The organism is Lentzea sp. NPDC058436, assembly GCF_042721515.1.
Classification (GTDB): Bacteria; Actinomycetota; Actinomycetes; order Mycobacteriales; family Pseudonocardiaceae; genus Lentzea.
Map to the genome: position 1 here is coordinate 345,506 of NZ_JBHXLF010000001.1, position 188,719 is coordinate 534,224.

The 188,719-nt window shown below is 70.7% G+C and carries 163 protein-coding genes and 1 riboswitch (1 of these 164 only partly in view); of the genes, 90 read left to right on the plus strand and 73 right to left on the minus strand.

Going from position 1 to position 188,719, the window contains the following annotated elements:
- The 5 genes from aceA to ACFWN2_RS01510 form a co-directional block, all read left to right on the plus strand.
- A protein-coding gene (aceA, locus tag ACFWN2_RS01490) for an isocitrate lyase (RefSeq protein ID WP_382424135.1) crosses the window boundary here: on the plus strand, window positions 1-620 show its 3' end. 655 nt of this gene lie to the left of the window's left edge; only the last 620 of its 1,275 coding nucleotides appear in the window; its start codon lies beyond the left edge, outside the window; its stop codon occupies window positions 618-620.
- Window positions 620-2,125, plus strand: a complete 1,506-nt coding sequence (gene aceB, locus ACFWN2_RS01495; RefSeq protein WP_382424136.1) for a malate synthase A — start codon at window positions 620-622, stop codon at window positions 2,123-2,125. Before aceA ends, aceB begins: the two co-directional genes overlap by 1 nt.
- A gap of 219 nt (window positions 2,126-2,344) precedes the next feature.
- The gene (locus ACFWN2_RS01500; RefSeq protein ID WP_382424137.1) at window positions 2,345-3,145 is read left to right on the plus strand and encodes a helix-turn-helix domain-containing protein; all 801 of its coding nucleotides are present in this window, start codon (window positions 2,345-2,347) and stop codon (window positions 3,143-3,145) included.
- Window positions 3,146-3,242: 97 nt separating this feature from the next.
- Window positions 3,243-3,986 carry an SDR family NAD(P)-dependent oxidoreductase gene (locus tag ACFWN2_RS01505; RefSeq protein WP_382424138.1) on the plus strand — a complete coding sequence of 248 codons (744 nt, stop codon included), beginning with the start codon at window positions 3,243-3,245 and terminating at the stop codon, window positions 3,984-3,986.
- Between the two features lie 100 nt (window positions 3,987-4,086).
- Window positions 4,087-8,559, plus strand: a complete 4,473-nt coding sequence (locus tag ACFWN2_RS01510) for a DUF1524 domain-containing protein (protein WP_382424139.1) — start codon at window positions 4,087-4,089, stop codon at window positions 8,557-8,559.
- A 7-nt stretch (window positions 8,560-8,566) separates the two neighbouring features.
- On the opposite strand, the gene ACFWN2_RS01515 is transcribed toward ACFWN2_RS01510, so the two are convergent.
- Entirely contained in the window at window positions 8,567-10,291 is a 1,725-nt protein-coding gene (locus ACFWN2_RS01515) for a BTAD domain-containing putative transcriptional regulator (protein ID WP_382424140.1), read from the minus strand.
- Window positions 10,292-10,376: 85 nt separating this feature from the next.
- Here ACFWN2_RS01515 and ACFWN2_RS01520 point away from each other — a divergent pair, with 85 nt between their 5' ends.
- Together ACFWN2_RS01520 and ACFWN2_RS01525 are read left to right on the plus strand one after the other, a co-directional pair.
- A complete protein-coding gene (locus tag ACFWN2_RS01520; protein WP_382424141.1) occupies window positions 10,377-11,372 on the plus strand; it encodes an ArsR/SmtB family transcription factor in 996 nt (331 codons plus the stop codon).
- Window positions 11,373-11,519: 147 nt separating this feature from the next.
- Entirely contained in the window at window positions 11,520-12,005 is a 486-nt protein-coding gene (locus tag ACFWN2_RS01525) for a hypothetical protein (protein ID WP_382424142.1), read from the plus strand.
- Window positions 12,006-12,125: 120 nt separating this feature from the next.
- On the opposite strand, the gene ACFWN2_RS01530 is transcribed toward ACFWN2_RS01525, so the two are convergent.
- From ACFWN2_RS01530 to ACFWN2_RS01555, 6 genes are all read right to left on the minus strand, one after another.
- Window positions 12,126-12,581, minus strand: coding sequence for a hypothetical protein (locus ACFWN2_RS01530; protein ID WP_382424143.1), 456 nt, complete (start codon window positions 12,579-12,581; stop codon window positions 12,126-12,128).
- 227 nt (window positions 12,582-12,808) lie between these two features.
- Window positions 12,809-13,198, minus strand: a complete 390-nt coding sequence (locus ACFWN2_RS01535; protein WP_382424144.1) for an HPF/RaiA family ribosome-associated protein — start codon at window positions 13,196-13,198, stop codon at window positions 12,809-12,811.
- A gap of 83 nt (window positions 13,199-13,281) precedes the next feature.
- Window positions 13,282-16,782: a carboxylic acid reductase gene (car, locus tag ACFWN2_RS01540; RefSeq protein ID WP_382424145.1), complete on the minus strand. Its 3,501-nt coding sequence runs from the start codon at window positions 16,780-16,782 to the stop codon at window positions 13,282-13,284.
- 213 nt (window positions 16,783-16,995) lie between these two features.
- The gene (locus ACFWN2_RS01545) at window positions 16,996-17,712 is read right to left on the minus strand and encodes a hypothetical protein (protein WP_382424146.1); all 717 of its coding nucleotides are present in this window, start codon (window positions 17,710-17,712) and stop codon (window positions 16,996-16,998) included.
- Between the two features lie 111 nt (window positions 17,713-17,823).
- On the minus strand, window positions 17,824-19,071 hold the full coding sequence (locus ACFWN2_RS01550; RefSeq protein ID WP_382424147.1) for a glycosyl hydrolase: 1,248 nt from the start codon (window positions 19,069-19,071) through the stop codon (window positions 17,824-17,826).
- Window positions 19,068-20,099, minus strand: a complete 1,032-nt coding sequence (locus ACFWN2_RS01555; RefSeq protein WP_382424148.1) for a LacI family DNA-binding transcriptional regulator — start codon at window positions 20,097-20,099, stop codon at window positions 19,068-19,070. The genes ACFWN2_RS01550 and ACFWN2_RS01555 overlap by 4 nt, the downstream gene beginning before the upstream one ends.
- Window positions 20,100-20,200: 101 nt before the next feature.
- On the opposite strand from ACFWN2_RS01555, the gene ACFWN2_RS01560 reads away from it, so the two are divergent.
- From ACFWN2_RS01560 to ACFWN2_RS01590, 7 genes are all read left to right on the plus strand, one after another.
- Window positions 20,201-21,484, plus strand: a complete 1,284-nt coding sequence (locus ACFWN2_RS01560; RefSeq protein ID WP_382424149.1) for an ABC transporter substrate-binding protein — start codon at window positions 20,201-20,203, stop codon at window positions 21,482-21,484.
- Window positions 21,485-21,498: 14 nt separating this feature from the next.
- Entirely contained in the window at window positions 21,499-22,428 is a 930-nt protein-coding gene (locus ACFWN2_RS01565) for a carbohydrate ABC transporter permease (protein ID WP_382424150.1), read from the plus strand.
- A 23-nt stretch (window positions 22,429-22,451) separates the two neighbouring features.
- Complete coding sequence (locus ACFWN2_RS01570) at window positions 22,452-23,303, plus strand: carbohydrate ABC transporter permease (protein ID WP_382424151.1); 852 nt, start codon at window positions 22,452-22,454, stop codon at window positions 23,301-23,303.
- Window positions 23,300-25,474, plus strand: coding sequence for a glycoside hydrolase family 3 N-terminal domain-containing protein (locus tag ACFWN2_RS01575; RefSeq protein WP_382424152.1), 2,175 nt, complete (start codon window positions 23,300-23,302; stop codon window positions 25,472-25,474). Before ACFWN2_RS01570 ends, ACFWN2_RS01575 begins: the two co-directional genes overlap by 4 nt.
- Entirely contained in the window at window positions 25,462-26,739 is a 1,278-nt protein-coding gene (locus ACFWN2_RS01580; protein ID WP_382424153.1) for a glycoside hydrolase family 125 protein, read from the plus strand. Before ACFWN2_RS01575 ends, ACFWN2_RS01580 begins: the two co-directional genes overlap by 13 nt.
- A gap of 69 nt (window positions 26,740-26,808) precedes the next feature.
- Window positions 26,809-27,444, plus strand: coding sequence for a class I SAM-dependent methyltransferase (locus ACFWN2_RS01585; protein ID WP_382424154.1), 636 nt, complete (start codon window positions 26,809-26,811; stop codon window positions 27,442-27,444).
- Between the two features lie 16 nt (window positions 27,445-27,460).
- Complete coding sequence (locus tag ACFWN2_RS01590) at window positions 27,461-27,952, plus strand: DinB family protein (protein WP_382424155.1); 492 nt, start codon at window positions 27,461-27,463, stop codon at window positions 27,950-27,952.
- A 13-nt stretch (window positions 27,953-27,965) separates the two neighbouring features.
- Here the strand turns inward: ACFWN2_RS01590 and ACFWN2_RS01595 are convergent, their stop codons facing one another.
- The 3 genes from ACFWN2_RS01595 to ACFWN2_RS01605 form a co-directional block, all read right to left on the minus strand.
- A complete protein-coding gene (locus tag ACFWN2_RS01595) occupies window positions 27,966-28,628 on the minus strand; it encodes a DNA-binding response regulator (RefSeq protein ID WP_382424156.1) in 663 nt (220 codons plus the stop codon).
- 14 nt (window positions 28,629-28,642) lie between these two features.
- A complete protein-coding gene (locus ACFWN2_RS01600) occupies window positions 28,643-28,822 on the minus strand; it encodes a hypothetical protein (protein WP_382424157.1) in 180 nt (59 codons plus the stop codon).
- A gap of 124 nt (window positions 28,823-28,946) precedes the next feature.
- Window positions 28,947-29,612, minus strand: a complete 666-nt coding sequence (locus ACFWN2_RS01605; RefSeq protein ID WP_382424158.1) for a TetR/AcrR family transcriptional regulator — start codon at window positions 29,610-29,612, stop codon at window positions 28,947-28,949.
- Between the two features lie 113 nt (window positions 29,613-29,725).
- Between ACFWN2_RS01605 and ACFWN2_RS01610 the strand changes: the two genes are divergently transcribed.
- Window positions 29,726-30,229 (plus strand): SigE family RNA polymerase sigma factor, encoded by a 504-nt coding sequence (locus ACFWN2_RS01610; protein WP_382424159.1) that lies wholly within the window; start codon window positions 29,726-29,728, stop codon window positions 30,227-30,229.
- On the plus strand, window positions 30,226-31,284 hold the full coding sequence (locus ACFWN2_RS01615) for a hypothetical protein (protein WP_382424160.1): 1,059 nt from the start codon (window positions 30,226-30,228) through the stop codon (window positions 31,282-31,284). The genes ACFWN2_RS01610 and ACFWN2_RS01615 overlap by 4 nt, the downstream gene beginning before the upstream one ends.
- A gap of 71 nt (window positions 31,285-31,355) precedes the next feature.
- Here the strand turns inward: ACFWN2_RS01615 and ACFWN2_RS01620 are convergent, their stop codons facing one another.
- Both ACFWN2_RS01620 and ACFWN2_RS01625 read right to left on the minus strand, forming a co-directional pair.
- Entirely contained in the window at window positions 31,356-32,954 is a 1,599-nt protein-coding gene (locus ACFWN2_RS01620) for a cellulase family glycosylhydrolase (RefSeq protein WP_382424161.1), read from the minus strand.
- Between the two features lie 130 nt (window positions 32,955-33,084).
- Window positions 33,085-34,371, minus strand: a complete 1,287-nt coding sequence (locus ACFWN2_RS01625) for an ABC transporter substrate-binding protein (RefSeq protein WP_382424162.1) — start codon at window positions 34,369-34,371, stop codon at window positions 33,085-33,087.
- A 378-nt stretch (window positions 34,372-34,749) separates the two neighbouring features.
- On the opposite strand from ACFWN2_RS01625, the gene ACFWN2_RS01630 reads away from it, so the two are divergent.
- Window positions 34,750-34,935 carry a hypothetical protein gene (locus ACFWN2_RS01630; RefSeq protein WP_382424163.1) on the plus strand — a complete coding sequence of 62 codons (186 nt, stop codon included), beginning with the start codon at window positions 34,750-34,752 and terminating at the stop codon, window positions 34,933-34,935.
- An 18-nt stretch (window positions 34,936-34,953) separates the two neighbouring features.
- On the opposite strand, the gene ACFWN2_RS01635 is transcribed toward ACFWN2_RS01630, so the two are convergent.
- Window positions 34,954-35,541 (minus strand): TetR/AcrR family transcriptional regulator, encoded by a 588-nt coding sequence (locus ACFWN2_RS01635; protein WP_382424164.1) that lies wholly within the window; start codon window positions 35,539-35,541, stop codon window positions 34,954-34,956.
- A 93-nt stretch (window positions 35,542-35,634) separates the two neighbouring features.
- Between ACFWN2_RS01635 and ACFWN2_RS01640 the strand changes: the two genes are divergently transcribed.
- Window positions 35,635-36,423 carry an SDR family NAD(P)-dependent oxidoreductase gene (locus tag ACFWN2_RS01640; RefSeq protein ID WP_382424165.1) on the plus strand — a complete coding sequence of 263 codons (789 nt, stop codon included), beginning with the start codon at window positions 35,635-35,637 and terminating at the stop codon, window positions 36,421-36,423.
- A gap of 156 nt (window positions 36,424-36,579) precedes the next feature.
- Here ACFWN2_RS01640 and ACFWN2_RS01645 read toward each other — a convergent pair whose 3' ends face one another.
- Window positions 36,580-36,783, minus strand: a complete 204-nt coding sequence (locus ACFWN2_RS01645) for a cold-shock protein (RefSeq protein ID WP_382424166.1) — start codon at window positions 36,781-36,783, stop codon at window positions 36,580-36,582.
- Between the two features lie 499 nt (window positions 36,784-37,282).
- Between ACFWN2_RS01645 and ACFWN2_RS01650 the strand changes: the two genes are divergently transcribed.
- Window positions 37,283-37,942, plus strand: coding sequence for a DUF3159 domain-containing protein (locus ACFWN2_RS01650; protein WP_382424167.1), 660 nt, complete (start codon window positions 37,283-37,285; stop codon window positions 37,940-37,942).
- A gap of 26 nt (window positions 37,943-37,968) precedes the next feature.
- Here the strand turns inward: ACFWN2_RS01650 and ACFWN2_RS01655 are convergent, their stop codons facing one another.
- Window positions 37,969-39,201 (minus strand): FAD-dependent oxidoreductase, encoded by a 1,233-nt coding sequence (locus ACFWN2_RS01655; protein ID WP_382425569.1) that lies wholly within the window; start codon window positions 39,199-39,201, stop codon window positions 37,969-37,971.
- Window positions 39,202-39,294: 93 nt separating this feature from the next.
- Here ACFWN2_RS01655 and ACFWN2_RS01660 point away from each other — a divergent pair, with 93 nt between their 5' ends.
- The gene (locus tag ACFWN2_RS01660) at window positions 39,295-40,305 is read left to right on the plus strand and encodes a helix-turn-helix transcriptional regulator (RefSeq protein WP_382424168.1); all 1,011 of its coding nucleotides are present in this window, start codon (window positions 39,295-39,297) and stop codon (window positions 40,303-40,305) included.
- Here ACFWN2_RS01660 and ACFWN2_RS01665 read toward each other — a convergent pair.
- Window positions 40,283-43,006: a ricin-type beta-trefoil lectin domain protein gene (locus ACFWN2_RS01665; protein ID WP_382424169.1), complete on the minus strand. Its 2,724-nt coding sequence runs from the start codon at window positions 43,004-43,006 to the stop codon at window positions 40,283-40,285. The genes ACFWN2_RS01660 and ACFWN2_RS01665 overlap by 23 nt on opposite strands.
- A gap of 210 nt (window positions 43,007-43,216) precedes the next feature.
- On the opposite strand from ACFWN2_RS01665, the gene ACFWN2_RS01670 reads away from it, so the two are divergent.
- The 4 genes from ACFWN2_RS01670 (at window position 43,217) to ACFWN2_RS01685 (ending at window position 50,117) form a co-directional block, all read left to right on the plus strand.
- Window positions 43,217-45,775, plus strand: coding sequence for an RICIN domain-containing protein (locus tag ACFWN2_RS01670; RefSeq protein WP_382424170.1), 2,559 nt, complete (start codon window positions 43,217-43,219; stop codon window positions 45,773-45,775).
- An 81-nt stretch (window positions 45,776-45,856) separates the two neighbouring features.
- A complete protein-coding gene (locus tag ACFWN2_RS01675) occupies window positions 45,857-48,055 on the plus strand; it encodes a CBM35 domain-containing protein (protein ID WP_382424171.1) in 2,199 nt (732 codons plus the stop codon).
- 110 nt (window positions 48,056-48,165) lie between these two features.
- Window positions 48,166-49,428, plus strand: a complete 1,263-nt coding sequence (locus tag ACFWN2_RS01680) for a sensor histidine kinase (RefSeq protein WP_382424172.1) — start codon at window positions 48,166-48,168, stop codon at window positions 49,426-49,428.
- Window positions 49,425-50,117: a response regulator gene (locus ACFWN2_RS01685; RefSeq protein ID WP_382424173.1), complete on the plus strand. Its 693-nt coding sequence runs from the start codon at window positions 49,425-49,427 to the stop codon at window positions 50,115-50,117. The genes ACFWN2_RS01680 and ACFWN2_RS01685 overlap by 4 nt, the downstream gene beginning before the upstream one ends.
- Here ACFWN2_RS01685 and ACFWN2_RS01690 read toward each other — a convergent pair.
- Window positions 50,060-51,028, minus strand: coding sequence for a type II CAAX prenyl endopeptidase Rce1 family protein (locus tag ACFWN2_RS01690; RefSeq protein WP_382424174.1), 969 nt, complete (start codon window positions 51,026-51,028; stop codon window positions 50,060-50,062). The genes ACFWN2_RS01685 and ACFWN2_RS01690 overlap by 58 nt on opposite strands.
- Before the next feature lie 445 nt (window positions 51,029-51,473).
- Between ACFWN2_RS01690 and ACFWN2_RS01695 the strand changes: the two genes are divergently transcribed.
- Window positions 51,474-54,080 (plus strand): hypothetical protein, encoded by a 2,607-nt coding sequence (locus ACFWN2_RS01695; RefSeq protein ID WP_382424175.1) that lies wholly within the window; start codon window positions 51,474-51,476, stop codon window positions 54,078-54,080.
- 52 nt (window positions 54,081-54,132) lie between these two features.
- Here ACFWN2_RS01695 and ACFWN2_RS01700 read toward each other — a convergent pair whose 3' ends face one another.
- A complete protein-coding gene (locus ACFWN2_RS01700) occupies window positions 54,133-54,531 on the minus strand; it encodes a MerR family transcriptional regulator (RefSeq protein ID WP_089924898.1) in 399 nt (132 codons plus the stop codon).
- Between the two features lie 134 nt (window positions 54,532-54,665).
- Here ACFWN2_RS01700 and ACFWN2_RS01705 point away from each other — a divergent pair, with 134 nt between their 5' ends.
- The 4 genes from ACFWN2_RS01705 to ACFWN2_RS01720 all read left to right on the plus strand — a co-directional run bounded on the left by ACFWN2_RS01705 (window position 54,666) and on the right by ACFWN2_RS01720 (window position 58,476).
- Complete coding sequence (locus tag ACFWN2_RS01705) at window positions 54,666-55,964, plus strand: hemolysin family protein (RefSeq protein ID WP_382424176.1); 1,299 nt, start codon at window positions 54,666-54,668, stop codon at window positions 55,962-55,964.
- On the plus strand, window positions 55,961-57,010 hold the full coding sequence (locus ACFWN2_RS01710; protein ID WP_382424177.1) for a hemolysin family protein: 1,050 nt from the start codon (window positions 55,961-55,963) through the stop codon (window positions 57,008-57,010). Before ACFWN2_RS01705 ends, ACFWN2_RS01710 begins: the two co-directional genes overlap by 4 nt.
- Window positions 57,011-57,036: 26 nt before the next feature.
- Window positions 57,037-58,101 carry a sporulation protein gene (locus ACFWN2_RS01715; protein ID WP_382424178.1) on the plus strand — a complete coding sequence of 355 codons (1,065 nt, stop codon included), beginning with the start codon at window positions 57,037-57,039 and terminating at the stop codon, window positions 58,099-58,101.
- 87 nt (window positions 58,102-58,188) lie between these two features.
- Window positions 58,189-58,476, plus strand: a complete 288-nt coding sequence (locus tag ACFWN2_RS01720; protein ID WP_382424179.1) for a DUF3040 domain-containing protein — start codon at window positions 58,189-58,191, stop codon at window positions 58,474-58,476.
- Window positions 58,477-58,494: 18 nt separating this feature from the next.
- Here ACFWN2_RS01720 and ACFWN2_RS01725 read toward each other — a convergent pair whose 3' ends face one another.
- Together ACFWN2_RS01725 and ACFWN2_RS01730 are read right to left on the minus strand one after the other, a co-directional pair.
- A complete protein-coding gene (locus ACFWN2_RS01725) occupies window positions 58,495-58,887 on the minus strand; it encodes a hypothetical protein (protein ID WP_382424180.1) in 393 nt (130 codons plus the stop codon).
- Window positions 58,888-58,909: 22 nt separating this feature from the next.
- Entirely contained in the window at window positions 58,910-59,983 is a 1,074-nt protein-coding gene (locus tag ACFWN2_RS01730) for an alcohol dehydrogenase catalytic domain-containing protein (protein ID WP_382424181.1), read from the minus strand.
- Between the two features lie 92 nt (window positions 59,984-60,075).
- Between ACFWN2_RS01730 and ACFWN2_RS01735 the strand changes: the two genes are divergently transcribed.
- The gene (locus ACFWN2_RS01735) at window positions 60,076-60,972 is read left to right on the plus strand and encodes a LysR family transcriptional regulator (RefSeq protein ID WP_382424182.1); all 897 of its coding nucleotides are present in this window, start codon (window positions 60,076-60,078) and stop codon (window positions 60,970-60,972) included.
- On the opposite strand, the gene ACFWN2_RS01740 is transcribed toward ACFWN2_RS01735, so the two are convergent.
- Window positions 60,963-62,192, minus strand: a complete 1,230-nt coding sequence (locus ACFWN2_RS01740) for an MFS transporter (RefSeq protein ID WP_382424183.1) — start codon at window positions 62,190-62,192, stop codon at window positions 60,963-60,965. The genes ACFWN2_RS01735 and ACFWN2_RS01740 overlap by 10 nt on opposite strands.
- 72 nt (window positions 62,193-62,264) lie before the next feature.
- A complete protein-coding gene (locus ACFWN2_RS01745; RefSeq protein WP_382424184.1) occupies window positions 62,265-63,938 on the minus strand; it encodes a hypothetical protein in 1,674 nt (557 codons plus the stop codon).
- A 159-nt stretch (window positions 63,939-64,097) separates the two neighbouring features.
- Here ACFWN2_RS01745 and ACFWN2_RS01750 point away from each other — a divergent pair, with 159 nt between their 5' ends.
- Window positions 64,098-65,468: a serine hydrolase gene (locus ACFWN2_RS01750; RefSeq protein WP_382424185.1), complete on the plus strand. Its 1,371-nt coding sequence runs from the start codon at window positions 64,098-64,100 to the stop codon at window positions 65,466-65,468.
- A gap of 4 nt (window positions 65,469-65,472) precedes the next feature.
- On the opposite strand, the gene ACFWN2_RS01755 is transcribed toward ACFWN2_RS01750, so the two are convergent.
- Window positions 65,473-65,940, minus strand: coding sequence for a MarR family winged helix-turn-helix transcriptional regulator (locus ACFWN2_RS01755; RefSeq protein ID WP_382424186.1), 468 nt, complete (start codon window positions 65,938-65,940; stop codon window positions 65,473-65,475).
- Between the two features lie 62 nt (window positions 65,941-66,002).
- Here ACFWN2_RS01755 and ACFWN2_RS01760 point away from each other — a divergent pair, with 62 nt between their 5' ends.
- The 3 genes from ACFWN2_RS01760 to ACFWN2_RS01770 all read left to right on the plus strand — a co-directional run bounded on the left by ACFWN2_RS01760 (window position 66,003) and on the right by ACFWN2_RS01770 (window position 70,208).
- The gene (locus ACFWN2_RS01760; protein WP_382424187.1) at window positions 66,003-67,061 is read left to right on the plus strand and encodes an amidohydrolase family protein; all 1,059 of its coding nucleotides are present in this window, start codon (window positions 66,003-66,005) and stop codon (window positions 67,059-67,061) included.
- Between the two features lie 121 nt (window positions 67,062-67,182).
- A complete protein-coding gene (treS, locus tag ACFWN2_RS01765; RefSeq protein WP_382424188.1) occupies window positions 67,183-68,850 on the plus strand; it encodes a maltose alpha-D-glucosyltransferase in 1,668 nt (555 codons plus the stop codon).
- On the plus strand, window positions 68,847-70,208 hold the full coding sequence (locus ACFWN2_RS01770) for an aminoglycoside phosphotransferase (protein ID WP_382424189.1): 1,362 nt from the start codon (window positions 68,847-68,849) through the stop codon (window positions 70,206-70,208). The genes treS and ACFWN2_RS01770 overlap by 4 nt, the downstream gene beginning before the upstream one ends.
- Window positions 70,209-70,241: 33 nt before the next feature.
- Here ACFWN2_RS01770 and ACFWN2_RS01775 read toward each other — a convergent pair whose 3' ends face one another.
- On the minus strand, window positions 70,242-71,426 hold the full coding sequence (locus ACFWN2_RS01775) for an MFS transporter (RefSeq protein WP_382424190.1): 1,185 nt from the start codon (window positions 71,424-71,426) through the stop codon (window positions 70,242-70,244).
- A gap of 66 nt (window positions 71,427-71,492) precedes the next feature.
- Between ACFWN2_RS01775 and ACFWN2_RS01780 the strand changes: the two genes are divergently transcribed.
- Entirely contained in the window at window positions 71,493-72,473 is a 981-nt protein-coding gene (locus ACFWN2_RS01780) for a DUF5937 family protein (RefSeq protein WP_382424191.1), read from the plus strand.
- On the opposite strand, the gene ACFWN2_RS01785 is transcribed toward ACFWN2_RS01780, so the two are convergent.
- Window positions 72,474-73,076, minus strand: a complete 603-nt coding sequence (locus tag ACFWN2_RS01785) for a TetR family transcriptional regulator (RefSeq protein WP_382425571.1) — start codon at window positions 73,074-73,076, stop codon at window positions 72,474-72,476.
- 82 nt (window positions 73,077-73,158) lie between these two features.
- Between ACFWN2_RS01785 and ACFWN2_RS01790 the strand changes: the two genes are divergently transcribed.
- From ACFWN2_RS01790 to ACFWN2_RS01800, 3 genes are all read left to right on the plus strand, one after another.
- Entirely contained in the window at window positions 73,159-74,076 is a 918-nt protein-coding gene (locus ACFWN2_RS01790; protein ID WP_382424192.1) for a zinc-binding dehydrogenase, read from the plus strand.
- A gap of 488 nt (window positions 74,077-74,564) precedes the next feature.
- Entirely contained in the window at window positions 74,565-76,280 is a 1,716-nt protein-coding gene (locus tag ACFWN2_RS01795; RefSeq protein WP_382424193.1) for a glycoside hydrolase family 76 protein, read from the plus strand.
- A 54-nt stretch (window positions 76,281-76,334) separates the two neighbouring features.
- Window positions 76,335-77,348, plus strand: coding sequence for an ADP-ribosylglycohydrolase family protein (locus tag ACFWN2_RS01800; protein WP_382424194.1), 1,014 nt, complete (start codon window positions 76,335-76,337; stop codon window positions 77,346-77,348).
- Here the strand turns inward: ACFWN2_RS01800 and ACFWN2_RS01805 are convergent.
- The 4 genes from ACFWN2_RS01805 to ACFWN2_RS01820 are packed head-to-tail and all read right to left on the minus strand — an operon-like array spanning window position 77,305 to window position 79,545.
- The gene (locus ACFWN2_RS01805) at window positions 77,305-77,859 is read right to left on the minus strand and encodes a hypothetical protein (protein ID WP_382424195.1); all 555 of its coding nucleotides are present in this window, start codon (window positions 77,857-77,859) and stop codon (window positions 77,305-77,307) included. The two genes, ACFWN2_RS01800 and ACFWN2_RS01805, sit on opposite strands and share 44 nt — an antisense overlap.
- Window positions 77,856-78,299 (minus strand): hypothetical protein, encoded by a 444-nt coding sequence (locus ACFWN2_RS01810; RefSeq protein WP_382424196.1) that lies wholly within the window; start codon window positions 78,297-78,299, stop codon window positions 77,856-77,858. The genes ACFWN2_RS01805 and ACFWN2_RS01810 overlap by 4 nt, the downstream gene beginning before the upstream one ends.
- Window positions 78,296-79,183, minus strand: a complete 888-nt coding sequence (locus ACFWN2_RS01815; RefSeq protein ID WP_382424197.1) for a WXG100 family type VII secretion target — start codon at window positions 79,181-79,183, stop codon at window positions 78,296-78,298. The genes ACFWN2_RS01810 and ACFWN2_RS01815 overlap by 4 nt, the downstream gene beginning before the upstream one ends.
- Window positions 79,180-79,545 carry a hypothetical protein gene (locus ACFWN2_RS01820; protein WP_382424198.1) on the minus strand — a complete coding sequence of 122 codons (366 nt, stop codon included), beginning with the start codon at window positions 79,543-79,545 and terminating at the stop codon, window positions 79,180-79,182. The genes ACFWN2_RS01815 and ACFWN2_RS01820 overlap by 4 nt, the downstream gene beginning before the upstream one ends.
- Before the next feature lie 129 nt (window positions 79,546-79,674).
- Here ACFWN2_RS01820 and ACFWN2_RS01825 point away from each other — a divergent pair, with 129 nt between their 5' ends.
- Both ACFWN2_RS01825 and ACFWN2_RS01830 read left to right on the plus strand, forming a co-directional pair.
- Window positions 79,675-80,571, plus strand: coding sequence for an MBL fold metallo-hydrolase (locus ACFWN2_RS01825; RefSeq protein ID WP_382424199.1), 897 nt, complete (start codon window positions 79,675-79,677; stop codon window positions 80,569-80,571).
- Window positions 80,572-80,588: 17 nt separating this feature from the next.
- On the plus strand, window positions 80,589-81,863 hold the full coding sequence (locus ACFWN2_RS01830; RefSeq protein WP_382424200.1) for a carboxylesterase/lipase family protein: 1,275 nt from the start codon (window positions 80,589-80,591) through the stop codon (window positions 81,861-81,863).
- A 4-nt stretch (window positions 81,864-81,867) separates the two neighbouring features.
- Here ACFWN2_RS01830 and ACFWN2_RS01835 read toward each other — a convergent pair whose 3' ends face one another.
- A complete protein-coding gene (locus ACFWN2_RS01835) occupies window positions 81,868-82,350 on the minus strand; it encodes an SRPBCC family protein (protein WP_382424201.1) in 483 nt (160 codons plus the stop codon).
- Window positions 82,351-82,451: 101 nt separating this feature from the next.
- Between ACFWN2_RS01835 and ACFWN2_RS01840 the strand changes: the two genes are divergently transcribed.
- Together ACFWN2_RS01840 and ACFWN2_RS01845 are read left to right on the plus strand one after the other, a co-directional pair.
- On the plus strand, window positions 82,452-83,339 hold the full coding sequence (locus tag ACFWN2_RS01840) for a helix-turn-helix domain-containing protein (protein ID WP_382424202.1): 888 nt from the start codon (window positions 82,452-82,454) through the stop codon (window positions 83,337-83,339).
- A 123-nt stretch (window positions 83,340-83,462) separates the two neighbouring features.
- Window positions 83,463-84,728, plus strand: a complete 1,266-nt coding sequence (locus tag ACFWN2_RS01845) for an NAD(P)/FAD-dependent oxidoreductase (RefSeq protein WP_382424203.1) — start codon at window positions 83,463-83,465, stop codon at window positions 84,726-84,728.
- Window positions 84,729-84,860: 132 nt separating this feature from the next.
- On the opposite strand, the gene ACFWN2_RS01850 is transcribed toward ACFWN2_RS01845, so the two are convergent.
- Entirely contained in the window at window positions 84,861-85,502 is a 642-nt protein-coding gene (locus ACFWN2_RS01850; protein ID WP_382424204.1) for a TetR/AcrR family transcriptional regulator, read from the minus strand.
- Window positions 85,503-85,607: 105 nt separating this feature from the next.
- Between ACFWN2_RS01850 and ACFWN2_RS01855 the strand changes: the two genes are divergently transcribed.
- Window positions 85,608-87,053, plus strand: a complete 1,446-nt coding sequence (locus ACFWN2_RS01855) for an amidohydrolase family protein (RefSeq protein WP_382424205.1) — start codon at window positions 85,608-85,610, stop codon at window positions 87,051-87,053.
- A gap of 61 nt (window positions 87,054-87,114) precedes the next feature.
- On the opposite strand, the gene ACFWN2_RS01860 is transcribed toward ACFWN2_RS01855, so the two are convergent.
- The gene (locus tag ACFWN2_RS01860) at window positions 87,115-87,486 is read right to left on the minus strand and encodes a RidA family protein (RefSeq protein WP_382424206.1); all 372 of its coding nucleotides are present in this window, start codon (window positions 87,484-87,486) and stop codon (window positions 87,115-87,117) included.
- A gap of 193 nt (window positions 87,487-87,679) precedes the next feature.
- Here ACFWN2_RS01860 and ACFWN2_RS01865 point away from each other — a divergent pair, with 193 nt between their 5' ends.
- Both ACFWN2_RS01865 and ACFWN2_RS01870 read left to right on the plus strand, forming a co-directional pair.
- Window positions 87,680-89,074 (plus strand): serine hydrolase, encoded by a 1,395-nt coding sequence (locus ACFWN2_RS01865; protein ID WP_382424207.1) that lies wholly within the window; start codon window positions 87,680-87,682, stop codon window positions 89,072-89,074.
- A 51-nt stretch (window positions 89,075-89,125) separates the two neighbouring features.
- Window positions 89,126-89,728, plus strand: coding sequence for a TetR/AcrR family transcriptional regulator (locus ACFWN2_RS01870; RefSeq protein WP_382424208.1), 603 nt, complete (start codon window positions 89,126-89,128; stop codon window positions 89,726-89,728).
- Window positions 89,729-89,767: 39 nt separating this feature from the next.
- Here ACFWN2_RS01870 and ACFWN2_RS01875 read toward each other — a convergent pair whose 3' ends face one another.
- Both ACFWN2_RS01875 and ACFWN2_RS01880 read right to left on the minus strand, forming a co-directional pair.
- Entirely contained in the window at window positions 89,768-90,847 is a 1,080-nt protein-coding gene (locus tag ACFWN2_RS01875; RefSeq protein WP_382424209.1) for a Gfo/Idh/MocA family protein, read from the minus strand.
- Window positions 90,848-90,946: 99 nt separating this feature from the next.
- Window positions 90,947-91,699, minus strand: coding sequence for a zf-HC2 domain-containing protein (locus ACFWN2_RS01880; protein ID WP_382424210.1), 753 nt, complete (start codon window positions 91,697-91,699; stop codon window positions 90,947-90,949).
- 43 nt (window positions 91,700-91,742) lie between these two features.
- On the opposite strand from ACFWN2_RS01880, the gene sigC reads away from it, so the two are divergent.
- Window positions 91,743-92,321: an RNA polymerase sigma factor SigC gene (gene sigC, locus ACFWN2_RS01885; RefSeq protein ID WP_382425572.1), complete on the plus strand. Its 579-nt coding sequence runs from the start codon at window positions 91,743-91,745 to the stop codon at window positions 92,319-92,321.
- Between the two features lie 365 nt (window positions 92,322-92,686).
- On the plus strand, window positions 92,687-93,241 hold the full coding sequence (locus ACFWN2_RS01890; protein ID WP_382424211.1) for a sigma-70 family RNA polymerase sigma factor: 555 nt from the start codon (window positions 92,687-92,689) through the stop codon (window positions 93,239-93,241).
- Here the strand turns inward: ACFWN2_RS01890 and ACFWN2_RS01895 are convergent.
- From ACFWN2_RS01895 to ACFWN2_RS01930, 8 genes are read right to left on the minus strand one after another with little or no spacing between them, the layout of a single operon-like run.
- On the minus strand, window positions 93,238-94,653 hold the full coding sequence (locus tag ACFWN2_RS01895; protein WP_382424212.1) for an MFS transporter: 1,416 nt from the start codon (window positions 94,651-94,653) through the stop codon (window positions 93,238-93,240). The genes ACFWN2_RS01890 and ACFWN2_RS01895 overlap by 4 nt on opposite strands.
- The gene (locus tag ACFWN2_RS01900; RefSeq protein ID WP_382424213.1) at window positions 94,650-98,861 is read right to left on the minus strand and encodes an amino acid adenylation domain-containing protein; all 4,212 of its coding nucleotides are present in this window, start codon (window positions 98,859-98,861) and stop codon (window positions 94,650-94,652) included. The genes ACFWN2_RS01895 and ACFWN2_RS01900 overlap by 4 nt, the downstream gene beginning before the upstream one ends.
- Window positions 98,854-99,087 (minus strand): phosphopantetheine-binding protein, encoded by a 234-nt coding sequence (locus ACFWN2_RS01905; protein WP_382424214.1) that lies wholly within the window; start codon window positions 99,085-99,087, stop codon window positions 98,854-98,856. The genes ACFWN2_RS01900 and ACFWN2_RS01905 overlap by 8 nt, the downstream gene beginning before the upstream one ends.
- A 12-nt stretch (window positions 99,088-99,099) precedes the next feature.
- Window positions 99,100-100,647, minus strand: coding sequence for a long-chain-fatty-acid--CoA ligase (locus ACFWN2_RS01910; protein ID WP_382424215.1), 1,548 nt, complete (start codon window positions 100,645-100,647; stop codon window positions 99,100-99,102).
- A 3-nt stretch (window positions 100,648-100,650) separates the two neighbouring features.
- Window positions 100,651-101,166 carry an FcoT family thioesterase gene (locus tag ACFWN2_RS01915; RefSeq protein WP_382424216.1) on the minus strand — a complete coding sequence of 172 codons (516 nt, stop codon included), beginning with the start codon at window positions 101,164-101,166 and terminating at the stop codon, window positions 100,651-100,653.
- Window positions 101,167-102,021, minus strand: a complete 855-nt coding sequence (locus ACFWN2_RS01920) for a TauD/TfdA dioxygenase family protein (RefSeq protein WP_382424217.1) — start codon at window positions 102,019-102,021, stop codon at window positions 101,167-101,169.
- A complete protein-coding gene (locus ACFWN2_RS01925) occupies window positions 102,021-102,266 on the minus strand; it encodes an acyl carrier protein (protein ID WP_382424218.1) in 246 nt (81 codons plus the stop codon). The genes ACFWN2_RS01920 and ACFWN2_RS01925 overlap by 1 nt, the downstream gene beginning before the upstream one ends.
- Window positions 102,267-102,280: 14 nt before the next feature.
- The gene (locus ACFWN2_RS01930; protein ID WP_382424219.1) at window positions 102,281-103,255 is read right to left on the minus strand and encodes a beta-ketoacyl-ACP synthase III; all 975 of its coding nucleotides are present in this window, start codon (window positions 103,253-103,255) and stop codon (window positions 102,281-102,283) included.
- Window positions 103,256-103,357: 102 nt separating this feature from the next.
- Between ACFWN2_RS01930 and ACFWN2_RS01935 the strand changes: the two genes are divergently transcribed.
- Genes ACFWN2_RS01935 through ACFWN2_RS01945 form a run of 3 tightly spaced genes read left to right on the plus strand, consistent with a single transcriptional unit; the run spans window position 103,358 to window position 106,357 of the window.
- On the plus strand, window positions 103,358-104,494 hold the full coding sequence (locus tag ACFWN2_RS01935; protein WP_382424220.1) for an ABC transporter substrate-binding protein: 1,137 nt from the start codon (window positions 103,358-103,360) through the stop codon (window positions 104,492-104,494).
- A complete protein-coding gene (locus tag ACFWN2_RS01940; protein WP_382424221.1) occupies window positions 104,472-105,527 on the plus strand; it encodes a FecCD family ABC transporter permease in 1,056 nt (351 codons plus the stop codon). Before ACFWN2_RS01935 ends, ACFWN2_RS01940 begins: the two co-directional genes overlap by 23 nt.
- Window positions 105,524-106,357 (plus strand): ABC transporter ATP-binding protein, encoded by an 834-nt coding sequence (locus tag ACFWN2_RS01945; protein ID WP_382424222.1) that lies wholly within the window; start codon window positions 105,524-105,526, stop codon window positions 106,355-106,357. Before ACFWN2_RS01940 ends, ACFWN2_RS01945 begins: the two co-directional genes overlap by 4 nt.
- On the opposite strand, the gene ACFWN2_RS01950 is transcribed toward ACFWN2_RS01945, so the two are convergent.
- From ACFWN2_RS01950 to ACFWN2_RS01965, 4 genes are all read right to left on the minus strand, one after another.
- The gene (locus ACFWN2_RS01950; RefSeq protein ID WP_382424223.1) at window positions 106,299-107,726 is read right to left on the minus strand and encodes a PepSY-associated TM helix domain-containing protein; all 1,428 of its coding nucleotides are present in this window, start codon (window positions 107,724-107,726) and stop codon (window positions 106,299-106,301) included. The two genes, ACFWN2_RS01945 and ACFWN2_RS01950, sit on opposite strands and share 59 nt — an antisense overlap.
- Before the next feature lie 182 nt (window positions 107,727-107,908).
- Entirely contained in the window at window positions 107,909-108,652 is a 744-nt protein-coding gene (locus tag ACFWN2_RS01955; protein WP_382424224.1) for an ATP-binding protein, read from the minus strand.
- Entirely contained in the window at window positions 108,649-109,650 is a 1,002-nt protein-coding gene (locus ACFWN2_RS01960; protein WP_382424225.1) for a chemotaxis protein CheB, read from the minus strand. The genes ACFWN2_RS01955 and ACFWN2_RS01960 overlap by 4 nt, the downstream gene beginning before the upstream one ends.
- Before the next feature lie 75 nt (window positions 109,651-109,725).
- Window positions 109,726-112,551, minus strand: a complete 2,826-nt coding sequence (locus ACFWN2_RS01965) for a chemotaxis protein CheB (protein ID WP_382424226.1) — start codon at window positions 112,549-112,551, stop codon at window positions 109,726-109,728.
- 222 nt (window positions 112,552-112,773) lie between these two features.
- Here ACFWN2_RS01965 and ACFWN2_RS01970 point away from each other — a divergent pair, with 222 nt between their 5' ends.
- Both ACFWN2_RS01970 and ACFWN2_RS01975 read left to right on the plus strand, forming a co-directional pair.
- Complete coding sequence (locus ACFWN2_RS01970) at window positions 112,774-113,172, plus strand: STAS domain-containing protein (protein WP_382424227.1); 399 nt, start codon at window positions 112,774-112,776, stop codon at window positions 113,170-113,172.
- A 2-nt stretch (window positions 113,173-113,174) separates the two neighbouring features.
- Window positions 113,175-113,915, plus strand: coding sequence for an STAS domain-containing protein (locus tag ACFWN2_RS01975; RefSeq protein WP_382424228.1), 741 nt, complete (start codon window positions 113,175-113,177; stop codon window positions 113,913-113,915).
- A gap of 4 nt (window positions 113,916-113,919) precedes the next feature.
- On the opposite strand, the gene ACFWN2_RS01980 is transcribed toward ACFWN2_RS01975, so the two are convergent.
- The 3 genes from ACFWN2_RS01980 to ACFWN2_RS01990 all read right to left on the minus strand — a co-directional run bounded on the left by ACFWN2_RS01980 (window position 113,920) and on the right by ACFWN2_RS01990 (window position 115,563).
- The gene (locus ACFWN2_RS01980) at window positions 113,920-114,942 is read right to left on the minus strand and encodes an ATP-binding protein (RefSeq protein WP_382424229.1); all 1,023 of its coding nucleotides are present in this window, start codon (window positions 114,940-114,942) and stop codon (window positions 113,920-113,922) included.
- Window positions 114,939-115,070, minus strand: coding sequence for a hypothetical protein (locus tag ACFWN2_RS01985; protein ID WP_382424230.1), 132 nt, complete (start codon window positions 115,068-115,070; stop codon window positions 114,939-114,941). The genes ACFWN2_RS01980 and ACFWN2_RS01985 overlap by 4 nt, the downstream gene beginning before the upstream one ends.
- A 229-nt stretch (window positions 115,071-115,299) precedes the next feature.
- Complete coding sequence (locus ACFWN2_RS01990; RefSeq protein WP_382424231.1) at window positions 115,300-115,563, minus strand: hypothetical protein; 264 nt, start codon at window positions 115,561-115,563, stop codon at window positions 115,300-115,302.
- 82 nt (window positions 115,564-115,645) lie between these two features.
- Between ACFWN2_RS01990 and ACFWN2_RS01995 the strand changes: the two genes are divergently transcribed.
- The 3 genes from ACFWN2_RS01995 to ACFWN2_RS02005 all read left to right on the plus strand — a co-directional run bounded on the left by ACFWN2_RS01995 (window position 115,646) and on the right by ACFWN2_RS02005 (window position 118,692).
- Window positions 115,646-116,107, plus strand: coding sequence for a MarR family winged helix-turn-helix transcriptional regulator (locus ACFWN2_RS01995; protein ID WP_382424232.1), 462 nt, complete (start codon window positions 115,646-115,648; stop codon window positions 116,105-116,107).
- A gap of 85 nt (window positions 116,108-116,192) precedes the next feature.
- Window positions 116,193-117,512, plus strand: coding sequence for an FAD-dependent oxidoreductase (locus ACFWN2_RS02000; RefSeq protein ID WP_382424233.1), 1,320 nt, complete (start codon window positions 116,193-116,195; stop codon window positions 117,510-117,512).
- Between the two features lie 4 nt (window positions 117,513-117,516).
- Entirely contained in the window at window positions 117,517-118,692 is a 1,176-nt protein-coding gene (locus ACFWN2_RS02005; RefSeq protein ID WP_382424234.1) for an MFS transporter, read from the plus strand.
- On the opposite strand, the gene ACFWN2_RS02010 is transcribed toward ACFWN2_RS02005, so the two are convergent.
- On the minus strand, window positions 118,689-119,090 hold the full coding sequence (locus tag ACFWN2_RS02010; RefSeq protein WP_382424235.1) for an arsenate reductase ArsC: 402 nt from the start codon (window positions 119,088-119,090) through the stop codon (window positions 118,689-118,691). The two genes, ACFWN2_RS02005 and ACFWN2_RS02010, sit on opposite strands and share 4 nt — an antisense overlap.
- Before the next feature lie 102 nt (window positions 119,091-119,192).
- Here ACFWN2_RS02010 and ACFWN2_RS02015 point away from each other — a divergent pair, with 102 nt between their 5' ends.
- Together ACFWN2_RS02015 and arsB are read left to right on the plus strand one after the other, a co-directional pair.
- Window positions 119,193-119,522 (plus strand): ArsR/SmtB family transcription factor, encoded by a 330-nt coding sequence (locus tag ACFWN2_RS02015; RefSeq protein ID WP_382424236.1) that lies wholly within the window; start codon window positions 119,193-119,195, stop codon window positions 119,520-119,522.
- A 61-nt stretch (window positions 119,523-119,583) separates the two neighbouring features.
- Window positions 119,584-120,639 carry an ACR3 family arsenite efflux transporter gene (arsB, locus tag ACFWN2_RS02020; protein WP_382424237.1) on the plus strand — a complete coding sequence of 352 codons (1,056 nt, stop codon included), beginning with the start codon at window positions 119,584-119,586 and terminating at the stop codon, window positions 120,637-120,639.
- On the opposite strand, the gene ACFWN2_RS02025 is transcribed toward arsB, so the two are convergent.
- A complete protein-coding gene (locus ACFWN2_RS02025) occupies window positions 120,599-120,973 on the minus strand; it encodes an ArsR/SmtB family transcription factor (RefSeq protein ID WP_382424238.1) in 375 nt (124 codons plus the stop codon). The genes arsB and ACFWN2_RS02025 overlap by 41 nt on opposite strands.
- Window positions 120,974-121,066: 93 nt before the next feature.
- Window positions 121,067-124,141 carry an alpha-mannosidase gene (locus ACFWN2_RS02030; RefSeq protein WP_382424239.1) on the minus strand — a complete coding sequence of 1,025 codons (3,075 nt, stop codon included), beginning with the start codon at window positions 124,139-124,141 and terminating at the stop codon, window positions 121,067-121,069.
- A gap of 79 nt (window positions 124,142-124,220) precedes the next feature.
- Between ACFWN2_RS02030 and ACFWN2_RS02035 the strand changes: the two genes are divergently transcribed.
- The 4 genes from ACFWN2_RS02035 (at window position 124,221) to ACFWN2_RS02050 (ending at window position 127,596) form a co-directional block, all read left to right on the plus strand.
- Window positions 124,221-124,856, plus strand: a complete 636-nt coding sequence (locus ACFWN2_RS02035) for a TetR/AcrR family transcriptional regulator (protein WP_382424240.1) — start codon at window positions 124,221-124,223, stop codon at window positions 124,854-124,856.
- A gap of 86 nt (window positions 124,857-124,942) precedes the next feature.
- Window positions 124,943-126,214 carry an MFS transporter gene (locus tag ACFWN2_RS02040; protein WP_382424241.1) on the plus strand — a complete coding sequence of 424 codons (1,272 nt, stop codon included), beginning with the start codon at window positions 124,943-124,945 and terminating at the stop codon, window positions 126,212-126,214.
- Window positions 126,215-126,288: 74 nt separating this feature from the next.
- A complete protein-coding gene (locus ACFWN2_RS02045) occupies window positions 126,289-127,017 on the plus strand; it encodes an alpha/beta fold hydrolase (RefSeq protein WP_382424242.1) in 729 nt (242 codons plus the stop codon).
- A 9-nt stretch (window positions 127,018-127,026) separates the two neighbouring features.
- Window positions 127,027-127,596: a TetR/AcrR family transcriptional regulator gene (locus ACFWN2_RS02050; RefSeq protein ID WP_382424244.1), complete on the plus strand. Its 570-nt coding sequence runs from the start codon at window positions 127,027-127,029 to the stop codon at window positions 127,594-127,596.
- Here ACFWN2_RS02050 and ACFWN2_RS02055 read toward each other — a convergent pair.
- Together ACFWN2_RS02055 and ACFWN2_RS02060 are read right to left on the minus strand one after the other, a co-directional pair.
- The gene (locus tag ACFWN2_RS02055; RefSeq protein WP_382424245.1) at window positions 127,593-128,270 is read right to left on the minus strand and encodes a response regulator; all 678 of its coding nucleotides are present in this window, start codon (window positions 128,268-128,270) and stop codon (window positions 127,593-127,595) included. The genes ACFWN2_RS02050 and ACFWN2_RS02055 overlap by 4 nt on opposite strands.
- Window positions 128,267-129,439 (minus strand): sensor histidine kinase, encoded by a 1,173-nt coding sequence (locus ACFWN2_RS02060; protein WP_382424247.1) that lies wholly within the window; start codon window positions 129,437-129,439, stop codon window positions 128,267-128,269. Before ACFWN2_RS02060 ends, ACFWN2_RS02055 begins: the two co-directional genes overlap by 4 nt.
- Window positions 129,440-129,546: 107 nt before the next feature.
- On the opposite strand from ACFWN2_RS02060, the gene ACFWN2_RS02065 reads away from it, so the two are divergent.
- Window positions 129,547-131,514, plus strand: a complete 1,968-nt coding sequence (locus tag ACFWN2_RS02065) for an alpha/beta fold hydrolase (RefSeq protein WP_382424249.1) — start codon at window positions 129,547-129,549, stop codon at window positions 131,512-131,514.
- Between the two features lie 54 nt (window positions 131,515-131,568).
- Here the strand turns inward: ACFWN2_RS02065 and ACFWN2_RS02070 are convergent, their stop codons facing one another.
- From ACFWN2_RS02070 to ACFWN2_RS02080, 3 genes are all read right to left on the minus strand, one after another.
- The gene (locus ACFWN2_RS02070; RefSeq protein ID WP_382424251.1) at window positions 131,569-132,066 is read right to left on the minus strand and encodes an acyl-CoA thioesterase; all 498 of its coding nucleotides are present in this window, start codon (window positions 132,064-132,066) and stop codon (window positions 131,569-131,571) included.
- A complete protein-coding gene (gene metE / locus ACFWN2_RS02075) occupies window positions 132,063-134,300 on the minus strand; it encodes a 5-methyltetrahydropteroyltriglutamate--homocysteine S-methyltransferase (protein ID WP_382424252.1) in 2,238 nt (745 codons plus the stop codon). The genes ACFWN2_RS02070 and metE overlap by 4 nt, the downstream gene beginning before the upstream one ends.
- 132 nt (window positions 134,301-134,432) lie before the next feature.
- A riboswitch (cobalamin riboswitch) is annotated at window positions 134,433-134,600 on the minus strand.
- A 25-nt stretch (window positions 134,601-134,625) separates the two neighbouring features.
- Window positions 134,626-135,177, minus strand: coding sequence for a TetR/AcrR family transcriptional regulator (locus ACFWN2_RS02080; RefSeq protein WP_382424254.1), 552 nt, complete (start codon window positions 135,175-135,177; stop codon window positions 134,626-134,628).
- An 80-nt stretch (window positions 135,178-135,257) separates the two neighbouring features.
- On the opposite strand from ACFWN2_RS02080, the gene ACFWN2_RS02085 reads away from it, so the two are divergent.
- The 6 genes from ACFWN2_RS02085 to ACFWN2_RS02110 all read left to right on the plus strand — a co-directional run bounded on the left by ACFWN2_RS02085 (window position 135,258) and on the right by ACFWN2_RS02110 (window position 140,437).
- Window positions 135,258-135,977, plus strand: a complete 720-nt coding sequence (locus ACFWN2_RS02085; RefSeq protein WP_382424256.1) for an enoyl-CoA hydratase/isomerase family protein — start codon at window positions 135,258-135,260, stop codon at window positions 135,975-135,977.
- Window positions 135,970-137,349, plus strand: a complete 1,380-nt coding sequence (locus tag ACFWN2_RS02090) for an AMP-binding protein (RefSeq protein WP_382424258.1) — start codon at window positions 135,970-135,972, stop codon at window positions 137,347-137,349. The genes ACFWN2_RS02085 and ACFWN2_RS02090 overlap by 8 nt, the downstream gene beginning before the upstream one ends.
- A complete protein-coding gene (locus tag ACFWN2_RS02095) occupies window positions 137,346-137,741 on the plus strand; it encodes an acyl-CoA thioesterase (RefSeq protein WP_382424259.1) in 396 nt (131 codons plus the stop codon). Before ACFWN2_RS02090 ends, ACFWN2_RS02095 begins: the two co-directional genes overlap by 4 nt.
- Entirely contained in the window at window positions 137,735-139,291 is a 1,557-nt protein-coding gene (locus ACFWN2_RS02100; protein ID WP_382424261.1) for an amidohydrolase, read from the plus strand. Before ACFWN2_RS02095 ends, ACFWN2_RS02100 begins: the two co-directional genes overlap by 7 nt.
- Complete coding sequence (locus tag ACFWN2_RS02105; RefSeq protein WP_382424263.1) at window positions 139,288-139,881, plus strand: hypothetical protein; 594 nt, start codon at window positions 139,288-139,290, stop codon at window positions 139,879-139,881. Before ACFWN2_RS02100 ends, ACFWN2_RS02105 begins: the two co-directional genes overlap by 4 nt.
- Before the next feature lie 103 nt (window positions 139,882-139,984).
- Window positions 139,985-140,437, plus strand: a complete 453-nt coding sequence (locus ACFWN2_RS02110; protein WP_382424265.1) for a nuclear transport factor 2 family protein — start codon at window positions 139,985-139,987, stop codon at window positions 140,435-140,437.
- Here the strand turns inward: ACFWN2_RS02110 and ACFWN2_RS02115 are convergent, their stop codons facing one another.
- Window positions 140,438-141,313 carry a helix-turn-helix domain-containing protein gene (locus tag ACFWN2_RS02115; RefSeq protein WP_382424267.1) on the minus strand — a complete coding sequence of 292 codons (876 nt, stop codon included), beginning with the start codon at window positions 141,311-141,313 and terminating at the stop codon, window positions 140,438-140,440.
- A gap of 127 nt (window positions 141,314-141,440) precedes the next feature.
- Here ACFWN2_RS02115 and ACFWN2_RS02120 point away from each other — a divergent pair, with 127 nt between their 5' ends.
- From ACFWN2_RS02120 to pcaB, 4 genes are read left to right on the plus strand one after another with little or no spacing between them, the layout of a single operon-like run.
- On the plus strand, window positions 141,441-142,292 hold the full coding sequence (locus ACFWN2_RS02120; protein WP_382424268.1) for an SDR family oxidoreductase: 852 nt from the start codon (window positions 141,441-141,443) through the stop codon (window positions 142,290-142,292).
- A gap of 26 nt (window positions 142,293-142,318) precedes the next feature.
- Window positions 142,319-143,020, plus strand: a complete 702-nt coding sequence (locus tag ACFWN2_RS02125; RefSeq protein ID WP_382424270.1) for a type 1 glutamine amidotransferase domain-containing protein — start codon at window positions 142,319-142,321, stop codon at window positions 143,018-143,020.
- 1 nt (window position 143,021) lies between these two features.
- Window positions 143,022-144,452, plus strand: coding sequence for an NAD-dependent succinate-semialdehyde dehydrogenase (locus tag ACFWN2_RS02130; RefSeq protein WP_382424271.1), 1,431 nt, complete (start codon window positions 143,022-143,024; stop codon window positions 144,450-144,452).
- A complete protein-coding gene (gene pcaB, locus ACFWN2_RS02135) occupies window positions 144,452-145,795 on the plus strand; it encodes a 3-carboxy-cis,cis-muconate cycloisomerase (RefSeq protein WP_382424272.1) in 1,344 nt (447 codons plus the stop codon). The genes ACFWN2_RS02130 and pcaB overlap by 1 nt, the downstream gene beginning before the upstream one ends.
- Here pcaB and ACFWN2_RS02140 read toward each other — a convergent pair.
- A complete protein-coding gene (locus ACFWN2_RS02140; RefSeq protein ID WP_382424274.1) occupies window positions 145,779-146,132 on the minus strand; it encodes a nuclear transport factor 2 family protein in 354 nt (117 codons plus the stop codon). The two genes, pcaB and ACFWN2_RS02140, sit on opposite strands and share 17 nt — an antisense overlap.
- 110 nt (window positions 146,133-146,242) lie before the next feature.
- Here ACFWN2_RS02140 and ACFWN2_RS02145 point away from each other — a divergent pair, with 110 nt between their 5' ends.
- From ACFWN2_RS02145 to ACFWN2_RS02160, 4 genes are all read left to right on the plus strand, one after another.
- Entirely contained in the window at window positions 146,243-147,211 is a 969-nt protein-coding gene (locus tag ACFWN2_RS02145) for a helix-turn-helix transcriptional regulator (RefSeq protein WP_382424276.1), read from the plus strand.
- Between the two features lie 100 nt (window positions 147,212-147,311).
- Window positions 147,312-150,524 carry a S8 family serine peptidase gene (locus tag ACFWN2_RS02150; protein WP_382424278.1) on the plus strand — a complete coding sequence of 1,071 codons (3,213 nt, stop codon included), beginning with the start codon at window positions 147,312-147,314 and terminating at the stop codon, window positions 150,522-150,524.
- Between the two features lie 60 nt (window positions 150,525-150,584).
- On the plus strand, window positions 150,585-151,559 hold the full coding sequence (locus tag ACFWN2_RS02155) for a phosphotransferase family protein (protein ID WP_382424280.1): 975 nt from the start codon (window positions 150,585-150,587) through the stop codon (window positions 151,557-151,559).
- 64 nt (window positions 151,560-151,623) lie between these two features.
- Window positions 151,624-152,025, plus strand: coding sequence for an ester cyclase (locus tag ACFWN2_RS02160; RefSeq protein WP_382424282.1), 402 nt, complete (start codon window positions 151,624-151,626; stop codon window positions 152,023-152,025).
- On the opposite strand, the gene ACFWN2_RS02165 is transcribed toward ACFWN2_RS02160, so the two are convergent.
- Window positions 151,998-152,792, minus strand: coding sequence for an SGNH/GDSL hydrolase family protein (locus tag ACFWN2_RS02165; protein ID WP_382424284.1), 795 nt, complete (start codon window positions 152,790-152,792; stop codon window positions 151,998-152,000). The genes ACFWN2_RS02160 and ACFWN2_RS02165 overlap by 28 nt on opposite strands.
- A 64-nt stretch (window positions 152,793-152,856) precedes the next feature.
- Between ACFWN2_RS02165 and ACFWN2_RS02170 the strand changes: the two genes are divergently transcribed.
- Window positions 152,857-153,363 carry a winged helix-turn-helix transcriptional regulator gene (locus ACFWN2_RS02170; RefSeq protein ID WP_382424285.1) on the plus strand — a complete coding sequence of 169 codons (507 nt, stop codon included), beginning with the start codon at window positions 152,857-152,859 and terminating at the stop codon, window positions 153,361-153,363.
- A gap of 6 nt (window positions 153,364-153,369) precedes the next feature.
- On the opposite strand, the gene ACFWN2_RS02175 is transcribed toward ACFWN2_RS02170, so the two are convergent.
- From ACFWN2_RS02175 to ACFWN2_RS02185, 3 genes are read right to left on the minus strand one after another with little or no spacing between them, the layout of a single operon-like run.
- Complete coding sequence (locus tag ACFWN2_RS02175; RefSeq protein WP_382424286.1) at window positions 153,370-153,879, minus strand: DUF664 domain-containing protein; 510 nt, start codon at window positions 153,877-153,879, stop codon at window positions 153,370-153,372.
- 35 nt (window positions 153,880-153,914) lie between these two features.
- Complete coding sequence (locus ACFWN2_RS02180) at window positions 153,915-154,919, minus strand: LacI family DNA-binding transcriptional regulator (protein WP_382424287.1); 1,005 nt, start codon at window positions 154,917-154,919, stop codon at window positions 153,915-153,917.
- Between the two features lie 52 nt (window positions 154,920-154,971).
- A complete protein-coding gene (locus ACFWN2_RS02185; protein ID WP_382424288.1) occupies window positions 154,972-157,713 on the minus strand; it encodes a glycoside hydrolase family 3 C-terminal domain-containing protein in 2,742 nt (913 codons plus the stop codon).
- 163 nt (window positions 157,714-157,876) lie between these two features.
- On the opposite strand from ACFWN2_RS02185, the gene ACFWN2_RS02190 reads away from it, so the two are divergent.
- From ACFWN2_RS02190 to ACFWN2_RS02220, 7 genes are all read left to right on the plus strand, one after another.
- Window positions 157,877-159,559, plus strand: coding sequence for an ABC transporter substrate-binding protein (locus ACFWN2_RS02190; protein ID WP_382424290.1), 1,683 nt, complete (start codon window positions 157,877-157,879; stop codon window positions 159,557-159,559).
- Window positions 159,556-160,482, plus strand: a complete 927-nt coding sequence (locus ACFWN2_RS02195; RefSeq protein ID WP_382424291.1) for an ABC transporter permease — start codon at window positions 159,556-159,558, stop codon at window positions 160,480-160,482. Before ACFWN2_RS02190 ends, ACFWN2_RS02195 begins: the two co-directional genes overlap by 4 nt.
- On the plus strand, window positions 160,479-161,447 hold the full coding sequence (locus tag ACFWN2_RS02200; RefSeq protein WP_382424293.1) for a carbohydrate ABC transporter permease: 969 nt from the start codon (window positions 160,479-160,481) through the stop codon (window positions 161,445-161,447). Before ACFWN2_RS02195 ends, ACFWN2_RS02200 begins: the two co-directional genes overlap by 4 nt.
- Window positions 161,448-161,451: 4 nt before the next feature.
- A complete protein-coding gene (locus ACFWN2_RS02205; protein WP_382424295.1) occupies window positions 161,452-162,492 on the plus strand; it encodes a LacI family DNA-binding transcriptional regulator in 1,041 nt (346 codons plus the stop codon).
- A 134-nt stretch (window positions 162,493-162,626) separates the two neighbouring features.
- On the plus strand, window positions 162,627-164,660 hold the full coding sequence (locus tag ACFWN2_RS02210) for a TIM-barrel domain-containing protein (protein WP_382424296.1): 2,034 nt from the start codon (window positions 162,627-162,629) through the stop codon (window positions 164,658-164,660).
- Window positions 164,657-166,582: a beta-galactosidase gene (locus ACFWN2_RS02215; protein ID WP_382424298.1), complete on the plus strand. Its 1,926-nt coding sequence runs from the start codon at window positions 164,657-164,659 to the stop codon at window positions 166,580-166,582. The genes ACFWN2_RS02210 and ACFWN2_RS02215 overlap by 4 nt, the downstream gene beginning before the upstream one ends.
- On the plus strand, window positions 166,579-168,018 hold the full coding sequence (locus ACFWN2_RS02220) for a glycoside hydrolase family 43 protein (protein WP_382424300.1): 1,440 nt from the start codon (window positions 166,579-166,581) through the stop codon (window positions 168,016-168,018). Before ACFWN2_RS02215 ends, ACFWN2_RS02220 begins: the two co-directional genes overlap by 4 nt.
- A gap of 2 nt (window positions 168,019-168,020) precedes the next feature.
- On the opposite strand, the gene ACFWN2_RS02225 is transcribed toward ACFWN2_RS02220, so the two are convergent.
- From ACFWN2_RS02225 to ACFWN2_RS02250, 6 genes are all read right to left on the minus strand, one after another.
- Window positions 168,021-169,160, minus strand: coding sequence for a hypothetical protein (locus ACFWN2_RS02225; protein ID WP_382424302.1), 1,140 nt, complete (start codon window positions 169,158-169,160; stop codon window positions 168,021-168,023).
- A gap of 80 nt (window positions 169,161-169,240) precedes the next feature.
- Window positions 169,241-170,689: a family 43 glycosylhydrolase gene (locus ACFWN2_RS02230; protein ID WP_382424304.1), complete on the minus strand. Its 1,449-nt coding sequence runs from the start codon at window positions 170,687-170,689 to the stop codon at window positions 169,241-169,243.
- A gap of 10 nt (window positions 170,690-170,699) precedes the next feature.
- A complete protein-coding gene (locus ACFWN2_RS02235; RefSeq protein ID WP_382424305.1) occupies window positions 170,700-171,647 on the minus strand; it encodes an arabinan endo-1,5-alpha-L-arabinosidase in 948 nt (315 codons plus the stop codon).
- A 4-nt stretch (window positions 171,648-171,651) separates the two neighbouring features.
- The gene (locus ACFWN2_RS02240) at window positions 171,652-173,073 is read right to left on the minus strand and encodes a family 43 glycosylhydrolase (protein WP_382424307.1); all 1,422 of its coding nucleotides are present in this window, start codon (window positions 173,071-173,073) and stop codon (window positions 171,652-171,654) included.
- 11 nt (window positions 173,074-173,084) lie between these two features.
- On the minus strand, window positions 173,085-174,428 hold the full coding sequence (locus tag ACFWN2_RS02245) for a glycoside hydrolase family 43 protein (protein ID WP_382424308.1): 1,344 nt from the start codon (window positions 174,426-174,428) through the stop codon (window positions 173,085-173,087).
- Window positions 174,429-174,607: 179 nt separating this feature from the next.
- Window positions 174,608-176,302 (minus strand): RICIN domain-containing protein, encoded by a 1,695-nt coding sequence (locus ACFWN2_RS02250; RefSeq protein ID WP_382424310.1) that lies wholly within the window; start codon window positions 176,300-176,302, stop codon window positions 174,608-174,610.
- A 427-nt stretch (window positions 176,303-176,729) separates the two neighbouring features.
- Between ACFWN2_RS02250 and ACFWN2_RS02255 the strand changes: the two genes are divergently transcribed.
- Both ACFWN2_RS02255 and ACFWN2_RS02260 read left to right on the plus strand, forming a co-directional pair.
- Window positions 176,730-177,929, plus strand: coding sequence for a PucR family transcriptional regulator (locus ACFWN2_RS02255; protein WP_382424311.1), 1,200 nt, complete (start codon window positions 176,730-176,732; stop codon window positions 177,927-177,929).
- 112 nt (window positions 177,930-178,041) lie between these two features.
- Complete coding sequence (locus ACFWN2_RS02260) at window positions 178,042-179,055, plus strand: dipeptidase (RefSeq protein WP_382424313.1); 1,014 nt, start codon at window positions 178,042-178,044, stop codon at window positions 179,053-179,055.
- Here the strand turns inward: ACFWN2_RS02260 and ACFWN2_RS02265 are convergent.
- From ACFWN2_RS02265 to ACFWN2_RS02280, 4 genes are all read right to left on the minus strand, one after another.
- Entirely contained in the window at window positions 179,052-179,792 is a 741-nt protein-coding gene (locus tag ACFWN2_RS02265; protein WP_382424315.1) for an alpha/beta fold hydrolase, read from the minus strand. The two genes, ACFWN2_RS02260 and ACFWN2_RS02265, sit on opposite strands and share 4 nt — an antisense overlap.
- Before the next feature lie 58 nt (window positions 179,793-179,850).
- Entirely contained in the window at window positions 179,851-183,477 is a 3,627-nt protein-coding gene (locus tag ACFWN2_RS02270) for a family 78 glycoside hydrolase catalytic domain (protein WP_382424317.1), read from the minus strand.
- A gap of 168 nt (window positions 183,478-183,645) precedes the next feature.
- On the minus strand, window positions 183,646-184,836 hold the full coding sequence (locus ACFWN2_RS02275; protein ID WP_382424319.1) for an MFS transporter: 1,191 nt from the start codon (window positions 184,834-184,836) through the stop codon (window positions 183,646-183,648).
- A gap of 267 nt (window positions 184,837-185,103) precedes the next feature.
- Complete coding sequence (locus ACFWN2_RS02280) at window positions 185,104-185,889, minus strand: alpha/beta fold hydrolase (RefSeq protein ID WP_382424321.1); 786 nt, start codon at window positions 185,887-185,889, stop codon at window positions 185,104-185,106.
- A 65-nt stretch (window positions 185,890-185,954) separates the two neighbouring features.
- Between ACFWN2_RS02280 and ACFWN2_RS02285 the strand changes: the two genes are divergently transcribed.
- The 4 genes from ACFWN2_RS02285 (at window position 185,955) to ACFWN2_RS02300 (ending at window position 188,627) form a co-directional block, all read left to right on the plus strand.
- On the plus strand, window positions 185,955-186,629 hold the full coding sequence (locus ACFWN2_RS02285) for a GntR family transcriptional regulator (RefSeq protein WP_382424322.1): 675 nt from the start codon (window positions 185,955-185,957) through the stop codon (window positions 186,627-186,629).
- Between the two features lie 108 nt (window positions 186,630-186,737).
- A complete protein-coding gene (locus tag ACFWN2_RS02290; RefSeq protein ID WP_382424324.1) occupies window positions 186,738-187,895 on the plus strand; it encodes an NAD-dependent formate dehydrogenase in 1,158 nt (385 codons plus the stop codon).
- A complete protein-coding gene (gene cynS, locus ACFWN2_RS02295) occupies window positions 187,892-188,335 on the plus strand; it encodes a cyanase (protein WP_382424326.1) in 444 nt (147 codons plus the stop codon). Before ACFWN2_RS02290 ends, cynS begins: the two co-directional genes overlap by 4 nt.
- 82 nt (window positions 188,336-188,417) lie before the next feature.
- Complete coding sequence (locus tag ACFWN2_RS02300) at window positions 188,418-188,627, plus strand: molybdopterin-binding protein (protein WP_382424328.1); 210 nt, start codon at window positions 188,418-188,420, stop codon at window positions 188,625-188,627.
- Window positions 188,628-188,719 lie beyond the last annotated feature (92 nt).

Consider the following 188,719-nt stretch of genomic DNA (forward strand, 5'->3'; position numbering starts at 1 on the left):
CGTCCGTCGTCGTCGCCCGCACCGACGCCCAGGCCGCCACGCTGATCACCAGTGACGTCGACGAGCGCGACCGCCCGTACATCACCGGCGAGCGCACCGCCGAGGGCTTCTACCGCGTCACCAACGGCATCGACCCGTGCATCACCCGCGGCCTGGCCTACGCGCCGCACGCCGAGCTGCTGTGGATGGAGACCTCGAAGCCGGACCTGGAGGTCGCGCGCCAGTTCGCCGAGGCGATCAAGGCCGAGTACCCGGACCAGCTGCTGGCCTACAACTGCTCGCCGTCGTTCAACTGGCGCAAGCACCTCGACGACGCCACGATCGCGAAGTTCCAGCGCGAGCTAGGGCACATGGGCTACAAGTTCCAGTTCATCACGCTCGCCGGTTTCCACTCGCTGAACCACTCGATGTTCTCGCTCGCCCAGGGCTACGCCGAGACCGGCATGACCGCGTACGTCGAGCTGCAGGAGCGCGAGTTCGCGTCCGAAGTGGACGGTTACACCGCGACCCGGCACCAGCGCGAGGTCGGCACCGGCTACTTCGACCTGGTCAGCACCGCGATCAACCCGGCCAGCGGCACCACCGCGCTGAAGGGCTCGACGGAGGAGGAGCAGTTCTGATGCTGAACCACCGCATCGAGGTCGTCGGAGAAGCAGACCCGACCATCCTCACCCCCGAGGCGCTCGACTTCCTCGCCCAGCTCGACCGCGAGTTCGCCGGCCGCCGCGCCGACCTGCTCGCCGCACGCCGTCACCGCAGGGAAGACCCGGCACCGCTGGGATTCCTGGACGAGACCAGGCACGTCCGCAACGCGGACTGGTCCGTCGCCGGTCACGTGGCCGGCCTGGAGGACCGCCGTGTCGAGATCACCGGCCCGCCGACGCGCAAGATGACCGTCAACGCGCTGAACTCCGGCGCCAAGGTGTGGCTCGCGGACTTCGAGGACGCCACCGCACCGACGTGGGAGAACGTGATCGGCGGGCAGCGCAACCTGCTCGACGCCGTCACGGGCAGGCTCGACTTCACCGAGAACGGCAAGCGGTACGCGGTGGGCGAGGAACCCGCGACGATCGTGGCCCGCCCGCGCGGCTGGCACCTCGTCGAGAAGCACCTGGTGTTCGACGGACGCCCGATCGCCGCCGCGCTCGTCGACTTCGGCCTGTTCCTGTTCCACGCGGGCCGCGAGAAGCCGTTCTTCTACCTGCCGAAGCTCGAGAACCACCACGAGGCGAGGCTGTGGAACGACGTCTTCGTGCGGGCGCAGGAGATCCTCGGCATCCCGCGCGGCACGATCCGCGCGACCGTGCTGATCGAGACGATCACCGCCGCGTTCGAGATGGACGAGATCCTCTTCGAACTGCGCGAGCACTGCGCGGGCCTGAACGCGGGCCGCTGGGACTACCTGTTCAGCGTCATGAAGAACTTCCCGGACCAGGCGCTGCCCGAACGCGCGCGGCTCACGATGACCGTGCCGTTCATGCGCGCCTACACCGAACTCCTGGTGAGCACCTGCCATCGCCGGGGCGCGCACGCGATCGGCGGCATGGCGGCGTTCGTCCCGAGCAAGGACCCCGACGCCAACGCCGTCGCGTTCGAGAAGGTCAGGCAGGACAAGGAACGCGAGGCGGCGGACGGGTTCGACGGCTCGTGGGTCGCGCACCCCGGCCTGGTCCCGGTCTGCCGCGAGGTGTTCGACGACGTGCTCGGCGGCTGGCCGCACCAGCTCGGCCGCCTGCGCGAGGACGTGCGGGTCACGGCCGCCGACCTGCTGGACTTCTCCAGCGCGGGCGACGAGGTGACGGAACCGGGGCTGCGCAACAACATCGCGGTCACCGTCCGGTACCTCGACGCGTGGCTCGGCGGCACGGGGGCCGTCGCGATCTTCGGGCTGATGGAGGACGCCGCCACCGCCGAGATCTCCCGCTGCCAGGTGTGGCAGTGGCTGCGGCAGGGCCTGTTCACCCGCGAGCTCGTCGAGAAGATCCTGGACGAGGAGCTCCTCGGGCTCACCCACACCGACGCGGTGCGCGAGCTGTTCACCGACGCCGCGCTCGGTGAGGACCTGCCCGCGTTCATCACGCCTCGTGCGTACGCACACCACCTCACCAGGGTCGCGGTGGTGTGAGGCTCGCCCGCGTGCCCGAGCGGCGTGGCAGCGTGGGAAGGGGAGGTGGTGCCCCCGGCCGAGAACCCGGCCGGGGGCACCGCTGTCTCCACCGCCGGGTCAGCGCGGGCGTCGGTGGCTGAGGCTTGCCGCCGCCCGTCAGGCTGAGAACCACCTGGGCCGCGAGACCGGTGCTGTCGGGATCGGCCGCCCCGCTCCACCCCCGGTAGCATCCGGGAAATGCCCGCAACCCCTCTCGGTGAGTTCCTCCGCGCCAACCGGGCCCGCCTCGACCCGGCGGACGCGGGACTGGCCGGAGCCGCCGGCGGCCGTCGCGTCGCGGGACTGCGGCGCGAAGAGGTCGCCGTGCTCGCCGGAGTCAGCGCCGACTACTACGCGCGCCTCGAACAGGGCCGGGAGCGCAACCCCTCGGCACAGGTCCTGTCGGCCATCGGGCAGGCGCTGCGGCTGAGCGGCGACGGCAGCGAACACCTGTTCCGGCTCGCCGGCCTCACCCCGAGGACGGCACCGGACCAGGCGAGCGAACAGGTCCACCCCGCGTTGCTCACGCTGCTGGAGGCGTTTCCCGCCTCCGCCGCCTACGTTCTCGGCCCGTCGTTCGACGTGCTGGCCACGAACACCCTCGCCGCCGCGCTGCTCGCCCCTTTCGGCGGGATGCGGAACATGGTGCGGGTCCTGTTCACCCACCCCGAGGCCAGGAACGTCTTCGTCGACTGGCCCGTCGTCACCAGCGCCACCGTGCACGCGTTGCGCCTCAACGCCGGGCGCTTCCCCGACGCCGGGATCGCCTGCCTGGCCGAGGAGATGTTGCTGCGGTCGCCGGAGTTCCGCGAACTGTGGAACGACCAGGCCGTCAGCGGCCTGACGCGGGCGTTCAAGGTCTTCGTCCACCCCGGCGCCGGACGCGTCGAGCTGACCTACCAGACCTTCGACGTGCAGGACGCCCCCGGCCAGCAGTTGCTCGTCGGCACCGCCGAACCCGGCAGCCCCAGCGCCGAGGCCCTCGCCTCCCTGCGCTGAAGGTGGGTGTGCCACACCCGGGTAACGGCGTCCTTCTTCACGCGTGAGTTCCTCTGTTGACTCGATCCCGTCGAACAGGTTCGAAGGGACGAGTTTCATGCAGATCGTTGTCATCACCGGGGGAAGTCGTGGCCTGGGTGCCGCCGCGGCACGGGCGTGCGCACGCCGCGGCATGGGCGTCGTCCTGACGTACAAGGCGAATCCCGAGTCGGCGGCCCAGGTGGTCGCCGAGATAGCCGAACACGGCGGTGAAGCGCTCGCGTTGCCACTGGACGTCTCGGACGTCTCCTCGTTCGGTGAGTTCCGCGAAGCCGTGCGGGCAGCGGTGCGGGAGAAGTGGGACCGCGAGGGGATCGACGGGCTCGTCAACAACGCGGGCTACGGCGTCTACACCCCGATCGAGTCGGTGTCGGAGGCGGAGTTCGACGCGCTGCTCAGCGTGCACCTGAAGGGCCCGTTCTTCCTGACCCAGACGTTGCTCCCGCTGATCGCGGAACGCGGTGCCGTGGTGAACATGACGAGCGCGACCTCCCGCGTGGCGACACCGGGCGTGGCTCCGTACGCGAGCTTCAAGGGAGGACTCGACGTGCTGACCCGCTACATGGCGAAGGAGTTCGGCGACAGGGGAATCCGCGCGAACGCGATCGCGCCGGGCGCCATCCGCACGGAGCTGGGCGGCGGGCTCACCCCCGAGTTCGAGGCGGCGCTGGCCGGTGAGACGGCGCTGGCACGGGTCGGCGAACCGGACGAGGTCGGCTCGGTGGTCGCCACCCTGCTGTCGGAGGACGGGCGCTGGATCAACGCCCAGACCATCGAGGTCGCCGGCGGGTACCGCATCTGACCGCCGGCCGCGGCTTGAACATTCCTTGAACCGGACCTGAAGCGCGCTGTCCCAGCATTCCCCTCCGAAGGACCAGCGATCCTGAGGACGGGAGATCCGCGTGCTGAACAAGCGCACCACGGCGTTCGCGCTGTGCGTCGCGATGGTCGGCTCCCTGCTGAGCGCGCTCCAGGCGTCGGCCGCCGCACCACCGCAACCGCCATCCGCGAACGAGTCCGAACCAGATCAGTCCACTGTGGACCCGCGGCAGCGCGATGCCGTGCTGTCGCCGGGCTGGAGCACCTCCCGCGACCTCGCCTGGACCACGAGCGGTGACTCCACCGGCCTGCACCTGCTCGTCGCCGAGGCCGCCACCGGCTACACCTGGCGCACGGCGGCCACTCTGGGCGAGTCGTGGATCGACACCGACCAGTGGATCGGCAACGCCTGCGTGACCGGTTCCGGCCAACGCGCCGTGGTCGTCTACGCGCCCCGGCACTTCACGAACCGCGCCCACCTGTTCGACCGGGGCGCCTTCGCCGCCGTGGTGGACCTGACCAGCGGGCACGTCACCAAGCTCGGCACCACCGTCTCGCTGGCCTACTACAACCCCGGCTGCGGCACGGGGGAGACCGCGGTGCTCACCCAGTCCGGCGTCGTGGACTTCGGCGCCACCAAGCTGAACGTCGTCGACACGACCACCGGCGCGGTCGTGCGCTCTCAGGAGCTCAAAGGCGAGGTGACGTCCGCGATCCCCCTCGGGGACGAGATCGCCGCCGCGTGGGGTTCCCGCGTCGTGGCCGTCGACGCGGCCGGGAAGACCCGCGACCTGACATCCGCGGGTGGCGTGCCCTTCCGGTTGCGCGCCGACGCCGAGGGCGGCGTGGTGTTCATGGACCGCGACGGTGACGACGGCCGGGTGCGCCGGGTCGCGCGAGGCGAGGTCGCGGAACTCGCCCGCGGGGACTGGGCCGCGTTGCGCGTCACCGGCGGTGTCGGCGGCAGGGTGTTCGTCACCGGCAAGTCCGAGAAGATCGGCGCGCTGCCCGCCTCCGTGCGCAGGATCGACGTCGAGGCCGACGCCGAGGTGTCCACGCTGGGCGGGATCGCGTTCGGCCACCGCGTTCCCCGGCCCGGTGACCGCGCGAACCCCGAGGACGGCGTGCGGCTGGCCGCGCGCGTTCCCGCCACGGGCAAGGACGTCGAGTTCCGCGTCCACCCCGCCGCCCGGCAGAGCGCCGACGTGGCCGGGGGCCTGACCGACTCACCCGCCGTGATCGCGAACGGGCAGGCCGCCGCGGACCCGTCCACCGATCCCGTCGACCACGACCGGCGCTGCTCGATCCAGCGCAACGACGTGAACCTCCAGGTGTACCAACCACATTGGAGCCAGGTCGAGTGGGCGGCGGAACTGGCCGTGCAGAACAGGCTCACCACCACGCGGCCCGCCAACTGGAAGAACTCGGGCATGACCTCGTCGTGGTCGCCGCAGGTGATGTTCAAGCCCTACGACCTCACGGGCGGCGGCAGGGTTCCCGCGCAGATCATGCTCGGCGTGCTGGCCCAGGAGTCGAACCTCTGGCAGGCGTCGTCCCTGGTCGTCGAGGGCGTCACCGGCAACCCGCTGATCGGCAGCTACTACGGCGCGGAGGACGGCTGGACGATCAACTGGGCCACCGCCGACTGCGGGTACGGCGTCGCGCAGGTCACCGACGGCATGCGCAAGGCGGGCACGCCCGGCGCCGGGACCACCCTGCCCGCAGACCAGCAGCTGGCGGTCGCGGTCGACTACGCCACCAACATCGCCGCCGGTGTGCGCATCCTGCAGGACAAGTGGAACCAGACGAGGTCCATGGGCATCAACCTCAACGGCGGCGACCCCTCGAAGATCGAGAACTGGTTCGCCGCGCTGTGGGCCTACAACAGCGGCATCAACCCGCAGGCGAGCACCGGCAACACCACCGGGTGCACGCCGAGCCCCACGTGCACCGACGCCGCGGGCAACTGGGGACTGGGCTGGTCCAACAACCCCGCCAGGACGGACTACCCGCCGGACCGCGCGCCGTTCCTGGACCACGACAGCTACGAGGACGCCAAGAACCCGCAGTGGTGGCCCTACCCGGAGAAGGTCATCGGCTGGGCGGCGTTCCCCATCGTCAAGTACACCGGGGGTGACGGCTACGAGGCCGGCTACAAGCAGGCGTGGTGGACGACCGAGGAGCTGCGCACCGGTGCCAAGCCGCCGCTGAGCACGTTCTGCGTGCTCTCCGCGAGCACCGGCAACCGCTGCAACCCCAACAACCTCCAGACCAGCGCCGAACCCTGCACCACCTCGGACTTCCACTGCTGGTGGCACAGCGCCGCGCAGTGGAAGAACTGCTCCGGGACCAACACGCCGTGCGGCAACGCGGCCGACGTGATCGCCGCGCCGGGCACACCGGAACCACCCGACGCCGACGTTCCCGGCGCCTACACCGACGAGTCCCGCCCGCGCCGCTCGCCCAACTGCACCACGGCCGGATTACCCGCCAACGCGCTCATCGTCGACGACGCACCGACAGCGCCGTTGCTGCGTGCGGGTTGCCAACGGCCTTGGAGCAACTCGGGAAGCTTCGCGCTGAACTTCCCCGCGCACACCGACGGCCTCTACCACTCCAAAGTGGACTTCCACCAGCTCGGAGCCGGCTTCGGCGGGCACTTCTGGTTCACCAGGACGCGCACGTCCAGCTCGATCAGCCGCAACCAGTTCGTCAGCGGGACCTGGACGCTGGGCAGGACCCTGAACCAGTGGGCGCGGGTCATGGTGCACGTGCCCGACCACCAGGCGCACAGCCAGCAGGCCAAGTACACGATCAACCTCGGCAACGGCCAGGCGCGCACGAGGGTGATCCTGCAGAAGACCCGCTCCAACAAGTGGGTGTCGCTGGGCGCCTTCCAGTTCGGTGGCACGCCGTCGGTGTCGCTGAGCTCCATCACCCGTGACGGCGACGGGAGCCAGGCACTGGCCTTCGACGCCATCGCCTTCCAGCCGCTGAGCGGGAAGCCCGCCGAGCAGATGGTGGTGATGGGCGACTCCTACACCTCCGGCGAGGGCGCCTCCACCAACGCGCTCACCGACTACTACCAGGAGACCGACGACGCGGGCTACACCGGTCCCGCCTACCGCAACGCCTGCCACCGTTCGGTGCACTCCTGGTCGCGGCAGGTGACACTGCCGGGGCGGACGCTGTCGATCGGCCAGCAGGCCGACTCGTGGGACCAGACCATGGACTACCACTCCACGGCCTGTTCGGGCGCACGCACCGAGAACGTGCTTCCGTCCTCGACCGCCAACGCCTGGGGCCGTGCGGGCACCGGCAACTTCCGCGAACTGTCCCAGCTGGACCGCGGTTTCGTCGACGCCGACACCACCACGGTGGCGGTGGGCATCGGCGGCAACGACGCCCACTTCACCGACGTGCTGCGCAAGTGCGGCATCGAGTCACCGCACCCGTTGCACGACTGCAGCTTCATGCAGATGGCGGGCGAGGACTGGGTCGGCGGCGGGGCACCGATCGCGATCTCACTGGGAGACGCGGTGCGCCAGGTGATCAAGGAGCGCGTCAAACCGTCGGTGGACACCCTGCTGCGGGAGATCAGGGTCGCCGCCCCGAACGCGCGGATCGTCGTGATGGGCTACCCGAGGCTGTTCCCGCCGGGCGGGCCGCGCGACGTGGGCTGCACGGTGTTCCCGGGGTTCAGCAACTGGGACATGACCTTCATGAACAACATGGCCGACCTGCTCAACGACGCGCTGCACGAAGCCGTGACGACCATGGTGCACGCGGACCGGCGCATCCTGTTCTCCGACCCGCGCGACGAGTTCGAGCTGGAGAACGCCTGCACGCACAACCCCGACCACCAGACCATCCACCAGGTGGTGCTGGACAAGACGCTGGGCGAGGACCCGAACGCGACGGTGTCGGTGCAGTCGTTCCACCCGAAGATCTCCGGTGCCCGCAACTACGCCGACGCCTTCGAGCACACCCAGCTCGTGAACACCATCGGCGCAAAGATGCCCGTGCCACCGGGCAAGGAGGTCGCCCTGGCGGTGCTCGACGACCTGAGGACCTATCCGGCGGGAAGTCCGACCGGGTACGACCGCACGCTGTTCCCGCACTGGCGCAAGGCGGTGGACGCCTGCGACGGGCGGGAGGTGTCGCTGCGCCGCGACGCCACCACCGTGAACGCCGCGTGCCCCGTGGTCTCCGGAGAATGGACCAGCGCCTACGACGGACTGGTGCTGAAGGACCCGTCGAAGGTCGCCATCGACCACGTGGTGCCGCTCGCGAACGCGTGGCGGTCCGGGGCCGACACCTGGACGGAGGGACGCAGGACCGTGTTCGCCAACGACATCGAGCACTCGCAACTGCTGGCGGTCTCGGGCACCAGCAACACCTCCAAGCTGGACCGGCCACCGGACGCGTGGCTGCCCAGGACGAGCTACCTGTGCGAGTACGCACGGGCCTGGACCTACACCAAGAGCATCTACCACCTGAACGTGACCGACGCGGAGTACCAGACCCTCGCGGAGATCCTCGACACCCGGTGCTGACCCGCCTTCACAGGGCCGCGTGCAGGCGTACCAGGTCGTGGAAGGAGTAGCCGTCCGCACCGTCCACGACCAGGAGGTGCAGGTCCACCAACTGCTCCAGCAGCCGGTGCGCCTGCCGTGGCGGCAGGTCCAGCAGCGCGGCGGCCTCGGCTGTGCCGAACCGGGCGGGCGCACACCGGGCCAGCAGCGAGTGCGCACGCCGTGAGTGGACGTCCAGAGCAGCGAGAGAGGAGTCGAAAGCGTGCAGCAGCCGCAGTTCCGCCACCACGTGCGCGGGGTCGGACAGCAGGGAGGCCAGGTCCTCCACCGTCCACAGGGGACGGTTGCGCAGCCGGTTCGCGGCCGTGCGCAGTGCCAGCGGGAGGCCCCCGCACAGCGTGGTGACCTCTCCGACCTGGGCGGTCGCGGGCAGGGCCGCGGCGGTGCGGAACACCTCGCCGGACGCGGCGGGGGACAGCGGTTCCAGCGAGAGTGGCACGGCGCGCCCTCCCGCCGTCAACCGCCGTCTGCTGGTGATCACCACCGCGCAGCCGGCGCCGCCCGGCAGCAGCGGCACCACCTGCTCGTCGCCGGAAGCGTTGTCCAGCACCAGGAGCACCCGTCGCCCGGCCGTCAGGCTGCGCCACCTCGCGGCGGCGCTGTCGACGTCGCCGGGCACGTCGTGCACGCCGAACGAGCCCAGCAGGTGCCGCAGCGCGTCGAGCGGTGTCACCGGTGCCCTGCCGGAGGTGAAGCCGTGCAGGTCCAGGAACAGCAGTCCGCCGGGGAAGCGCGTGCCCAGGTGGTGCGCGGCGCGCACCGACAGCGCGGTCTTGCCCACCCCGGCCATGCCGTCGACCGCGCACACCGCCGGTTCGCCGCGCGCCGCGGACACGGTGCGCACCAACGCCTTCACCTCCTGGTCGCGGCCGGCCAGGCCGGCGAGGTCGGCGGGCAACTGGGCGGGCACCGCGACCTCGGCGTGCGGTCGTTGCTCGGTCTCGCCGCGCAGGATCGCCAGGTGCAGCCGCTCGACGTCGCCGGAGACGTCCAGCCCGTGGTCGCGGGCGAGCGACGTCCGTGCCCGCCGGTAGACCTCCAACGCCTCGGGGGTGCGCCCGGCCCGGTGCAGCGCCAGCATCAGGTGCTCCACCAGACGCGGCCGGTGCGGGTGGGCGCGGTGCAGGTCCAGCAGTTCGTCCACCGCGGCGGGCAGGCCCAGTCGCCTGCGTGCTTCCAGTCGGTCCTCCACGGCGCCCAGCCGCGCCTCCTCAAGACCACTGGAGAGCACGTCCCGCACACCGTTCGTCGTGATGCCGGCCAGCGCGGGTCCGCGCCACAGCGCCAGCGCCTCGTCCAGCGCGACCAGTCGCCGCGCGTCGTCACCGGCGGTGCGCGCCCGCCGCAGCAGGGCACGGAACCGGTGCGCGTCCACCCGCAGCGGATCGCAGTGCAGCGCGTAGCCGTCGCCCTCGCTGACCAGCCGCACCTCCTCGTCCGCGGCGTGCCTGCTCAACGCCGAGCGCAGACCGCTGACGATGCCGTGCACCATGCGCCTCGCCGACCGCGGCGGCCCGTCGCGCCACACCACGTCCACGATGCGGTCGGTGGCCACCGCGGAGTTCGCCTCCAGTGCCAGCAGCGCCAGCACGAACCGGTGCTTGCGCACCCCGACGTCCACCTCCGCTCCGCCGGATCTGGCTCCCACCGCTCCCAGCAGCACGATCTCCACCCACACCCCCAGTGCTCCCATGCCGAACGCGGCACAGCATGGACAGGGGGCGCGCACTCCGTGAAGGATGTTTGCACTGACGTGGAAACATCCTGCTGGGGGCCACATGCCGTTGTTGCGCATCCACTTCACGATGCGGGACATGGGCAGGACGCGCCTCGCCGACGAGGGCGACCCGCTGTGGGAGGTGATGCACAGCGGCTTCCGGCTGAACTACCACGACGAGGACCCGACGTTCGGCCAGTGGAAGCGCTCCCTGCTCGCGAGCGGGACGCCCGAGGTGCGCGCCGGCGCGGCGTTGCTGGCGGTGCTGGCACCACGCGGCCCGTACTTCCCGGACTTCCTCACACCGCCAGAGGCCTCCCGCGGTCTGGAGGAGGGCCTGGAAGCGATGCGGTCGACCCCACGAGGCCGACTGCGCGCGGAACTGTCCCGCCTGGCGGAGAACTCGCCGGTGCCACCCCGTTTCCAGGCGCTGGCCGAGGGCAAGCCCACCGTCCTGCGCGGCATGGCCGCCGTGCTGCGGGCGTTCCACTCCGCGGTGATCTCCCCGCACGACGGCGCCGTCCGGTCCGCGGTGGCCGCCGACCGCGCGCGCCGTTCCCGCGTGCTGGCCGAGCAGGGCGTGGAGGGCCTGCTGGCGACGCTGCCGTCGGCGCGCTGGACGTCGCCGGTGCTGGAGATCGAGTACGGGGTCGACCGGGACCTGCACCTGGACGGCCGCGGACTGCTCCTGGTGCCGTCGTTCTTCTGCAAGCGGCTGCCGCTCTCCCTGGCCGACCCGGCCATGCCACCCGCGCTGATCTACCCGATCGACAACGCGCTGCGCTGGGAAAGCCTGGCCGCGCACCGCCCCGGCGGCCTGGAAGCGCTGATGGGCCCGACCCGCGCGGCCGTGCTGCAGGCGGTGGGGGAGCGCGCGGGCGTGACCACCACCCAACTGGCCAAGCGACTCTCCGCGTCACCGGCCTCGGCCAGCCGCCACACCGCCGTGCTGCGCGCCGCGGGCCTGATCACGACCCACCGCGACGGCCCCGCGATGCTGCACACGTTGACACCACTGGGAATCGCGCTGCTGGAGACCCCCAAGCCGACGCGGTAGCCGCGCGCCCCTTCACCCAGAACCCCCGTGCCGGGTCCGTCTGACCCAGACCACGGACGCCGCCTCCCGAGACCGGGAGAGCGGCAGCTCGACCATGCCGGAAATCGTTGAACGGCAACAAGATCCCATCGTCCAAAGGAGATAGTCGTGCGCAGTGCGGCGAGTGTGAAGACGGCGATCACGAGACTGCTGCTCGTGTTCGTCATGGCCGTGGCCGGGATCATCATCGGCGGCCAGGGTGCGGCCCAGGCAGCGTGCAACGGCGCGGGCTGCACGGGCCTGGACCCGCAGGCGCAGGGATGCACGGCGACCGACCTGGGCGGCACCTACTACCTGGAGCCGGGCAGCCAGCGCTACAGCATGGTGGTGCGCACCAGCAGCGTCTGCAACGCACGCTGGGCGAGAATGATCATCGACGTCAACCCGTGCTGCTTCGCGCGTGAGCTCGCGGTCGAGACCCAGCGCCTCGTCGGCAGCACCTGGGTGGCGCTGGACTTCCGGACCGTGTCCATCGGGTCCGGCGTGGTGGGGAACTTCTGGACGACCATGGTCGCCAACCGGTCGGACGACAGGGTCCGGGCCTGTACCCAGATCGGTACCACCGGGTGGACCTGCGGGGGCTGGGCCAGCTGATCCGGGCTGTGATCGGAGCGGCGGCGTGCTTCCGGGCGACCTCGGTCCGCTTGGAGGCGCGCCACGCGCTTCAGTCGCCCCAGCACGAGCCCGCAGGCCGTCGGCTGCTTCAACACAGGTTCAGCGCGGCGGCACGACGCCGTCGGTCCGTTCGAGGTCGGAGATCCACAGAGCGAGTGCCGCCTGTGCGTCCCGCAGGGTGCGCGCCGGCTCGCCGAGGCCGCGCAACGCCAACCGCCGCTGTTCGAGCCGGGAGCTCCGGAACTTCGGAAAGGCGAGCTTGAGGCACGTGTCGATCATGTCGGCGTGGTAGTGCAGCAGCTCGGTCACCCGGAACTCCAGTGACGCGCGGTCGGCGTCGCCGATGAGGTCCAGGGCCCACCCGCGCAGCCGGCAGTAGTCGGACGCGACCCGGCCGCCCTGGCGGGCCACCTGCGCCGGGACCTCGCCGGGCTGCGCGCAGGCTTCGATGATCTGCTCGGCGGCGGTTTGGAGTGTGACCGCACGGGTGGCCACCTCCAGCAGCGATCGCAGCGCGACCAGACGCGTGGCGGCGGGATCCTTCGCACCTGTCACGGCCGCGCCTCGCCGCGGGCGCCGTCCCGGAATCCGCATGTGATCCACCAGCCTCGATGCGCCGGCCCGGAAGCATCCAGTATGAACCGCCACGAGGTGCGCCACCAGGCACCGGATGGGTCTCCGGCCGGTCGGGCGTTGCCGCTCGCGAATCCGGTTCCGCGCATCGCCCAGGCCTCTGGCCAGGCAACCCTGGCCAGAGGCCCGCAGCGCCATGGCCGCGTCGATCAGCTCCGAGGCTCGTCCTCGATCACGCCGACCTGCTCGGGGTCCTCCGGAGCGGGCATGTGCCGGATGCTGTCACTGCCCTTGTGGTCGTGGGCGCGGTCGTACCGGGATTCCAGCACCCGGCCCAGCTTGTGCGCCGCCCCGGCGTAGGCGTCGTCCACCGTGGTCGCGTGGTGGGTGACGGCGACCGGCTGCTTGCCTCCCGGCCGTGCCTCGATGACGCACTTCTTGTCGTCCGGCTTGCCGCCCCCGTCCTCGCTGAGGTGCACTTCCACGCGGGTCAACCAGCCGCTGAACCGGGACAGGCTGCTTTCCAGGTCCGTGGTCACATAGGTGGCCAGTCGTTCGCCACCGTGGACGTTGTGGTCGGTGTTGACCTGGATCTGCATGAGCACCCTCCGGAACGGGACAGAAATGGTCCTGGTCGATACCACGGGAGCGGCGGGTTCAAACTCTTCGCCGTTCAGCGCCTCTACAGGAGCCGCAGCTGCCGCAGGTCGCTGACGTACTTGAGGACCAGTTCCCGGGTGATGCGCGGGATGTCGCCGGACTCGCCGATCTTCTCCTCCCTCACGGCCTCCCGGAACCGTCGGGTGAGCGACGCGTCGGCGCCCTTGGGCTCTGCCGGTGTGCGGTAGGCGTGCAGAAGGGGCAGCAGCGAGTGCTGGCGTGGCGCGTCCGGCAGGTCGCGCACCGCGAACTCGAAGCGGCGGCGCCACTCGTCGTAGTCGTAGACCCGCGTGAGGGGATGGCCGGCTTCCACCAGCCAGTCGACGAAGGTGTCCAGGGAGATGCCGTCGTCGTGCGGGTTGAACACGTGGTACGTGCGGTAGCCCTCGGTGTCGCGGGTGCCCAGGACGCTCACGGCCTCGGCGATGAAGTCGACCGGCAGACCGTCGTAGTGCGCGCTGAACGCCGTGCCGCGGTAGAAGCTGGCCGGGGCGAGACCGGTGGCCAGCAGGCTGAACACCAGCCTGGTGAACATGTCGGGCACGTTCAGCTGACCGGTGAAACGGCTGTGGGTGAGGATCATGTCCGACCGGAACACCGTCACCGGCAGCCCGCACTGCTCGTGCGCTTCCCGCAGCAGCACCTCGCCTGCCCACTTGCTCAGCGAGTAGCCGTTGGCGTAGTCGTCGTTGAGGTGGCGCACCGCGCCCATCGAGCGGACGTCGGCGGTCTCCGTGAACTCCCCTGGAGGAACCTGGTTGCCCACGCCCACTGTCGACACGTTGGTGAACGGCTTGATCCGGTCTGTGAGCGCGAACCGGATCAGCTCGGCTGTGCCGACCACGTTGGGGCCGAAGAGGTGCTCGTAGGGCAGCACGTGGTTGACGAGGGCACCGGGGTGCACGACGGCGTCGACCTCGCCGGCGAGCCGGTGCCAGGTCTGCGCGTCGAGCCCGAGGGACGGTTCCGCCAGGTCGCCCGCGAGCACCTCCAGGTGCCCTTCGGCCAGCTCGCGGTAGAGCGCGAGCAGCGTGGCGTCGCCTGAGTCGAACGTGGCGTCGAGTCGTTCGCGGGCGGCCTTGTCGTCGACACCGCGCACGACGCACACGAGCTTCCCGCCGGTGCGGGAGAGACGTTCGAGCCAGTCGAGGCAGAGGAACCGGCCCAGGTAGCCCGTCGCTCCGGTGAGCAGCACGACCCGTGGAGGTCCGCTCGGGCGCGGCAGGGCGGAGGTCGCTGCGATCACCGACCGGTCGAGGAAACGGTCGAGGGTCAGGTCGGCGGCCCGGATCTCGGTCGCTTCCGCGCCGTGGACCGAGGCGAAGGTGGGCCTGGCGCTGCCGGACGCGCGGTGTGCCGTCACGTACGCGGCGATGTCCCGCAAGGTGCCCGACGGACCGAGCAGAAGGCTCACCGGGACGTCGATCCGGTAGATCTCGCTGAGCAACGAGGCGAACGAGACCGCGGACAGCGAGTCGCCTCCGAGTTCGGCGAAGCGCGCCTCGCCGTCCAGTTCCGCGCCGCTGTGGCCGAGCATGGCCCGCGCCGCTCTCGTCACCGTCTCGCCGACCGGTTGATCCGGTCCGCCTCGCCGCAACGCGCGCAACTCGTCCGTCTCGCCGCGAGCCAGGTCCGCGTAGAGGGCCTCCAGTCTCGCGCCGTAGCGCTCGCGCAGCCGCGGTGGCAGCAGTTTGCGCACGTCGGACAGCAGGCCGTTCTCCGCGCTGAACGGCTCGGTCTCGACGAGGAAGTCGCGGGGGATCTCGTACGGTTCGAGCCCGGCCCTCACCGCGGTCCGCCGCAGCGCCTCGGCGAGGTCCTGCCGCAACGCCTCCGCGTCCGCTGCCTCCCGCACCGCGGCGTCGGCGGGCACGATCACCGCCAGCAGGTACGCCCTGGCACTGCTGCCGTACACGTAGATCTGCCGGATCAGCGGATCGGCCGTGTACTCCGCTTCGAGCTTGGACAGGGTGACGAACTCGCCCTGCGACAGCTTCTGCACGTTGTTGCGGCGGTCGACGTAGACCAGCTGGTCCGGGCCGGTCAGCGCCATGATGTCGCCGGTGCGGTAGAAGCCCTCCGCGTCGAAGACAGCCGAGGTCACCTCCGGCCGCTTGAAGTAGCCGGGGAACATCGACTCGGCCTTGAGCAGCAGCTCGCCGCGCGGGTGGGGCTGGTCCGTGTGGAAGTAGCCGAGCTCGGGCACGTCGACCAGGCGGAAGTCGACCACCGGAGGACGGAGCAGCTTGCCGTCGCGCAGGACCGTCCCGAACTCCGTGGCGCCGTAGCCCACGGTCAGCGGGCCGCTGAGGCACTCCTCGGCAAACCGCTTCATCTCCGCGGAGATCGCCGCGCTGCCGACCAGCGCTTCGACGATCCGGCCGCCGAGAACTCGGTCGCGCAGCTCCTCCTTGACCGCGGCGTCCAGCTCGCGTTCGTCGGAGAACGCACCGGCGCGCAGTTCCAGCAGACCCTGGTACTCGTGGAAGAGCATGTCGAAGACGCGCGGCACGGCCATCAGCTGCGTCGGCCTGGCCAGGGCGATGTCCTCGAAGAGCGTGGAGAGGTCGCTGCGGGCGGAGAAGTGGACAGTTCCCCCGTTGCCCAAGGTGCCGCTGATGATCGTGCGGCCGAACGCGTGGCTCATCGGCATGTAGCTGACCGTGAGCACAGGGAAGTCGGCGGCGGGTCGTTTGCCGCCGGTCCACAGCTTGCGGACCGACTGCTGGGTGTAGATCGCTCCCTTGGGACTGCCCGTGCTGCCCGAGGTGTAGATCAACGAGGCCAGGGGGTCCTCACCGGGCTCAGGCACGTGCACCGGCAGGACCGGCCGCTCCCGGCCCTGGCCGAGCACCTGCGCGAAGGTGGTCACCTCAACACCCGTCCCGGCCAACGCCTCCTCGAACTCGGCGCACGCGTCGCGTTCGTCGTCGACGTCGGGATTCAGGTCGAAGACCAGAGCGAACCGCGCCCCCTCGGCCTCGCGCAGCAGCGCGGCCGCCCTGGGGAGGTGTTCGACGCTCGTGGCGAGGACCACGGGACGGGTCTCGGCCATGATCTCGTGCAACTGCGCGACCGCCGCGGTCGGCTGCAGCGGCACCGTCACCGCGCCGAGCCTGATCGCCGCCAGGTCCACCGTCATGTACTCGCCGCTGGTGAACCCGATCGTCGCCACGAAGTCGCCGGCGCCGATGCCGCGAGCCGCCCACTCCGCCGCGAGCGCGCCCGCGTCGGCCCACAGCTCGCGGTAGCTGCGGGTGCCGAAGCCGGGCAGCAGTCGCCGGGTGCGGCGGCCGGTCGCCGGATCGGCCACCGTCTCCAACTCCCGCACGGCGATCGCGGGACGGTCGGCGTAGGCGGTCATCAGCCGCTCCACCGTCGTTCCCAGCGCGAGGCCCGGTTCCTGGATCCGCGCCGTGACCGCCGGATCGGGAATGAGGGCGCGCAGTGGCGGTTCGTTCGCGAGCACCGCGTTCACGAGCTTCGCCTTCGCTGATTGCGCGCCCGCGGGATCCACGCTCACTGCTGTCACCACGTCCGTTCGATAGTGAGGCCGTGTACCGATCTGGTGGTGTAGACGATCACCGGGCGACAGCTGGTGTCAAGATCGATTCGGAGTAAAGTCGTGGTCTCACATCGTGTTCAGGGCACTTGCGGAGGTGCGTGTGTGCGAAGGAGGCTTGGACGGTCGGTGTCTATGCGCGACGGTGACAGGGCGTTGAGCATCACCGTGTGCCTACCGGAATTGGCGTAGTTGGGCGGCACGGACTGCGGCTGCGAGTTCTGCGGGTAGTTCGACCACCACGACGTCGATGGCGAACGCACGGAGAGCGTGGGCTGCCCAGGATCGGGCGGCGGTGAAGTGGCGGGCAGCTTCCGGATCGCACAGGCACAACACCAGTCGGGGTGCGACTGGCAGGCTGGCAGCGACGTGCAGCAGCTTGAGGGCGTCGGCAAGTACCTTGTGCTTCTGCGCGACCTTAGGTGGACCCTGATGGGCCCACACCTCCACCAGGATCGACAGCTCGTCATCGGCGCCGTCAATCTCGACCCGCACTCCCTGATCGAGTGGGATCCGCCTGGGCTTGAGCACGACTCCCAGGCGCTTGCCCAACAGGTCGAGCATGACTCGCTCGGCCAGGCGTTGCTCGCGGCTGTCGCTCGCCGCTGGTGCATCGCCCTCCAGCACGGGCTCCACCACGTCTGGCGGCCGGTCTGGGTTGGCCGTGGCCTCTGACGGCTGGCCATCGGCGCGACGAAGGTCGTTGACTATCTTGCCGTCGGGACCGATGTACCGGCGCAATCGACCAGCCCGTTCCAGTCGTCTGCAGACCTGGTTGATCGTCTGCCGCGGGCTGACTCCAAGTCGGCGCGCGAGTTCGTCGTCATCGAGAGCAACTCCGCTCCGGCGCAACTCATCCAGCACACGAACGGCAACAGTCGGCACAGTCATGTCCGCACTGTGCCGCAGATCTGATGGCCTGTGTTGCAGCTGCGTTGCGCAGGTGCGCACCCGGACTTCTAGACCGCACAGGGCATTGCGGGTCAGATGTGGAGCGGGAGCTCAGGCGAGCGCTTCGTGATCCAGCAGGCGGATGCCGCGTCCCTCCAACGCCGCGCGCGAGCTGGCGGCCGTGCTCGTGACGACCGCGACGTCGACACCCTGCTCCCGCAGTTCGTGCCAGCGCTCGAACGTAGCGCCACCAGGCCCGAGAGCGACACGGGAGAGCGGCAGGTCGTTCTCGTCGACCTCAACGACGACACCGACCGTGCGGGGCGTTGGAGAGGGCGCGCTCCGACGAGTCTCGGCGATGAGTTCGGCGAAGCGGCGGCCGACGGGCTTCACGCGGTTCTCGGTGTCGAGCAGGCCGAGGGAGTACTCCAGATCCTTGTAGTCACCCAGAGAACGTGAGACGTCGTGCGAGCACCACCAGGTGATCGCGAACAGGTCGGTGGTCGTCAACGCGGCCTCGACCGTGCGTGCGCAGAACTCGGGCATCTCGGCCTCGGCGAGGTTCATCGACGGCGCGCCGACCTCCTGCAGCCAGACCTTGCGAGCAGGGTCGGTCGCGAACGCCTTCGACAGCTCGATCATCCACTCGGCGTGCCGCACCGACTGGGGCGAGAGCGCGCCGTAGCGGGCGGCCGTGCCGTTGAAGATCCACGAGTGCACGGTCGTCATGTCACCGAGGCGGCTCGCGTGCGTGGGGACGAACGGGTGCGCGTCGCGGTACCAGAGGTGGTCGTTCTCGCTGTGGGTCACGACGTGGCGGGGGTCGCGGTCGCGTGGTGCGGTCAGCAGGGTGGTCAGCCAGTGGCTCACCTGCTCGGTGGTGGCCGGCATCGCGGCGGGGTTGGGGAGCTGGAACTGGTTGAGCTCGTTGCCGAGGGTGAGGCCGAGGAAGTTCGGCTTGTCGCGCACCGCGTCGTAGACGGCGGCGACGAGCGCGGCCTGGGCCTGCACGGCGAGCTGGTCGGTGAACATGTTGCCGTTGTGCCAGTTGACGAGCCAGGCGGGGACGAAGTCGAACCCGGACATGTGCCCCTGGATGACGTCGACCGCGATGTCGAGCTCGAACTCGGCGGCGATGTCGGCCACCAGGGCGATGTCGTCGAGCGCCCGCTGCCGGATGAGGGTGCGGTTCGGTTGCAGCACGGGCCACAGCGGGAAGACCCGCACGTGGTCGGCGCCGAGGCCGGCGATCGCCGCGAAGTCCGCGCGCACGGCGTCGGGCTCGACGGCCATCCACTGGAACATCCAGTCCTTCGACGGGGTGTAGTTGACGCCGAACCTGGGGACGGTCGTGGTCAAGAGCTTTCCTCGCGGTTGTTCGGAGCGGGCGCCGTGGACTCGCGCACGAGCAGACGGCGACCGCTGACGGTCTGGGCGGCGGCGTCCTCGCCGCGGACGAGTCGTTCGAGCAGGGCGACGGCGGCGCGGGCGCTCTCCTCGACGGGAGCGTCGAAGGCGGTGAGGCGCGGGCGCACGATCGTCGACACCCAGGAGTCCTCCCAGGCGATCACCGACAGCTGTTCCGGTACGCGCACACCGACTTCCGGCGCGTGGGTGACGATCTCGGCGGCGATCGTCTCGCTGTCGACGATGATCGCGGTCGCGTCTCCCAACCGGCCGAGCAGATCGGCGACGGGATCGGCCGCGACCGGGTTCCACGCCGCCACGCCCGCCTGCACGCCGCGTGTTCTTGCGGCAGCGCGGAAACGCTTGTTCCTGGCACGGGTGTGGGCGAGGCCCGGGGCGTCGGTGACGCGCGTGATGGCCTGGTGGCCGAGCGCGGCGAGGTGCTCGATCGCCTCGGCGAACGCCGTTCCGTCGCTCACGGTGACCGCGGCGACGGGACCGGGGACGGGAGCGCCGAGCAGTGCCGCCGGGGCACCGAGCTGTTCGACGAGCGCCAGCCGCGGGTCGTCGTCACGCACGTCCACGAGCAGGAACGCGTCGACGCGCTGCTCGCTCCACCACTGCCGGTAGACCTTCTCCTCCTCGTCGGCCCGCACGAGGGTCAGCGACAGCGACCACCCGATGTCGGCGAGCGGTTCGGTCAGCCCGGCGAGCAGGCGCATGAAGAACGGGTCGCGGCCGAACGTGCCGCGCGACCGGGCGATCACGAGACCGAGGCTCCTGCCGCCCTGGCCGGACACCTTGCGGCTCGCGATGTTCGGGCGCCAGTTGAGCTCGTCGGCCGCGGCCAGGATCCGGGCCGCGGTGGCCTCGGAGACGTTCGGCCGTCCGTTGAAGACGTGCGACACGGCGGACGGTGAGACGCCCGCGAGCCTCGCGACGGCGGCGATCGTGACGCGTTTCGCGCTGGGTTCACTCATGACACCGCCGAGGTTAGGTCGTTGACCATTTCTTGTAAAGCGGTATACCTTGCTCGCCACTTGATGTGTACCGCTATACAAGACCACCCCGCGGAGGCCACGTGTCGAATGCCATCAGCAGGCGCACGTTGCTGCGCGCCGCGGTCGGAGCGGGCATCGCCGCGCCGTTGCTCTCGGGGTGCGGCGCGCTCATGCCCGCCTCCGGCAGGCCCGGCGCCCTCTCGGTGCACACCCAGCTCAGCGGCGCGGTCGCGGGCGCCCAGGTCTTCGCCGACGCCGTCGCCGGGTACGAACGGCGGACCGGCCGCACGGTGGCGCTGCTGAAGAACGGGTCCGACCTGCCCATCGTCTTCGAGACCAGCTCACTCGCCGGTGAGGAGGCCGACGTCGCCCTGGTGAACCTGCAGGGCAGGACGCTGTCCTGGACGGGCCTCGGCGCGACGATCCCCGTCACCGGGCTGCTCGACGAGTGGGGACTGCGCGACAAGATCATCCCCGAGGCGTTGCAGGAGTGGACCGACGGGAGCGGCAACCTGCGCGCCTTCCCCTTCACGCGCACCAACTGGCCCGTCTCGTTCAACACCAGGCTCCTCGAACAGGCCGGCGTCCAGATCCCGACGACGTCCGACGAGCTCATCGTCGCGGCCGATGCCTTGCGCTCCAAGGGAATCGGCCCGGTGACGGTCGGCGGGTCCGACTGGAGCGGGCAGAAGATGTTCCTGCAGATCCTCCAGGGCTTCCTCACGACGGAGGAGGCGAAGAAGGTCTTCGCGAGCGGCAAGCTCTCCGAGAGCCCCGGCGCCGTCGCAGGAGTCCAGCACTTCGTCGAACTGCGGGACGCGGGCGTCTTCGTCGACGACGTCCAGGGCTACACCTCCGACTCCGAGCTGACGCAGTTCAACACCGGCAAGGCCGCGATCGTGCCGGCGATGTCCTCCGCGCTCGCCAAGGTGCCCGCCGAGCGGGCGAAGGAGGTCACCGTCGGCGGCTGGCCCAAGCCGTCGCGCGGTGGCGTGCTGGAGCACCCGAGCGTGATCCGCAGCTTCAACGGTCACGGCATCTGGATCAGCGAGAACGGCGCGAAGAAGCTCGACCTGATCAAGCCGTTCGTGCAGCACCTCTACAGCGACGAGGTCACCGACGCGATGATCCTCGGCTCCGGCAGGGACATGAGCCGGATCACCACCACCGTCAGCAAGAACTTCCCGCTCGTCGCGCAGACGTCCCGGCTCACGGAGCAGCAGGTCTCACCCGTCCTGCTGCCCGACCTGCTCATCCCGCAGAACGCGTTCGAGCCGATGATCCAGGCCACCGCCGCGGCCTACGGGCCGATCTCCGCCGAACGCGTCATCGACGTCTTCGAGCGGGCCTACGCCACGGCGTGAGGAAGGACCCCACCTTGACCGCACTGACCGAAGTGGCCGTCACGGCCGCTCCCGAACCTTCCACGCCACCCGGCCGTGCCGCGCGCCCCTCGCTGCGAGAGCGCTTTCCCGGCTTCGCCCTGCCCGCGCTGATCTGGTACGCGGTGTTCATGGTCGGCCCGGTCGTGGCGATGATCGTCATCGGCTTCCTGTCCTGGCCGGGCATGCTCGTCGAGCCGGGGTTCGCCGGCCTCGACAACTTCCGCCGCGTGTTCGCCGACGAGAACTTCTGGACCGCCGCGGGCAACTCGGCGCTCCAGATCGTCACCGGGCTCCCGGTCATGATCGTGCTGGCGTTCCTGCTCGCGTTCTACGTCGTGCAGAAACCGCGTGGCCACAAGGTGTTGCGCTACCTGCTCTTCATCCCCGCGCTCATCTCCGCGCCGGCGACCGCGATGGTCTTCTACGCGATGCTCAACCCGGACGGCCTCCTCAACGGGGTGCTGCGCCCGCTCGGCTTCGACGGCACCGCCTGGCTCGCCGACCCGTCGACCGCGCTGGGCGCGATCGTCGCCGTCGAGCTCTGGAGCGGGATCGGCTACTCGGCGGTGCTCATCGCCTCGCGGCTCGACGGGGTCGACTCCGAGATCGTGCAGGCCGCGCGCATGGACGGCGCGGGGGACTGGCGGATCGCCTGGCGCATGTACTGGCCCATCGCCCGCGACTTCATCGGTGTCGTCACGATGCTGCAGTTCCTGTCGATGCTGTTCAACTCGGCCCAGACCGTGCTGCTGCTGACCCAGGGCGGTCCCGGAACGTCGACGACAACGTTGTCCTACCTCGTGTACCGCAAGGCTTTCGTCGAGACCGACCTCGGCTACAGCCAGGCCGTCGGTCTCATCCTCTTCGTGCTGGGCCTGCTGGGCATGGGCGCGATCCGCAGGGTGCTCCGCGCCACCCACTGACCTGATCCCTTGGAGAGTTCACCATGGCCCGGACCGCCCTCCGACCACTGAGCGACCGCGTCGGCTCGATCACCAGCGGCACGCTCGCCTGGATCTACGCCGCCCTCCTGGTGGTGCCCTTCTACTACTTCATCGTGTCGTCGTTCAAGACGAACGAGGAGATCTTCGAGTCACCGCTGGCGTTGCCGGGGACGTGGGACTTCGGCAACTTCGCCACCGCGATCCGCCAGGCAGACCTCGTCCTCGCGGTCGCGAACTCGGTGATCACGACCGTCGGCGCGCTCGTCCTGACGCTGCTGCTCGCCCTGCCCGCCTCGTTCGCCCTGGCCCGTTCGACCGGCAGGCTAGGCAAGCTCGTCGAGAACGTCTTCGCGCTCGGCTTCCTCATCCCGTCGTTCGCCGCGCTGTTCCCGACCTTCCTGCTCGCGGCGTCGCTCGGTCTCTTCCACAGCCGCACGTTCGTCGTGTTCCTGCTGCCGGCCACCGCCCTGCCGCTGTCGATCGTGATCCTCACGTCGTTCATGCGCACGATCCCGCGCGAGCTGGAGGAGGCGGCCTCGATGGACGGCGCGTCGACGCTGCAGGTGCTGCGGCAGGTGTACCTGCCGATCTGCGTGCCGGGCATCGCGACCGTGCTGCTGCTGAACTTCCTGTCGTTCTGGAACGCCTACCTGTACCCGTTGATCCTCATCGGGCCGGACACCGCCCAGCGCACGATCCAGGTGGCCCTGCCGACCCTGAAGGTCGACGCTGGCACCGACTACGGGGTCCTGATGGCGGGCACGTTGTTCACGCTGCTGCCGGTGTACCTCGTCTACACGGTGTTGCAGCGGCAGATGCAGCGCGCACTGGTTTCCGGGGCTGTCAAAGGATGATCTCGGCGACATCACTTCCCCTGCGGGTCCGGATCGGGCAGGTCAACCAGCGCCTCAAGGGCTGGGAGGCGCTGCGCTGGGTCGACGGCGCGCCGCGCGTGACCGACGTCCTGCGGCGCGAGGTCGACCGGTTCGGCGGCATCGGCGCGATCTACGGCGTCCTGCGCGCCGATCCGTGGTCCGGTGTCCACTGGCACAACGGGATTCCTCCCGAACGCAGCGCGGAGGCCTGCGCGGCCGTGCAGGAGTACGTGACGCGCAACGGTTGCGGCGTGCCGGTGCTGTTCGTCGAGGAGGCCCCGCACGGCCTCCAGGCGCTCGGTGCGACGACGCTGCCGGTCAACCTTGCGCTCGGTGCGGGAATGGACGTCGACCTGACCGAGGAACTCGCGGCCGCGGTCGGGGCCGAAGCGCGGGCGCGGGGCACGCACGTGGCGCTCGTGTCGGGTCTGGACGTGTTGCGCGATCCCCGTTGGGGCCGTGCAGAAGAATGCTTCAGCGAAGACCCCGCACTCGCCGCGATGCTGGTGGCCGCGACCGTGCGCGGAATGCAGGGACACGTCGCCGTCGTCGCCAAGCACCTCGCGGCCCAGGGAGCGGGGATCGGCGGTCGCAACGGTTCTGGTGCGCCGATCGGGCCTCGTGAGCTCGGCGAGGTCCACCTGCGGCCCGCCTTCGCCGCCGCACGCGCCGGTGTCGCCGGTTTCATGGCCGCCTACAACGACATCGACGGCGTTCCGTGCAGCGCCAACCGCGACCTGCTCACCGGCACACTGCGCGAGGACTGGGGCTGGAACGGCATCGTGATGGCCGACGGCACCGCGATCGACCGCCTCCGCGACAGCGCACCCGACCCGGCCGCCGCCGCGGCCCTGGCCTTGCGCGCGGGAGTGGACCTCAGCCTCTGGGACGAGGCGTTCACCCACCTCGACCAGGCACTGGAACGCGGACTCCTCGACGAGAGCGACCTGAACCGGGCCGTCGACCGCGTGCTGGCCCTGAAACACCGCGTCGGCCTGCTGGACGCCGCACCGGCGCCGGTGCGCGACTCGGCGAGCCTCGTCGACCGCGCCGCCCGCCAGGCCGTGGTGCTCGTGCACGGCGAGCTGCCGCTCGACCCCGCCTTCACGGTGGCGCTCATCGGCCCCAACGCCGACGACCTGGACGCGCAGCTCGGCGACTACACCGCGCCCCGGCCCGCCGATGATCCCGCCGCGTCGACCGTGCGCTCAGCCCTCGTGGCACGGCTCGGCGACGACCGCGTGCTGCACGCCCCCGGATCCCGTGTCCGCACCGCACTGGGCCCGGAAGCGCTTGCGGCAGTGGAATCCGCCGCCGATCGCGCGGACGTGTGCGTGCTGGTGCTCGGCGGTACCAGCCGCCGCGGCTACACCGACGAGTTCGCGGACAACGGCGCGGTCGAGGGACCGGCAGCGGACACGACGAACGGCGAAGGCGTTGACCTGGCGTCGATCGCACTGCCCGAGCCGCAGCTCGAACTCGCGCGCACGGCCCGTGAGAGCGGCAAACCGGTTGTGGCCGTGGTCGTCGACGGACGGCCACGCGCCCTCACCGAACTGGCCGCGCTCGTGGACGTCCTGCTCGTCGTCCCGTTCCCCGGTCCGAGCGGTGGCGCCGCCATCGTGAGCGCGCTCTTCGACGGCACGGCCTCTGGCCGGCTGCCCGCGTCGTTCCCCGTGGCGGACGGCGTCTTCCCGGTCGCTCACGACGAGCGGCTGGAGACCGCACGCGGCTACCTCGACCACCGGCATCCGGTCGGAATCCCGTTCGGCAGCGGGACTTCCGTCGCCGCCGAGGTGCGCGAGGCGACGCACAGCATCTGCGCCGAGGAACTCGCCGCCGGCGGTTCGGTGCTGGTCAGCGTCGACATCTCCGATGCCCGGCCCGCTGCCGTGCCGCTCTACGGCCGCCGTCACGAGCTCGGTGTGCGACCCCGCCGCCGAACCCTGCTGGCCGTGCGGCGCGTGCGGGCCGAGACGACGATCGAGTTCGAGCTGGGCCTCGACGAGCTCGGGTCGTGGGCGACCGGACGGCCCGTCGCGGTGCCGGTGGAGATCGGCATCTGGAGCACCGGCGAGACGGACGAACCGCCACACGCCGTGCGGATTCGCGTCACCGACGAGAACGGAACCACGCCGTGGCAACGGTAGACGACACGATCAGCGCCGCGGCGGCCCGCGTGCGCACCACGGCCGGTGACCGGATCGGGGACATGGTCGAGGCGGCGTTGCACCGCACACTGCGGGACACCATCACGATCGGCGAGGACGGCAGCGCGTTCGTCATCACGGGCGACATCCCCGCGATGTGGCTGCGCGACTCCACCACCCAGCTGACGCCCTACCTGAGGTTCCTGGCCGACTGCCCGGAGTTGGCCGCTCTCGTCACCGCCGTCGTGCGCCGCCAGTTCGCGTGCCTCGACCACGACTCCTACGCCAACGCGTTCAACGACGGGCCGACCGGCGCGCACTACGAGCCCGGCGACCTCTGCGACGACCCGCACGTCTGGGAGCAGAAGTACGAGGTCGACAGCCTCGCCTACCCGGTCACCCTCGCCCACGCGCTATGGCGGGCAACGGGTTCCGCCGACGTGTTCGACGCTCGCACGCACCGCGTCCTGCGCACGATCGTCGCGCAACTGCGCCGGGAGCAACGGCACGACGAGTCGCCGTACCGCTTCGAACGGCCCGGCGCGATCCCGACCGAGACCCTGGCACGCGGTGGGCGCGGCACACCGGTCGCCGTCACAGGCATGACCTGGAGCGGGTTCCGCCCCTCCGACGACGCCTGCACCTACGGCTACAACATCCCGGCCAACCTCTTTGCGGCGCAAGCGTTGCGGGCGGTGGCCGAGATCGCCGACGAGGTCCACGACGACCCGGAACTCGCGACCAGTGCTCGCCTTCTGTCCCGCCAACTCGTTGAAGGCGTGGAAGCGCACGGCATCGTCGAACGCGACGGCGTGCGCGTCTACGCCTACGAGGTCGACGGGCTCGGCGGTGTGCTGTGCATGGACGACGCCAACACACCGTCGTTGCTCTCGTTGCCCCTCCTCGCGCCGGACGTGGTCGACGACGAGGTGCAGAGGGCGACGAGGGCGTTCGTCCTGAGCGACGCCAACCCGTACTACTTCCGCGGCCGGGTGGCGAGCGGCGTCGGCAGCCCCCACACGAAACCGGGGCGTGTGTGGCCGATCGCCCTCGCCGTCGAGGGACTGACGGGCACCCCGGCCGACCGGCGACGGCTGCTCCAGCTGATCGCGGACACCGACGCCGGTACGGCCCACGTCCACGAGAGCTTCGACCCGTCCGATCCGGAGGCGTTCTCCAGGCCGTGGTTCTCGTGGGCGGACTCGATGTTCTGCGAGCTCGCGCTGGTGGTCGCCGATGACGTGGAGAACGCGCAGCTTCCTTGAACACCGGGATGTCTTGCTGGAACGGCAAGATCGCGTGCCAGATCAGCGCGTGCCGGGAAAGCTGAGCTCATGTCCACTTCGCGACCACCGCTCGGAACCGACGCCGCCGCGTTCTGGCAGAGCCTTTACGCCTCCCGGCCCTCCACCGACCCCACGCCGAACGTCCGCCTCACCGAGATCGCCTCGGCCCTGCCTCCCGGTGACGCCCTCGACCTCGGCAGCGGCGCCGGCGGCGACGCGCTGTGGCTGGCCGGCCGCGGCTGGCACGTCACCGCCGCCGACATCTCCGCCGCCGCCGTCGAGGGACTCACCTCCCTCGCGGCCTCCCACGGCGTCGGCGACCGGATCAGCGCGGTGCGGTACGACCTGGGCAGCGGTTTCCCGCCGGGGGAGTTCGACCTGGTCTGCGCCCACTACCTGCACACCCCGTTCGAACTGGACCGCACGGCCGTGCTTCGCTCGGCAGCACACGCGTTGCGCGTGAACGGGCGGCTGCTCGTCGTCGACCACGGTTCCGCCGCGCCGTGGTCGTGGGACCAGGGCGCCCACCACCCGAGCCCGCGGGAGATCGCCGGGAGCATCGGCCTCGACCCTGCCAGGTGGACGGTCGAACGAGCCGACGCGCCGCGCCGGACCGCGACGGGGCCGGACGGGCAGCAAGCCGAGGTCGTCGACCACGTCCTGCTCGTCCACCGCACCGCCTGAGCGAAGGAGGCCCGCAGTGCCGACCACACGACGACGCCGCGACACCCCGCCGCCCCGAACCGGCGGCAGCGAGACCGAGGTCCTGCGCGGGTTCCTCGACTACCTGCGCGCCTCGATCGCCGCGAAGGTGGACGGCGCGCCCGAACCCCAGGTCAGGACCTCGGTGGTGGCCTCCGGCTCCACCCTGCTCGGCCTGCTCAACCACGTGACATGGGTGGAGCGGGCGATCTTCCTGGGCGAGGACGTGACGAACTGGAAGGCGACCTTCCGTGCCTCTCCTGACGACAGCGTCGCGGATGTCGTCGCCCGCTACCGGCAGACCGTCGAGAAGGCGAACGAGGTGCTCGACGGTTGCTCCGACCTCACCGCGCCGGTGCCGCGGTCGCAGCCGGGGAAGCGTGCGCCCAGCCTGCGCTGGGCTCTCACGCACATGATCGAGGAGACCGGCAGGCACGCGGGGCACGCCGACATCCTCCGCGAACTGATCGACGGCAGCACCGGACGCTGACGCGCCTCGGCGGTCATCGGGGGCGCGCCGGGAGGATGCCGACGTGGTAGGCGAGAGCGACCGCGTGCGCCCGGTCGTGGGCGCCGAGCCGCAGCCGGGTCTCCCGGACGTGCGTTCTCACGGTGGGCACGGCGACGTTCAGGCTGTTCGCGATGTGCTCGTCGTTCTTCCCCTCGGCGACCAGGGCGAGGACCTGGCGTTGCCGGGAGGTGAGCACCTCGCGCCCGCGAGGCACCCGGTGGGGCCTGGGGCTGTTCAGAGCCTGCACGAGCCGTGGGTCGAGCACGAGCCTGGGATCGACGTAGTGGCCGGACAGGGGCGTCTGCAGGATCGCGCGGAACATCACCGTCGCGTCGGTCTCCCTGCTCAGCAGGCAGTGCGCTCCGGCCGCCCTGGCGACCCGCACGCAGGCCGGGGTGTGGTCGCGTTCGCGGAAGAGGACCGCGACTCGCAGCTTCGGGTTCGTGGTGACGAGCTCCTCGGCGAGCAGGCTCTGCGGGTCGATCGCGCTGTCCAGCAGGACCACGTGCGGCTGTGAGGACCGCACGGTGTCGCGGATGACGTCGGGATGATCGGTGCCTCCGGCCCATTCCAGGCCGATCGTGCGCTGGACGACCGTGCGCAGACCTTCGCGGAACACCGGAGTCGCGTCCGCGGCGAGGACTCGGACGAACACGGCCTGCGTCGACGTCACAGAAGGCCGCCGAACCGGCGCGCGTCCTCAGTTTCCCGACCGCTCACCGGCGGCGTTGTTCGAGGCGTCTCCGATCCGCGGAGCGACTCCAGGCCCTCCTCGTGCAGGGACGCGATGCGCTCCTGCGCCTGCTGTGCCACGTCGTCCAGCCACTGCTGGTGGGTCGGCTCGTTCATCGTCTAGGCCGTTCGGTTCAGAGCCGGATGGGCTGAAATGGTGGGACTCCAAGTTAGGGCTACATGACTGTAGCAGTAACTAGGTCGCGCGGAGTTGTCGACGCCATCGCTCTGAACAGCGTGTTTACCCTTGGAGCTGGGGAAGTGGGAAGTCCGGGTCGAGCTTCACCCCGATGGCCTGCAGCGCCACGTCGAGCGAGCCCCAGGCCCACCCGGTCAGGTGAGTGACCAGTTCGTCGCGGCCGAGGAGGGGATCGGGCGACGTCGCCCAGCGGACCGCCGCCGTCTCGACCATCCCGATCAGGCCGAACGCCAGCGGGTCGGCGATGCGCGGATCCCCGCCCAGCAGGGCGATGTACGCGGCGAGCAGTTCACGCAGCTTCTCGCCGATCAGCAGGCGCACCGTGATGGCCGGCTGCTGCTCGCCCGTCTGCGTGTTGAGCGACCGGGACACCAGGTACTGGTAGAGGCGGTCGTTGGCGGCGAACCACACGACGTAGGTGTGCACGATGCGGGAGATGATCTCGCGCGCACTGCCCTCGGGGTGGTCCATGGTGGGCGCCAGCTCCCCGACCAGCATCTCGCCGATCCGATGGGCGACCGTGTCGTAGAGGTCCTCCGCGTCGGCGAAGTGCCTGTACAGGGTCGGGCGGGCGATGGCGGCGCGTTCGGTGATCTGCTCGGTCGACACCTGCGGTCCGTGCTCGGCGATGGCGAGCAGCGCGGCCGCCACGACCTCGTCGCGGCGCGCCTGACGTTGCCCTGCCCATCGGGCGGCTCGTCCGTCCACAGTGCGACCTTGTCCGTCGTCGTTGCGCGTTCCCGGGTATTGAACCCACAGCCGGCGGAACTCGACAACCGGACCGGTAAACGGTTCGCCGTCGACGTGAGTCTTCAAGAGTGATGGCTGACTACGACGACTTCGCCCGAGCGCAACTGCCGCGGTTGCTGCGGTACGCGACGATGCTCACCGGCGAGCGGGAGCAGGCCGCTGACCTGGTGCAGGACGTGCTGGTCAAGATGTACCGGCACTGGGCCCGGATCAGCCGCGCGGACCACCCCGAGCGGTACGTGCTGCGGATGGTGACCAACGGCTACCTGTCCTGGCGACACAGCTGGTCCGCGCGTGTGATCACGTCGGGCGACCTCCCCGACGAGGCACGGGCGGACGACTTCGCGTCGGACCACGCCGCGCGCGAGGACATGTGGCAGCGCCTGGCGCGGCTGCCCAGGCGCCAGCGGGCCGTGGTGGTGCTGCGGTACTACGAGCAGCTGCCCGACTCCGAGATCGCCGGACTGCTCGGCTGCGCCCAGGCCACCGTTCGCGCACACGCGCACAAAGCACTGGCCTCACTGCGAAACGGCTTGGTCATCGAACAGATGGCGGAGGCCGGGGAGACGCGATGAACATCGAGAACCTGATCAAGGACACCTTCACGGCGCGCGAGCACGACGCGCCCGACAGCGACGCGGTGCTCGCCGCCGCGCGCCAACGCATCGACAGCAGGCGCTCCGGCCTGAGTCGGCCCTTGGCGGTCGCCGCCGGTGCGACCGTGCTGACCCTCGGCGCGGTCACCGCGGTGGTGCTGAACCGGCCGGATCCCGTGGAGCAGTCCCAGCAGATCGCCACCGCCAACGGCTCTCAGGGCAGCCGAACTGCACCTGCGGAACAGGCCGCGGCGGGCCTGAAGATGCCCTACTCCCTCGGCTGGCTCCCGCCGGGATCGGTCGCCCACCGGGCGCAGCGGATCAACATCGGCTCCACCGCGGCCAACCCTGCCGCGCCCCTGTACGGCGGCGAGTACATGCTGACCGTCACGGCCGGCGGCCAGGTCATTCAGGTCGACGTCCAGCAGTTCCGGATGACGCCGGTGGACCAGGCGATGTTCAAGTCGGGGCCGGGCGCGCCCGTGACGATCAAGGGGCAGCGCGGGGTCGAGAGCGCGGTGTCCACCGGGCCAGGTGGGTACGAGCTGTACGTGGAGCACCCCGACGGCGGCTCGATGTACGTGAACGTCTCCGCCGCGATCGGCAGCACCGCGCCCGCGCAGCAACTCGTCGACGCCGGCCGCCGGATCGCGGAGAACATCCAGTTCCCCGGCACGACGACGGTCACCCCGGCGTACGGCCTGCGCGACCTGCCCGACGCGATGCGGATCTGCGCCTTCGGCGTCGAACACAGCCCGGACGGCCCCCTGGCCGCAGCGGGTACCAACACGAGCTACTCGCTGGGCACGTGCACCGTCCAGCCGACGGTCCACGTCACCAGCGCTGTCGCCGGTCAACCGACCGGCACACCGGGACGACCCGTGCAGGGCCACGCGACGCTCTACGCCGACGACAACGGCTACCACCGGGTGTGGGTGCTCGACGCGCTCGGGGGAGCCCCGATCGTCGTTGCCGGACGGGCGCACCAGGCCGAGTTGTACGACATCGCCGAGCGGCTCGTTCTGCCGCGCTGACCCCGAGCGAACTCCGCCGCGATCCACGTCGGCCGCGATGCCGTAGAACCGGCACCGCGGCCGACGTGCGGTCAGGTGGTGCAGGCGGCCTGGTTGAGCGTCACAGCCGAGGGTGCGCCCGCCGTGCCGTTGGCGGTGAAGCCGAGTGACACGGACGCTCCCACGCCGAGCGAGGGGCTGTGGGACGGCGCGGTCACGGTGACCGTGGTGCCGGACTGCGTGAAGGTGCCGTTCCAGCCGCTGGCGATCGTGGCGCCGCCGGGCAGCGTGAACACGACCTTCCACGGGTTGGCCGCGCTCGTCGCGGTGTTGGTGACGGTCAGGGAGCCCTGGAAGCCGCCCTGCCACGAGTTGTCGAGCTTCCAGGCGGACCTGCACGCGCCGGTGCCGCCGCCCGGAGTGGTCGTGGTCGTCGTGGTCGGGTCGGGAGTTCCTCCCGTGGGCGGGATGAGGTACGGCTGCAGGATGTTCTGCTTCGCCTGGTTCACCGTGGTCCAGTCGTCGCCGACGATGCCGCCCGTGTCACCGGAGTTGGGGTTCCACGACCAGTAGGTGAACGAGATGCCGTTGACCCCGGTCCCGGTGTAGGCCATGAGGTTCTCCAGCCACACCTTGTCGACCGGGTTGGCCAGCGTGGTGCCGAACTCGCCCATCATCAGCGGCGCGATGTTCTGCTTGTGCAGGTATCCCCAGTACTTGTCCCAGATCGCCGGCATGTTCGCCGGGTAGTCGGGCGCGCTGAACCAGGGCTGGTTGTAGACCGAGGTGGCGTACTCGTGCGGCGAGTAGACCAGCCGGTTCGGCACCGACAGGCGCACCGGGAACTGGCCCGCCTTCGACAGGTTGCCGCCCCACCAGCCGCAGTCCTCGTCGTTGGACGGGTCGCCGTCCCAGACGTTCGACAGGCCGCCGCTCGGGCAGCTCACGCCCTCGACGAAGATCAGCCAGTTCGGCTGCACGCCCAGGATCGCGTTGCCCGCGCGTTCGGCTGCCAGGCGCCAGTCGCGGGCGGTGTCGCCGCAGCCCCAGCACGAACCGGTCGCGGCCGGGTTGGTGCCCTCGGCGTGCGGCTCGTTGTGCAGGTCGGCGCCGATGACCGTGGTGTTGCCGGCATAGCGCTGGGCGAGCGTCTTCCAGTCGTTGATCCACGTGGTCTCCGGCACGCCCGCCGTGTACCAGAGGGCGCTCTGGCCCGCGCTGGTCGGCCGGTGGCGGTCGAGGATGACGCGCATCCCCTTCCGGCCCGCGTGCTCGATCACCTTGTCGAGGATCTGCAACGGCGAGAGCCCCACCAGGTCCGGATTGGTGTAGTCGTTGATCCCGGTGGCCTTGGCGTCCGGTTTCAGCGCGTCGTTGGAGAACGGGACGCGCAGCGTGTTGTAGCCGAGCTGTGCCATCTGGTCGAGCTGCTGGCGCCACGTGCGGCTGGACCACAGGCCGTGGAAGGTCTTGTTGTCGGTCTCCATCCCGAACCAGTTGATCCCGGTCAGCCGCACCGTCGCGTTCGTGCTGTCCAGGATCTTGCTTCCGCTGGTGTGCAGGTAACCCGTGCCCGTGCCGCCCGCCGCGGCCACGGCCGTGGTCTGGCCGGCCGCGTCCGTCACGAACAGTCCGCTCGCCACCACCACGGCCGCGACTAGCGCGCCGAAAACCTCGTGCCGCCGTCTCATGCACTCTCCTTGGGAACTCATGTCCGCACCCGGACTCTGGGAGCGCTCCCAGAATCCGTGCGGTCTCAGGAGTGGTCAACAAGACGGCGTGTTTCGGTCCACTTTCGACGTTCGATTCGACTCGAAGCGGTCATTTCGCGGCTTTTTTCGCTTCCTGCAACGCGGTGCGCCACGCGTCGTCCGCGCGCTTGCCCTGTTCGACGGACTGCAGTGCCGGGCCGAACACGTTCTCCTGGATCTGCCCGTCGGCGGGGCCTTTGTGCTGTGCTGCCTTGACCTTCTGCACCTGCGCGGCGTACAGCGCGCCCGCCCTGACGTTGCCGAAGTAGTCGTTGACGTGCTCCACCAGCGCCCTGTTCTCCAGGGCCTCGACCTGGCTGGGGAACGTGCCCCTGGCCTGGAACGCCCTGATCTGCTGCTCCGGCGCGGTGAGCCACGCCGCGAGCGCGGCCGCCTCCTTCGGGCTCCTGCTCTGCTTCGGCACGGTCAGGTAGGAGCCGCCCCAGTTGCCGCCGCCGTCGGGGAACGCGTCGGTGACGGCCCACTTCCCGGCGTTCTCCGGTCCTGCCTGGGTCTCGATGACGCCGAGCATCCAGGACGGGCACGTCTTGGTGGCGAACCTGCCGAGCTTGAACCCGGTGTTCCACTCGGTGCTGAAGGCGGTCAGCTTGGCCGACTGTCCTTTCGCCACGGCGTTCGTGACGGCGTTCCAGTCGGCGCGGATGTCCGGATTGGACTCGACGACCAGGTTGTCGGAGGAGTCGAAGTAGCCGACGTCGTGCTGGTTGTGCATGGCGTTGAAGATCTGTGCCGCGCTGTCGAACCACGCGACGCCCGAGATCGCGGCGACGAACTTGTCGCCGGCGGCGAAGTAGCTGTCCCACGTGGCGAAGAGCCGTCCGACCTCCTCGGGTTCGGAAGGCAGCCCGGCCTCGGCGAAGAGGTCCTTGCGGTAGCACATGGCCAGCGGGCCGATGTCCGTGCCGTAGCCGATCAGCCTCTTGTCCCTGGTGGTCGCGGCGTCGGCCTTCCACTTCAGCCAGCGGTCCGGCGTCACGCCCTTCGGGCCGATCTCCATGAGGTCGTTGAACTGGTCTGACCTGGCCATGACCTGGCTCAGGTAGCCCTCCTCGACGGCCTCGACGTCGGCGAGACCCGAGCCGGCACCCAGTTTGGTGAAGAGGTTCTGGTGGTGCGGGGCACCCTGGCCCGTCTTGCGTTGGGTGATCTTGATGTCCGGGTGGGCGGCCTCGTAGTCCTTGAACAGTTCCTCGTAACCGAACTCGTTGAAGGTGGCGACCGTCAGTTCGGTTCTTCCGTCGGCGGTCCGGTTCGCCGCCCCACCGGCGCCGCAGGAAGCGGCGACGGTGGAGACGACGACACAGACCACCACTCTGGCCCAGTGGCGGGGACGCACGTGGAAACTCCTCTAGCGGCGGCGGTAGAGCTGGGAGCGCTCCCAGTTCAGCGAGTCTCATATCGGCGGTCCGGGGTGTCAAGCGGCTTCGCGAGTTGCGTGTCTCGGGGGCTGTGGCCGGGAGTCGTCGTCGCGTCCGGTTGGTGGGATCGAGGCGTGGATTCGTTATGGACACAAAGGTTTGGTGAAGAAGGTGGGTTCACGGAGGTGAAACAGTGGCTGGTCGTGAGTGGCATGACCGGCCTGGCTGTGCCGTCTCGAAGCCCGAGTGGCGAGGCTCGATGTGGGTACCTGGCGTGACCAATTTTGCTGGGAACGCTCCCAGAGGCTGTTCCGACTCTGGGGGAGTGGCAACACCCCGTCGGTAGTGTGGGCCTCATGCCCAAGAAGCTGATGATCGGTCTCGCGGTCGTGCTGATCCTGATCGGCGGAGTCTGGACCGCTCAGGGTCTGGGGTACCTGGCGGGCAGCTTCATGACCGGTCAGCAGCTGTGGACGACGATCGGGCTGCTGTGCGTGTCGGCCGGGGTTCTGATGCTGATTCCGTGGCCGAAGAGGCGATGACGCACTGCCGCGTCAGGATCACGGCTGCTGAGGCGTGCCGCCCAGTGCGCCGATGACCGCGCGAACCACCAACTCGGCCCGTGAGGCCCCGGCGAGGTCCGGAGCGTCGTCGGGGAGTTCGTGGACCTCGTGAAGGATCGCGAGGTAGACGTGACGGCACCATTCCGCGCCGCGGGCGGTGATGTCGCCGGCTGCTCGCAGGCGCGCGAAGGTCTGCTCGAGCCCGGCCGTCACCTCGGAACTGAGGCCGGGGCGGCAGTCGTCCTGGTCAGCGGTCAGTTCCATCGCGAACCGGTGGCTGACCTTGAGGTCGAAGACGATCTCGGTGAGCCGCCGGAACTCCAGCAGGGGTGATGTCGCTTCCGCCCGCGACTGCTCCAGGGCGCTGACGTACCGCTGGTTGAGCCGCTCGGACAACGCCTCCAGCAGCACCTGTCGCGAGGCGAACCGGCGGTGCACGGTGACGCGGGTCAGGCCGGCCGCCTCGCCGATGCGTTCCAGCGATGCCGTCGGGTCGACGGCAAGCACGTCCTCCGCGGCGGCGAGGATCCGCTCGGTGTTGGTTTCCGCGTCTGCCCGCAGGCGTCGCGAAGTCGGCTTGGTCACCGCTAAACGATACATCGCTGTCACAGCTCTTGCGTATCCGTTGCACCTGTGTATCACTTAAAGGGAGAAGTCACCCCAGAGAGGAACCCAGTCGTGGATCTGCAACTCGCAGGCAAGCGCGTGCTCGTCACCGGAGCGAGCAAGGGCATCGGGCTCGCCGTCGTCCAGGCCTTCGTCGCCGAGGGCGCGTCCGTCGTCGCCGCCGCGCGTCGCAACACCGCCGAGCTCAAGGAGACCGGCGCTCACTTCATCCCGGTCGACCTGTCCACTCCGGACGGTCCACGTGAGCTGGTCGAGGCGGCGCTCGCGCTGGACCCGCGAATCGACGTGCTGGTCAACAACGCCGGCGGCGGCGAGGTGACGGACGACGTGTTCTCGGATCCGCTGAGCGGAGACGACGAGACCTGGGCGAAGGTGTTCGACCTGAACCTGGGCAACGTGGTGCGCACCACCCGCGCGGCGTTGCCCGCGTTGATCGAGGCCAAGGGCGCTGTGGTCAACATCGGCTCCGTCAGCGCCGACCTCCCGCACACCTCGCCGCTGCCGTACTCGTCCGCCAAGGCGGCGGTGAAGGCCTTCACCCGCGGCCTGGCCGAGGCGGTCGGGCGTGCGGGCGTCCGGGTCAACGCCGTGTCCCCAGGAGCCACGCGGACGAACCTGATGCTGGATCCGCAGGGCTACATGGCGGCCGTCGCGGCGAACCTGGGCATGGACCACGACGTGTTGCTGGGCGCGCTGCCTGAACAGTCGGGCATGCTCACCGGCAACCTGATCGACCCAGGCGAGATCGCCCGTGTGGTGCTGCTGCTGGCCTCGCCGACGATGCCGAGCGCCGTCGGGTCGACCTGGTCAGTGCACGGCGGCGCGGTGAAGAGCGCCTGAGTTCGTGGCGGAGTCCGCCTGCCGGCCGGGCCTGTCCTGCTCCGCGGGAAGCAGATCAGCCGTTCCGAACGTCAGAGCCCGGTCGGATGGATCATCCGACCGGGCTCTGACGTGGTCCGATGCGGGCCGCGGGTGGAGCGGCGGCACGCGACGGAACTAGGCGGGGACGATGTTCTCCGCCTGCGGGCCCTTCTGGCCCTGCGTGATGTCGAAGGAGACCTTCTGGCCTTCCGTGAGCTCGCGGTAGCCCTGGGCGGCGATGTTCGAGTAGTGGGCGAAGACGTCGGCGCCGCCACCGTCCTGCTCGATGAAGCCGAAGCCCTTTTCAGAGTTGAACCACTTGACGGTTCCGGTGGCCATGGTGCGCTCCAAGCATGATGTGGCGCCCGCACCGTGCGGGCGCCTGGGTGTCCGACATGGTCGAAGGGCCCCGAACAGCAAAACGCCCGTGACCTGTGATCACGGGCGACCGGTACCTCGGAACCATGGCAGACGCCTACAGGATACACGGGCGGACTTCGCGACCGGCACCATGGCGGGCTACGGACGCCATCGGTTCTCGATCCGGTGCGCCCGAGCGAGAGCGCGCCCGGCTGACAGCGCCGCCGTTCCGAACACTCCGACCGCGATGATCAGCCACGGGATCACGCTGTACGCGAACCACGGCCAGGTCCACGCGGGCGGCCGGACGCCACCTCCCACGATGCCGGCGTTCGTGACCTTCTGGTGCCGGGAGCAGTCGACGACAGGTCCGCACGCGGCGGCGTGGCGTGGGGCACAGATCGCTTGCTCCGACTTGAGCGTGCCGTAGCGGCATGGTGTCCACTCGGGCCCGTCATCTGTGGATCATGGAGGATCGATGAGTTCCACTCAGGGGCGCGGTGGAGGCTCCAAGCCCACCGTGCTCGACCAACTGGGCGGGCCGATGGGTTTCGTCTACTCCGCCGTGCCGGTGATCGTGTTCGTGGCGGCGAACGCGTTCCTGTCGCTGCCCCTCACGATCGGCATCTCGATCGGGGTCGGCCTGGCGCTGTTCGCGTTTCGGTTGACGCGCGGGGAACGTGTGACAGCGGCTGTGGGAAGTCTGGCCGGCGTCGCGGTGGCTTCCGCCGTCGTGGCGTGGACCGGGTCCTCACGGGATTTCTTCGTGCTGGGGATCTGGTTGTCGCTGGCGGGGTTCGTGCTGACGCTCGCCTCGGTGCTGGTTCGGCGGCCGTTGACCGGCGTGATCTGGAACGCGATGCACGGGGGCGCGCATCCTTGGCGGACCGACAGAGCCGTGCTTCGGGCGCACGACATCGCCACCCTCGCCGCGGCTCTCGTGTTCGGTGCGCGCTTCCTGGTCCAGCAGTGGCTCTACCTGGACGAGAACACGGGCCTGCTCGGCGTCGCCCGCATCGCGATGGGCACGCCGCTCACCGTGCTGGCCGCACTTGTCGTCATCTGGGCTTTTCGGCGCAGCACCAAGCGGCTGCACGCCAACAGGTCGCCGGAGGAGATCCCGGCTGATCGCCGCTGAAGATCCGCCGTGGCCACCGGTGCGCGTCAACGACGGCCGCGCAGTCTGGTGGCCGCGGCGAGAACCGGGATGCTGAGCGTGGTGATCGCGGCGCCGAGCGCGGTGTCGGTCGCGAGGATCCACCGGACGGTTCTCATGCCCAGAGCGAGAACTTCGGCACCGCGGTGACGCATGCCTTCTTCGAACTGGTGGACGGCGTCGGTGATGGTGGTGGTGCCGTCGAGGTGTGCGAGCAGGCTGGCGGCGTCGCGGATGGCGGCGCCGGCTCCCATGCCGGCGGTCGGTGGTGTCGCGTGGACGGCGTCGCCGAGCGCGGTGACGCGGCCGGTCGGCCACGGCGCGAGATCCGCTGCCCTGGTCGAGGCGGCGTTGAAGCGAAACCCCGCCACGCTGCGAGGATCTGCTCGGGCGATGACCTCCAGGGTGTGGTCGGCCCACCCCCGCTCGCGGAACCCGCCCAGCAGCGCGGTCTGCAGCTCGTGGTCGCGCAGGGCGCGCAGCGAGTCGGTCTCGGCGGATTCGGGGAACATGGCACCCCAGATGTAGGTGGGGCCGTTGGTCACCGACATCCGCAGCTCCGGAGCGTGGAGCGCGGCATTGCCGATCGGGTCCAGGAAACCGATGTACAACGCCGTGCCGCGCGGGCCGATGGCCAGCCCTGATCGTCGCCTCAGCCGCTGCTGCTCGGCAGGGCCGAGATCGCGCAGGAGCGTGCGGCCGGAGAACCCCACGATGCCCGCCGGCCTGTTCGTCGGCCCTCCCGCCAGGTGGCGGGCGACCACCGAACGGGTGCCGTCCGCACCCACCACGAGGTCTGCGGAGACAGGTGCCCGATCGGTGAACAGCACCTGGGGCCTGCCGTCATCGTCGTGGCCCGCCCCGGAGACGGTGCGGCCCAGGTGAAGGGAGTCTCCGGCCGCCTCGGCCAGCAACGTGCGCAGGGTGATCCGATCGACGTCCACACTGCGGCTCTCGCTGAGGTCCGGCCCGTGGCCGAGCAGTCGCCCGCGGCGATCCCAGAACGCGTCGCGCTCGCGCAGCCGCAGTGCGGAGCTCGATGCCAGCAACCGCCGCATGATGGCCGGTTCCACGAGTTCGCGCAGTGCCGCCTGCGCACGCTCGTCCAGCGTGATGTGGTAGCCGCCGGTCGCCGTCACGTCGGTGTCGCACTCCAGCACGGAGGCCTCGAAACCCCGGCGGCGCAGACCCGCTCCCAGAGCGAGGCCGCCGATTCCGCCGCCCACCACGATCACCCGCATGTCCACCCGTTCCCCTTGGTTCCACGTGCCGTACGCGACTCACCGTGGCACCGGTAGTGGACACCGAGTGGCCACTACGGGTCAGATGGATCGATGGCGAGAACCTCGGAGCGCGCGTTGCGGTTGCTCTCCCTGCTCGGATCAGGACGTCTGTGGCCACTGCGTGAACTCGCCGACCGGCTCGAAACCAGCGAGCGCACCGCCCGACGTGACATCGAGACCCTGCGCGGTCTCGGCTACCCGATCACCACCACGCACGGGCCGGACGGTGGCTACCGACTCGCTCAGCACACGCTGCCACCGCTGCGGTTCGACCAGGACCAGGTCACGGCGATCGCGGTGGCACTCCAAACCGCGCCGACGACGGTGTTCGGACTCGCGGACGACGCGGAGCGGGCGTTGGCCACGCTGCACCAGGTCATGCCGGCCGCCCTGCGCACGTCCATGCAGTCGCTGCGCCTGACCCGGCTGCGCAACTACTGGGAGTTCCCGGCCCCTCCCATCGACCAGGCCGTTCTCGCCGCGGTCGGAACCGCTGTGCGCCAACGGCATCTCCTCCTGGCCGAGATGCTGCGCCCGGACGGCGCGCGGCCTGAGCCCGCTGATCCAGACTTCCGGCAGGCCCGCCGCGTGGAGCCTCATCACCTGGTCGTGTGGGCCGGCCGGTGGTACGTGGTCGCCTTCGACCTCTCCGACCACCGCTGGCTGGTCCATCGCGTCGATCGCCTGCACGTCCGTCCGACCGCGCAACGGTTCGAGGCTCGCGTGCTGCCCGGTCCCGATCTCGCCCACTTCGTGATGAGCACCTACGACCGCGGGGACACCGCGGCCGCCTGGCAGTGCACCGGCAGTGCTCGGCTCACGTTGCCCGCCCAGGTCGTGGCTCGCTGGGCACCCGGCGGTTCGGTGGTGGAACACCTGGACGACGAGCACTGCCGGCTCACCCTCGGAGCCTGGTCGTGGGCGGGGATCGCCGGCATCCTCGCCACCTTCGACACCGAGATCACCGATCTGCACCCTGCCGAACTGATCGAGGCCTGCCGCCACCTCAGACGTCGATGGGCCGCACTCGACGACGCGGTCAGCTTCGGAGCACAAGAGTGACAACGGTGACCGAGTGCGCCGGGAGCGTGGTGGTGAGCCTCGGTCCGCTGACCGCCACCTGCCGGGTGACCGGGGCGACGCGGGTCGGCCGGGTCAGGGAGTTCACCGCGTCGCGCGGGCCGCTGACCGTGGTCACGGTCGCGTTGCCGGACGCGGGTGTCGCGGCGCTGAGGTCGAGGGTGACGTCACGGGCGACCGGGCGGGTGTTGACCAGCTTGAGGTGGACCGTGCGGGTGCCGCCGGACGCCGAAGCGGTCGCCGTGTGGTGCAGTTCGGCGCCGCCGCCGGTCGTCCGGGTCGGGAGCAGTGTCGTGCCGGTGGACTCGGCGAAGACGCGCTGCACCCAGTAGGAAGGCGAGCCGTAGGCGCGGGTGGCGTCGAAGCCGATGAGGTTCGTGGGCCAGTTCGACGCGTTCTCGTTGACGAGAATGGGCGCGTACATGCTGCCGATGACCGTCTGCGGGTTGCGTTCGACCCCGACCAGGAACGCCGCCTCGCCCAGCGCGGCGTCGAAGGTGCCGGTGGGACTGCCCTCGATCGCGCCGTACTCGCCCACGAGGACCTTCGGCGCGTCGGGCGCCTGGTGGTCGTAGCGGTGGGCGTTGTCGGCGAACCAGGTGGGTGACTGGTAGAAGTGCTCGTCCAGCACGTCCGGTCGCCGGGTGGTCACCGGCATCGTGGCCACGAGCCGCAGGTGCGGGTAGCGGGCCTTGATGGCGTCGTGGAACGCCGCGTAGCGGTACCGGTCGTAGCTGCCGGACCTGTCGAACCAGTCCTCGTTGCCGATCTCCACGTACCGCAACGGGAACGGTGCGGGGTGGCCGTCGGCGGCCCGTCGCGCGCCCCAGGGGCTCGTCGTCGGGCCGAGCACGTATTCCAGCTGGTCCAACACCTCCTGGATGTACGGTCCGAGCTGGTCCTGCGGGACGACGGTGCCGTTGAGGGTGTAGCCGGCGAAGACGCCGAGCAGCGGTTCGGCACCGAGGTCCTCGGCGAGCTGGAGGTGCTCCAGCAGGCCCATGCCGTCGGTGGACCAGTAGCCCCAGGCCGTGTTCTGGTGTCCGGGGCGGTTCTCGACCGGGCCGACGGTCTCCTTCCACTTGAACCGGGTGTCGAGAGTGGCGCCCTCCAGGTAGTTGCCGCCGGGGACGCGGAACAGCGCGGGCCGGCCGGCTTCGAGGAGTCCCGCGAGATCGGTGCGGATGCCGTTGGCACGTCCCTTGTGCGTGGGCGGGAACACCGACACCAGCGACAGCCACACCGACTGGTTCCGGATCTCGGGGCAACCGGTGCAGCCACCCGCGGAGATCACGATCTCGGCGGCGGAGGTGGTGGGGGCCTGCGCGCTGGTCTGCAGGGTGGTGGTGAGCCTGCGCCAGCCACCGGTGAGGCCGGTGAGCTGAGCGGAGGCGTGCACGACGCCGTCGGTGCCGCGCAGACTCGCGGTGAGCGGCCCGGTGAAGCCCGGCGTGGCGCGGGCCCACAGCGACACCTGGTAGCGGGTGGACGGCCGGACCGCGACACCCCAGAAGCCGGAGTTCGCGGCACCCACCGAGGCTGTCGGCCCGGCTCGGGTGATGTCGAGGCGCAGTGAGCGGGTGAGCTGGGGAGTGGGACCGGAGCCGTCGAGGGCGATGGCACCCGCACCGCCGAGGGGCAGGGAGCGCCAGCCGGTGAGATCGCCTTCCTGCAACGCGCGGTTGCGCACCAGTTCGCCGTAGAGGCCACCTTCGACGGAGTGGCTGATGTCCTCCAGGATGTAGCCGTACGCGTCCGGTGAGGTCGGCGTACCGGCGGCGGTGGTGTCGACGGTGATGGTGGTCGCGCCGGTCACCGCGGGCACTCGCCAGCGCTGCGGTGCAAGGCCGTTGCAGTCCCACAGGCGCAACGGGGTGCCGTTCGCGGTGACGCCGTTCGGGTCGTCCAGGCAGCGTCCCGAGGCCGGGTTGAACAACGAGCCGTCCGCGCGTGGCAGCCAGCGCTGGTTTGGCGCGCCGTTGCAGTCCCACACCTGCACGCGGCTGCCCGCGGCGGTCTGGCCGCCGGGCACCTCGACGCACCGGTCGAGCACGCGCACCGAGTTGTCCGGTCCGAGGGTGAACCGCTGCCACGGCTTGCCGTTGCACTCGTAGAGCTGCACCTGCGCGCCGTTGACCGACGCGGACGACGTGACGTCCACGCACTTGTCGCCGTTGCCGACGATGAACGCGGAGTCGGTGGCGCCCGGCGGTGTGATCCACACCTGGGCGGTGGAGCCGTTGCAGTCCCAGATCCGCAGCCGGGCGCCGTTGGCGAACACACCGTCGGGCACGTCCAGGCAGCGCCCGGAGTTCGGGTTGAGCAGCGATCCGTCCGGCCGCGGCACCCACTTCTGGAACGGCAGCCCGTTGCAGTCGTAGATCCACAGCGGGGTGCCGTTGGCGGTGCTGTCGCCCGGCACGTCCAGGCACCGGCCCATCGCGCGCACGGTCCCGTCGTCGTGGACCGACCACTGCTGCACCCCCGCGCCGTTGCAGTCCCACAGCTGGACGGCCGCGCCGTTGGCACTTCCGCCGCCCGCGACGTCGGCGCAACGCCCTCCGGACGCGATCACCGGACCGGCCGCGAGTGGCGCGGCGCCGGCCGGGGGAGCGGGCGTCACGAGCGCCGGTACCGCGGCGGCCAGCACCGTGGCGAGGGCAACGGGCAACCACCTGAGCATGGGAAGGCTCCTTTGCCATGGGGTGATAGCGATAACAATGGAGCCTTCCGAGGAGCCTCGGCAAGTACGGCGTCGAAAGTCACCGAAAGTTCGGCCACGGCAACATCAAAAACCGAAAGTGCACCTTACTTTCGTTGTGCACCAGCGTTTAGCGGTTGACGGCCTGGAAGGGGCGCGGCCACGCTGCGATCGGGCAAAGGAGGAGTTTCGATGGCGAAACGCCGATTGTTAGCGCTCATCCTGGCGGCCGTTTCCGTGGTCGGGGTCGCACCAGGGACCGCGCCCGCGGCGGTCGAGCCCAGGAGCGTCGCGCCCGGCGACCTGCTCGACCACGACGCGCTGCTCGCCGAGGTCTCGGGCGGCCGGTCGTGGTTCAAAGCGAACATCCCGTTCCTCGAACTCCCCGACCGCGACATCCAGCGGGTCTACTACTACCGCTACGACACGCTGCGCCGGGCGCTCAAGACCACCCGGCCGGGCACCGGCACGGTGATCAACGAGTTCCAGCCGCCGGTCGCCTGGTCCGCCCGGTACGGCGGCATCTCGCTCAACCCGTGGCACAACAACCGGGACGGTCGCTGGCTGCACGACCGCCGGTACCTCGACGACGACACCGCCTACTGGATCAACGGCGTCGGCACCGCGGAGAACCAGAACTACACCGGGCCGATGGCCGACTCGGTGTGGCAGCGCTACCTGGCGACCGGTGACCGGGACTTCCTGCTGCGGCAACTGCCCGGCCTGGTGAGCTACTACCGCAAGCTGGAGTCGCGCAGGTTCACCCAGGGGCTCGGGTTGTACTGGGAGATCCCGCTCGCGGACGGCACCGAGTTCACCATCGGCTCCTACCAGACCAAGGACCCGTTCGCGGGCGGCACCGCCTACCGGCCCACGGTGAGCAGCTACCAGTTCGGCGACGCGACGGCCATCGCGGCGATCGCGAGGCTGGCGGGTGACACGCCGCTGGCCGAGGAGTTCGAGGGAAAGGCGCGGGCGCTCAAGGCCGCGGTGCAGGGCACGCTGTGGGACCCGGCGCGGGGGTTCTTCTACAGCCGGATGAAGGACAACGCGGCGCAGGAGTACGGGCAGCACCCCGATGGCGGGCCGCGCGACCCCGGCCTGCCGATCCTGCCGGAGGGCACCCTCCTGGACGGTCGCGAGCTCACGGGGTTCGTGCCGTGGATGGTCGGCCTGCCCGACGACACCCCGGCGTACGCGGCCGCGTGGCGGCAACTCATGGACACCAACGGGTTCAACACGCCCAACGGTCCGTCGACCGCCGAGCGCCGGCACCGGTTGTTCAACTTCCAGGCGAGCACGGGTTGTTGCCGCTGGACCGGCCCGCACTGGCCGATGGGCACCAGCCAGACCCTCGTCGCGATGGATCGTCTGCTGCACGACTACACCGCCAACAACGCGGTGACACGGGCGGACTTCCACACCGTGCTCAAGAAGTACACCTCCGCGCAGTTCAAGAACGGCCGGCCGTACGTGGCGGAGGCGGCCGACTCGCTGACGAACCGGTGGATCTACGACGCGCCCGACCACAGCGAGCACTACAACCACTCCGGGTACACCGACCACGTCATCGGCGGCCTGCTCGGACTCCGGCCGCAGACCGGCGACACGCTGGTGGTGGACCCGATGATCCCGTCCTCGTGGGACTGGTTCGCGCTGGAGAACGTGCCGTACCACGGGCACGACGTGAGCGTGGTGTGGGACCGCACCGGCTCGAAGTACGGCAGGGGCGCGGGCCTGCGCGTGCGGGTGGACGGCACGGAGGTCGCGTCGGCACCGGACGTCCGCAAGCTGACCGTCCCGGTCGGCGCGCGCCGGGTCGGCGGCTACCAGCCGGAGGTGAACCTGGCCGCGAACCCGTTCGACGACCGCGAGGACGTGCCGTCGCACGCCTTTCCGGTGGCGACCGCCTCGTTCACCTCTCCCCACGACCGGGCGGTGCGGGCGGTCGACGGATCGATCTGGTTCGACGCGGCCGGCAGCGGGCCCAACTCGCGGTGGACGAACTTCGGTTCTCCCAACGCCTCCGACTGGCTCCAGGTCGACTTCGGCCGGCCGACCTCGATCAACCAGCTGCGGCTGCACTTCTACGACGACACCGGGTCCGGCGCCGTCCGGGTGCCCGCCTCCTACCAGGTCGAGCACTGGAACGGCGCGTGGGCGTCCGTCCCGGACCAGCGGCGCGGCCCGACCTCCGCCAACGACGTGACCACAGTGGACTTCGGCCGGGTCACCACGACGCGCGTCCGGGTCGTGATGACCCACCGGCCCGGCCAGGCCGTCGGACTGGCCGAGGTGGAGGCGTTCGACCGCGGCACGGCGCAGGTACTGCCCACCGCACCGGTGCGCCTGGCCAACAACTCCACCGGCAAGTGCCTCACCGTGCTGGACTCGGACACGGGGAACGGCGCGGTGATCGGCCAGCAGGCGTGCGGTGACGGCGCGAACCAGAAGTTCTCCTTCGTGGCAACCGATTCCGGCTACCACCGGCTCGTGGCGGTGCACAGCGGCAAGGTCGTGGACATCGCCGGCGGTGGTGTCGCGGACGAGGCGAAGACCATCCAGTGGGAGTACCTGGGAGCGGCCAACCAGCAGTGGCGGGCCATCCCGATGGGGTACGGGGCCTGGTCGCTGGTCGCGCGCCACAGCAGCAAGGCTCTGGACGTGCCCGGCTGCCGCGCGGACGAACGGCTGCAACTGCAGCAGTGGACCAACTTCGGCAACGACTGCCAGACGTTCACCCTGCGCTGAAGAGGAATGGTGCTCGGCGATGAGTGACCGGCTGCGTGCGGGCCGGGCCGAACGACACGTGTGTCATGGCAGGAGGAAGTCGTGATCAGAGCCCTTGGTCTTGCAGCCGTGGTCATCGCCGGTGGTCTGGCGCCCACCACGCCGCTCGCCGCCGTGGTGCCCACGGTGGTGGTGAACGCGGGCACGCTCGGTGGTCCGCTGAAGAAGGCGGGGCTCGGGTCGCTGCTGGGCGTCACCGCCCGCACCACCGAGACGCCGGCCTCGTTGCTCTCCCAAACCCATCTGACCGTGTCCCAGCACATGATCGCGCGGTGGAACGAGGGTGAGCGCGCCGGCACCGAGGTCGTCGCTCCGAAGGTGCGCGGCACCGACGTGAGGATGATCGCCCGCTTCAACGACCTGATGGGCGGAAACCCCTGGTACCAGTGGCAGGGCACGGCCCACTGGTTCGAGCGGGTCGACGAGGCCACCCGCCGAGTCCAGCCGTACCGCGACACGCTGCTGGCCGTGGCCCCGTTCAACGAGCCGGACAACAAGCTGCACGGCCTGGCGAACGACGGGGCGGTCCCCGGCGGCACGTACGACGAGAAGTTCAACTGGCTGTGGACGCAGACCGTCCGGCGGATCCGGTCGATCGACGCCGCCATCCCGATCATCGGTCCCAACTGGGAGTTCTACCTGCCGTGGCAGGCCGGTCAGCAGCAGAAGATGCGGGACTTCCTGCGCAACGCCGTCGACACGGGCACCGTGCCGCAGCTGATCGGCTGGCACAACCTCGGCCCGAGCCCCGGTGACCTGCCGGAGGCGCTGACCCGGTACTACCGGCCTCTGGAGAACGAACTGGGAGTGCCCGGCAGGCCGTTGAAGGTCGTGGTGGAGGAGTACGGCCCGCAGACGAACGATCCGGGCACCCCAGGCAACTTCGAGGGCGTGCCTGGCAGCATGGTGCAGTACTGGGCTGATCTCGAACGTTATGACGTCGACTTCGGCGCGATGGCGATCTACACCAACCCCGGACTGCTCGGCAACACGCTGCGGCGCGTCGGCGGCGGTGCCCTCCATCCGAACGGCGGGTTCTGGATGATGAAGTGGTACAAGGACATGCGCGGCTCGAAGGTGCCCGTGAACCGCTGGAACGACACCGCCAACGGGCGCCGGTACCTCGGTGTCGACGGGCTGGCGGCGTGGGACGGGGGTGCCCTGACCGTGCTCGCGGGCGGCGAGGACGGACCGGTGGACTTCCGGATCACCGGCCTGAACGCGCGGGGGCTGGGCGGGCAGGTTCGCGTCCGGGTCGACTCGACGGTGTGGGACAAGGATCCCGCCGAGGTGAACCGGCGGATCGATGCCGGCGGTGACCCCGAGCAGGGAACGTACAACGTCGTCGACAAGACGATGACCGTCGACGGGTCGGGCGCGCTGACCGTGCCCCTGCGACGCATGAACCGCTACGACGGGTACCGGATCACCGTCAGCCGGGCAGGGGCTCCCGGCGCGTACCCGACCAAGTACGAGGCGGAGAACGCGGCGGTGACGTCGGCGGTGCGCCACGGCGGGGCGAACGGGCGGCTGGCATCGGCGGACGGGTACGTCGGGGGCATCGACCACACGGACAGCGCGGTGAGCTTCAGCGTCGACGTGCCGTCCGCCGGCATCTACGACATGACCGTCCGCTACGCGGCGGGAGCAGGAACCGCCACGCACCAGGTGTTCGCGAACGGCATCCCTCAGGGCTCCGTCGGCTACCCGGCGACGGCCGGATGGGCCAACACGGAACTGGACACCACGGCGAAGCGGGTCTCCCTGCGCGCCGGCCGGAACGAGATCCGGTTGACCAGGGGAACGGGGTACGCCGAGGTCGACTACGTCGATGTGCGGCCGGACGCTCACCGGTACGAAGCGGAGAACGCCGCGGTGACGTCCGCGCGCCTCGCGCCGTACTGGTCGAACTACCTGCCCGACTACGTCGCCGGTCTGGACCAGGCCGGGAGTCAGGTCGAGTTCACCGTCGACGCCCCGGCCGCCGGAACCTATCGGCTGGAAGTGGGATACGGCAACGGATCTCCGTCCACTTCGGACCATGCCGTGCTGGTCGGCGGCGTCGAGCGCGCCGTCATGTCCTACGCGCCTTCGGGGAGTTGGTTGAACTCGGAATCGCACGACCGGGCTACGAAGGTCACGTCCGCCCTGGTGCCTCTCAACGGCGGCTCCAACCGCGTGACGCTGCGCAAGCGAACCGGGTTCGCCGAACTCGACTGGCTCACCGTGCGGCTGCCGTGACGAAGGCGCTCCCTCGCGGGAGTTGAGGCGGTCCACGCCCGGATCGGCGGCACGGCCTGTGGGCTAGTGTGCCGACGTCCGACGCGGCACGCGTGCTGAAGGGGCTGACTGTGAGACTGCTGTCGACCGGCGGCAGGGCGCGCCGGTTCTCGGACGTGCCGCTGGCGGTGGTGTGCGGGCTGGCTTCGCTCGGGTTGCTGGTCGCCGCGTCTCTCACGGTGTCCGGCGATCCGGCCGCGGTCGGCTTCCCCCAGCCCGGAGGCCCGGCGTGGTGGTGCACGGCCGTTGTCCTCGTCGTGCAGGCCGCGTGCCTGGTGCGGGTGCGTCGGTTCCCCTTCGCCGGACTGACCGCGGTGGGTGGCGCGCCGCTCGTGCTGGTGCTGGCCTTCCCCAACGGGACGGCCAGCCTGTCGGCGCTCGCCGTCGTGGTCGCGCTCTACCTCGTGGTCTCCGCGAACGCGTTCCGTCCTTTGTGGCTGGTCCTGGTGCACGTCGGGGCGCTGGCGGCCGTGACCCAGTTCGTCAACGAGTTCCGCCTGAGCTCCGGGTCGGTGCCGGTGGCGCTCGGCGGGGCCGTGCTGCAGGGACTGGTCGTGGTGGCGCTGGGCGCGTTGCCCGGCACGGCCGTGGCGGCGCAGCGGGACGCGGGGGAGGCTCGTCAGCGAGAACTCCTCGCGCAACGCCGCGAGCGGGAGGCGCTGCTCAAAGCAGAGGTCGAGCACCAACGCGTGGCGATGTCGCGGGAACTGCACGACCTCGCGGCGCACCACATGTCCGGCATCGCACTCGTCGCGGGCACGATCGCACGGCAGATCGACTCCGATCCCGTTGCCGCCAAAGGACTCGCGCTGCACGTGCGGGAGCAGAGCAGCGGAGTCCTGAACGACCTGAGGCGCCTCGTCGGCCTCCTGCGGGAGGACGCCGACGGGGCACCGACGATCGAGTCCCTCGCCGCCGTGCCGGACCTCGTCGCGGCCCGGCGTGCCACCGGGATGCGGATCGACCTCGTCGTGTCCACCGAACCGGAGAACGCCGGAGTGGGGCCGCTCGCGCAGCTCGTCGGGTACCGCGTGGTCCAGGAGGCCCTGTCCAACGCCGCGGTCCACGCACCCGGTGCGTCCTGCGTGGTGGAACTGGGGCCGCGGCACGACGACCGGTTCACCGTCGTCGTGCGCAACACCTCCGGACGAGGGCCGGACCCCGGACCCGGCGGCGGCTTCGGACTGGTGGGCATGGCAGAGCGGGCGCAACTGGTCGGAGCCGGGATCCAGTACGGTGCTACCGCCGACGGCGGCTGGGAGGTGCGGCTGGCCCTCCCCGCGGGCGATGCCGTCAGGACCGCGCCGCAACCCGTGCAGGAGGAGTCCGGATGATCCGCGTGCTCATCGCCGACGACCAGCACCTGGTCCGTGCAGGGCTGTCCGCGTTGCTGAGCGCCGAGGCCGACATGGAGGTCGTGGGCGTCGCCGCGGACGGCACCGAGGCCCTCAGGCTGGCGCGGGAGTCGGTGCCCGACGTCGCGTGCCTGGACATCCGGATGCCGGGACGCTCAGGCATCGAGGTGGCCACCGAGCTCTGCGGCCCGGACGCCGATCCGGCGGTCCCGGTTCTCGTGCTGACCACCTTCGACGTCGACGAGTACCTCTTCGGCGCGTTGGAGGCGGGCGTGTCGGGCTTCCTGCTGAAGGACACCGAGCCGGACGCGATCGTGCACGCGGTCCGCCAGGTGGCCGCGGGGCGGGGGACCCTCGACCAGACGCTGACCCGGCGGATCATGCGGGAGTTCGTCCAGCGCCGCCGCCTGCACCCGGTGACCGCCGAGCGGGCAGGCGACCTGCTGACGCAACGGGAACACGAGATCCTTCTCCTGCTCGCTCAGGGGATGTCCAACGAGGAGATCTCGAAAGTGCTCGTCGTCGAGGTGTCCACGGTGAAGTCGCACCTGGCGCGGATGTTGCCCAAGCTCGGTGTGCGGTCCCGGCTGCAGGCCGTCGTCTGGGCCTATCAGAACCGGGTGGTCGCGGTCCCCGGTCCAGGGGACAGGGTGGCCGTCTCCTCGTAGCCGAGCCGGCCCCTGGTCGCGACGACGATCACGACCGCCGCGGCCACCGCGCCCCCTGCCATCGTCACGACCGCGCGGTTCGCGTCGATCGAGGGGAAGACCTCGGACCAGACGATCGAGGCGAAGTTGTTGACGCTCACGTGAGCCAGCATCGCCAGGGGCAGGCTTTCGCCGGTGCGGTTGAACACCCACGTCATGACGATGTTGAACGCGACGCAGAACACCGTGAAGGCGACCGGGCGCGTCCAGCCGGCGTCCGGCCATCCGCCCCACTCCGTCAGGAACAGCGGGAAGTGCCAGACCGCCCAGATCGGCCCGAGGACCATCGACCCCGCCAGCGGACCGAACCTGCGCTGGACGCGAGGCAGCGCGAAGTCACGCCAGCCGGGCTCCTCCGCGAGGCCGGTCGTGACCATCTGCACGAGCAGGCCGGGCACGTAGGCGGCGAGCACGACCACCGACGGCGTGCGCAACTCGCCGTCGGTGGCGACGATGCCGGAGACGAGCATCACGGCGGGCACCCCCACCAGCGAGATCACGTACCACCGCGGAGCGGCCCGCCAGCGCCACATCCGGCGCACCCACTGGCGCAGACCGGCCCGCCCGTCGGCGATCGCGGTGACCAGGAACGCCGAGCCGATGGGCCCGAGGTAGGCGCCGGGAAGCACACCCGCGAGCTGACCCGTTCCGAGCACCTGCGGGAACTGGAAGTCCCAGACCCCCAGACCGTCCTGGGACAGGATGTAGGGCAGCCACGCGAGCCAGCTCAGCGCGTTCGCGAGGAGGAAGAAGCTCAGCAGCGGACTGCGCCGCACCACGCCCAGGACGCCGCGTCCCTCGGGTGTCGATCGTGGGGCCGGGCCGCCGGAGGCAGGTGCCTGCTGAGGTGGGTTCCAGCTCGGGTTCGTCATGTGGCATGACCGTAGGAATCCCGGAGGTCCGGCACGAGCGGCGAAAGTTCGATCTCGGGCGGTTCCATCCAAAGACGCAAGGCCGAGGTGAGTCGTTGCACTTATTCAATACGGCGAAGAAATGTGCACAACAACCACTTGAAGTCCCGGTCGAATCGAATTTCCCCGTCCGCGTTCGGCGTACCGCTTTCGCTTGAGAAAACGAGAAAGATATTGCTCGCAGATCGCTCAGGGGTGTAACTTCTCGCGCTCCAAGCCGCCTGACCCGCAGCCCGCAAATGGGGCGCCATTCCGGTCATGTCGTGCGCTCTGAAGAGTCGAGTGGAGTCCGTTGCCCGACACAGTGTTCCGCGGGGTCAATGCCCTGCTCGCGGTGGTTCGCGACCTTCTGCGACGCCCCGGATGGTCACGTCGTACCCCTTACGAGGTCCGGGGTGACCGGCCGGTGCCCCTGATCTGCCTGGTGCGGGGCGACACGGCCAACCCCGTGCTCCAGGAGCTGGAAGACCACCTGGACGGTGCCGCGCGATCTCGGATCCCGTACGCGTTCGTCGACGCCGAGGTCGCGGGAGAACAGGTCGCCGCCCGCTGGGAGGAAACCCTTCGCGACCAGCCGTTGCTCCCGCTGCTGGACGAGCTCCGGCACAGGTTGATGGCCGACAGGTTCGGCAGCCGGCGGCTGAGCAGGTTCCGGCGCTACCGGCTCACGGACTGGCTCACCGGCCAGAGACTCCCTCCGGGTGAGAACCGCGATGAGCGCGAGGACATGCGGACGATGCTGCGCCGCTGGCACGCCTGGGAACGGGCGGCCGGGCCGGATCTGGGACTGACTGACGCGGTGGCGGGGCAGTCGGCCGTGGCGAAGATCGCGATGGCGCTGTTGGTCGCATGGCACCGCCCACTGCGGTTCTGGTTGTGGTCCAAGGGGCTGGGCAAGGAGCCGCGCTGGCTGATGAGACAGCCGTTCACCATGCCGGGGCACTCCACGAACTTCACCGGGTTCGCCGAGCGGCTGACGGTCGGCAGGCGCACCGAGGAGAACCTCGAGCAGATCAAGAAACTGCTCGTCCACTCCTTCCTCCAGGACCTCCGCGTCGCCTACGGCTCAGGCACCGTCAGGTTGCGTCGTTGGCGCCGTACCGCGTACACCCTCGTGCTGCTGGAGAACATCACCGAGGACAACGGCGGTTGGGAACTGCTCCGCCTGATCAACGACGTCCGCAACGAATCCACCGAGCACGACCCGATGCTCGTCGTCGCCACCTCGGCGCGCCAGCCGGACTGGCTGGCGGCGAGCGGTCCGCCGAAGCCCGTCAGCCGGGCTCAGAACGAACTCCAGGCCTGGTACGACGATCTGCCCGCGCGGAGGCAGGCGCTGCGCGACGACGCGCGGTTCATCTGTCTCGCGTTGCCGGACCCGGCCGAGTCCGGCCCGCCGCCGAGCGACGCGGACGAGTCGGCCTGGTACACGGCGGGACCGATGCGCCCGCCGGCGGTCCCGCTGCTCGTTCGCCGATCGTTCCTGGCGACCGCGCTCGTCATCGTGCTCGGTGTGGCGGCTGTCGCCGGCGGCCCGTGGTTGTGGACCGGGATCGTCCAGGACTGCCTGCCGTCGCCTCGGGCGGCGGTGGCCGTCGAGTGGGTCGGCGGGCAGGACGGCGAGTGCGTCGGCCTCAGCGACGGAGCGGCCCAGGTCTTCGGTCGTGACGAGATGTTGCGCAAGGCACAACTCGCGGTCTTCGAGCAGAACAGGAAGGCCGAGAAGTTGCACGCGGCCAAACCGGACCGGCCGATCGTGAGCATCGTGTACTTCTCCGAGCTCACCAGCCCCGAGAACGCCTTGGGCACAGCGGACTCGATCAGCGAGGAACTGACCGGCCTGCTTGCTCAGCAGTACCAGCGCAACGTGCTGAGCGACAGCTCCCCGCCCCTGCTCCGGATCATCATCGCCAACGGCGGGTACAAGATGACCCAGGCGCGTCACGTGGTCGACCGATACCTCACCCCGCTGTTCCAGGACGACCAGACCGTGATGGGCGTGGTCGGCATGGGGCGGACGGTGAAGCAGACGGAGAGCGCGATCGGTGCCCTGGGCGACCTCGGGGTGCCGGTGATCGCGACGTCGCTCACCGGGCAGGGGCTGGCCGGCCGTTCTCCTGTCTACTTCCAGCTCGTCGCGGGCAACCGCGCACAGGCGGAACTGGTCGTCGCCTTTGCCGGGGACCCGGCCAAGATCACCGGCTACACGCCCAAGAACTTCGCCGACGACGGTTATCTGAACTCGTTGCGGGAAAATCTGGAGAAGGTCAACGTCACGCAGTTCGCGGAGTGGTCTGGCAGCTCGGACACGGTCGCGCCTCGCTGCGGGGCTGATCAGGTCGCGTTCTTCGTCGGCAGGGAGACCGACTTCGAGGGCTTTCTCCGCAAGGTGCTGGACACGTGCAAGGAGGGAAACCGGCCGCAGCTCGTCGGCGACGACGCGGTGGCTCGATTCGTAGCCCGGCGTGCGCGTGCGAACGAAACCAATTACAGCAAAGTCAAACTCTATTACGTCTCTCTGGGTGGCCTGGTGATTTCCCAGAATCGCGACTGCTTCACTTCTGATGCCGATGCGAGACCTCTGTGTGCCATCTTGCGACGTCTGCGCAGTGCTTCAGACGATGATGGGGTGGCGTGGCAGCAGTTCGGGAAGGCGCTGGCCGGGAACTCCGTACCGTGGATCGGCGAGCGGGTCGGTATCGCCTACGACGGCGCCGGACTGTTCCTGCGCGCGGTCGAGGAGAACAAGCGTCGCAATCGAGAAGAACCGAGTGGTCGCGCGCCCAACCGCGCGGCGATCACACAGGAACTGCGGGAGTTGCCGTGCCCGCAGAAGGACAAGGGCCCGAAGGACGAGAAGTGCTACGAAGGGGAGTCCGGCAAGCTCGACTTCAGCACGAACCGCTCTGGCGAGACCAGGCCCATCTCGATTCTCGCCGTCGAGGACCTTCAGCAGACCCAGAAGGTGCCCACCTGTGTTGTGGTCCGTCCGGAAGGCTACGAGTGCGACTAGTGCTCAGGTCGCGAGAGTGGTCGGTCGCTCAGCAGAGGCAACGACATCACGGCTAGGGCAGCAGCGTGTCCGGCGGGATCTGCAGGGCGATCGTGATCAACGAGTGCACGCGCGTCGCGATCACCGCGAGCAGGCCCTGCATCTCGGGGGCCGCGCCGTCCGCCGCCGTCTGGAGGGTCTGCAGGTCGACGTCGATGCGGTCCAGGATGGCCGCGACGTCGGCCTGGCGGGCCGTCAGCGCCGTGGAGATCTCGTCCAGGGGAACTCCGTGGACTTCCAGACGTTGGACCAGGTGGATCCTGTCGATGTCGGCGGGGGAGTAGAGGCGGTAGTTGGACGCGGTGCGCTGGGCAGGGCTGATCAGCCCTAACGTCGTGTAGTAGTCGACGGTGCGGATGCTGACGCCGGCTCGCGCGGCGAGTTCACCGATCTTGAGCAGAGCTTCGCTCACGTGCACCTCCTCTTCAGCAACCATACAGTGCCACGTGCTACTGTTGGAAACATGCCTGATGAAGCCGACGTAGACGGCTGCAGTAGTACGCCGGGGCGAGCCCGGCGAATCGTTCCGAGTGCCGCGGGTGCGGCATGTTGATCTTCTCCGGCCTGCTGGCGATCGTGGCGCTGACCGCCGCCACCGGCTACTTCGTCGCCCAGGAGTTCGCCTACATGGCGGTCGACCGCGGTCGGCTGCAGCAGATGAGCGAGGCGGGTGACAAGGCCGCCGACCGCGCTCTGCGGGTGACGCAGAAGCTGTCGTTCATGCTCTCCGGTGCCCAGTTCGGGATCACCGTCACCGCGCTGCTGGTCGGTTACGTCGCCGAACCGCTGCTCGGCACGGGCCTCGTGAACCTGCTCGGGCTGCCCGAGTCGTTCGGCGTGCCGCTGGCCATGGCCGCAGCGCTGATCTTCGCGACGATCGTGCAGATGGTGCTGGGCGAGCTGCTGCCCAAGAACCTCGCGATCGCCAAGCCGGAGGCCCTCGCGAAGTGGCTGAGCTCGTCGACGCTGGTCTACCTCAAGATCGCCGGTCCGGTGATCCGCCTGTTCGACGCGACCGCCAACAGGCTGCTGCGCTCGATCGGCATCGAGCCCGTGGAGGAGCTTCCCCAGGGCGCGACGCCGGAGGACCTCAAGCAGATCGTCGGCGACGCGGGGGACCAGGGGCACCTGGACCCGGAGCTGGCCCAGCTGCTCGACCGCGGTCTCGACTTCCGCGAGCTCGTGGCGGAGCAGGCCATGACGCCCCGCGTGAACGTGCACTCGGTGCGGTTCGACGAACCGGCGTCCCGCGTGGTCGAGCTGCTCGACACCGGCCACTCCCGGTTCCCCGTCGTCGGCAGGGACGTCGACGACATCCAGGGCGTCGTGGGGCTGGCCGAGGTGCTGACCCTCACGCCGGAGCAACGCCCGGTCACGCCGATCGGCGAGATCGCCTCGACCGCGCTGGTCGTGCCCGCGACGCTGCCGCTGCCCGCCGTGCTGGAGCGCCTGCGCACCGAACGGCGCCAGCTGGCGTGCGTGCTGGACGAGTTCGGCGGGTTCGCCGGGATCGTCTCGCTGGAGGACCTGGCGGAGGAGCTCGTCGGGGAGATCCACGACGAGGACGACCTGGTCGAGGACGCGATCGAACGCGTCGACGACTCCCGCTGGCAGGTGCCAGGCCGGATGCGGCTCGACGAGATCGAGGACGCGACCGGCGTGGAACTGCCCGAGGACGACGCGTACGACACCGTCTCCGGCCTCCTGCTGCACCGGCTCGGCCGGACCGCCGAGGTGGGAGACGAGATCGAGGTCGGCGACGTGAGCCTGCTCGTGGGCGCGGTGACGCGCAACGTGCCGGACACCGTCGTGCTGACCGTGCGGATGCGGGAGGAAGCCCGATGAGCATCGGAACGGCACTCGGGATCTCCGTGGTCCTATTGGCGCTCAATGCCTTCTTCGTGGCGGCCGAGTTCGCGTTGATCGCGGCCAAGCGGCACCGCCTGGAGCAGGACGCGGAGACCTCACGTGCGGCCCGCGCGGCCGTGGCGGGTGTGCGCGAGCTGTCGCTGATGCTCGCCGGCGCCCAGCTCGGCATCACGCTGTGCACGCTGGGGCTCGGCGCGCTGGCCAAGCCGGCGGTCGCGGACCTGTTCGACCCGCTGCTGCAGCTGCTCGGCCTGCCGGAGGCGTTCGCCTACGGCATCGCGTTCACGCTCAGCCTCGTGCTGGTGGTGTTCCTGCACATGGTCGTCGGCGAGATGGCGCCGAAGTCCTGGGCGATCTCCCACCCGGAGAAGTCGGCTCTGCTGCTGGCCCTGCCGTTCCGGGCGTTCGCGCACTCGGTCCGCTGGATCCTCAGCGGCCTGAACTCGACGACGAACGGCCTGCTGCGCCTGATGAAGGTCGAGCCGCAGGACGAGCTCGCGCAGGCGCACCGGCCGGACGACCTGCGCATGCTCGTGCGCCAGTCCGGTGAGCACGGCCTGATTCCCGAGGGACAGCAACGGTTGCTGACCCGCATGCTCCAGGTGCAGAAGACGACGGTGCGCGAGGTCATGGTGGCCATCGAGGAGGTCTCGACGGTCACCGAGGACACCACCGCGCGGGAGATCGAGCAGAGCAGCCTCCACTGTGGACGTTCGCGCTTCCCGGTCAGGAACGAGGGCGGCGAGTTCGTCGGCCTGGTGCACATCCGCGAGGCGATGCGCGCCACCGCCGCGGGCAACGACCCGCAGGCACGGGAACTCATGGCCCCGGTGCTGACGTTGCCCGACTCGATGCCCGTCGCCGCCGCCGTCACCGCGATGAAGGCGGACAGGGCGCAGCTCGCGCTCGTGTCCGGCGACGAGGGCGTGGTCGGCATCGCGGCACTGGAAGACCTGCTCGAAGAGCTCATCGGCGACTTCGACGACGAGACCGACGCGCCGCGCGTTGCGGTGCGGAACTGACAACCCCAGTCCCCGCAGGAGGAGACTTGTTCAAGCGGATGCTCGGCGCATTTGGTGTCGGCGGACCGTCCGTCGACACCGTGCTCGACTCACCGCACGCCGCCCCCGGCCAGCTCGTCACCGGGCAGGTGCGGATCCAGGGCGGCAGTGCGGACGCCGAGATCGGCCAGGTCGTGCTCTCGCTCGTCACACGTGTCGAGGTGGAGCACGGCGACCACGAGTACGGCGGTGTCTCGGAGTTCTTCCGGATGGTCGTGCAGCAGGGCGTGCGCGTGCCCGCCGGACAGCTGCAGGCGATCCCGTTCCAGCTGCCGATCCCGTGGGAGACCCCGATCACCGCGGTCGGCGGCGGCCAGCTGCCCGGCATGACCGTGGGCGTGCGGACCGAGCTCGTGATCGCGGGCGCCCCGGACAAGGGCGACCTCGACCCGGTCCTGATCCACCCGCTGCCGTCGCAGGACGCCGTGCTGAACGCGTTCGGGCAGCTCGGCTTCCAGTTCCGCAGCGCGGACGTCGAGGCCGGCCGCCTGCACGGCGTTCCGCAGGAGCTCGGCTTCTACCAGGAGATCGAGTTCTTCCCGCCGGCGCAGTTCGGCGGGGCGGTGAGCCAGGTCGAGCTGACGTTCGTCGCCAGCCCGCACGAGCTGTACGTGATCCTCGAAGCGGACAAGCGCGGCGGCATGTTCTCCTCGGGCGGTGACGCGTTCGGTCACTTCCGCGTCTCGCACCAGGAGGCGCAGGGCACCGACTGGGCGTCGGCCATCAACGGCTGGCTCGCCCAGGTCGCGCAGCGCGGCCACGCGAACCCGGCGTTCGGCGGCGGCCACAACCCGGCGTTCGGCGGCGGGCACGGCGGCGGCTACAACCCGGCGTTCGGCCAGCCCGGCTACGGTGGTCACCAGCAGCACGGTTACGGCGGTCACCACGGCTACGACCAGCACGGACACCACGGCCACCGCAGCGGTCCCGGCATCGGCGGCATGGTCGCCGCGGGCGCGGCGGGCGTGGTCGGCGGCATGGTCGTCGGCGAGGTCCTGGAAGAGGTCTTCGAGGACGACGGCGGCGACGACTTCGCCTTCGGCGAGGAATGATCTGACCGTTCCGGTCCCGGCGCCCTTGATGGGCGCCGGGACTGGAGCGATAGTGGAGACGGAGCACGGCAGACCTGGAGGTCCGCGATGGCGCTGGCAGACCACGAGAAGCGTGAGCTCGAGGAGATCGAGCAGCGCTTGTTCGCCGAAGACCCGAAGTTCGCGGCCAAGCTCACCAGGCCGTCCGTGCTGGCGTTCCTGTCCGGCCGGACCATGCGCCTGCTCGGCGGTCTCCTCGTCTACCTGTGCGGCCTGCTGGTCGTGATCGCCGGGGTGACGTGGTCGTCCGTCCCGGTGGTGGCGCTCGGCGCCGTGGTGTGCGCGGGCGTGTTCGCGGGCCTGCTGTTCCTGGCTTGGCGCTCACACCGGGACTGACCGGCCGGCGCCGGCGCGTCAGGTGCTGATGTCGACGACGATGCCGGTGTGCCCGTCGGGCACGACGTCACCGCCGCCCTCGACGAACTCCGTCCCCGCGGGGAACGCGGTCACTTCGACGCGCGGCAGGTCGTCCGTGCGCTCGAAGATCGCTCCGGGGCCGCACCTGTGCGGCACCGGCGTCGGCAGCGGGTAGCCCGCGGCCACCACCGCGTCCAGCTGCCCCGGGAACACGTCGTTGATCGGCCCCTTCCGGACCGTCACGATCGCGCGGCTCGGCGACGGTTGCGGGCCCCGGCCGCCGTAGCGCCGTTCCCTGATGACCTCGCCCTGCCTCGCCCCGATCAGGTCGGCCAGCCGTGCGGTGCGGCGATGCGCACGCGTCGCTCCGAAGAACCCTTTGGCCCCCATCGCGTCCCCCTCGGTCCACCTGTCATTGGACCACGAGAACCGTGCGCTCGAACGCCCCGCCGTGCGCCGCCGCGTGGGCGACCGCCTCGTTGACCTGGTCGAGCCCGAACCGCGTGATCCGCTCCGGCGAGAGGTCCAGCGCACCGGTCGCCACGAGCCGGATCATGCCGACGTTCGCCGTGCGGGGGAACATCCACTGGCCGCGCACGGTCACCGAGTTGCGCATGATCCAGGGGTACGGCAGGGCGAGGTCGGGGCCGCCGAGCATGCCGACGCCGCCCATCAGCACGACCCGCCCGTACTCGCGCACCGTCATCGCCGCCGCGCGGGCCGCCGAGCTGGGTGCCTCGGGCGGCAGGAGGTCGAGCACCAGGTCGACGGGACCGGCCGCGGCCATGGCTGCGCGGTCGGTGTCCTCGTCGCCGGTGAGCTCGACCGGGGTCACCCGTGCGCCGAACCGGTCGACCAGCAGGTCGAGGACCTTCCGGTTGCGTCCCGGGGTCACCACGTGGCCCGCGCCCATGGCGAGCGCGACGGCCACCGCGCTGCTGCCCAGGTTGCCGGTGGCGCCGCTGATCAGCACCGTCTCGCCGGCGGCGAGCTGACCGGCCAGCAGTCCGCCGTACGGGATGGTGTGCACGGCCAGCGCGGACCAGCGGGCGAGGTCGGTCGTTCCGGCGGGCAGGCGGTAGGCGTTCTCGGTCGGGATTCGCATGAGCTCGGCGAACGGGCCGTCGTGCAGGTGGCGGGCCAGCCGTGCGCCGCCCTCGCCGCGGGAGCTCCAGCCCTGCAACGTGATGTCGGGGGTCAGGGCGTCGTCGCGGGCGCGCACCGTCGAGTCGCACCAGACCAGGTCGCCCTTCTGCAGCCTGGTCGCGTCCGGTCCGACGTGGAGCACGCGGCCGATGCCTCCGACGCCCGGCACGACCGGTGGTTCGAGCGGGTAGCGCCGTTCGCCGCTGAACACCTCGTCCGCGTACGGCGGCACGCAGGTCGCCAGGACCTCGACCAGAACCTCGCCGGTGCCGGGCGTCGGATCGGGAACGTCGTGCACCACAAGGGGAGTGCCGAACGCTGTCAATGTGGCTGCTCGCATGGGAAAGCCTTTCTGGGAGTCCTCCGCCACGCTAGGTGCGGCCGGGGCATGCGGGAAGCGAGGATCGAGCATCTCTGGTATGCCTGGTCGGCATGGACCTGTCGAGCACGAACCTGCGGGTGCTCTGCCAGATCGCCGAGTCGGGCAGCTTCACCGCGGCCGCCGCACAGCTGGGTTACACGCAGTCCGCCGTGTCACGGCAGGCGATCGCCCTCGAACGCAGCGCCGGGGTCACGTTGTTCGAACGGCGGACCGACGGCGTGCGGCTCACCGAGGCCGGACTGACGCTGCTCCGCCACGCGCGCACGATCCTGGAGTCGGTCGACGCGGCCGGGCGCGACCTGACCGGTGAGGCGCCCCGCACGGAGCAGGTGCGGCTGGGACTGGTCCCCAGCGCCGGACCGGTGGTCCTGCCCGCCGTGCTGGCCCGACTTGCCAGGACGGCGCCCCAGGTCCAGGTGATCACCCGCGAAGGAACCACGCCCGGCCTCGGCCGCGCGTTGCGCAGCGGTGCGATCGACGTCGCCGTGCTCACCTCCCGTCCGCCGCACCGGCCGCCGGACGGGGAGTCGCCTCGCCTGCACGTCACGACCGTCGAGGACACCGAACTCGTCGTGGCGGCACCGGCCACCGGCGTGTTCGCGGGCCGCACGTCCGTGCACGTCGACGAGTTGGCCGCGGTGCCCTGGATCGCCAGTCCGTCGTCGAGCGCGGAACCGCTGCTCGGCGTCTGGCCGGGCCTGGGCCGGGCTCGTGTGGTCCACAGCGCGCGGGACTGGCTGACGAAGCTGCACCTGGTCGCGGGCGGGTTCGGGGTCACGACGATTCCGGTGCGCTTCTCGGCGGTCGTTCCTCCGGGGGTGATGGCGCTGCGGGTCGAGGGCGCGCCACCCGAGATCCGCCGGGTCCTCGTGGCCCGCCTGCCCGGAGCCGTCACGCCACCGGTCGCGGCGGTCGTCGAGGCGATCACCTCGACCGGTCAGTCGTGATGCGCCTTCAACGCCCGCGGCAGGAAGATCGCCACCAGCAGGGTGCACAGCATGCCGCCGCCACCCGCGATGATCAGCGTGGTGGGCGCGGAGGTGGCGTCGAGCAGCAGACCGCCGCCGACGTACGAGAACGCCGCGGCGAACCCGATGGTGCCGTACAGGTTGCCGAACACGCGGCCGAGCATCGCGGGCGGCACCATCCGTTGCAGCAGCGTGCTGGAGCCGACGTCCATGCCCGCGATGCCCAGGCCGCGGATCGCCTGCACGGTGAACGCGGCCGTGACGGCCCAGGCGAACCCGGTCAGGAAGTTGCCCGCGCTGCTCACGAGGAACCCGCCGATCAGCAGCACGACCACGGACGCCTTCGAGGCGTAGCGGGTGAGCAGCGCGTACCCGATCAGCAGGCCGATGCCGACGGCACCGAGCAGCAGACCGACGGACGAGTCACCGGACCGCAGGGTCTCCTTGGCCAGCAGCACGAGTGCCACGTCGTCCACGCCGTTGAACGCCACCACCGCGCAGAACCCGAGGGTGATGATCCGGATCGCCCTGGTCCTCGCGATGTAGCCCAGCCCTGACCTCGCCTGCTCCAGCAGGGTGGCGTCGTCGCGGCCGGGGTCCGGCACCGGGGGCATCGAACGCACCGTCGTGAGCACCAGCGCGGACAGGAAGAACGACGCGGCGTCCACGACCAGCACGCCCTGCACGCCGAGGAACGGCAGCAGCGCGGCCGCGATCAGCGGGCCGACGGCCTCGGCGGTGTTCGCTCCGAAGCCGATCACGGAGTTCGCGGTCTCCAGGTGCGCGCCCGGCACCATCGCGGGCACCGCGGCACGGGACGCCGGCATGAAGATCTGGCCCGCGATCGCGCGCACCGCCACCAGCGTCAGCAGCAGTGGCAACGGCGGCAGTGACAACGCGATGAGCAGCACCAGCGCGCCCTGCGCGACGTCACAGGCGATCATCACCCTCTTCAGGTCGAACCGGTCGGCGATCGCGCCGGTGAGCGGCGCGATCAGCGACGGCACGAAGTCGCCCGCCAGCAGCAACAACGCCACCGCGATGGCCTGCCCTGTCGAGTTGGCCACGTGGAGCATCAACGCGACCATGCTCAGCGAGTCGCCCGCGTACGACACGGTTCGTGCGGTGAACAGGGCGCGGAGCGGACCGTTGGTCCGCAGCATGCGCCAAGCGCCCGTGGTGGTCTCGCTGGTCGACATCTGCTCCACATCCGGTCCCTGAACCCAGACCCTATCGAGGGGGTCCACCGGATTTCGGCCCGTCGACGGCCGCTAGTCGGCTTCCTGCCACTCGGCGAGACGAGCGGCGCGGACGTCCTCCGGCAGCACCTCCGCCAGTTCGCGCAGCAGCGGCAACGGAACCGTGGAGTACTCCGGGAAGTGGTGGTAAGGCTTGATCATGGGGTGGAAGCGCGCCGGCAGCCCGCCCGATCGGGCCAGCGCGGTCAGCGCGGTGGCGATGCGCTGGCCGGGTACCCGGAACGCCAGGTCGTAGCCGTCCACTTCGGACACCGTCGGCAACCAGCCGTCGAGGAACGCCTCCGCCTGCGGGCGGTGGCCGGCGAGGGCGTCAGCGAAGACGGAGCACAGCGCGAGTGTCACGGCGGCCTCGCGCCGGTCGCCCTGGAAGTGGCGCGTGGTCAGGCTGATCGACTCCTCCGCGCTGTCCGGCCGCCGGGAGCTGAACACCTCGCCCAGCGCGTCCCACGCGTCCACCTCGGCCAGGGCGGCGAGTGCGGACTTCTCGTCGTTCCGGGCGAGCAGGGCGTCTTCGAGCACGAACCACAGCAGGCCGCGGGAGGTGCGCCGGTTCAGCTCGCCGGTCGAGGTGCCGAGCAACCGGTGGGCCGCGTCGAGTGTTCCCGGGACGTCGACCCACAGGTAGTCGGCGTCCGCGCCCGTGATGGTGCCCGGTGAGGAGCGCAGCGCGGTCTCCAGGGTGGTGCGCTGGGCCGCCGTCAGCTCCTCCGGTGACAACGGGCGGTAGCGCTCGGCGCTGGGACGGAACTGCCGTGCCATCCGTTCGAGCAGCCGGGAGTGCAGGTTCGGCCGGCCGTTGCCGGGCGCGGTGAGCAGTCCGTCGTCGTCGGTGCCGAAGGTCCACGCCGCGGCGGCGAGGTCGGCGAGGTCGCCCGTCCACACGTCGTGCACCGGGTACTCGCCCTGCGCGAGGTGGTGGAGCAACGCCAGCGAGTCGTCGTCGGCGAATCCTGAGTAGACGAGGCACGCCGCGGCGGCGGCCCGCACGTGGAGCGACGGGCTGGTCGCCATCAGATCCCGCGCCGCGGCAACGTGATCCACCCGCGCGTCGGTGCGCCGTGCGACTCCGGGGGCGACCCCGTTGTCCCGTGCGGCGAGGAAGCCGTGGGCCAGGCACAGGCCCGCGGTCGCGTCCGAGGTGAGGGCCGGCAGTTCCTCCGGTTCGCGGCTCAGGAGCACCAGCAGTCGCAACGCCTCGTCGTCGCCGGTGCGGGCCCACATCGCCTCGACGTCGGCGGCGAACTCCGCGACGGCTCCGGCGTACTCGCTCGTGGCCCTGCGGACGTCGTCGGGCCTCGTCACGAAGTGCGTCTCGCCGACCGCGATCCTGGCCAGGAACATCAGCGCCATCGTGTTGTTCCGGCGGACCAGCCCGGCCAGGAACGGGATCGCGGCCTCGGACGCGGTGTAGACCGAACCCTGGTGCGTGGTGGCCGCGTACAGGCCGTACACGCCGAAGTTCCGGTCGCCGGCGTCGTCGCTCGTGAGCGCCTCGATGAACAACGGCGTCTCGTGAGCCGTGTCGTAGGCGTCTTCGAGGGCGGCCCAGTCCACGTCGTGCAGTCCAGCGGGAGGCGCGGTGGTGCCGCGCAACGGCGGCCGCTCCTCGCCGTCCTCGTCCTCGGACTCGAACTCCGGCGGGTCGAAGGCGGGCAGATCATCAGCGTTGAACACGGTCGTTCCCACCAGGTCTAGGAGAGTGGATCGACGCTAGCAAAGCACGCGTGACCGACAGTCACGCATTAGCACTATTGCTTCAGTGTTGACCAAACTCAATCTCACCTGATCCGGCGGTTTGAGCTCACCTCACGAGATCGCGAACCGCACCGGAGAACCCCTCAGGGCATGAGCGGGGCTGGGAAGAAGTGGATCGGCGTGCTGTGCGCGGTGGTGGCCGCCTCCGCGACTCCGGCGGCGGGTGCGGAGGTGCCGCCGGCGGAGCGTCTGCGCGAGGCGGTCGTGGCGCAGAACTTCAAGGACGTCCTCGACCTGAGCCCGCCGGATGCGCCCGCGTTGGAACAGCGCGAGGATCCCTCGCCCGCCGAGCTGGTGAACCGCGCCCGGTCACGCGCCGAGGGGAAACCGCTGCACCAGACGCCGAACCTGGACGTGGCGGTCATCGGGCTCGACCCCGCCGGCCGGCCGACGACGGTGGCGAACGTGCTGCTCAGCCCCCAGCACCCGAACGGCGTGGTCGTGCCGATCGCCATCCCGGGGTTGTCGACCACGCAGGTCCGCTACCGCTGGTGGAACGACCGCGAGTGGGACGTCGGCGGCGGTGTGGGCACGCGAGACGTGCTGCCCGGCAGGGAGAACGCGCCGATCGACTTCACCTCGCCCTACCCGGCGTCGGTCCTCAAGCTGCTGGTGGGCTTCGGCGTGTTGAGGCTGGCGGATCGGGGTCTGGTCGACCTCGACGCCGACTACGCCTACGAGCCGAACCCGGCGCGTGAGGTGTGCGGCGGGGCGTCGGTGAAGAAGGTCCGGCAGCTCTTCGACGAGATGATCACGAAGTCGCAGAACGAGTCCACGTGCGCGCTGGTCAAGCTGCTGCACGATCGCAACGCGGTGGACCACCTCAACCAGACGTTCGCCGATCTCGGCCTGCCGACGCTGATGCTCACCGGGACCCTCCCCGGCAACGGCGGCAGCTGGGGAGGCGCGAACATGAGCGGCCTCGACACCGCGAAGCTCCTGCTGCTGATCAACGGCGGCGCGGACGTGCTGTGGACGACGGACCAGGGCAAACCGGTCACCGCGGGAGAGCTCTCGCCCGCGTCGCGGACGTTCTTCCTGGAGACGCTGGCGGGGCAGGGGCACAACGAGATGCTGTCCACGTCGAACTGGTGCGGCCGCGACTACCCCGTGCAGGGCATCCCGCAGCAGGTGCCGTCGCGGTGGGTCGAGCCGGACGGCACCGTGACGGTCGGCGGCGCGGTCTACGACCGGGACGTGCGGCCGTGCAACGAGGGCGCGGAGGTGACGTTCGCGCACAAGACGGGCTGGACGAACACGTCCGGTTCGGACGCCGGCATCGTGAAGTCGTTGCCCGGCAGGGACAAGCGGGACTACATCGTCGTCGTGTTCGGCAACCTCGGCATGGACTACGCCGACCCCGTCCGTCCGGCCGATCCGCCCGGCGTGTTCCCGGTCCTGTACACGCAGAAGTACGCGCAGCTCGGCAAGGCGATCGACGCCGTCATGAAAGCCCCGTGAGCGGTCACCACGGCAGGTCGCGGTGCACGGGTGCGTCCTCGTCGAGGTCGACGAGGACGCGGTGGAGGTGCTGGGCCGCCGTGTCGAGCACGGACTCGTCGACGGTGCCGAGGGCGTGGGCGATCGCCTCGCTGACGGCCGTTCCCGTCTCGCGCGCGATGGCCGTGCCCTGCTCGGTGAGGCGCACGATGCTGCTCCGCGCGTCGGTGGCGTTCGTCTCGCGGGTGATGTGCCCGTCGGCCTGGAGCCTGCGCAGGATGTTGCTCAGGCCGCCGGTGGTCAGCAGCAGCTGAGAGGACAGCTCCTGGGGCCGTGCGTCGCCGTTCGCGGCCAGCGCTCCGAGCACGTCGAGCTCGCCGCGGGACAGCCCGTGCTTCTTGAGCACGTCGACGATCACGCGCTCCAGCAACGTCTGGAGCCGCACGGCGTGCTGGGCGAGTGAGAGCGAGGACAGCTCGCGGGGCGACGGCATGGGGGAAGCCTACCCGACTGCTTTTGTGATAGCTTTCGCTAAAGGTAAATCGAGGAGGGGTCATGACGACGGCGATCGAGAACGTGCGGGTGTTCGACGGCACGGCGGTGAGCGCGCCGCGGCGGGTGGTGTTCGGGGAGACGGTGTCGGGTGACGGCGCCGGCACCGTGGTCGACGGCGAGGGCAAGGTGCTGCTGCCGGGGCTGATCGACGCCCACGTGCACGTCGTGCGCGGCCGGACCGAACTGGAGGATTTCGCCCGCGCCGGGGTGACGACGGTGCTGGACATGGCCGCGTGGCCGATCGCGTTCGTCGACGAGATGCGGAGGCAGAAGGGCGTGGCGCAGGTGCTGAGCGCCACGATCCCGGCCGTCGGACCGGGTGGTCACCAAGCCCGGATGCCGGGCTTCCCGGCGGAGGGGATCGTGACGACTCCAGGGGAGGCGCGGGCGTTCGTGGCACGGCGCGTCGCCGACGGGGCCGACTACCTGAAGATCGTCACGGAGGCGGCGCCGCCGGAGGGCATGGACCAGGCGACCGTGAACGCGCTCGTCGAGGCCGCGCACGAGCACGGGCTCCTCGTCGTCGCGCACTCAGTGACCACGGGCGCGTTCCGCATCGCGGTGCAGGCCGGTGCGGACGTCAGCACGCATGCGCCGCTCGACGCCGTGCTCGACGACGACACGATCGCCCGGATGCGGGAGATCGGGATGGTGTCGGTGCCGACGCTCACGATGATGGAGGGCAGCGCGAAGGCGTTCGCGGGGGCCGGGTTCCGCTACGAGCACGCGCGGGACACGGTGACGAAGTTCCGCGACGCCGGGATCCGGGTGCTGGCGGGGACGGACGCGAACTCGACACCGGGTGCGCCGTTCGCGCCTAAGCACGGCGAGTCCCTGCACCACGAGCTCGGGCTGCTGGTCGCCGCGGGGCTCACCCCGGTCGAGGCGCTGGCGGGAGCGACGTCGCTGGCCGCGCGGACGTTCGGCCTCGGCGACCGCGGGGTGATCGCGGAGGGGATGCGCGCGGACCTCGTGCTGGTCGACGGCGACCCGTCGGCGGACGTCACGGCCACGCGGAACGTCGCCGCCGTCTGGGTCGCGGGAGAGCGCGTCCGCTGAGCCGCGCCGTGTGAAACCCGTTGGCCTCAACGGGTTCACACTGTCAGGTGAACGATTTGATCTTCGCACCCGCTGTGCCTCACTCTGCCGCAATCCCGACGAGGTGCGAGCGAGAGGTGCCATGGAGCACGAGGCGAACTGGTTCAAGGGCGCGGTCTTCTACGAGGTGCTGGTCCGCGCCTTCTGCGACTCCAACGGTGACGGCACGGGAGACCTGCGCGGCCTGGCGTCCAAATTGGACTACCTGCAGTGGCTGGGCGTCGACTGCCTCTGGTTGCCGCCGTTCTACGGCTCGCCGTTGCGCGACGGCGGGTACGACATCAGCGACTTCCGCGGCGTGTTGCCGGAGTTCGGCACGGTCGAGGACTTCGTGCACCTGCTGGACGAGGCGCACCGCCGGGGCATCCGGGTGATCACCGACCTGGTGCTCAACCACACCTCGGACGCGCACCCGTGGTTCCAGGAGTCGCGGCAGAACCCGGACGGGCCGTACGGCGACTTCTACGTGTGGAGCGACGACAACGACGCCTACTCCGACGCGCGGATCATCTTCGTCGACACGGAGTCGTCGAACTGGACGTACGACCCGGTGCGCGGGCAGTTCTTCTGGCACCGCTTCTTCAGCCACCAGCCCGACCTCAACTACGACAACCCCGCCGTCCAGGACGCGATGCTCGACGTCCTGCGGTTCTGGCTGGAGATCGGCATCGACGGGTTCCGCCTCGACGCCGTGCCGTACCTGTTCGAGCGCGAGGGCACGAACTGCGAGAACCTGCCCGAGACCCACGACTTCCTGCGCAAGTGCCGCAAGGTCGTCGACGACGAGTTCCCCGGCAGGGTGCTGCTCGCCGAGGCGAACCAGTGGCCGTCGGACGTCGTGGAGTACTTCGGCGACCAGTCGGTGGGCGGGGACGAGTGCCACATGGCGTTCCACTTCCCGCTGATGCCGCGGATCTTCATGGCGGTGCGGCGCGAGTCGCGGTTCCCGATCTCGGAGATCCTGGCGCAGACGCCGGCGATCCCGGAGAACGCCCAGTGGGGCATCTTCCTGCGCAACCACGACGAGCTCACGCTTGAGATGGTCAGCGACGAAGAGCGCGACTACATGTACTCCGAGTACGCCAAGGACCCGCGGATGAAGGCGAACATCGGCATCCGCCGACGGCTCGCCCCGCTCCTGGAGAACGACCGCAACCAGCACGAACTGTTCACCGCGCTGCTGCTGTCGCTGCCCGGCTCGCCCGTTCTGTACTACGGCGACGAGATCGGCATGGGCGACAACATCTGGCTGCAGGACCGCGACGCCGTGCGCACGCCGATGCAGTGGACCCCGGACCGCAACGCGGGCTTCTCGTCGTGCGACCCCGGCCGGATCTACCTGCCGGTGATCATGGACCCGGTCTACGGCTACCAGGGCCTGAACGTCGAGGCGCAGACCCGCAGCCAGTCGTCCCTGCTGAACTGGACGCGGCACATGATCGAGGTGCGCAAGCAGCACAGGGCGTTCGGTCACGGCGACTTCACCGAGCTCGGCGGCTCGAACCCCACCGTGCTCGCCTACCAGCGCACGCTCGGCGCCGACGTGGTGCTCTGCGTCAACAACCTCTCGCGCTTCCCCCAGCCCGTCGAGCTCGACCTGTCCGAGCACGCCGGCGCGGTGCCGGTGGAGCTCACCGGCGGGGTGCGGTTCCCGGCGATCGGCGAGCTGCCGTACCAGCTCACCCTGCCCGGCCACGGCTTCTACTGGTTCCAGCTGACCTCCGACGTGGAAGGTGGCGACAAGAAGTGACGACGAGCGAGGCCGTCGAGGTCGTCCCGGCGCCGGACCAGCTGGAGCGCTGGCTGAAGGCGCAGCACTGGTTCCGCGGCCGCGGGCCGGTCACCTGCGAGCGGGCGACCGTCCTGCGCGACGGCGACCCGGCGCTGGTCCACGTCGTGCTGGCGGCCGACGGACGCCGGTACCAGGTGCTGCTGGGCCTGCGCGACAAGCTGCCCGAGCGGCTGACGCACGCGCGGATCGGCGTCGCGGGTGGGCGTGACGCGTACGAGGCGGTGTACGACCCGGAGCTGACCGCCGTGCTGCTCGACCACTTCGAGAAGTCCGCCGAGGTGGAGGGCTTGCGGTTCCGCGGCGCGCTGCCGCCGAGGTACACCGACGCGCCGGTGGGACGACCGTTCCCCGGACCGCAGCGCAACTTCTCGGTCGTCTACGGCCGGCGGCACGTGCTGAAGTTCTTCCGCGAGCTGGAGCCCGGCGACAACCCGGAACTCGTGCTGCACAACGCCCTGCAGTCGGTCGACGACCCGCACATCGCGCCGCCGCAGGGTGCCCTGGAGTCCGATCTGGACGGAGTGCGCACGACGTTCGCCGTGCTGCACGAGTTCGTGCCGCTCGGCGCGCTCGGCTGGCCGATGGCCACCGCCAGCGTGCGGGACTTCCTCGCCGGACCCGACGACGACCCGCAGGCGGCGGGTGGTGACTTCGCCTCCGAGGCGGCCAGGCTGGGACGGGCCGTCGCGCGCGTGCACACCGACCTGCGCGAGACGCTCGGTGTGCGGACGGCGGGGCCGGACGAGCGGGTCGAGTTCGTCGCGGCCCTGCACCGCCGCCTGGACGACGCGCTGACCGAGGTGCCCGCGCTGGCCGGGTTCGAGGCGGGCCTGCGCGCCCGGTACGACGCGGTGCTGGAGTCCGGCGAGCCGGTCCGGCCGCAGCGGGTGCACGGCGATCTGCACCTGGGCCAGGTGCTGCGTTCGCCGCACGCGTGGGTGCTCGTCGACTTCGAGGGCGAGCCTCACGGTGGCGCCGCGGAACGCGTCCGGCCGCGCCCCGCCGAGCACGACGTGGCCACCGCGCTGAGGTCGTTGCACTACGCGGCGGCGCAGCTGCTGGTCGGTGCGGACGACGCCACCACCCTGCTGCCCAGGGCCGCGCGGTGGCTGGCGCGCAACCGGAAGGCGTTCTGCGACGGCTACTTCGAGGTGTCGCCGGAGCTGCGGCCGGACGGTGTGCTGCTCACCGCCGTCGAGCTGGACCGCGCGGTGCTGGAGGTGTGCCACGAGCAGCGATTCCGTCCGGAGTGGACGGTCATCCCGCTGTCCGCGATCGCGGAGGCCGTGACCGGCGAACCGGTCTGGCTGGTGTGACGCACGACCCCCGGGGTGGTGGCACCCCGGGGGTCACCTGAGTGCGGGACGCAGAGCCGCCGCGGTCAGCACCGTGCAGACCCCGGCGAAGGCGATGGCGTGGCCGATCGGGACGAGCTCGGCCAGCCCGCCCCAGACGGCGGGGCCGATGCCCTGGGCGGTCATCAGGCCGGCCGACAGCAGGGTGAACGACTGGCCGCGCCGCGCCTCGGGGACGGCGTCGCGGAACTGCGCGGCGATGCCCAGGCTGAACGCGAACCCCGCCCCGCTGACGGCGAGCAGCGCGCAGCAGGCCACGACCGGCACGTCGAACGCGAGTCCTGGCAGGGGCAGGCCGAGCAGGGCGATCAGTGCCGGTACCGCCCGCCTGCGGGTGTCCGGGGCGAGGAAGCGGGCGACCAGGAACTCTCCGACGATCATGCCGACCGGCAGTGCGGCGAGCATGAGTCCGGCGGCGGTGGTCGTGAAGCCGCGGGCGAGGGCGTAGGAGATGATCAGGCTCTCCGCGCCGACGACGAACGCCGGTGGCAGCCACTGTGCGAGCAGCAGCACCCGTGTCGTGCGGTCCGCGAGCAGCCGCCGTGCTCCCGACAGGCCTTCGCGGACCACGTTGCCGGAGCCGGGGACGGCGGGCAGGGCGGGCATCAGCAGTCGCACCGCGGCCGCGGACACGACGACGGCGCCCGCGCTGATCAGCAGTGCGTTCGAGGTGCCGACCGCGGCCACCGCGATTCCTCCGGCCGCGAGCCCTCCGAGTTGCGCGCACGACATCGCCATCGACATCACCGAGCGCCCGATGACGTAGGCGTCGCCGTCGAGCACGTCGGCCATCAGCCGCCCGGCGGTGCCGTTCAGGGCGGGGCCGAGGCAGCCGACGAGCGTGATCACGGTCAGCACCACCCACGTCGGCGGCGTGACGAGGCCGAGCAGGCCCGTGGCGGCGCCGGTCAGCAGGTAGGAGGTGACGATGAGCGTGCGCGGCCGGACGCGGTCGGCGAGCGGACCGAACAACACCCCGGTGAACGCCTGCGGCACGAACGCCAGGCCGAACACGAGCGCGGCCAGCAGCGGTGACCCGGTGCTGCTGAAGACCGCGGTCGACAGCGCGACGGTGCGCAGGACGTCGGCGGTGATCACGATCGCGCGGGTGGCCAGCAACTCGCGGAACACGGGACGGAGCAGCACGTGCCTGAACGTCACGCGATCGGTGGTGGACATGGTGCCCAGCCTCCGACCGTCCTGTTCGGAGTGCGAGAGATTCGTGTGCGGGCGTAAGGTCTGGTCGTGCTCAGGTTCACCGCGGGTGCTGAAGACCTGGTGGCGAGCCGGTTCGCCATCGCTCCGCTGCTGGAGCTGGAGAAGCTGCTGCGCAGGCTGTCCGGCGCCGAGGGCAGGCCGATGCCGCGCGACTGGTCCGACCGCCTGCGCCCGGTCTACCGGCGGCTGCGCGCGGACACCGAGCTGGACGCGGTGCTGGCGTTGTGCGTGCCGCACTACGGACCGGACTTCGTCGCGCCGCCGCCGCGCAGCCTCGCCCAGACCATCGGCGACGACCTGGAGGCGGTGCGCGCCACACCGCTGTCGCTGGCGCGCGACGAGATCGCCGAGTGCCTGCGCCGCCGTCCCACCGACGACCGGAAGGTCCTGTCGGTCCTGCGCGGGCGTGACGTCGTCGCACGGGTCGCGGACGTGCTGGAGATCGCGTGGCGGGAGCTGCTCGCCGAGGACTGGGTGCGGCTGCGCGCGATCCTCGAACGGGACGTGGTGCACCGCGCAGGCCTGCTGAGCAGAGAGGGCTGGGCCGCCGCGATCGCCGGGCTCGACCCGCGGATGCGCTGGCACGACGGCGCGATCGAGATCCGGCTGCGCGCCGCGAACGCGACGGTCGACCTGCGGGGCGAGGGCCTGCTGCTCATCCCGTCGGTGTTCGTGTGGCCGAACGTCGCCGCGTACACCGAAAGCCCGTGGCCACGCGCGTTGGTCTACCCGGCGCGCGGCATCTCGGCGCTCTGGGAACCGGGTGTGCCCGCCGATCCCGGCGCGGTCGGCGACCTCATCGGCCGATCACGGGCACAGCTGCTGGCCGCACTAGACGCACCGGCGAGCACGACCCAGCTCGCGAGAACCCTCGCCATGGCACCCGGCGCCGTCGGCGACCACCTCGCCGTCCTGCTCCGGGCGGGCCTGCTCGGCAAGGCGCGCTCCGGTCGTTCCGTGCTCTACCGCCGCACGCCGCTGGGAGACGCTCTCGCAGCCCAGCAGTGATCACCCGGTCGTCGCCACGAGCGTGGTGGCCTCGGTGAGCGCCTTGACGTTGCGGCGCACCAGTTTCCGCAGAGCTGCGGGCTTCGGGTCGGCGGCGCGGAGCCACTCGGCGCGGGCGAGGCGCCAGGCGGACACGGCGGATTCGAGCGCGAGGTCGAGGACGTGCTCGGGTGCCTTGTGCAGCCGGGGGAGCAGGTGGGCGCGGAACTGGCTCACGGTCCTGGCGCAGAGTTCGAGTCCGACGGCCTCGATGCCGGGCACCGAGTCGTGCAGCCGCGCCGCCAGGACGAACCGCGCGTGCCAGTCGTCGTCGAACCGCGTGGTGGCCTCCGCCAGCGCCTCGCCGACGAGCTCGATGGCCGGTGCGGTGCGCGCGGAGCGTTCGAACAGGTCCATGGCGGTGGCGAACAGGTCGTCGTCCAGCGCGATGACGGCGTTCTCCTTGGCGGGGAAGAAGCGGAAGAAGGTGCGCCGCGACACGTCCGCCCGTTCGGCGATGGCGTCGACCGTCGTGGCGTCAAAACCGTTCTCGGTGCACAGCTCCAGCGTGGCCGCCACGATCGCGCCCCGCCGCTCGACCTTCCTGCGCTCGCGCAGCCCCATCTGTTCCACCGGCCCAGTCTAGCGGCACCGGGTGTCACGTGGCACGTTGCGCCTTATGGCACGGTGTGCCACTTTGGAGAGCATGAGAGCGATCGTCGTAGAGGACAGCGCGCCCGGCCGGATCCGGCTCGCTGACGTGCCCGAACCCGTTCCCGCGCCGAACGAGGCGCTGGTCCGCGTCCACGCCGCCTCGGTGAACCCCGGTGACCTCGCCGAGGTCGACAGGGCACCGGCAGGCCTGGTCGTCGGCTGGGAGGCGGCCGGTGTCGTGGAACGTGAGGCGGCGGACGGAACCGGCCCCGCCCGCGGCACGAGGGTGACCACCTTCGCCGCGTCCGGCGGCTGGGCGGAACTGCGCGCCGCCCCGACCGAGTGGCTCGCCCCCGTGCCCGACGGCGTGGACCTCGCCGACGCGGCCACCCTGCCGGTGGCGGCGGGCTCGGCGTTGCGGGCGTTGCGCGAGATCGGCCCGGTCCTCGGCCGCCGCGTGCTCGTGACCGGTGCGACCGGTGCGGTGGGCGCGTACGCCGTGCAACTCGGTGCGGTGGCGGGCGCGGAGGTCGTGGCGGTAGCGAGGGATCTCGGTCAGGCCGAACGACTGCGGCGGCTGGGGGCGACCGAGGTGGTCGACCGCCCGTCGGCCGCATCGTCCCGAGTGGACGGTGTGATCGACAACGTGGGCGGCGACGTGCTGGTCGACGCCTTCGGGATGCTGCACGGCAACGGTGTGCTGGTGAGCGTCGGCCGAGCGGCCCGTCACGACGTGCTGATGCCGCCGGACCTCCTGCTGAGCGAGTGGGACCGGATGCGGCGGGACATCCGCACGTTCCTGCTGCTGCACGAGGACCGGCGGCTCGACCGGGACCTGGCCGTGCTGGCGCGGTGGGTCGGGGAGGGGCGGCTGCGCGCGTCCGTCGACCGGGTGGAAGACCTGGAGGGCGGGGTGGAGGTGCTCGCCGGTCGCAGTTGGAAGGGAAAGCTGGTGCTCCGCGTGGCCTAGGGCTGCCGTGTTGGGGCTGGGGCTGGGGTGCAGGGGTTGGGCGGTGGCTGGCGTGCCGGGAGAGCGGGCTGGCGTGTCGGGAAAGTGGGCTGGCCTGCCGTGGGTGGGCTGGAGAGCATGGCCGCGGAGGGCCGTGAGCTTGTCCTGGACATGATCCGGCCACCCCATTGACCGGGAAGTTCGGCAGCCAAGACCATGAGAGCGTTCCCACGAGCGCGGGGAGTGTGGTCGGCTTGCTGAACTTCGTCGTGGCCTTCCTGATGGTGCTGGCACCGGTCTCGGCTCCACCGGGCAGTTCTCCGCCCAGCAACCCACCTCCCAGCAGTTCTCCACCCAGTAGCTCCCAGCCCAGCAGTTCCCAGTCCAGCGGCTTTCAGCCCGGCAGTTCCCAGCCCACCGGCTCTCAGCCCAGCGGCTCCCAGCCAGCCGTCCCGCCTCCCAGCAGCCCACCCAGTTCGTCGGCCATCTCGGCGGCGGCCGTGGTGTGCGTGCTGTCCTGCGACACCCTCGACCCCTCCCGCGCCGCGCAGGAGATCTTCCCGGTGCCCGAGAAGCAGATCAACGGCCGGCGCCTGGTCCTGCACGTCTCCGACCGCGACGGCATGGCGTGGGGCAGCATCGACAACGGCGTGGCCGGTGACTCGGTGTGGCTCGACCGGTCGTGGGACGGCGGCGCTAGCTGGGAGGGGTTGCTGGGCAGGGCGAGCATCCCCGGCACGTGGACCGGCACCAGGACGCTGATGTACAACATCACCGACCCCGGCCACCACCGGCGCGGCCTGATCCGCGCGTGCGGTGACGCCGCGGCGGTGACGTGCACCGACTGGATCTACCCGACCGTGTGCGACGTGCTGTGCGACCGGACGAGTGCCGCGCAGGCCAGCGGGGATCTGCAACCCGTGCCGCCGACGACGTTGTTCGGCCGGGTCATCAGGCTGCACACCGACGCGAACGCGATGGCGTGGGCGAGCATCGAGGCCGGTGGCGCCGGGGACGAGGTGTGGCTCGACCGCTCCTGGGACAGCGGTGCGAGCTGGCCCGGCGGGTCGTCGCTGGGTCGGACCGTCACACCGGCGGGTGCCGTCTCCACGCGTACCACCATGTTCGCCACCAGGGATCCGCGTGGCCGTCACTTCGGCGGGGCGGTCCGGGCGTGCGGAAGGGAGGCGGCGCACCAGGAAGGCAGTTGCACGGCGTGGGCGCGGCCGGTGCCGACGAGGACGCGTGCTGCCGCCGACGCACTCCTGTACTCCTACGACCCGACGACCGCGTGGTGGCCGACGAGCTGGTGGAACTCGGCGACGACGTTGTCCGCGGTGATGGACTCCGGGATCCGGGACTACGACTGGGTGATCGCGCGCACGTTCGACGTGAACCGCGGCACGTTCGCGGCGGGGCAGCGCAGCACTGACCCGGTCGAGGGCAACTTCATCAGCCGTTCGATCGACGACAGCGCCTGGTGGGGCCTCACCTGGGTGGCCGCCTACGACCACACCGGCGACCAGCGCTACCTCGCCATGGCCACCACGATCGCGGCGTACGTGCACCAGTACTGGGACACGCGCACGTGCGGCGGTGGCGTCTGGTGGGACCGCGAACGCACCTACAAGAACGCCGTCACGAACGGCCAGTACCTGCGCCTGACCGCGGCGATCCACCGCCGCACGCCCGGCGACTCCCTGTGGCTGCAACGCGCCCGCACCGCCGCCGACTGGTACCTCGGCAGCGGGCTGGTCAACTCGGCGGGTCTCGTCAACGACGGCCTGACCGGCGACTGCCGCAACAACGGCCAGACGGTGTGGACCTACAACCAGGGGCTGGGCATCGGCGGGTTCCTGGAGGTGTGGCGCGCGACCGGTGACACCAGATACCTCGACACCGCGAAGCGTCTGGCGGACTCGGCCATCGCGAGCCCGGTGCTGACCCGCGGCGGCGTGCTCACCGAGTCGTGCGACGTCGGCTCGAACTCGTGCGACGACAACCAGAAGCAGTTCAAGGGCATCTTCGTGCGCTACCTGAACGACCTGGCGAAGGCCACGAACTCCGCCGCCTACCAACGGTTCGCGCGCCAGCAGTCCGACTCGGTGTGGGCTGCGGACCGCGACGCGCTGAACCGCATCGGTCAGCGCTGGGCCGGTGGCAGCCCGAACCAGCAGGACTGGCGCACGCAGGCGAGCGGGCTGAACGCGGTGATCGGAACCTGAGACCTGTGTCGAGACAGCCGGAACCCAGCTGCCCTTCGCGGTTAGGGTGGGGCCGTGGACCGAATCGCGGGATCGTTGTACGGGTTGGCCTTCGGGGACGCGCTCGGCAAGCCGACGGAGTTCCTGACCGTCGCCGAGATCAACGAGCGGTTCGGTCCGTCCGGCCCTGACGACCTGACCGGCGATCCTGCCCTGGTCACCGACGACACCCAGATGGCGCTCGCGGTCGCGTGGGCGCTGCACGACGCCGATCGGCTCACCGCCGACGCACTCGAACCCCTTCTGCGGGAACGGTTCGTCGCGTGGGCGCACAGCCCGGAGAACAACCGCGCGCCGGGCATGACGTGCCTGCGCGCGGTCGGCGGTCTGGCGGAGGGCACGCCGTGGGTGGAGGCGACGATCACCGGCTCCAAGGGGTGCGGCGCGAACATGCGGGTGACGCCGGTGGGTCTCGTGCCGGGGCTCGACCTCGACGTGCTCGCCGGGGTGTCGCAGCTGCAGGCCGCGATGACCCACGGCCATCCCACGGCGCTGGCCGCGTCCGAGCTCACCGCGTACGCGACACGGCTGCTGGTCGACGGCGCGGACCTGGCCGACGTGCCCGACGCGCTGCTGGCCCGCTGCCGCGACCAGCGCACGACCTACCGGGACGAGTGGCTGGGACCGCTGTGGGAGATGCCGGGCGCGACCACACCGGCCGACTTCATCGTGCGCGGCTGGGACGAGTGCGTCGTGGCCCTGGAGCAGTTGGTGGCCGCCCTGGCCCGGCCGGACGACGGGCAGGACGCGTGCCTGGCCACCGGTGAGGCCTGGATCGCGGAGGAGGCGCTGGCGACGGGCCTGTACTGCGCGCTCCGGCACGCCGACGACCCGGTGCGGGCGCTGGTGCGGGCGGCCAGGACCAGCGGTGACTCCGACTCGATCGCCGCGCTGGCCGGGGCGTTCGTTGGTGCCGCGCACGGGCTGGACGCCTGGCCCGCGGACTGGGTCGCGCGCATCGAGTACGCGGACCAGTTGGCCGCACTCACCTCTGGTCTTCGAGCCAGTGGCGCCACGTCTTCCGCGTGACCTTCTGGCCGGGGCGGTCGGCGAGGTCGAGGAGGAACCGCGCCCCCAGTCCGACAAGAGAATCGTCCGCGCCCGTGAGAGCGTTCAGCCTGACACGGAACTCCTCGTCCGCGATGTGGCGCACCAGGACGGGGTACATCCATTCCTTGCAGCGGTAGGAGCGGTGCAGCACGTCGACCAGGAGGTCGGCGGCCTCCCGTCGGCCTTCCACCGGCACTCCGCCCCGCCCCAGGTGCTCCAGCACCGCGTTCTTCCGCGTCCACGGTGACCACAGGTCCGACGAACGCCACTCGTCGGGGTACAGCGCCTCCCACCGCAGGTACAGCGCCAACAAACGCCACTGCTCCGCGCTCACCGCGTTGTTCCTGTTCCGGCAGAGCCAGAACTCTTCGAAGTGCGAGAAGAGCGTCTGGCCGGAGCGACTCCTCACCAGTTCCCGGTGGCGAGTCAGGGCACGGACGCGGGCGGTGTCGTCCGGGGAGATCAGGTCGAACATCCACGCATGCGTCAAAACGCGTCCTCGGTGAAGTCGCTCGGCGCGTCGTCGTCGAAGTCCCCGCGCGGCCGGCGTGGTCGCTGCTGACCGGCGGCGACGATCTCGTCGAGGTTCTGCCCCTCCTTGATCGCCGTGTAGGCCCGCTTCAGCGACGGCATGCTGGTCTGCATCGCCCGCTGCACGTCAGGATCGGCGACGGCCCTGCCGGAGGTGATGTCCTGCCAGGACATGGCGCCGGAGTCGACCTTGCGCTGCAGGTCCTTCAACGCGTTGGGCGCGTCCTTCGACCGGGCGAACTTCTCGATCTCGGCGACGTCGGCGGGGGACAGGTCGGCGCCGCGGGTCTGCACCCTGGACGCTTCGAGCGCGACCTTCTCCAGCCGCGAGCCTCGCGCGTCGAGATCCTGTTGCCACGACTGCAACTGCTGCCGGGCGCTCTCGTACGGGAACGTCATTCCGCACCTCCCGAGGCGGCAGGAGTGCTTTGCTGCCAGTGCTTCTCGCCCTTCGCGCCGGTGTACTTGTCGTGGGCCTTGTAGCCGCTCTTGGCCACGCCCCACGCGCCGCTGCCCACGGCGGACACGCCGTCGCCCAGCTTCTCCTTGCCGTCCTGCCACGTGTCGACGACGTCGAAGAAGTCGTTGACGTCGCGCACGTCCGGGATCCTGGACAGCGCGGTGCCCATCAGCTTGATGCCGTTGATCATGCCCTGGACGCCCTCGATGAGCGTCTGCATGGACTGGATGAGCTTGCGCACCTGGTCGACGATGTTGACCACGTCGTAGACCATCCACACCGCACGGCCCCAGCCGACGACCGGGATCCACGCGGTCATCGCGGCCTTCATCAGCTTGTCGCAGATCTTGTCGAGCAGCGTGAGAGCGAGCTTCGCCGCTGAACGGCAGGAACTGGCCATGTTCTTGAAGCGGTCGCCGATGAACTTCGCGACCTGCGAGTCCCACTCGATCGCCGTGGTCCACGTGCGGCGCATGCGGTTCTCGAAGCTCTGCGCGGCGCCGCCGTCCCAGCTCGGCGAGAGCTCGCCGATGCCGTTGTTGACGTTGTGCCGCACGTTGTCGAGCGCCTTGGCGACGCGGTCCCACGCGGCGGCGTTGGCGTCGATCTTCTCGAAGTCGCCCGCCAATGGCATGACCAGGTCGCGCACCAGGTCGTCGCCGGTGACCTGCTGGTAGATCCAGTTGACGCCCTGGATCTTCCACCCGGCGGCCTCGATCAGCTCCTTGACGGTCTGCCGGCCGGGGCGGTCGTCGGGGGTGGCGCGCAACGCGACGTTCGGGTCCTCGACGTCCTGGTACCCGTTGCTGACTCCGCCGGTCATTCGCCGACCCCCAGGAATCTCTCCAGCCAGGACGGGGGCTCCATCTTGCCGCCCGCGGTGTCGATCAGGCAGACGCCGACCTGGTCCGCCTTCTCGTAGGCGTTGGCCGACTTCACCAGCGACTCGGCGTCCTGGTTCATCTTCCCGGCGGCGGCGTCCAGCGTCTCGCCGTACAGCCGCGCCACTCCGATCACGACGGGATCGAGCAGCGACAGCAGCCCGGTGAACCCGGACGTGTCCCCGCCCTTGACGACCGCGTGCTCCCGGATCGTCAGGAAGTGCTCGGCCTGACGTTCGAGCAGCTTGCTGTAGCCGCGCAGTTCGTCGGGCACTACGTGGAACTTCTCTCCCATGGCGGTCATGACGCCTGCCTCCATCCGCGGTTCCGTCGTGTTCGGACATGTGGACAACTCGAATCCTTGCCACCCCCTGCCAGGGGTAGGACCGGGCAGGTCTGGTTGCCGTGGCCTTGCTCGGACACGGTCGAACGCATGAGTGACAAGCTGACCTTGGGTGACGTCGAGATCACCCGGATCGTGGAGTACGCCGGATCGGTGCGGATGAGCCCGGCCGAGTTCTTCCCGGACAACGGAGGGTACGACCTCGAAGACCTGCTCGTCCCGGACTTCCTCAATCCCGCGACGAACGAGTGCCGCGCCGCGATCCAGACGTGGCTGCTGCGCAGCGAGGGACGGACGATCCTGGTCGACACCGGGGTCGGCAACCACAAGGAACGGCCGTACGCGCCGGTGTGGAGCCGCCTCGACACCGGGTTCCTCGACGACCTCGCCGGTGCCGGCGTGCGGCCCGAGGACGTCGACCTCGTGATCAACACGCACCTGCACGTCGACCACGTCGGCTGGAACACCCGCCTCGACGGCCGCACGTGGGTGCCGACGTTCCCCAACGCCACCTACCTGATGCCGCGGCGCGACTTCGAGTTCTGGAACCCCGCCAACGAGCACACGTCGGTGCTGGGGCGGGGCAACCAGAACGTGTTCGAGGACAGCGTCGCGCCCGTGTTCGAGGCCGGGCTGGTGGAGCTGTGGGACGACAGCCACCGCATCGACGGGAACCTGCGGCTCGAACTCGCCGCCGGGCACACGCCGGGGTCGTCGGTGGTGGTGCTCGGGTCACGCACGGACAGCGCGCTGTTCGTGGGGGACCTGGTGCACAGCCCGATGCAGATCCTGCACCCCGACGTGAACTCGTGCTTCTGCGAGGACCCGGTGCAGGCGCGTGCCACGCGCCGCAGGTTGTTCGGGCGGGCCGAGGACGAGAAGGCACTGGTGTTCCCCGCGCACTTCGGCGGCCACGGCGCGCTTCAGGTCAAACGGGACGGATCCGGGTTCACCGTCGAGGAGTGGGCCGGGTTCTCCCGCGTCTGACCGTCCACCTTGGAGGAATGATGAACGTCGTCACACCCGCGGGCGCCGTGAGGGGTTCGCGGCACGAGGCCGGGGAGGTCTACCGCGCCATCCCGTACGCGGTGACGCCCACCGGCGCCGCGCGGTTCGCCGCTCCCGTACCGCATCCGGGCTGGACGGGGGTGCGGGACGGCACCCGGCCCTCACCCACGGCACCCCAGCCGGCGAGGGACTTCGGCCGCCTCGACATGACCCCGTACTTCGGGCCCGGCTGGGTGCCGGGGGAGTACCTCACGCTCGACGTGCACACCCCCGCCGCGGGCAACGGGAAGCACCCGGTCATGGTGTTCGTCCACGGTGGCGGCTTCGTCACCGGCTCCACCAGCGCCGCGCTGTACGACGGCAGGTCGTTCGCCCGCGACGGCGTGGTGCTGGTGACGGTCAACTACCGGCTCGGCGTTCCCGGCTTCCTCGACCTGCCGGGAGCGCCGCCCAACCGCGGCCTGCTCGACGTGCTGGCGGCGCTGGCCTGGGTGCGCGACACGGTGGAGGTGTTCGGCGGCGATCCCGGCAACGTCACCGTGTTCGGCCAGTCCGCCGGGGCCACGCTGGTCGGGGCGTTGCTCGCAGACCCTCGGGCGCGAGGCCTGTTCCGGCGCGCGATCATGCAGAGCGGCAACGGTTCCGGCGCTTTCACGCCGGAGCAGGCGGCACGGGTGACGGCCGCGCTGGCAGAGGCCCTCGGTGTCGCGCCGGAGGAGTTCGGGGACGTTCCCGACGAACGCTTCCTGGCGGCGTTGCCGTCGCTGGCAGGGCTCGACCTGACGACCGCCACGGCCGCGGACCCGTTGGCGGGCCTCAGTCCTTTCAGTCTCGTGCTGCCCGTCCAGCCCGCCGACGCGCTGCCGGACGAGCCGGTGGACCTGCTGATCGGCACGAACACCGAGGAGGGGCGGCTTTACCTGGTACCGAAGGGAAACCACGACGCCGCCGAGGCCGAGTCGCTCGGCAGGACGCTGTTCGGCGACGGCACCCTGCGGATGATCGAGGCTCACGGACGGGCCCACGTGTACTCGTTCGGTCACCGCTCGACGGCGCTCGACGGGCAGCTGGGAGCCGCGCACACCGTCGAGCTGCCGTTCGTCTTCGACGTTGCCGGCGACCCGGTCCTGCACGGCGCCACCGGGCTGCTCGGGCCCGGCGCGGCACCCGAGCAGCTGGCGGAGGACGTCCACGGCGCCTGGATCTCCTACGCCCGCACCGGTGATCCCGGCTGGGACAGGTGGCCCGTCGTGAACGAGTTCGGACGCTGACCGGTCAGTGCAGCCACCTCGCCAGGGAGACGAGCGTCGACTCGACGCTCGTCTCCATGTCGTTCCGGAGGGCCTCGACGTCGTGGCGGGTCGTGCCGAGCACCGGGTCCATGCGCAGCAACTGCCACTCCTGGGTCACGACCGACCCGTCGCCGTCCACGTGCATGGTCCACCGCCAGCGCACGATGCCGTCGTCCAGCCCGCCCACGACGAACGAGAACTCGGCGCCCGGTCGTGCGGCGAGGACCTGCGACCGGCTGACCCACTCGCGCTCGCCGCGCCGGTTGTGGCCGCTGAACCAGGCGCCGGGTTTCGGCCCCGCGCCGTCGTCGTAGGCGACCTCGGACGCGCTCGGGCTCCACAGCCCGATCAGCGAGACGTCGCTGATGATCTCGTAGAGGCGCTCCGGTGGTACGGGAACCCAGGCGCGGCGCCGAAAGCCGAACTCCGCCGGGTCGAGGTCCATCACTTCGAGGGTCGATGTCATGCGACGACCCTCGCCCGGCGACGGCAGGGCCAGCCAGACCGGACGTTGCCTACCACTGGCACGGTCAGGCTCGGGTCGCGCGTTCTGCGCATACTGGCCTCATGAGCGGACAGGGACAGCTCGCCGAGTACCTCCAGGCGTGCCGGGCGAGGCTGACGCCGGACCAGGTCGGGCTGCCGACCTACGGTGAACGGCGGCGCGTCCCCGGCCTGCGCCGCGAGGAGGTCGCCGGGCTGGCCGGTGTCAGCGCGTCCTACTACGTCCGCCTGGAACAGGGGCAGGCGCTGCACGCGTCGCAGGAGGTCGTGGCGGCACTGGCTCGCGCGTTGCAGCTGGACCCCGACGAACACGCGCACCTGCGCGAACTCGCCCAGCCGCGGCGCAAGCGGCCCGCGCCGAAACCACCGGCCGAACGGGTCTCACCCGACACCGCCGAACTCCTCGCCGCGCTCGCGCACGTGCCGGCGATCCTGCTCGGCCGGCGCGGCGACGTGCTGGCGTGGAACGCCTTGGGCCACGCCCTGTTCGCCGGGCACCTCGACTTCACCGCCCCGCAGCGTCCCGCCGACCGCCCGAACATGACCAGACTGGTCTTCCTCGACGCGCACACCCGCGCGCTGTACGGGAACTGGGCGGCCAAGGCCCGCGCGGTCGTCGGCAACCTCCGCCTCACCGCCGGCAAGCACCCGGACGACCGCGACCTGACCGCACTCGTCGGTGAGCTGGCGACCCACAGCCCCGAGTTCGCGACGATGTGGGCGGACCACCGCGTGCGGGCCTGCGACAGCACCGCGCACCGGATGCTCCACCCCGTCGCCGGCGAGGTCCTGGTGAACCAGCAGACGCTGCGCATCCCGCACGCCCCGGACCAGACGCTGACCGTGGTGACGGCGCGAGCGGGTTCGGCGGCCCAGGCCGGACTGACCCTGCTCGCCCAGGCCGTCGCGACGCGCGAGGCGGCTGACCGCGCGGACCTCGCTGTGCGCTGATCAACGCCGGTGACAGTTGTCGCTCAGCTGTTCCCGGCGGTGCGACAGCTGTCGCTCGTTCCTCGGCCCGCGCGTGCCTAGGTTGGGTGACGATCCACTGCGGACGGAACACCAGGAGTTGACATGAAGTCTGCCCTCCCGCAACGCGTCGTGGTGGTCGGAGCGGGCGCCGTTGGGCTCTCGTGCGCGTGGTTTCTGCAGGAGCACGGCGCCGACGTCACCGTTCTCGACCGCTCGGGTGTCGGAGCGGGTGCCTCGTGGGGCAACGCCGGCTACGTCATCCCGGCGATGGCGGCACCGCTGCCGGAACCGGCGATGCTGCGCGCGGGCGTCCGGGGCCTGCTGACGCCCGGCTCGCCGCTCGCGGTGAGCCCGCGGGTGTCCGCCGCGACGCTGGCGTTCCTGGCAGGCTTCACCCGGAACTCGACCGGCGCGCGCTGGCGGCGGGGGATGTCCGCGCTGGCCCCGCTCGGCCACGGGACCATCCGGGCGTTCGACGACCTGATCGCGGGCGGTGTCACCGCCGACGTGCGCGAGGAGACCCTCCGGATCGGCTTCACCGCAGGGGAGAGCACCGCCGGTCTCGAACACGAGCTCAACGCCGCCCGCGACCTCGGGCAGCAGGGCGGCTACCGGACGACCGCGGGGCACGAGGCGCCGTTCTCCCACCACGTCAAGCAGATCGTGCACGTGGAAGGTCAGCGGTTCCTGGCGCCCGGCCCGTTCCTCGACGCGCTCGCGGACTCCGTGCGCAAGCGCGGCGGCGAGATCGTCGACGGCGCCCAGGTCCGGTCCGTCGGCTTCGGTCCCGGTGGGCTGCAGGTCGACACGTGGGGAGGTGCACCGCACCGCGCCGACGCAGTGGTGCTGGCGACCGGGACGTGGCTGCCGGAGCTGGCCAGGCCGCTCGGCGTCCGGGTTCCGGTCCAGTCCGGTCACGGCTACTCCTGCACCGTCGCGGTCGAGGAGCCGGTCACCTCAGCCGTGTACCTCCCCGGCGTCCGGGTGGCCATGACGCCCTACGGGGGCCGGCTCCGCGTCACCGGGATCATGGAGATCGCTCCGCCCGACCAGCCGTTCGACCACAGGCGCCTCGACACGGTCCTCCGCTCGATCCACCCCCTGATCGACGGCGCGGACTGGGACGACGTGCGGGATCCGTGGATCGGCGCACGGCCCCTCACGCCGGACGGCCTGCCGTTGATCGGTCGGACGAAGCTCGACGGTGTGCACGTCGCGGGCGGGCACGGCATGTACGGGATGACGTACGCGCCCGTCACGGGCAAGCTGCTGGCCGAGCAGATCATGACCGGGACCGGGCGGCGCGAGCTCACGCCGTTCGACCCGCTCCGCTCCGCCCAGGTCGTGTCCCGAAAGTTCGTCCGGTGACAGGCGCGGGCGAGAGACCCGGAGACGGCGCCGCCGCGATGCCCTCATACCGGGCGTATTCGGACATCGCGGCGGCGCCGTCTCCGGGGCCCTCGGCCGCTACTGTCGCCCGAGGAACTTTCGGGACACGGCCTAGGCCCGCATGGCCTTGAGCCCCGCGATGATGGTCGTGACGTGCCTGCGGAAGGCGTCGTCGACGGTGTCCCGCGCCGCGTCCGCGGCGAGTGCGCGCACGGGGGAGTCGTCGGCGAGCCGCAGGTCCTCGACGTACGCCGACCCGTCCAGGTTCGTGCGCCGCGACACGATGGCGCCGCCCAGCGCGCAGGACCCGAGCAGCTCCGTCGCGTCGCCGGCCTGCCTGATGGTGAACCCAGCCTCCAGCAGCACCTGGAGCATGGTCTCGGCGAGGGGCGCGAAGGTCAGCGACGTCCCGACCGAGACCACGTCGGCCGTGCTCGCGAACTCGATGAAGTGTCCACGCAGGACGAACGCGGCTTCGACCAGCCACTCCTCCCACGGTCCAGGAGGAGGTACCTCCAGGCGTCGCGAGGCGTGGGCGACGATCGCGGACATGAGCTCGGCGCGCGACGAGAAGTAGTGGTAGATCCCGGCGTGGGTGACGCCGAGCGACGCCGCCAGCGCCGGTATCGAGAGCTCCTCCGGGGCGAACCTCTCCGCCGCGAGCAGGATCTGCTCGCGGCTGATCGTGGGCTTGCGTCCACCGCGGCGCCGAGCTGCCGGCGGGGAACCGTTCTCCAGGTCTTGACGCGCCATGACGTCGGAGTATACAAAACCTTCAGTTGTAGTTAACAGTTGAAGGTAACTGAACCGCCGAGTGACGTTCCAGCCAGGGCGGCAGCCGACTGCGAGAGGAAGAACATGTCGATCCTTCTGACCGGCGCCACCGTCATCGACGGAGTGGCCGAGCAGGCCGTCGAAGGCCGGGCGATCCTGGTGGAGAACGGCCGCATCACGGCGATCGGCCGGCGGGAGGACCTGCCCGTGCCCGCGGACGCCGAGATCGTCGACTACAGCGGGAAGTTCATCATCCCCGGGCTGATGAACGCCAACGTGCACCTGCTCGTCAACGCGTTGTACGAGACGCTCGTCCGCTACGACGGGCGGTACGAGGACCTGATCGTCGAAGCCGCCCAGGTCGCGCTGAAGGCGGGCATGACGACGGTGTTCGACACCTGGGGGCCGAGGCGCGCGCTCATGGCGGTCCGGGACCGGATCAACCGGGGCGAGACCGTGGGCAGCCGCATCCGCTGCGCCGGCAACATCATCGGCTTCGACGGTCCGTTCTCGGCGGACTTCGACGGGAGGATCGCCGGGGTCGGCACCTCGTACTTCGTCGACCGCGTCAACGCGGCGTGGGTCGAGAACACCGGCCGGCACCTGATGTGGATGACGTCCGAGGAAGTGGCCGCGGAGGTGCGCCAGTACATCGAGCGGGGCATCGACTTCGTGAAGTACGCGTCGAACGAGCACGGCGGGCTCGCCGCGGGCGCGTTCCTCGTGTTCTCGGAGCGCACCCAGCGCGCCATCGTCGAGGAGGTCCACCGCGCCAAGCTGACCGTGCAGTCGCACGCCACGTCCGTCGAGGGGCTGCGGATGTCCCTGGAGGCGGGCTGCGACCTCGTGCAGCACCCCAACACGACAGGGCCGACCGAGATCCCGGACGACGTCCTGGAGTTGTTCGGGCGGAGCAACTGCGGCGCCGTCGTCTTCCCCGTCACCGACAACGGCCTGGAGTTCCTCAAGACGTCCATTTCGGACTTCGAGTGGACGATGTGGAAGTCGGCCGACGCCAACATCCGCAACCTCATCAGCTCCGGTGCGAACATCGTCCTGGGCAACGACGGAGGCATCTTCGCCCCGGAGGTCCTGCAGGAGCCGCTGATCAAGGGCACCTGGAACGGGATGCCCGAGGAGGAGGCACTGGGGCGCCTGTCGTCCGGCCACTTCGTCTGGCTGCGGGCGATGGAGGAGAAGGGCATGGCGCCGATGGCCCTGCTGCGCGCGGCGACCCGCAACGTCGCCGAGGCCTACCACGTCGCCGACGACCTCGGCACGCTCGAAGTCGGCAAGATCGCCGACATGGTCGTGCTGGACCAGAACCCGTTGCAGGGCGCCAAGAACTACGAGAGCATCCACGCCGTCATCAAGGACGGCGCGCGGGTGGACCTCGGCGCACTCCCCGAGCAGCGGCTCCTGACCGCGGACCTGCCCGGCCCGCTGGAGGAGGAGGCCCGCTACGCGAAGGCGCTGCACCACGGCGTTCGCCTGCCGGGGTGCCCGAGCTGCCTGACCGCGAGGCACTGAACGAACGCGAACTTCCCCTGTGGCACAGGTGCGTTGCCGCAGGGGAAGTTCGCGACGAATCTCAGGCGATCTCGTCGGCCACCGCGGTGACGTCGAGCTCGACGCGGAACGGCGGGTGCAGCCCGGTGACGATCGTCGTGCGGGCGGGCCGGTGCTCGGGGTCGGGGAACGCTTCGAGCCAGACCTCGTTGTAGGCGGGGAAGAGCGCGGCGTCCGTCAGGTAACCGGTGACCTTGAGGATCCGCTCCGGCCGGCTTCCTGCCTCGGTGAGCACCTGCCGGACGTTGCGGAACACGGCGCGCGCCTCGTCCTGGAAGGTGCCCTCCACCGGCCGCCAGTTCTCGTCGACACCGACCTGACCCGACAACAGCAGCAGGTCGCCGTGGCGGCGGAACGAGGATGCGGGCGGTGGGGTGACAGCGTCCTGGGCCATGAAGCCTCTCCTTGAGCTGGATGACGACGGCCGGGCGGCGGATCGGTCCGAAGTGGATGGACGCGAGCCCGGCCTGCGGTGAATCATCCTGCTGCGCGGGCGCTTCGGCTTACGACAGGTGTCGAACCACGAGCCGTGCAGGCGCAACCAGTGTCACGTGCCGCCGACACCCGTCCGGCCTATCGTGCTGGGAATGATTACCGAGACGGAGCTCGCGGGCCGGCTGTCGGAGCTGGCCGGGAAGTTCGGCGTGACGGGCGCTTCGGTCGCGTTGTGGCACGACGGCAGGCTCGTGCGGGCTCAGACCGGGACGGCCAACGTGGCGACCGGCGCTCCCGTGCGGCCGGACACGCTGTTCGCCGCTGGCTCCGTCACGAAGGTGTTCACCGCGTCGCTGGCGATGACGCTCGTGGACGAGGGCCTGCTCGACCTCGACGCGCCCGTGCCGGCCTACCTGCCCGGCTTCAGGTCGGTGAACCCGGAGCGGTCCGCCGCGGTGACCGTCCGGATGTTGCTGAACCACTCGTCCGGCCTGCCCTCCAACCACCTGCCGGACCTGGCACCGGGGGAGGACGTGCTCGAACGGTTCCTGGACGAGCTTCCCGGCCTGCCGGTGACGGGAGTCCCCGGTGAGCGCTGGTGCTACAGCAACATGGGCATGAGCACCCTCGGCCGCCTGGCGGAGGTGATCACCGGCCAGAGCTTCGACGCGGCGCTCGACGCCCGTGTCCTGCGTCCCCTCAGCCTGAACGCGACCGCCGACGCCGACGAACTGCTGCTGCGTTCGACCGCCGTGGGCCACGTCGTCGACCCCGTCACCGGTGTGGCGGCACCGGTCTCCCGCCTGCGCCTCGGGCCGGAGAGCGGCCCGGCGGGGTCCCGCCTGTGGCTGGACGTGGACGCGCTGATCCGGTTCGGGCGCACGCACCTCGACGGCACGTCGCCCGACGGCCACCGGCTGCTCAGCCCCGAGGCGATCCGGCAGATGCGCACGCCCCAGTTCGACGACTACTGGGGCTGCCTGCCCATGTACGTGAACTGGGGACTCGGCTGGGCCATCGTGCAGGAGGGTCCCGATCTGGTCCTGGGCCACGCCGGGGCCAACAACGGCATGCACTCCAACCTGGTCGTCGTCCCGGAGCGGAAGGCGGTGCTGGCGGTGCTCACGAACAGCCAGACCGGGTCGCAGCTGTACACCGCGCTGTGTGACGGCCTTCTCGAAGAGTGCTTCGGCGTCCGGGTCCCGGAACCCGTGTCCTCTCCGGAGTCCGCGGCCGAGGTCGACACGGCGTTGTTCGTCGGGCGGTACCGGTCGCCTGACGGTGACGTCTTGGTCGACGTGCGGGACGGACAGCTCCACCTCGAACTGATCCGCACACCCGCGCTGCTCGAATGGGAGCGCGTGATGGGCAGCCCGACCGGGGGCAGCCGGGCGTTGCCGCTCGTCTGCGTCGACGCCGGGCAGCGCCGGTTCGTCCTGGAGCTGGACGGTCCGGGAACGGTCGCGCCGGTGCGGTTCTTCGACCCCGGCCCCGACGGTCGCCCCACGTTGGTCAGGGCGGGAACGCTCTACGAGCGGACGTCCTGAGGCCGCGCCAGGATTGGACGCTGTGGTCCAGTAGTCGGGTATCGTGCGCCTATGAGCACCTCGGCGATGACGGAGAAGGGGCGGCGCACGCGCCAGCGGATCATCGACGCCACCGCCGAGCAGATCCTGGCCGCGGGCATCGGCGGCACCACCCTGGAGACCGTCCGCGCGGCGACGCTCACGAGCAAGAGCCAGCTGTTCCACTACTTCCCCGGCGGCAAGACCGAGCTGATCCGCGAGGTCGCGCGCTGGGAGTGGGAACAGCTGCTCGCCGCGCAGGAGAAGGAGATCGGCGACCTCTCCACGTGGGAGTCGTGGCATCGGTGGCGCGACGGTCTGCGGCGCTACTACCTGGACGAGGGCAGGTGGGCGTGCCCGATCGGTGCCCTCGCGACCGAGGCCGCGGCGGCAGATCCGGAGACCGCGGCCTTCATGGCGTCGGCGGGGGCCCAGTGGCGTGACGCGCTCACCGCGGGCGTGCGGCGCATGCGGGACGCCGGGCACCTGAGCCCCGACGCGGACGTGAACGCGATCTCCGGGGCCGTCGCGGCGTTGATCCACGGTGGAATCATGCTGAGCCAGCCCAGCCGGTCACCGGACCCGCTCGTGGCCGCGCTGGACCAGGTGCTGTCGCCACTGGTCGCGGCCGCCTGACCGGACGCGGAGGACGTGCCTCCACGTCCGGTTCGCCCGCTAGTCGGCGACCCGTCGGCGCGTTCCCGACTCTGACGCCGCCGCGACCGCCCCGATCAGCCGCGCGTTGTGCAGTGCGTGGGAGAACCCCGGTGTGTCACGGGATCCGGTCGTGAGGTCCCTCGCCAGGCTCGCGTACACCTCGGCGACGTTCGTGGCCGGGCTCGGTTCCGCGGCGACGACCGGCGCGTCGGGGGCCTCGAACGCCACGCTCGCCGTGAGCGTCAACGTGCCGCCCTGGAAGCCGTAGATCGTGCCACCCGTCAGGCGGAGCCGTCCTTCGCTTCCCCTGACCTCCAGCAGGAACTCGGCGTCCTCCACGGGAACACCGCCGAGGACGCTGGCCGTGAACACGGCGCCTGAGGCCGTCCTGCCGAGCACGTCGACGTGATCGGGGACCTCGCGCGGACCCGTGGCGCCGGTGTCCGAATAGGACACGACCGGCCACAGCGTCTCGGCGCGGGCGTCGACCTCGGTGACCTCACCCAGCACTGCCTCCACGAGGTCGAGGGTGTGGCCCGCGGTGATCGTCAGCAGGTTCGCGCCGGCCGCGGCCTCGTCGAAGTAGCGGTACGCCTCCAGGGAGACCGGGCCGACGCCGAACGTGGTCGAGACGATCCGCGCCGTCAGTGGACGCCCGATCGCCCCGCCGGACACCAGTTCCGCCGCACGCCTCGCCGCGGGGTCCAGCCGGCCCTGCAGACCGATCGCGGTCGCGGCCGATCCCGTGAGCGCGGCCAGTTCCCCGGTCTCGGCCACCGACGACCCGAGCGGTGCCTCGCAGTAGACGGCCTTGCCCGCCTTCAGCGCCGCCGCCACGAGTTCGCGGTGCGCGGGAACGCGAACGGCGACGGTGACGACGTCGACCGACTCGTCGAGGATCATCTGGTAGGGGTCGGCGAACCACAGCGGAGCGCCGAACGCCTCGGCGGCGGCACGGGCGCTCTCCTCCCGGCGGGTCGCGACGGCCACCAGTTCGGCGTCCGGGTGGTTCTGGAGCGCCGGCACGTGTGACACCTGCGCCCAACTCGCCTTCGTGTCGGCACCGATGATGCCGACACGGACCTTCTTGCGTGCCATCGACGAACTCTCCTCGGATCCCAAGGATGGACCGTGCGGTCCATTCTGTTGGCCACGCTACGCGAAGTGGACCACGTGGTCCAGTCAGGTGGGAGTGACTCAGGCGGCGCGGCGCTTGCTGACCGGGCGCAACCGCACGCGGCGCTGTCCGCGAGGCTGTTCCGCGCGTTCCGTCGTGGCGGAAGAGTCCGTGACGTCGTCGGAGTCGCCCTGTGCCAGCGGTGTGCGGCCGCCGGGGCCGCGGTGGGTGAAGTGCACGAGGGCGAGCAGGCCGAGACCGACCACCAGCAGCGCGTGGCTGAACACGCGGGCACCGGTGGCGGTGCCGCCGAGCAGGTCGCTGGCGGAGTACGGGATCAGCACCGCGACGAACGCGCTGACGACGGGCAGCATGCCGGAGGTCGCCGCCGGGCGGAGCGCGGCCCAGAGCAGGCCGAGGCCGATGGCGAGGTTCCAGGCGGTGCTCTCGTTGAACAGGTGACTGCTGTCGACACCGCTCGTGTGGCCGCTGTGCGCGGAGCTCGTGCCGACGACCTGGGACACCCCGAGCGTGAGCTGGGCGATGGCGACCACGCCGAGCAGAGCCCGCGGGGTCCAGCCGCGTGGCGTGGGCGGCGTGATCGGGGGAGCGGCGTCGAGGATCGCCGCGGTCAGGTCCGGGACCGGGGTGGCCGGCCTGATGCGGAGGCTGCGGGTGAGGGCGGCCGCGCTGTCGTGCCAGGACCGGCAGGACGTGCACGTCTCCAGGTGCGCGTCGACCTCGTCGGCGGGCACGCCTTCCGGCTCGCCGTCGAGGCGAGCGGAGAGAGCTTCGCGGCAGATGTCGCAGTCCACACGGACATTGTCGGCCATCAGGTGTTAATAGTTCCCGGGCAACTGTGAGTTACTCTTCGGGATCGTGGCGACTTCGAGGGGTGACGACGAGACAGTCACCGCGTGCGCGCTGGCCGCCGGTGCGGGTGACCGCGACGCACTCGAGCGATTCATCCGGTTGACGCAGCGTGACGTGTGGCGGCTGGTGGCGCACCTCGCGGACGTCGGAGTCGCGGACGACCTCACGCAGGAGGTCTACCTGCGCTCGCTGCGCAGCCTCCCCGGCTTCGAGGGCCGTTCGTCCGCCCGCACGTGGCTGCTGTCGATCGCCCGCCGCACCGTCGTCGACCACATCAGGTCCGCCGTCGCACGGCCGTCGATCGCCTGGTCCGCCGACTACCAGGTCGCGTCGGACGCGGGCAGGGCCGCCGAGCACGCGCGGTCGGCGGGGTTCGAGGACGTGGTCGAGCTCAACGTGATGCTCGCCGGGCTGTCCCCCGAACGCCGCGAGGCGTTGCTGCTCACCCAGGTGCTCGGCCTGTCGTACGCCGAGGCGGCCGAGGTGGCGGGATGCCCGATCGGCACCGTCCGGTCGCGGGTCGCCAGGGCGCGCGAGGACCTGATCGGCGGGCGCGGCCACGAGGACGTCGACGTCGTCTGAGGCACCTGTTCGGGTGACGTCCGGGAACTTTCGCGCGCCGCGGCCCGACGAACTGTGCAAGGAACACGCCGAGCCGGTCCGCACCCACTGGGTCGGCGTCCCCTGCCATCGAGAGTTGTGCGACTCCCGAGAGCGCGGCGGCCGTGTGAAGGCCGCCGCGCTCACTCCCATGAGCGGGGCCTGCTTCCTCGCGTGGTGCTCACATGCATGCGCGGGGCTCACTCCCATGCGTGGCGCTCCCATGCGGCACCCGCGCCCACCTGCCAGCGGCACGCCAGGTGCGTCGCACTCACCCCGTTCGCCCACGCCCCGGGCAATCCCGCACCCGGCTGAACCCCGCCGCCCCCACGTCCGTACTCCCCGGCGTGAGGACGCAGCGCACCGACGACGCCGACATCACCAGCCTCGCGCTGCGAGCCGGGGCGGGCGATCGTGCGGCCCTGGCCGACTTCGTGCGCGCCACCCAGGCCGACGTGTGGCGGTTCGTCGCGCACCTGGCCGCCGACGTGGGGCTGGCGGACGACCTCACCCAGGAGACGTACCTGCGGGCGTTGCCGTCGTTGCCCGGCTTCGAGGGGCGCTCGGCCGGTCGCACCTGGCTGCTCGCCATCGCCAGGCGGGTGGTCGCCGACCACATCCGGGCGGCGCAGGTGCGGCCGCGGCTGCACCACAGCGCGGAGGTGCCCGAGCCCGCGGTGCCGGGGTTCGCGGACCGGGTGGTGCTCGACGAGGTGATCGAGTCGCTGGACCCGGAGCGGCGGACGGCGTTCGTGCTCACTCAGGTGCTCGGGCTCTCCTACGCCGACGCCGCTGTGGTGTGCGGGTGTCCGGTCGGCACGATCCGGTCGCGGGTGGCCAGGGCTCGTGAGGACCTGGTGGACATGCTGGGCGACGACCGCGCGGGCCGGCGGATCTCCTAACGTCCGGAACGGGCGCACAACGCGCTCGTCGCCAGTGCGAGTGCGGCCAGCACGACGATCGCCAGCGAGTACGCGTGCACGTGCGAGTCGAGCGGAACCTGTTGTGCGCCAGGCACATCGCCCAACGCCAGCCGGTAGCACACGCCGATGGCGGCGTAGCCGGAGGCCAGCGCCACCTGGACGACGGTCGACGCGATCCCGGACGCCGCGCCGGCGTCGTCCTCGCTGACGCGCGCGAAGATGCCGGAGATGACCGGCGCCACCACCACGCCCTCGGCCAGGCCGACCAGTCCGATGGCGATCGCGAGCAACACGTCCTGGTTCTCGGGCGGTGTCCGCACGACGACGAGGTGCGCCAGCAGCGCCACGGCCAGCAGGAGGCAGCCGGCCACCGGCAGCCGAGTGCCGAACCTGGCCACCAGACGCGGCGTGCACGCCGAGCCGAGCGCGAACGCCACCCCCAGCGGGACGAACATCAGGCTCGCGGTCAGGGGCGAGCGGCCGAGTCCTGTCTGCACGTAGTAGGTGAAGACCAGGAACAGTCCGGAGTTCCCGGCGAAGAACGCCGTGATCGCGGCCAGCCGCAGCCGCACACCCGGCGCGGCGAGCACCCTGCCGGGGAACAGCGGTTCACCGCCACCGGCCGAGAGCTTCCGTTGCTGGCGCAACAAGAGCAGGCCTGCAGCCACTGCGATCAGCGGCATCGCCCACAGCCACGAAGGCGAGCCGGGTTCCGAGCCGAGGACGAGAGGCACGAGCAGCGAAGGCAACGCCACGGCCGTCAACGCGGCGCCCGCGAGGTCGAGTCCCGGCCGCAGGCTCGACCGGCTCTCGGTGATCGTGGCGCGGCCGAGCAGCAGGATCATCAGGCCGATCGGGACGTTGACCAGGAACACCGCCCGCCAGCCGAGCCCGGCGGGGTTCCAGTGCACCAGAAGGCCACCGCCACCGAGTCCGGCGATCACCCCGAGCCCGACCACGACGCTGTACCAACCGATGGCGCGCGTCCGCTGGGACTCCTCGCGGAACAGGGTCTGGATGAGCGCGAGCTCCTGCGGCACCAGCACCGCGGCGGCGAGGCCCTGGACGCACCGCATCGCGATGAGCACCTCGGCGTTCGGCGCCAGCCCGCACAGCAGGGAGGCGAGCGTGAACACCGCCACGCCCGCGAGGAACGTCCTGCGGCGGCCCCAGCGGTCGCCGATCCGCCCTCCCATCACCAGGCCCGACGCGCACGCCAGCACGTAGCCGGCGCCGACGAGCTGGATCTGCCCGAACGTGGCCGGGAGGTCGTGCTGCACCGACGGGGCGGCGACGGTCACGATGAACCCGTCCACCTGCCCCATGAACGTCGCCGCGAGCACGACCGCCAGGCCGAGCCATCTCCGGACGGCGGTGTCCTGGATCGTCATCCTGACTTCCTGTTGTGCGCTGGGAAGAAACCGGTTTCGGTGAAGTGGTCGAGGTAGACGTCGAGCACCGCGTCCGTGACGCCGAGATCCCCGACGGCCTCGTCCCGCCCGAACACGACAGCTGCGGAGCCGCCCAGCGCGGGGGCGTGGGTCGCCGCGATCGACAACCGGTAGTCGCCGTCGTCCGCCGACTTCTCGGCGGCCTCGGTGAGCCGCGCGAGCCAGTCCGTCCGGCTGAGCGTGTCGAGGTGGTGGCCGCGGTGCCGCAGCCGGTCGATCACGTGTGCCACGTCGAGCGGCGTGGTGCTGGTCAGGTGGTAGGTGCCGGTCCTGCCGGCGACGAGCAGGCGCACGACGGACGCCGCGACCTGGTCTGCGGGCACGACGTCGGCGAACCCCACGACCTCGGGGGCGGCGTTGATGACGACCATGCCGCGCGCGAGGTTCCACAACGCGTCGTCGGTGCTGACCGCGCCGGTCCGCGAGTGCCCGCCGACGCGGCTCGGCCGGTGCACCGCGACGGGCACTCCGCGTTCGCCCGCCAGCAGCACCAGACCCTCGGCCACCCACTTGCTCGCCACGTACCCGTTGGGCAGCAACGACTCCGGCGTGACCCGACGCGACTCGCGGACGACAGCAGGATTGCCGTCCGTCGCGACCGCCGTGTCGACGGTGGAGACGAAGTGCACCGGTTTCAGGCGCCCGGTGGTCGTGAACCGCAGCACTTCGGCGGTGCCCTGGACGTTGGCCGCGCGCAACCGCGGATAGGAGTCGAGGTGGTTGACCCTGGCGCCGTTGTGCAGCACCACGTCCACGTCGTTCGCGAGCCGTTCGAACTCCACAGAGGACAGTCCGAACGCGGGCAGTTCGAGATCGCCGCTCAACGGAACCACGCGGTCGAGGCCGTGCTCACCCAGCCCGTACCGGCGCAACGAGGTTCGGACGCGGTCGAGCGGATTCTCCCCGCGCACCAGGCAATGCACCCGCGCGGACGTGCTGTCGAGGAGTTCGCGCAGCAGGAACGAGCCGAGGAACCCGGTGGCCCCGGTGAGCAGCACGGAGTCGACCTGCTCGGCACGGGGCAGGTCCGCCACACCGATCGCGGGGTCCAGGTCGACCTCGGCGGCCAGATCGATGTCCGCCCACGGATGTGTTGTCAGCGGTGCCACGGCGTCAAGACGGACAGCCAGCGCCGCGACGGTGGGGGAGTCGAAGACGTCACGCAGGCCCAGCCGCACACCGAACTCCGCGCGCACCCGGCTGAGCAGCTTCGCGACGAGGAGCGAGTGCCCGCCCAGCGCGAAGAAGTCGTCGTCGGCGCCGATCTCGTCGACGCCGAGGGTGTCGGCGAACAGAGCGGCGAGCGCCCGTTCCCTTTCGGTGTCCGGTTTTCGGCCTGCACTGAGGGACGGTTCCGGAAGTGCCCCGCGATCCAGCTTCCCGTTGACCGTGAGCGGAAGCCTCTCCAGCACCACGTACACCGGCGGCACGAGGTGGTCCGGCAGGTGTGCGGCCGCGTGGGAGCGCAGTTCAGCGGCGCCCGGAGTTCCCGCGCCCGGAACGACGTAGGCCACCAGCCGGGCACCGCCGGGCCCGTCGCGCGGCACCACGGCCACCTGGGCGACGGACGGGTGGGCGGACAGGACGGCCTCGACCTCGCCGGGCTCGATCCGGAAGCCGCGGATCTTGACCTGGTCGTCGGCCCTGCCGTGGTACTCCAGCAGACCGTCCCGCCAGCGCACCAGGTCGCCGGTGCGGTACAGGCGGTCTCCCGGTCCGCCGAACGGATCCGGTACGAACCGCCCGGCGGTGAGGTCGGCTCGGTCGTAGTAGCCCAGGGCCAAGGGGACGCCACCGACGCACAGTTCCCCGATCACGCCGGGAGGGACGAGCCGCAGCGCGCGATCGACCACGTGGCAACGGGTGTTGGCGATCGGCCTGCCGATCACCGGCGTCGGGCTGTCGGAGAGGCGGGACCACACCGTGTCGACCGTGCACTCGGTGGGGCCGTAGAGGTTGTACGTCGTGATGCCGGTGGCCTCGCGCATCGTCGTCCAGAGCGCCGGGCCCGTCGCCTCGCCGCCGAGCGCGATCACCGGCGGCCGGTGCCGGCCCTCGTCGAGCAGTCCGGCGTTCAGCAACTCCTCGGCGTAGGTCGGGGTGATGTCGAGGAAGCCGATCCGGTGGGTGTCGACGTACCGCAGCAGCGCCTCCGGATCCCGGCGGACGTCGTCGGAGACGAAGTGCAGTTCGTGGCCCGCGAGCAGCCACAGCAGGCCCTCCCACGACGTGTCGAACGACAGCGACGCGGTCAGGGCGGCCCGCACCACGCCGTGCTCGGCGGCGGGTTCGATGATGGTCGTGCGGTGCTGGTGGAACAGGTTCACCATGCCGCGGTGCGTGATGACGGCGCCCTTGGGCCGGCCGGTCGATCCCGAGGTGTAGATGAGGCACAACGGATCGTCCGGCGTGACAGCGGGGAGGAGTTCGGTGGGTGGCGCGGTGTCGTCGAGGGTGACCACCGCGCCGGGAAGTCCGGTGGCGAGGTCGGGCGTGGTGACGACGACCTGCGGCCGCGAGTCCTCGACCAGGAACGCCAGTCGTGCGGCGGGGTATTCGGTGTCGGCGGGCACGTAAGCCGCGCCCGCCCGGAGCGTGGCGAACAGCGCGATCACCGCGTCCGCCGTGCGGGGTAAGAGGTGCAACACCCGTGTGCCGGGCCCGGCTCCCCGCGCGGCGAGGACCTGGGCCAGCCGGTGCACGCGCTGGTCGAGCTGCGCGAACGTCAGCGTGCCGGAGTCCGTGACGAGGGCGGTGCGGTCCGGCGTCCTGGCGACCGCGGCCGCGAACAGGTCGTTGATCGTGCCTTCTGGCCAGTCGCGGGCGGTGGCGTTCCACGACCTCAGCGCCTCGCGTTCGCGGTCCAGCAGCAGCTCGGCGGCACCGACCGGGGCGTCGGGCCGGTCCAGCAGCCGGCCGAGGAAGGTGCCGATCCGTTCGGCGTGCGCGGTCAGTTCCTCGACGTCGTACAGGGACGGGTTGCCGTCGAGGGCGATGGTCAGACCGGTGCCGTCGGCGCGGTGGTAGACGTTGAACGCCAGGTCCTCGACCAGCCCGGCCGACACGTTGCGCACGGAGGCCGGTGTGCCGTCGAACCGGAGGCCGTAGTCGAACGGCATGATGTTGGCGGACGGCCCGAAGAGCTTGCGTTCGTTGTTGAGCAGACCGAGGTCGCGGCGGAGTTGTTCGTAGCGGTAGCGGTGGTGCCGGCGGCTGCTCCTGAGGTGCTTCGAGACCTGCCGGGTGACGTCGACCAACGACGGGTCGTCGGCGAAGCCGGTGTAGAGCTGGACGACGTTGAGCACCATGCACGGCACCCGCAGGGCGACCGAACCGGTGCGCAGCATCACCGGAACGGCGAGTGACACGTCGTCGGCGCCGGTCATCCTGTGTACGTAGGCCGACAGGGCCGCGATCAGCGCGTCGGTCCAGTTGCCTCCCGCGGACCTCGCGACCGCCCGCAGACCCTCCACAGTGGACCTGTCGAGGTTCGTCCAGGCGCGCTGGACGTGGTGGGGGAGCGGACCGGTGCTCCCGGCGAGCGTCACCGGTGCCGGACGGTCCGCCTGGTACTCCGCCCAGAACTCCTTGTCCCGCGGGTGTTGCGGTGAGGCGAGGTACGCGGCCTCCTCGTCCAGCACCGACCGCAGGGAGCCGAACTCGTGCGGTGGAGGCGTTTGGCCGCGCTGCCCAGCGGTGTAGACGTCGGCCACGCGGCGCGCGACGAGGGACAGGCCGTACCCGTCGAGCAGGACGTGGTGAACCCGGTGGTACCAGAGGTGGCGCGACGCGGAGAGCCGGAAGATCACGTGCGCGAACAACACGTCCGCGGCCAGGTCGACCGGCCGCGCGACGTCCTCGGCCATCCACGCTTCCGCCGCGGCCAGCGGATCGGCGGCGTCGGAGACGTCGACCACCTGGACCTCCCAGGAGGGCGGGTCCACCACCTGCCGGCCGTCGACGAACCGCACCGACAACGCCTCGACCTCGCCGACGGTGTGCCGGATGGCCCTTGCGAGCACGCCGACGTCGAGAGGGCCGTTGATGTCGGCGTACTCGGCGGTGTTGTAGGCGGGGGAGGCCGGGTCGAGCTGCTGCCCGGCCCAGATCCCGTACTGCGCCGACGTGAGCGGCCAGGACTCAGCCACCGGCCGGCCTCAGCACGTCCCACCACGCGCGCAACGTGGGCTTCTCGGCCAGCTCCGCGAAGCTGATCGAGGCTCCGTGCTCGCGCCACTGCTCGATGAGGTCGACCAGGGTCACGGAGTCCATGCCCTCGTCGAACAGGTCGGCGGTGTCGGACAGCTCGTCCGGCTCCAGGTAGAGCTTCTCGGCGATGTCGGCGCGGACCGCGTCGAACGTCAGCTGAGCCATTCGTCCCCCTCGTCAGTTGACCTGGCGGTCACGGCCGGACCAGAACCGCTCGCGCAGTTCGCGGCGCAGGATCTTCCCGCTCGGGTTGCGCGGGACCCGTTCGACGAAGTGGAACTTCGACGGGATCTTGAAGCTCGCGATCTGGTCGCGGCAGAACACGAAGAGATCGCGCGGCCGGACCTCCACGCCGGGCCGGGGCGAGACGAACGCGTGCACCGCCTCGCCGAACTTCTCGTCCGGCACGCCGATCACGGCGACGTCCGCGACACCGGGGTGCTTCGCCAGGACGTTCTCGACCTCGGCGGGGTAGATGTTCTCCCCGCCGACGATGATCAGGTCCTTGAGCCGGTCGCTGACGTAGACGTACCCGTCGTCGTCCAGCCGGCCGGCGTCCCCGGTGTGGATCCAGCCGTCCACCAACGTCTTCGCGGTCGCCTCGGCCAGACCCCAGTACTCCAGCATGTGCGCGGGAGTGCGCAGGCAGATCTCCCCGACCTCGCCGACCGGCACCGGTTCGCCCGCGTCGTCTACCACCTTCACCTCGACCGCCGGGTACGGCCTGCCCGCCGCCCTGAGCCGGTGGCTGCCGGCGACGTGGTCGGCCGGTGGCAGGCAGACCGCGGTGTTCCCGGTCTCGGTGAGGCCGTAGATCTGCGCGAAGTCGCAGTCGAACACCGGCAGCGACTCCCGCAGCAACGCCTCGGAGATCGGCGACCCGCCGTAGACGATCTTGCGGACCGACGCGAACGCCTCCTTGCTCGCACCCGGTTCGGCCAGCAGCATCCGCAGCATCGCCGGAACCACGCACGCCGTGGTGACCTCCAGGCCCTTGATCAGCTCCACCGCGCCGGTCGCGTCGAACCGGGGCATCGCGACGTTGGTGATGCCCGCCGAGAAGCCCTGGGTCGCCCACCAGACGCCGCCGACGTGGAAGCCGGGGATGCCGATCAGGCTGCGATCGCCCTCGTGCCAGTCGATCCAGTCCAGGCCCGCCTCGGCGAGGGAGTCCCGGATGGCGAAGAAGCTGCGCTGCGCCAGCACGACGCCCTTCGGCAGGCCGGTGGTGCCGCTGGTGTACAGCTGCACGACGGCGTCGTCCGGGCCCGTGACCGGCGGCAGGTCGGTGTCGGGATGCCCGCTCGTCCACGCCGCGAAGTGGTTCGCGGACGACCCGAGCACGGTGATCCCGGTCGTGTCGTCGACAGCGCCCCGCAGATCGTCGTCGACGAAGACCAGCGTGCTGCCCGAGTCGCGCAGAACGTGCTCGACCTCGGGCCTGGTCAGGCGGAAGTTCACCGGCACCAGCACGGCGCCGACCTTCGCGGCGGCGAAGTAGGTGGCGTAGTAGTGGACGGACTCCACGCCGAGATAGGAGATCCGGTCGCCGCGGCCAACACCGGCGGCGAGCAACGCGTGCCCGATCCGGTTGCTCTCGGCGTGCAGTTCCGCGTACGTGAACGAGAGCCCGGCGCAGGTGATCGCGGTGACGCCGGGCCGCCGGGCGGCGTGGTGGCCGGGGATCCGCGCGACCGTTCGCAGCTCCGGGTGGTGGACGGACATCGGTCAGCTCCCCACGATCGCAACGCGCACGGCACCCGAGCAGGCGCCGCCGCGGTCGTCCCAGCAGCGGAAGGTCGTGTCGAGCGACACCAGTGGATCGGCGTCGGGACGGAGCCTGCGGCGCTGGACCTGCCCGACGGTGAGCTCGAAGTGGAACTCGCGCGCGTCGATCGGCCGGCGGAACTCGCACGCGAACCGGGCGATCAGCACGTCCGGCAGTTGCCGGCGCCAGAAGTCCTCCATCGTCCAGTCCGAGAACTCCGGCGCCAGGCCGTCCCGCACGATCGTCGCGATCACCTGGTACAGCAGCTGGTTGAAGCAGATGCCCACCTCGACGGAGTTCAGGTGCCCGGTGTCGTCGATGTAGCACGACTCCGGGATCCGCATGATCCCCTTGCCCCGCACCACATCGCCGTCCCGCTCCACCGCGGCGGAGGTCAGGTAGCGGCAGTGGGGCTTGTAGCAGCGCAGCACCTCGTCGAGCAGGTCCGCGTCGCTGATCGTGGCCGGCGCGGTCATCTAGGCCTCCTGGCCGTCGTAGACCGTGACGCGGTAGGAGACCGCGGGCTCGTTCGTCGCGGTGTGCAGGGCGCGGTGGACGAGGCTGCGGTTGTCCCAGACGAGCAGGTCGCCCTTCTCGTAGGTCTGCAGGTGGATCGCCGGGTGCTCGAACTCGCGGTCCAGCTGGCCGGTCGACGCCAGCAGCTCGCGCAGCAGTTCCGGCTGCTCCCGGCCGTCGGCGTCGGTGATGGAGAGCGTGAAGCCCTCGCTGACGTAGAGGATCGTCTCGTCCGTCCGCCGGTGCGCGTGCGCCGTCGGCAGTCCGACCGGGGGAGTCTTGGCGTCGACCTCGTCGATGATCTCCGACAGCGGCCGGTAGACGTCGCTGGGCCGGATCTTGAAGTAGCGGCGCACGCTGTGCCAGGCGGTGGTCTCCTTGGCCGCGAGCTTGAGCTCCTCCGGCAGGTTCTCGTAGGCCCTGGTGAGGTCGATGAAGAACGTGCCGCGGTTGCGCGTCGGCAGGACCTGCGGGTAGATCAGCGTGATGTCGAACGGCCTGGGCATGAACTGGTAGTCGGAGTGCCAGAACTTGCCGGTCTTCGGCACGCCCACCTGCTTCTCCCCGTCGCTGACGTTGGAGGAGACGAAGACCTCCTTCACGTCCGGGTGGTGGTAGATCGGCTCGTAGTAGGTCTGCGGTGTGCCCAATCTCGTGCCGAGGGCGAGAAACCCGTGCGGGTCGAGCTCCTGTCCTTTGAGGACGACGATCTTGTCGCGGTAGACGGCGTCCTTGAGGGCTTGGACGTCGTTGTCGGAGGTGGAGTCGAAGTTCTCGACGACGACGCCGATGCCGTCCTGGTTCGAGATGCGCATCAGAGGCTCCCCGCCTTCTCGGAGGTGACGTACTCGACGAGGGCGCCGACCGTGGTCAGGGTCGGCAGTGCCTCGTCGGGGATGGACACGTCGAACGTGCGCTCCAGCTTGAACAGCAGGTCGACGATGCTGAGCGAGTCGAGGCCGATGTCGTCGAGCCGCGCCGCGGAGGCCACCTCGACGGTCTCGGAGCTGATGTCCCTGACGAAGCTCTCGACGACGGTGAGGACTTCCCGTTGTGGCACTTGTGCTCTCCTTGTCAGTTCGTGAGATCCGGCCAGGTGAGGGCGGCGGCGCCCCAGGTCACGCCACCACCGAACGCGGACAGCAGCACTCGGTCCCCGGCGCGCAGCTCGCCCGCTTCGTGCGCGTGGGCGAGCGCGAGGGGAATGGAGGCCGCGACCGTGTTGCCGACCGACGAGACGTTGGCGTAGACGCGGCCGGGATCGATGCCGAGCTCGGTGCCCACCGCGCGCAGGATGCGGAGGTTGGCCTGGTGGGCCACGAACCGGTCGACGTCATCGATGCTCCAGGCCGCCTTCTTCAGCGCGGTGCGCGCGGCGTCGCTCATGCGCGTCACGGCGTGGCGGTAGACGGCTTGGCCCTGCAGGGAGAGGTACTCGCCCGCGCGGACGGTGATCAGGTCGGCGAGAGCGCCGTCGCTGCCCAGTTCGACGGCGTGCAGCGCGCCCGGTTCGGCCGGATCGCCCGCCCTGAGCACGACCGCGCCGGCGCCGTCACCGAACAGGGGAGCCGTCGCCCGGTCGGTGGGGTCGACGACGGTGGAGAAGGTGTCGGCGCCGATCAGCAGCACGGACCGGGCGGCACCGCTCGCGATGAGACCCTCCGACACGGCGAGGCCGTAGACGAACCCCGAGCACACCGCGTCGATGTCGAACGCGGGCACGCCACCGAGGCCGAGCGCGCTCGCGACCACCGGAGCCGTTGCGGGACAACGACGATCCGGCGTCGAGGTGGCGACGACGACGGCATCGATGTCGTGGTTGCGGCCTGCGGACGTGAGCGCGGCGGCACCCGCTCGCACGGCGAGGTCGGAGGTGGCGGTGCCGGGATCGGCGGTGTGGCGGGTCGAGATGCCGGTGCGACTGGTGATCCAGTCGTCCGACGTGTCCAGTGTGGACGAAAGGTCCTCGTTGGTGACGACATTCGGCGGTAGGTGGGCACCGACTCCGGCGAGTACGGCGGTAGCGGCAAGCGGCGTTCTTGCGTGCATGGACAAAGGGTCGTGCGGAGAGTGTTCGCGGTTCCCGCGGATTTCACCCGGAGGTGGGTGACCGCGATCACCGGCAGAACTCCCGCGTCACGGAAAGAAAAAATGCCCGGGAACTTCCGCGCACCTCCGCTCGACCACTTCGTCGTGACCACCAACTCGCCAACCCGCCGTGGCGCTGTGCTGACACTGGCCGGAGCCCTGCTCTCGTTGAGTGCGTGCGGCACCGCCGGTTCGACCGCGAACGCGCCGAAGGAGACCAGCGCGCCCGCACCCGCGACCGCCGCGCCGACGGCGTACCCGCTGACGATCGAGAACTGCGGCCGCAAGCTGACCTTCGACAAGGCGCCCAGCCGCGTGCTGCTGCTCAACGGCACCTCCGTGGCCGAGGTGGAAAGCTTTGTCGCACTCGGCATCCAGGACCGCATCACGGCGAACAGCCAGTCGTACGGCGTGTCCGACGACCCGTCGCTGGTGGCGAAGGTCAAGGCCGTCCCGACCGGTGGGCTCACCCTGAACGACAACTTCGAGGTGCCGCGCGAACAGGTCCTCGCGCTCAAGCCCGACCTCGTGATCTCCACCTGGGCCGGGGGGTTCGACGACAAGATCGGCTCGATCACCCGCGACCAGCTCACGCAGGCGGGCATCGCGAGCTACGTCACGCCGGTCAACTGCGGCAACGGCGACCCCACCGCGAGCCCCGCGGACCAGCAGAAGTTCAAGGAGCAGTCCGTCGAGTCGTCGAACGAGCTCCTCCTGCAACTGGGCCAGATCTTCGACGTCCAGCAACGCGCCGCGGACCTCGTGAACGGCACCCGCGCCGAGATCGACCGGATCGGGCAGCGCGTCGCGGACCAGCCGAAGAAGAACGTGCTCGTCGTCTACCCCGGCATGGCGATGATGAACAGCAACGGACTCCCGGCGGTGTTCGCCGGCGGCATGTACGACGACATCGTCGCGCGCGCCGGCGGCGTGAACTCGTTCGCGGGCAGGACGACCGCCGAACTCGCGGAGATCAACGCGGAGGCGCTGGCCTCGGCGAAGGTCGACCTGCTGGTCGTGGGCCTGTTCCAGGAGTCGGAGAAGGCCGACGCGCTCGCGCAGGAACTCTTCGCGAAGTTCCCGCAGTGGGAGGCCTCGAAGAACAAGAAGTACACCTCCGTCTCGGACAGCTTCTACCTCGGGCCGCTGAACGCACTGGCAGTGAAGAAGATCGCGGATGCCGCGCACGGCAACCCGTAGCCCGCACGCGGTCTCCGGCTCCGGCTACGCCGTCCTGCTCGCCGGCCTCGTCGTCGGCCTGGTCGTGTCGGTCGCGTTCGCGATCGGCACGGGCACGGTCGACGTGCCGGTCGGACGGGTGGCCGGTGTCCTCTGGGGACACACGGGCGGCGACACGGCGGGCCTCGACCCGTTGACGAACCAGATCGTGTGGGACTTCCGCACGCCCAGGGTCCTGCTCGCGGCACTGGCCGGAGCCGGGCTCAGTCTCGCGGGCGTGTGCCTGCAAGCGTTGGTGCGCAACCCGTTGGCCGACCCGTACCTGTTCGGCGTCTCGGCGGGCGCGTCGCTCGGAGCCGTGATCGCACTCACCACCGGAGGCGTGCTCGTCGAGGGTCTCGGTGTCGCCGGAGCGGCGTTCGCCGGGTCGCTGCTCAGCCTCGTCGTCGTCTTCGTCATGGCGCAGCGCGGCGGGCGGCTGCTCGGCAGCAGCCTGGTGCTGGCAGGAGTCGCGGTCGCCGCACTGGGCAACGCGGCCACCAGCTACGTCCAGCTGCAGGCCAACCCGACCGAGCTGCGCCGCGTGATGTTCTGGCTCCTGGGTTCGGTCTCCGGGGCCTCCTGGGACGACCTCGGCGTCCCGGCCGTCGCCATCGCGCTCACTGCGGCGTGGCTGCTCACCCAGGGCCGTTCGATGAACGCGCTGTCCGTCGGCGACGACACCGCGGCCGGGCTCGGGGTGAACGTCCACCAGCTGCGGATCCTGTTGCTGGTGGCGGCTTCCCTGCTCACCGCCACCGTCGTCAGCGTCGCGGGCGGCATCGGTTTCGTCGGCCTGATCGTGCCGCACGCCGTCCGTCTCGTGGTCGGCCCGGACCAGCGCAAGGTGCTTCCGGTCTCGTTGCTCACGGGTGCCGTCTTCCTGGTGCTCGTCGACCTCGTCACCCGGACCGTCGACAAACCCAACGAGATGCCCATCGGCATCTTCACCGCCGCCCTGGGCGCACCGTTCTTCCTGGTGCTGCTGCGCAACCGGAAGAAGGTGTGGCGATGAAGGTCGTGGCCGACGGCGTGCACGTGCGCATCGGTGACGCCGTGATCCTCGACCGCGCCGGCTTCGAGGCGGAGTCCGGGCGCATCACGGGGATCATCGGCCCGAACGGTTCCGGCAAGAGCACGCTCCTGCGCTGCCTCTACCGCGCGCTCAGACCGACCTCGGGAAGCGTCCACATCGGACAGGACGACGTGTGGCGCTCCAGCGCGCGCCAGGCGGGACTGCGCACCGCCGTCGTCGCCCAGGACCACGACCTCGACAACGACTACTCGGTGCTGGAAGTCGTCTCGATGGGCCGCAACCCGCACAAACGCCTGCTGGACCGCGAAACCACGGCGGACGGCGAGATCGTCGGGAACGCCCTCGCCCGCGTGCGGATGGACTGGGCCGCGCACCGGATCTTCACGACCCTGTCCGGCGGTGAACGCCAGCGCGTCCTCGTCGCCCGCGCCCTCACCCAGCAGGCGCCCGTGCTGCTGCTCGACGAACCGACCAACCACCTCGACGTCGGCGCGCAGCTCGAACTCCTCGACCTCGTCAGGGAACTGGAGCTCACGACGATCGCCGCACTGCACGACCTCGACCACGCGACGACCTACTGCGACCGGCTGATCCTGGTGCACGACGGGGAAGTCGTCACCGCGGGACCGCCGGACGAGGTGCTGACGCCGGAGCGCGTGGCCGAGGTCTTCGGGGTGGAGAGCGCGATCGTGCCGCACCCGCTGACGGGCAGGCCGCACTTCGTGACCGCGTCGCGCTCTCACCCGGAGGTCAGGCCTGCTGCTCCACCCGCCGGCGCGAACGGACGAAGCCGACCACACCGTCGATGACGAGGAACGCGAGCAGACTGATGCCGAGCAGCGGAATCGCCCAGCCGATCGCGATCAGCACCAGCGGCGCCGGGATGACGAACCACAGCGGGAGCTGGGTCCACGCTCCGCGCTTCGGTGCCGCACCGAGAGGAGCCCGGCGGTCGGCACGGGTGGGCCTGCGCTGCCACCACATCCGGTAGCCGAACACGATGAGCGTCAGGATCGCACCGGCCAGCAGGAACAGCACGAGCTGGTTCACGAGTCCGAAGAGGACACCCATGTGGGCCTGGATGCCCCACGACGACAGCTTCGCGAGGAACGGCCGGTCGGCGAAGTCCGCGCGGGCGGTGACCTGGGCGGTGGCGGGGTCGACCGCGACCTTGTCCTGGCGCATCGGCCACACGGCGTCCGTCTGCGCCACGGACCACGCCGTCCCGGTCGCGCCCGGCGTCAGGTCCACCGGTCCGTCAAGACCGGCGGCGCGGGCGGAGCCGAGGACGCGGTCGAACGTCGCGGGGTCGACGGGCTCCGCGGGAGGTTCGCCGGCGCCGTGCCCTGAGTGCTCACCCGAGGGCGCGCTGCCCGTGGAACCGGGGAGCTTGGTGTCGAGGACGGGAGCCTTGGCGTTGAGCGCGGTCAGGGCGGCGCTGAAGTTCTCACCGGCGTACGTCGACCAGGTCAGGCCGGTGGCCGAGAGGAACAGCGTGCCGACCAGGGCCCACATGCCGAGGCTGGCGTGCCAGGAACGGCTCCTGCGCACGCCCTTGGCGCCCTTCTCCGGCAGGAGCAGCGCACGGGCCTTGCGCTTCGCGGTCCGGCGGCGCTGGATCCACAGCACGAGCCCGACCAGTGCGAGCACCCACAACCAGCTCGCCGCCAGCTCCGAGTACAGCGTGCCGGGAACACCGAGGTTGAGGTTGCTGTGCAGGTTGTCCAGCCAGGTCGTCGCGGGCGTCGCGCCGAACCACGTGGTCAGCTGGCCCTGCACCTCGGCGGTGTAGGGGTTCACGTACACGGTCTTGCTGTGCTCCTCGGGGAGCCCGTCGAGCGCGAACACGACCCGCGTCGTGGCCTCGGGGTCCTCGAAGAGCTGCACGCCGGTGACGACGCCGTCAGGTAGGGCCGCCTGGGCCGCCGCCACCTGGTCCGCGACCGGACGGGCGGCGCCTCCCACCGAGCTCACCCGCAGCTGGTCGCCGTACAGCACGCCGTCGATCTGCGGGGCGAACGCGTACAGCATGCCCGTCATGGCCGCTACGACCAGGAAGGGGCCGACGAGGATGCCGGCGTAGAAGTGCAACCGGCGCAACAGCGGCACGACGGAGATCGTGCCGCTGTCGCGGCGTGTCTCCTCTGTTCGTTCGACCTCGACTGCCGGAGCGGACATGTGGCACCTCTGCAGGGGTGGGAGCGCGGGTTTGGAGCGGTAGTCGTTCGCGCACGCCGTTTAGTTCCCGCGACTTCGCCGCGGTGATCCTGCTCATGGCCGCACCACGTGGGTCGTCGCCTTGCCGAGAGGGATCCGCCCGTCGCTGGAACCGTTCTGCCGCAACGCTCACACGGCGGTGGCTAGCGGTTCGGGCGCAGCGCCAGGACCGCCCACACGACCTTGCCTCCGCCGAACGACGGCATGACGCCCCACGCGCGGCTGAGCTCGTCGACGACCTCCAGGCCCCGGCGGCCGGGAACGTCCGTGCGCGAGGCGGTCAGCACCGGCGGCTCCGCGCTGCCGTCGGTGACCGCGAGGGTCAGCCGGCTCTGGCGCAGTTCGACGCGCAACACGCACTCGGTGCGCGCGTGCCGGATCGCGTTGTCGACCAGTTCGGTCACCACGAGCAGCGCGTCCCGCACCAGGTGGGGCAGCTCCCACTCCTCGCACACGTCGCGCACGGCGTTCCGCGCGATCAACGCGGCGACGAGCGTGTCCGGCAGCGCGAGCTTGCGGAACCGGCGCAGCGGTCGCTCCTGGGCGAGCTCGACCGCCGAGATCAGGTCGGGCGCGGTGGCGACGCTCCGCGTGACCGCGCTGAGGTGCAGGTCGCGCCGGTGCCGTTCGGTCTCCGCGATGAGCACGACCGGGACGTCCGGCCAGTCGGAGACCTTCAGGCAGACCGTGGTGAAGACGGACAGCATCGCCGCGGAGGCCGTCTCGAAGTCCGGGCCCAGCCGCACCAGCAGGGCGGCCGGTGCGTCCGCGGCCTGTTTGAGCAGTGCGTCGCGCAGCGCCGGGTAGGACGACAGGTCGAGGCGTCCGACCGGCGTCGCGACCACCATGCCCGCGAGGTCCGCCGTCTGGACGCTGATGTCCGTCAAGAGCCGGTTCCCTCCCTCAGATCGGACCGCAGCAGGTGCTTGCGCAGCACGTCCGCGGCGGCCATGGCCTCTTCCTCCTGCTCGGCGTACCGGTCCGCGATGCGGCCGCGACCGGACTCCCGCGCCTGACCGGCCATCCGCCGGGCGAGCGCGATCTTCTCCTCCAGTGTGCGCACAGCGGTCCACATCGCGCGCTCCAGCCCTCCGCTGTAGGCGTCGAGCAGGGCGTCCGGGGTCCACGCGTGGCCCACCAGGCAGCGGTGGTGGCCGCTCCCGGCGGGGATCTCCAGCAGCGATCCCGCGCAGTCCGGGCAGGTCAGCGTCGTGGTCCTGCCGAGCTCGGGGATGTCGCCGAACGCGGCCCCCGCGTCGTCTCCTGACACCTCGACCTCCATCCGCAGGGTCTCGGACACCGAAGGCGCCACGACGGCGGCGTCCTGCGCGACGTGACCGGCGATCACCGCGCCCATCTCGGCGACGGCCGCGACCTGGTCGACGGTGACCTGCTCCAGCACGCTCTCCGGCATTCCCGGGTAGAGGGCGTCGCCGGGGGACTGCACCAGCCCGAGACCGCCCTGGTTCTTGATCGCGGCCATGCCCGCCACACCGTCGTCGAGCGTGCCGGACAGGACCACGCCGATCGCGGCGGGACCGGCCGAGAGCGCGGCGGAGCGGAACAGCACGTCGACCGCCGGCCGGTGGCCGTTCTCGGTGGGACCGCGCGACAGGCGGAGCACGCCGTTCCGCACCAGCGTGTGGTGGTCGGGTGGGGCGACGTGGATCCTGCCGTGGCGCAACGGCATGCCGTCCCGCACCGCGACCGCCGGGAGCGCTCCGCCGCGGCTGAGGATCGCGGGCAACGCGGACGAGCCGCCGGCCGGCATGTGCAGCACGACCACCACGGCCGCGGGCAGGCCGGCGGGGAGCCCGGCGACCAGGGACCGCAGGGCCTCGACGCCACCGGCGGACGCTCCGACGACGACCAGGTCCCTGCGCACGGAGCCTCCTCACCCACGCGACCTCGCGCGGGGTACCCCGGCCCGGCACCTCCCTCACACGCCGCGATGCCCAGGTCACGTCCCCGGACGTTCGGCCGTGGCACTGCGAACGCGCCTGAGCGCCAACTGGGCCTCGATGCGCGCGATGAGCTCGCGTGCGGTGAACGGTTTGACCACGTAGTCGTGCGCGCCCGTGGCGAGGCCCTGCGTCGCCTGCGACGTGGCGCCCAGCGCGGTCAGCAGGATGATCGGCGTGGCGCGCAACGCGGGATCGGCGCGCACCCGTTCGATCAGCCGCACGCCGTCGAGGTGCGGCAGGACCACGTCGCTGATGATCAGGTCGGCCGGATGCCCCGCGAGGCGGTCGAGCGCCTGCTCGCCGTCCGCGGCCGTGATGACGTCGTACTGGTCGCGCAGCAGGCGCCCCAGGTAGTTGCGCATGTCCGCGTTGTCGTCCACGACGAGCACGGTGGCGCGTTCTCCCGACAGCACCGGCGGTTCGTCGCCGACGAGCCAGGACTCGGCCTCCTCGGCGAACGCCTGCCGCATGCGTGCTGTTTCCTCCCCGGACCTGCCGGCCTGAGGCCGGGAGGCGCGATGTGGCTGCACATAAGGGATCCACACGGTGAACGTGCTGCCGTGGCCGGGTTCGCTGCGCACGCGGATGCTCCCGTGGTGCAGGCCGACGAGCTGCCGCACCAGGGCGAGTCCGATACCGGATCCCTCGCGGCTGCGCGCCTTGGCGCCCTCGATCCGGTGGAAGCGGGTGAACAGGTGCGGGATCTCGGCGGGGTCGATGCCGGTCCCGGTGTCGGTCACGGTCAGCTCGACGTGGTTCTGCCTGGGGGTCAGCGCGACGGTGATCGAGCCGGTGAAGGTGTGCTTGAGCGCGTTGGACAGGAGGCTGAGCACGACCGTCTCCCACATGGCCGGATCGAGCCGCACCGGCCGGCCCAGCGGCGGGCATTCGACCACCAGGCCGAGGTCCGCGCGCTGGATCGCGGAGCGCAGCACTCCGGCCAGTTCCGCGGTGAGCCCCGCGAGGTCCTCGACGTCCTCCAGCACCCGCGGGTTGCGCCCCTGTTCCAGCTCCGCGAACGCCAGCAGCGTGTTGACCAGGCGGAGCAGGCGCAGTGCGTTGCGGTGGGCGATCCGTGCCGTGTCCCGGTGTTCGGGCGGCAGGGTGGTGAGTTGTTCCTCCAGCGGCAGCAGCAAGAGGGAGAGCGGCGTGCGGAACTCGTGGCTGATGTTCGCGAAGAAGGCGTTCTTCGCGCGGTTCAGCTCGGCGAGAGCCGCGACCTGGCGCTTCTGCTCGCGGTCGACGCGCGCCGCGGTGAGGGTGGCGGCGACGCGTTCGGCGATGAGGTCGAAGAACTGCCGGTGGGCGACGTCGAACGGGGCGTGGGAGCTGACACCGAGCACGAGCAGGGCGGCGGGCACGCCGTCCCTGACCGGGCTGACCGGCAGGATCATCGCGGTGCGCGGGGGCTGCGGCCACGTGCCGGACACCAGACCGGGGAAGCGCGTGAGCAGGTCGTCCACGACCTGCGGTTCGCCCGTGCGCATGCTGTTGTGCAGCGGCCACGCCGACGGCCGGTCACTGGTGACGAGCTGGTCGAGTGCGGGGCTGTCGTCGGTGAGACCCGTGGACGCGGCCAGGTGCGCGCGGACCCCGCGTTCCTCGACCAGGTAGACCAGAGCGAACGGGACGTCCTGCGGGTTGGCCGTCAGCGCGCGCATCAACCACTGGCAGACCTCCTGGTCGGTCGTGCTGTCGCCGGCCTCCCGCGAGGTGGCGGCGAGCCCGTGCAGCGTGGTGAGGCGGCGGGCGTTGCGGACCTGGTCCGTGGTGTCGACGAGGGTGGCCAGCACTCCGGCGACGCGGCCGCCGTCGCGGACCGGGGAGTAGGCGATGGTCGCGAAGAGCTCCTCCGGCGTCCCGTCGCGGCTCACGACGAACGACTGGTCGGCCAGGCGCCTCGCGGTTCCGGTGTCGACGACCTGCCGCACCACCGGGCCGATCGTCGCCTCCGCGTCCGGCCAGACCCGCAACACCGAGCGGCCCAGGGCCTCGGGATGGCGTTCGCCGATGACGTCGCGGTAGGCGTCGTTGTACAGCTGCAGCAGGTCCTCGCCCCACATCAGGCTCATGGGCACCGGGGTGGCCAGGATCGTCGCCACGGTGTCGCGCAGCACGGCGGGCCAGCCGTCGACCGGGCCGAACGCGGTGGCACCCCAGTCGGTCGTGCTCATCAGGCGGCCGAGGTCGCCACCACCGGCGAACATCGCCTCGGTGGCGCGGACCGCGGGGGTGGGCACCGGCCTGCCCGCGCCGACCACCCGGTCGAGCAGGTCGGGCAGTTCTCCCAGTGGCAGCACCAGGTCGGCGGCACCGGCCTTGATCACCGCCGAGGGCATGCCGAACGCGGTGGAGGTGAACTCGTCCTGCACGATCACGGTGCCACCGGCCTGCCGCACCGCGCGGGCACCGGCCGTGCCGTCGTTGCCGAGACCCGTCAGCACCAGTGCGAGCACGTGGGCGCCCATCGACTGCGACGCCGAGGTGAACAGCTCGTCCACCTGCCCGTACGACGAACGGCCCGCCACCGGCTGCACGGTCAGCGTGCCGTCCGGCTCCAGGGACACCCTGGTCCGGCCGGGGCACAGGTGGACGGTTCCCGGTTCGAGCAGTTGCCCGTCGTGCGCCCAGACGACCGGGTGCCGGGACACCCGTTGCAGCACCACGTCCAGAGCGCTCGCGCCGGGGCCGAGGTGCTGCACGACCACGACGGGTGCGGGCAGATCCGTGCGCAGACCGCCCAGCAGCACCTGCAGGGCCTCGGCGCCGCCGAGCGAGGCACCGACCAGCACCACCTGGTAGCGGGCGGACTTGGGATCCACGGTGACAAGCGTATTGGGATCCGCTCGTCCGGACGACCCCGTCCTTGCGGCCGTTTCGCTCGCCGCGTACGTGGGCCGCGGCGGTTGTCGCACGTGTCGAATGGGAATAGCGTGGAAAGAGCTCCCCCGAACATCGATCACCAGACGAGTCATCCACAGGTTCTCCGGGTTGGGCAGCGGCTCACGTCGGCGCTTCGCGCGGTTTGCCGATGGGAGGTGGCCATGAGCTACCGGTTCGACGGACCGTCCGACGTCCTGACCGCGCACACGACCGACCACGACGGGGTCGCCGTCGTCGCCCTGACCGGCGAAGTCGACATGCTGACCGAGGGGATCGGCCTCGACGAGGTCCTGGCCGCGGTCGAGAAGTCCCCGGCCGCGCTGGTCGTCGACCTCCAGGCGGTCGGGTTCTTCGGTTCGTCCGGCATCAACCTGCTGCTGGTCGCGCGACGCGAGGCCGAGGCGAGGAAGATCCCGCTCGCCGTGGTCGCCGAACATCACGTCGTGCTGTCTCCGTTGGCCGCGACGGGCGTCGACCTGCGGCTGCGGCTGTTCCCGGACCTCGCGGCGGCGCTGCGAGACGTGGAGTTCCCCCTGCGTGCCGAGTCACCGACGAGCTGACCGTGGCCGGCCGCGCGGAGGAGAAGCTGCGGATCCGTGCTGAAGAGCGCGAACACTGCACGGTGGTCCTGCTGGACGGAGTGCTCGGGCACACGACCTACGCCCAGCTGCGCGACTTCATGCTCAAGTGCGCCGTGGAGGCGCCGCGGGCGTTGATCGTGGACCTGAGCGACGTCACGATCGCGGTGACGAGCGCGCTGAGCGCCTTCACCACCGTGTGGCTGCGCATCAGCGACTGGCCGGCGACCCCGATACTGGTCGCGACCGGACCCCGGCACGTCGAACTGCTCCGGCACACGGCGATCCGCCGGTACGTCGGGGTCTACGACGACGTCGACCAGGCGTTGCTCAACGTCGAACGGCCCGCACCGCGCAAGCGCGCGGCCCGCGAGCTCCCGCACGATCCGAGCAGCCCGCGTGCGGCCCGAGTGTTCGTGCGCGAGACGTGCGCGGTCTGGGAGCTGGCCGACCTGCTGACCAACGACGCCGTGCAGGTGGCGTCGGAACTCGTGCAGAACACCGTGCAGCACACGTTCTCCGAGGCCCGGCTGCGGCTCGAACTGCGGCGCGGCCGGCTCACCGTGGCGGTCGGCGACGACAGTGCGGTCACCGTGGTGCTCGGCGACCCCGGCTGTCCGGACAACTTCGGGCGCGGGCTGCACGTGGTCGCGCAACTCGCCAGGACGTGGGGCTGCGTGATCGACAGCGCCGCCGGCAGCAAGACCGTGTGGGCGGTGCTCTGAACCGTCATCCGGGCGGCGTGATGCGCCCCGCGACGCGCCTGCGGGTCGCCTCCGCACGGACGCGCGCGGCCTCGGCCCTGGTGAGCGCGGCGTCGGCACGGGCCTGCGCGGCCTCGACCCTGGCTGTCGCACCGCTGTGGTACAGGTCGTGCGCGGGGGAGAGGGTGCTGGCCAGCCGGACCGTGAACGTCGCCGGCGCGCGCCAGGTGTCGAGGTCGTCACACGTCTGCCGGGTCAGCCGCAGGCCTGCCCCCGTGCGGCGCGGATCGGCGACGCCCGCAGCGGGGCGATATCCGGCGCCGGGGTCGTCGAACCCCCGGCCGCCGTCGGTGATCCGGCACTCCACGGAGTCCGGCGAGACCCACAGCAGGACGTCCACCGGTGGCCGGCCGTGCAGGTAGGCGTTGGTGAGGACCTCGCTGACCGCGGCGACGAAGTCCGTGCGCGCCAGCGCCGGCAGCACACCCAGCGCGGCGGAGACCTGCTGCCGGATCGGTCTGAGGTCGCTGATCGACGCGGAGCCGAGGACCACGAGCACGGGGTCGGCGGGCGGAGGGACGAGCGGTGCGCGGACGGCGAGCGCGGCGAGGACGGCCTCGGGATCGTCGTGACGCCCATGGCTCTCCGCCAGCGCCGCGAGGACGGCGTCCGGCGTGGTGCGGCGGTCGAAGGCGCAGATCAGGGTGACGGCGTCCGGCGCGAACGTGAGGTTGCAGACGGCCTCGAAGCGGCGCCACCGCGTCCTGTCCGCGTCAGTGGCGCCGTGATCCGGTTCGACGAGCACCGTCATCGGGCCGCTCTCCCGCACCAGGCGGTCGAGGAGGGCGATCGCGGTGCCGGGCCTCGTTCCGGCGCGGGGCCGCGGCAGGCTCGTCGTGGCGGACCCAGGCGCCAGTGCCGCGGTGATCAGGGCGTTGTGCCGCGGCGAGCAGCCCAGCACCAGCGGGAGGCCGGGCCGGTGCGCCGTGAGCACGTGCTCGACCAGCTCGTCGGCCGACCCGTAGAGGAACGCGCTGTGGAAGCTCATGACCGGAGCTGCCCGATGACGGCGACGACCGCGATGCTCTGCCAGTCGACGGCAGTGGCCGCGTCCAGTGACCCCGTCGTGGTCAGGAGGACCACGCCAGGCAGGTCGGTCCGTGAGATCCGAGCCATGGCAACCACCTTAGGGGCAGCGTCAGCTGCTCGGCGTCGTCGAGACCGGATGGTCACGCGCGACGGCACCGCCGGGCGAAGTGCCCGGCGAGACGGGGTCGCAAGACCCTTACCCCCAACGGGATTCGCCACGAGCATGGACGCGCGCATCGGCGCCGGGATGGCGCGGTTGTCACGAACAGCTCCGTTCCCGAAGCGCCGATGCCACCAACTCCTGCCGGGACAACGGTCAGACCCCGTTGATCAGTTCGGCCACCGCCGCCGACCGGGGCTGGAACACGTCCAGCACGCCGACCGCCCTCAACGTGGGCACCAGCTGCCTGAGCTGCTCGACGATCTCGTCGTGCTCGGCACTTCCCGGCTCCGCGTCGTCGAGTTGCTTCACGTTGGCCACGAAGGCGGCGACGGCGCCCTTGCGCACCTCCAGACCGCCGAGGGTCGTGCGGTCGACACCGTCGGGCAGAACGTCCTCGGGGCGAATCGGCTTCGGCATGGCTCCTCCTCCACTTAAGCGTGCACGGTGCACGCACTTGACGCTAGCGCAACCGCGTGCACGGAGCACGTAAACTTCGCCCATGTCACAGGACGACCGGGAGTCGGCCGCGGCGCGGGCGATCGCCGCGACGCTCGGCACGCTTCTGCTGCGCGCCAACCGGATGCACCTCTACGACGCGCTTCTCGACGGGCACTCCGGCGTCGACCGGTGGACGTATCCCGTGCTCTCGGGCCTGGCCCGGCTCGGTCCGTCGTCCGCCAGCGAGCTCGCCGACCAGATCGGCCTCGACCGCACGGTGACGACCCGCCACGCGACGCGGCTGCAGGAGGCCGGTCTGCTGACGAGGCGGCCCAGCACGTCCGACCTGCGGGCCACCGTGCTCGAACTGACTCCTGAAGGCGAGCGTCGCGTGGAGATGCTCCGGTCTCGTCTCCACGACCTGATCCTGGCCGCCGTCCCTGACTGGCCGGCGGCCCGGATCACCGCGTTCGCGAAGGACTTCGAGCAGATCGTGAACAACCTCGTCGACCCGTCCCCCTGATAGTTCGGTCTGTTGCTTCTATCGACGCGCGTCGATAGAGTCCGCCCTGTTGATTCGAAATTCTTCGATACAAGGAGGCGCAGCGGTGGACGAGTCGCTGGTTGTCGTGGTGGGTGCGGGGCCCGCGGGCCTGTCCGCGGCGGCGAACCTGGTCGAACGAGGTGAGCGGGTGCTCGTGCTGGAGGCGGGGGACCGCGCCGGCGCGGCCGTGTCGCAGTGGAACCACGTCCGGCTGTTCTCGCGGTGGAGCGAACTCGTCGACCCGGCGGCCGGGCGACTGCTGGAAGAAGCCGGCTGGACACGGCCGGACGGCGACGCCTACCCGACCGGCGGGGAGTGGGTGGAGAGCTACCTGCGGCCGCTCGCCGGGGTGCTGGGCGACCGGGTGCGGTTCGGTGCCCGCGTGGTGGGCCTGGCCCGGCGCGGGCGGGACCGGATCGTCGACTCCGGGCGCGCGGACGAGCCGTTGACCGTGCACGTGGAGACCGCCGACGGGGAGGAGCGGATCACGGCGCGAGCGGTGATCGACGCGTCCGGCACGTGGGGTTCGCCGAATCCGCTCGGCGGAGACGGACTTCCGGCGGTGGGGGAACGGTCGGCTTCCGCGCGGATCACCTACCGCGTGCCGGATCTCGTGGCCGAGCGCGATCGCTACGCGGGCAAGCGGATCGCGGTCGCCGGCAGCGGGCACTCGGCGCTGACCGCGTTGGTCGTGCTGGCCGAACTCGCCGAGCAGGAGCCCAGCACGGAGATCGTGTGGCTGGTGCGCCGCGGCGAGGTCGGCACCGTGTTCGGTGGCGGCGAGGCGGACCAGTTGCCGGCGCGCGGTGCGTTGGGTCAGAGGGCGAGGAAGGCGGCGGAGGCCGGGCACATCACGACCGCGACCGGGTTCCGGACCGCGGCGGTCGAACGGTCGGCGGACGGCAGGCTGGTGCTGGAGTCGTTCGGCGGCCACCGCGTCGAGGGCGTCGACGAGGTGGTGGTGCTGACCGGGTTCCGGCCCGACCTGTCGTGGCTGTCGGAGATCCGCCTCGACCTGGACCCGGTGCTGCAGGCGCCGAGCCGGCTCGCGCCGCTGATCGACCCGAACGTCCACTCGTGCGGCACCGTGTACCCCCACGGCGAGAACGAGTTGAGGCACCCCGAACCAGGTGTTTACCTGGTGGGCATGAAGAGCTACGGCCGCGCGCCGACGTTCCTGTCGCTGACCGGCTACGAGCAGGCCCGGTCCGTCGTGGCCGCGATCGCCGGGGACCACGAGGCCGCTGCGCGCGTTGATCTCGTGTTGCCGGAGACCGGGGTGTGCGGCGGCGCGGGCGTGTTCGACGCACCGGACGAGCAGACCGGCGGTTGTTGCGGAGCGCCGGAGGTGCTGACGATCGGTCTCGCGCCCGGTGCACGCTGAGGCGGTGGCGCGGTCCGGCTCCGCTGCCGGACCGCGCCGCGTGCTGGTCGTGCTGTGCGCCACGGAGATCATCAGCTGGGGGATCCTGTACTACGCGTTTCCCGTGCTGCTGCCGACGATCGGCGAACGCACGGGGTGGTCGCACGCCGCGATCACCGCCGGGTTCTCCGCGGGGCAGGTCGTCGCGGGCCTCGCCGGCATCCCGGTGGGCAGACTGCTCGACCGGCACGGCCCCCGCGCGATCATGACCACCGGCTCGGTCGTCGCCGTGCTCGCGCTGGTGGTGCTGGCGACCGCCGAATCCCTGGTGTGGTTCGTCGCCGCGTGGCTGCTGGCGGGGGTCGCCATGGCCGGGGTGTTCTACGCCCCGGCGTTCGCCGCGCTGACCCGCTGGTACGGCGAGCGCCGCGTGCCGGCCCTGACCGCGCTCACCCTGGTGGCCGGACTGGCGAGCACCGTCTTCGCACCGCTGACCGCCGTGCTGAACGAGCACCTGGACTGGCGCGCCACCTACCTCGCACTGGCCGGTTTCCTCGCCGTCACGACGATTCCGCTGCACCTGTTCGGGCTGCGCGCGCCCTGGCCCGCCGCCGGCCACGAGACCGTCCACACCCCGTCGGCGGTGGCGCGCAGCAGACCGTTCCTGGTGCTCGTCGTCTCGATGGGCCTGGCCGCGTTCAGCGTCTACGCCGTCGTGATCAACCTCGTCCCGCTGCTGACCGAACGCGGCATGACGACCTCGGCCGCCGCCGTCGCACTCGGCCTCGGCGGTGTCGGCCAGGTCCTCGGCCGGCTCGGCTATGGAAGGCTGTCCGCGAGGACGACAGTGCGCACCCGCACGCTGCTGGTGCTCCTGGCGGGCGCGTTCGTGACGACTCTGCTCGGAGCCGTGCCCGGACCAGCCCTGCTGCTGATCGCGGGCTCGGTCCTCGCGGGCGTGACGCGGGGGATCTTCACGCTCGTGACGGCCACGGCGATCACCGACCGCTGGGGATCAGTCCACTACGGACAGCTCAACGGCCTGCTCACCGCGCCGATCATGGTGATGTCCGCGATCGCGCCGTGGGCAGGCAGCGCGCTGGCGGTCGCGCTCGGAGGTTATCCGGCGGTGTTCGCGGTGCTGGGCGCGATCGGCGTGCTGGCGGCGGCGCTGTCGACCGCCGGCGTGCCCCGCCGTTAGTCGAGCAGTTCGGACAGCAGGCCGCGCACCCGGCGGTCGATGTCGTCACGGATCGGCCGCACGGCGTCGATGCCCTGGCCCGCCGGGTCCTCCAGCTGCCAGTCGAGGTAGCACTTGCCGGGGAACACCGGGCAGGTGTCACCGCAGCCCATGGTGATCACGACGTCGGACGCCTCGACATCGGCGGTGGTGAGCTTCGACGGGACCTCGGCGGTGATGTCGAGTCCCCACTCCCGCAGCGCCTCGGCGGCGGCCGGGTTGACGTTCTCCGCGGGCTCGGAACCTGCCGAGCGGACGGCGATGCGGCCCATGCCGTGGTGCTGCAGCAGTGCCGCGGCCATCTGGGAGCGGCCGGCGTTGTGCACGCAGACGAACAGCACCTCGGGGGTCTTGGACACGGCGGTTCTCCTGGGCGTCGGGTTCCTCGGATCGAAGTTCGTCGATGCAGATCACACTCGGTGTATCGACTTTTGTCAATCCAAGCGGTTATGGTCTTGCTCATGACGAGCCAGGACCAGACGCTGCTCGACTCGACGACGGCCGCCCGCCTGTTCAAGGCACTGGGCGACCCGATCCGCGTCGAGCTGGTCGGCCTGGTCCGCCGGACCGAGGGCCAGGAAGCCTGCTTCTGCGACCTCGCCGACCAGTTCGACATGCCGCAGTCCTCCCTGAGCCACCACCTCAAGATCCTCGTGCGGGCCGGTGTGCTCAGCCGCGAACGGCGAGGCACGTGGAGCTGGTACCGCATCGACAACGCCGCCATCGACACCCTCGCGGCCGTCCTGGCGCCGGGTGGGCCGCTGCGCGACAGCAGCGCCTGCTGCGACTGATCCGACCGAACCGACCCGGTGACCCACTCGCCGGGTGCTGACCGCTGCCCGGGAGAACTCGTTGACAACCAAGGAAACCGTGGTGCACCGGCTGTCCTTCCTGGACAGACTGCTGCCGGTGTGGATCGGCGTCGCCATGGTCGCGGGACTGCTCGTCGGCCGGTTCGTCCCCGGCCTGCAGGGCGTGCTCGACGCGGTGAAGATCGGCGAGGTGTCCCTGCCGATCGCGCTCGGACTGCTGGTGATGATGTACCCGGTGCTCGCGAAGGTCCGTTACGACGAGCTCGGCACCGTCACCCGCGACCGCCGCACGATGCTGCTCTCGCTGGTGCTCAACTGGGTTCTCGGTCCGGCGCTGATGTTCGCGCTGGCGTGGATCTTCCTCGCCGACCTGCCCGAGTACCGCACCGGCCTGATCATCGTCGGCCTCGCCCGCTGCATCGCCATGGTCATCATCTGGAACGACCTCGCGTGCGGCGACCGGGAGGCCGCCGCGGTGCTCGTGGCGCTCAACTCGGTGTTCCAGGTCGTCATGTTCGGCGTGCTCGGTTGGTTCTACCTCGACCTGCTGCCGGGTCTGCTCGGCCTCGGCACCGCGTCGGCCGGCTTCTCCGCCTGGGAGATCGCGCGGTCGGTGCTCGTCTTCCTCGGTGTCCCACTCGCCGCGGGTTACCTGAGCCGCAGGCTGGGGGAGCGGTCGAAGGGCCGCGAGTGGTACGAGTCGGAGTTCCTGCCCCGCGTCGGCCCCATCGCCCTGTACGGGCTGTTGTTCACGATCGTCGTCCTGTTCGCGTTGCAGGGCGGGACGATCACCAGCCGTCCGCTGGACGTCGCCCGCATCGCCCTGCCCCTGCTGGTCTACTTCGCCGTCATGTGGGCCGGTTCGTACGCTCTCGGCAAGGCTTGCGGGCTGTCCTACGAGCGGACGACCACGCTGGCGTTCACGGCGGCGGGCAACAACTTCGAGCTCGCGATCGCCGTCGCGATCGGGGTGTTCGGCGTGACCTCCGGGCAGGCGCTGGCCGGCGTGGTCGGGCCGTTGATCGAGGTGCCGGTGCTCGTCGGACTCGTCTACGTCAGCCTGTGGTTGCGGCGACGGTGGGCCGCTCGGGTGTGAAGTCCTGGCGCTCGCCCACGCCGCTCAGCACCGCGGCCATCCGGTCGGTCGTCTCCGGCCGCGCCCAGTAGTAGACCCACGTGCCGCGGCGTTCGCAGTCGACCAGCCCCGCCTGCCGCAACAGCTTGAGGTGGTGGGAGATCGTCGGCTGGGAGAGCTCGAAGGCCGGTGTCAGGTCGCAGACGCAGATCTCGGGCCGTGAGGCGATCATCGACAGCAGTCGCAGGCGCACCGGGTCACCGAGCGCCTTGAACATCACCGACAGCTCCGCGGCCCGCTCCGGTCCCAGCGACCGCTCCGGCGGCTGCTCACAGCAGTCCCCTTGCTTCGACATGCTTCAATGCTGACGGGTCAGGCCCTGGTCCACAACGTGATGTCGCTGAGCGAGAGGTCCTCCGGCATCCCGCGAGCATGCCGGAGGACCGGATCACCCCAGCGTGCGCACGCGGACGGTCGCGATCTCGAACGGACGCAGCTCCAGGCCGATCGTCTCGTCGCCTCGCCAGGCGGGCCCGTCCAGCTCCCGTTCGAGGAGGTCCGTCCGCCACGCCGACGAGAACGGCGTCCCCAGCCCGAGGGTGACCGAGGTCCGGGCACCCCGCGCCTCGTACAGCCGGACGACGAGGTCGCCGGACCTGTCCTCGGCCAGCTTGACCGACTCCACCAGCACGGACGGCGAGGACACCGTCACGATCGGGTCGACCGCGTTCGCCGGGTTTCCGCGCACGGCGCGGGCGGGCAGGTTGAGCCGGTACCCGGCGGCCGCCGCCTCGACCACGGTCGGGGCGAAGCCGATCGTGCTGTGGAAGACGTGGGTTCCCTGGTCGGCGTCGGGGTCGGGGAACTTCGGCGCGCGCAGCAGGGACTGGCGGATCCGGGTGGTCGTCCCGCCGTCCTCGCGGGTCGACCTGGTCACGTCGTGCCCGTAGGTGGACGAGTTGGCGACCACCACGCCGAAGCCCGGCTCGCCGACGTGCACCCAGCGGTGCGCGACCGTCTCGAACCGCGCCGCGTCCCACGAGGTGTTCGCGAAGGTCGGGCGCAGGACGTGCCCGAACTGGATCTCGGAGGCGAAGTGGTCGGCGCGCACGTCGACCGGGAACGCGAGCTTGAGCAGCTTCTCCTGCTCGTGCCAGTCGACGGCCGTCTCGATCTCCAGCTCGTTCGCGTCGGCGGCGAGCCGGAACCTCTGCACGATCTCGGAGTCGCCGTAGGCGCGCGTCACGGTCAGGGCGTCACCGTCGATCCGGATCGCCGTCGCGTCGCGCAGTTCGGTGACGGTGTTGGCGTAGGAGCGGTCGATGTCCCACGCCTCGAACATGAGGGGCTTGTCCCGGAAGACCTGCAGCAGTGCCGCGGCCTCACCGGGCGCGACGAGGTCGCGTCCTGAGTGGACGTCGGTGAGCGAGACCAGCAGGCCCGCGGCGTCGAACCGGGCGGAGACGAGGCTGTTGGCGAGCACGTAGCCGTCGGCGTCCGCGACCGGCGTCACGGACAGCCTCGGCTCCGGGTCGACGGCGGCGGCCAGTGGCCGCACACCTCGCTCGGCGACCGGTGCCGCGTTGAACACGAGGGTCGCGTCCCCGTCGCCGGCGAGAGCCCGCTGGGCGGCCGCGATGATGCCTTCCAACTCGTCGCCGACGCGCCGGTAGTTGTCCTCGGCCTCGTCGTGGACCCACGCGATCGCGGAGCCGGGAAGGATGTCGTGGAACTGCTGGAGCAGCACCGTGTGCCAGATGGCGTCCAGCTGCTCGTAGGGGTACTCGACCAGGCCGCGCGTGGCGGCCGTCGCGCTCCACAGCTCGGCCTCGCGCAGCAGGTGCTCGCTGCGGCGGTTGCCGAGCTTGGTCCTGGCCTGCGAGGTGTAGGTGCCCCGGTGGGTCTCCAGGTACATCTCCCCGGTCCAGACCTCGGGACGGGTCAGGCTCGCCTTCGCCTCGGTGAAGAAGTCGCCCGGCGAACCCAGCGTCACGCGCGGGGACCCTTCGAGGTTCCGCGTGCGGCGTGCGGCGGCGATCATCTCGCGGGTCGGGCCGCCACCTCCGTCGTACCACCCGAAGAGGGTCATCGAGACGTTCGACGCCCCCTTCTCGGCGTACTGGCGCTGCGCCTTGGCGAGGTCGGCGGCGCCGAGGTCCGAGCCGTAGGTGTCGTTCGGAGGGAAGTGGGTGAAGATCCGGCTGCCGTCCAGACCCTCCCACCAGAAGGTGTGGTGCGGCATCTTGTTGGTGTCGTTCCAGGACATCTTCTGGGTGAGGAAGCTGTCGGTCCCGGCGGAGCGGGCGATCTGCGGCAGGGCGGCGCTGAAGCCGAACGAGTCCGGCAGCCAGGACTCGCGCGACAGCAGGCCGAACTCGCGCAGGAAGAACCCCTGCCCGTGCACGTACTGGCGCACCAGCGCCTCGCCGCCCGGCATGTTCGTGTCGCTCTCGACCCACATGCCGCCCACCGGGACGAACCGGCCCTCTGCCACCCGCACCCGGATGCGTTCGAAGAGGTCCGGGTAGTACTCCTTCACCCACGCGAACTGCTGCGCGCTGGAGCAGGCGAACGTGAAGTCGGGGTCGGCGTCCATCAGGTCGAGGACGTTGGAGAACGTGCGCGCGCACTTGCGGACGGTCTCGCGCGTCGGCCACAGCCACGCGGAGTCGAGGTGCGCGTGGCCGACCGCGACGATCGAGTGCGCGGTGGAGTGCGCGGGCGCGTCGAGCGCGGAGGAAAGCTGTTTGCGCGCCGCCGCCGCGCTTGCGCGGACGTCGTCCGGGTCGATCGTGTCGCACATGGCCTCCAGCGCGCGCAGGATCTCGGCCCGGCGCGGGAGGGACGGTTCGAGCTCGCGCATCAGTCCTGTCAGGACGGACACGTCGGCGAGCAGGGCGTCCACCTCCAGGTCGCGTTCGACGAGCATGAGGCCGCGCAGCGTGTAGATCGGGTCCGAGCCGGCCGTGGACTTGCTGCCCAGGCGTGCGGCGTGAGGCCGGGCGACGGGTGCGAGGGTGCCGGGGAGCGCCGCCGCCATGCCGCCGGCCGCCGCGGCGGGTGCCGAGGCGAAGAAGTGTTCGAGCATGTTCGGGTTGGACGCAGCCTCCACGTAGAGGTCGACGGACGTGCCGTCCACGTCGACGACGCGGTTGAACGGCTCGATGCCCTTGATGATCGTGCCGTCCGGCCGGTAGGCGAGGCCCTCGGCCTGGAAGGCGGGCAGGAGAGGGGAGAACCCCAGGTCGACGAACAGCTGCACGGCGCTGCCCGCCTGACCCCAGTCGTCCGGCACCGAGCCCGTGACGTGGAACCACGTCGTACCCCACGGCTTGCTCCAGGTGCGTCCGACCTCGAACGGCTCGAAGTCCTGGTTCACTGCTTCCGCGAACGGAACGGGCTCGTCGGGCACCTCCCACGCGGTGATGGCGACGGGAGCGGTCCGGATGAACAGGGCGGGCGTCACGTGATCGCGAACGGTGTTCCCGACGCGCTGCTCGACCTGGACGACGTTGTCATGCATGAGGCCACGCTAGCAGCAAAAGCTCCATGTGGAACTTTTTTGGTAGGGTGGGCCCGAACGACTGAGCGAGGAGGCCTAAGTGCCGCAGGGTGAGCGCGCGGAGAAGACCGAGGACGCGGGGGAGGAGGCGGCGCGGCAGCGGGGCCGGTACCCCAAGGGGATCCTCCGCCGGCAGCAGATCCTCGACCGCACCATCGAGGTGTTCGCCGAACTCGGGTTCGAGGGCACGAGCCTGCGCGCCATCGGCGAGGCGATCGGGGTGAGCCACGCGGCGCTGCGGCGCTACTTCGACACGCGCGAGGAGCTGTTCGTCGAGGTGCTCCGCGAGAAGGACCGTGAGGCGCTGGCCAACGCCCGTGCCGACGTCGTCGAGACGATCGACTTCGCCTCGCACCTGGAGGACTACGTGTCGCGGGCGCCAGGGCTCGTGGCGCTGCGGCACGGCATGGTCGCGCGGGCCATCGAGCCGGGCAACGAGCACTCGCGCGCGTTCTTCGCCGAGCGCTACGAGTCGATCCGCAAGGAGGCACTGCTGATCCTGCGCCTCGCCCAGGCCGTGGGCACGGTGCGGGACGACATGTCACCGGAGGTGGCCGCGTCCCTGGTGATCGCTGCGATGGACGGGCTCTCGACGCAGTGGCTGCTCGATCCCGAGGTGGACATGCGCGAGGGCATGACGCTCCTGGAGCACCTGCTGAGGCCCGTTCGGAACTAAAAAGCTCCACGTGGAACTTTTCGGGTTATCGTGTTGGCCTTGCCTGGGACAGCACGTCCCGGGCTCGCCTGCAGAGGGAAGTCAACGTGGACGAGTCAAAGCCCCTTTCTGCGCCCGCCACCGCCGGTTCGACGACCGCCACGTCAACCGGTGCGCCGCCGTCGCGCTACCCCCGGATCGCGATTCCGCTGGCGATCCTGGGCTTCTCCATCGCACTGGTCCCGCCGCTGGTCATCACGATCGCCCTGCGGCTGCGGGAACTGGACCTGGACGGCGCGGGGGCGGCACTGGGCCTGGTGCTCGGGGTCGGCGCGTTCTTCTCCCTGCTCGCCAACCCGCTCGCCGGCCGCTTCTCGGACCGCACCACCAGTCGTCTGGGCATGCGCAAGCCGTGGATCTTCGCGGGAGCCGCCCTCGGCTACGCCGGGATCCTCGTCATCGCGTTCGCCCCGAGCGTGCCCGTGGTGGTCGTGGGCTGGAGCATCGCGCAGATCGGCCTGAACTTCGCGCTCGCGGCCCTGGTGGCCATGCTTCCCGACCAGATCGGTCCCGAGAGACGCGGCCGCACGGCGTCCTGGATCAGCCTGGCCCAGAACGTCGGCGGTGTCGCCGCGACGTTCCTCGTCCAGCTCTTCCCTGCGGGGCCGGTGCAGTACCTGGTGCCCAGCCTGATCGGCGTCGTGCTGATGGTCGCCGTGATCGCCCCCGTGCGGGACCGCGTCCGCACGGAGCGGGTGCGCGAACCCTTCGACCTCCGCGCCGTGCTCGGCTCCTTCGTGTTCAACCCGCGCAAGAACCCCGACCTCGGCTGGGCGTGGCTGACGCGGTTCTTCCTGACCACGACGCAGTTCACCGCCACCAGCTACCTCACCTACTTCCTCATCGAGCAGTTCGGCGTCACCGACGAGGAGGCGCCCACCCTGGTCTTCCAGGCGATCCTCGCCAACGCGGTCGGCATCGTCCTGGTCGCGCCGCTGCTCGGCTGGCTGTCCGACCGGCTCCGCCGCCGCAAGCTGTTCGTGATCATCTCGTCGGCCATCGCCGTCGTCGGCCTGACCGTGATCGCGCTGGCGCCGTCGATCGAGGTCGTCCTCCTCGGCGAGCTCGTCCTCGGCGCGGGCCTCGGGGCGTTCTTCGCCGTCGAGCTGGCCCTCATCGCCGATGTGCTGCCCAGCGAGGAGACCGCGGGCAAGGACCTGGGTGTCGCCAACCTCGCGCAGTCCCTGCCGCAGTCGCTCATCCCGGTGGCGGCGCCCGGCCTGATCGGGGCGTTCGGCTACCTGGGCCTGTTCCTCGGCGGAGCTGTGTTCGGGGTGCTCGGCGCGGTCAGCGTGACCCGCGTGAAGAAGGTCCGCTGACCCTGGTCTCGACTAAGTGGGACATCGTCCCGTATGTTAAACGGGACGATGTCCCACTTGAGTTCGGAGAGATCATGGCGGTGACGTACGTGCTGGTGCACGGGGCGTGGCACAGCGGTCAGGCCTGGGCGAAGGTCGTGCCGGGGCTGGGGGCGAGCGGCAGGCCGGTGTTCACCCCGACGCTCACCGGCTACGGCGAGACGCGGCACCTGCTGGGCCCCGCGACCGGGCTGGGCACGCACACCGCCGACGTCGTGCGGCTGCTGGTCGAGGAGGACCTGCACGACGTTGTCCTCGTCGGGCACAGCTACGCGGGCATGGTGATCTCGGCGGTGGCGAACCAGGTCCCGGAGCGGATCGCGCGGCTCGTCTACCTCGACGCCATGGTGCCCGTGCACGGTGAGAGCGCTCTCGACGTGATGCCCGGCGCCCGCGGCATGCTCGGTGACGGCTGGAGGGTGCCCCCGCCGCCGGAGCCGTTCGGCCTGTTCGGCGTCAGCGATCCCGCCGACGTCGCGTGGGTGCGGTCGATGCTGTCCGACCAGACGGTGCGGTGCCTGGACGAGCCCGTCGCGATGGACCACCCGGCTCTCGCCGCGATCCCGCGCACGCACATCCACTGCACGGTGGCGGCGCCGGGGATCGAGCGACGGCCCGTGCCGGCGTTGCAGCCCAACGGTGAGCCGTCCGACGTGCGGGAGCTGGCGTCCGGCCACGACTGCATGATCATCGTGCCGCACGAGCTGACCGAGATGCTGCTCGACCTGGGCGAGGCGTCCTCGCCGGTGGGGGCGGCTCGATAGGATGGGCGGATGAGCGACTCCGCGGTGCGGCGCCGGGCCGACGCGCTGCGCAACGCCGGCAGCGTGCTCGAAGCGGCGGCCGCCGTGTTCGTCACGTCCGGTGTCGAGGCGCCCATCCGCGAGATCGCTGCCCGCGCCGGGGTGGGCACCGCGACCATCTACCGCCACTACCCGACGCGGGCCGACCTGATCCTGGCCGTCTACCGGTTGCAGGTGGAGTCGCTGTCGGAGGCGGGGCCCGCGCTGCTCGTGAGCGAACCCGGTCCGCACCAGGCGCTGACGAGGTGGATCGACCGGTTCGTCGACTTCGTCGTCACCAAACAGGGTCTGGCGTCCGTGCTGCAGTCGGGCGAGTCCTGCTACGACCCCCTGCACGACTACTTCCTCGAACACCTCGTGCCCGTGTGCACGCGTCTGCTGGAGGAAGCGGCGAACGCCGGGGAGATCGTGGCGGGACAGGATGCCAACGAACTGATGCGCGCCGTCGGCAGCATCTGCGCCGGGGCGAACGTCGCCGAGGGAGTCCGTTACGACGTGCGCCACCTCGTGCGGTTGCTGATCAACGGCCTCAGGCCCTAGTTCGAACCGGGCGACGGCCTGGCCTGCCCGGCGAACCCGGTCAGGTGCGCGTAGGCGACCGCGTGGGTCCGGTCCCGCAGGCCGAGCTTGCGCAGGATGCTGGAGACGTGGGACTTCACCGTCTCCTCGCCGACGTGCAGGAGCCCCGCGATCTCGGAGTTGGTGTGGGCGCGGGACAGCAACAGCAGCACCTCGCGCTCGCGTGCGGTCAGGCGGTCGACGTCGCTCGGGGGAGCGGGTGCGCTGAGCGTGTCGGCGAAGCGGGCCAGGTGCCTGCGGACGATCGACGGGTCGATCAGCACGTCGTCGCGGGCCGCGATCCGCACCGCGGCGATCATCTCCTCCGGCGGCATGGACTTGAGCAGGAACCCGCGTGCGCCGGCGCTCATCGCGCGGTGCACGTACTCGTCGGTGTCGTGCGTGGTGAGCACGATGATCCTGGTGCGGTTGCCGGGGGCGGCCAGGATCGCCGAGGCGGCACCGAGACCGTCTCTGCGCGGCATGCGGATGTCGAGCACGGCGACGTCCGGGCGCAGGCGCAGCGCGGCGTCGACGGCCTGGTCGCCGTCCGCGACCTCGGCGACGACCTCGATGTCGTCCTCGGTGTCCAGGATGGCGCGCAGGCCAGAGAGAAAGACGGCGTGGTCGTCCGCTACCAGGACGGTGATGGTCATGCCGGGCCTCCGAGGTGGAACGAGACGGCGGTCCGCCAATTCTTCCCGTCCGGTCGCGGGCCCTGCGCGAGCACCCCGCCGAACTCCTCCGCACGCGCGCGGATTCCGGCGAGCCCGCGGCCCTCGCCTCGCAGCTCACCGTTGGGGGACAAGGGGTTGACGGTCTCGACGTCGAGCCCTTCGGTCGTGTGGCTGACCGTCACCGAGATGGGGCCGCCGTCGCCGTGGCGCAGCGCGTTGGTCAGCATCTCCTGGACGATCCGGAACAACGCGGCGTCGAGCTGCGGTGACAGTGGGCGCGGCGTTCCCGACACGTCCAGCCGCACTTCGAGTCCCGTCTCGCGCAGGCGTTCCACCATCGTCGCGATGTCGGCGAGGCCGGGGTCGCGGTCGGCGGTCGGGCGTTGTCCCAGCAACAGGTCGAGCATCTGCCTGAGGTCGTGCAGCGCGGTGCGGCTGGAGTCCTCGACGGACCGCACGGACCTGAGCGCGGACTCGTCTCCGGCGGTCCGGGTGAGCCGGAGTCGCGCGGCGCCCGCGTGCACGCTGATGGCGCTGACGTGGTGGGTGATGACGTCGTGCAGGTCGCGGGCGATGGCCGCGCGGTCCTCGGCGATCGCGGCGTCCACGGCGTCCTTCGCCTCGCGTTCCTCCTGCTCGGCCTGCCGCCGCATCTCGTCGAGGTAGGCGCGGCGGGAGGTGGTGTAGCGGCCGACGAGCCACGAGATCAGCCCGACCTTGGCCGCGGCCACGAGGACGTACCAGTCGAGGGCGTACCCGCGGGTGAGGTGGGCGAGCACGAGGCCGCCGACCACCCCGAGCAACGACACCACCGCGTGCCACCCCCGCAGCCACGCGCCCGCCCGGTACGACGCGACGAGGATCCCGGCCTCGTTGAGCCGCAGGGACTGCGGCCCGCCGAGCAGGAGGGCGGCCCCTGCGTTGAACACGGCGGCGGCGACCGCGACGGCTCCCGACCACTCCGTCCGGCTGGCGAGTGCGGCGTCCGCGAGCACGATCCCGAGCAGCGCGGCGATCCACGCGACGCTGATCGGGAGGTCCTGCACGAGGAACGACGCCACGTCCGCCGCGACGCAGACACCCGCGACCAAGTAGGACTGGCGCTTCAGGCTGGTCCGCGCACGGGGCAGCGACTGGGCGTTGATCACCCGCAGACGATGTCAGGTGGCGCGGCGCGCGGCATCCCTCGCGCGAGGGAGACGGTTCTCCTCTCGGCGGGGAAGATCGGCGGCCCCGGAATTCCTAGGTTCTGTGCATGCCTTCGATCAAGCCTTCCCGCCGGGTGGTCGCCCTCGGACTCACCGGCGCCGTCCTGCTCGGACTGGCCACCCTGGCCGTGCTCCCGGAGCGGACGACGACCGTGCCGGACGGGGCGGCACCCGGCTCGCTGACGATGCGACCCTGTGAGTACGACACCGAGGCGGGCGCCCTCGCCGCCGACTGCGGCACGCTCGTGGTGCCGGAGAACCGCCGCGACCCCGCCTCCGACCTGATCGCGTTGCCGGTGACCAGGATCCGCGCCACCACGCCGAATCCGGGCGTGCCGGTCTTCCGGCTGGGTGGCGGTCCCGGTGCCACGAACCTGAACTTCCCCCAGGCGAGCAGGCTCACCGGCGAGAGCGACGTCGTGCTCGTCGGATACCGCGGCATCGACGGATCACGTCGCCTGGACTGCCCCGAGGTCGCCCTTTCCATGCGTGCGGGCGACGGGATCGCTGACGCGAAGACCCTGCCCGCCACCGCCAAGGCGTTCGAGCTGTGCGCCAAGCGCCTGACCGAGGACGGCGTCGACCTCACCGGGTACTCCATCGCCCAGCGGATCGACGACATCGAGGCCGCCCGCACGGCGCTGGGCCACGAGCGGATCAACCTGTTCAGCACCAGCGCAGGCACCCGCACCGCGATGATCTACTCGTGGCGCCACCCCGAAGCGCTGCAGCGGTCCGTGATGCTGTCGGTCAACACACCGGGCCACCTGTTCTGGGACCCGGCCACCACCGACTCCCAGTTCGGCCAGTACACCGCCCTGTGCCGCGCCGACGCCGCCTGCTCCGCCCGCACCCCGGACCTCGCGGCCTCGATCCGCGACGTCGCCACCGACCTCCCGGACAGCTGGGGACCACTGGCCATCAAGGACACGAACGTCCGCGTCCTGAGCCAGTACGCCATGCACCACAACGGAAGGGCGCAGGCACCGAACAGCGCGCCGACCGTGCTCGACGCCTACCTCAGCGGCGACACCGGTGCGCTGTGGGCGATGTCCGTGCTGGGGGACATGACCCTGCCGGACTCGCTCGTGTGGGGCGAGTTCGCCTCGTTCGCCATGATCGACGCGCCCGCCAACCAGCGGTACTACGACAACGGCGGCGACCACGGCTCGATCCTCGGCAACGCCTCCACCGACTTCCTCTGGGCCGGCCCGTCGGGCGTCGCGAAGGTGTGGCCGGACAGCCCCGACAACGCCGAGTACCGCACCATGCGGCCGAGCGACGTCGAAACGCTGGTCATCAGCGGTGAGGTCGACCTCTCGACCCCGTCCCAGTTCGCCACCAAGGATCTGCTCCCGTCGTTGTCGCGTGGCAAGCAGGTCGTCCTCGCGGGCCTCGGCCACACGTACGACTTCTGGGAACACCGCCCGGAGGCGGGCCGGCACCTGCTCACCACCTTCTACGCCACCGGACAGGTCGACAGCTCGCGCTTCGACGCCCGGCCGGTCGCCTTCGACGACGTGCCGCTGAGCATGTCCACGGTCGCCAAGCTCCTCGTCGGCGTGGCCGTCGGTGGCGCGCTCCTCGGCCTGGCGGTGCTCGGACTGCTCGCCCGTTCCGCACGTCGTCGTGGTGGGTACAGCTCCAGGGCGGGCGCTTGGATCCGTGCCCTGACGGCGCTTCCGCTCGGCCTGGGCGGCTGGTTCCTGGGCGTGCTGGTGGTGTGGACGATCAACCCGGACGACTTCGTCCTGAGTGCCACGGCGATCGTTCCCGGAACCGGTGTGCTGATCGGTCTCGGCGCCTACCTGGCGTGGGTCCGTCCCGAGTGGGCGCGATCGGTCCGGCGCAGGGGAGTCGTGGTGGCGATCGGCGCGGCGCTGGCGGGCGCCCTGCTCGGGACCTGGGCGATGCCGGGCATGGTCGCCCCGCTCGCCGCCGTCGCCGGTGCCGCCGCGGCCGTGAACCTGGCCCTGGTGCTGCTGCGACGACCCGAAGTGGTGCCGGCCGTGTGACGGTACGTCCACTGTGGACGGGGGGAGGTGACCGGGTCACCTCCCCCCTCGCCGTCAGGCCGTCCTCCTCCGCGAACTCTCGATCGCCGTGCGCCGGGCGAGCCGGTGCGCGCGCCGGATCTGCGCCTCTCCGAACCGCCTGCGGTCGTCGTCGGTCTCCGGCAGGACCGGGGGAACGGCACGAGGCGTTCCGGTGTCGTCCACCGCCACGAGCACGACGTAGGCCGAGGCGACGTGCACGGGCGGCACCGAGCGGTCCCACCGGTCGGCCAGCGCCCGCACGCCGACCTCCATCGACGTCGAGCCCGCCCAGTTGACCTGGGCGTGCAGGTGCAGGACGTCACCCACGCGCACCGGGACGCGGAACACCATCTCGTCGACGGCCACGGTGACCGACGGGCCCTCCGAGTGGCGTGCGGACACCACGCCGGCGAGCGAGTCGACGAGCTTCATCAGCACGCCGCCGTGGACGGTGCCCATCAGGTTCGTGTCGTGGTCGTCCATGATCTGCGACAACGTCATGCTGGACGCGGCAGGGGACTTCGGTGTCACGTCAGCTGCTCCCTGATGCGGCGGGTGGCGGCGACGAGGTTGCGCAACGCGGGCTCCACCTCGGCGTAGCCGCGGGTCTTCAGGCCGCAGTCGGGGTTGACCCACAGCCGTTCACCTGGCACCGCGCGGACGGCCTCGGCCAGCAGACCGGCGGCCTCGTCGACCGACGGCACGCGCGGCGAGTGGATGTCGTAGACGCCCGGCCCGACGCCACGGCTGAAGCCCGCCTCCTGGAGATCTGCCAGCACCTCCATCTTCGAGCGGGCGGCCTCGATGGTGGTGACGTCGGCGTCGAGACCGTCGATCGCGCCGATCACCTCGCCGAACTCCGAGTAGCACAGGTGGGTGTGGATCTGCGTGGCCGGCGAGGCTCCCGAGGTCGCGAGCCGGAACGCGGCCACCGACCAGTCCAAGTAGGACTGCTGGTCGGCCTCGCGCAACGGGAGCAGTTCGCGCAGCGCGGGTTCGTCGACCTGCACGATCCGGATGCCGGCCGCCTCCAGGTCGTGGATCTCGTCCCGCAGCGCCAGGCCGACCTGGAACGCCGTGTCGGCGAGCGGCTGGTCGTCGCGGACGAACGACCACGCCAGGATCGTGATGGGGCCGGTGAGCATTCCCTTGACCGGCTTGGAGGTCAGCGACTGGGCGTAGGAGCTCCAGCCCACCGTGATGGGGGCGGGACGGGACACGTCGCCGTGGATGATCGGCGGCCGCACGCACCGGGAACCGTAGGACTGCACCCAGCCGTGTTCGGTCGAGGCGAAGCCGTCGAGGTGCTCGGCGAAGTACTGCACCATGTCGTTGCGTTCGGGTTCGCCGTGCACGAGGACGTCGAGGCCGATGTCCTCCTGCAGGTCGATCACCCGCGCGATCTCCTCGCGCATCCGCTGCTCGTAGGCGGCGGGATCGGTGCCGCGGAGCTCCTTGCGCGCCTTGCGGATCTCGGCGGTCTGGGGGAACGAGCCGATCGTGGTCGTCGCCAGCCTGGGCAGTCCCAACAGCTCCTGTTGCGCACCGGCGCGTTCTTCGTAGGCCACGCGGGTGTGGTGCTCGGGGCGCAATGTGGCGACACGGGTGCGGACCTCGTCGTCCTGGCGCGGCGACGGCAGGAACCGGGCCGCCTCGTCCGCCCACTCGCCGTCGACGCCGTCGCGCAGGGCCTTGCCGAGCAGCACGACCTCGCGGACCTTCTGGCGGGCGAACGCGAGCCGGTCGCGCACGTCTTGGTCCAGGCCGGTCTCGGCGTCGAGGTCGTACGGCACGTGCAGCAACGTCGACGAGGTCGACACCGCGACGGTGCCGGCCGAGCCGAGCAGCGAGGCGACCTTCGCCAGTGCGGCGCGCAGGTCGGTGCGCCACACGTTGCGGCCGTCGACCACACCGGCGACCAGCGTCTTGTCCCGCAACGCGGGAAGCGTGGGCACGTCACCACCGGCGACCAGGTCGACCGCGAGCGCCTCGACCGGGCTGTGCGCCAGGATCTCGAACGCCGGGCCGAGGCTGCCGTAGTAGCCCGTGACCAGCAGCCGCGGGCGTCCAGGCAGTCCGCCGAGCGTCCGGTACGCGCTGCGCAGCGCGTCCAGTTCGGCGGGGGACCGGTCGGCGGCGAACGCGGGCTCGTCGAGCTGCACCCACTCCGCACCCTCCGCGCGCAGCCGGGCCAGCAGTTCGGTGTAGGCGTCGAGCAGGCCGGGAAGCAGCGCCAGCGGGTCGAAACCGGGGACGACGGACTTGGCCAGCAGCAGGAACGTCACCGGGCCGAGCAGCACCGGTCGCGTCGTGACGCCGAGCTCGCGGGCCTCGCGGAACTCCGCGATCGGCTTGTCGCCCGCCAGTGCGAACGCGGTGTCCGGGCCCAGTTCCGGCACCAGGTAGTGGTAGTTGGTGTCGAACCACTTGGTCAGCTCCAGCGCGACCGCGCCGTCCCTACCCCGTGCCGCGGCGAAGTAGGTGTCCACAGGGGACAGACCGAGGTCGTGGAACCGCTGCGGGATCGCGCCGAACAGGGCGGCGGTGTCCAGGACCTGGTCGTAGAACGAGAACGTGTTGCCCGGAACGGAGTCCAGGCCGGAGTCGCGCAGTTCGGTCCACGTCTGTGCACGCAACTGACGGGCGGTCTCCTGAAGAGCGGCCTCGTCGATCCTGCCCGCCCAGTACTGCTCGACGGCGCGCTTGAGTTCGCGTTTCGGCCCGATGCGCGGGTAGCCGAGAACGGTACTGCCGATGGTGGTCACAAGCTCTCTCCTCGCGAGCGTGCGGAACGCACCGGAATCTCCCGAGGCAGCGCGGGGCAGCACGAAGCAGCCGCGCCCGTGGCCCGCCCGAGAGGCACCGGTGCACCGCGCACCGGGTGGCGCGCGGACCGTCGGCAGGTCTTCGGACTCGTGGGCGCCTGACACGCTCCTACCGGCCGTCGCTTCCCAGACCTGTCGGTCCAGTGCTGTGTGACGGCTTTCGTTCCCACTCACCGCTGCGGGGCAGTCCCGGACTCACACCGGGTTCCCTCTTGCCTCACCTCGGTCCGGGGAGGACCGGGGTGAACCGTCGGCACCGACGAGCCTACTGGCGCACGCCGAGCATGCCCAGCGCCATCCCCGCGTACCGGGATGCGAGATCGTCCAGCGAGAGCGCGCCCTTGGGGGAGTACCAGCGGGACACGCCGCTGCACATCTCCAGCATCGCGAGCCGGGCCACCTGGGGCGCGTCCACGTCCAGCGACGCGATCGCGTCCTGCCAGAACTGCTCGTAGCGGTCGCGCAACGCCACGACCTCCTCGCGCCGAGGGCCGGTCAGCGCGCGCATCTCGCCGTCTACGACGAGCGTCTCCAACTGCTGCTCGGCGTGCGCCCGGACGTGCATCTCGACGAGGCCCGTGAGCCGTTCCACCGGGTCGTCCGTGGCGGAGATCACCTGCTCGGCGGCCTCGATCAGGCGCGTGAGGCTGGTGCGCATGATCTCGGCGAGCAGGTCCTCCTTGGTGCCCATGTAGTGGTACAGCGTCGCCGACGACAGGCCCGCCGCCTGGGCGAGGTCGCGGATGCCGGTGCCGTGGAACCCGCGTGCCGCGAACAGTTCGACCGCCGCCCGCCGCACGCGTTCTTCGGTGCTCATGTGGTCCTCGCTCTCTTGACCGGGACGGTAGCCGACTCCTACGGTCGGACTCAATCGATCGATCGATCGAAGGGATTCGGGTGGTAGTCGAGTACGAGTGCCGGAACGGTGTCGCGCTGGTGCGCCTGAACCGGCCGGAACGCCTGAACGCCGTGGTGCCGGAGCTGGTGGAGGCCCTGCTCGGGGCGCTCGACCAGGCCCGCGAGGCGCGCGTGGTCGTGCTGGCCGGGCGGGGCCGGGCGTTCTGCGCCGGGCACGACCTGAAGGAGCCCGCACCGGTCGAGACCGTCGAGCAGACCCGGCTGCGCCTCGAAGCCATCCAGGAGGTGACCAGGCGGATCAGGCGGTTCCCCGGTGTCGTGATCGCGGCCGTGCACGGGTACGCGCTCGGCGCGGGCTGCGAGTTCGCCCTGGGATGCGACCTGGTCGTCGCCGACGAGGGCGCGAAGTTCGGCTTCCCCGAGGTCGGGGTCGGGCTGAGCGTCACCGGCGGTATCTCCGCCCTGCTGCCCAAGCTCGTCGGCCTCGCCCGAGCGAAGGAGTTGCTGCTCCTCGGTGACCACGTGCCCGCTCATCGTGCGGCCGAACTCGGGCTCATCAACCGCGTGACGCCCGCCGGAGAGCACGAGAAGGTGGCGCTGGAGCTGGCGGACCGGATCGCCGCGCAGCCCCCGACCGCGGCGAGTCTCGCCAAGCGGGTCCTCGACCTCGGTCTGGACGCCGGCCTGGAGCAGGCGCTGGCGACGGAGGTCGACCACGCGATCCTCACCAGCCTGTCGGGGGAGTACCGCCATGGCTGACCTCGTCGAGGCGCTGCGCCAGGCGGCGCGGCGGTGGCCCGGTCGGATCGCATGGACCTTCGACCCCGGACGGCGCTACACCTTCGCCGAGATCGACGACCTGTCGTCGGGCTACGCGCAGACCTTGCGCGACAACGGGATCAGGGCGGGTGACCGGGTCGCGGTGCTACTGCGCAACGTGCCCGAGTTCCCGCTGACGTGGTTCGCGCTGATGAAGCTCGGTGCCACGATGGTCCCGGTCAACGTCAGGTACCGCGCGGTCGACGCGGACCACCTGCTGCGCTCGTCGGGTGTGGTGGCGGCGGTGAGCACCGAGGAGTTCCGGCCGCTGCTGGAATCCGTCGGCGCACCCAACACCCACTACGACCTGACGCCCACACCGGGTTTCGTGCAGGAGGACGTCACGGCGCCGGCCAACGTTCAGTACACCTCGGGCACGACCGGCAAGCCCAAGGGCTGCGTGCTCTCCCACGAGTACTGGCTCACGTTGGCGCGCAGTCTCGTCGACCACTTCCCGAGGCTGACCGAGCACGACGTGATGCTGACCGCGCAACCGTTCCACTACATCGATCCACAGTGGAACGTCGTGGCCGCGCTGCTCGCCGGCGCCGAACTGGTGGTGCTGGACGGCTTCCACCCGTCGGTCTTCTGGGCGAAGGTCCGCGAGCACCGCGTCACCTACTTCTACTGCCTGGGCGCGATGCCCGCGTTGCTGCTGCGCATGCCGCCGGATCCGTCCGACCGCGACCACCGCGTGCGGGTCGTGCAGGCCTCGGGGATCCCGCCCGCACTGCACCGCGAGCTCGAAGAACGGTGGGGCGTCGGCTGGTTCGAGGCGTTCGGCATGACGGAGACCGGTGCGGACATCCGGATCACCGACGCCGACCACGACGAGTTCGTCGGCACCGGCTGCCTCGGCCTGCCCGCCGCGCACCGCGAGGCGAAGGTCGTCGACGGCGAGCTGTGGCTGCGCGGCCCCGGCATGATGGACGGCTACGACGGCCTGCCGGACGTGTTCCCCGACGGCTGGTTCCGCACCGGCGACCTCGCGCGGATCGACGACGGGCGCGTCTACCTGCAGGGCCGCACCAAGGACGTGATCCGGCGCAGCGGGGAGAACGTCGCCGCGCACGAGGTCGAGGAGGTCCTGCTGAGCCATCCGCTGGTGCGGCTGGCGGCGGTGGTCGGCGTGCCGGACGAGCTGCGCGGCGAGGAGGTCAAGGCGTTCGTCGTCGGCGACGTGACCGCGCCGGAGCTGGAGGAGTTCTGCGCGGACCGGCTGGCGTCGTTCAAGGTGCCCCGGTTCTGGGAGTTCCGCGACGACCTCCCGCGCACGCCGTCCGAACGGGTCGCGAAGGAGCTGCTGCGGTGAGCTTCACCTGGGACAGCCCGGTGTTCTTCGACGAGCTCGACCTCAACGGCACCCTGCACAACGCGCGGTTCGCCGTGCACGTCGAACGCGCGCAGTCGGCGTTGTTCGAACGGCTCGGCAAGGAGTGGGCGGCGTACGGCGACCGCGACCCGGACCTGCACTACGTCGTGAAGGAGATGCGGGTCGAGTTCCACGCGGCGTTCACCGCGCCGGGCCCGCTGCCGGTGGAGATCGTCGCCGAGGAGATCGGCACGACGAGCGCGCGGTACGGGTTCCGTTGCGGCCACTACGCCAGCGGTCACCGGGTGATCGTGAAGGTCGACCGCGAGACGGGACGGCCCGCGCCCTGGAGCGACTGGTACCGCGAGGTCTTCGAGGAGCTGAAGTGCTAGAGGCCGACCTGCTGCTCACCAACGCGACGTTCGTGACGCTGGACGGGCCCGCGACCGCGGTGGCCGTCCTCGGTGATCGCATCGTGGCGCTCGACGAGGTGCCCGCGCGTCAGGTGGTCGACCTCGACGGCGCCACCGTCACGCCGGGGTTCCACGACGCGCACAACCACATGGCCTGGTACGGGCTTACGCTGTCCGAAGTGGACTGCCGGGTCGAGAGCCTGGACGCACTGTACGCGGCGGTCGAGGCGGCGCCGGACGGGGAGTGGGTCGTCGGTTCCGGCTACGACCAGAACAAGTGCGGCGGTCACCCCACCCGCGACGGCCTCGACCGCGTGGCGCGCGGCCGCAAGGTGTGGATCAAGCACACGTCCGGGCACATGTGCGTGGTCAACACCCCCGTGCTCGCCGAACTCGGCCTCTCCGACCACGCCGTGGAGGTCGACGGCGGACTCGTGGTGACCGACGAGACCGGCCGTCCGACCGGCCTGCTGCAGGAACAGGCGCAGCAGCTGATCAACCCGCTGGTGCTGCCGTACCCGGTCGACACGCTCGTGGACGCGATCGACAGGGCCGGGCGGCAGTACCTGCGCGAAGGCGTCACCAGCTGCGTCGAGGCGGGCATCGGCGGCGGCTGGATCGGCAAGAGCCCGGTCGAGCTGGAGGCCTACCAACGCGCCCGCGAGCAAGGGAAGCTGCACGTGCGGGTCGAGCTGATGGTCGCGGCCGACGCGCTGCACCCCATCACGGAACTCGGCCTCGGGCTCGATCTGGGCATCCGGACCGGGTTCGGCGACGACTGGCTGAGCATCGGCCCGGTCAAGGTGTTCTCCGACGGGTCCCTGATCGGCCACACCGCCGCGATGTGCCACGACTTCGCCGACACCCCCGGCAACCGGGGCTACCTGCAAGGTGCGCCAGAAGCCCTCACCGACACGATCGTGGCGGCACATCAGGCAGGTTGGCGGGTCGCGACGCACGCGATCGGCGACGCCGCGATCGACCTGGTGCTGGACGCCTACGAGCAGGCCCAGCGGTCGTTCCCGCGCGCCGACCCGAGGCATCGCGTCGAGCACTTCGGCGTCTCCCGGCCCGACCAGGTCGCGCGGGCGAGGGCGCTGGGGGTGATCCCGGTGCCGCAGGGCAGGTTCGTCAACGAGATCGGCGACGGCATGCTCCGCGCGCTCGGCCAGGACCGCTCCGCGTTCGCGTACCGCCAGAGGTCGTTGCTGGAGGCCGGGATCGTGCTGCCCGGCAGCTCCGACCGTCCGGTGGTCAGCGGCGCGCCGCTGCTCGGCATGCACGACATGGTCCACCAGCGCACGGCGTCCGGCGCGCCGTTCAACCCGGACGAGGCGATCACCGGTTTAGACGCGTTGCGCGCCTTCACGTACGGGTCGGCATACGCGTCCAAACAGGACCATCTGAAGGGCACGATCACCGTGGGCAAGCTGGCCGACCTGGTGGTCCTCTCCGACAACCCGGCCACCACGGACCGGATCAAGGACATCGAGGTGCTGCGGACCATGGTCGGAGGGAGGTTCCGGTGAAGCTCGTCGAGGCGCGGTCGCTGAGCGCGGCCCAGCTCGGCCGCGTGCGGGAGATCTACGAGGACGGGTTCGACCCGCGCCTCCGCGCGCCGTTCGAGAACCTGCTGACCGACCGCGCTCTGGTGCTCGTCGACGACGCACCGCGCGGCCTCGCGGTGCTGCGCGACCTCGGCGACACCGGGTGGGTGTTCTTGCGCTACTTCGTCGTCGGCGAACGCGGCCGGGGGCTCGGCGAACGCCTCTGGACGTCGCTGCGGGCCGCTCTCACCGGCCGCACGCGGATCGTGTTCGACGTCGAGGATCCCGCCGAACACGGCATCACCGCCGAAGAGGAACTGGTCCGGCGGCGCCGCATCACGTTCTACGTCAGGCTCGGCGCGGTCCTGCTGCCCGCGAACGGCTACCTCCCGCCGCACGGCAACGACGCCCACCCGATGCTCCTCATGGCCGCCGACCTCGACCGGCCGCGCACCCCGCCGATCGCCGGCGAGGACCTGCGCCAGGTCACCTCGGCGGTCTACCGCCACCGCTACGGGCTCGACCACACCCACCCCGTCGTGGCCAGGACGCTGCGCCTGAGCGGCCTGTGAAGCTGCGCGGTGCAACGGAACGCTTGCGTGCTCGAACGCCACCGGACTCGGTAGGTGTCGCACACCCTGTCTGGAACTCCGCCGGAGTCCTAGCGTCGGGATCATGACAGCGGAACAGGTGATCGCGGAGCTGCACGAACGATGGGTGTTCGGCTGGGACCGCCGTGCGGGGGACGCGCCGTTCGACTTCCGGCGCGTTCTCGGCGAGTTCTACGACTGGGAGTCGGATCTCCGCCTCTACGACGACTTCGACCCCGAGCACCGGGTGGCGACGACCGCCGCCGCGTACGGCGCGATCTGGGAGCCCGCCTTCCGCGAGATGGTGTCCGCGCACCACGCCGTGGACGACGGCCCGCACGTGCTCGCCGGTGACGACCTGGCCGCGTCCACGCTGAGGTTCGTGGCCAGGATCGTCACGCCCGACGCCACCTCGGACATCCGCACCACGACCTCGTTGGTGTGGCGGCGGAGGCCGGCGGGCTGGCGGATCGTCCGCGAGCACAACTCGACCGAGGTCCTGCCGGAGGGAGACCTCGACGGCCGGTTCAGCGACTAGTCAGGACTCCGGTTCGGCCACAGGGCTCGGCCGCGCACCGGCCGTCCAACTGGCCAGGATGTCCATGGCCTGCCTCGACGGCGAGTCGGGCGCGGTGCTGTAGACGTACAGCATCGTGTCCGGATCGCCTGGCAGCGCGAGGGATTCGTACTCGACGGTGAGTTCGCCGACGAGCGGGTGGCGCAGCCGCTTGGAGCCGTAGGTGCGCTGGTGCACGCGGTGCTGCTCCCACCACTGGTCGAAGTCGCGGCTGCGTTCACGGAGCTCGCTCACGAGCGCGGTCGTGGCGGTGTCGGCGGGATCCCTGCCCACCTCGAAGCGCAGGCTCTCGACGGCCGCGCGGGCCTGGTCGTGCCAGTCGACGAACAACGACCGCGCGTCGTCGTCGAGGAAGATCCAGCGCGCGTAGTTGCGCTCCTTGGGCGGGATCTGGTCGAAGTCGGCGAACAACGCCTTCGCCATCCGGTTCGCGGCGAGCACGTCGGTGCGGCGGCCGAGGATCAGCGCCGGTTCGCCGTCGAGCGCGTCGATGAGCTGGTAGAGGCCCGGCCGCACGCGCTGCACGCTGCTCGGCCGGCGTGGGGCGGGACCGGCGGGCAGCCCGATGAGGTCGCGCAGGTGGGTGCGCCCGGCCTCGTCGAGTTCGAGGGCACGGCCGATCGCCTCGACCACGGCCGCCGAGGGCGTGATGCGCCTGCCCTGCTCAAGCCGGGCGTAGTAGTCCGTGGACACGCCGGCGAGCAGGGCGACCTCCTCGCGCCGCAACCCCTTGACCCGGCGGACCCTGCCGTCGGAGGGCAGGCCGGCGCGGGACGGGTCGACCTGGCTGCGTGCGCGCCGCAGGAAGTCGGCGAGTTCGCGGTTGAGACTGGCCATGACGTCCATTGTCGCGCAGTCGCGGGAATTACAACTGGACCTCTGAGTCCTAGGTTGCCGCGTCCGAGGTCGCACAGGGCCTGAGATGCGTCCCAACTGGACTGTTCGCTGCGCCAGGCTTCTTCCCATGAGCTTTCCGACCGACTGCCCCGCCACCTGGTTCGTCACCGGCACGTCCCGCGGCCTGGGCCTCGAACTCGTCAGGCAGTTGCTGGAGCGGGGTGACAACGTCGCCGCGACGACCCGCTCGACCGAACGCCTCCTCGCGGCACTCGGCACCGACACGACCCGCCTGCTGCCGCTGACCGTCGACCTGCGCGACGAAGCCGCTGTGGCGCAGGCCGTTCAGCAGACGACCGACCGCTTCGGCGGGCTGGACGTCGTCGTCAACAACGCCGGGTACGGCTTCCTGGCCGCCGTCGAGGAGACCGGCGACCGCGACGTGCGGGACATGCTCGACGTCCAGGTCGTGGGCGTGTGGAACGTGCTGCGCGCCGCGTTGCCGATCCTGCGCGAGCAGCGCGGTGGTCACGTCGTCAACGTCTCCTCGGTCCTCGGCCTGACCTCGGTGCCGGGCTGGGCGCTCTACTGCGCCGGCAAGTACGCGCTGGAGGGCCTGAGCGAGGCGCTCGCCGGTGAGGTCGCGGGCTTCGGCGTCGGCGTCACCATCGTGGAGCCCGGTTACTTCCGCACCGACTTCCTCACCACCGACTCGCTCGCGCTGCCCGAGAACACCACTCCGGCCTACCCCGAGATCCGCGAGATGGTCGAGAACCACCTGAAGCTGCAGGGCAACCAGCTCGGCGACCCGGTCCGCGGCGCCCGCCGCATGATCGAGAAGGTCGTCGGCGGCGACGGTTCGCTGCGCCTGATCCTCGGTTCGGACTCCCACGCCTACGCCAGCGCGAAGGTCCAGGCGCTGCAGGCGACCCTCGACGCCGCCGCGGACACCGCGTCCGCCAGCGACTTCCCCGCTTGACCCACCCCCTGAAACGGAGTCAGCACATGAGCAAGATCCTGATCGTCATGTCCGCCGCCGACGTCTGGGAGCGCACCGACGGCTCGGCCTACCCGACGGGCTACTGGGCGGAGGAACTGGCCGCGCCGCACGAGAAGTTCGTCGAGGCGGGCTTCACCGTCGACTTCGCCTCGCCCGGCGGTGTGCTCCAGCCGCTGGACGCGCACAGCGCCGACCCGGAGATCGCGGGCCCGGAGTGCGCCCACCACGTCGAGCACGCCGAGCGCGCGCTGCGCGAGTTCGGCCCGTTGCTCAAGCTCGACGAGATCAACGTCGGCGACTACGCCGCCGTGGTGCTGCCCGGCGGCCACGGTCCTGTCGTGGACCTCTACCAGGACGCCGACCTCGGCAAACTGCTCACCGAGGCCGACGCCGCCGGGAAGGTCATCGGCGCGGTCTGCCACGGACCGGCGGCACTGCTCTCCGCCGTCGACGCGGACGGCAGGTGGGTGTTCGAGGGGCGCAGGATGGCGGCCTTCACCGACGAGGAGGAGCAGATGTTCGGCACCGCGGAGAACGCGCCGTGGCTGCTCGCGAGCACGTTGCGGGACAAGGGCGCGCTGCACTCCGGCGGGACCGCCTACGAGGCCTACAACGTCCAGGACCGCAACCTGTTCACCGGGCAGAACCCCGCTTCCAGCGCCCCCATGGCCGAAGCGATGATCGCCGCGCTGACCGAGGGGAAGTGACGTGAGCGCCGTGCTCGACCGAGTCCCGAAAGGACTGCTCGTCGCGGGGCGCTGGCGTCCGGGCGCCGCCACGTTCGTCGTGGAGAACCCGGCGACCGGCGAGGCTCTGTGCGAGGTGGCGGACGGGACACCGGCCGACGCTCTCGCGGCCCTCGACGCCGCCGATGCCGCACAACGCCGCTGGGCGGCCGTTCCTCCGCGCGTCCGCGGGGAGGTCCTGCGCAGGGCGCACGACCTGCTGATGGAGCGCATCGACGAGTTCGCCCTGCTCATCACCCTGGAGATGGGCAAGTCGCGGGCCGAGGCGAGGGCAGAGGTCGAGTACGGCGCGCACTACCTGCGCTGGTTCGGCGAGGAGGCCGTCCGGATCGACGGCACCTGGAAGGTCAGCGAGGACGGGACCGCCCGTGTGCTGGTCACGCGGCAACCGGTCGGTCCCTGCCTGCTGATCACACCGTGGAACGCCCCGCTCGCGATGCCGGCGCGCAAGATCGGCCCGGCCGTCGCTGCGGGGTGCACGATGATCGTCAAGCCCGCCGAGCAGACCCCGCTGACCACGGCCGCCTTGGCGGAGGTGCTGCGGGAGGCCGGGCTACCGGACGGGGTGCTCAACGTCGTTCCGACCACGCGGGCGGCGGCGATCACCGAGCCGTTGCTGCGGGACGGGCGGCTGCGCAAGCTGTCCTTCACCGGATCCACGCCGGTCGGACGGTTGCTGATGGCCCAGGCGGCGGGCACCGTCCTGCGCACGTCGATGGAGCTGGGCGGGAACGCGCCGTTCATCGTCTGCGAGGACGCGGACGTCGATGCCGCCGTGGAGGGCGCGATGACCGCCAAGCTCCGCAACATCGGCGAGGCGTGCATCGCGGCCAACCGCTTCCACGTCCACGCCGACGTCGCCGGGGAGTTCACGCGGAAGCTCGTCGCGCGAATGGAGTCGGTCGCCGTGACCGTCATGGGGCCGATGATCGACGAACGCCAGCGGTCCCGCGTGGCCGCGTTGGTCGACGAGACCGTTGCCGCGGGCGCACAGCTGCGGGCCGGGGGAGTCGTGCCGGACGGGCCCGGCTACTTCTACCCGCCGACCGTGCTCACCGGCGTTCCCTCCGGCGCGCGGATCAGCCGTGAGGAGATCTTCGGCCCTGTCGCGGCGATCCGGACGTTCACCTCCGAGGCCGAGGTCCTGCACGCGGCCAACGACACCGAGTTCGGCCTGGTGAGCTACCTCTACACCCAGGACCTGAACCGGGCGCTGCGCATGGTCGAGCGGCTGGAGACCGGCATGATCGGACTCAACCGCGGCTACGTGTCCGATCCCAGCGCGCCGTTCGGCGGGATGAAGCAGTCCGGGGTCGGTCGCGAGGGCGGCAACTCCGGCATCAACGAGTACCTGGAGCAGAAGTACGTCGCCATCGACGCGGGGCGGGCCTGATGGGCAGCACGGTGTTCGACTCGTTCCTGTTCCGCGACATGTTCGGCACCCCGGCCATGCGAGACGTGTTCAGCGATCAGTCCTTTGTGGACTCGATCGTGCGCACCGAGGTGGCGCTGGCCGCGGCGCAGGCACGGGCCGGTGTGATCCCGCAGGAGAGCGCGGACGTCATCGCGGCGTCCTGCGATTCCTCAAGGCTCGACCGCGAACGACTCCGGCGTGACACCGAGAACGTCGGCTACCCGGTGCTGCCGATCGTCACCCAGCTCGCCGGGCAGTGCGGTGACGCGGGAGGCTTCCTGCACTGGGGGGCCACCACGCAGGACGTCATGGACACGGCGGTGATGCTCCAGTGCGCCAACGGGTTGGGCCTGATCGCGGCGGAACTGGACCGGCTGCGGGCGCGTCTGCGGGAGCTGGCCACAGCGCACGCCGACACCGTCACCGCCGGCCGCACCCACCTGCAGCACGCCCTGCCGATCACGTTCGGCTACCGCGTGGCCGTGTGGCTCTCGGCGCTCGACCGCCACGCGGATCGCCTTGCGGCAGCTCGGGAACGAGACCTGATGGTGCAGTTCGGCGGCGCCGCCGGCACCCTGGCCTCGCTGGGTCGGGAGGGCCTGCGGGTGCGCGCGGAACTGGCCGCGGAGCTCGGCCTGCGCGACCCGGAGATCACCTGGCACGTCGCCCGCGACGGCCTGGTCGAGATCGTCACCCTGCTCGCGTCCATCGGCGGTTCCGTCGGCAAGATCGGAACCGACGTGGCGCTGCTCTGCTCCACCGAGTTCGGCGAACTGGCCGAGCCGTTCGTTCCAGGGCGTGGCGCGAGCTCCACGATGCCGCAGAAGCGCAACCCGATCTCCAGCGAGCTCGTGGTCGCCGCCGCCAAACTCCTGCGGGACAAGGCGTCGGCGATGCTCGACGCGATGGTGCAGGACTTCGAACGCGCCACCGGCCCGTGGCACGTCGAGTGGGCCGTGGTCCCCGAAGCGTTCCTGCTGCTCTCCTCCTCGCTGGCCCAGGCCGCGCACCTCATCGCCGGACTGCGGGTGGACGAGGACCGGATGCGCGCCAACCTCGGCCTCACCGGCGGTCTCGTGATGGCGGAGGCGGTGATGATGGCGCTGGCACCGGTCCTCGGCCGCCAGCAGGCGCACGAACTCGTCTACGCCGCGTGCGGCCGGGTCATCGACAACGGCGGCGACCTGGCCGCGGAGCTCCGGGCGCACCCGGTCGTCGTGGCGAGCCTCGGCGAGGACGGGATCGACCGGCTCTGCGATCCCGCCTCGTACCTCGGCAGCGCGGGCGCGATGACCAGGTCCGTGGTCAGCCGCGGGCCTTGAGCATGGGCGACATGTCGAACACGCTGATCACGTGGCTGATCCTGCCGTCGGTGACGGTGAGGTACTCGGTCCCGTGGAGGTTCTTCACGAACGGCAGGTCGACGGCGTAGACGGTCACGGCGCGCGTGTCGTGACCGAGCACGTCGATCACCTCGCCCTTGAGCATCCTGCCCACGAACGGCGCGAGGAACTGCCGGTAGCCCTCGATGCCCTCGATCCGTCCGCTCGGCGCCTCGCACACGACGTCGTCGGCCACGAGGCTCAGCGCCTTCTCGGCGTCGCCGCCGGTCCAGGCCCGGACGTACTCGTCGGCGATGGTCTGCGCGGTCCCGGTCATGACTGGTGGTTCCCTCCTGGTTAGGTCGCGCTCGTCGCGACCTGGTGACCAGAGTGTCGCCGCCCTTATATGTCATCTTCTGTCATGTACGTGGAGAAGAATTCCGGAGCATGAGGTCCGATCGCCTGCTCTCGATCCTGCTGCTCCTGCAGACCCACGGGCAGCTGTCCGCCACCGACCTGGCCGGGCGGCTGGAGGTCTCCGTCCGCACGATCATGCGTGACGTCGAGGCCCTGTCCACGGCGGGCGTGCCCGTCTACACGGTGCGCGGTCCTCAAGGCGGCATCGCCCTGCTGCCCGGCTACCAGACGGACGTCACCGGCCTGACCGCAGACGAGTCCCGCGCCCTGTTCGTGGTGCTCGCCGGCTCCGCGCACGCCGACCTCGGTCTCGGCCACGCCCTGGGTTCCGCGCTGCGCAAGGTCATGGCCGCCCTGCCCGCCCCGCACCAGGGCGGCGCCGACCTGACCAGCAGGCGCGTCCTGATCGACCCGGTCCGCTGGCGGGGGACGCACGGGCAGTCGGACCTGGAGGTCTTCCAACGGGCCGTGTTCGCCGACTGGCGGTTGAGGCTGCGCTACCGGCACGGCCGCGACAACCGCGTGCGCACCTACGTCGTCGACCCGTACGGCCTGGTGAACAAAGCCGGCGTCTGGTACCTGGTCGCCGACCATCGGGGCGAACTGAACCTCTACCGCGTCGACCGCGCCCAGTCGGCCGTCGTCGTCGCCGAACCCGTCCAGCGGCGCGACGGCGTGGAGCTCGACGACGCGTGGGAGTCGTTGCGCCGCCGCATCGACGACCTCCCTTCGCTGCTGGCCGTCACCGCACTGGTGAAGGACGACGTCCTGGCCCTGTTCCTCCGCGTGCACCAGGCGGATCTCGCCGAACCGGAAACCCCTGCCGCGGCCGGGAAACCCGGCTGGAGCCAGGTCGAACTGCGCTTCCGCTCGTTGCGGGCCGTCGAGACCCTGCTCGCCTTCGGTCCCGGTGTCGAGGTGCTCGCCCCGGTGGAGGCACGCATCGCCCTGGCGCGGCAGGCCAGGGCGATCGCCGCGCTCTACGAGTCAGAGGTTTAGACCAATACTGGTAACTGGCAACGGGTGGAAAGTGCCCTGGGAGCCAGTAGATCTCTGTGTGGGCGCAAGGGATCTCTGGAGGGGGCTTATGAGCCACAGGTTGAGACGGTCCGTTGTGGTCACCGTCATCGCGGCGACCGGTTTGGTAGGACCGGGGACACTGGCGAATGCCGCACCGGACACGGCGGCGACGGGTGTCGTCGGATCGGCCGCAGAGGCGAATGCCGCATTGGGTACATCCCCGGCAGGCCAAGGACGCACGATCACCCTCGTCACCGGTGACCAGGTCGTGCTCACCGGATCCGGGCACGCGCAGGTGCGCGCGGCCAAGGGCAGGGAGAAGATCGGCTTCGTCACCCGGACCGACGTCAACGGCGACGTCAGCGTCACGCCGTTCGACGCGCTCGGCATGCTCCGGTCCGGACAGCTCGATCCACGGCTGTTCAACGTCACCCAGCTCCTCGACGACGGCTACGGCGACGCCGAGCGCGGCGACATCCCGTTGATCGTCACGCAGGCGGGCGGCGTCAATGCGCGCACGGTGCGCGAACTGCCGAGCATCGGCGGCGCGGCCGTGGTCGCGGCCAAGGACACCGGGTTCTGGAACACGCGCAACGCCACCAGGATCTGGCTCGACGGTCCCGTGCACGCGTTGCTGGACAAGAGCGTTCCGCAGATCGGCGCGCCGGCCGCCTGGCAGGCCGGCCACACCGGCAAGAACACCAAGGTCGCGGTGCTCGACACCGGCATCGAGCCCACCCACCCCGACCTCACCGGCGCGGTGATCGAGGCGCGGGACTTCACCGGCAGCGCGAGCGGAACCGTCGACAAGCACGGCCACGGCACGCACGTGGCGTCCATCGTGACGGGCGAGCACCCGACGTACCGGGGCGTCGCGCCGGACACGCGGCTGCTCGTCGGCAAGGTCCTCAACGACGCCGGCAGCGGCACCGAGTCCGGGATCATCGCCGGGATGGAGTGGGCCGCGAGCAGCGGCGCGCAGGTGATCAACATGAGTCTCGGCAGCGACGCCCCCAGTGACGGCACCGATCCGTTGTCGCAGGCCGTCAACCGGCTCACCGCGCAGACCGGCGCGCTGTTCGTGATCGCCTCGGGCAACAGCGGTCGCACGCCGGGCTCGCCCGCCGCCGCGGACGCCGCGCTCACCGTCGGCGCGGTCGACCACGCCGACGCGCTGGCCGACTTCTCCAGCCGTGGGCCGCGACTGCGCGACAACGCCGTCAAGCCGGACATCACCGCGCCCGGTGTGGACGTCGTGGCCGCACTGGCGAAGGACAGCCTCATCAGCCGGCTGGAACCGCCGGTCGGGCAGGACCACGTCGCGCTGTCCGGCACGTCGATGGCGACCCCGCACGTGGCGGGCGCCGCCGCGATCCTGGCCGGTCAGCACCCGGACTGGAAGGCGCCGCAGCTCAAGGCGGCCCTGATGGGCACCGCGAAGCCGAACCCGGCGCTGACAACGTTCGAGCAGGGCGCCGGACGCGTGGACGTCGCCAAGGCGGTGACGACGACGGTGCACGCGTCCGTGGCGAGCATCAGCAACGGCATCCAGCAGTGGCCGCACACCAACGACACGCCGATCACCACGGCGGTGAACTACCACAACACCGGCACGGCACCCGTGACGCTGAACCTGGCCGCGGACGTCAAGGACCCCAACGGAAAGGCCGCTCCGGCCGGGATGTTCACCGTCGCTCCGGCGACGCTGACGATCGCTCCCGGCGGGTCCGCACTGGCGACGGTCACCACGAACACGAAGGTCGACGGCGCGGACGGCATCTACAGCGGTGTGGTCACCGCCGGTGATCTCCGCACGCCCATCACCGTCACGCGCGAGGTGGAGAGCTACGACCTCAAGGTGAACGTCCTCGGCTCCGACGGCAAGCCCACGCCGGACTACGCGTTCCGGCTGGTCGACCTCAGCAAGCCGGAAGCACGGGTGCCGTACGACGCATCGGGTTCGTTGACGGTCAGGGCACCCAAGGGCCACTACTACTTCGAGTCCCAGGTGTCCACATCGGACGGACGGCTGTCCGTGGCGATCGAGCCCGACGTGAACCTCGCCGCAGCCACCACGATCACGGTCGACGCACGGCAGGGCAAGCCCGCCGGTCTCCTCCTCGACCGGAGCAAAGCCAAGGCGGGCCAGCGGTTCGTGGAGTTCGCCCGGTCGACCTCCTACGGCGGCAAGGACCACCTGCGCACCACGATCAGCCCGCCCGAGTACGGCGACGTCCTCGTCAGCCCGTCGAGGACCTCGGCACCCGGCCAGTTCCGCTACTCGGTCGGCGGCAGGTTTGCCGAGCAGGACGGCACCGGCAGCTTCGACGCCAGCCCGTACCTCTACAACGTGCGGGGTGACGTCAACGGACGCATGCCGGCCGATCCCGTGCTCCGGTTGCGGGACAAGGACCTGGTCAAGGTCCGCACCACGCACGGCGCCACCGCGCCGGGCACCCTCGGCACCCGCGAGAACATGATCACCAAACCGCTGCCGTACGTCCTCGACGAGCTCTACTCGCCGGAAACGCCGTGGTTCAACGACTTCACGGAGGTGACGACCGCGGGCGAGTACCAGTCGCGGCTGTTCTCCAGCGCACCGACGAGCTTCCCGAAGGTGAGGACCGCGACCGACTCGTTCAACCTGGCGGTGTTCGGCCCCGACCTGCCCTCGAACCCCGGCAGGCCGACCCGTTACGCCAGCCGTTCCACCGACACGATGGTGTTCCAGGTCCCGCTGTTCGCCGACTCCGGCCAGAACCGCGAGGGGTTCTCCGCCCACACCGGCACCTCCACGCTCTACCGCGACGGCGTGGAGATCGGCAGGCTCAACAGCGCCAGCGGGTTGTTCGCGGTGGGCTCCGGCCCGGCCACCTACCGCCTGCGCACGGAGGCGACGAGGGACCGCCAGCTGACCAGCAAGATCGTCGCCGACTGGACCTTCAGGTCCGACACGGTCCCCGAGGGCCCGGCGAAGGCGCTGCCGCTGATGGCCGTGAAGTTCACGCCCGCCGTGGACGGCCACAACCGCGCGAGCCGCACGTCGTCGACGATCGTGCCGTTGTCGGTCAACCACAACACGGGTGTCGAAGCACGGCCGACTTCCGTCCAGGTGTCGCACGACAGGGGAGCGACGTGGCGCACCGCCCCGCTGTTGAGCTACAACGGCAGGTGGGTCACCGTCCTGAGCCACCCGAAGGGCGCCACCTCGGTGTCGCTCAAGGCGTCGGCCAGGGACACCGACGGCAACTCGGTCACCCAGACCGTCGTTGACGCGTTCCTGCTGAAGTGACGGCTTCCGGCCGGGTACCGGTTCCCGGTACCCGGCCGCCACCGCGAACCGGGGAGTTCGATGGACAACGGGCACCGGCTCCGGCTGGACGACGACACCCTGCGCCGGGTGCTGGGCGCGTCGGGCGTTGATCCGCTCACGGCGACCGGCTGGGCGGAGCTGACGGAGGGCACCTACAACACCGCCTACCGCATCCGGCTGGCCGACGGCTCCGGCCTGCTGCTGAAGGTCGCGCCGAGCCCGGACGCGCCGGGCCTCACCTACGAGCGCGACCTCATGAGGACCGAGACCGCCTTCTACCGCGCGGCGGGCGGGCACGCGGTGGTACCGGAGGTCGTGCACGCCGACTTCAGCCGCACCACCGTCGCGGCGGACCTCCTGCTGATGACGGAGATCCCTGGCGGCAACCTGGCGGCGCGCGGTGCCACGACCACACCCGGCGAACGATCCGCGCTGCGCACCGACCTTGGCCGGGTCGTCGCCGGTCTGCACCAGGTCACCGGCACCGGCTTCGGCTACCCGCAGCTGGGCCTCGCCCGCACCTGGCGCGAGGGGTTCCTGTCCATGGTGGACGCCCTGCTGGCCGACGCCGGGAGGTTCGCCGTGCCGCTGCCGGCCGACGACGTCGCCGGGCTCATGCGGTCGCACGCCGCGCTGCTCGACGAGGTCTCCCGGCCCGTCCTGGTGCACTTCGACCTGTGGGACGGCAACGTGATGGTCGACGCCGGGCGGGTCAGCGGGCTGATCGACGGCGAGCGCGCGTTCTGGGGGGATCCGCTCGCGGAGTTCGTGTCGCTCGCGCTGTTCGACGACGTCGAACGGGATCCCGCGTTGCTGTCCGGCTACGGCGCGGTGGAGTTCACGCGCGAGGCCAGGCTGCGGCTGGCGATGTACCGCAGCTACCTCTACCTGATCATGCTGATCGAGGGGACACCGCGGCGGTACTCCGGTCCGGGCCACCAGCACCAGGTCCAGCTGGTCCTCAAGCACCTGAACGCCGAGCTGGCGATGCTGAGGGCCGCCGGCGCTGCGTGAACCCTCGCCAACGGAGCTGAAAGACCACGCGGCGACGACCTGGCCGCACGCCTAGCCTGAGGGCGTGGACGAGAACACGGTCGAGGCCCGGTACCGCGGTTATCTCGACTGCCTGAACGACCGGCGGTTCGAGGACCTCGGCCGGTTCGTCCACGACCCGGTCGTCCACAACGACCGGCGGCTGACCCTCGCGGAGTTCCAGGACCTGCTGCGCCGCGACGCCGCGGAGATACCGGACCTCCGCTACGAGATCGACCTCCTGGCGGTGCGCGGAGATCTCGTCGCGTGCCGGATCACGTTCGACTGCACCCCGCGGTCCTTCCGGGGACTGCCGGCCGCGACCGAGCGGATCTCGTTCGCCGAGCACGTCTTCTACCGGTTCCAGGACGACCGGATCGCCCGCGTCTGGTCCCTGGTCGACCTGGACGCGATCCGCGCTCAGCTCGGCGTGCCGATCTCGCCCTGACCGAGGTGGCGCGCCGTGCCGTTCCACGGGCCGCGCGGGAGCTGACTGGGCAGGCCGCGGCGGAAGTCGGTGCGCAGGATCGTGCAGAGCGAGCGGATCTCGGCCAGCCGCTGCGTCGCGCCGACGGGCGGCCCGGTCGCGATCCACGGCGTGCGGGCCTCGCCGAGGAGGAGTTCGGCGAACGTGTGCGCGATGCCGGCGTGACCGTGGGTGCCGGGGTGGACGCGGTCGATCGACCACATGCGGGGCGCGTGGGTGCGCTCGTCGTGCCACAGGTCGTACAGGACCGCCTCGTGCCGGTCCGCGATCTCGCGCACCAGGTCGTTGACGTGCCGCAGGCGTGAGCGGGTCGCCTGGTGCCGGGTCGCGGAGCCCGGCCAGAACCGGGTGATGTCCGGCAGGGTCGCCATCATCACGCGCGCGCCGCCGTCGCGCAGGGCGGTGACGGTGGCGGTGAGCGCCGTGCTGACCGCGGCGCCGTCGAAGCCCTGCCGGTCGAACGCGTCGTTGGCGCCGATCATGATGCTGACCAGGTCCGGCTTCAGCCGCAGCGCGGGTTGCAGCTGCTGCTCCAGCACGTGCTGGGTGCGCCATCCCCGCACGGCGAGGTTGTCGTACTCCAGGCCCGGCCAGGCCTGGTCGAGCTCGCCCGCGAGGACGTCGGCCCAGCCGCGCAGGCTGCCGTCCGGGCGAGGATCGCCCACTCCCTCGGTGACGCTGTCGCCCAGCGCCACGAACCGCCGCACCGGCTGAGTACTGTCAACCATACTCAGCACGGTAGCCGATCAGCGCCACGACGTCCGGTGGGGTGCCGTGTGACAGAGTGCGCACATGCAGCACGACGGCGCCCACGATGCTCACGAGCTGCGATGGGAGCGCGAGGCCTGGCGGCTGGAACCGGACTCCGCGCAGCGCGCGCTGGACGTGCTCGTGCCGCGCAGCGCCGGGCAGATCGTGCGGGAGGCGTTCTACGGCACCCGGCGCTTCGACGACTTCCTGCGCCACACCGGCATGACCCGCGGCGTGCTGTCGGCACGGCTGCGGGAGCTGACCGAGCAGGGCGTCCTGGCCAGGGTCGCCTACCACGACACAGGCTCCCGCGGCCGTCACGAGTACCGGCTCACGGACAAGGGCCGCGACCTCGCCGCGGCCATCATCAGCCTGCTCACCTGGGCCGACCGCTGGCTGCCCAGCCCGGACGGGCCCACCGTGGTGCTGACGCACCGCGAGTGCGGCGCACCGGTCCGCACCGAGGTCCGCTGCGGCGAGGGCCACCGCGTCGACAGCATCGGCGACATCCGCGCGGAACCCGGTCCCGGCGCGCGGCCGCGGTCCTGAGCGGCCCTACTCCAGCAGGCCGCGCACGAACGCCGCCTGTCCGACGTGTTGCAGGTCGTCCTCCAGGACGCTGACCAGCCGCACCGCCCGCGTCACCGGCGGGTCCCACGCCTCGTCGATCACCGTCGAGAGGTCCGCGGCCTTCAGGTCGCGCAGGTACGTCCGGGTCCGTTCGTGCACGGCCTGGTGGTAGCCGAGCAGCAGGTCTGACGAGGCGACCACCGCGCTGACCTGCTCGGAGTCGTGGCCGTACCCGGTGTCGTCGTGGGGGAGCGGCAGGTCGAACCGCTCGGCCCAGCCGTCGGCGATCCAGGCCTGCGCAGTGTCCGCGAGGTCCGCGAGGTGGTCGTCCTGCACGCGGGTGAGGTGCCAGACGAGCCAGGCGATCGAGTTCGCCGACCCGTCGACCCGATGTGCGAGCTGGTCGCTGGACAGGCCGTCCACGACCTCGGCCACCGCCTGCCGGATCCGGTCGAACCCGTCCAGCAGCAGGTCCGTCGCGCTGATCTCGTTCATGGTCCCGGCTACCCGCGACGACGGGGCCGTGCACATCAGCCGGGAACGCCGGTGCTGCCGCGCTCGGTGAGCCGGGGCTGGAGAAGGCGGACCTCCGCCCCGAGGTCGTGGGTGATCCGGGTCAGCACCATCTCGACGGCGATCGCGCCGAGCTCGCGCGCGGGCACGGAGATCGACGTGAGCGGGAACGGCAGGCCCGCCGCGACGTCGTCCGGGCACAGCGCGATGACCGACAGTCCGGACGGGACGTCGAGCCGGCGACGGCGGAGCTCCAGCAGCAGCGGGCCGAGGACGGCCTCGTTGTGCACCACCAGGCCGGTCACGTCGTGGCCGGGGTGCAGCACGGCGTCGAGGCAGGTGGCGACCGCGTCGTAGCCGGGGTCGCACGGGTGGGTCGTGGCGGCCAGGCCCCGCCGCGCGGTCTCGGCCTGGAAGCCCGCCAGCAGCCGGGTGGCGTAGCTGGTGCCGCGCTCGTACACGGCGGGCGGGGAGCCGATCAACGCGACGGACCGGTGCCCCAGGTCCGCCAGGTGGCTCACCATCTGCCTGCCCGCGGAGGTGAAGTCGAGATCGGCGCAGCTCAGGCCCTCGTGCTCGTCGGGCAGACCGAGCAGGACGACGGGTGCGTCCACGGCACGCAGCTCCGGGACGCGCGGGTCGGCGCTCTCCACGTCCATGACGATGATCGCGTCCGCCATCGACCTCGCGACGACCCGGTGGGCCTCTCCCGGACCGGCCTCGTTGGTCAGCAGCAGCACGTCGTAGTCGCGGTCGCGGGCGGCGCCGACGATGGACGAGACGAACTGCATGACGACGGGCACGTTTTGGCCGGTGTGCAGCGGCACGATCAGGCCGAGCACCTGCGAGCGGTTCGACGCGAGCGCCCGCGCGCCGGCGTTCGGGTGGTAGCCGAGAGCGGCGATGCTCCGCTCGACGCGCCGCCGGGTCTCCTCGGAGATGGTGCGCTTCCCGCTGAGCACGTAGGAGACCGTGCTCATCGACACGCCGGCGTGGCGGGCGACCTCCTTGATCGTGATCATGCCCGCCCTCCGGTCGCCTGGTGGCGATCATCGTAGTGCGGGCGGTTCTACGTCAGGCGGTGAAGCGGATCGCGGCGAGCCGGAAGCCGCCGTGCAGGACGACGCGCAGGTCGTGGACGCCGTCTGCCCGCGCCGAGAGCGGAGCGGACTCGGTCGCCCACGCGTAGCGGTCACCAGTGGCGGCAACGGGAACGGCGGCCAGGAGCGTCTCGCCGGACCACAGCTCCACCCGGCCCGCGGCACCGGCCACCTCGACCTCGGCCGCCACCACGCCGCACAGGTCGACGGCACGGAACCACAGCGTCGTGGGGCGGGAAGGATCGGCGGTGGTGACCGCGTCGCCGGAGGTGCGCGTCGCGTCGACGATCACCGCACCGTCGTGGTCGTCGAAGTCCACGGCGAGGAAGCGGCCCGTGCGCGGTTCCGGTGGCGGTCCGACGACCGTGAGCGGGGCGGTCAGCACGACGTCCTGCGCGGACCGGGCGACGAGCACCTCGTACCGCCCGGGATCCACGACGAACGCTCCGGTGCCGACGTCCCAGTGCGCCAGCTCGTCGCCGGTCAGGCGGAAGGTGAGCACCCGGCTCTCACCGGGCTCCAGCACGACCTTGCGGAAGTCGGCGAGACGCAGCAGCGGTGCCTCGTAACGGGTGCCGAGCGCGCGGACGTAGAGCTGGACGACCTCCGCACCCGCACGCCTGCCCGTGTTGTCCAGCGCCACCGAGACGTCCACGGCCGTGTTCGGCGTGATCGTGTGCGACGACAGGATCAGGTCGCGCCACGCGAAGTCCGCGTAGGACAGGCCGTGCCCGAACGGGTACAGCGGCGCCGCGCGGTGGTACTGGTAGGTCCAGCCCGCCTTGATCACGTCGTAGTCGAGCGGGTCCGGCAGCACGTCGTCACCGCGGTACCAGGTCTGCGGCAGCCGTCCCGCCGGGTCGGCCTCGCCGAGCAGCACCGCGGCGACCGCCCTGCCGACCTCCTGCCCGCCGTGTGAAGTCCACACCACCGCGGGCACGTTCTGGTCGGCCCAGTCGAGGGCGTACGGGTAGCTGCTCATGACCACGAGCACGGTGTCCGGGCGGACCTCGGAAACCCTGCGCAGCAACGTTTCCTGCGCGTCCGGCAACGCGATGCCCGCGCGGTCCTCGGTCTCGCGGCCGTGGATGAGGGGGTGGTTGCCCAGCACGACCACCGCGACTTCCGCGGCCTCCGCCGCTGCCAACGCCTGTGCGGTGCCGTCGCGGAGGACCTCCTTCTCCCAACGCTCGGCGGTCTCCGCGCTCTCTGTCGTGGCGTTCAGGCCGACGGCGTAACGGCCGGTGAGAACGTTCTGCAGCAGCACCGAATCCCCGTCGGGCACGAGGCGGAACGTCTCGCGGACCTCCCAGCTCTTGATCTCGTCCCGGTCCGCCACCAACGAGGTGCCGTCGAGGCCCAGATAGCGCCCGGTCTCCGCCGATCGCAGCGTCAGCACGCCCTCGCCCCAGTCGACGACGTCGAACGCGGTTCCGCCCAGCACCTCGCCGGTCGTGCGCGATCGCAGCACGATCCGGTCCGACCCGTCCACGACGTCCGCCGCGTTCAGTCCACTCGCGACGGTCACCCGGTACGGCAGCGTGCCGCTGTACCAGTCCTCGAACACCACGTCGGCGAGCTGTCCGATCACCGCGATCTTCTTGGTGCGCAACGGCAGCAGACCGTTGTTGCGCAACAACACGATCGACTCCGTGGCGGCGCGCAGAGCGAGCGCGCGGTGCTCCGGGCAGTCGACGACGTCCGGACCTGTGGCGTGCGGATCGAGCTCGGGATCGAACTCGCCGAGCCGGAACCGGATCTCCAGCTGCCGTCGCACCGCGCGGTCGACGTCCGCCTCGGTGATCAGCCCGCGCTCCAGCGCCTCCCGCAACCGTCCCACGGGGGTGGCACTGTCCTCGCCGTGGTCGGTGAAGCTGTCGATGCCCGCGAGCAACGCGGCCGCGTGCGACTCGGCGTGGTCGTCGAAGTAGTGCTCGGGATCGACCAGGTTGGACGGCGCCTCCGCGTCGCTCACCACGAACAGCTCCCGGTCGCTCCAGCCGCGCAGCACGTCGAGCAGCGGACTGACGTGGCACGGGCGGCCGTTGACCAGGTTGTAGGCGGCCATCACGCCGGTCGCGGCACCCGAGGCGACGACGGGCTGGAACGCGGCCAGGTCGTACTCGTGCAGCACGCGCGGACGCAGGCCGGACGAGGTGAGGCAGCGGTCGTCCTCGTTGTTGTAGGCCAGGAAGTGCTTGAGCACCGGGGCCGTGCGCAGGAACCGGGGGTGCTCACCCGCGAGCCCCCGGCAGAACGCGGTGCCGAGCCGCGCGGTGAGCACGGGATCCTCGGAGTAGCCCTCCTCGTTGCGGCCCCAGCGCGGGTCGCGGAGCAGGTTCAGGACCGGCGCCCACGCCTGCAGGCTGTGCGGACCCGTGCCGCTCACCGGGGTGCGGTGGTGGTGGAACGCCCGCAGTTCGACCGACGTGGCCTCGGCGACGCGCCGCACGAGCTCGGGGTCCCAGGTCGCGCCGAGCCCGACCGCCTGCGGGAAGACGGTGGCGGTGCCGAGCCACGCGACGCCGTGCAACGCCTCCGTTCCGGTGCGGAACGCGGCGAGGCCCAGTCGCGGCACCGCCGGCGAGTACTGGTGCAGCATCGCGATCCGCTCGTCGGCCGTGAGGCGCCCGAGCAGGTCGTCGATGCGCTTGCGCCTGGAGAACGCCGGATCGCGGAACGGCGGCAGGTCGGCGGCGGGGACGGACTCGGACACCACGAGGCAACCCCCCGGGTCGATACGGCCAGCGAAGCGTTTCGACGGTGGCACGCAGGGGTTTCTGCTGTCAATGGCCTTGTTTCGGGAGAGCTGCGTCACTAGCCTCGCCGACATCTGTTTAAGCGCTTCGACACTTCGACGACGAAGGATCGGTTCCGTCATGGACATCGAGTTGAACCGCAGAAACTTCCTGAACGCCGCCGTCACGACCGCCGGTCTCGTCGCGATGGCGCCGCTGTTGTCGGCCTGCGGCGGCAGCGGGGCGCAGCGGGCCGGCGTGAACTCCGGGGAAGCGCTCAAGGCCGCGTTACCGGCGTACGTGCCGAACACGGCCGTCAAACCCGACATCCCGTCCGTGGCGGGCGGCCCGGACGTCATGACCGATCCCGGCTTCCTCACCTACCCCTCGAACCGGGTCGCCACGGTCTCCGGTGTGCCGGGCAGGGGCGGGAAGTACTCGGCGGTCACGCCGTTGTGGGGCACCATCCCGTCGGCGGGCAACGCCTTCTACCAGGCGATGAACAAGGCGCTGGGCGTCGAGCTGGAGATGCGGCCGGCGGACGGCAACAACTACAACACGATCGTCCCGACGATGACCGCCGCGAAGAGGCTGCCGGACTGGATCCAGCTGCCCGTCTGGTGGAACCCGAACTTCAACACCGGTGGTCTGGTGGGCAGCCAGCTCGCGGACCTGACCCCGTACCTCGCCGGGGACAAGGTGAAGAAGTACCCGAACCTGGCGGCCATCCCGACGGCGGCGTGGCGCACGGGTGCCTGGGGCGACAAGCTCTACGGCATCCCGTCGTTCGCGTCCGGCTTCCAGATCGCGGGCGCGCTGTTCTACCGCCGGGACGTGCTGGAGGCGAAGGGGATCACCGCCGGCCAGGTGAAGTCCGCCGACGACCTGATGAACCTGGGCAAGGAACTGACCGACGCGAAGGCGGGCGTGTGGGCGTTCGACGACATCTACACGTACTTCTACACCGCGTTCGGCGCGCCGCTGAAGTGGAAGGTGGACAACGGGAAGCTCGTCCACCTGTACGAGACGCAGGAGTTCCTCGACGCCCTCGAATGGCACCGCAAGCTCGCCGTCTCCGGGTACGTGCACCCCGACGCGCTCGCCGGCGACAACGCCTCGGGCACCACCCGGTTCTACGGCGGCAAGACGCTGATCTCGGGTGGTGGCACCGGCGCGTGGAACCTCGCCGACGACCAGTCGGGCAAGGCCGCGAACCCCGCCTACCGCCGTGGCGCGTTCGACTTCTTCGCCGCCGACGGCAAGAGCGCGCCCCGCGTCGACATGGGCTCCGCCACCAACGTCGTCAGCTACCTCAACTCGAACCTGAAGCCGGAGCAGATCGAGGAGCTGCTGGCCGTCGCGAACTACCTGGCCGCGCCGTTCGGATCTGCCGAGTACACGATGGTCAACTTCGGCACCGAGGGCACGCACTTCACCCTGGAGGGCGGGGTGCCGACGCCGACCGACGCGGGCCGCAAGGAGGTCCAGGCGCAGACCTACCCGTTCCTCGCCGCGCCCGCCAACGTGATCAGCAACCAGACCGCGCAGGCCGTCACGAAGGACATCGCCTCCTGGCAGGCCGCCAACGTCAAGGTGCTGGCCAAGCCCGTCTTCTGGGGCATGAACATCAGCATGCCGCAGGCGCAGGCGACCGCGGAGGCCGCGCAGAGCGTCGCCGACACGGTGAAGGACTGCTACCACGGCAAGAAGTCGGTCGCCGAGGTCAAGGAGGTGGTCTCGTCCTGGAAGAGCAGCGGCGGCGGTGACCGGCTCATCGCGTGGATGAACGACAACGTGCTGCAGAAGTTCGGCACCGGGCAATGACGACCGTCCGTCCCGGGCTCTCCTGGCGGACGAGGCTGAGGCGCGACCGGTCGCTGCTCCTGATGACGCTGCCCGCCGTCGTCCTGCTGCTGGTGTTCAACTACGTGCCGTTGTTCGGTCTCGTCACGGCGTTCCAGGAGTACGACCCGCTCGCCGGGGTGTGGGAGAGCCCGTGGGCGGGCCTGTACCAGTTCGAGAGGCTGTTCGGCGACCCGCTGTTCTGGGGCGCGCTGCGGAACACGCTCTACCTCAGCTTCGTGCAGCTGCTGCTGTTCTTCCCGATCCCGATCGCGCTGGCGATCCTGCTCAACTCCGTGCTGTCCCAACGGATCCGGAACTTCATCCAGTCCGTCGTGTACCTGCCGCACTTCTTCTCGTGGGTGCTGGCCGTCACGATCTTCCAGCAGATGCTCGGCGGTGCGGGCGCGCTCAACCAGTTCCTGCGCTCGCACGACCTCGCCACCTGGGACGTCATGACGAACCCTGACACCTTCGCGTTGCTGGTGACCGCGCAGGTGATCTGGAAGGAGGCGGGCTGGGGGATCATCGTGTTCCTGGCCGCGCTCGCCACGATCAACACCGACCTCTACGAGGCCGCGGCGGCGGACGGCGCGGGGCGGTGGCGCAGGCTCTGGCACATCACGCTGCCCGGCCTGCGCGGCGTCATCGTGCTGATGCTGGTGCTGCGCCTGGGAAACGCGCTGACCGTCGGGTTCGAGCAGTTCCTGATCCAGCGGTACGCGGTCGGCCACGACACGGCGGACGTGCTCGACACGTTCTCCTTCTTCTTCGGCATCGCCACCGGCGACTACAGCTACGGCGCGGCGGCGGGCCTGTTCAAGAGCGTGATCTCGCTGCTGCTCATCTGGGGTGCGAACAAGATGGCGCACGCCTTCGGACAAGACGGGTTGTACCGCCGATGACGCTGACCGTGCCTCCTGTCCCCGCCGAGAAACCCGTTGTCGCGCAACCGGTTCGACCCAGGCGGCGCAACGAGCGCCCCGCCTGGGAGGAACCGCCCACCGTCGCCGGCGAGGCCGCGAAGGGCATCACCCTCGGCGGCGTGCTGCTGGTGATGCTGGTGCCGCTGTGGATCGTGGTGGTGACGAGCCTGTCGACCAGGGGCGCGGTCAACCGGGCGGGCGGGCTCGTGCTCTGGCCCGACGAGCTGACGTTCGAGGCCTACCGGGTGATGCTGTCCGACCCGACGGTCCGCACCGCGCTCGTGGTGAGCCTCGGCATCACCGCGGTCGGCACGGTGGTGTCGATGGTGGTGTCGGTCCTGTGCGCCTACGGGTTGTCGCGGTCGCGCTCACCCGGCCACCGCTTCCTGCTGACGTTGCTGATCGTCACGATGTTCGTCAACGGCGGCCTGATCCCGACGTTCCTCGTCGTGGTCGGGCTCGGCGGCTACGGGCAGTGGTGGGCGCTGATCCTGCCGAGCGCGGTGTCGGTGTTCAACATCCTGATCCTGCGGGCGTTCTACGCGAGCACGTCGGCGGACCTGATCGAGGCGGCACGCATCGACGGCGCGGGCGACTGGCGGATCCTGTGGTCGATCGTGCTGCCGACCTCGCGGGCGGTGACGGCGGTGATGGCGTTGTTCTACGGCGTCGGCTACTGGAACTCCTTCTTCAACGTGATGCTGTACCTGCCGACGGAGAGCGAGAAGTGGCCGCTGCAGTACGTGCTGTTCACCTACGTCAACCGCGGCAACGGGATGCCCGGCTCGGTCAACAGCGGGTTCGGCGACCAGTTCTCCCAGACGGCCCCGCTGTCGCTGCAGATGGCCGTGGTGGTGCTGACGCTCGTGCCGTTGCTCGTCGTGTACCCGTTCGTGCAGAAGCACTTCCGCACGGGCGTCCTGACCGGCGCGATCAAGGGCTGAGCCGGTGGTGACCATCGCGGACGTGGCGAGGCACGCGGGCGTGTCGTCCAGCACGGTCAGCTACGTGCTCAGCGGCAAGCGCGCGATCTCCGAGGAGACCCGCCGGCGGGTGCGGACCTCCGTGCGCGAGCTGGGGTACCACCCCCACGCGGGCGCGCGGTCGCTGGCGGCCCGGCGCTCGCACATCATCGGGCTGATGGTGCCGTTGCGCACGGACGTCTACGTGCCGGTGATGATGGAGATCGCCATCGCGGTGACGACGACGGCACGGCAGCACGGCTACGACGTCCTGCTGATCACCAACGACGAGGGCGCCGACGGGGTCCGCAGGATCGCCGCCAGCGGCCTGGCCGACGGCCTGGTCCTGATGGACGTCGAACTGGACGACGAACGCCTCCCGGTGCTGCGCGACCTGGGCGGCCAGGCCGCGCTCATCGGACTGGCCGACGACGTGCGCGGACTGTCCTGCGTGGACCACGACTTCGCCGCGGCCGGCGCGTTGTGCGCGGACCACCTAGCGGACCTCGGACACCGCGAGGTGGCGTTCGTCGGCTACAGCTCCGGGGTCTACCACCGGCACGCGGGCTACGCCGAGAGGACGCTCGCCGGGTTCCGCGTCCGTGCGGGTGAACGCGGACTGCGGTTCGTGCACCGCACCTGCGAGGGCACGTACGAGAGCACGGCGGGAACGCTCGCCCGCGTGCTCGCCGACCGCCCCGGCACCACCGGTTTCGTCGTGCAGAACGAGGGCGCGATCGGCCCGTTGCTCAGCCTGCTGCGCACCAGCGGGCGCACCGTGCCCGAGGACGTGTCGGTGGTGGCGCTGTGCCAGGACCAGCTCGCCGAGCAGTTCGCGCCGCGGCTCACGGCGGTGACGGGGTCCGCGCACGAGTTGGGCCGGGTGGCCGTCGAGCAGATCGTGGGCAGGCTCACCGCGGTGCGCGATGGTGGCCGTCCTGCGGATGACCGCGTGCTGCTCACGCCGGTTTTGACGGTGCGCGAGAGCACGGGTCCGGCGCCCAGCCCTGGTCCCGCCCGTGGATGAGGGCAGGGGCCGGAGCTTTCGCGTCCCGGTCCCGACCGCGCGCGGGAGCACAGCGTGTCCCAAGCCCGGTCCCGACCGTGCGTGAGGGCAGAGCCCACCCCCTTCCCCCATTCCCTGACACGAGGAGCGCCCCCATGTCCCCGCACTTCCGAGACCTCGGCACCGCCCTCGAATGGCGCGCGAAGGGCGAGACCCTCCGCGTCGAGGCCTGGGGTCCCGACGCCGTCCGCGTCCGCGCCATCCCGGGCGGACCGCTGCTCGACGACCTCCCCAGCGCCCTGCTCGACGCACCACCGCCCGCCGAGGTCGAGATCAAGATCGCCGACGACCACGCGATCCTCGTCGCCGGCGCGTTGACCGTGCGGATCGACGGCCGTCCGGAGGGAGAGCTGCAACCCGACCTGTCGTCGTCGGCGGGCCTGCTCACGTTCAGCCGGACCGAGGACGGCGCCGAGCTCCTCGCCGAGCAGCCCGCGCACTTCTGGTGGCCGGGCCCGCGGCTCGCCACCGCGACCGGCAACGGCTACCACCGGCTCGAACAACGCTTCCGCGCCTACCGCGGGGAACGGCTCTACGGCCTGGGGCAGCACACCCACGGGCTGCTGGACCAGAAGGGCGCGGTCGTCGACCTGGTGCAGCGCAACGCCGAGGTGACCATCCCGCTGCTGATCTCCGACCGCGGCTACGGCCTGCTGTGGAACTCGCCCGCGATCGGCAGGGTCGAGCTGGCGGAGACCGGCACCCGCTGGGTGGCCGACAGCGCCCGCCAGATCGACTACTGGGTCACCGCGGGCGGGCCGGCCGACGTGCTGCGCCGCTACGCCGGGGTGACGGGGCATTCGCCCGTGCTTCCCGAGTGGGCCTCCGGGTTCTGGCAGTGCAAGCTGCGCTACCGCACGCAGGACGAGTTGCTGGAGGTCGCGCGCGAGTACCGGCGGCGCGGGCTGCCGTTGTCCGTCATCGTGTGCGACTTCTTCCACTGGACCCACCTCGGCGAGTGGCGCTTCGACCCCGCCGAGTGGCCCGATCCGGCCGCGATGGTCCGCGAGCTCGACGAGATGGGCGTCAAGCTGATGGTGTCGGTCTGGCCGTCGGTGAGCCCGGTCAGCGAGAACTACCACCCGATGCTGAACCAGGGCCTGTTCATCGGCACCGAGTCGGGGCCGGTGGCGCACGCCGACTGGCCGGACAAGGGGCTCGGCGCCTACTCCGCGCAGGTTGCCTTCTACGACGCCACGAATCCGGAGGCTCGCGAGTACCTCTGGGAACGTCTCCGGCGCGGATACCACGACGTCGGCGTCTCGGTGTTCTGGCTGGACGCCTGCGAACCCGAGCTGAAACCCGGCCACCAGAACCACCTGCGCTACCACGCCGGCCCCGGCCTGGAGGTCGGGAACCTGTACCCGCGCGAGAACGCCCGCACCGTCCACGAAGGACTCACGGCGCTGGGGGAGACCGAGGTCATCTCGCTCAACCGGTCGTCGTGGGCGGGCGCGCAACGGTACGGCGCCGCGCTGTGGTCCGGTGACATCGGGACGGACTTCGCCACGCTGCGCGCCCAGATCAAGGCCGGCCTGAACGTCATGCTGTCCGGCATCCCCTGGTGGACCACGGACATCGGCGGCTTCCACGGCGGCGACCCCGGCGATCCGGCCTACCGCGAGGTCCTCGTCCGCTGGTTCCAGTACGGCGCGTTCTGCCCGCTCTTCCGCCTGCACGGCAACCGCGGGTCCGGGCACGGGCTGGAGCCGGGGATGACCGGGTCGCCCAACGAGGTCTGGTCCTACGGGGAGGAGGCCTACGAGATCCTCACCGCTTTCCTCCGGTTGCGGGAACGCCTGCGCCCCTACGTGATGGAGCAGATGCGCACGACCGCCACGACCGGGGTGCCGCCGATGCGGCCGGTGTTCCTCGAGTTCCCGCAGGACCCGGAGGCGTGGCTGATCGAGGACGCGTTCCTGCTGGGGCCTGACCTCCTCGTCGCGCCGGTCACCGAGGCGGGCGCTCGCGAACGGGAGGTGTACCTGCCAGCCGGAGCGAGGTGGACCGACGCGTGGACGGGGGAGGAGCACGAGGGCGGCCGGACGGTCGTGGTCGCGGCTCCTCTCGAACGCATCCCGTTGTTCCTGCGTGACGGCGCGCGGCTTCCCGTGCGGGAGAACGCGTGATCGCGTTCGGCGGTGACTACAACCCCGAGCAGTGGGACGCGCGGGTGTGGAAGGAGGACGACGAGCTGATGCGCGAGGCGGGGGTCAACCTCGTCACGGTCGGCGTCTTCTCGTGGGCGCTGCTCGAACCGGAGGAGGGGCGCTACGAGTTCGCGTGGCTCGACGCGCATCTGGATCGCCTGCACGCCAACGGTGTCCGCGTCGACCTCGCCACGCCGACCGCCTCGCCACCACCGTGGTTCACGCTCGCGCACCCCGACGCCCTGCCGGTCACCGCCGACGGCACCAGACTCGTCCACGGCAGCCGTGACACGTACTGCCTCATCGCGCCCGCCTACCGCACGGCGGCACTGCGTGTGGCCTCCGCGCTTGCGCAACGCTACGGCGATCACCCGGCGGTCGTGCTGTGGCACGTCCACAACGAGTACGCGACGTTGTGCTGGTGCGACCACACCGCCGTCGCGTTCCGGACCTGGCTGCAGGCGCGGCACGGGTCGCTCGACGCCCTCAACGAGGCGTGGGGGACGGCGTTCTGGAGCCAGCGGTACACGAGCTGGGACCAGGTCCTGCCGCCGCGCGCGACCCAGTGGCACCGCAACCCCGGTCAGTCGCTCGACTTCAGCCGGTTCTTCTCCGACGAGGTGATCACGGCCTACCGCGAGCAACGCGACGCCATCCGCGCCCACAGCGACCGGCCGGTGACGACGAACATGATGTTGCCGGGCTACCAGAACGTCGACCTGTGGGCGCTGGGACGGGAGGTGGACGTGGTGGCGATCGACCACTACCCGGACGCGCCGGGCCTCGACGCGGCCGCCGACGTCGCGTTCGCCGCGGACCGCGCCCGCTCGTTCGCGTCCGGCGAGCCGTGGCTGCTCATGGAACAGGGCACGAACACCGTGTACGCGGGAGACCGGGTGCTCGCGAAGGAACCGGGGGAGATCTTGCGGCACTCGCTCGGGCACGTCGCGCGGGGAGCGGACGGCGTGCTGTTCTTCCAGTGGCGCCAGTCGAGAGCGGGCGCCGAGCAGTGGCACTCGGCGATGGTGCCGCACGCTGGCGCGGACAGCCGGGTGTTCCGCGAGGTGAAGGAGACCGGCGCGGTGCTCGCCCGGCTCGGCGTGCTGGCCGGGTCGACCGTCACGGCGCAGGTGGCCGTGCTGCACGACTCCGACGCGTGGTGGGCGCTGAACTCAGACGGGCTGCCGTCGCCGGAACTCAGCTACCACCCGGCGTTGCGCGCAGCACACCGGGCGTTGTGGGACAACGGTGCCGTGGCTGACTTCGCCCACCCCGCGGCGGACCTGGGCCGATACCGGCTCGTGCTGTCCCCGGCGCTGTACCTGCTCTCCGACGAGAGCGCGGAGAACCTGAGCCGCTACGTCGCGGCTGGGGGAACGTTGCTGGTGCAGCACTTCAGCGGTGTGGTCGACGAGTTCCCGCACGCACGGCTGGGTGGATTCCCCACGGCACCGCTGCGTGAGGCACTGGGCATCCGGGTCGAGGAACACCGGCCGCTGCGCCGCGACGAACGGATCACGTTGTCGGACGGCTCCCGCGCCACCGCTTGGAGCGAGTCGATCCGCCTGCAGGGCGCAGAAGCGGTCGCCACCTACACCCACGGCACGCTGGCCGGCTCGCCCGCGCTGACCCGCAACGGCACGGCCTGGTACCTGTCCACGCGCCTCGACCCCACCGCCTACACGGCGTTGGTCGCGGAACTGCTGGACTCGGCCGGTGTCGATCGGATGCCTCCCGGCGTCGAGGTGGTGGTGCGCGAGAACGCCGGACACCGCTGGCAGGTCGTGCTGAACCACCGCGCCGAACCCGTACCGCTGCCCGAACCCGTGCACGACCTGCTCACGGGTGGGGTCCTGAGCGAGCTGATCGCTGGTGGATGCGCCGTGGTGGAGGAACGGTGATCCCGGTGATCGCGGGCATGCACCCCGACCCGAGCGTCTGCCGCGTCGGTGACGACTACTACCTGGCGTGCTCCAGCTTCGAGTACTTCCCGGGCGTTCCGGTGTTCCACAGCACGGACCTGGTGGAGTGGAAGCAGATCGGCAACGCGCTGGAGCGCCCTTCCCAGTTGCGGCTGACGACCGGCACGCCGTCGTCGGCCGGCGTCTACGCACCGACGTTGCGCCACCACGACGGCCGGTTCTGGTTGATTGTCACGAACGTCGGTGCGGGCGGCAACGCGCTCTACACCGCGACCGACCCGGCGGGACCGTGGTCCGACCCGATCCCGTTGCCCGGCGTGGAGGGCATCGACCCGGACCTCGCCTGGGACGCCGACGGGAACTGCTGGTGCACGGTGGCCGGGGTGTCGCAGTACCGCATCAACCCGTCGACGGGCGAGACCTTCGGCGCACCGACGCGGTTGTGGTCGGGCGAACCTGGGGCCAAGGCGCCGGAAGCGCCGCACCTGTACCGGATCGGCGAGCACTGGTACCTGCTGATCGCCGAGGGAGGCACCGAACGCGGGCACGCCGTCTCGGTCGCCCGCGCGAGCACGCCCAACGGCCCGTTCGAGCCCTGCCCGGCCAACCCGGTCCTCACGCACCGCGGCACCGGCGAACCCGTGCAGAACACCGGCCACGCGGATCTGGTGCAGGCGCCGGACGGCACGTGGTGGATGGTGTTCCTCGGCGTGCGGCCCGGCGGCGGCACGCCCGGCTGGCACGTGCTCGGCCGCGAGACCTTCCTGGCCCCGGTGACGTGGGTCGAGGGATGGCCCGTCGTGGGGGAGATCGTGCCCGGCCCGGCGCCCGCGGTGTCCGAACGCGACGAGTTCGACGCCTGGGGACTGGACCCGTCGTGGATCTCGGTGCGCGACCGTTCCGAGAAGCACTGCACGACCGAGGAACGGCCTGGCTGGCTGACCCTGCGCGCTCGCGGGTCCGGAATGGACGATCCCGCCGTGGTGTTCGCCGGACAGCGTCAGCGGCACCTGTCGTGCGTCGCGAGGGCGCTGGTGGACGTCGCGGACGGCAGCGGCGGCCTCGCGGTCCGGCTGGACGAGGAGCACCACTACGAGATCGAGGCCAGATCCGGAGAGGTGCGGGTGATCGCCCGCATCGGCCCGCTCCGCGCCGTCGTCGCGTCGAGGCCCGTGCCGGACGGACCGGTCGTCCTGGTCGTGCGCGTGGAGCCGCGCACACCGCAGGACGCCCGGTCCGGCCCGGACACGCTGTCGTTCGGCGTCGAGGTGCCCGAGTTCGACGAACTCGCCTCACTCGACGGCAAGTACCTGTCAACCGAGGTGGCCGGAGGGTTCACCGGCCGCGTGATCGGCCTCTACGCCGCGACCGGAACCGTGCGCTTCGACTGGTTCGAGTACCAGGCGCACGGCTGACGTCATGAGCACACGTTCAACGAGGTGTTGTTCAGCGTGAGGTTGCGGAACGTCGTGTTGGTGCCACAAGGACTCTCGCGCACCGACGAGTTCGTCAGCGTCAGGTTCTGGACGATGATGTCGCGGTTGTTCGGGAACTCCGTGCGCGCCGCCAGCCGGACCTCGCCACCCCCGGACACCGTGCCGCTCTGCGCCGCGAGGACGACGTTCGTGCAGTTCTCGATCAGGACCGCGTTGTTGCCGGTGTTCGCGAGGTCGATCCGGTCGATGGTCAGCCCGCCGCTCTCCGACACGCAGAACACCCCGCGGCCACCGCCACGCGCCTTGACCGTGCCGACCCTGATGTTCGTCGGGTAGGACGAGCCGATGCGGCCGTTGCGGTTGGCGGTGCGGAACGCCGCGTACCCGGTGCCCGAGCCCGCGTTCTCCGCGTCGACCGTGCCGACGGAGGCGTTGATGGTGTCGTTGAGCAGCAGCCCGGACTCGCCGACGTTGCGCGCGGTCACCGTGCCGATCGTGAGGCCGTCCACGCCGTAGGTCTCGACGGCGTGGCTGCTCGCGCCGGACGCGTACACGTTGTCGATCCTGATGTTGCGGCTGCGCACGCTGGTGTCGCCGCGGTTGTCGATGCGCACGCCAAGGCCGCCGGACAACTGAAGGTTGATTTGCCCGAGCACGACGTTGTCGACGTTGCGCAGGAAGATCCCGTACAACGGGCGCCCTGTGACGCTGAGGTAGCCCACTTCGACGTCACGCGCGCCCCTGGAGTAGATCGGGGCCTGGTCGCCGGAACCGCTGCCGGTCACGTTGATCGTGCCGCAGACGTCGATGCCGGTGTAGCTGGGCAACGAGATCCGCGAGCCCGCGCTGATCGAACCGCTGCCGCGCACCAGCACCCACTGCTTCGAGGTGCGACCGGAGGTGAGGCTGCCGATCGCCGCCTGCACGGCCGCACGCATGTCGGTGCCCGTGTAGACGGTCCGGCCGGCGTTGCGGGAGGTCCACGTGCTGCCGCTGAGCACCGCGTCGGCGTTGTACGAGCGGTCGCCGCAGGCCAGGATCTGTGGTGCCGCGGTGGCGGGGGCGAGCCCGCCGAGCACGGCGACGGCCGCCAGGGCCGCGCCGAGTCTGGTCGAGAACATGCGAGATCTCCTTTCGGTGTGCGGCGGCGGAGTCGAGGGCCAAGGCGTGTCCCGTCGTGCGACGCGGGTGAGGGACACGGCTAGGAGACGGGCTCGCCCGAGGGCGCGGCGATCTGGACGCCCTGCGGGACCGGTGTGCCGAAGTTCGGGGTGCCGTCGGAGTTCCACGTGAACTTCTGCGCGCGGGTGGACCGTTCCATGCCGCAGCCGGCCGAGGCGCTGGTGTTGCCGTGGTAGACGATCCAGTCCTCGGTGCCGTCGGGGGACTTGAAGAACCCGTTGTGCCCAGGGCCGAACACGCCGTGCTCGTCGTTGCGCTGGAACACCGGGTTCGGTGACTTCGTCCAGTGCGCGCGGTTGAGCGGGTCGGAACCGGTGAGGGTCAGCAGGCCGAGCTTGTAGTCGGGACCCCAGCAGGCGCTGGCCGAGTACACGATCATGGTGCGCCCGTTGCGGTACAGCGGTTCCGCGCCCTCGTTGACCGGCGCGGTCTGCCGTTCCCACGACAGCGTGGGCTGCGAGATCGTGCGTCGTGCGCCGCTGATCGTGTACGGGTTCGACAACGGGGTGATGGTCAGGCTCTGGGTGCCGTCCATCGCGCTGCCCATCAGGTACAGCTTCCCGTTGTGCTGCAGGACGCTCGGGTCGAGTTCCCACGTGCTGCCGAGGTCCGCCTTGAACGCGTACGGGCCCATCGGGTCGGAGCCCGAACTCTCCAGCACGTGCAACCGCTGGGTGGGGTTGTAGTCCGACACGTTCTGCCCGGCCACGTAGTACAGGTACCAGCGGCCGTTGAGCAGGTGGAACTCCGGTGCCCACATGTTGCAGCAGCCGTTCGGCCTGCCGGACAGGGAGAACACCACGGTGTCCGCGGCGCTCGACAGGCCAGCCAGCGTGCGGGAGCGGCGCATGGTGATCGTCGAGTTCCACGTGGTGGTGGCCAGGTAGTAGTAGCCGTTGTGGAACTGCAGCCACGGGTCCGGCCCGTTGCTCTTGATCGGGTTCTTGACGTTGCCGGCCGCTCCGATCCTCACCAGCTGCCACTGCTGGTTCGTGCCGCCGGTGTCGGGCCACTGGATCACCTGCGCGGCGTTGGCGGAGGAGTAGTCGAGCACGTCGACCGCTTTGCCGCTCGCGCGGTTGACCAGCCGGACGTGCTCGTCCGGTGAGTCGGCGAGCCGGAACTGCTGGCCGGTGCGGTTCGCGTCCGTCGTCTGCACGAGCCCTGCCCGGTCCGCTGTCGACGCGAAGTCCAGGACCTTGCCGCTGTGCCGGGACTTCAGCCGGTAGAAGCCGCCGCCGGAGTCGACGAACTGCCACAGCTGCCAGGCACCGTCGTTGCGCGTGTACTGGGCGATCCGCGCACCGTCCGCCGTGGACAGGTCGTAGACGTCCAGCGCCTTGCCGCTGTTGCGGTTGACCAACGCGTACGAAGCGCTCGTGTCCACGACTGCCGCGTTGGCCACCGCCGGTACGGCGAGGCCGCCCACCAGGACGACCGCGGCCGCCAGCTTGCTGATCGAGGTCAAGGTGTTCTCCTCACCGCAGGAACGGCCAGCCCGCGGAGTCGTAGGCCAGCAGGTTGACGCCGAGCCGTGACGCGCCGGTGTCGGTGTAGTAGTGGTAGATCAGGAGGTCGCCGTCGACGTCGGCGAGCACGTCCTGATGTCCTGGTCCGTGCACGCTGCCCTGACCGGCCAGGATCTCCGTGCCGCCTCCGGACGTCAGGGCGGTGCCGTTGCGGGCGACGTACGGGCCGGTGACGCTGGTGGAGCGGCCGACCATGACGCGGTAGGTGCTGGACGCGCCCCGGCAGCAGTAGTCGAACGAGACGAACAGGTAGTAGTAGGCCCCGCGTTTGACGATGTTCGGGGCCTCGATCGGGCCGCCGTTCCGGCCGGCGAGGGAGCGGATCGACGAGTCCGAGCGCAAACCGGTGGACGGGTTCAGCGCGACCATCTTGATGCCGGACCAGAACGAGCCGAAGCTCAGCCACCATCGGCCCTGGTCGTCCACGGCGAGGTCGGGGTCGATGGCGTTGAAGTCGTCGGAGGTCCGCGACTCGACGACCAGGCCGCGGTGGGTCCACGTGCCGGAGTTCCCGCTCGGGCTGGTGGCGAGGAAGATCGCCGACCTGTTCGAGCCGAACGTCGAGGCAGAGTAGTAGAGCCAGTGCTGACCGTTCCGATAGGACAGATCCGGCGCCCAGAGGTTGCGGTCGCCGTTCGTGTAGGGAGTGGTCCAGGACGCCCCGCCGGGGAACACCGAACCGGCGTTGCGGAACGCGATCCGGTCGGTGGAGGTCTTGAGCGCGATGTTCGTGCCGGTGTGCGCCACCAGGTAGCTGCCGTCGGCACGTCTGACCACGCTCGGGTCGTGCACGCTCACGTCCCCGGTGACCCGGCCCGGCAGGGGATAGGCCACCGCCGGTGAAGCGGTCACGACGATGGTCAGGGCGATCGTGAAGATCAGCGCGATTGTCCTCATCTCGTCACTCCAGTGCGAACGTCGCGTCGGCCCGCCCCTGCGCGTCGGTGATCGACTGCAGGTGGAGCAGTCCGTTGCTGTTGCGGATGTAGAGCCCGGGGAAGTTCTTCGACTCGAACGACGTGGCGGAGCTCGCGGCGAGTCCCGCGCGTTGGAAGAAGCTCGCGTCGTCGCGGAACAGCGTGCTGCCGTCGTTGCGCTCGACCCACAGCTCGTTGTTGCGGTGCCTCAGGTAGTAGCCGGGGAAGTTGGTCGACTCCAGCGACACCGTGCCGGAACCGGCGAGTCCCGTGACGATCCTGAACTGCGAGTCGGCCAGCGGCGACACGTTCGCCTCGACCCGAGCGCGGTACTCCCAGTGCCGCACGAACCTGTCGGTGGAGCCGTAGGTCCTGAGCCGCACCGGGGTGGCGCCGTCGGGGACCGGGATGCCGAAGTCCGGTGTGCCGTCGGCCCTGTAGTAGACCTTCTGCACGCGGGTGCGGCGGTTCGGGTCGTTGAGCGGGTCGCCGCTGATGTCGCGGTAGTTGCGGTCGTGGTAGACCATGACGTCACTCGTGCCGTCCTCGGACACCGTGAACGAGTTGTGGCCCGGCCCGTACTGCCCGGTCGCCGCGCTGGTGGTGAAGACGGGGTTCGCGCTCTTGGTCCACGACGCCGGGTTGAGCAGGTCGGCCGAAGCCGACGCGGTCAGCAGTCCCAGGCAGTAGTTCGCGTCGGTGGCGCTGGCCGAGTAGGTGAGGAACACCTTCCCGTTGCGCTGCAGGACGGACGGCCCCTCCGCGACCTTGTAGCCGCGGGTCTCCCAGGACAGCGTCGGCACCGTCAGCCGGGTGACCGTGCCGGTGATCGTCCACGGGGTCGAGCCCGTGCGGGCCAGGTAGAGGTTGGAGTTCGTGGAGATGCCCGGCTCCTGCTGAGCCCACGTCAGGTAGCGCACGCCGTTGTGCACGAACGTGGAGGCGTCCAGCGAGAAGGTGTCCCACGGTGTCGTGATGCGGCCGCGTTCGGTCCACGACGTGCTGAACGGGTCGGTGCTCTCCAGCACGTACATCCGGATGCGCCAGATGTCGTCACTGCGTCCCGCGGCGAAGTAGACGTACCATTTGCCGTTGATGAAGTGGATCTCCGGTGCCCAGATGTGGGCGGCCATCTCGCCGCTGGAGTGCTTGCGCCAGATCACGGTCTCCTGCGCCGAGGCGAGTCCCTGGATGGTGGTCGCACGCCGCAGGACGATCCGGTCGTACTCGGGAACGGTCGCGGTGAAGTAGTAGTAACCGTCGGTGTGCTTGAAGACGTGCGGGTCGGCGCGCTTCTCGGCGATCGGGTTGGTGTACCGGACCGCGGGCGTCGCACCTGCCTGAGGCACGGGTATCCAGGCCAGGACGGCGAGCACGAGCACGGCCAGTCGCAGCAGGGGTTTCATCGACTGTCCTTTCAGGCCAGTGGTGCGGTGACGGTGAAGGACGCGTCACCGGCGAACGCCGTGTCGGAGGTGCGCCAGTCGACGCGCAGTTCGTAGTTCTGGTGGCGCAGGTACCGGCCGGGGTGGGAGTAGGACTCGAACGACGTGCCGCCCGCGAGTCCGGCGCGGCCGCAGAACGTGGCGTCACGGGCGAAGGCAGCGTCACCGGTGCCCGTGTCCAGCCGGACGCGGAAGCCGTAGTGGCGCAGGTAGCGGTCCGGGAAGTTCACCGAGCGCAACGAGTAGCAGCTCGCGTTGGCCAGGCCGGCCACCACGGTGAACGTCGCGTCCTGGCGCGTCTGGAGGGAACTGGACGAGCTCGCCGGTTCGAGGTAACCGAGGTTGTCGCGGTGCCGGACGTAGCGGTCGGGCGCGTTGACCGAGCGCAGGGACCTCGCGCCCGTCGCCACCGCCGTGCCGTCACCGGAGTCCTCCCGCAGCACGGTGAAGTGCCGCGCGGTGCCGGACAGCCCGCTCAGTTCCGCCTTGGCGCCGAACGTCGTGAGGTTCGCACTGTCGGCGTAGAAGTAGCGCCCCTGGCCGTACTGGTCGAAGTAGACGCGCCAGCGGCCGTCGGGCAGCCGAACCAGCGCGGGCCCTTCGAGACCGGAGCCCCAGCCCGCCCAGTTCCCCGTGCCGACGAACGTCCACGGCCCGTTCAACGAGGTGGCGGTCGCGTGCTCGACGTACTTCGTGGTCTCGTTCTTGAGGAAGTTGTGGTACGTCCCGCCGACCTTGACCAGGAAGCTGTCGATGTAGTTCGCCGGGATTCCCAGTGCGACGGGGCTGCTCCACGCCGACAGGTCCGCGTTCGTCGCGGTGATCCGGTAGGGGCGGAACTGCCCCGCGGTGCCGGTCGTGGACGCGGAGAAGACCACGTGCACGCTGCCGTCGGAGTCCTTGAACCACTCCGGCGCCCAGGTGCTGCCGGTGGTCCCGTTCAGTCCTACCCGGACGGTGCGCAGGAACGTCCAGTTCACGTAGTCGGCGCTGCGGGCGAACCCGATCGTGTCGCCGGTCCAGCCGGTCGTGTGGACGATGTAGTAGTAGCCGTCGGTGTGCCGGATGACGCTGGGATCGCGGATCAGGCCCGACGGCGGCGTGTAGGCGTTCGCCCTGACGCCGGTGAAGCTCGTCGCGTTCGCCGAGTCGTAGACGTGCATGTTCGACTCGCTGCTGTTCGTGAACGCGGTCATCAGGTAGTGCGGGACGGGTCCGGCGGCCGACGCCTCCCGAGCGGAGGGCAGGACGGCCGCGGCGGCCAGGGTCAGGACGATCAGTGCGGGACGAACGGCACGCGGCAGGGGACGACGCATGGACCGGCTCCTCGTGGCAGGGGTGAGGGCTCCGGGATGTGAGCGTTAACATCATGCAGGGTCGTGGCCGTCGAAACTCCGTTCGACGGCGATCTTCGACGACGGTTCGACAACTCGTGCCGCAGGCCGGGTCAGCGCGGCTGACGCACTGACCCGGCCTGCCCTGGTGGCGACGGTGGTCAGAGGGCGACGGTCCTGCCGCCGAGGGTCACGACGAGCCTGCCGTCGGAGGCGAACGACCAGCCGAGCGCTCCGCTGTAGGAGGAGCAGCGGGACCCGTTGGAGCCGGCCCAGAACTGGTTGGAGGAGTCGGAGCTCCCGACGACCTTGTCGTTGCTCCCGCTGCTGCCGCGGCAGGAGGTGTTGGAGCGGAACGTCGAACTGCCCGCGTCGAACGAGAAGTTGCGCTCGTCGTTGTCGATGCTGAGGTTGCTCGACACGCTCATGGAGCCCGGGTTGCGGTTGTAGGTGAAGCCGTGCTTGCCGTTGTCGTAGGCGATCGTCCGGCTGATCGTGTGGTTGACGCCGATGTCCTCGCCGCCGAGCTTGAACCCGTTGCGGTCGCCGTTGCCGGCCTGACCGCCGTTGCTCAGCGTGCCGTTCTTGTACGCCAGCGAGTCCTCGATGGTGACGGCGCCGATCGGGCCGGTGTCGGACTTGGTGTAGAGGTCCCAGCCGTCGTCGATGTTGTTGTGCGCCACGGAGTAGCGGAACACGTTGCCGGGTCCGGAGGTGAGCTTGGCCGCGAACCCGTCGGCGTCCTCGCCGTCCGAGTCGGCGTTGTCGTGCGACTCCGCGCTCAGGATCAGGTTGTAGGACGGCCACTGGTCCTTCGGGGTGCTGGACAGCGCCCGGGACAGCTGCAGACCGGTGTCGCGGTTGAACCGGGTGACCGTGCGCTCGAAGATGTTGTTGCTGCCACCGACGAAGATGCCGTTGTCCCCGGCGCGCTCGACGACGATGCCGTGCACGTGCCAGTACGAGCCGTTCACCGCGAGGCCCCGGTTGGCGGGGTCCTCGCTCTGCGCCGAGAAGTTCAGCACCGGCGTCTCGCCCTGGTAGGCCGTCAGCTTCTTGCGCGCGCCGGAGGTTCCGTTGTTGGTGGCCGGGATCGTCACGGTCTGCGAGAAGCTGTAGGTGCCGCCGCGCAGGAAGATCGTGCCGCCGGACGCCACTCGCGTGAGTGCGGACGTCAGCGTGGTCGGGTCGGAGATCGTGCCGGAGGCGCTGTCACGGCCGGCCGGTGCCACGTACAGCGCGTTGGCGGGCGGTGTGCCGGTCGTCGTGGTCGTCGGACCGGTGGTCGTCGTGGTCGTGGTGGTGGTCGTGGTCGTCGTCCCGCCCGACGGCGCGAGCGTCCACTGCTTGGTCGCGGCGCTGTCACAGGAGTTGGTCTGCACCAGCGCTCCCGCCGACGTGGCGTTGTCCTTGACGTTGAGGCACTTGCCGCCGTTCGCGTTGACCAGGCGGTAGTCGGTGCCGTTCGCGGTCAGCGCCCAGACCTGGCTCGACGCACCGGTGCACGTCTCCAGTTGGACGGGCTTGCCCGCGCTGGTCGAGGCCTCGCGCACCCCGACGCACAGGCCCGCCGCGGTGATCCGCACCCCGCCGCTGACGTCGGTCAGCACCCACTCCTGGCCTGCGCACGCCTGCTGCCGCAGCTGCGTTCCGCTCGACGGGCTCGTCCCCGCGTCGAGGCACTGCCCGCTGCCCGCGTTCTTCAGCACGTAGGTGCCCGCGGCGTTCGCGGTCGCGGCGATGCCGGGCCACGCGGCGAGCACGGTGACCAGGGCGACGACGGCGCCACCCGACGCCAGGCCCGCCCGGATCCGGCGTTGACGCGCCGGACGCGCGGGCTGCTCCGAAATGCCCATGAGGACTCCAGTTCTCGACGCTGAGGAAAAGGGTTTTCGGTCGGACGCGCGGCGGGTTCTCGCCGGATGCTAAGAGCGTTCTTCTGCCGGCGTCAACGCCGGAATTCCGTGCGTCGAGTCGAATTCCGAAGTCGAATCCGTCGAACGCGCAGCTCATCACCTTTCGAATCGATCAACGCGCTGAACAGCGGAAATCTTCGCCGATCACACTTGTGAACACGATCGGCGATTGTCGGTTCACGACCGTGAATCCTGATAGTCGTCCAGGCGTTCTTCATCGCGTTTTCTCGTTATTGCCGTGATTCGCGGAGAAGTCCGACGGTGAGGAACTGCGGTGCAGGCCTGCTCGTCGATGGGCCGATCAGGCTACATTCACCACCGAACCGGTGGCACCGCGAACGACGAGAGGCATGGTGAGCGCGGCCCTGTGAGCGAGGACCTGCAGCGGGTGGTGGACACGCTGGCCCGGCAACTGGGGCGGGCGGTCGCGGTCGACGACGTGCACTTCCGGCTGCTGGCCTACAGCGCGCATGCCGGCCCGATCGACGACATGCGGGCGCGCGTGGTCCTGACCCGCCAGGCCCCTCCGGAGGCGGTCGCGTGGCTGCGGCGGTTCCGGCTCGCCCGCGCGGAGGGTCCGGTGCGCCTTCCCGGGACCGAGGACCTGCTGCCGAGGGTCGCGATCCCGATCCGGTTCCAGGACTTCCAGTTCGGCTACCTGTGGCTCATCGACGCCGACGAGCCCGTGGACGACGCCGGCCTGGCCCTCGCGGGTGTCGCGGCCGACGAGGCCGCGGAGGTGCTGTTCCGCGAGCGGGCGCTGGGCGAGCTGCACGACGCCAGGGTCGGTGAGTTCCTCCGCGACCTGATGTCGGACGACCACGTGGCGCGCACTCTCGCCGCCGACGGGCTGGTCGAGTCGGGCCTCTACGCGGCGCGCGGTGGCGTCGTGGCGATCGTCGTCGCGCCGCTGCCGGTCGCCGGTCAGGACGTCGACGAGGGCGATCGGCTGGCACTCGGGGCGGCTCTGCGCGCGACCGCCGCCACGATGCCGTTCCGCGAGAGCATGTTCCTGGTCCGCCCCACCCACGGGTTGCTGGTCGTGACGCAGCGCGCGACCGAGCGGGCTCCCCGCCTCGCGGACGAGCTGTGCTCGTCGGTGTCCCAACGGCTCGGGCGCACCGACCGCTGGCGTGCCGTGGTCGCCGGGGTGGGCCGTCCGGCGGCGCGACTGGCCGACGCCGCGACGTCGTACCGGCAGGCCCTCGACGCGATCAGGGTCGCCGACGTCATCCCCGTGTTCCGGCCGGTCGCCCGCCACGACGCGCTCGGCATCTACGCCCTGCTGGTCGCCCAGCCGCGCGAGCAACTGCGCAGCATGGGGGTCGCGCAGGCGATCACCGCGCTCCTCGACGCCGACCCCGCGCTCCTGCTCACGGCGGAGACCTTCCTCGACCGCGCAGGCGACTCGCGCGCGGTGGCCGAACGCCTCGGCGTGCACCGGGCGACGATCTACCACCGCCTGCACCGGATCGAGGAGCTCACCGGCTTCGACCTGAGCGACGGCGAACGCCGCCTCGTCCTGCACCTCGGCATCAAGGCGGCAAGGCTTCTCGGCGACATCTGACGCGACAGATGTCGACTGCGGCCCCGTTGTGCCGCGACGTTCTGCGCGTTCACGCAGGCATGAGGGCCGTTACGCTGCCGTGGACGAGGACCCGCGAACCCACAGGATGATCATGTCTCTGCACCAGGACGCCGTGGTGGTCGACTGCCACAACGACCTCATCCTGCTGGTCGACCACTTCGACCAGCGCAACAAGCCCGGCCACTTCAGGGACTTCTGGCTCCCCGAACTGCGCACCGGCGGAGTCGACGTCCAGATCCTGCCGATCTGCCTCGAAGAGGCCTTCCAGTCCGAGGGCGGCCTGCGGCGCACACTTCTGCTCGTCGAGCGCATCCACCGCCTCGCCGCCGAGCACAGCGACGACGTCGCCGTGTGCGTGACCGGTGCCGAGATCGACGCCGCCGTCGCCGCCGGCAAGATCGCCTTCGTCATCGCGCTCGAAGGGGCCCACGGGATCGGGCAGGACCCCGCGCTCGTCCGCACCCTGCACCGGGTGGGCGTCCGCGTCATCTCCATGGCCCACTTCGGCCGCACGTTCCTCGCCGACGGCAGCGGCCTCGACGCGACGTCGCGCAGCCGCCTCACCCCGCAGGGCATCGAGGTGCTGCGCGAGATGGAGGAGCTGGGCATCGTCTTCGACATCAGCCACCTCGGTGTCGGCGGCGTCGACCACGTGCTCGAACTCGCCACCCGGCCGTTCCTCGCGACCCACTCGGCCTGCCTCGGCATCACCGACATCCACCGCAACCTGCACGACGACCACATCAAGCAGATCGCGCGGCTCGGCGGCGTGATCGGGGTGGCGGCGGCGATCCCGTTCTTCATCGACGCCGAGCACCCCACGGCGGACCGGGTCGTCGACCACGTCGAGCGGATCGTCGAGGTGGCGGGTATCGACCACGTCGGCCTCGGCCCCGACTTCATCGACGACTACTACCAGCAGGTCTACGGCGGCTGGATGCTCCCGCCCGGCTTCGAGGCCACGACCGCGCACGCCGAGGTGGCCCGTCCGTCGGACCTGCCGAAGATCACCGACGCGCTGGTGCGGCGGGGGTTCGCCGAGGCCGACATCCGCAAGATCCTGGGGGAGAACGTGCTGCGGGTCCTGCGGGACGTCCTCGTCTAGCTGGTCAGCAACTTCACGAACCCGTCGAGGTTGTCGTCCATCATCAGGTGCCCGGCATCGGGCACCACGCGGACGTCGCACCCGGTCGCGCGCAGGCCGTCGAGGTCCTCCGCGCTCAGCTCGCCCGAGATGTAGCGCTTCGGCACGGACAGCGCGGTCAGCTGCGCGCGGAAGGTCGCCGGCCGCTCCGCCAGCAGCGACACGGCGGTGCGGTGCAGCCCGCGCGGTGACCACCGGCGCAGCGTGCGCACGCCCATCGACGTGTCCTCCGCGTTGATCATGGCGTCCATCCCGGTCGCGACGAAGTCGTCCTCGTCGAAGCTCGCGATCCGCGCCGACATCGTTCCGACGCCGGGGTCGAGGTTCGGCTCGGCCACGACCAGCTCACCGACGAGGTCGGGACGTTGCGCCGCCAGGCTGATCGCGACCGAACCGCCGAGCGAGTGCCCGACGAGCCTGACCGCGCCGAGGTCGAGGGCGTCGATCACCGCGGCCACAGCGGCCGCGTGCTCGTCGATCGTGTGCGAGAACGCGTCGTCGTGGTCGCTCCAGCCGCTGCCCACCAGGTCGACCAGCACGTGCCGGCCCCTGCCCGCCAGCGCGGGATGGCCGATGACCGGCGCGAACGTGACGGTGCTCGCCAGTCCGAGGCCGCCGAGGTAGACGCTCGGACGACCGGCGCCGACGTCGAGGCAGGCGGCCTGCGCTCCGGAAGCGGTGACGGGCAACAGTTTCATGTCCGTCATTATCGAACAGGCGCGAGGCTGAGTGCCCCGCGCCCGTCGAGCTACCCGATCACGCGGGTGCGGTGAAGACGTGATCACCGCCCGGGACGTGGAACGAGGCCACGCCAGAGCCGTAGCCGAGCGGAACGGCCCCAGGCGGAGCCGTCACCGCCGCGGCACTCGCCGCCGGAACACGCACGACCGCCGACGTCCCGGTGGGCACGACGGTGTGGAGGGTGAGGCGTCCTCCCGACGTGGTCCACTCGCTGAGCGCGTCACCGTACGGCGTGCGGTGCGACGACTTGGCCGACGTGAGCCCACCACCCGGTTTCGGGGCGATGACCAGCGACCGGAAGCCGGGAGAGGCCGAGCTGAGCCCGCCCACGGTGCGGTAGAGGAAGTCGCCGACCGACCCCATCGCGTAGTGGTTGAACGAGTTCATCCCCGGATCCTGGAACGACCCGTCCGGCCGGATGCCGTCCCACCGCTCCCACACCGTCGTCGCACCCTTGTTCACCATGTAGCCCCAGCCGGGGTAGTCCGGCTGCGTCAGGATCTGGTACGCGACGTCCGTCCGCCCGTGGTCGGCCAGCACCTGCAGCAGGTGCGAGACGCCGACGAACCCGACGGTCAGGTGGTTGTTCGCGGCACGCACCCTCGCCACCAGCTTGTCCACAAGGGACTGAACGCGTTGCTGCGGCACCAGCCCGAACGCCAGCGCGAGCGCATAGCCGGTCTGCGTGTTGCCGGAGACCGTGCCGTCCGCGGCCACGAGCCTGTTCGTGAACGCCGTCGAGACCTGGTCGGCGAGAGTGCCGTACGTCGATGCCTCCGCCGTCCTGCCGATGGCCTGGGCCATCCGCGACACCAGGCGCGCGGACCACGCGAAGTACGCCGTCGAGATGACGTTGCGCGGGGTGTCGTCGTTCACGTTGAGCCAGTCGCCGAACCCGCCGCGGTCGCGGATGAGGTCGGCCTCCGCCGTGGAGCGCAGGTAGTCGACCCACTTCGTCATGGCGGCGAAGTTGTCCTCGACCACGCGCAGGTCTCCGTAGCGCTGCCACAGGGTGTACGGCACGATCACGCCCGCGTCACCCCACGCCGCCGTGCCCGCGCCCATGTTGCTGACGTTGGGCGCGACGTCCGTGAACGCGCCGTCGGAGCGTTGCGCGTCGACCATGTCGTCGGTGAACTTGTCGAGGAACGCGGACACGTCCATGTTGTGCGTGGACGTCGGGGCGAACGACGCGATGTCACCGGTCCAGCCCAGTCGCTCGTCGCGCTGCGGGCAGTCGGTCGGGACGTAGAGCATGTTCGAGCGCTGTCCCCACACGATGGCGTTCTGCAGCTTGTCGAGCATCGTGTCGGAGGTGTCGAACCCGCCGATCTCCGCGCCGTTCGTCCAGGCCGCCCGCCCGATGAGCGTGTCGAGCGTGGGCGTGCCGGGGAACCCGGTCAGCTCGACGTAGCGGTAGCCGTGGACCGTGAACCTCGGTTCGAAGGTCTCGGCCTGGCCGGTGCCCGCCAGCACGACCTGGTCCGTCACCTGGGCCGCCCGCAGGTTCGTGGTGTAGAGCGTGCCGTCGGGGTTGAGGACCTCGGCGTGCCGCAACGTGATCGTCGTGCCCGCCGGTCCCTGCACCCGCAGCCGGTTCCAGCCGGTGAAGTTCTGGCCGAGGTCGAAGACCCACGTACCGGGCTTGGGCTGCGTGAGAGCCACCGGCCGCAGATCCTGCTGGACCTTCGTGCCGGCGTCCACCTGCGCCACCAGGTTCGGCAACGCGCCCTGCTTCACCTGCGCGGAGCGCCAGCCGCTGTCGTTGAACCCGGCGCCGTCCCATCCCGGCACCGCGAGGCGGGCGTCGTAGTGCTCGCCGTGGTAGAGGTCGTCGGCGATGATCGGACCGGACTTGTACTTCCAGGTCCCGTCCGTGGCCACGGTTTCCGTCGTACCGTCCACATAGGTCAGTCGCAGCTGCGCCGAGTACCACGGTTGCGTGCCGTAGAGGCGGTTGCCGCCGATGCCGAGGCTGCCGGAGTACCAGCCGTTGCCCAGCCACGCGCCCAGTGCGTTGTCACCCTGGCGGATCTTGCCGGTGACGTCGTGCACCTTGTACTGGACGCGTTTGTTGTAGTCCGTCCACGCCGGAGCGAGCACGTCCTCGCCGACCTTGGCGCCGTTGAGCTGCGTCTCGTGCAGGCCGAGCGCGGTGGTGACCAACCGGGCGCTGCGCACGGCCTTGGTCACCGAGAAACCCTTGCGCAGCAACGGAGCCGGCTGGGGGACGACGACCTGGTCGTTCCACGGCGCCCCGCCGATGCCGACCAGTGCCCGTGCCTGCGGCCAGGAGCCGTCGTCGAACGCGGGCTGTTCCCAGCCCGCAGGGGACGCGGTGGACGCCTTCCAGCTCCCGTCGGTGTGCACCACGACGCCACCGGCCGTCAGCTTGGCCACGAGACCGGTGGGGGAGTCCGACGTGTTGGAGCTCGACACCGCGATCGTGTTGGCGCCGGACCGCAGCCTGCCGGACAGGTCGATCACGCCGGCCCGTTTCCACGAGTCCGCGACCTGCGGGCTGGAGTAGATCTTCTCGCCGTTGAGCCACACGGTGGCCGTGTCGTCGGCGGTGACCGCGAGAGTGCCCGTGGTCGCGGACGGCAGCGTGAAGGTCTTGCGGAAGTACCTCGTCATCACCGGCAGGCCGCTGGTCGGCGACCCCTCCGGGTACCAGATCCAGGTGGCGCCGTCCAAGCCCTGACCGGCGGGACCGCCGATGAACGCCCCGCGCCACTCGGAGGCGGGGTTGTAGAGCCCGGTCTCGAACGTCGAGACCGCACTCCACGCGCCGGCTCGTCCCTGGGTGTCCCAGACGCGCACCCGCCAGTGGTAGCCGGTCAGCGAGGTCAGGGCCGGACCGCCGTAGACGACGTCGACGGACCGTTCGTCGTCGACCCGGCCGCTGTCCCACACGTCGCCGGTCCCGGCGTCCGCCAGCGCCCGCGTGCTCGCGACGAGCACCTGGTAGGAACCCTGGCGCTGACCCGGTGCGGAGGAACCGAGCACCCAGCCGAACCTCGGCCGCTTCGCGTCCACGCCGAGCGGGGCGACACGTCGTTCCGTCGTCGTCGACGTGACGGACAACGGCGACGCCTCACCGGGATCGGCCGTGGTCACCCGGCTGCCCCACGGCTCGGCCCCGTACGAGCCGAGGTCGGCGGCCTGGGGCCAGGAACCGTCGGCGAAGCCGGGCCGTTCCCAGCCCTCACCGGCGTTGCGGCCCGCCTTCCACGCGCCGTCGGTGACCAGGTCCGCCGCCGCGCCACCGGTGACGATCCGCGCGCGGGCGACGAGACCCGCCGGACCGGCGCTGGTGTTGCGCACCGCGATCGCGAGGGTGTTGGTGCCGGTGACCAGTGCGGACCGCAGGTCGACGGTGAGGGCCCGCTGCCACGAGTCGGTCCCGCGAGCGGACGCGGCGAGCGGTTCGCCGTTGAGCCACACGTCCACCGTGTCGTCACCGGTGACGGTCAGCCGTGCCTCGCCGACCTGCCCGGCCGGTTGGGTGAAGGTGCGGCGGAAGTAGCGGGTCTCGGCAGGGGCGGAGACCGCGGGACTTCCTTCCGGGTACCAGATCCAGCGTGCCCCGGAGAGGTCGGCGGGAGCCGCCGCGGCAGGGACCGCGACAACCAGGGACATGACCAAGAGTGTCGAGAATATTGCGCAGAGTAGTCTTGTCGGAGCGTGCAGCAGGGATCGACTTCGCATCGCGTTCTCCTGGCTAGTGGAGTTCTGACAACGCAGGCGGCCGATTGAAACGTTTCAATTTCACGCTGTTCCGACCCTAGGACCTGGTCGGCAACCTCGTCAACGCGCGTCCGTCATCCGCACGCAACTTCCACGCGCTTGGCGGTGCACGAGCGGCAGCGCGATCAGCACCACCGCCTGGATCGCGAGCAAAGCCACGACGATGCCCCACCGGTCCGCCAGTAGACCGGCTCCGAGCGCGACGAGTGCGTAGAGCACGCTTCCTAGCAACGACGCGAGCGAGCCCATCGTCGCTCGTTCCCGGTCGGTGAACTCGTGCTGAAGCAACGTCTGCTGGGCGGTCGTCGACACGCCGTAGGCGGGAGACCCGAGCAGCAGCGGCGAGACCACCGTCGGCTTGAGCAGCGCCACGAGGTTCACCACGGCGTCGAACAACTCGCCGAAGAACAGCGTGCGTGCCGCGCCCACACGGCCGACGACCCAGCCGCTGACCCGGAAACCGGCGAACGCCACGACGTGGCCGAAGGTGCGCCACAACCCGAGCGCCCAGAGAGGCCACAGCCCCGCCACGAACACGGGTGACAACTGGGCCGCGCTCTCGCCGCTGTACCGCAGCGCCGACACCAGGGTCATCCGGCGCAGCACCGGACTGCGGCGAAGGCCGCGCAGTGCCGATCCGAGGTGCGCCCACGCGTTCGACTCCAGCGGGCCACGCACCCGCGGCTCCCGGACGCCCAGCGCGACGAGCAGGCACAACACCTGCGGCACGACCGACAGCACGACCACCGCGTGCAGCGACCACACGCCGGCGAGCACGCCACCAACGGCCGCCGCGAGTGCGAGCGCGATCTGGAACATCGAGTTGACCCGGCCCGAGTGCCGCGGGAACTCGTCCTCCCGCCCTGCCCCGAGCAACGCCTCGTAGAGCAGGGCCTCGTTGTTGCCGCTCCACAACGAGGTCGCCAACCCCTCCAGCACCACGGCCGTCAGGAGCAGTCCGTAGCCGGTGGCACCGGCGTACCCGGCGTGGGCGGCCACCATGACGGCGGCGCCGGCGGTCATCGTGCCGCGCCGGCCGAGGCGGTCGGAGAGGACGCCGGTGGGCACCTCGAACGCCGCCGAGGACAGCATCTTCGCCGCCAGGAGACTGGCGGCGGCGGTGTAGGAACCGGTGACCTGCGCGAAGTAGAGGACCATGACCGGCCCGTACAGGCGGAAGTCGCCGAAGAAGTTGAACCAGCTCAGCCGGCGGACGGTGTGATCGACAGACGAAGGACGACGTGCGGGCACAGCGGAACTCCCGGAGATGCGAACGGAGGCGCCTGAGGGCGCCTGGGTCCGGCGGCCGGGAGGTGTGCTGCGCTGCTAGTTGCGGTGCACGCCCACGGCCGCCCTGGGGCGAACGGAAGCTCCGGCGGTCGTCTGGGGCATCAGCGCTCCTCGGGTCCTCGGGCGGGATTTCGCAACGGGTTCGACACTAGCGATGGGAGGGGCACGCGTCCGCTGGATTTGCGCGGACCGTTGTGGGGCCAGCGCGCGGTGCCCGCCCGTCCTGGGTCAGCGCGCCGTCGCCACCCGGTCGACGAGCTCGCGCACGGTCGCCAGAACCTCGTCCGGGTGATCGAGGTGCACGCCGTGCGTAGCCCCGGGCCAGCTCCGCACCTCGCCGCCGAACGCCGCGGCCAGCCGCTCGTGGGCCTGCCGGACCGCGTGCCCCGGCTTGCGCTCGGCCGTCACCACCACCGCGGGCCGGTGCGGCAGGTCCGACTCCCGGAAGCCGCGGGCGAGGTCGGTCAGGCCGTGGACGGCGCGTGCCAGCTTCGGGATGTCCAGGTTCGCCGTGCGCTCGGCCGCGGCGGCGCAGTCGGGGCGCAGGCCACGGGCCGTGCGGAGCGCGGCGTTGCGGAACACGGCCGCTACCAGGTGGCGGATTCCTGGCACGGTGGCCAGCTTGCCGAGCACGACCATCGTGCGTTCGATGCTCACGCAGGAGCGCGGGTCGTTGATCGGCGTCGGGTCGAGCAGCACCAGACCCGCCACCTGCTCGGGGTGGTCACGGGCGAGCAGCGCTCCCACCGCTCCGCCGAGGCTCTGCCCGACCACGACGACCGGGCCGCGGCCCAGGCGGTCGACGAACGCGCTGAGCGCGGTGGTGGCGCCGGCCAGCGATCCCTCCACAGTGGACGTGCCGGTGCCCGGCCGGTCGTACTCGACCACCTGGGCTCCCTCCACCAGTCCCTCGCGCAGGCCGGGGAAGAAGCCGTCGCAGGACTCGGCGCCGCCGGGCAGGAGCAGCACCGGGGGACCGGACTCGCCGTGCACACGAACCTCGTCGATCTTCATCGTGCTCCCCATTGCTCACCCGGATTGTGCAACAACACTCAGTCGATTGTGACACAATCTGCGACGTGGACATCGTCATGGCCGCTCCCGAGCGGCTCGCCACCGCTCTGCGCGGCGAACTGCTCGACGGCGCGCACCCGGTCGGCACCCGGTTCCGGGAGGAGGACCTGGCCGCGCGGTTCGACGTCGGCAGGCACACGGTCCGGTCGGCGTTGCGGCTGCTCGTCGAACGCGGCCTGGTGGCGCACGAACGGCACCGGGGAGCTGTCGTCGCCCCGCTCAGCAAGGCCCGCATCGACGAGATCTTCGACTACCGCAAGGTGCTCGAACTGGGCGCGCTGCGGATGGCGCTGGCCTCCGGCGCGGACTTCGGGCCCGTGCTGGCCGAGACCGAACGCCTGGAGGCGCTGGCCGAGCGCTCGCCGCGGCCGTCGTGGCGGGAGCTGACGAACGCGCACAGCGCCTTCCACCGGGCGATCGTCGCGACCGCCGGCAACCGGCACCTGCTCGACAGCTACCGCCGCTGCGAGGACGAGGTGCGGCTGCTGCTCACGTTCGTCCGCCCCGACTTCGACGCCGCGAGCCTCGCGTCCGTCCACCGTGGACTGGCCGACAAGTTGGTGCGGGGCGGAGAAGCCGCCGTGGACGCGTTGATCGACGACATCGACCACACCGGCCGGGCCGCGTTGCTGACCGCGTTGCACAGGGCCGAGGAGAGCGCCCGCCTGCTCGGACATTGATAGAAGCCGGCTATCAGGCGATAGAAACGTTCGCTTGGACAGCGCGGTGATCCCCGGAGGAGGGTCGGAGTCGTTCGATCACGACTTCCGGCGAAGGGGAGACCTGCAATGGCGAAGGTCCTGTGCGTGCTCTACGACGACCCGGTCGACGGCTACCCGAAGACCTACGCGAGGAACGACCTGCCGCACCTCGACGGCTATCCGGGCGGCCAGACGCTGCCGACGCCGTCCGCGATCGACTTCACCCCGGGACACCTGCTCGGCAGCGTGTCCGGTGAGCTGGGGCTGCGGCAGTACCTGGAGAGCCAGGGGCACACGCTCGTCGTCACCTCGGACAAGGACCGCGACGGTTCGACGTTCGACCAGGAACTCGCGGACGCGGACGTCGTCATCTCCCAGCCCTTCTGGCCTGCCTACCTCACCGCGGAACGCCTCTCCCGCGCCCCGAAGCTCAAGCTCGCGCTGACGGCGGGGATCGGTTCGGACCACGTCGACCTGGACGCAGCGATCGCGCACGGCGTCACGGTGGCCGAGGTGACGTACTGCAACTCCATCAGCGTCGCCGAGCACGTGGTGATGTCGATCCTCAACCTCGTGCGCAACTTCGTTCCGTCGCACCAGATCGTGCTCGACGGCGGCTGGAACATCGCCGACGCGGTGGCGCGTTCCTACGACGTGGAGGGCATGCACGTCGGCACTGTCGCGGCAGGACGCATCGGCCTCGCGGTGCTGAAGCGGTTGGCGCCGTTCGACATGCACCTGCACTACACCGACCGGCACCGCCTGGCCGAGAGCGTCGAGCGCGAGTACAACCTGACGTTCCACGAGTCGGCGGCGGCCATGGTGCCGCACTGCGACGTCGTGACGATCAACGCGCCGCTGCACCCCGAGACCGAGGGTCTGTTCGACGACGAGCTGATCGGCACGATGAAGCGCGGCGCCTACCTGATCAACACCGCCCGCGCGCGCATCGCCGACCGCGACGCCGTGGTCCGCGCCCTGCAGAGCGGTCAGCTGGCCGGGTACGCGGGCGACGTGTGGTTCCCGCAGCCCGCGCCCGCCGACCACCCGTGGCGCACCATGCCGAACCACGGCATGACACCGCACATCTCCGGCAGTTCGCTGTCCGCGCAGGCCCGGTACGCGGCGGGCACGCGGGAGATCCTGGAGTCGTTCTTCGCCGGCACGCCGATCCGCGACGAGTACCTGATCGTCGACGGCGGCAAGCTCGCCGGCACGGGCGCGCACTCCTACTCGACGCGGTGAACGCCAAAGCTGATGCGGCGCAGGCGGTTCTGGCCGTCAAGGCACGGCTCGGGCTGACCTGGGCGGCGATCGCGGAGGCGCTCGACCGGCCGGTGGTGTGGACGACCTCGGCGCTCCTGGGGCAGCACCCGGTACCGGCCGAGGTCGCCGCGAAGGCCGGTGAGCTGCTGGAGCTGACCGCCGAGCAGGTCCGGGCACTGGTGTCGCAGCCGACGCGGGGCGCGATGGGGACGGCGGTGCCGGTCGATCCGACGATCTACCGGTTCTACGAGGTGCTGCAGGTCTACGGGCCCACGATCAAGGAGCTGATCCACGAGCGGTTCGGCGACGGGATCATGAGCGCCATCAACTTCCGGATGAGCGTCGACCGCGTCGAGGACCCCGCCGGCGACCGGGTGGTGGTCACCCTCGACGGGAAGTTCCTGCCGTACCAGTGGTGAGGATCAGGAGCGAAGTCTCTGACGGGCAAGGGTTTCGTCGAGTACCTATGCTCGGGCGACTCGACCACCTGAGGAGAACGAAGTGCGTCTTTCGACCCGCAACCAGCTCACCGGCACCGTCGCCGCGATCAAGGACGGCGCGGTCATGGCCGTGGTCACCGTGGATCTCGACGGCGGCCAGCAGGTCACCGCGTCGATCACCATGGACGCGGTGGCCGACCTCGGGCTGACGGTGGGCCAGCCGGTGACCGCCCTGGTCAAGTCGACCGAGGTGATGATCGGCGTCGAGTGAGCGCCCGCTGACCGGGCGGACATCAGCGCGGGGGGGGCACCGGCCGCCCCCCGGGTTGCCCCCCCCCGGGGTGGGGGGGCCGGGAAACCAAA

Bases quoted from the DNA above. Each gene is read 5' to 3' on its own strand.
- ACFWN2_RS01775 (WP_382424190.1), bottom strand. From the start codon at position 71,426: ATGTCCACCACCGATCGCGTGACGTTCAGGCACGTGCTGCTCCGTCCC.
- ACFWN2_RS01660 (WP_382424168.1), top strand. From the start codon at position 39,295: ATGGCGAGAACCTCGGAGCGCGCGTTGCGGTTGCTCTCCCTGCTCGGA.
- ACFWN2_RS01830 (WP_382424200.1), top strand. From the start codon at position 80,589: ATGATGAACGTCGTCACACCCGCGGGCGCCGTGAGGGGTTCGCGGCAC.
- ACFWN2_RS01650 (WP_382424167.1), top strand. From the start codon at position 37,283: ATGAGTTCCACTCAGGGGCGCGGTGGAGGCTCCAAGCCCACCGTGCTC.
- ACFWN2_RS01910 (WP_382424215.1), bottom strand. From the start codon at position 100,647: ATGTCCGTCCACCACCCGGAGCTGCGAACGGTCGCGCGGATCCCCGGC.
- treS (WP_382424188.1), top strand. From the start codon at position 67,183: ATGGAGCACGAGGCGAACTGGTTCAAGGGCGCGGTCTTCTACGAGGTG.
- ACFWN2_RS02120 (WP_382424268.1), top strand. From the start codon at position 141,441: ATGAGCTTTCCGACCGACTGCCCCGCCACCTGGTTCGTCACCGGCACG.
- ACFWN2_RS01535 (WP_382424144.1), bottom strand. From the start codon at position 13,198: ATGCAGATCCAGGTCAACACCGACCACAACGTCCACGGTGGCGAACGA.
- ACFWN2_RS01505 (WP_382424138.1), top strand. From the start codon at position 3,243: ATGCAGATCGTTGTCATCACCGGGGGAAGTCGTGGCCTGGGTGCCGCC.
- ACFWN2_RS02195 (WP_382424291.1), top strand. From the start codon at position 159,556: ATGACGACCGTCCGTCCCGGGCTCTCCTGGCGGACGAGGCTGAGGCGC.
- ACFWN2_RS02240 (WP_382424307.1), bottom strand. From the start codon at position 173,073: ATGAAACCCCTGCTGCGACTGGCCGTGCTCGTGCTCGCCGTCCTGGCC.
- ACFWN2_RS02200 (WP_382424293.1), top strand. From the start codon at position 160,479: ATGACGCTGACCGTGCCTCCTGTCCCCGCCGAGAAACCCGTTGTCGCG.
- pcaB (WP_382424272.1), top strand. From the start codon at position 144,452: ATGGGCAGCACGGTGTTCGACTCGTTCCTGTTCCGCGACATGTTCGGC.
- ACFWN2_RS01655 (WP_382425569.1), bottom strand. From the start codon at position 39,201: ATGCGGGTGATCGTGGTGGGCGGCGGAATCGGCGGCCTCGCTCTGGGA.
- ACFWN2_RS01555 (WP_382424148.1), bottom strand. From the start codon at position 20,099: ATGAGTGAACCCAGCGCGAAACGCGTCACGATCGCCGCCGTCGCGAGG.
- ACFWN2_RS01710 (WP_382424177.1), top strand. From the start codon at position 55,961: ATGAGCATCGGAACGGCACTCGGGATCTCCGTGGTCCTATTGGCGCTC.
- ACFWN2_RS02155 (WP_382424280.1), top strand. From the start codon at position 150,585: ATGGACAACGGGCACCGGCTCCGGCTGGACGACGACACCCTGCGCCGG.
- ACFWN2_RS01990 (WP_382424231.1), bottom strand. From the start codon at position 115,563: ATGCCGAAGCCGATTCGCCCCGAGGACGTTCTGCCCGACGGTGTCGAC.
- ACFWN2_RS01940 (WP_382424221.1), top strand. From the start codon at position 104,472: ATGCCGCGCACGGCAACCCGTAGCCCGCACGCGGTCTCCGGCTCCGGC.
- ACFWN2_RS01905 (WP_382424214.1), bottom strand. From the start codon at position 99,087: ATGGCTCAGCTGACGTTCGACGCGGTCCGCGCCGACATCGCCGAGAAG.
- ACFWN2_RS01880 (WP_382424210.1), bottom strand. From the start codon at position 91,699: ATGGCCGACAATGTCCGTGTGGACTGCGACATCTGCCGCGAAGCTCTC.
- ACFWN2_RS02210 (WP_382424296.1), top strand. From the start codon at position 162,627: ATGTCCCCGCACTTCCGAGACCTCGGCACCGCCCTCGAATGGCGCGCG.
- ACFWN2_RS01670 (WP_382424170.1), top strand. From the start codon at position 43,217: ATGGCGAAACGCCGATTGTTAGCGCTCATCCTGGCGGCCGTTTCCGTG.
- ACFWN2_RS01985 (WP_382424230.1), bottom strand. From the start codon at position 115,070: ATGGCTCGGATCTCACGGACCGACCTGCCTGGCGTGGTCCTCCTGACC.
- ACFWN2_RS01610 (WP_382424159.1), top strand. From the start codon at position 29,726: ATGGCTGACTACGACGACTTCGCCCGAGCGCAACTGCCGCGGTTGCTG.
- ACFWN2_RS02260 (WP_382424313.1), top strand. From the start codon at position 178,042: ATGTCTCTGCACCAGGACGCCGTGGTGGTCGACTGCCACAACGACCTC.
- ACFWN2_RS01850 (WP_382424204.1), bottom strand. From the start codon at position 85,502: ATGGCGCGTCAAGACCTGGAGAACGGTTCCCCGCCGGCAGCTCGGCGC.
- ACFWN2_RS01930 (WP_382424219.1), bottom strand. From the start codon at position 103,255: ATGCACGCAAGAACGCCGCTTGCCGCTACCGCCGTACTCGCCGGAGTC.
- ACFWN2_RS01545 (WP_382424146.1), bottom strand. From the start codon at position 17,712: ATGACTGTGCCGACTGTTGCCGTTCGTGTGCTGGATGAGTTGCGCCGG.
- ACFWN2_RS02115 (WP_382424267.1), bottom strand. From the start codon at position 141,313: ATGGCCAGTCTCAACCGCGAACTCGCCGACTTCCTGCGGCGCGCACGC.
- ACFWN2_RS01785 (WP_382425571.1), bottom strand. From the start codon at position 73,076: ATGGGGCTGCGCGAGCGCAGGAAGGTCGAGCGGCGGGGCGCGATCGTG.
- ACFWN2_RS02170 (WP_382424285.1), top strand. From the start codon at position 152,857: ATGCAGCACGACGGCGCCCACGATGCTCACGAGCTGCGATGGGAGCGC.
- ACFWN2_RS02090 (WP_382424258.1), top strand. From the start codon at position 135,970: ATGGCTGACCTCGTCGAGGCGCTGCGCCAGGCGGCGCGGCGGTGGCCC.
- ACFWN2_RS02290 (WP_382424324.1), top strand. From the start codon at position 186,738: ATGGCGAAGGTCCTGTGCGTGCTCTACGACGACCCGGTCGACGGCTAC.
- ACFWN2_RS01820 (WP_382424198.1), bottom strand. From the start codon at position 79,545: ATGACCGCCATGGGAGAGAAGTTCCACGTAGTGCCCGACGAACTGCGC.
- ACFWN2_RS02030 (WP_382424239.1), bottom strand. From the start codon at position 124,141: ATGCATGACAACGTCGTCCAGGTCGAGCAGCGCGTCGGGAACACCGTT.
- ACFWN2_RS01790 (WP_382424192.1), top strand. From the start codon at position 73,159: ATGAGAGCGATCGTCGTAGAGGACAGCGCGCCCGGCCGGATCCGGCTC.
- ACFWN2_RS02245 (WP_382424308.1), bottom strand. From the start codon at position 174,428: ATGCGTCGTCCCCTGCCGCGTGCCGTTCGTCCCGCACTGATCGTCCTG.
- ACFWN2_RS01920 (WP_382424217.1), bottom strand. From the start codon at position 102,021: ATGCGCATCTCGAACCAGGACGGCATCGGCGTCGTCGTCGAGAACTTC.
- ACFWN2_RS01950 (WP_382424223.1), bottom strand. From the start codon at position 107,726: ATGTCCGCTCCGGCAGTCGAGGTCGAACGAACAGAGGAGACACGCCGC.
- ACFWN2_RS02110 (WP_382424265.1), top strand. From the start codon at position 139,985: ATGACAGCGGAACAGGTGATCGCGGAGCTGCACGAACGATGGGTGTTC.
- ACFWN2_RS01970 (WP_382424227.1), top strand. From the start codon at position 112,774: ATGAGCTACCGGTTCGACGGACCGTCCGACGTCCTGACCGCGCACACG.
- ACFWN2_RS01615 (WP_382424160.1), top strand. From the start codon at position 30,226: ATGAACATCGAGAACCTGATCAAGGACACCTTCACGGCGCGCGAGCAC.
- ACFWN2_RS01585 (WP_382424154.1), top strand. From the start codon at position 26,809: ATGTCCACTTCGCGACCACCGCTCGGAACCGACGCCGCCGCGTTCTGG.
- ACFWN2_RS02235 (WP_382424305.1), bottom strand. From the start codon at position 171,647: ATGAGGACAATCGCGCTGATCTTCACGATCGCCCTGACCATCGTCGTG.
- ACFWN2_RS02180 (WP_382424287.1), bottom strand. From the start codon at position 154,919: ATGATCACGATCAAGGAGGTCGCCCGCCACGCCGGCGTGTCGATGAGC.
- ACFWN2_RS02265 (WP_382424315.1), bottom strand. From the start codon at position 179,792: ATGAAACTGTTGCCCGTCACCGCTTCCGGAGCGCAGGCCGCCTGCCTC.
- ACFWN2_RS01720 (WP_382424179.1), top strand. From the start codon at position 58,189: ATGGCGCTGGCAGACCACGAGAAGCGTGAGCTCGAGGAGATCGAGCAG.
- ACFWN2_RS02250 (WP_382424310.1), bottom strand. From the start codon at position 176,302: ATGGGCATTTCGGAGCAGCCCGCGCGTCCGGCGCGTCAACGCCGGATC.
- ACFWN2_RS01865 (WP_382424207.1), top strand. From the start codon at position 87,680: ATGATTACCGAGACGGAGCTCGCGGGCCGGCTGTCGGAGCTGGCCGGG.
- ACFWN2_RS01895 (WP_382424212.1), bottom strand. From the start codon at position 94,653: ATGACGATCCAGGACACCGCCGTCCGGAGATGGCTCGGCCTGGCGGTC.
- ACFWN2_RS01725 (WP_382424180.1), bottom strand. From the start codon at position 58,887: ATGGGGGCCAAAGGGTTCTTCGGAGCGACGCGTGCGCATCGCCGCACC.
- ACFWN2_RS02225 (WP_382424302.1), bottom strand. From the start codon at position 169,160: ATGTTCTCGACCAGACTCGGCGCGGCCCTGGCGGCCGTCGCCGTGCTC.
- ACFWN2_RS02280 (WP_382424321.1), bottom strand. From the start codon at position 185,889: ATGAAGATCGACGAGGTTCGTGTGCACGGCGAGTCCGGTCCCCCGGTG.
- ACFWN2_RS01735 (WP_382424182.1), top strand. From the start codon at position 60,076: ATGGACCTGTCGAGCACGAACCTGCGGGTGCTCTGCCAGATCGCCGAG.
- ACFWN2_RS01995 (WP_382424232.1), top strand. From the start codon at position 115,646: ATGTCACAGGACGACCGGGAGTCGGCCGCGGCGCGGGCGATCGCCGCG.
- ACFWN2_RS02165 (WP_382424284.1), bottom strand. From the start codon at position 152,792: ATGGTTGACAGTACTCAGCCGGTGCGGCGGTTCGTGGCGCTGGGCGAC.
- ACFWN2_RS01755 (WP_382424186.1), bottom strand. From the start codon at position 65,940: ATGCCGTCGCCCCGCGAGCTGTCCTCGCTCTCACTCGCCCAGCACGCC.
- ACFWN2_RS01815 (WP_382424197.1), bottom strand. From the start codon at position 79,183: ATGACCGGCGGAGTCAGCAACGGGTACCAGGACGTCGAGGACCCGAAC.
- aceB (WP_382424136.1), top strand. From the start codon at position 620: ATGCTGAACCACCGCATCGAGGTCGTCGGAGAAGCAGACCCGACCATC.
- ACFWN2_RS01810 (WP_382424196.1), bottom strand. From the start codon at position 78,299: ATGACGTTCCCGTACGAGAGCGCCCGGCAGCAGTTGCAGTCGTGGCAA.
- ACFWN2_RS01600 (WP_382424157.1), bottom strand. From the start codon at position 28,822: ATGAACGAGCCGACCCACCAGCAGTGGCTGGACGACGTGGCACAGCAG.
- ACFWN2_RS01730 (WP_382424181.1), bottom strand. From the start codon at position 59,983: ATGCGAGCAGCCACATTGACAGCGTTCGGCACTCCCCTTGTGGTGCAC.
- ACFWN2_RS01855 (WP_382424205.1), top strand. From the start codon at position 85,608: ATGTCGATCCTTCTGACCGGCGCCACCGTCATCGACGGAGTGGCCGAG.
- ACFWN2_RS01840 (WP_382424202.1), top strand. From the start codon at position 82,452: ATGAGCGGACAGGGACAGCTCGCCGAGTACCTCCAGGCGTGCCGGGCG.
- ACFWN2_RS01620 (WP_382424161.1), bottom strand. From the start codon at position 32,954: ATGAGACGGCGGCACGAGGTTTTCGGCGCGCTAGTCGCGGCCGTGGTG.
- ACFWN2_RS01690 (WP_382424174.1), bottom strand. From the start codon at position 51,028: ATGACGAACCCGAGCTGGAACCCACCTCAGCAGGCACCTGCCTCCGGC.
- ACFWN2_RS01835 (WP_382424201.1), bottom strand. From the start codon at position 82,350: ATGACATCGACCCTCGAAGTGATGGACCTCGACCCGGCGGAGTTCGGC.
- ACFWN2_RS02270 (WP_382424317.1), bottom strand. From the start codon at position 183,477: ATGTCCCTGGTTGTCGCGGTCCCTGCCGCGGCGGCTCCCGCCGACCTC.
- ACFWN2_RS02140 (WP_382424274.1), bottom strand. From the start codon at position 146,132: ATGACCGGGACCGCGCAGACCATCGCCGACGAGTACGTCCGGGCCTGG.
- ACFWN2_RS01570 (WP_382424151.1), top strand. From the start codon at position 22,452: ATGGCCCGGACCGCCCTCCGACCACTGAGCGACCGCGTCGGCTCGATC.
- ACFWN2_RS01740 (WP_382424183.1), bottom strand. From the start codon at position 62,192: ATGTCGACCAGCGAGACCACCACGGGCGCTTGGCGCATGCTGCGGACC.
- ACFWN2_RS01980 (WP_382424229.1), bottom strand. From the start codon at position 114,942: ATGAGCTTCCACAGCGCGTTCCTCTACGGGTCGGCCGACGAGCTGGTC.
- ACFWN2_RS02145 (WP_382424276.1), top strand. From the start codon at position 146,243: ATGAGGTCCGATCGCCTGCTCTCGATCCTGCTGCTCCTGCAGACCCAC.
- ACFWN2_RS01825 (WP_382424199.1), top strand. From the start codon at position 79,675: ATGAGTGACAAGCTGACCTTGGGTGACGTCGAGATCACCCGGATCGTG.
- ACFWN2_RS01705 (WP_382424176.1), top strand. From the start codon at position 54,666: ATGTTGATCTTCTCCGGCCTGCTGGCGATCGTGGCGCTGACCGCCGCC.
- ACFWN2_RS02190 (WP_382424290.1), top strand. From the start codon at position 157,877: ATGGACATCGAGTTGAACCGCAGAAACTTCCTGAACGCCGCCGTCACG.
- ACFWN2_RS01870 (WP_382424208.1), top strand. From the start codon at position 89,126: ATGAGCACCTCGGCGATGACGGAGAAGGGGCGGCGCACGCGCCAGCGG.
- ACFWN2_RS01575 (WP_382424152.1), top strand. From the start codon at position 23,300: ATGATCTCGGCGACATCACTTCCCCTGCGGGTCCGGATCGGGCAGGTC.
- ACFWN2_RS01845 (WP_382424203.1), top strand. From the start codon at position 83,463: ATGAAGTCTGCCCTCCCGCAACGCGTCGTGGTGGTCGGAGCGGGCGCC.
- ACFWN2_RS01685 (WP_382424173.1), top strand. From the start codon at position 49,425: ATGATCCGCGTGCTCATCGCCGACGACCAGCACCTGGTCCGTGCAGGG.
- ACFWN2_RS01860 (WP_382424206.1), bottom strand. From the start codon at position 87,486: ATGGCCCAGGACGCTGTCACCCCACCGCCCGCATCCTCGTTCCGCCGC.
- ACFWN2_RS02125 (WP_382424270.1), top strand. From the start codon at position 142,319: ATGAGCAAGATCCTGATCGTCATGTCCGCCGCCGACGTCTGGGAGCGC.
- ACFWN2_RS02055 (WP_382424245.1), bottom strand. From the start codon at position 128,270: ATGACCATCACCGTCCTGGTAGCGGACGACCACGCCGTCTTTCTCTCT.
- ACFWN2_RS01515 (WP_382424140.1), bottom strand. From the start codon at position 10,291: ATGGGAGCACTGGGGGTGTGGGTGGAGATCGTGCTGCTGGGAGCGGTG.
- ACFWN2_RS01915 (WP_382424216.1), bottom strand. From the start codon at position 101,166: ATGACCGCGCCGGCCACGATCAGCGACGCGGACCTGCTCGACGAGGTG.
- ACFWN2_RS02080 (WP_382424254.1), bottom strand. From the start codon at position 135,177: ATGAGCACCGAAGAACGCGTGCGGCGGGCGGCGGTCGAACTGTTCGCG.
- ACFWN2_RS02065 (WP_382424249.1), top strand. From the start codon at position 129,547: ATGCCTTCGATCAAGCCTTCCCGCCGGGTGGTCGCCCTCGGACTCACC.
- ACFWN2_RS02045 (WP_382424242.1), top strand. From the start codon at position 126,289: ATGGCGGTGACGTACGTGCTGGTGCACGGGGCGTGGCACAGCGGTCAG.
- ACFWN2_RS02050 (WP_382424244.1), top strand. From the start codon at position 127,027: ATGAGCGACTCCGCGGTGCGGCGCCGGGCCGACGCGCTGCGCAACGCC.
- ACFWN2_RS02175 (WP_382424286.1), bottom strand. From the start codon at position 153,879: ATGAACGAGATCAGCGCGACGGACCTGCTGCTGGACGGGTTCGACCGG.
- ACFWN2_RS02025 (WP_382424238.1), bottom strand. From the start codon at position 120,973: ATGTCGAAGCAAGGGGACTGCTGTGAGCAGCCGCCGGAGCGGTCGCTG.
- ACFWN2_RS01500 (WP_382424137.1), top strand. From the start codon at position 2,345: ATGCCCGCAACCCCTCTCGGTGAGTTCCTCCGCGCCAACCGGGCCCGC.
- ACFWN2_RS01645 (WP_382424166.1), bottom strand. From the start codon at position 36,783: ATGGCCACCGGAACCGTCAAGTGGTTCAACTCTGAAAAGGGCTTCGGC.
- ACFWN2_RS01750 (WP_382424185.1), top strand. From the start codon at position 64,098: ATGAGCGGGGCTGGGAAGAAGTGGATCGGCGTGCTGTGCGCGGTGGTG.
- ACFWN2_RS01875 (WP_382424209.1), bottom strand. From the start codon at position 90,847: ATGGCACGCAAGAAGGTCCGTGTCGGCATCATCGGTGCCGACACGAAG.
- ACFWN2_RS01665 (WP_382424169.1), bottom strand. From the start codon at position 43,006: ATGCTCAGGTGGTTGCCCGTTGCCCTCGCCACGGTGCTGGCCGCCGCG.
- ACFWN2_RS01760 (WP_382424187.1), top strand. From the start codon at position 66,003: ATGACGACGGCGATCGAGAACGTGCGGGTGTTCGACGGCACGGCGGTG.
- ACFWN2_RS01520 (WP_382424141.1), top strand. From the start codon at position 10,377: ATGCCGTTGTTGCGCATCCACTTCACGATGCGGGACATGGGCAGGACG.
- ACFWN2_RS01935 (WP_382424220.1), top strand. From the start codon at position 103,358: ATGCCCGGGAACTTCCGCGCACCTCCGCTCGACCACTTCGTCGTGACC.
- ACFWN2_RS02015 (WP_382424236.1), top strand. From the start codon at position 119,193: ATGACGAGCCAGGACCAGACGCTGCTCGACTCGACGACGGCCGCCCGC.
- ACFWN2_RS01630 (WP_382424163.1), top strand. From the start codon at position 34,750: ATGCCCAAGAAGCTGATGATCGGTCTCGCGGTCGTGCTGATCCTGATC.
- ACFWN2_RS01945 (WP_382424222.1), top strand. From the start codon at position 105,524: ATGAAGGTCGTGGCCGACGGCGTGCACGTGCGCATCGGTGACGCCGTG.